Annotated in this window: 208 protein-coding genes, 1 tRNA gene, 2 pseudogenes and 2 riboswitches (1 of these 213 cut by a window edge); of the genes and pseudogenes, 106 read left to right on the plus strand and 105 right to left on the minus strand. The window is 65.5% G+C overall.

What is annotated here, in order from left to right; all coding sequences use genetic code 11:
• Positions 1-30: 30 nt before the first annotated feature.
• The 3 genes from CAL19_RS14620 to CAL19_RS14630 form a co-directional block, all read right to left on the minus strand.
• Positions 31-1,373 (minus strand): IS3 family transposase gene (locus tag CAL19_RS14620; protein WP_094795990.1). Its coding sequence is split into 2 segments (ribosomal slippage): positions 31-932 and positions 932-1,373, totalling 1,344 coding nucleotides; the frame shifts between segments, so codons are not numbered across the junction.
• Positions 1,374-1,458: 85 nt separating this feature from the next.
• On the minus strand, positions 1,459-1,995 hold the full coding sequence (locus tag CAL19_RS14625) for a hypothetical protein (protein WP_094797195.1): 537 nt from the start codon (positions 1,993-1,995) through the stop codon (positions 1,459-1,461).
• Positions 1,992-2,807 (minus strand): aconitase family protein, encoded by an 816-nt coding sequence (locus tag CAL19_RS14630; RefSeq protein ID WP_249276324.1) that lies wholly within the window; start codon positions 2,805-2,807, stop codon positions 1,992-1,994. The genes CAL19_RS14625 and CAL19_RS14630 overlap by 4 nt, the downstream gene beginning before the upstream one ends.
• A 62-nt stretch (positions 2,808-2,869) precedes the next feature.
• Here CAL19_RS14630 and CAL19_RS14635 point away from each other — a divergent pair.
• From CAL19_RS14635 to CAL19_RS14645, 3 genes and pseudogenes are all read left to right on the plus strand, one after another.
• A pseudogene (locus CAL19_RS14635) lies at positions 2,870-3,238 on the plus strand (acyl-CoA dehydrogenase family protein); the annotation flags it as partial.
• Between the two features lie 284 nt (positions 3,239-3,522).
• Entirely contained in the window at positions 3,523-4,041 is a 519-nt protein-coding gene (locus tag CAL19_RS14640) for a sigma-70 family RNA polymerase sigma factor (protein ID WP_026639183.1), read from the plus strand.
• A gap of 2 nt (positions 4,042-4,043) precedes the next feature.
• Complete coding sequence (locus CAL19_RS14645) at positions 4,044-4,796, plus strand: anti-sigma factor family protein (protein WP_249276325.1); 753 nt, start codon at positions 4,044-4,046, stop codon at positions 4,794-4,796.
• A 23-nt stretch (positions 4,797-4,819) separates the two neighbouring features.
• Here CAL19_RS14645 and CAL19_RS14650 read toward each other — a convergent pair whose 3' ends face one another.
• Complete coding sequence (locus tag CAL19_RS14650; protein WP_094797197.1) at positions 4,820-5,074, minus strand: hypothetical protein; 255 nt, start codon at positions 5,072-5,074, stop codon at positions 4,820-4,822.
• A 525-nt stretch (positions 5,075-5,599) separates the two neighbouring features.
• Here CAL19_RS14650 and CAL19_RS14655 point away from each other — a divergent pair.
• Together CAL19_RS14655 and CAL19_RS14660 are read left to right on the plus strand one after the other, a co-directional pair.
• Positions 5,600-7,174 carry a TerC family protein gene (locus CAL19_RS14655; protein WP_026639180.1) on the plus strand — a complete coding sequence of 525 codons (1,575 nt, stop codon included), beginning with the start codon at positions 5,600-5,602 and terminating at the stop codon, positions 7,172-7,174.
• 28 nt (positions 7,175-7,202) lie between these two features.
• Positions 7,203-7,757, plus strand: a complete 555-nt coding sequence (locus CAL19_RS14660) for a DUF2076 domain-containing protein (RefSeq protein ID WP_094797198.1) — start codon at positions 7,203-7,205, stop codon at positions 7,755-7,757.
• Between the two features lie 49 nt (positions 7,758-7,806).
• Here CAL19_RS14660 and CAL19_RS14665 read toward each other — a convergent pair whose 3' ends face one another.
• Together CAL19_RS14665 and CAL19_RS14670 are read right to left on the minus strand one after the other, a co-directional pair.
• Positions 7,807-9,264: an FAD-binding oxidoreductase gene (locus tag CAL19_RS14665; RefSeq protein ID WP_094797199.1), complete on the minus strand. Its 1,458-nt coding sequence runs from the start codon at positions 9,262-9,264 to the stop codon at positions 7,807-7,809.
• A 70-nt stretch (positions 9,265-9,334) separates the two neighbouring features.
• Positions 9,335-10,582, minus strand: coding sequence for a D-amino acid dehydrogenase (locus CAL19_RS14670; RefSeq protein WP_094797200.1), 1,248 nt, complete (start codon positions 10,580-10,582; stop codon positions 9,335-9,337).
• Between the two features lie 203 nt (positions 10,583-10,785).
• Between CAL19_RS14670 and CAL19_RS14675 the strand changes: the two genes are divergently transcribed.
• Positions 10,786-11,694 (plus strand): 2-hydroxyacid dehydrogenase, encoded by a 909-nt coding sequence (locus CAL19_RS14675; protein ID WP_094797201.1) that lies wholly within the window; start codon positions 10,786-10,788, stop codon positions 11,692-11,694.
• Positions 11,695-11,726: 32 nt separating this feature from the next.
• Here the strand turns inward: CAL19_RS14675 and CAL19_RS14680 are convergent, their stop codons facing one another.
• From CAL19_RS14680 to CAL19_RS14690, 3 genes are all read right to left on the minus strand, one after another.
• Entirely contained in the window at positions 11,727-12,260 is a 534-nt protein-coding gene (locus tag CAL19_RS14680) for an Lrp/AsnC family transcriptional regulator (RefSeq protein ID WP_094797202.1), read from the minus strand.
• Positions 12,261-12,287: 27 nt separating this feature from the next.
• Positions 12,288-13,010, minus strand: coding sequence for a haloacid dehalogenase type II (locus CAL19_RS14685; RefSeq protein ID WP_094797203.1), 723 nt, complete (start codon positions 13,008-13,010; stop codon positions 12,288-12,290).
• Between the two features lie 134 nt (positions 13,011-13,144).
• A complete protein-coding gene (locus CAL19_RS14690) occupies positions 13,145-14,302 on the minus strand; it encodes a Bug family tripartite tricarboxylate transporter substrate binding protein (protein ID WP_094797204.1) in 1,158 nt (385 codons plus the stop codon).
• 172 nt (positions 14,303-14,474) lie between these two features.
• Here CAL19_RS14690 and CAL19_RS14695 point away from each other — a divergent pair, with 172 nt between their 5' ends.
• The 10 genes from CAL19_RS14695 (at position 14,475) to CAL19_RS14740 (ending at position 25,409) form a co-directional block, all read left to right on the plus strand.
• Positions 14,475-15,590 carry a Bug family tripartite tricarboxylate transporter substrate binding protein gene (locus CAL19_RS14695; RefSeq protein ID WP_094797205.1) on the plus strand — a complete coding sequence of 372 codons (1,116 nt, stop codon included), beginning with the start codon at positions 14,475-14,477 and terminating at the stop codon, positions 15,588-15,590.
• Between the two features lie 31 nt (positions 15,591-15,621).
• Positions 15,622-16,626 (plus strand): dipeptidase, encoded by a 1,005-nt coding sequence (locus CAL19_RS14700; protein ID WP_212589903.1) that lies wholly within the window; start codon positions 15,622-15,624, stop codon positions 16,624-16,626.
• Between the two features lie 12 nt (positions 16,627-16,638).
• Positions 16,639-17,619: a dipeptidase gene (locus tag CAL19_RS14705; protein ID WP_094797206.1), complete on the plus strand. Its 981-nt coding sequence runs from the start codon at positions 16,639-16,641 to the stop codon at positions 17,617-17,619.
• Between the two features lie 124 nt (positions 17,620-17,743).
• On the plus strand, positions 17,744-18,109 hold the full coding sequence (locus CAL19_RS14710) for a tautomerase family protein (RefSeq protein ID WP_094797207.1): 366 nt from the start codon (positions 17,744-17,746) through the stop codon (positions 18,107-18,109).
• Between the two features lie 37 nt (positions 18,110-18,146).
• Positions 18,147-19,436 carry an aspartate aminotransferase family protein gene (locus CAL19_RS14715; RefSeq protein WP_432759167.1) on the plus strand — a complete coding sequence of 430 codons (1,290 nt, stop codon included), beginning with the start codon at positions 18,147-18,149 and terminating at the stop codon, positions 19,434-19,436.
• 19 nt (positions 19,437-19,455) lie between these two features.
• The gene (locus CAL19_RS14720) at positions 19,456-20,928 is read left to right on the plus strand and encodes an NAD-dependent succinate-semialdehyde dehydrogenase (protein WP_094797208.1); all 1,473 of its coding nucleotides are present in this window, start codon (positions 19,456-19,458) and stop codon (positions 20,926-20,928) included.
• Positions 20,929-21,177: 249 nt separating this feature from the next.
• On the plus strand, positions 21,178-21,465 hold the full coding sequence (gene groES / locus CAL19_RS14725) for a co-chaperone GroES (RefSeq protein WP_026639175.1): 288 nt from the start codon (positions 21,178-21,180) through the stop codon (positions 21,463-21,465).
• 33 nt (positions 21,466-21,498) lie between these two features.
• On the plus strand, positions 21,499-23,139 hold the full coding sequence (gene groL, locus CAL19_RS14730; protein WP_094797209.1) for a chaperonin GroEL: 1,641 nt from the start codon (positions 21,499-21,501) through the stop codon (positions 23,137-23,139).
• Between the two features lie 183 nt (positions 23,140-23,322).
• Entirely contained in the window at positions 23,323-24,252 is a 930-nt protein-coding gene (locus CAL19_RS14735; RefSeq protein WP_051423713.1) for a YihY/virulence factor BrkB family protein, read from the plus strand.
• Between the two features lie 92 nt (positions 24,253-24,344).
• Positions 24,345-25,409, plus strand: coding sequence for a DUF481 domain-containing protein (locus CAL19_RS14740; RefSeq protein ID WP_051423712.1), 1,065 nt, complete (start codon positions 24,345-24,347; stop codon positions 25,407-25,409).
• A 10-nt stretch (positions 25,410-25,419) separates the two neighbouring features.
• Here CAL19_RS14740 and CAL19_RS14745 read toward each other — a convergent pair whose 3' ends face one another.
• From CAL19_RS14745 to CAL19_RS14810, 14 genes are all read right to left on the minus strand, one after another.
• Complete coding sequence (locus CAL19_RS14745; protein WP_094797210.1) at positions 25,420-27,621, minus strand: xanthine dehydrogenase family protein molybdopterin-binding subunit; 2,202 nt, start codon at positions 27,619-27,621, stop codon at positions 25,420-25,422.
• Positions 27,614-28,621: an FAD binding domain-containing protein gene (locus CAL19_RS14750; RefSeq protein ID WP_094797211.1), complete on the minus strand. Its 1,008-nt coding sequence runs from the start codon at positions 28,619-28,621 to the stop codon at positions 27,614-27,616. Before CAL19_RS14750 ends, CAL19_RS14745 begins: the two co-directional genes overlap by 8 nt.
• A gap of 5 nt (positions 28,622-28,626) precedes the next feature.
• On the minus strand, positions 28,627-29,136 hold the full coding sequence (locus tag CAL19_RS14755; protein WP_051423711.1) for a (2Fe-2S)-binding protein: 510 nt from the start codon (positions 29,134-29,136) through the stop codon (positions 28,627-28,629).
• A gap of 43 nt (positions 29,137-29,179) precedes the next feature.
• Positions 29,180-30,250, minus strand: coding sequence for an Ldh family oxidoreductase (locus CAL19_RS14760; protein WP_094797212.1), 1,071 nt, complete (start codon positions 30,248-30,250; stop codon positions 29,180-29,182).
• Entirely contained in the window at positions 30,247-31,755 is a 1,509-nt protein-coding gene (locus CAL19_RS14765; protein ID WP_094797213.1) for a mannitol dehydrogenase family protein, read from the minus strand. The genes CAL19_RS14760 and CAL19_RS14765 overlap by 4 nt, the downstream gene beginning before the upstream one ends.
• Positions 31,756-31,759: 4 nt before the next feature.
• Positions 31,760-32,971 carry a D-mannonate dehydratase ManD gene (manD, locus tag CAL19_RS14770; RefSeq protein WP_026639168.1) on the minus strand — a complete coding sequence of 404 codons (1,212 nt, stop codon included), beginning with the start codon at positions 32,969-32,971 and terminating at the stop codon, positions 31,760-31,762.
• A gap of 64 nt (positions 32,972-33,035) precedes the next feature.
• Positions 33,036-34,574: a UxaA family hydrolase gene (locus CAL19_RS14775; protein ID WP_094797214.1), complete on the minus strand. Its 1,539-nt coding sequence runs from the start codon at positions 34,572-34,574 to the stop codon at positions 33,036-33,038.
• Positions 34,575-34,602: 28 nt separating this feature from the next.
• Complete coding sequence (locus tag CAL19_RS14780; protein WP_094797215.1) at positions 34,603-35,469, minus strand: fumarylacetoacetate hydrolase family protein; 867 nt, start codon at positions 35,467-35,469, stop codon at positions 34,603-34,605.
• A 54-nt stretch (positions 35,470-35,523) separates the two neighbouring features.
• Positions 35,524-36,270: an SDR family oxidoreductase gene (locus tag CAL19_RS14785; RefSeq protein WP_094797216.1), complete on the minus strand. Its 747-nt coding sequence runs from the start codon at positions 36,268-36,270 to the stop codon at positions 35,524-35,526.
• Between the two features lie 49 nt (positions 36,271-36,319).
• Positions 36,320-37,723: a TRAP transporter large permease gene (locus CAL19_RS14790; protein WP_026639164.1), complete on the minus strand. Its 1,404-nt coding sequence runs from the start codon at positions 37,721-37,723 to the stop codon at positions 36,320-36,322.
• A 24-nt stretch (positions 37,724-37,747) separates the two neighbouring features.
• Positions 37,748-38,398, minus strand: a complete 651-nt coding sequence (locus CAL19_RS14795) for a TRAP transporter small permease (RefSeq protein ID WP_081745678.1) — start codon at positions 38,396-38,398, stop codon at positions 37,748-37,750.
• A 62-nt stretch (positions 38,399-38,460) separates the two neighbouring features.
• Complete coding sequence (locus CAL19_RS14800) at positions 38,461-39,432, minus strand: sialic acid TRAP transporter substrate-binding protein SiaP (RefSeq protein ID WP_026639162.1); 972 nt, start codon at positions 39,430-39,432, stop codon at positions 38,461-38,463.
• Positions 39,433-39,502: 70 nt separating this feature from the next.
• Positions 39,503-40,534, minus strand: coding sequence for an L-idonate 5-dehydrogenase (locus CAL19_RS14805; protein WP_094797217.1), 1,032 nt, complete (start codon positions 40,532-40,534; stop codon positions 39,503-39,505).
• On the minus strand, positions 40,531-41,232 hold the full coding sequence (locus CAL19_RS14810; RefSeq protein WP_094797218.1) for a FadR/GntR family transcriptional regulator: 702 nt from the start codon (positions 41,230-41,232) through the stop codon (positions 40,531-40,533). Before CAL19_RS14810 ends, CAL19_RS14805 begins: the two co-directional genes overlap by 4 nt.
• Before the next feature lie 174 nt (positions 41,233-41,406).
• Here CAL19_RS14810 and CAL19_RS14815 point away from each other — a divergent pair, with 174 nt between their 5' ends.
• From CAL19_RS14815 to pyrF, 3 genes are all read left to right on the plus strand, one after another.
• Positions 41,407-41,802: a diacylglycerol kinase gene (locus CAL19_RS14815; RefSeq protein WP_094797333.1), complete on the plus strand. Its 396-nt coding sequence runs from the start codon at positions 41,407-41,409 to the stop codon at positions 41,800-41,802.
• A gap of 88 nt (positions 41,803-41,890) precedes the next feature.
• On the plus strand, positions 41,891-43,219 hold the full coding sequence (locus CAL19_RS14820; RefSeq protein ID WP_094797219.1) for an NAD(P)/FAD-dependent oxidoreductase: 1,329 nt from the start codon (positions 41,891-41,893) through the stop codon (positions 43,217-43,219).
• A gap of 6 nt (positions 43,220-43,225) precedes the next feature.
• Complete coding sequence (gene pyrF / locus CAL19_RS14825; protein ID WP_026639157.1) at positions 43,226-44,044, plus strand: orotidine-5'-phosphate decarboxylase; 819 nt, start codon at positions 43,226-43,228, stop codon at positions 44,042-44,044.
• A gap of 574 nt (positions 44,045-44,618) precedes the next feature.
• Here pyrF and CAL19_RS14835 read toward each other — a convergent pair.
• The 6 genes from CAL19_RS14835 to ribBA are packed head-to-tail and all read right to left on the minus strand — an operon-like array spanning position 44,619 to position 48,928.
• On the minus strand, positions 44,619-45,188 hold the full coding sequence (locus CAL19_RS14835; protein ID WP_026639156.1) for a CinA family protein: 570 nt from the start codon (positions 45,186-45,188) through the stop codon (positions 44,619-44,621).
• Positions 45,185-45,691, minus strand: coding sequence for a phosphatidylglycerophosphatase A family protein (locus tag CAL19_RS14840; protein ID WP_026639155.1), 507 nt, complete (start codon positions 45,689-45,691; stop codon positions 45,185-45,187). Before CAL19_RS14840 ends, CAL19_RS14835 begins: the two co-directional genes overlap by 4 nt.
• A 39-nt stretch (positions 45,692-45,730) precedes the next feature.
• The gene (gene thiL, locus CAL19_RS14845) at positions 45,731-46,696 is read right to left on the minus strand and encodes a thiamine-phosphate kinase (protein WP_094797220.1); all 966 of its coding nucleotides are present in this window, start codon (positions 46,694-46,696) and stop codon (positions 45,731-45,733) included.
• 39 nt (positions 46,697-46,735) lie between these two features.
• Positions 46,736-47,242: a transcription antitermination factor NusB gene (nusB, locus tag CAL19_RS14850; RefSeq protein WP_026639153.1), complete on the minus strand. Its 507-nt coding sequence runs from the start codon at positions 47,240-47,242 to the stop codon at positions 46,736-46,738.
• Positions 47,214-47,741, minus strand: coding sequence for a 6,7-dimethyl-8-ribityllumazine synthase (gene ribH / locus CAL19_RS14855; RefSeq protein ID WP_026639152.1), 528 nt, complete (start codon positions 47,739-47,741; stop codon positions 47,214-47,216). Before ribH ends, nusB begins: the two co-directional genes overlap by 29 nt.
• Positions 47,738-48,928 carry a bifunctional 3,4-dihydroxy-2-butanone-4-phosphate synthase/GTP cyclohydrolase II gene (ribBA, locus tag CAL19_RS14860; protein WP_026639151.1) on the minus strand — a complete coding sequence of 397 codons (1,191 nt, stop codon included), beginning with the start codon at positions 48,926-48,928 and terminating at the stop codon, positions 47,738-47,740. The genes ribH and ribBA overlap by 4 nt, the downstream gene beginning before the upstream one ends.
• 170 nt (positions 48,929-49,098) lie before the next feature.
• Between ribBA and CAL19_RS14865 the strand changes: the two genes are divergently transcribed.
• The 7 genes from CAL19_RS14865 (at position 49,099) to CAL19_RS14895 (ending at position 56,358) form a co-directional block, all read left to right on the plus strand.
• A complete protein-coding gene (locus CAL19_RS14865; RefSeq protein WP_094797221.1) occupies positions 49,099-49,914 on the plus strand; it encodes an HAD-IIB family hydrolase in 816 nt (271 codons plus the stop codon).
• On the plus strand, positions 49,911-50,726 hold the full coding sequence (locus CAL19_RS14870) for an IclR family transcriptional regulator (protein ID WP_249276326.1): 816 nt from the start codon (positions 49,911-49,913) through the stop codon (positions 50,724-50,726). The genes CAL19_RS14865 and CAL19_RS14870 overlap by 4 nt, the downstream gene beginning before the upstream one ends.
• A 162-nt stretch (positions 50,727-50,888) precedes the next feature.
• A complete protein-coding gene (gene phnD / locus CAL19_RS14875) occupies positions 50,889-51,893 on the plus strand; it encodes a phosphate/phosphite/phosphonate ABC transporter substrate-binding protein (protein ID WP_026639148.1) in 1,005 nt (334 codons plus the stop codon).
• 2 nt (positions 51,894-51,895) lie between these two features.
• Positions 51,896-52,666, plus strand: coding sequence for a phosphonate ABC transporter ATP-binding protein (gene phnC, locus CAL19_RS14880; protein WP_026639147.1), 771 nt, complete (start codon positions 51,896-51,898; stop codon positions 52,664-52,666).
• Positions 52,654-53,526, plus strand: a complete 873-nt coding sequence (gene phnE, locus CAL19_RS14885; protein WP_026639146.1) for a phosphonate ABC transporter, permease protein PhnE — start codon at positions 52,654-52,656, stop codon at positions 53,524-53,526. Before phnC ends, phnE (CAL19_RS14885) begins: the two co-directional genes overlap by 13 nt.
• Positions 53,523-54,347 (plus strand): phosphonate ABC transporter, permease protein PhnE, encoded by an 825-nt coding sequence (gene phnE / locus CAL19_RS14890; protein WP_094797223.1) that lies wholly within the window; start codon positions 53,523-53,525, stop codon positions 54,345-54,347. Before phnE (CAL19_RS14885) ends, phnE (CAL19_RS14890) begins: the two co-directional genes overlap by 4 nt.
• Before the next feature lie 367 nt (positions 54,348-54,714).
• Positions 54,715-56,358, plus strand: coding sequence for a CYTH and CHAD domain-containing protein (locus tag CAL19_RS14895; protein ID WP_094797224.1), 1,644 nt, complete (start codon positions 54,715-54,717; stop codon positions 56,356-56,358).
• A gap of 65 nt (positions 56,359-56,423) precedes the next feature.
• Here the strand turns inward: CAL19_RS14895 and ftsY are convergent, their stop codons facing one another.
• The gene (ftsY, locus tag CAL19_RS14900) at positions 56,424-57,740 is read right to left on the minus strand and encodes a signal recognition particle-docking protein FtsY (protein WP_094797225.1); all 1,317 of its coding nucleotides are present in this window, start codon (positions 57,738-57,740) and stop codon (positions 56,424-56,426) included.
• A gap of 82 nt (positions 57,741-57,822) precedes the next feature.
• Between ftsY and rsmD the strand changes: the two genes are divergently transcribed.
• The 4 genes from rsmD to CAL19_RS14920 all read left to right on the plus strand — a co-directional run bounded on the left by rsmD (position 57,823) and on the right by CAL19_RS14920 (position 60,538).
• On the plus strand, positions 57,823-58,404 hold the full coding sequence (rsmD, locus tag CAL19_RS14905; RefSeq protein ID WP_170940358.1) for a 16S rRNA (guanine(966)-N(2))-methyltransferase RsmD: 582 nt from the start codon (positions 57,823-57,825) through the stop codon (positions 58,402-58,404).
• A gap of 59 nt (positions 58,405-58,463) precedes the next feature.
• Complete coding sequence (gene coaD / locus CAL19_RS14910) at positions 58,464-58,967, plus strand: pantetheine-phosphate adenylyltransferase (RefSeq protein ID WP_026639141.1); 504 nt, start codon at positions 58,464-58,466, stop codon at positions 58,965-58,967.
• Between the two features lie 111 nt (positions 58,968-59,078).
• On the plus strand, positions 59,079-59,330 hold the full coding sequence (locus CAL19_RS14915) for a YfhL family 4Fe-4S dicluster ferredoxin (protein WP_094797227.1): 252 nt from the start codon (positions 59,079-59,081) through the stop codon (positions 59,328-59,330).
• On the plus strand, positions 59,327-60,538 hold the full coding sequence (locus CAL19_RS14920; RefSeq protein ID WP_094797228.1) for a benzoate/H(+) symporter BenE family transporter: 1,212 nt from the start codon (positions 59,327-59,329) through the stop codon (positions 60,536-60,538). The genes CAL19_RS14915 and CAL19_RS14920 overlap by 4 nt, the downstream gene beginning before the upstream one ends.
• Positions 60,539-60,806: 268 nt before the next feature.
• On the opposite strand, the gene CAL19_RS14925 is transcribed toward CAL19_RS14920, so the two are convergent.
• On the minus strand, positions 60,807-61,199 hold the full coding sequence (locus tag CAL19_RS14925) for an MOSC N-terminal beta barrel domain-containing protein (RefSeq protein ID WP_094797229.1): 393 nt from the start codon (positions 61,197-61,199) through the stop codon (positions 60,807-60,809).
• Positions 61,196-63,715, minus strand: coding sequence for an AsmA family protein (locus CAL19_RS14930; protein WP_026639138.1), 2,520 nt, complete (start codon positions 63,713-63,715; stop codon positions 61,196-61,198). Before CAL19_RS14930 ends, CAL19_RS14925 begins: the two co-directional genes overlap by 4 nt.
• Positions 63,716-63,885: 170 nt before the next feature.
• On the opposite strand from CAL19_RS14930, the gene CAL19_RS14935 reads away from it, so the two are divergent.
• The 4 genes from CAL19_RS14935 to CAL19_RS14950 all read left to right on the plus strand — a co-directional run bounded on the left by CAL19_RS14935 (position 63,886) and on the right by CAL19_RS14950 (position 67,089).
• Positions 63,886-64,938, plus strand: coding sequence for an adenosine deaminase (locus tag CAL19_RS14935; RefSeq protein WP_094797230.1), 1,053 nt, complete (start codon positions 63,886-63,888; stop codon positions 64,936-64,938).
• 119 nt (positions 64,939-65,057) lie between these two features.
• A complete protein-coding gene (locus tag CAL19_RS14940) occupies positions 65,058-65,510 on the plus strand; it encodes a MarR family winged helix-turn-helix transcriptional regulator (RefSeq protein WP_094797231.1) in 453 nt (150 codons plus the stop codon).
• Between the two features lie 198 nt (positions 65,511-65,708).
• Positions 65,709-66,443, plus strand: a complete 735-nt coding sequence (locus CAL19_RS14945) for a LuxR C-terminal-related transcriptional regulator (RefSeq protein ID WP_094797232.1) — start codon at positions 65,709-65,711, stop codon at positions 66,441-66,443.
• Positions 66,444-66,681: 238 nt separating this feature from the next.
• On the plus strand, positions 66,682-67,089 hold the full coding sequence (locus CAL19_RS14950; RefSeq protein WP_038852200.1) for a hypothetical protein: 408 nt from the start codon (positions 66,682-66,684) through the stop codon (positions 67,087-67,089).
• Between the two features lie 25 nt (positions 67,090-67,114).
• Here CAL19_RS14950 and CAL19_RS14955 read toward each other — a convergent pair whose 3' ends face one another.
• The 8 genes from CAL19_RS14955 to ychF form a co-directional block, all read right to left on the minus strand.
• Entirely contained in the window at positions 67,115-67,900 is a 786-nt protein-coding gene (locus CAL19_RS14955; RefSeq protein WP_094797233.1) for a fimbrial biogenesis chaperone, read from the minus strand.
• Positions 67,901-67,906: 6 nt separating this feature from the next.
• Positions 67,907-69,019 (minus strand): fimbrial protein, encoded by a 1,113-nt coding sequence (locus CAL19_RS14960; RefSeq protein WP_170941543.1) that lies wholly within the window; start codon positions 69,017-69,019, stop codon positions 67,907-67,909.
• Positions 69,006-71,513 carry a fimbria/pilus outer membrane usher protein gene (locus CAL19_RS14965; protein WP_170941544.1) on the minus strand — a complete coding sequence of 836 codons (2,508 nt, stop codon included), beginning with the start codon at positions 71,511-71,513 and terminating at the stop codon, positions 69,006-69,008. The genes CAL19_RS14960 and CAL19_RS14965 overlap by 14 nt, the downstream gene beginning before the upstream one ends.
• A 29-nt stretch (positions 71,514-71,542) precedes the next feature.
• Positions 71,543-72,322, minus strand: a complete 780-nt coding sequence (locus tag CAL19_RS14970; RefSeq protein ID WP_170941545.1) for a fimbrial biogenesis chaperone — start codon at positions 72,320-72,322, stop codon at positions 71,543-71,545.
• Positions 72,323-72,500: 178 nt separating this feature from the next.
• Positions 72,501-73,043: a fimbrial protein gene (locus CAL19_RS14975; protein ID WP_026639133.1), complete on the minus strand. Its 543-nt coding sequence runs from the start codon at positions 73,041-73,043 to the stop codon at positions 72,501-72,503.
• A gap of 425 nt (positions 73,044-73,468) precedes the next feature.
• The gene (locus CAL19_RS14980; RefSeq protein ID WP_094797237.1) at positions 73,469-74,653 is read right to left on the minus strand and encodes an MFS transporter; all 1,185 of its coding nucleotides are present in this window, start codon (positions 74,651-74,653) and stop codon (positions 73,469-73,471) included.
• Between the two features lie 400 nt (positions 74,654-75,053).
• On the minus strand, positions 75,054-75,536 hold the full coding sequence (aac(6'), locus tag CAL19_RS14985; protein ID WP_094797238.1) for an aminoglycoside 6'-N-acetyltransferase: 483 nt from the start codon (positions 75,534-75,536) through the stop codon (positions 75,054-75,056).
• Between the two features lie 172 nt (positions 75,537-75,708).
• Positions 75,709-76,800, minus strand: a complete 1,092-nt coding sequence (gene ychF / locus CAL19_RS14990) for a redox-regulated ATPase YchF (RefSeq protein WP_094797239.1) — start codon at positions 76,798-76,800, stop codon at positions 75,709-75,711.
• Between the two features lie 412 nt (positions 76,801-77,212).
• Between ychF and CAL19_RS14995 the strand changes: the two genes are divergently transcribed.
• The 5 genes from CAL19_RS14995 (at position 77,213) to CAL19_RS15015 (ending at position 83,486) form a co-directional block, all read left to right on the plus strand.
• On the plus strand, positions 77,213-78,760 hold the full coding sequence (locus CAL19_RS14995; RefSeq protein WP_094797240.1) for an acyl-CoA carboxylase subunit beta: 1,548 nt from the start codon (positions 77,213-77,215) through the stop codon (positions 78,758-78,760).
• A gap of 89 nt (positions 78,761-78,849) precedes the next feature.
• Positions 78,850-79,836: a Bug family tripartite tricarboxylate transporter substrate binding protein gene (locus CAL19_RS15000; protein WP_094797241.1), complete on the plus strand. Its 987-nt coding sequence runs from the start codon at positions 78,850-78,852 to the stop codon at positions 79,834-79,836.
• A gap of 2 nt (positions 79,837-79,838) precedes the next feature.
• Entirely contained in the window at positions 79,839-81,941 is a 2,103-nt protein-coding gene (locus CAL19_RS15005; protein WP_170941546.1) for an acetate--CoA ligase family protein, read from the plus strand.
• Positions 81,938-83,254 carry an acetyl-CoA carboxylase biotin carboxylase subunit gene (locus tag CAL19_RS15010; protein WP_094797243.1) on the plus strand — a complete coding sequence of 439 codons (1,317 nt, stop codon included), beginning with the start codon at positions 81,938-81,940 and terminating at the stop codon, positions 83,252-83,254. The genes CAL19_RS15005 and CAL19_RS15010 overlap by 4 nt, the downstream gene beginning before the upstream one ends.
• Before the next feature lie 7 nt (positions 83,255-83,261).
• Positions 83,262-83,486 carry an acetyl-CoA carboxylase biotin carboxyl carrier protein subunit gene (locus CAL19_RS15015; protein WP_094797244.1) on the plus strand — a complete coding sequence of 75 codons (225 nt, stop codon included), beginning with the start codon at positions 83,262-83,264 and terminating at the stop codon, positions 83,484-83,486.
• A 31-nt stretch (positions 83,487-83,517) separates the two neighbouring features.
• On the opposite strand, the gene CAL19_RS15020 is transcribed toward CAL19_RS15015, so the two are convergent.
• Positions 83,518-84,423, minus strand: a complete 906-nt coding sequence (locus CAL19_RS15020) for a LysR family transcriptional regulator (protein ID WP_170941547.1) — start codon at positions 84,421-84,423, stop codon at positions 83,518-83,520.
• 302 nt (positions 84,424-84,725) lie between these two features.
• On the opposite strand from CAL19_RS15020, the gene CAL19_RS15025 reads away from it, so the two are divergent.
• The 6 genes from CAL19_RS15025 to CAL19_RS15050 all read left to right on the plus strand — a co-directional run bounded on the left by CAL19_RS15025 (position 84,726) and on the right by CAL19_RS15050 (position 89,750).
• Positions 84,726-85,112, plus strand: coding sequence for a Zn-ribbon domain-containing OB-fold protein (locus CAL19_RS15025; protein WP_094797246.1), 387 nt, complete (start codon positions 84,726-84,728; stop codon positions 85,110-85,112).
• Positions 85,113-85,123: 11 nt separating this feature from the next.
• Positions 85,124-86,296, plus strand: coding sequence for a thiolase (locus CAL19_RS15030; RefSeq protein ID WP_094797247.1), 1,173 nt, complete (start codon positions 85,124-85,126; stop codon positions 86,294-86,296).
• A gap of 78 nt (positions 86,297-86,374) precedes the next feature.
• The gene (locus CAL19_RS15035; RefSeq protein ID WP_026639523.1) at positions 86,375-87,343 is read left to right on the plus strand and encodes a Bug family tripartite tricarboxylate transporter substrate binding protein; all 969 of its coding nucleotides are present in this window, start codon (positions 86,375-86,377) and stop codon (positions 87,341-87,343) included.
• The gene (locus tag CAL19_RS15040) at positions 87,344-88,015 is read left to right on the plus strand and encodes a 3-oxoacid CoA-transferase subunit A (RefSeq protein WP_094797248.1); all 672 of its coding nucleotides are present in this window, start codon (positions 87,344-87,346) and stop codon (positions 88,013-88,015) included. It abuts the gene before it with no gap.
• Complete coding sequence (locus CAL19_RS15045; protein WP_094797249.1) at positions 88,008-88,706, plus strand: 3-oxoacid CoA-transferase subunit B; 699 nt, start codon at positions 88,008-88,010, stop codon at positions 88,704-88,706. Before CAL19_RS15040 ends, CAL19_RS15045 begins: the two co-directional genes overlap by 8 nt.
• Positions 88,707-88,778: 72 nt before the next feature.
• Positions 88,779-89,750 (plus strand): Bug family tripartite tricarboxylate transporter substrate binding protein, encoded by a 972-nt coding sequence (locus tag CAL19_RS15050; protein WP_094797250.1) that lies wholly within the window; start codon positions 88,779-88,781, stop codon positions 89,748-89,750.
• 63 nt (positions 89,751-89,813) lie between these two features.
• Here the strand turns inward: CAL19_RS15050 and CAL19_RS15055 are convergent, their stop codons facing one another.
• The 8 genes and pseudogenes from CAL19_RS15055 to CAL19_RS15090 all read right to left on the minus strand — a co-directional run bounded on the left by CAL19_RS15055 (position 89,814) and on the right by CAL19_RS15090 (position 96,622).
• Positions 89,814-90,572, minus strand: a complete 759-nt coding sequence (locus CAL19_RS15055) for a CPBP family glutamic-type intramembrane protease (protein ID WP_094797335.1) — start codon at positions 90,570-90,572, stop codon at positions 89,814-89,816.
• Between the two features lie 8 nt (positions 90,573-90,580).
• Entirely contained in the window at positions 90,581-91,177 is a 597-nt protein-coding gene (gene pth / locus CAL19_RS15060) for an aminoacyl-tRNA hydrolase (RefSeq protein ID WP_094797336.1), read from the minus strand.
• 103 nt (positions 91,178-91,280) lie between these two features.
• Positions 91,281-91,892, minus strand: a complete 612-nt coding sequence (locus tag CAL19_RS15065; RefSeq protein ID WP_094797251.1) for a 50S ribosomal protein L25/general stress protein Ctc — start codon at positions 91,890-91,892, stop codon at positions 91,281-91,283.
• Between the two features lie 138 nt (positions 91,893-92,030).
• Positions 92,031-92,981 (minus strand): ribose-phosphate pyrophosphokinase, encoded by a 951-nt coding sequence (locus CAL19_RS15070; RefSeq protein WP_006227587.1) that lies wholly within the window; start codon positions 92,979-92,981, stop codon positions 92,031-92,033.
• Between the two features lie 130 nt (positions 92,982-93,111).
• Positions 93,112-93,188 (minus strand) — tRNA-Gln (locus CAL19_RS15075).
• 1 nt (position 93,189) lies between these two features.
• Complete coding sequence (gene ispE, locus CAL19_RS15080; RefSeq protein ID WP_094797252.1) at positions 93,190-94,128, minus strand: 4-(cytidine 5'-diphospho)-2-C-methyl-D-erythritol kinase; 939 nt, start codon at positions 94,126-94,128, stop codon at positions 93,190-93,192.
• Between the two features lie 9 nt (positions 94,129-94,137).
• Positions 94,138-94,665 carry a lipoprotein insertase outer membrane protein LolB gene (lolB, locus tag CAL19_RS15085; RefSeq protein ID WP_231494566.1) on the minus strand — a complete coding sequence of 176 codons (528 nt, stop codon included), beginning with the start codon at positions 94,663-94,665 and terminating at the stop codon, positions 94,138-94,140.
• A gap of 71 nt (positions 94,666-94,736) precedes the next feature.
• Positions 94,737-96,622, minus strand: a pseudogene (locus CAL19_RS15090) (tetratricopeptide repeat protein).
• Here CAL19_RS15090 and mutM point away from each other — a divergent pair.
• The 4 genes from mutM (at position 96,621) to CAL19_RS15110 (ending at position 100,571) form a co-directional block, all read left to right on the plus strand.
• Positions 96,621-97,448, plus strand: coding sequence for a bifunctional DNA-formamidopyrimidine glycosylase/DNA-(apurinic or apyrimidinic site) lyase (mutM, locus tag CAL19_RS15095; RefSeq protein ID WP_094797253.1), 828 nt, complete (start codon positions 96,621-96,623; stop codon positions 97,446-97,448). The pseudogene CAL19_RS15090 and the gene mutM overlap by 2 nt on opposite strands.
• 146 nt (positions 97,449-97,594) lie before the next feature.
• Positions 97,595-98,548 carry an MBL fold metallo-hydrolase gene (locus CAL19_RS15100; RefSeq protein WP_026639534.1) on the plus strand — a complete coding sequence of 318 codons (954 nt, stop codon included), beginning with the start codon at positions 97,595-97,597 and terminating at the stop codon, positions 98,546-98,548.
• Between the two features lie 94 nt (positions 98,549-98,642).
• Positions 98,643-100,319: an FAD-dependent oxidoreductase gene (locus CAL19_RS15105; RefSeq protein ID WP_094797254.1), complete on the plus strand. Its 1,677-nt coding sequence runs from the start codon at positions 98,643-98,645 to the stop codon at positions 100,317-100,319.
• Positions 100,320-100,334: 15 nt separating this feature from the next.
• Positions 100,335-100,571 carry a DUF2783 domain-containing protein gene (locus CAL19_RS15110; protein ID WP_026639536.1) on the plus strand — a complete coding sequence of 79 codons (237 nt, stop codon included), beginning with the start codon at positions 100,335-100,337 and terminating at the stop codon, positions 100,569-100,571.
• Positions 100,572-100,630: 59 nt separating this feature from the next.
• On the opposite strand, the gene CAL19_RS15115 is transcribed toward CAL19_RS15110, so the two are convergent.
• Positions 100,631-101,539, minus strand: coding sequence for a LysR family transcriptional regulator (locus tag CAL19_RS15115; RefSeq protein WP_094797255.1), 909 nt, complete (start codon positions 101,537-101,539; stop codon positions 100,631-100,633).
• A 163-nt stretch (positions 101,540-101,702) separates the two neighbouring features.
• On the opposite strand from CAL19_RS15115, the gene hmgA reads away from it, so the two are divergent.
• Complete coding sequence (gene hmgA / locus CAL19_RS15120; RefSeq protein WP_094797256.1) at positions 101,703-103,001, plus strand: homogentisate 1,2-dioxygenase; 1,299 nt, start codon at positions 101,703-101,705, stop codon at positions 102,999-103,001.
• 8 nt (positions 103,002-103,009) lie between these two features.
• Positions 103,010-104,323 carry a fumarylacetoacetase gene (gene fahA, locus CAL19_RS15125; protein ID WP_094797257.1) on the plus strand — a complete coding sequence of 438 codons (1,314 nt, stop codon included), beginning with the start codon at positions 103,010-103,012 and terminating at the stop codon, positions 104,321-104,323.
• A 422-nt stretch (positions 104,324-104,745) separates the two neighbouring features.
• On the opposite strand, the gene CAL19_RS15130 is transcribed toward fahA, so the two are convergent.
• Positions 104,746-106,161, minus strand: coding sequence for an FAD-binding oxidoreductase (locus tag CAL19_RS15130; protein ID WP_026638820.1), 1,416 nt, complete (start codon positions 106,159-106,161; stop codon positions 104,746-104,748).
• Positions 106,162-106,321: 160 nt separating this feature from the next.
• On the opposite strand from CAL19_RS15130, the gene CAL19_RS15135 reads away from it, so the two are divergent.
• Positions 106,322-107,722, plus strand: coding sequence for a phosphomannomutase/phosphoglucomutase (locus tag CAL19_RS15135; RefSeq protein ID WP_026638821.1), 1,401 nt, complete (start codon positions 106,322-106,324; stop codon positions 107,720-107,722).
• Between the two features lie 17 nt (positions 107,723-107,739).
• Entirely contained in the window at positions 107,740-109,299 is a 1,560-nt protein-coding gene (pgi, locus tag CAL19_RS15140; protein ID WP_026638822.1) for a glucose-6-phosphate isomerase, read from the plus strand.
• Positions 109,300-109,341: 42 nt separating this feature from the next.
• Here the strand turns inward: pgi and CAL19_RS15145 are convergent, their stop codons facing one another.
• From CAL19_RS15145 to coq7, 10 genes are all read right to left on the minus strand, one after another.
• On the minus strand, positions 109,342-110,472 hold the full coding sequence (locus CAL19_RS15145) for a glycosyltransferase family 4 protein (RefSeq protein WP_094797258.1): 1,131 nt from the start codon (positions 110,470-110,472) through the stop codon (positions 109,342-109,344).
• The gene (locus CAL19_RS15150) at positions 110,469-111,629 is read right to left on the minus strand and encodes a glycosyltransferase family 4 protein (RefSeq protein WP_094797259.1); all 1,161 of its coding nucleotides are present in this window, start codon (positions 111,627-111,629) and stop codon (positions 110,469-110,471) included. The genes CAL19_RS15145 and CAL19_RS15150 overlap by 4 nt, the downstream gene beginning before the upstream one ends.
• Entirely contained in the window at positions 111,626-112,741 is a 1,116-nt protein-coding gene (locus CAL19_RS15155) for a glycosyltransferase family 4 protein (protein WP_094797260.1), read from the minus strand. Before CAL19_RS15155 ends, CAL19_RS15150 begins: the two co-directional genes overlap by 4 nt.
• Complete coding sequence (gene asnB / locus CAL19_RS15160; protein WP_094797261.1) at positions 112,738-114,666, minus strand: asparagine synthase (glutamine-hydrolyzing); 1,929 nt, start codon at positions 114,664-114,666, stop codon at positions 112,738-112,740. Before asnB ends, CAL19_RS15155 begins: the two co-directional genes overlap by 4 nt.
• 42 nt (positions 114,667-114,708) lie before the next feature.
• A complete protein-coding gene (locus CAL19_RS15165) occupies positions 114,709-115,845 on the minus strand; it encodes a glycosyltransferase family 4 protein (RefSeq protein WP_094797337.1) in 1,137 nt (378 codons plus the stop codon).
• The gene (murJ, locus tag CAL19_RS15170) at positions 115,845-117,206 is read right to left on the minus strand and encodes a murein biosynthesis integral membrane protein MurJ (protein ID WP_094797262.1); all 1,362 of its coding nucleotides are present in this window, start codon (positions 117,204-117,206) and stop codon (positions 115,845-115,847) included. The genes CAL19_RS15165 and murJ overlap by 1 nt, the downstream gene beginning before the upstream one ends.
• A gap of 6 nt (positions 117,207-117,212) precedes the next feature.
• On the minus strand, positions 117,213-118,238 hold the full coding sequence (locus CAL19_RS15175; protein WP_026638829.1) for an SDR family oxidoreductase: 1,026 nt from the start codon (positions 118,236-118,238) through the stop codon (positions 117,213-117,215).
• A gap of 9 nt (positions 118,239-118,247) precedes the next feature.
• Positions 118,248-119,522 (minus strand): Vi polysaccharide biosynthesis UDP-N-acetylglucosamine C-6 dehydrogenase TviB, encoded by a 1,275-nt coding sequence (gene tviB, locus CAL19_RS15180; RefSeq protein WP_026638830.1) that lies wholly within the window; start codon positions 119,520-119,522, stop codon positions 118,248-118,250.
• Positions 119,523-119,623: 101 nt separating this feature from the next.
• On the minus strand, positions 119,624-120,718 hold the full coding sequence (locus tag CAL19_RS15185; protein ID WP_026638831.1) for an MraY family glycosyltransferase: 1,095 nt from the start codon (positions 120,716-120,718) through the stop codon (positions 119,624-119,626).
• 679 nt (positions 120,719-121,397) lie between these two features.
• Positions 121,398-122,075 carry a 2-polyprenyl-3-methyl-6-methoxy-1,4-benzoquinone monooxygenase gene (gene coq7 / locus CAL19_RS15190; protein WP_026638832.1) on the minus strand — a complete coding sequence of 226 codons (678 nt, stop codon included), beginning with the start codon at positions 122,073-122,075 and terminating at the stop codon, positions 121,398-121,400.
• 112 nt (positions 122,076-122,187) lie between these two features.
• Here coq7 and CAL19_RS15195 point away from each other — a divergent pair, with 112 nt between their 5' ends.
• Genes CAL19_RS15195 through CAL19_RS15205 form a run of 3 tightly spaced genes read left to right on the plus strand, consistent with a single transcriptional unit; the run spans position 122,188 to position 124,145 of the window.
• Positions 122,188-122,628 (plus strand): OsmC family protein, encoded by a 441-nt coding sequence (locus CAL19_RS15195; RefSeq protein ID WP_026638833.1) that lies wholly within the window; start codon positions 122,188-122,190, stop codon positions 122,626-122,628.
• Positions 122,629-122,657: 29 nt separating this feature from the next.
• Positions 122,658-123,629, plus strand: a complete 972-nt coding sequence (locus CAL19_RS15200; protein ID WP_094797263.1) for a thymidylate synthase — start codon at positions 122,658-122,660, stop codon at positions 123,627-123,629.
• A 21-nt stretch (positions 123,630-123,650) separates the two neighbouring features.
• Entirely contained in the window at positions 123,651-124,145 is a 495-nt protein-coding gene (locus CAL19_RS15205) for a dihydrofolate reductase (protein WP_026638835.1), read from the plus strand.
• Positions 124,146-124,157: 12 nt separating this feature from the next.
• Here the strand turns inward: CAL19_RS15205 and CAL19_RS15210 are convergent, their stop codons facing one another.
• Positions 124,158-125,570: a PLP-dependent aminotransferase family protein gene (locus tag CAL19_RS15210; protein ID WP_026638836.1), complete on the minus strand. Its 1,413-nt coding sequence runs from the start codon at positions 125,568-125,570 to the stop codon at positions 124,158-124,160.
• 203 nt (positions 125,571-125,773) lie between these two features.
• Here CAL19_RS15210 and CAL19_RS15215 point away from each other — a divergent pair, with 203 nt between their 5' ends.
• From CAL19_RS15215 to CAL19_RS15265, 11 genes are all read left to right on the plus strand, one after another.
• Positions 125,774-127,099 carry an aspartate aminotransferase family protein gene (locus CAL19_RS15215; RefSeq protein WP_026638837.1) on the plus strand — a complete coding sequence of 442 codons (1,326 nt, stop codon included), beginning with the start codon at positions 125,774-125,776 and terminating at the stop codon, positions 127,097-127,099.
• Positions 127,100-127,103: 4 nt separating this feature from the next.
• Positions 127,104-128,591 carry a CoA-acylating methylmalonate-semialdehyde dehydrogenase gene (locus CAL19_RS15220; protein WP_094797264.1) on the plus strand — a complete coding sequence of 496 codons (1,488 nt, stop codon included), beginning with the start codon at positions 127,104-127,106 and terminating at the stop codon, positions 128,589-128,591.
• A 222-nt stretch (positions 128,592-128,813) separates the two neighbouring features.
• Positions 128,814-130,325, plus strand: a complete 1,512-nt coding sequence (locus CAL19_RS15225; protein WP_094797265.1) for a M81 family metallopeptidase — start codon at positions 128,814-128,816, stop codon at positions 130,323-130,325.
• An 80-nt stretch (positions 130,326-130,405) separates the two neighbouring features.
• Positions 130,406-131,971: an ABC transporter substrate-binding protein gene (locus tag CAL19_RS15230; protein ID WP_026638840.1), complete on the plus strand. Its 1,566-nt coding sequence runs from the start codon at positions 130,406-130,408 to the stop codon at positions 131,969-131,971.
• Positions 131,972-131,980: 9 nt separating this feature from the next.
• Positions 131,981-132,922 (plus strand): ABC transporter permease, encoded by a 942-nt coding sequence (locus CAL19_RS15235; protein ID WP_026638841.1) that lies wholly within the window; start codon positions 131,981-131,983, stop codon positions 132,920-132,922.
• 2 nt (positions 132,923-132,924) lie between these two features.
• Positions 132,925-133,824, plus strand: coding sequence for an ABC transporter permease (locus tag CAL19_RS15240; protein WP_026638842.1), 900 nt, complete (start codon positions 132,925-132,927; stop codon positions 133,822-133,824).
• A gap of 4 nt (positions 133,825-133,828) precedes the next feature.
• On the plus strand, positions 133,829-135,487 hold the full coding sequence (locus CAL19_RS15245; RefSeq protein WP_094797266.1) for an ABC transporter ATP-binding protein: 1,659 nt from the start codon (positions 133,829-133,831) through the stop codon (positions 135,485-135,487).
• Between the two features lie 92 nt (positions 135,488-135,579).
• Positions 135,580-137,055, plus strand: a complete 1,476-nt coding sequence (locus CAL19_RS15250; RefSeq protein WP_026638844.1) for a M81 family metallopeptidase — start codon at positions 135,580-135,582, stop codon at positions 137,053-137,055.
• Positions 137,056-137,222: 167 nt separating this feature from the next.
• A complete protein-coding gene (locus tag CAL19_RS15255) occupies positions 137,223-139,142 on the plus strand; it encodes a DUF945 family protein (protein ID WP_094797267.1) in 1,920 nt (639 codons plus the stop codon).
• A 145-nt stretch (positions 139,143-139,287) separates the two neighbouring features.
• A complete protein-coding gene (locus CAL19_RS15260) occupies positions 139,288-140,283 on the plus strand; it encodes an NAD(P)-dependent oxidoreductase (protein ID WP_094797268.1) in 996 nt (331 codons plus the stop codon).
• Positions 140,284-140,316: 33 nt separating this feature from the next.
• The gene (locus tag CAL19_RS15265) at positions 140,317-140,997 is read left to right on the plus strand and encodes a Crp/Fnr family transcriptional regulator (RefSeq protein WP_026638896.1); all 681 of its coding nucleotides are present in this window, start codon (positions 140,317-140,319) and stop codon (positions 140,995-140,997) included.
• A gap of 217 nt (positions 140,998-141,214) precedes the next feature.
• On the opposite strand, the gene CAL19_RS15275 is transcribed toward CAL19_RS15265, so the two are convergent.
• The 6 genes from CAL19_RS15275 to CAL19_RS15300 form a co-directional block, all read right to left on the minus strand.
• Positions 141,215-143,050 (minus strand): nitric oxide reductase activation protein NorD, encoded by a 1,836-nt coding sequence (locus tag CAL19_RS15275; protein WP_094797269.1) that lies wholly within the window; start codon positions 143,048-143,050, stop codon positions 141,215-141,217.
• 37 nt (positions 143,051-143,087) lie between these two features.
• Positions 143,088-144,515, minus strand: coding sequence for a cbb3-type cytochrome c oxidase subunit I (locus tag CAL19_RS15280; protein ID WP_026638847.1), 1,428 nt, complete (start codon positions 144,513-144,515; stop codon positions 143,088-143,090).
• A gap of 2 nt (positions 144,516-144,517) precedes the next feature.
• Complete coding sequence (locus tag CAL19_RS15285; RefSeq protein ID WP_026638848.1) at positions 144,518-144,958, minus strand: c-type cytochrome; 441 nt, start codon at positions 144,956-144,958, stop codon at positions 144,518-144,520.
• A gap of 116 nt (positions 144,959-145,074) precedes the next feature.
• Positions 145,075-145,326 carry a cytochrome C oxidase subunit IV family protein gene (locus CAL19_RS15290; RefSeq protein ID WP_094797270.1) on the minus strand — a complete coding sequence of 84 codons (252 nt, stop codon included), beginning with the start codon at positions 145,324-145,326 and terminating at the stop codon, positions 145,075-145,077.
• Between the two features lie 2 nt (positions 145,327-145,328).
• Positions 145,329-145,919: a cytochrome c oxidase subunit 3 family protein gene (locus CAL19_RS15295; protein WP_094797271.1), complete on the minus strand. Its 591-nt coding sequence runs from the start codon at positions 145,917-145,919 to the stop codon at positions 145,329-145,331.
• On the minus strand, positions 145,903-146,718 hold the full coding sequence (locus tag CAL19_RS15300; protein WP_094797272.1) for a CbbQ/NirQ/NorQ/GpvN family protein: 816 nt from the start codon (positions 146,716-146,718) through the stop codon (positions 145,903-145,905). Before CAL19_RS15300 ends, CAL19_RS15295 begins: the two co-directional genes overlap by 17 nt.
• A 301-nt stretch (positions 146,719-147,019) precedes the next feature.
• On the opposite strand from CAL19_RS15300, the gene CAL19_RS15305 reads away from it, so the two are divergent.
• The 21 genes from CAL19_RS15305 to ccmI all read left to right on the plus strand — a co-directional run bounded on the left by CAL19_RS15305 (position 147,020) and on the right by ccmI (position 164,023).
• Positions 147,020-148,714 carry a cytochrome D1 domain-containing protein gene (locus CAL19_RS15305; RefSeq protein ID WP_026638852.1) on the plus strand — a complete coding sequence of 565 codons (1,695 nt, stop codon included), beginning with the start codon at positions 147,020-147,022 and terminating at the stop codon, positions 148,712-148,714.
• A 109-nt stretch (positions 148,715-148,823) separates the two neighbouring features.
• On the plus strand, positions 148,824-149,363 hold the full coding sequence (locus CAL19_RS15310; RefSeq protein WP_231494535.1) for a NapC/NirT family cytochrome c: 540 nt from the start codon (positions 148,824-148,826) through the stop codon (positions 149,361-149,363).
• 37 nt (positions 149,364-149,400) lie between these two features.
• The gene (locus CAL19_RS15315; RefSeq protein WP_094797273.1) at positions 149,401-150,276 is read left to right on the plus strand and encodes an ethylbenzene dehydrogenase-related protein; all 876 of its coding nucleotides are present in this window, start codon (positions 149,401-149,403) and stop codon (positions 150,274-150,276) included.
• Between the two features lie 23 nt (positions 150,277-150,299).
• Positions 150,300-150,638, plus strand: a complete 339-nt coding sequence (locus tag CAL19_RS15320; protein WP_094797274.1) for a c-type cytochrome — start codon at positions 150,300-150,302, stop codon at positions 150,636-150,638.
• Positions 150,635-151,804: a cytochrome D1 domain-containing protein gene (locus tag CAL19_RS15325; RefSeq protein WP_094797275.1), complete on the plus strand. Its 1,170-nt coding sequence runs from the start codon at positions 150,635-150,637 to the stop codon at positions 151,802-151,804. Before CAL19_RS15320 ends, CAL19_RS15325 begins: the two co-directional genes overlap by 4 nt.
• Entirely contained in the window at positions 151,788-152,264 is a 477-nt protein-coding gene (locus tag CAL19_RS15330; RefSeq protein ID WP_038852097.1) for an Lrp/AsnC family transcriptional regulator, read from the plus strand. Before CAL19_RS15325 ends, CAL19_RS15330 begins: the two co-directional genes overlap by 17 nt.
• Positions 152,261-152,770, plus strand: coding sequence for a siroheme decarboxylase subunit beta (gene ahbB, locus CAL19_RS15335; RefSeq protein WP_026638858.1), 510 nt, complete (start codon positions 152,261-152,263; stop codon positions 152,768-152,770). The genes CAL19_RS15330 and ahbB (CAL19_RS15335) overlap by 4 nt, the downstream gene beginning before the upstream one ends.
• A complete protein-coding gene (locus CAL19_RS15340; RefSeq protein ID WP_026638859.1) occupies positions 152,763-153,206 on the plus strand; it encodes an Lrp/AsnC family transcriptional regulator in 444 nt (147 codons plus the stop codon). The genes ahbB (CAL19_RS15335) and CAL19_RS15340 overlap by 8 nt, the downstream gene beginning before the upstream one ends.
• On the plus strand, positions 153,181-153,681 hold the full coding sequence (gene ahbB / locus CAL19_RS15345; protein ID WP_026638860.1) for a siroheme decarboxylase subunit beta: 501 nt from the start codon (positions 153,181-153,183) through the stop codon (positions 153,679-153,681). The genes CAL19_RS15340 and ahbB (CAL19_RS15345) overlap by 26 nt, the downstream gene beginning before the upstream one ends.
• A gap of 109 nt (positions 153,682-153,790) precedes the next feature.
• A complete protein-coding gene (gene nirJ, locus CAL19_RS15350) occupies positions 153,791-154,984 on the plus strand; it encodes a heme d1 biosynthesis radical SAM protein NirJ (protein WP_094797276.1) in 1,194 nt (397 codons plus the stop codon).
• A 23-nt stretch (positions 154,985-155,007) separates the two neighbouring features.
• Positions 155,008-155,874, plus strand: a complete 867-nt coding sequence (gene cobA, locus CAL19_RS15355; RefSeq protein ID WP_212589904.1) for a uroporphyrinogen-III C-methyltransferase — start codon at positions 155,008-155,010, stop codon at positions 155,872-155,874.
• Positions 155,865-157,349, plus strand: coding sequence for a cytochrome D1 domain-containing protein (locus tag CAL19_RS15360; protein WP_094797277.1), 1,485 nt, complete (start codon positions 155,865-155,867; stop codon positions 157,347-157,349). The genes cobA and CAL19_RS15360 overlap by 10 nt, the downstream gene beginning before the upstream one ends.
• Positions 157,350-157,357: 8 nt before the next feature.
• A complete protein-coding gene (gene ccmA / locus CAL19_RS15365) occupies positions 157,358-158,026 on the plus strand; it encodes a cytochrome c biogenesis heme-transporting ATPase CcmA (protein ID WP_094797278.1) in 669 nt (222 codons plus the stop codon).
• Positions 158,023-158,694 (plus strand): heme exporter protein CcmB, encoded by a 672-nt coding sequence (gene ccmB, locus CAL19_RS15370; RefSeq protein WP_094797279.1) that lies wholly within the window; start codon positions 158,023-158,025, stop codon positions 158,692-158,694. Before ccmA ends, ccmB begins: the two co-directional genes overlap by 4 nt.
• A 46-nt stretch (positions 158,695-158,740) precedes the next feature.
• Positions 158,741-159,493, plus strand: a complete 753-nt coding sequence (locus CAL19_RS15375; RefSeq protein WP_094797280.1) for a heme ABC transporter permease — start codon at positions 158,741-158,743, stop codon at positions 159,491-159,493.
• Complete coding sequence (gene ccmD / locus CAL19_RS15380) at positions 159,493-159,672, plus strand: heme exporter protein CcmD (protein ID WP_212589905.1); 180 nt, start codon at positions 159,493-159,495, stop codon at positions 159,670-159,672. Before CAL19_RS15375 ends, ccmD begins: the two co-directional genes overlap by 1 nt.
• A complete protein-coding gene (gene ccmE / locus CAL19_RS15385; RefSeq protein ID WP_094797281.1) occupies positions 159,669-160,160 on the plus strand; it encodes a cytochrome c maturation protein CcmE in 492 nt (163 codons plus the stop codon). Before ccmD ends, ccmE begins: the two co-directional genes overlap by 4 nt.
• Positions 160,157-162,136: a heme lyase CcmF/NrfE family subunit gene (locus tag CAL19_RS15390; protein WP_026638868.1), complete on the plus strand. Its 1,980-nt coding sequence runs from the start codon at positions 160,157-160,159 to the stop codon at positions 162,134-162,136. Before ccmE ends, CAL19_RS15390 begins: the two co-directional genes overlap by 4 nt.
• Complete coding sequence (locus tag CAL19_RS15395) at positions 162,133-162,672, plus strand: DsbE family thiol:disulfide interchange protein (RefSeq protein ID WP_094797282.1); 540 nt, start codon at positions 162,133-162,135, stop codon at positions 162,670-162,672. The genes CAL19_RS15390 and CAL19_RS15395 overlap by 4 nt, the downstream gene beginning before the upstream one ends.
• Positions 162,669-163,160 carry a cytochrome c-type biogenesis protein gene (locus CAL19_RS15400; RefSeq protein ID WP_026638870.1) on the plus strand — a complete coding sequence of 164 codons (492 nt, stop codon included), beginning with the start codon at positions 162,669-162,671 and terminating at the stop codon, positions 163,158-163,160. Before CAL19_RS15395 ends, CAL19_RS15400 begins: the two co-directional genes overlap by 4 nt.
• Positions 163,161-163,162: 2 nt before the next feature.
• Positions 163,163-164,023 (plus strand): c-type cytochrome biogenesis protein CcmI, encoded by an 861-nt coding sequence (ccmI, locus tag CAL19_RS15405; protein ID WP_170941548.1) that lies wholly within the window; start codon positions 163,163-163,165, stop codon positions 164,021-164,023.
• A gap of 30 nt (positions 164,024-164,053) precedes the next feature.
• Here ccmI and gcvP read toward each other — a convergent pair whose 3' ends face one another.
• From gcvP to gcvT, 3 genes are all read right to left on the minus strand, one after another.
• Entirely contained in the window at positions 164,054-166,927 is a 2,874-nt protein-coding gene (gcvP, locus tag CAL19_RS15410; protein ID WP_094797284.1) for an aminomethyl-transferring glycine dehydrogenase, read from the minus strand.
• Between the two features lie 66 nt (positions 166,928-166,993).
• Positions 166,994-167,371: a glycine cleavage system protein GcvH gene (gene gcvH / locus CAL19_RS15415; RefSeq protein WP_026638872.1), complete on the minus strand. Its 378-nt coding sequence runs from the start codon at positions 167,369-167,371 to the stop codon at positions 166,994-166,996.
• A gap of 63 nt (positions 167,372-167,434) precedes the next feature.
• Positions 167,435-168,535, minus strand: coding sequence for a glycine cleavage system aminomethyltransferase GcvT (gcvT, locus tag CAL19_RS15420; RefSeq protein ID WP_026638873.1), 1,101 nt, complete (start codon positions 168,533-168,535; stop codon positions 167,435-167,437).
• Positions 168,536-168,613: 78 nt separating this feature from the next.
• Positions 168,614-168,733, minus strand: a riboswitch (glycine riboswitch).
• A gap of 27 nt (positions 168,734-168,760) precedes the next feature.
• A riboswitch (glycine riboswitch) is annotated at positions 168,761-168,858 on the minus strand.
• A gap of 220 nt (positions 168,859-169,078) precedes the next feature.
• Here gcvT and CAL19_RS19970 point away from each other — a divergent pair.
• The 7 genes from CAL19_RS19970 (at position 169,079) to CAL19_RS15455 (ending at position 175,159) form a co-directional block, all read left to right on the plus strand.
• Positions 169,079-169,342: a 4Fe-4S binding protein gene (locus CAL19_RS19970; protein ID WP_432759144.1), complete on the plus strand. Its 264-nt coding sequence runs from the start codon at positions 169,079-169,081 to the stop codon at positions 169,340-169,342.
• On the plus strand, positions 169,339-169,617 hold the full coding sequence (locus tag CAL19_RS15430) for a chaperone NapD (RefSeq protein ID WP_094797286.1): 279 nt from the start codon (positions 169,339-169,341) through the stop codon (positions 169,615-169,617). Before CAL19_RS19970 ends, CAL19_RS15430 begins: the two co-directional genes overlap by 4 nt.
• A 145-nt stretch (positions 169,618-169,762) precedes the next feature.
• Positions 169,763-172,306 (plus strand): nitrate reductase catalytic subunit NapA, encoded by a 2,544-nt coding sequence (gene napA, locus CAL19_RS15435; protein ID WP_026638874.1) that lies wholly within the window; start codon positions 169,763-169,765, stop codon positions 172,304-172,306.
• Position 172,307: 1 nt separating this feature from the next.
• Entirely contained in the window at positions 172,308-173,147 is an 840-nt protein-coding gene (gene napG, locus CAL19_RS15440) for a ferredoxin-type protein NapG (protein ID WP_094797287.1), read from the plus strand.
• Positions 173,144-174,070, plus strand: coding sequence for a quinol dehydrogenase ferredoxin subunit NapH (napH, locus tag CAL19_RS15445; protein WP_094797288.1), 927 nt, complete (start codon positions 173,144-173,146; stop codon positions 174,068-174,070). Before napG ends, napH begins: the two co-directional genes overlap by 4 nt.
• 2 nt (positions 174,071-174,072) lie before the next feature.
• Complete coding sequence (locus CAL19_RS15450; protein WP_026638876.1) at positions 174,073-174,528, plus strand: nitrate reductase cytochrome c-type subunit; 456 nt, start codon at positions 174,073-174,075, stop codon at positions 174,526-174,528.
• A 13-nt stretch (positions 174,529-174,541) separates the two neighbouring features.
• Positions 174,542-175,159 carry a NapC/NirT family cytochrome c gene (locus CAL19_RS15455; RefSeq protein WP_094797289.1) on the plus strand — a complete coding sequence of 206 codons (618 nt, stop codon included), beginning with the start codon at positions 174,542-174,544 and terminating at the stop codon, positions 175,157-175,159.
• 14 nt (positions 175,160-175,173) lie between these two features.
• Here the strand turns inward: CAL19_RS15455 and CAL19_RS15460 are convergent, their stop codons facing one another.
• The 5 genes from CAL19_RS15460 to CAL19_RS15480 form a co-directional block, all read right to left on the minus strand.
• Positions 175,174-176,067 (minus strand): ZIP family metal transporter, encoded by an 894-nt coding sequence (locus tag CAL19_RS15460; RefSeq protein WP_094797290.1) that lies wholly within the window; start codon positions 176,065-176,067, stop codon positions 175,174-175,176.
• Positions 176,068-176,124: 57 nt separating this feature from the next.
• Positions 176,125-176,739, minus strand: coding sequence for a superoxide dismutase (locus tag CAL19_RS15465; RefSeq protein WP_094797291.1), 615 nt, complete (start codon positions 176,737-176,739; stop codon positions 176,125-176,127).
• Between the two features lie 182 nt (positions 176,740-176,921).
• Positions 176,922-178,124 carry an NAD(P)/FAD-dependent oxidoreductase gene (locus CAL19_RS15470; protein ID WP_170941554.1) on the minus strand — a complete coding sequence of 401 codons (1,203 nt, stop codon included), beginning with the start codon at positions 178,122-178,124 and terminating at the stop codon, positions 176,922-176,924.
• Positions 178,125-178,155: 31 nt separating this feature from the next.
• On the minus strand, positions 178,156-180,417 hold the full coding sequence (locus tag CAL19_RS15475) for an arginine/lysine/ornithine decarboxylase (protein WP_094797293.1): 2,262 nt from the start codon (positions 180,415-180,417) through the stop codon (positions 178,156-178,158).
• Positions 180,418-180,599: 182 nt separating this feature from the next.
• Positions 180,600-181,049 carry a hypothetical protein gene (locus CAL19_RS15480; RefSeq protein WP_038852101.1) on the minus strand — a complete coding sequence of 150 codons (450 nt, stop codon included), beginning with the start codon at positions 181,047-181,049 and terminating at the stop codon, positions 180,600-180,602.
• Positions 181,050-181,309: 260 nt separating this feature from the next.
• Between CAL19_RS15480 and CAL19_RS15485 the strand changes: the two genes are divergently transcribed.
• Positions 181,310-181,732 carry a VOC family protein gene (locus tag CAL19_RS15485; protein WP_094797294.1) on the plus strand — a complete coding sequence of 141 codons (423 nt, stop codon included), beginning with the start codon at positions 181,310-181,312 and terminating at the stop codon, positions 181,730-181,732.
• An 8-nt stretch (positions 181,733-181,740) separates the two neighbouring features.
• On the opposite strand, the gene CAL19_RS15490 is transcribed toward CAL19_RS15485, so the two are convergent.
• Entirely contained in the window at positions 181,741-182,718 is a 978-nt protein-coding gene (locus CAL19_RS15490; RefSeq protein ID WP_026638884.1) for a LysR substrate-binding domain-containing protein, read from the minus strand.
• A 97-nt stretch (positions 182,719-182,815) separates the two neighbouring features.
• Here CAL19_RS15490 and CAL19_RS15495 point away from each other — a divergent pair, with 97 nt between their 5' ends.
• The 3 genes from CAL19_RS15495 (at position 182,816) to CAL19_RS15505 (ending at position 186,218) form a co-directional block, all read left to right on the plus strand.
• Entirely contained in the window at positions 182,816-184,654 is a 1,839-nt protein-coding gene (locus tag CAL19_RS15495) for a gamma-glutamyltransferase family protein (protein ID WP_026638885.1), read from the plus strand.
• A 98-nt stretch (positions 184,655-184,752) separates the two neighbouring features.
• Complete coding sequence (locus tag CAL19_RS15500) at positions 184,753-185,724, plus strand: Bug family tripartite tricarboxylate transporter substrate binding protein (protein ID WP_026638886.1); 972 nt, start codon at positions 184,753-184,755, stop codon at positions 185,722-185,724.
• Positions 185,721-186,218 carry a GAF domain-containing protein gene (locus CAL19_RS15505; protein ID WP_094797295.1) on the plus strand — a complete coding sequence of 166 codons (498 nt, stop codon included), beginning with the start codon at positions 185,721-185,723 and terminating at the stop codon, positions 186,216-186,218. The genes CAL19_RS15500 and CAL19_RS15505 overlap by 4 nt, the downstream gene beginning before the upstream one ends.
• A gap of 69 nt (positions 186,219-186,287) precedes the next feature.
• Here CAL19_RS15505 and dcd read toward each other — a convergent pair whose 3' ends face one another.
• From dcd to apbC, 4 genes are all read right to left on the minus strand, one after another.
• Positions 186,288-186,851 carry a dCTP deaminase gene (dcd, locus tag CAL19_RS15510; RefSeq protein WP_012250980.1) on the minus strand — a complete coding sequence of 188 codons (564 nt, stop codon included), beginning with the start codon at positions 186,849-186,851 and terminating at the stop codon, positions 186,288-186,290.
• Between the two features lie 81 nt (positions 186,852-186,932).
• Positions 186,933-190,547, minus strand: coding sequence for a translocation/assembly module TamB domain-containing protein (locus tag CAL19_RS15515; protein ID WP_026638888.1), 3,615 nt, complete (start codon positions 190,545-190,547; stop codon positions 186,933-186,935).
• Entirely contained in the window at positions 190,544-192,466 is a 1,923-nt protein-coding gene (locus CAL19_RS15520; RefSeq protein WP_170941549.1) for an autotransporter assembly complex protein TamA, read from the minus strand. The genes CAL19_RS15515 and CAL19_RS15520 overlap by 4 nt, the downstream gene beginning before the upstream one ends.
• Positions 192,467-192,478: 12 nt before the next feature.
• Positions 192,479-193,567 (minus strand): iron-sulfur cluster carrier protein ApbC, encoded by a 1,089-nt coding sequence (gene apbC / locus CAL19_RS15525; protein WP_094797297.1) that lies wholly within the window; start codon positions 193,565-193,567, stop codon positions 192,479-192,481.
• Positions 193,568-193,665: 98 nt separating this feature from the next.
• Between apbC and CAL19_RS15530 the strand changes: the two genes are divergently transcribed.
• Together CAL19_RS15530 and metG are read left to right on the plus strand one after the other, a co-directional pair.
• On the plus strand, positions 193,666-193,941 hold the full coding sequence (locus CAL19_RS15530) for a hypothetical protein (RefSeq protein WP_026638891.1): 276 nt from the start codon (positions 193,666-193,668) through the stop codon (positions 193,939-193,941).
• 141 nt (positions 193,942-194,082) lie between these two features.
• A complete protein-coding gene (gene metG / locus CAL19_RS15535; protein ID WP_094797298.1) occupies positions 194,083-196,158 on the plus strand; it encodes a methionine--tRNA ligase in 2,076 nt (691 codons plus the stop codon).
• Between the two features lie 35 nt (positions 196,159-196,193).
• On the opposite strand, the gene CAL19_RS15540 is transcribed toward metG, so the two are convergent.
• From CAL19_RS15540 to CAL19_RS15550, 3 genes are read right to left on the minus strand one after another with little or no spacing between them, the layout of a single operon-like run.
• Complete coding sequence (locus tag CAL19_RS15540; RefSeq protein ID WP_249276327.1) at positions 196,194-197,726, minus strand: phospholipase D family protein; 1,533 nt, start codon at positions 197,724-197,726, stop codon at positions 196,194-196,196.
• A gap of 60 nt (positions 197,727-197,786) precedes the next feature.
• Positions 197,787-198,536, minus strand: coding sequence for a sulfurtransferase (locus CAL19_RS15545; protein WP_026638894.1), 750 nt, complete (start codon positions 198,534-198,536; stop codon positions 197,787-197,789).
• Between the two features lie 57 nt (positions 198,537-198,593).
• The gene (locus CAL19_RS15550; protein ID WP_026638895.1) at positions 198,594-199,121 is read right to left on the minus strand and encodes an META domain-containing protein; all 528 of its coding nucleotides are present in this window, start codon (positions 199,119-199,121) and stop codon (positions 198,594-198,596) included.
• A 336-nt stretch (positions 199,122-199,457) separates the two neighbouring features.
• Between CAL19_RS15550 and CAL19_RS15555 the strand changes: the two genes are divergently transcribed.
• Positions 199,458-200,285, plus strand: a complete 828-nt coding sequence (locus CAL19_RS15555) for a response regulator transcription factor (RefSeq protein ID WP_094797299.1) — start codon at positions 199,458-199,460, stop codon at positions 200,283-200,285.
• 576 nt (positions 200,286-200,861) lie between these two features.
• Here CAL19_RS15555 and CAL19_RS15560 read toward each other — a convergent pair.
• The 6 genes from CAL19_RS15560 to tssJ are packed head-to-tail and all read right to left on the minus strand — an operon-like array spanning position 200,862 to position 209,982.
• Positions 200,862-202,364, minus strand: a complete 1,503-nt coding sequence (locus CAL19_RS15560; protein WP_094797300.1) for a PEGA domain-containing protein — start codon at positions 202,362-202,364, stop codon at positions 200,862-200,864.
• A 47-nt stretch (positions 202,365-202,411) separates the two neighbouring features.
• On the minus strand, positions 202,412-203,116 hold the full coding sequence (tagF, locus tag CAL19_RS15565; RefSeq protein ID WP_026639049.1) for a type VI secretion system-associated protein TagF: 705 nt from the start codon (positions 203,114-203,116) through the stop codon (positions 202,412-202,414).
• 19 nt (positions 203,117-203,135) lie between these two features.
• Positions 203,136-206,747: a type VI secretion system membrane subunit TssM gene (gene tssM / locus CAL19_RS15570; RefSeq protein WP_026639048.1), complete on the minus strand. Its 3,612-nt coding sequence runs from the start codon at positions 206,745-206,747 to the stop codon at positions 203,136-203,138.
• Positions 206,744-208,027: a DotU family type VI secretion system protein gene (locus CAL19_RS15575; RefSeq protein WP_026639047.1), complete on the minus strand. Its 1,284-nt coding sequence runs from the start codon at positions 208,025-208,027 to the stop codon at positions 206,744-206,746. The genes tssM and CAL19_RS15575 overlap by 4 nt, the downstream gene beginning before the upstream one ends.
• Before the next feature lie 18 nt (positions 208,028-208,045).
• Positions 208,046-209,380, minus strand: coding sequence for a type VI secretion system baseplate subunit TssK (tssK, locus tag CAL19_RS15580; protein WP_026639046.1), 1,335 nt, complete (start codon positions 209,378-209,380; stop codon positions 208,046-208,048).
• Positions 209,381-209,436: 56 nt separating this feature from the next.
• A complete protein-coding gene (tssJ, locus tag CAL19_RS15585) occupies positions 209,437-209,982 on the minus strand; it encodes a type VI secretion system lipoprotein TssJ (protein ID WP_038852163.1) in 546 nt (181 codons plus the stop codon).
• Between the two features lie 229 nt (positions 209,983-210,211).
• Here tssJ and CAL19_RS15590 point away from each other — a divergent pair, with 229 nt between their 5' ends.
• On the plus strand, positions 210,212-211,426 hold the full coding sequence (locus CAL19_RS15590) for an FHA domain-containing protein (protein ID WP_094797301.1): 1,215 nt from the start codon (positions 210,212-210,214) through the stop codon (positions 211,424-211,426).
• Between the two features lie 15 nt (positions 211,427-211,441).
• On the opposite strand, the gene tssH is transcribed toward CAL19_RS15590, so the two are convergent.
• From tssH to CAL19_RS15660, 14 genes are all read right to left on the minus strand, one after another.
• Positions 211,442-214,150 (minus strand): type VI secretion system ATPase TssH, encoded by a 2,709-nt coding sequence (gene tssH, locus CAL19_RS15595; protein ID WP_094797302.1) that lies wholly within the window; start codon positions 214,148-214,150, stop codon positions 211,442-211,444.
• Positions 214,151-214,179: 29 nt separating this feature from the next.
• Positions 214,180-214,566, minus strand: a complete 387-nt coding sequence (locus CAL19_RS15600) for a DUF2195 family protein (RefSeq protein ID WP_170940371.1) — start codon at positions 214,564-214,566, stop codon at positions 214,180-214,182.
• A complete protein-coding gene (locus tag CAL19_RS15605) occupies positions 214,556-215,077 on the minus strand; it encodes a DUF2778 domain-containing protein (RefSeq protein ID WP_026639041.1) in 522 nt (173 codons plus the stop codon). Before CAL19_RS15605 ends, CAL19_RS15600 begins: the two co-directional genes overlap by 11 nt.
• On the minus strand, positions 215,074-216,177 hold the full coding sequence (gene tssG / locus CAL19_RS15610; protein ID WP_419670177.1) for a type VI secretion system baseplate subunit TssG: 1,104 nt from the start codon (positions 216,175-216,177) through the stop codon (positions 215,074-215,076). Before tssG ends, CAL19_RS15605 begins: the two co-directional genes overlap by 4 nt.
• Before the next feature lie 41 nt (positions 216,178-216,218).
• Positions 216,219-216,878, minus strand: coding sequence for a DUF3540 domain-containing protein (locus CAL19_RS15615; protein WP_026639039.1), 660 nt, complete (start codon positions 216,876-216,878; stop codon positions 216,219-216,221).
• 25 nt (positions 216,879-216,903) lie between these two features.
• The gene (gene tssF, locus CAL19_RS15620) at positions 216,904-218,808 is read right to left on the minus strand and encodes a type VI secretion system baseplate subunit TssF (RefSeq protein WP_026639038.1); all 1,905 of its coding nucleotides are present in this window, start codon (positions 218,806-218,808) and stop codon (positions 216,904-216,906) included.
• On the minus strand, positions 218,808-219,368 hold the full coding sequence (gene tssE, locus CAL19_RS15625; protein ID WP_051423696.1) for a type VI secretion system baseplate subunit TssE: 561 nt from the start codon (positions 219,366-219,368) through the stop codon (positions 218,808-218,810). Before tssE ends, tssF begins: the two co-directional genes overlap by 1 nt.
• 1 nt (position 219,369) lies before the next feature.
• Entirely contained in the window at positions 219,370-220,182 is an 813-nt protein-coding gene (locus tag CAL19_RS15630; RefSeq protein WP_094797304.1) for a type VI secretion system accessory protein TagJ, read from the minus strand.
• 79 nt (positions 220,183-220,261) lie between these two features.
• A complete protein-coding gene (locus CAL19_RS15635) occupies positions 220,262-220,747 on the minus strand; it encodes an Hcp family type VI secretion system effector (protein WP_026639035.1) in 486 nt (161 codons plus the stop codon).
• 53 nt (positions 220,748-220,800) lie between these two features.
• A complete protein-coding gene (tssC, locus tag CAL19_RS15640; RefSeq protein ID WP_026639034.1) occupies positions 220,801-222,303 on the minus strand; it encodes a type VI secretion system contractile sheath large subunit in 1,503 nt (500 codons plus the stop codon).
• A gap of 18 nt (positions 222,304-222,321) precedes the next feature.
• Positions 222,322-222,894 carry a type VI secretion system contractile sheath small subunit gene (tssB, locus tag CAL19_RS15645; protein ID WP_026639033.1) on the minus strand — a complete coding sequence of 191 codons (573 nt, stop codon included), beginning with the start codon at positions 222,892-222,894 and terminating at the stop codon, positions 222,322-222,324.
• Positions 222,895-222,937: 43 nt separating this feature from the next.
• Positions 222,938-223,978, minus strand: a complete 1,041-nt coding sequence (tssA, locus tag CAL19_RS15650) for a type VI secretion system protein TssA (RefSeq protein WP_026639032.1) — start codon at positions 223,976-223,978, stop codon at positions 222,938-222,940.
• Between the two features lie 342 nt (positions 223,979-224,320).
• Complete coding sequence (locus CAL19_RS15655) at positions 224,321-224,785, minus strand: DUF2269 family protein (RefSeq protein ID WP_094797305.1); 465 nt, start codon at positions 224,783-224,785, stop codon at positions 224,321-224,323.
• Positions 224,770-226,056: an SDR family oxidoreductase gene (locus CAL19_RS15660; protein ID WP_094797306.1), complete on the minus strand. Its 1,287-nt coding sequence runs from the start codon at positions 226,054-226,056 to the stop codon at positions 224,770-224,772. The genes CAL19_RS15655 and CAL19_RS15660 overlap by 16 nt, the downstream gene beginning before the upstream one ends.
• A gap of 95 nt (positions 226,057-226,151) precedes the next feature.
• Here CAL19_RS15660 and CAL19_RS15665 point away from each other — a divergent pair, with 95 nt between their 5' ends.
• The gene (locus CAL19_RS15665) at positions 226,152-226,610 is read left to right on the plus strand and encodes a hypothetical protein (protein ID WP_094797307.1); all 459 of its coding nucleotides are present in this window, start codon (positions 226,152-226,154) and stop codon (positions 226,608-226,610) included.
• Here CAL19_RS15665 and CAL19_RS15670 read toward each other — a convergent pair.
• Positions 226,607-227,164: a BON domain-containing protein gene (locus CAL19_RS15670; RefSeq protein ID WP_170941550.1), complete on the minus strand. Its 558-nt coding sequence runs from the start codon at positions 227,162-227,164 to the stop codon at positions 226,607-226,609. The genes CAL19_RS15665 and CAL19_RS15670 overlap by 4 nt on opposite strands.
• A gap of 118 nt (positions 227,165-227,282) precedes the next feature.
• On the opposite strand from CAL19_RS15670, the gene CAL19_RS19640 reads away from it, so the two are divergent.
• Both CAL19_RS19640 and CAL19_RS15675 read left to right on the plus strand, forming a co-directional pair.
• On the plus strand, positions 227,283-227,471 hold the full coding sequence (locus tag CAL19_RS19640; protein ID WP_026639028.1) for a DUF3008 family protein: 189 nt from the start codon (positions 227,283-227,285) through the stop codon (positions 227,469-227,471).
• Between the two features lie 65 nt (positions 227,472-227,536).
• Positions 227,537-227,611, plus strand: partial view of a RidA family protein gene (locus CAL19_RS15675; protein ID WP_094797309.1) — the start only. 327 nt of this gene lie beyond the right edge of the window; only the first 75 of its 402 coding nucleotides appear in the window; it begins with the start codon at positions 227,537-227,539; its stop codon lies beyond the right edge, outside the window.

The raw sequence follows: 227,611 nt of genomic DNA on the forward strand, positions 1-227,611 counted from the left end.
TGACCCCACAAAGTTGGACGGTTTTGACCGTTATGTGGCCAGGAGCTGAGTTCTGTATTGCACGGGGCTCAGCCCGTTGAGTTTAAGCTTGATGCGCTCGTGATTGTAGTAATGGATATATCGGGCGATTCCGTCCTTTAGCTGCTCAATGGTCTGGAAGGTGCTCAGGTGGTAGAACTCGGCCTTGAGAGTGCCGAAGAAGCTCTCGATGGCCGCATTGTCCAGGCAGTTGCCTCGTCGTGACATGCTAGGGGTCACGCCGTGTTGCGCCAACAGTTCGCGGTAGGCGGGCATCTGGTACTGCCAGCCCTGATCCGAGTGCAGGATGGGACGCTCGGACGGGCCCAGCCGCGTGCAAGCCTGTTTGAGCATGTTGGCAACCATGGCAAAGCTTGGCCGGGTGGCCATTTCGTAGGCAAGGATCTCGCCGTTACAAAGGTCCATCACCGGCGAGAGATACAGCTTCTGCGCGCCGACTTTGAACTCGGTCACATCGGTGGCCCACTTCTTGTTCGGCTGCGCGGCCTGGAATTGGCGTTGCAGCACATTGGGGGCAAGCTGGTTGAGTGCGCCACGATAAGAGCGATATTTCTTGACCCGCACGCAAGACTTCAACCGCAGCAAGCCCATCAAGCGCTGCACGGTCTTGTGATTAACCGGCCAGCCTTGCTGGCGCACGACTTCGGTGATGCGCCGATAGCCATAGCGTCCTTGGTGCTGTTCAAAAATGGCGCAAATCCGGGCCTTCAACGACGCATACTTGTCACCGGCTTGCCCGGCCCGCCACTGGTAATAAAAGGTGCTGCGCGGCAGGCCTGCCACCGACAACAGGTCGGCCAGGGGAAAGTGTTGCCTTAGTTCAAGCACTATTTGCGCTTTTTCTGCTGCGCCGATTTCTGTTTGGCTTGAACCAAGGCATCGAGCTTTTTTAGGTACGCGTTCTCCGTGCGCAAGAACTGCAGCTCCTTGAGCAGGTCTTCGCGGGTGCGTGCGGCGTCAGGCAGCGCCGGCTTCTTGGGTAAAACCATCCTGGGAGGCCCTCCTGTATATGTTCGGGCTGAACCCTGTACATCATACTGGCGCTCCCAGCGAGCGATGATATTGAAGTTACGGATGTCGAACCACGCCGCCGTCTGGCGGTACGACAGCTCATGCTGCTTCATGTGCAGCAGAACCTTCCATTTGAACGCCTCGTCATAGCGGACACGCTTGGTACGGAGGCCGGCCACACCATGGATCCGATAGGCCGCCACCCAGCGGCGCAGCGCATGTCGACTCACACCATGACGTTGCGCTACCGCCGCAATCCCGGCATTGCCCTCGCAATACTCCTGAGCCGACGCCAGTTTGACCGATTCACTGTACTTCTCCATGAAATAACCCCAAAGTTGATATCCAACTTTTGGGGGTCACTTCACGAAGGTGCCTGACACCCCCTTGTGTTACCAGACGGCAGGTTCAGCCGTGGTGGGACGCAGCGGCGGGACGGTCGGCTACGCCGAGGCGCCGCGCGGTATATGCGGCAACGCCCCCGGCTTCCAGCAATTCCAGCAATCCCGGATCCGTCGGGTGCACGGCAATGGCGGTCTGGCGGCTGCGATTGATGGCTTTCGTGCCGCGCAGGTCCATCTCCAGCTCATCCCCCGTTTCGACGTGATCGTAAAGTTCGGGGTATGCCAGCGCCGGCAGGCCGAGATTGATGCTGTCCCGCTCCCAGGCCGCGGAAAAACTCTTGCCCAGCACCGCCGAGATGCCCAGCGCCTTGAACGCGTTGATCGGCCCATCAAGATGCTTGCCCGTGCCGAACGCCGTGCCCACCACCAGCAAGTCGCCAGGGCGGACATTCTTCACGAACGTCGGATCCACATCTTCCAGCACGTGCTGCGCCAGTTCCTCGAACTTACCGGCGCGGCCCAGCGGGTCGTATCTGCCGGAAACGAAATAACTACTGCGCAGCTGGTCGCCGAACTTCCAGACTCGTCCCGATAGAATCATGATTGCTCCCGTGTAACAGCAGCCGCCTGGTTCGCCCGTACCATGTCCGGGCTGGCGATATGGCCCGCCAATGCGGACGCAGCCACCACGGCGGCATTGGCCAGATAAATCTTCGCCTTGTTGCTACCCATGCGGCCAGGCCAGTTTTCGACCGACCCGGTAATGCAGTTCTCGCCCTCTTCCAGGTGCAGCGGCGATGCATTGCCATAGAAGCACGCGCCGCAGCCCGGCGCCGTCACCGTGGCCCCAGCCGCGATGAAAGTGGCCATATGTCCGGCCTCGACGGCCTGCATCATCACCTCGGTAGAAATCGGCGTCACCACCATGCGCACGCCCTCGCTGATCCTGCGCCCCTTCAGTATCTCGGCGGCCTGCGCCAGGTCTTCCAGGCGGCCCGACAAACACGACCCGATATACGCCGCGTCGATGCGCGTGGCCTGCAATGCGCGCAGCGGCGCAATGACGGTCGGGTCGTCCGGACCGGCAACCAGCGGCTCGAAAGATGACAGGTCGTATTGGTAATACTGGTCATACACCGCGTCGGCGTCCGCCTGCACCGGCACGAACGGTTCGCGCGCCCGCCCTTCCAGATACTGCAACAGCACGTCGTCAGAAGGGAAGATCATGGTCGTGGCGCCGATATGCGGCGCGCCGTTGGCCACGGCCATGCGCACGTCCAGCGGCATGGTCGCCACGCCAGGGCCGTCGAACTCGATCACACAGCCTTCGGCCTTGCCGCGCAGGTCCTGCAGCAGGCGCAGGTAAATGTCTTTGCCCAGCACGCCCTTGGGCAGCCGGCCGGTCAAGGTCACCTTGATGCATGGCGGCACCTTGAACCACGTGTCGCCCGTGGCAGCGCTTCTGCCTTGACGAGGCGCTGCGCTTCGCCAAAGAACGCAAGACCTGGGGCGTCACCCTGTCGCAAAGACAGCTTATCCAGGGATGGCTGGCCGAAATGGCCACCGATATCGAGATCAGCACGCTGTTGCGCGACCGGGCCGCCTGGCGCTACGACCGCGGCGAACTGACGGTATCGGAGGCCGCGATGGTGAAGTATGTGACCGCGGAAAACGCCCTGAAGGCCGCCAACTATGCCACCGACATCTTCGGCGGCATGGGCTTCATGGAAGGCGTGCCCGTCGTACGACGCCTGCGAGACGCCAAGGGCCTGACCATTATTCTGGGCGGCGTGACGCTGTTCAAGTGGATCATCGCGAAAGAACTCGGATGCACGGATGAATAAGCCGCGTCGGCCGCTTGCGGCCGACGACGGGCCCGGCGGCTGAGCTTTTACATTGCCCACCGGGCATATTGATAGCGCCCTCTGTGGGGCGCCGTGCCGCGTATCCGGCCAGAATTAAAAAATCGAATGGCCATTCATTCAATACGCGATACATCGCCGCCCATACCGCGGCGCAGGCGAAGGCGCTATAACAACAACATATGTAACCACCCTCCCCGGCGGGAATAATCCGCGCCGCCATTCGTCTGACTGGCATCGTTGACTTTTAAAGGCGCTTTTTATCCATGGCGGCGGGCTTTACCGACGAAGACCTGCGCGACGTGCTGCCCCGGCTGCGCCGCTTCGCGTTGTCGTTGACGCATGACCCGGCCAACGCCGACGACCTGGTGCAGTCCTGCCTGGAACGCGCGCTGACGCGGGCCGGCAGCCGCCGCCCGGAAGGTGACCTGCGGGCCTGGCTGTTTGCGATTCTTTATCGGTGTTTCATTGACACCCAGCGCCGCAACCGGCGCTACGCGCGCATCCTGGACTTTTTCAGCGGCTCGCCCGAACCGCGCGCGCCCTCGGCCGAGCACGTCGCGCTGGCGCGCGAGGCGCTGGGCGACCTGGCTCGCCTGACCGCCGACCAGCAAAGCCTGCTGTTGCTGATATCGGTCGAGGGCCTGGGCTACCAGGAAGCGGCCGATGTGCTCGATATCCCGGTCGGGACGGTAATGTCACGGCTGTCGCGCGCCCGCAAGGCGCTGCGCAGCCTGACAGAAGGGCGCACCGCCCCCGCGCCGGGGCTGCGCTTGATGAAATGACCATGCTGATCCCCAGTGAACATGACCTGCATGCCTATGCCGATGGGCAACTGGATCCGGCACGTCGCCAGGATGTCGAAGCCTATCTGGCGTCGCACCCCGACGCCGCCGAAGAGATCGAGCAGATCCGAAGCCAGACCGAGGCATTGCGGCGCCGGCACGCCGACCTGAGCCGCTACGCTGCCCCCGAACGGCTGGATCCCGCCTGCGTGCGCAAGACCTTGCGCACCCGCCGCCGCCAACGCATGGCGCTTGCCGCCACGGTTGCGCTGACCCTGGGCATCGGCAGCCTGGGCGGCTGGCAGGCAAGGGAAACCGCCATGCGCTCCGGCTACCTGCCCATGGCCGATGCCGTGCATGCGTATCGCATGTTCGCAGCGGATGCGGCCGCGAACATGGTCGACTTCCGCTCCAGCCAACCTTCGGAACTGCAGGCCTGGCTGAACCGGCATTTCATGCAGCCCGCGCCCCTGCCGGATTTCAATGCCTATGGCTACCGGCCAGTGGGCGGACGGCTGATGTCGACGGAATCCGGCCCCGCCGCCATCGTGCTGTATCAGGCCAGCAATGGCGAGAGCATCCTGTACTACATGCGCTCGCCGGGCCGCGCACTGAACTTCACTCATGGCAAGCGCCGCGACGGCGACCTGATGGCGCAGTACTGGAAGCAAGGCCGCTACCTGTACGCGGTCGTCAGTCCCGGCAATACGCCCGCCGCAAGGGCCGTACAGCAAGCCGTCGCACCGGACGCCTGATCCGGCCGCAGGGGGCGCTGGCCTTAATGCGTATTCACCCAATCCTGGGCGTCGCGGATAAACCAGGGAAGATTCAGTTTTTCGCCTTCGCCCGACTGAATGGTCAGGCGCTGCTGCGAAGCCCCTTGCGGCGTGCCGTCCGGCGCCGGCGTGCCCCGGGCCGGGCGGGTGCGGTAGTCGATATCGGCCTGACGGGGCGGGCTGTCGGCACAGGCCGCAAGGCACGCGCAGGCGAGCGCCGCCACAAGGGATTGCAAGACTGAACGCGGCATTCTCATGGTATCGGCAGGCCAGTAAGGCGAAAAATCAGCGGAATCAAAACGATACCTTACCCGCAAAGCGGCAGCCACGGCGGCCCTTTCCCCAGACAGGCCCACGAAACGTCGTTCGCCGGGCCGGCGATTGTGCGAAGATGCGCGGCTCGCGATTCTTCGTTATCATTCAGTTTCTTGTAAGTTTCGGTGATGCGGGGCGACCACGGGCAACAACTGGACGCCGCGCATCAACATAATGGACTCAGAACCACCCAGTACCACCGCGCCGCACGTGCATGTTCACACGTGGCGCTTCCCTCGCAAGATCGCCAGCCCATTGGCCCTGTCCCGTTGTCGCGCAATGGGCAGGCCGTTCGTCCAGGCGCATACCTACCTGCAGCGACCATCTCCGCGCCACGGCGCAGGTGAATCGCATCGCATCCCGCGCGCGGCGGCCCAGGGCCCCGCCCGACCCGCTTCACTCCTGCTTCCCCTCAATCGGCCGCAACGCTTGCGTATTGCGCGCCTGCGCTATTCCCGGAATTCGTAATGATATTTGAATGGATGACCGACCCCACGGCATGGCTGGGGCTGGCGACGCTGATCATTCTTGAAATCGTCCTTGGCATCGACAACCTGGTCTTTATCGCCATCCTGGCCGATAAACTGCCGCCACATCAGCGCAATCGGGCCAGGGTGATCGGCCTGACGCTGGCCATGCTGATGCGCCTGGGCCTGCTGGCCAGCATCGCGTGGGTCGTCACCCTGACCGAACCCTTGTTCACGGTGTTCGGCACCGAGATTTCAGGGCGCGACCTGATCCTGATCCTGGGCGGCCTGTTCCTGCTCTTCAAGGGCACCATGGAACTGCACGAACGGGTCGAAGGGCAGGCGCACGGCGACACGCAAACAGTTCAACACGCGGTTTTCTGGCAGGTCATTCTGCAGATTGTCGTGCTGGACGCCGTGTTCTCGCTGGACTCGGTCATCACGGCTGTCGGCATGGTGCAGGAACTCAGCATCATGATGATCGCGGTGGTGCTGGCCATGGCGGTCATGATGCTGGCCAGCAAGCCGCTGATGGCGTTCGTGGGCCGCCACCCCACCGTGGTGATCCTGTGCCTGGGCCTGCTCTTGATGATCGGCTTCAGCCTGGTGGCCGAAGGACTGGGCTTCCACGTCCCCAAAGGCTACCTGTACGCGGCCATCGGCTTCTCTATCATGATCGAGGCCTGCAACCAGCTGGCTCGCCGCAACCTTAGCCGCCGCAGCAACGGGCTGACCGCTCGCGAGCGCACCGCCCAGGCGGTGTTGCGGCTGCTGCGCGGCGGCAAGGCAGGTGCGCAGGGGTCCGGCAACGAAGTCGCGGCGCTGGTCGACGGCATCATCAGCGACAGCGCGGTTACCGCCGAAGAAAGCGGTCTTATTGAACGCGTGCTGGCCATGGGCAGCAGCGACGTACGCTCGATCATGGTTCCGCGCATGGAAATAGTCTGGCTGGATGTGTCGGACTCGGCCGAAGACGTGGTGCGCAAGTTCTCGTGCGGGCACGCGCGCCTGCCGCTGTGCGAGCGCGACGCGTCCAACGTCATTGGCATCGTGCACTTCAAGGACGTGATGCCCGCGCTGCAGCAGCCCGGCCCCGTCGACCTGGTTGAATTGGCCCGCGAGCCGCACTTCGTCATCGAAACCACGCCGGTATTCAAGGTGCTGGAAGTGCTGCGCCAATCGCGCGACCATATGTTGATCGTGGTCGACGAGCTCGGCAGCTGCGAAGGCTTGGTGACGCCGATGGATGTACTGACGGCCGTGGGCGGCGAACTGCCCGAGCATGAAGGCGAGGCAAGCCAGGCCACCCGCCTTGAAGACGGCGCTTGGCTGCTGGATGCCGGAATGCCCATCGAGGAAGCGCGGCTGCTGTTGGCCAGCGCCGAACTGGCCCGGCCCTTGCCCGACGCGACATTGGCGGGTGCATTGCTGCGCGTGTGCGGACACCTGCCCGTCGTGGGCGAAGTCATCCATTGGGGCGACTGGAGTTTCGAAGTGACTTCGCGCGATGGCTTGCGCATCGGGCAAGTGCGCGCGTACGAGGAAGCCGCCGCAACGGCGGCAGCAGCAAACTGACAAACCCCTGTTTACAGGAGATTCACTTATGCAAGACCAAGACCGCGACGCAATTGCCAGCGTATTCAGCAGAATCCAGGAACTCGAACGGCAGGGGCATCCGCGCGATCCCGACGCCGAGCAGTTGATACGCCAGGAAATGCAGAAGAACCCTGGCTCTGCCTATTACCTGGCGCAGACCGTGCTGGTTCAGCAACAGGCCCTGCAGAATGCGCAAGCGCGCATCCAGGAACTGCAAAAGAACCCCTCTGCCGCGGTGCAGCCTTCGGGCTCAAACCCCACGGCCGCCAGCCCCTCGACCGCATTCGGCAGGCGCGCCCCGGCTGCAGGTCCCGCCGCGGGCGGCCTGGGCACCGGCTTTGGCCGCAACAACGCGGCGCCCGCGGGCGGAGGCTTCATGGCCGGCGCGCTGCAGACCGCAGTAGGCGTGGCCGGCGGCATGATGCTGGGCAATCTGCTCGGCAGCTTGTTCACCGGCAACGAGGCGCAGGCCGCCGAGGCTCCCCCGGCAGACGAAGGTGCTGCCCCGCCTTACGAGGATGAAGGCGATTTTTCGGATGATGGCGGCGACTTCGAGGTTTAAGGCCGGCCATCCAACGCCCAAGGCCAGTCGCACGGCCGCGGGCGCGCCATCAAGGCGTCCCGGCGTCGGCCAGCGATCCGACCGGCGGTAGCACCTTGCCGGGATTCATCAGGTTCCGAGGATCCAGCGCTCGCTTCAGGGCCCATGCGAGCTGCAGTTCGACACGAGACTTGACGTGCAGCAGCTCGTCACGCTTGGCGATGCCAATACCATGTTCGGCCGAGATCGAACCATTCAGCTGAGCGGCGCGGCCATCGACCAATCGCGTGATGGCCGCACCATGCGAGGCCAGAAAATCGGCTGCCGACGTTGACTCGGGACGCAGCGGGTTGAAGTGCACGTTGCCATCGCCCATATGGCCATACACCACCATACGGGCGCCAGGAGCCTCGCGCAGCACATCTTCGGTGGCTGCCTGGACGAACTCGGGAATGCGGGATAGCGGAACCGAGATGTCACATCGTACGCTGCCCCCTGTGCGGGTTTGAGCGTCGGAGATTTCCTCGCGAATCAACCACATCCGCTCGGCCTGCGCCTGATTCGCGGCGACTGCGGCATCCATCACCAAAGCTTGCTCTATCGCGCCTTCCAGCGTATCGAGCAACATCGCATCCAGCTGCGCCTGGCCCTGCCCCGATGACAGTTCGATCAATACATACCAGGGGTGATCGCCAGATACCGGCGCGTCTTCGCCGAGTGCATCTAATGATAGTGCAAGCGCCGGCGCCGAAATCAGCTCAAAGGCCGTCAGACAGGTATCTGCCTTTTGCTTGCACAGGTCCAGCAGTTTCAGGGCCTGGCCGGGGTCTGCTACGGCGGCGAATGCCACCGCACGCGCGGCCGGCCACGGGAACAGCTTGATCACGGCACGCGTAATGATGCCCAGCGTGCCTTCGGCGGAAATGAACCAGTGCTTGAGATCATAGCCAGTGTTGTCCTTACGCAGTGCGCGCAAACCGTTCCAGACCTCGCCGTCAGGCAGCACGACCTCCAGCCCCAATACCAGCTCACGCATATTGCCATAGCGCAGCACGGCCGTTCCGCCGGCATTCGTAGAAATGTTGCCGCCGATCTGGCAAGAGCCCTCGGATCCTATTCGCAATGGGAACAATCGGCCCGCAGCCTCGGCCGCCTCCCGCACGGCGTGCAGCGTGACTCCCGCGTCCAGCGTCATGGTGTTGTTTTGCGGATCGACCTCATGAATGGTTTTCATGCGAACAAGGCTTAGCACTATCGCCTTGCCGGACCCATCAGGCACCGCGCCCCCAAGCAGCGACGTGTTGCCGCCCTGCGGAACGATGGGAATGCCATGGCGGGCACAGTACCGGACGACGGCGGCCACCTCGGCTGTGTTCGCCGGCCGCACGACAGCCAGCGCCGCCCCGGCGAAAATTCCGCGGTAATCGACCGTGTATCCGGTCATATCGCCGCCCGCGCTCAAACAATTTCCGCTGCCCACAATACCGATCAGGGCATCGACATGCTGTTGCTCGACCGTGCCATTCATATTTGTCATCCCTATGCCGTAATGGTATTTGCAGCGCGTCCGGAACATCCGCGCGCAGCGCCCCCACCACTTAAGCCTTTACAACCATTTCCTTGATATCGATATCCGCAGCGCGCCCGCAAACGATGTCGGCCGTGATCTTTCCCATGCCGCAGGCCATGGTCCACCCCATCGAGCCGCCGCCGGTGCACACATAAAGGTTCGGCGTCCCGGTACGGCCGAGCACCGGGTTGCCGTCCGGCGTGGCCGGGCGCAATCCCGACCACATCTGTGCCTTGGAGTAATCGCCAATGGTAGGGAACAGGTCCTTGGCGGCCTGCGTCATATACCTGAAGTCATGCGGCCGATGGCTGACGTCATAACCGCTGAACTCGGCAGTGGCGGTCAGCCTAAGGCGATTGCCCAGCACGGAAAAGGCCAACAGATTGTCCTCGTCCAGGCCGCCAACGGTGGGCGCCTGGTCCGGGCTGGTGATGGGCACGGTCAGCGAGTACCCCTTTACCGGGAACAGCTTGATGTCAACGCCGTGCTGCCGCAGCAGCGGCCCCGAAAACGAACCCATCGCGACAATAATGACGTCGGCATCAATATCGCCCGCGGAGGTACGCACCCGCTTTGCGGACCCGCCTTGGCAGGTGATGCCCTTGACCTCGGTTTCATACATGAAGCGGACACCACGCCCGGACAACACCCGGGCGAGTTCGGCGGTGAACAACTGGGCGTCGCCGGTGCCGTCGCCCGGCACGTAAACACCACCCAGCAATTTGTTCTTTACCGGCGTAAGTGCGGGCTCGATGGCCGCCGCCTCATCAGCATTGATAATCTTCATGGACAGGCCGTTCTGCTGCAGAACCTGCATCTGCCTGACGCCTTCGTTCATGGCGTGTTCAGTCCGGTACAGATAGAGCAGCCCCTTGTCGGTGTGATGGAAGCGGATACCCGTATCTGCCACGACGGATCTCATGACGTCCAACGAATAGGTGGCGATGCGCAACCGGCTCGCGGCATTACGGTCGGCGCGCGCGCTCGTGCACTCGCGCAGGAACCGCAGCAACCATCCCCACATTCTTGGGTCGATGCGCGGCGCGACGCGCAACGCCTGATCGCGCCGGGTCAGCGATTTGACCAGCACACCTGGCGCCGCCGGCGAGGCCCACGGGTACGAGTGGCCCAGGCAGAGCAGACTGCCGTTGGCAAAGCTGGTTTCCAGTGCGGCGCCGGGTTGCCGGTCGATGACGACCACTTCGTGGCCAGCCTTGGCCAGGAAATAGGCGGTAGGAACACCGGCCAGGCCAGCGCCGAGAATCACTGCTTTCATGAATAGGTCCTTCCGAGGCACGGCCGTCCGTATCGGCCGCAATGTTCCTGAATCTATGACAGCGATTATGTGCAATCGGCACGGTGTGCATGAGTCGAAACAGGCTGCACATCGGCAAGATATGTTTTTGTCAGGGGCTGTTATGGCAGGAAGTTCCGCTTCCCCGCTGCTAGACTTTCTCGTCCATCAAAGGGGGTACTGCAATGGTCGCCGTGTTTGTCGACTGCACACAAGAACTGAAGGCTGTCATTGAGCGCCGTGCCTTGCCCACGCCGGCGGGGCTGCGCATCAACTACGGCGACCCCACACAGGAAGAGCTCGTTGCCTTGGCCGAAGATGCAGAGATACTGTGCGTGGAGCACACCATCATTCCGGCTGAGCTGTTGCAAGCATGCACCAAGCTGAAGACGATTGTTTTCATGGGTACCGGCGCGGGCAGCTATGTGCCGCTCGATGCCGCCCGACAGCGGGGCATCAAGGTACTGAACACGCCCGGGTATGGCAACATCGCGGTGGCCGAGCACACGATGGCGCTGATGTATGCCGGCGCCCGAAAAATAGTGTCGATGGACAACACCGTACGGCAGGGACTGTGGCAGCCGCGAGGCGGCATGCAGCTGACGTACAGCAAAATTGCCGTGGTGGGCCTCGGCGACATCGGACTTACCTTCGCCAGCATGGCCCTCAGCCTGGACATGGACGTCGCAGGCTGGAATCGCACCCCTCTCAGGGCGCCCTATTACACCCCCAGTCTGCTCGATGCGCTGAAGGGCGCAAAATTTCTGTCATTGCACCTGGCGTTGAATGAGCATACTCAAGGCATTATCGGGGCGAAAGAACTGGGTCTTCTGGCCCCTGGCGCCGTGGTGGTCAACACCGCGCGCGCCGCGTTGATCGATGAGCACGCACTGCTCAATGCATTGGATTCCGGGCAGGTCGGCCACGCGGCGCTCGACGTGCTTTGGGATGAGCCGCTGGCCGCCTCGAACCCGTGGAGCAGCCGGGACGATGTCACCCTGACCCCGCACGCCGCCTACATGACGGATGAGGCGTACGAAGAACTCTGGAAGCGCACCCTGGGCGCCCTGGCCTCGACAGGGTTTCCAGCCTGACCCGGCGCTGCAAGTTGCCGACGAGCCGGAGGCTACTCCGTTTCGTCAGGCAGCTCGGACTCGACACCCGGGGTATGCGTGAAGTCGAGCAGCTCTTTGATCGCCACGCTATCCCGCACGCAAACCGTCTTGATGACGATGTAGCTGAAGTACTTCGATATGCCGATGTCGCGCGACAGAATATCTTCCATGATCTGGTGATAATGAAAGACGTTGCGGGCAATGAACTTCAGGATGTAGTCGTAGCCGCCACTGACCAGATGGCACTCTTGCAACGCGGAATACGTCTTCAAGGTGGTCTCGAACCGAACGAAGTCGTTGCGGCGGTGATCTTCGAGCGTGACTTCCGTAAAGACAACAATATGGTCGACCAGCTTGGCCAGGTTCAGACGGGCGTTATAGCTCACGATGTAGCCCGCCTTTTCCAGCCGCTTGACGCGCGCCAGGCACGGGCTGGGCGACAGGCTGACGGCCTCGGCCAGCGCCAGATTGGTGATCTGACTGTTCTGCTGCAGCTGCGACAGAATATTAATGTCGATGCGATCGAGCTTGGGCAAGCCCTTCATACCATTCCTCTGGAACCGGGCATTTCGTTACGCACGTAACGCCTCTTGGTGCGCTTTGGCGAAATCTGCAAGGCTGTTGAACTGAAAGTTGTACGACGGCATCGCCAGCGGCTCGGGGGCCGCGCCATAGCCGGGCTTGTCGAATCTGCGATAAATCCAGCACGAGGCAATACCGATCCGGTTGGCGGGCTCATGGTCATGAAAAAGACTTTCGGCCACGTGCAGAATCTCGTGCTTCTCGACACCCGCCGCTTTCTGACGTGCGAGCATATATTCGAAGCTTTGCAACGACGGCTTGTATGAACCGATGTCCTGCGCGGTGTAGATCGCGTCGAAATCAACCTGCAGCTTATCGTTGCTGTGGGAAAAAGTGTCGTTATCGGTGTTGGACAGCACCACCAGCTTGAAATGCTTTTTCAGGTACTGCAGCACGCCGGCGGAATCCTGAAACGCCGGCCAGTTGCGAGCCCCCAGTCCATACTCGACACATTCGCGCCATGGCACAGATAGCCCATGCTCTTCTGCCAGGCGTTTATATACCACCGCCAGCACGTCCCGATACAGCTTGGTCGGTGTCAGTGCCTGCTGGGCGGCCTCCAGCCGGGCATGGTGTTCAAGTAAACGATCAATATCGGGTGCTGCCTTCATTCGGCCGATCAGGGGCGCCAAACCATTGGTCATGCCGCGCTCCCAGTCGATCAGCGTTCCGTAGCAGTCGAAGGAAAGCACCTTGAATTCTGTAAGCTTCATGCATAGTCCCGTGATTATCCGGCCAGCCGAATCTTACGGCCTGCCGGCCCAACGTAAAAGCCTTGTGGCGGCTGCGCCGCCACTTATGCCTGCCGCGCCAGCATGCGGCAGGCAACGGCACTGCAAAGATGCAATCAGCCGTCCATAGGCGTCACGGCACGTTTGACAACCTCGCCCCAGAGCGCCGTCTGCTCTGCCATGTACTGGGCGAACGCCGCAGGCGGACGGCCGTCGATCTTGGTATAGCCCACCCTGCGGACCTTTTCCGACATGTCGGGGTCATTAAAGATCTGGTCGCAGCCGGCATACAGCGTATCGATGATGCGCTGGTCGCCTCCGGCCCGCGCCGAAAGCCCGTGCCACTGCATCGCCTTCAGTTCGGGGTAGCCCAGTTCTTTGAAAGTAGGCACATCGGGCAGGGCCTCCAGACGCGTATCTCCGCCCACGGCGTAAGCGCGCGCCTTGCCCGCCCGCACCGCTTGAATCACTGCCTGCGGCGAGCCCATTGCCAGTTCTACGTGGCCTCCCATCGCCGCCTGATAAGCAGGCGCCGCGCCCTGAAAGGGCACATACTGGAAACGCAGCGGCGTCTGATCCGCAATCATGGCCGACACCAGGTGGCCGACACTTCCGTGTCCCCACGTTCCGTTGCTGAATACTGTGCCGCCTGCCGAGGCTTTCGCCAGATCGCCGAAGGCCTCATAGGGCGATCCGGGCGGCCCAAACAGAATCAGGGGAATTTCACCCACCAGCGTGATCGGGTCGAAATCCGAGGTCCGATAGGCAATGTTCTTATACAAGAACGGGTTGAGCCCCATACTGTCCAGCGTGACCATCACCAGCGTATGGCCATCGGCCGGCTGCTTGGCGGCATACGATGTGCCGATCATCATGCTGGCGCCAGGCTTGTTCTCGACAACCACGCTCTGCTGCAGGATTCTGCCAAGACCTTCGGCCAGGATGCGGCCCGTCGTGTCGGTGCCGGAACCCGGCGAGAAGGCGTGCACCATGCGCAAAGGCCTTGAAGGGTAAGACGTGCTTTCGCCGGCAAATAACCGGGAATTCATACCCAGACCCAAAGGCACGGCGCCTACGGCGGCCAGTTGCTTCAGAAAGCTGCGCCGCAGGCCGTTGACGGCGTGTGGGTGCGACGCTTGAGGACACTTACCAGACATACTGACTTCCCCTTTTAATCGTTGCAGGTAACTACGCCATGCCGTGCGTGTATGCGCCGAACCCGCAGCTGCGCAGCGCGCCATGGTTCGAAAATAATAGGCGCGCAAGATCAGCATCTTTCGCTGCTTTACGCCGCTCCAACGGCATTTCCGTGTGTTTTGCCGCGGGGGAGCCACGGCCGGCAGCGTGGCGCCCGCCTGCCCTTCTGAGCGGGCGGTACCCCTATGCGACGCGCCTATCAGGGATAACACTTAGCCGCCATGATGGCTAACGTCCAATCCACGGAAAATGCTGTTTGTCGATGGCATTTCGATATTTCTTGCTTGTGCCGACCACTTACGATCTGGGTTCTGGATTTTTCGCCAGCCGAAGGCCGCCCAAATTGAAGACGGCCTCAGACTCAAGCTCAAGGGGATTCACATGACGCACCGCATTCGTATCCGTTCCGCTATAAAGAGTTGCATCGCAAGCTTGTTTTTCGCAGCATCGACAGCCGGCGCGCAAGCAAGCTTTCCTGCCAAGCCGGTAACGCTGGTCGTGCCTTACGGCGCAGGCTCGACCACTGACTTGTACGCCCGCATTCTTGCCGAAGGGCTAACCTCGGAACTGAAGCAAGCCGTGGTCGTAGAAAATCGCCCCGGCGCGGGCGGCACGGTGGGCATCGGCCAGGCCCTGCGCGCAGAGCCCGACGGCCACACGCTGATGCTGGTCACTAGCAGTTCTATCGCGATCAATGGATCGCTGTACACATCGCTGCCCTTCGACCCGGCTAAAGACGTGTCCGTCATCGCAGTGCTCAACACCACGCCGAACGCACTGATCGTGCCGGCAAGCGCCAAGGAGACGAACTTTGCCCAATTCGCACAGCGGATACAGAGCGGCAAGCACTTCTACTTTTCCCAGGGCTCCGGCACGTCGCAGCATCTTTCGAATGTGCTGCTCGGCCGCGTCCTGAAGGCAGATCTTGAACATGTGCCGTATCGGGGCCAGGAAGGCATCGCCGGCATGCTGGGTGGACAGACCGAATTTGGATTTGCCTCGTTGCCGTCCATCCTGACGCTCGCCAAAGGCGGCAAGCTGCGCATCCTGGCGGTCAGCGGCTCCAAGCCGGTGCCCTCGATGCCTGATATTCCCACCCTGGCATCACTCGGCTATAAGGACTTCGCGGCGGGTGAAGTGTGGTACGGCGTAGGCGTTTCCGCCGCGACGCCCGCAACGGTCAAAGAACAGCTTTCGGCGGCCCTGGATAAAGTGGCCGAGAAGCCGGAGATTCGCGCCAAACTCAATCAGGCCGGTTTCGAGCCCGTGGCGCCGATGACGGCCGCGCAACGCCAGGCATTTGTGGACCAACAGGTCGAGTTCTGGGGCAGGTTGGTGCGCGAGTCAGGCGCCAAAGTCGATTAAATCCCGTTCATCTATCAAGGAAGCCAAGAAAATGGGCTTGAGTGCTACGGAAATTCATCGGGGTGCAGTGGTCATCGATGGCGCGTGCCCCTTGCTGCGCAAGCCAGCGTACCTGGACTGGTACAGAGAAGGCGGCTGCACCGTCGTCGCACCGACGGTCGGGCTGGGCCTCACCGCCGCCGGGGCGCTGCGGGAAATTGCCAGCTGGCTGCGCATGATCGACAGCCGCGACGACTTGATCCTGGTCCGCACGGGTGATGACGTGACGCGTGCGAAACGCCTCGGCAAGCTGGGCATTCTGATGCACTTCCAAGGCACTCAGCCCATCGAGAACGACCTGAACCTGGTGGACGCCTACAAAGCGCTGGGCGTCTCGATGGTGATGCTGACCTACAACCAGAAGAATATGGTGGGTGATGGCTGCGAAGAACGCACGGACAGTGGCCTGAGCAATTTCGGCATTGACCTGGTTCAGCGCCTGAATGAACTACGCATCATTGTCGACTGCTCGCACACGGGCATTCAGACGACGCTGGATGCAATGAAACATTCTGCGCGGCCGGTGGTCTTTTCGCACTCCAACGTGCGCGCCGTGCATGACGTCAGACGCAACATCACCGACGAACAGGCGAAAGCCGTTGCAGCGACCGGCGGACTCGTGGGCATGAACGGCTACCCGCCCACCGTCACCGCGAACAAGCCCCCGTCGATGGACGATTTCCTGCGGCACTTTGACCATCTGATTGACTTGGTGGGCATCGACCACATAGGCCTGGGCCTGGATTACTTCACGCACCAATCCGGCGTGGTCAGCGACGCCGAAGCGCAGGTCTATTACGATGATTCGCTGCGATCGGGCCGTTGGCGCAAAGAGACCTATCCGCCTCCGCCCTACATCTACCCGGAAGGTATCGAAACGCCCAAGACCCTCGGCAACCTGACGCGGGCGTTGCTCGAGCGCGGGCTGCCTCAATCTGATGTGGAAAAGATCATGGGGGGCAACTGGCACCGCGTGATCAACGAGGTATTGGGCTGACAGGCCGGATCCATGCTTTTCGAGCACATCACTTCGCCTTTGATCTGGGACATGACCCTCGCGTGGAATCCCGTTTTCCGCGACGACACGACCCTGCCAAAGCTGCATGCCCTGGGCGTCAGCGTCGTCGGCCTGACCGTGGGCACCGATCGCACCAATACCCCCGAGGTCGCCCTGGCCGCCATCGACGAGATCGAGGCGTTGGTGGCCCGTGACGACCGCTTTGTCATCATCCGATCCGTGGACGACGTGGATCACGCACGAAAGCTCGGCAAATTGGGCATCGAGCTGAATTTCCAGGGCACGCGGCCGTTGGGCGGCCAGCTTGAACTGCTGCATATGCTGCACGCGCGCGGCCTGCGTCACGTAGGCCTGATCTGGAATGAAACCAACGACGCCGGCGGAAGTTCGACCCCGCCTTCCGACCCCGGACTCACTGAGTACGGCCGCTGCCTTATTGCCGGGCTGGAACGCGTCGGCATCATTGTCGATGGCGCCCACGCCGGGCACCGCACGACACTGGACGCCATCGACGCGTCGACTCGACCATTCATCATCTCGCACACCAATTGCGACGCGGTCGCCCCGTCGCACAAGAACATCAAGGACGAACTGATTATTGCCTGCGCCGCAACAGACGGCGTGATGGGGATCAGCGGCTTCGGCACTTATCTGGGCGATCCGGCAGCTTCCACGCAGGCGCTGTTTCGCCACATCGACCACATTGTGCAGTTGGTGGGCCCTCGACATGCCGGCCTGGGCCTTGATTACGTCACCAAGCCGGATCTGTTCTGGCAGATGGTCGCCAAAGCGCCCGAGATGTGGCCCGCGGCCGACGGCAAAGGTATTGAGCCATGCAGGTTTGCGGAGCATGCTCAGCTGTCCGAGCTATCGGCGATGATGTCCCGGCACGGGTATGACGAACCCGCCATACGGGGGATTCTCGGAGAAAACTGGCGCCGCGTGTGCGCCGAGTGCTGGCAGCCCGCTTAGCGCGTTTCCGGTAGCAATTGCTGTAAGACCCGCTCAATTCGGTGCAATCTGCCTGCCCGTCGGCCCTATGATGACCCGACTGTCTGATGCTCATCAGACATCTGCTCATCGTAGGGATTCGACCATGCCGCTTACTCGCATTGAATGCTGCAAGAAAAGACCGCCCGCCGAGATTCAACACCTGCTTGAATCGGTTTATCAGGCTCAGATCGAGGCGCTGAAGGTGCCCGACACCGACCGGCAGATTCGCTACATCGAAGTGCCGGCAGAGCATTTTTATATCCCGCCTGGCCGCACTTCGAATTTCACGCTGGTGGTGATTCAGATGTTTCCGGGCCGCACGATCGATGCCAAACGGGCCTTGTACCGATCAATCGTCGAACGCTTCTCCAAGATAGGCATCGCGCCGAGCGATGTGTTTATCAGCGTGCAGGAGTCTGCGCGCGAGAACTGGAGCATGCGCGACGGAATCGCCGCTTCTGACCTCTGAACATCCACGCACCATCATTCAAAAAAGGGCAACTTTCATGGCCACCATGACCAAATCGGAAGCTTTACTGGCGCGTCGTCACGCCAATGTATCTGCGGGCGTAGTGACGGCGCACCCGCTGTTTGTCGACCGCGCCGAAGGATCTTATCTGTGGGATGCCGACGGCAAGAAATACCTGGACTTCGTGGGCGGCATCGGCGTGCTGAACACCGGACACAACCACCCCAAAGTACTGGCTGCCGTGCAAGCCCAGTTGCAGCGCGTAACCCATGCCGCCTTTCAAGTTGTGGGATATGACGTGTATCTCGAACTGGCCGAGCGTCTGAACCGCCTGGTGGGCGGGCGGGCCGCGTTCAAGAGCGCGTTCTTCACGACGGGAGCCGAAGCGGTTGAAAACGCCATCAAGATGGCTCGCGCGCATCGGGGTGTGCCCGGTGTCATCGCCTTCGACGGCGGCTTTCACGGACGCACCTTGCTCGGCCTGACATTGACGGGGATGAGCACGCCTTACAAGCAGAACTTCGGCCCGTTCGCTGGCGATATCTATCACATCCCCTACCCCGACGACTATCAGGGCTACTCTGAGGACGACGCGATCGCCGGGCTGGAAGCCGCGTTCGCCACCCGCATTGCGCCCGAGAAAGTGGCCGCCATCATCCTGGAACCCGTGCAGGGAGACGGCGGATTCCGCCCCGCCGGCGTCGGGTTTCTGCAGAAACTGCGCCAGATCACCGAGCGGCACGGCATTGTGCTGATCTGCGACGAGATTCAGGCTGGCTTCGGCCGCACGGGAAAGATGTTCGGCTTTCAGCATGCCGGCATCCAGCCCGACCTGGTCACGGTAGCCAAAAGCCTGGCCGGCGGATTTCCGCTGTCTGGCGTGGTGGGCAAGGCCGAGATCGTCGACGCCCCCCTTCCGGGCGGCCTGGGCGGCACCTATGGCGGCAACGCCGTGGCGTGTGCGGCGGCCCTGGCGGTGCTCGACCTGTTTGAGACCGACGGCGTCCTGGATCAGGCCGTCGCCTTGGGTGAATTGCTGCAGGCCGGCCTGCGCAACTTGGCACAAGCGCATCCCGAGATCGGTACCGTCCGAGGCATCGGCGCAATGGCTGCACTTGAGTTCGTCAAGAATGGCCAGGCGTCCGCGCCAGATGCGGACTTCGCACAGAAAGTCATCGACGCCGCCCGCGAGGCAGGGCTGCTGGTCATCAAGTGCGGCATCCATCGGAACATCGTGCGCCTGCTGGCTCCATTGACCACCAGCCTGGACGACGCACGACTGGGCCTGCAAATGCTGGATCAGGCTATTCAGAACGCCCGCCGGTAAAACCAGATTCGAGCCATCCATGAGCACCGCCAACTCTGCCACCCCCGCCGCCATTACGCCGTACAAGGCACTCATCGCCGGACGATGGATTGCCGGGTCGGGCACCCTCGACGTCGTCAACCCCGCCACACAGGCGGTATTCGCCACGGTGCCCGATTGCACACCCGACGACGCACGTCGGGCGCACGACGCTGCCGTAGAAGCCTTTGCGACTTGGCGTCGCCAGACTTGCTTTGCGCGTTCCGCCCTGCTCAAGGCATGGCACAAGGCAATCCTGGCCGACCAGGAACGCATTGCGCGCGCGTTGTCGAGCGAAATGGGCAAGCCGATCGCCGAGGCGCGCGGCGAAATCGCCTACGCTGCCGCGTATGTGGAATCGTTCGCCGAAGAGGCCACCCGCATCTACGGCGAGACGTTTCCCGTTCCCGGCGCCAACAAGCGCGCGTTCGCCTCCCGCGAGCCGGTGGGGCCGGTCTACGCAGTAACGCCCTGGAACTTCCCGGCGGCAATGATTACCCGCAAAGTGGCCCCGGCGCTGGCCGCTGGCTGCACCATCATCGTCAAGCCCGCAAAGCAGTCACCACTTACGGCACTGATCCTGGCCGAGCTCTGGGAGAAGGTGGGCGGCCCCGCCGGCACGTTCCAGGTCATTACGGCCAGCAATGCTTCCCGCGTCTCGGAAGTGATGTTCCAGTCGCCGGCAATTCGCAAGCTGACGTTTACGGGCAGCACCGAGATCGGGCGGCAGCTTTATCAGCAAGCCGCGGCCACCATCAAGAAGGTGTCACTGGAACTCGGCGGCCACGCGCCCTTCCTGATCTTTGCCGATGCCGATATTGACCTGGCTGTCAAAGAGGTCATGGCCTGCAAGTTCCGCAACGCCGGCCAGACCTGCGTCTGCACCAACCGCATCTATGTGCAGGAGAGCATTGCCGACGCGTTCGCAAGCAAACTGGCCGCGGCCGTCACTGCCCTGAAGGTGGGGAATCCCGCCGACGATGCCACGCAGATCGGTCCGCTGGTGGACGCGGCGGCGCTCAGGAAGGTGTCGCGCCACGTGGACAACGCCGTGCAGCTCGGCGCCACCGTACTGACAGGCGGCAAGGCGCTCGATGGCCTTTACTATGCGCCGACGGTACTGGCCAACGTCAAGCCGGGCATGGAACTGATGGAAGAGGAAACGTTCGGCCCGGTGGCCCCGCTGCTGACCTTCAAATCGGAGGCCGAAGCCATCCAGGCGGCGAACGACACGCCCTATGGCCTTGCCGCCTACCTCTACACTAACGATCTGTCCCGCGCCATTCGCGTTTCCGAAGCCCTGGAGTACGGCATCGTGGGCGTCAATGACGGAGCCACCGCCACCGCCCAGGCTCCGTTCGGCGGCATCAAGGACAGCGGCATTGGCCGAGAAGGCGGCCCGTGGGGACTGGCCGAGTTTCTTGAAGTGAAGTACGTGTCCATCGCCATCAAAGCGGATTGCCAGCCCCACTGACGGTGCATTGAGCCGGCATCAGCGCCGGACGATCCCATGCGCCGGCCGACGCTGGCGCATGGGATCGGCCTATCCGCAGAGGCCGGGGCGGCTCCCGGCTACATCACAAAATGTAACAACCCCCGCCCGCCCCCTTGAACCTGCGCACATCATCCCTATAATTAGCACTCGCTGCCGGTGAGTGCTAACAGCGCGCCCGGCCTGAATCCGATCATTTTCATCTTCTTATATAGAAACAGGAGTTTCCTCATGGCCCTGCGTCCCCTGCACGATCGCGTGATCGTCAAACGCCTGGACAACGAGCGCAAGACTGCCTCGGGCATCGTTATCCCCGACAGCGCCGCCGAAAAGCCGGATCAAGGCGAAGTGATCGCCGTTGGCCCGGGCAAGAAGACCGAAGACGGCAAAGTGCTGCCGGTTGACGTGAAGGCTGGCGACAAAGTCCTGTTCGGCAAGTACGCCGGCCAGTCGGTGAAAGTCGACGGCGAAGAGCTGCTCGTCATCCGCGAGGAAGAAATCCTCGCCGTGATCCAGTAATTACCTGAACCGAATTTTCGAAGGAAGCTCACAATGGCTGCCAAACAAGTCCTGTTCGCCGACGACGCCCGTGTCCGCATCGTCCGCGGCGTCAATGTCCTCGCCAACGCGGTGAAAACCACCCTGGGCCCCAAGGGCCGCAACGTTGTGCTGGAGCGTTCGTTCGGCGCCCCCACCGTCACCAAGGACGGCGTCTCCGTTGCCAAGGAAATCGAACTGAAAGACAAGTTCGAGAACATCGGCGCCCAGCTGGTCAAGGATGTCGCCTCGAAAACCTCCGACAACGCCGGTGACGGCACCACCACCGCCACCGTGCTGGCCCAGGCCATCGTCCAGGAAGGCCTGAAGTACGTGGCCGCCGGCTTCAACCCCATCGACCTGAAGCGCGGTATCGACAAGGCCGTGGCCGCTGCCGTGGCCGAACTGGCCAAGCAATCCAAGCCGGTGACCACCAGCAAGGAAATCGCCCAGGTTGGCTCCATCTCGGCCAACAGCGACCAATCCATCGGCCAGATCATCGCTGACGCGATGGACAAGGTCGGCAAGGAAGGCGTCATCACCGTCGAAGACGGCAAGTCGCTCGAAAACGAGCTGGACGTGGTCGAAGGCATGCAATTCGATCGCGGCTACCTGTCGCCCTACTTCATCAACAACCCCGACAAGCAAGTCGCCGCGCTGGACGATCCGTACGTCCTGATCTTCGACAAGAAGATCAGCAACATCCGCGACCTGCTGCCCGTGCTGGAACAAGTCGCCAAGTCGAGCCGTCCTCTGCTGATCATCGCCGAAGACGTCGAAGGCGAAGCGCTGGCCACCCTGGTGGTGAACAACATCCGTGGCATCCTGAAGACCACCGCCGTCAAGGCGCCTGGCTTCGGCGACCGCCGCAAGGCCATGCTGGAAGACATCGCCATCCTGACCGGCGGCGTGGTCATTTCCGAAGAAACCGGCATGTCGCTTGAAAAGGCCTCCCTGCAAGAGCTGGGCCAGGCCAAGCGCATCGAAGTGGGCAAGGAAAACACCACCATCATCGACGGCGCTGGCGACAGCAAGTCGATCGAAGCGCGCGTCAAGCAGATCCGCGTCCAGATCGAAGAAGCCACTTCCGACTACGACCGTGAAAAGCTGCAAGAGCGCGTGGCCAAGCTGGCCGGCGGTGTTGCCGTGATCCGCGTCGGTGCTGCCACCGAAGTCGAAATGAAGGAAAAGAAGGCCCGCGTCGAAGACGCCCTGCACGCGACCCGCGCTGCGGTGGAAGAAGGCGTGGTGGCTGGCGGCGGCGTGGCCCTGCTGCGTGCCAAGCAAGCCATTGCCGACCTGAAGGGCGACACCGCCGACCAGAATGCCGGCATCAAGCTGATTCTGCGTGCGGTTGAAGAGCCCCTGCGCACCATCGTGACCAACGCCGGCGAAGAAGCCAGCGTGGTGGTGAACAACGTGCTGAACGGCAAGGGCAACTACGGCTACAACGCCGCTACCGGCGAGTACACCGACCTGGTCGAACAAGGCGTGCTGGACCCCACCAAGGTTACCCGCACCGCCCTGCAGAACGCCGCTTCGGTGGCCAGCCTGCTGCTGACGGCTGAAGCCGCCGTGGTCGAACTGGCTGAAGACAAGCCCGCTGCGCCGGCCATGCCCGGCGGCATGGGCGGCATGGGCGGCATGGACTTCTAAGTCCAGGTTGCCGATGCCTTATCCCCGGGCCTGCCCCGGGGATATGCCAGGATCACGCCCCCAAGGGTTCGCCCTTGGGGGCGTTTTTTATTGGGCGCGCCAGACGCGTGGCACGAGGCTTGCGGATTGTGGCCTGCCGGTTTGCCCCCCTACAATGCCGGCATCCGGACTGCCAGAAGAGCCATGACTATCCCGCCCCGCCTGCTGCAAATGTTGCGTCCTTCGGAAATCTACGGGCTGCTGATTGATTCGGCGAAACAATGGTCGCGGCACCGGGCGTCCAGCAAGGGCGCGGCCCTGTCGCTGTATATGGTGTTTTCGCTTGCGCCCATGCTGATCCTGGTCATCGCGGTGGCGGGTATTTTCTTTGGCGAAGAAGCGGTGCGCTCGGAATTGTTTTCGCAGGTGCGCGAGCTCACCGGCCCGCGCGGGGCCGAAGTCATCCAGACCGTGCTGGCCAGCGCGCACGAATCGGGCGGCGGCTGGCTGGCCGCGCTGCTGTCGATAGGGGTGCTGGTGTTCAGCGCGACAACGGCTTTCGCCGAGCTGCAGGCCAGCCTGGACGAACTCTGGGACGCGACCGACCAGCGCAAGGCGGGGCTGCAGGGCGTGCTGCGCAGCCGCATGGTGGCCTTCGGCCTGGTGCTGGTGCTGGCGCTGTTCTTGTTGATATCGCTGCTGACCAACGCCGCGCTGGGCGCGGCCAAGGGCTACTACGGCGACCTGTGGAGCAATTCTACGTTTGCGGTGGTGGCCGGATGGATGGCGAACCTGTTTTCGTTCGCCGTGGTTACTGCCCTGTTTGCGGTGGTGTACAAGCTGCTGCCCAGTGTGACGATTCCCTGGCGCGATGTCATTCCCGGCGCGATCGTGACGGCGGCGCTGTTCCTGGTGGGCAAATGGGGCATCGGCCTGTACCTGGGGCGCGGCGGCACGGTGTCGGCGTACGGCGCGGCGGGCTCGCTGATCGCCCTGCTGCTGTGGATTTATTATTCCGCCCAGATCTTCTTCTTTGGCGCCGTGTTCACGCGGCAGGTGGCCGAGCGCTTCGGCAGCCGCAGTGCGTACGAAGCCTTCGCTGCGGATACGGATCATGGCGGCCAGCCGTCGTAAGGCGTAATAACGTGCCGCTTCCTGATGGAAACGGTCACATGGCTGGACGGGCACGGGTTTAGCATGGCGGTTACGTCCACTTCTGCTTTCCCATGTACCGGCCGCCCGCGCACAAGTTCACTTTTACCTTTTCATTGCCGCGCCTGATGGCCGCGCCGTTGGCGCTGTGGGCCTGCATGGCGCAAGCCGATACTGTCTGGCTTAACAACGGCGACCGCCTGACAGGCACGATACAGTCGCTGGACGGCGGCCATCTGTTGATACGCACCGACTATGGCGGCGATGTGCGCATCGATATCAGCCACGTCAAGACGCTGCAAAGCGACACGCCGCTGGTGGTGCGCGACGGATCGATGCAACACGACTACCGGGCCAGGCTGGCGGGCGCAGAGGCGGGCAATGTGATGCTGATAGGCTTGCGGCGCGATGGCGAAGGCACGGAAGCCGTGCGGGCGGACGTGCCCCTGGCCCGGCTCGACAGCGTGGTGCGTCCGCGCCCCTTTTTGCGCGAGACCTCGATAACGGGACGGCTGGACATGGCGGCCGACCGGCGCACGGCATCGACCGATACGCAAGACTATTCGGCCACGCTGGATACGACGATCCGCCACGCCCTGTGGCGGCACCAGTTGACAGCCGCCTATCAGCGCAGCAAGGAAAACGGCAGCATCAACGTCAACAACTACGGGCTGAATTACACGCTGGACCGGTTCATTACCGAAAAGGCGTTCTGGCAGACCCGCCTGATGCATCGGCGGGACTGGATCGAAGACCTGGACCGCCAGACAGCGTACGGCACGGGGCCGGGCTATCAGTTCTGGGATAACGAGCTGGGCGCGTTTTCCCTGTCGGCCCTGCTGGGGCGGGTGCACTATGGCTATAGCGATGGCCGCAGCGATGCCGCCTATGCGGCCAGCGTGCGATGGGATTATGTGCGGTATTTCAGCGGCAAGGAATTCGAGCTGTTTACCCGGGGCGAGCTGCTGCGCCCGCTGGAGGGCGACGCGCAGGTGGCCATCAATGGCGAGGCCGGCGTGCGCTACAACGTGAACAGCTGGCTGTCGCTGTACCTGAAGTACGCGCGCAACCAGGTCAGCAGCAGCTTCGAAAGCCTGAACGAATCGGTGTACAGCACCGGCCTGGGCGTGCGCTGGTAGCCGCGCGAAGCTAGGCCTGCAGCAGGTCTTCGATGCGCACCGGCAGGTCGCGCACCCGCACGCCGGTTGCATGGTGCACGGCGCTGGTGATGGCCGCCGCGATGCCGGCCAGGCCGATTTCACCGATGCCGCGCGCACCGGCCTCGTTCAAGACCGTATCGGGATAGTCCAGGAAGGCGACGTCCAGCTGTGGCGCATCGGCATGGGTGGCCACCAGGTAATCGGCCAGGTTGCTGTTCACCGGCGCGCCCGAGCGGCTGTCGTAGTGCGTGTGTTCCAGCATGGCCATGCCCACGCCCATGATGATGGCGCCTTCGATCTGGTTGCGGCCGGTGCGCGGGTTGATGATGCGTCCGCCGTCGATCACCGTGACGACGCGCGACACCCGCAGCCGCGCGGTGGGCGCGTGCCAGGTCACCTCGACGAAATGCGCGCCGTACGAACTGACCGAATACTTCTGCCTGACTTCCTTGCCGCTGACGCCGTGGCCGTTGCCGGACACGCTCGCGACTCCGGCGCCTTGCAGCACCTGTTCAAACGGCACGCCTGCATCGGCGGCGTCGCCCGCCGTGCAAAGACGGCCATCGCGAATCGCGAGCGCATCGGCCTTGCGCCCGGCATATGGGCCGTCTTCGGCGACCGCCAGCTTGCAGGCCGCCTGCACCGCCTTGCGCGTGGCGGCCAGGGCCGCGGGCACCACAGAGGCGGTGGCGGCCGACCCGCCCGACACGGGGCCGGCGGGCAGGCGCGTATCGCCCAGGCTTATCTGGATGCGATCGACCGGAATGCCCGTTTCGGCGCTGACCAGCTGCGCCAATACGGTATACGTGCCGGTGCCGATATCCTGGGTGGCGCACGCCAGCCTGGCCGTGCCGTCGGCATTGAGGCTGACGCTGGCGTCCGTGGCCATGCGCAGGCCCGGCCACGAGCAGGCGGCCATTCCCCAGCCCAGCACCAGGTCGCCCTGGCGCATGGACCCCACCTGGGGCCGGCGGCGCGACCAGCCGAAACGTTCTGCGCCCTGCTGCAGGCATTCGCGCAGGTGGCGGGAAGAGAACGGCAGGCCGGTGGCTTCGTCGCGCTCGGGTTCGTTAAGCAGGCGCAGCGCCACCGGATCCATCTGCAGCGCCACGGCCAGTTCGTCCATGGCCGACTCCAATGCATACATGCCGGGCACGGCTCCCGGGCCGCGCATGGACGTGGGCGCTCCGACATTGCGCCGCGCAAGGCCCCAGCGGACCGACAGATTGGGCGTGCTGTACATGCGGGGCGTCGCCTCGCCGCAGTTCTCGCGGTAGTCGTCCAGGACGGACGCCTGGCTCAGGTAGTGGTGCTGCACCGACACCAGCCTGCCTTCGCGCGTGGCGCCAAGCCGCATGTGCTGCCGGGTATAGGGGCGATGACCCGCGCTTTGAAAGGTCATGGCGCGGCTGATGACCACCTTGACGGGCTGGCCGAGCAGGCGCGCCGCCACCGCCGCCAGTAGCGAATGCGGCCACGGCCAGAGCTTGCCGCCAAAGCCCGAACCCAGGTATTGCGAAATAACGCGCACGTTCTCTTTGCCGACACCCAGCATCTGCGCCATGACGCTGCGATGGTTGACCACGCCCTGCGTGGTTTCATAAAGCGTATAGTCGCCGTCGTCGTACACCGCGACGCAGGCATGCAGTTCAAGCGAATTGTGAGTCTCCACGGGCGTGGTGTAGACGGCATCGACTTGCACCGGCGCCTGGGCATAGGCGCGCGCCGCATCGCCGCGATTGCTGTCCAGGTTCGGCATGTCTTCGTCGGCGGGCGGCGACACATCGGGCGTTTCGGCGGCGTAGCGAACCACCACCGCGCGGGCGGCGGCCTGCGCCTGTTCCGGCGTGTCCGCGACCACCAGCGCCACATACTGCCCGTGGTATCGGATGATGTCGTCATCCAGCGGCGGGCGCGACTCGTCGATAGAGCCATCGGCCGGCCGATAGAGCGGCGGCCGGTTGCCATGATGCAAGACCACGCGCACGCCGGGCATGTCGCCGGCGGCCTGCGTATCGATGGCAATGACGCGGCCGCGCGCGATTGTGGCGCACACGGGCACGCCATGCAATGTGCCGGGCGGCAGGTAGTCGGCGGTGTATCGCGCCGCGCCGGTCACTTTGGCGGGGCCGTCGATGCGTGTGCGCGGCTGGCCGATGGCGGCCGCATGCGCAAACCCGGATTCAGCCATGGGATGCCTCCTTGGACGGCGGCAGCGCCGTGCATAGCGTGTGCACCAGGCAACGGCGCGCCAGTTCGACCTTGAAGCCGTTCTCGCTTTGCGGCACGGCGTCGTGCAGCGCCGCCTGCGCCGCCTGCCTGTAGCGTTCGAGCGTGGGCCGCTCTCCTGCCAGCAGCTGCTCGGCCGGTGCGCAATGCCAGGGCCGGGTTCCCACCCCGCCCAGCGCGATAGCCGCCGACTCGATGCGGCCGTCGCTTTCTTTGAGCACGACGGCGGCCGATGCCAGGGCGAACTCGTACGACGCACGGTCACGCAGCTTGACGTAGCACGACCGCGCTCCCGCGACAGGCGGCGGCAGGATGACGTGCGTGATCAATTCGCCGGGTTGCAGAACGGTTTCGCGATGGGGCGTATCGCCGGGCAAAAGGTAGAAGTCACGCACCGGGATATCGCGCGTGGCGTCCAGGCTCTGCACCTGCACGGTGGCGTCCAGCGCTGTCAGCGCAACGTTCATGTCCGACGGATTGCTGGCAATGCAGTGCACGCTGGTGCCCAGCACCGCCAGATTGCGGTTGTGCCCGTCGATGGCGTCGCAGCCGCTGCCGGGGTCGCGCTTGTTGCAACGCGCGGCACGGTCACGAAAATAGACGCAACGCGTGCGCTGCAGCAGGTTGCCGCTGGTGGTGGCCATATTGCGCAACTGGGCCGATGCGCCCGCCAGCAGCGCCTGCGACAACACGGCGTAATGCGCCGCGATGCGGGGGTGACGAGCCAGATCGGCGTTGCGCACCAGGGCCCCGATGCGCGTCCGCCCGTCGGCGAGCTGTTCCACCTGGTCCAGCGGCAGGCCGTTGATGTCGATGACCTGAGCGGGTGTCTCGACATCCAGCTTCATCAGGTCCACCAGCGTGGTGCCCCCTGCTATAAAACGCGCCTGGCCGGGCGCGCTGGCGGCCAGGCGCAAGGCCGCCTGGATATCGTCGGCACGGGTGTACTGGAAACGTTCCATGATGGCTACCGGTTGCCGCGCACGTGCTGGATCGCCGCAACGATGTTGCTGTATGCGCCGCAACGGCATATGTTGCCGCTCATCAATTCGCGCACATCGTCATCGTGGTCGCCGCAGGGTTCGTCCAGCAGGGCCGCGGCCGACATGATCTGCCCGGCCGTGCAATAGCCGCACTGGTACCCGTCATGCTCGACAAACGCCGTCTGCAAGGGATGGGGCGACGCCTCGGTGCCCAGCCCCTCGATGGTGGTGATGTCGCGACCGCCGGCGCACACGGCCAGCACCAGGCACGCGTTGACGCGCCGGCCGTCCATATGCACCGTACAGGCGCCGCATTGCCCGTGGTCGCAGCCCTTCTTGGTGCCGGTCAGGTGCAGGGTTTCGCGCAGGGTATCCAGCAGGGACGCGCGCGGGTCCAGAGTCAGTGTGCATGCCTGCCCATTGACGCGCAGCGTGGTAGTGACGGCTTCAGGGTGCGCGACTGAGGCGGACGCGTCGGCGGACGGATGCGGCATGGCGGGCTCCTGAACTGATAAGGCAAACGCAGGCCCGCCGCAATTAGTGTGCCCGGATGTCAGGCGGGTCTACGCCGAGACGGCGGCTCCAGTGCAGGAATTCCCGCCACAGGCCGGGCTCGATGGGAATGCCAGTGCGCAGCCGGGCGGCCTCTGCAGCGTACTCGGGGTCGCCGGGCATGCGCGGCTGCCCCGGTTGTGCGGCCAGCTCGGCGGCCATGCGTGCGACGGTTGCCGCCAACAGGGGCCCGCCGGCAAAGCGCGCCGGATCGATGACGATAAAGAATGCGCCCAGGCGGCGGGGCCGCTCCAGCTGCTGGTACATCGGGCCGATGTGCGGTCCGTAGGGATTGCCGTTCAGGGGGCCGCAGAGCAATTCGATCATCAACGCGAGCCCATAGCCCTTGTAGCCTTGTTCCGCGCCGCCGAGCGGCAGCAGGGCGTGCGCCGCGTGCGGGTCGGTGGCCTCGCGACCGTCGGCGTCGAGCGCCACGCCGGCAGGCAGGGCATGCCCTTCGCGCCGGGCATTCATGACGCGATTCCAGGGGATGGAAGTGGTGGCCATATCCAGGCACACGGGCGGCCCGTCCTGGCGCGGCACGGCAATGGACAGGGGATTGGTTCCCAGGAAGGGCGCATGGCCGCCGTATGGCGCGGCAATCGAATCAGAATGGGTGAGCGCAATGCCTATCAGGCCGCCCTTTGCAGCGGCACGGCTATACAGGCCCACGGCGCCGCAATGCGATGAATCGTCGACGCCCACGGCCGCCACCCCCGTCTCGCGCGCCAGCTCCATGGCAAGCTGGTTGGCGCGGTGCGCCACCACGATGCCCAGGCCGCGTGCGCCATGGACCTGCGCCGTGGCCGCAGCACTGCGCTCGATACGGATGTCCGGGCACGGGTCGATCGAGCCGTGGGCCAGGCGGTTCAGATAATGGGGCAGGCGCGCGATGCCGTGCGAATCCACGCCCCACAGGCTCGTCTGCACCAGGCTGTCGGCCAGCGCCGCCGCATCGGCCTGGGGCACGCGCATGGCGGCCAGGCACCGGCGCCCCCAGTCGCGCAGCTCGGACGCGGGGCAATGACGCAGATTGCGGGTAGAGTCAGGGTTCATATGGCCTCGCGCACGGCCGCGCGGACCCCGCACTGCCGCAAGGTGTAGGCATGGCGCGCCACCGCGTCGGTCAGCCCGCGGTGGCCGGCCAGGTCGCCGAATACGGGTCGATAGGCGATCAGCGCCTGCGCGCGGCGCAGGTCCGCGTCAGCGCCCTGCCCTGCGCGTGCAAGCAGCGCCTGCAGCTCGCCCGCCAGAGGATCATGGATGGTGTATGTGACGCCGGCTTCATCATGGCCGCGCAGGTAATGCAGCCATGCCGCCACGGCCAGGGCCAGCCGCCGGTAGTCCGCCCCCGCCAGGATGCGCTCGCGCAGCGTGGCCAACAGGCGCTGCGGCAGCTTCTGCGATCCGTCCATCGCGATCTGCTGCAGGCGGTGCGGCAGCGCCGGGTTGGCAAAGCGCGCCAGCAGGCGCAGACGCATGGCGCCAAGGTCGGCTCCCGGCACGTCGGGCAAGGTCGGAATGATCTCGTCGCGGATGAGCGAGTCGATATACCCGCGCAATGCGGCATCCTGCATCGCCTGGCCGACCGTATCAAGCCCCGCCGATGCCCCCAGGCAGGCCAGCGCGGAATGCGGCCCGTTGACCATGCGCAGCTTCATCTGTTCGAAGGGCCGGGCATCGCTCGCGAAGCGCGCGCCGCCGGGTTGATCCCAGGCCGGCCGCCCCGCCGCGAAACGATCTTCGATGACCCATTCCAGAAACGGCTCGGCCACTACCGGCCAGGCATCATGCACGCCCAGGCGCGTGGCGATATGACGGCGGTCGGCATCGGTCGTGCGGGGCACAATACGGTCGACCATCGAATTGGGAAAAGTGCAGAGGGTCTCGATCCAGCGGCAAAGCTGCGCGCCGCAGGCGGAGGCGGAGGCGAATTCGAGCACCAGCGCGCGCAACGTATCGCCATTGGATGGCAGGTTGTCGCACGACAGCAGCGTCACGGGGCCGGCGCCGCTGTCGCGGCGGCGCGCCAGCCCGCTCACCAGCAGGCCGACTGCGGTGCGCGGCGCGCCGGCGTGCGCCAGGTCGTGCGCGATATCCGGATCGTCAAGCCGCAGCCGGCCGCTGGCCGGATCATGGCAGTAGCCTTTTTCGGTAATGGTCAGGCTGACGATGCGGGTGTCCGGGTGAGCGATCTGCGCCACCGCGGCGCCGGGATCCTCGGGGGCGACCAGCACGCGCATCACCGACCCCACCACGCTGAGCGATTCGCGCGGCGCACCGGCGGCGTCGGCGTCCCGCAGGGCCACGGTGTACAGGCCGCATTGCGGCTGCAGGGCATCGCGCGTGCCGGGGCTGCGCAACGAGATGCCTACGATTCCCCACCGAGCGTCGCCCGTCGCAGCCAGCGCAAGGTCGTTGACCATAGCCTGGTGCGCGCGGTGAAAGGCGCCGATGCCCAGGTGCACGATACCGGGCCGCAGCCGCGCCCGGTCAAAGGCCGGGCGCGCAATATCATGCGGCAAGCCGGCCAGGGCGGCGTCGGTCAGGCGGCAAGCCATGGAATTACCAATGCCACAACGTGCCGTCATGCGCCTGCCGGTTCACGGGCAAATAGGCGCGTTGGTAGGGATAGCGCGACGCAAGTTGCTCGTCGATATCCACCCCATGGCCGGGCGCGTCGCCGGGGTGCAGCATGCCGTCGGCAAAGGTATAGGCGTGGGGAAACACGGCGTCGGTCTCGTCCGTGTGGCGCATGTATTCCTGTATGCCGAAGTTCGGCACCCATATATCGAAGTGCAGCGCGGCGCCCATGCATACCGGCGAAAGATCGGTGGCGCCGTGGCAGCCGGTGCGCACCTGGTACAGGGCCGCCAGATCGGCGATGCGCCGCAGGTGCGTGATGCCGCCCGCATGGACCACCGTGGTGCGGATGTAGTCGATCAGCTGGTTCTGGATCAGGTCCTTGCAGTCGTATACGGAATTGAAAATCTCGCCCACCGCCAGCGGCGTGACCGTGTGCTGGCGGATCAGGCGAAACGCCTCCTGGTTCTCGGCCGGCGTGGCGTCCTCCATCCAGAACAGGCGAAAAGGCTCCAGCGACTTGCCCAGGCGCGCCGCTTCGATGGGGGTAAGCCGATGATGCACATCGTGCAGCAGGTGCGTGTCCCAGCCCACCGCATCGCGCACCCGCTCGAAGAGCCGGGGCGCGTGATCCAGGTACTTTTCGGTGCTCCAGTCGTGTTCGGAAGGCAGGTCGGCGTCGGCGGGCTCGTAGAACATGCGGCCGCGGCCCACGCCATACACGGCGTTCAGGCCCGGCACGCCGCTTTGCGCGCGGATCGCCCGGTAGCCCATGTCGCGGTAACGCAGCACTTCGTCCACCGTTTCATCGATGTCGCGGCCATTGGCATGTCCGTACACCATGACGCCGGTGCGGCTTTTGCCGCCCAGCAGCTGGTACAGCGGCATGCCGGCCGCCTTGGCCTTGATGTCCCACAGCGCCGTATCGACCGCCGCGATGGCGGTCATGGTGACGGGGCCGCGCCGCCAGTAGGCGCCGCGATACAGGAACTGCCAGATGTCTTCTATCTGGTGCGGATCGCGGCCGACCAGGCAGGGCGCGACATGGTCGGCAAGATAGCTGGCCACGGCCAGTTCGCGGCCGTTGAGCGTGGCGTCGCCGATGCCCGTGAGGCCTTCGTCGGTTTCGATTTTCAGGGTAACGAAATTGCGGCCGGGGCTGCAGACGATGACGCGTGCACTGCGGATTTTCATGTAGAACCCATATGGAATAAAAAACACATGGCGATGCGGCGCGCTGCCGGCGGCTGGCCCCGCGCTACATCACTGCCCCCAGTTGCCATGGCACAAATTCGCTCTGCCCATAGCCGTGGATCTCGCTTTTGCTGCGCCGGCCCGAGGCGGTGTCGAGCATCAGGCGGAAGATGCGCTCGCCCATGGTTTGCACGCTGCTGAGGCCGTCGACCACTTCGCCGCAGTTGATGTCGATGTCGTCGGCCTGGCGCTGCCACAGCTCGGTGTTGGTCGACAGCTTCAGCGAAGGCGCGGGCGCACAGCCATAGGCGGAACCGCGGCCCGTGGTGAAGCAGATGAGATTGGCGCCGCCCGCCACCTGCCCCGTGGCCGATACGGGGTCATACCCCGGGGTGTCCATGAAGACCAGGCCGCGCGCGGTCACGCTTTCGGCGTATTCGTATACATCCACCAGATTGGTAGTGCCGCTCTTGGCTATGGCGCCCAGCGACTTTTCGAGTATGGTGGTCAGGCCGCCGGCCTTGTTGCCGGCCGATGGGTTGTTGTCCATCTGCGCGTTATTGCGCGCGCAGTAGTCTTCCCACCAGCGCAGGCGCGCCAGCAGCTTTTGCGCCACTGCCTCGGACACGGCACGCCGCGTCAGCAAGTGTTCGCCTCCGTAGATCTCGGGCGTTTCGGAAAGTATGGCCGAGCCGCCGTGCCGCACCAGCAGGTCTACCGCTGCGCCCAGCGCGGGGTTGGCGCTGATGCCCGAATAGCCATCCGAACCGCCGCACTGCAGGCCCACCAGCAAGTGGCCGGCCGGCACCGGCTGGCGCCGCGCCCGGTTGGCCTCGGGCAGCATCTGCTGCACGAGCTCGATGCCGCGCCCCACCGCGCCGCGGGTGCCGCCCGTGCCCTGGATGTTGAAGGTATGCAGGCGCGTGCTTTCTTGCAGGCCTTCCTGTTCCATCAGGCCGGCGATCTGGTTGGTTTCGCAGCCCAGGCCCACCACCAGCAGCGCGGCGAAGTTCGGGTGGCGCGCATAACCGCCCAAGGTGCGACGCAACACCTTCAGCGGATCGCCCTCGCTGTCGGTGGCGCAACCGGCTCCGTGAGTCAGCGCGACCACCCCGTCCACATTGGGAAACCCCGCCAGGGCCTGCGGCCGGATATCGCGCCGGAAGTAGTCGGCGATGGCGCGCGCCACCGTGGCCGAGCAATTCACCGAAGTCAGCACACCGATGTAGTTGCGCGTGGCGACGCGGCCGTCTGCCCGGACGATGCCGTCGAAAGTCGCAGGCTCGGCCACGTAATCGGTGGGCCGCGTGTCCTGCCCCACGGCATAGTCGCGTTCGAATTCCGAGAACGCAAGGTTGTGGCTGTGCACGTGCTGCCCGGGCGCGATGTCCTGGCGCGCGATGCCGATGATCTGGTTGTAGCGCCGCACGGGGGCGCCAGCGGCGATGGCGCGCGCCGCCACCTTGTGCCCTGGCGGAATCAGCCCCGCCGCGGCAATGCCTTCGGCAGGCAATGGCGTGCCTCCCACCAGCTGGCGCCGGGTGATGACCACGTTGTCGGCGGGATGGATGCGGATGACCGGGTGGTCGATAGGGGCGCCCATGATGTCGTTCCAGTCGGCAGGTTCTGGCCTAGCCGTCGATGAGTTCGGGATTCCAGGCATGCACGCGCTGTTCCTGTTCGCCCAGGCCCGCAATGCCCAGCCGCATGGTGTCGCCGGGCTTTAGGTAGACGGCCTGCGGCTTCTGGCCCATGCCTACACCCGGCGGCGTGCCGGTGCTGATCAGGTCGCCGGGGTGCAGAGTCATGAAGCGGCTGACATAACTGACCAGCTCGGCCACGCCAAATACCATGGTGCGCGTATTGCCGTTCTGCTTGCGCTGCCCGTTCACGTCGAGCCAGAGGTCCAGCGACTGCGGGTCGGCGATTTCGTCGGCGGTGACGAGCCAGGGGCCGACCGGGCCGAAGGTGTCGCAGCCCTTGCCCTTGTCCCAGGTGCCCCCGCGCTCGAGCTGGTATTCGCGCTCGGACAGGTCGTTGACCACGCAGTATCCCGCCACATGATCCAGCGCCTGTTGCACCGGCACATAGCGGGCGCGGCGGCCGATGACCACGCCCAGTTCCACTTCCCAGTCGCTCTTGACCGAATCGCGCGGCAGCACCACCGGGTCGTTGCAGCCGATCACGGCGCTGGTGGGTTTCATGAAAATGACGGGCTCCTGTGGCACCGGCAAGCCGGATTCCGCGGCGTGATCGGCGTAGTTCAGGCCGATGCAGATGAATTTGCCCATGCCCGACCAGGGAGGCGCCAGGCGCCCGGGCTGCGTCACGACAGGCAGGGAGTCGGCGTCCAGGCCGCGCAGGCGCTGCTGCAACGGGCCCGCCAGGCTTTCGGCCGTAATGTCGTCCAGCACGCCCGACAAGTCGCGGATGCGGCCCTGGGCGTCTAGCAGTGCGGGTTTTTCGGCGCCCTTGGCGCCATGGCGCAGCAGCTTCATGGAATGCAGTGTCCTTGTAATGAATAAGAAAAAGGCGGAATGTAGCGTAACTGTTCAGCCGGACCAGCCGCCATCGATAACCTGTGCCGTGCCGGTGGTAAACGCCGACTCGTCGCTGGCCAGGTACACGGCCAGCGCCGCGACCTCCTCGGCGCGGCCGATGCGTCCCATGGGCTGGCGCGCGACAAATGCGGCCAGCACCGTCGCTTCGGCCTGACCGCTGACGCGCGCCTGCTCGGCGATACGCTGGCGCAGCGAGGGCGAATCCACCGTGCCGGGGCAGATCGCGTTGCAGCGGATGCCATGGCCCACAAAATCGGCCGCCACCGACTTGGTCAGGCCGATGACGGCCGCCTTGCTGGTGCCGTACACGAAGCGGTTGGAAACACCCTTTATGCTGGACGCCACCGAGGCCATGTTGATAATGGAACCCTGCCGCCGCTCGATCATGCCGGGCAGGAAGGCGCGGATCAGCCGGTACATGGCGCGCACGTTCAGTTCAAAGGAAAAATCCCAGGCGGCTTCGTCGCATTCGAGAATCGTGCCGGCATGCACAAAGCCCGCGCCGTTGAACAGGACATCCACCGGCCCGGCCTCTGCCGCGGCCCGGGCCACCGCCGCCGGGTCGGTCACGTCGAGCCTCATGGCCGTGCAGCCCGGCACATCCTTCAGTGCGTCCGGGTTCAGGTCGGCCGCCAGCACGCGCGCACCTTCACGTGCGTACGCCAACGCAGTGGCCCGGCCGATGCCCTGCCCCGCCGCGGTAACGAACGCCGTCTTTCCTTCCAATCTGCCCGACATGCCGGGATCTCCTGTTGTGGCCGCCCGCAGGCGGCCGGGTTTGCCGGGATCAGCGTCCGCCAAGCAGCTCCGGCAGCCACATACTGACGCTGGGCACATAGGTAATGATGACCAGCGCCACGAACAGCGGCACCAGCCAGGGCAGGATGGCCATGGTCGTGCGCTCCACCGACAGCTTTGACACCCGCGCCAGCACGAACAGCACCATGCCCAATGGCGGATGCAGCAGCCCTATCATCAAGTTCAGCGTCATCACCAGCCCGAAGTGGATGGGATCGATGCCCAGTTTCAACACCAGCGGCAGCAGGATGGGCACCAGGATGGTGATGGCCGCAATGGTGTCGATGAAGCAGCCCACGATCAGGATCAGCACGTTGGCCAGCAGCAGGAACACCCACTTGTTGTCGGTAACGGCCAGGATGGCGTCGGTGAGCGCCTGCGCCGCCTGCGTGGTGGTGAGCAGCCACGCGAAAACAGAGGCCGCGGTAACGATGAACAGCACCGATGCGGTGGTCTCGATGGTATCGAACGTGGCCTTGGCCAACGAGCGCAGCGTCATCGACCGGTAGCGCACCAGGCCCAGGAAAAGCGCCCAGATTACCGCCGCCACGGCGGCTTCGGTGGGCGTGAACCAGCCCATCGTCATGCCGCCGATCAGGATGACCGGCGCCATCAAGGCCATGACGGCCGAAAAGTCGAAATACCAGTCAGCCGCCAGCAAGGCCGCAAATGCCACCAGCGTAGCCACGTTGGCGGACACGCCGAACAGGGTCATCACCCAGATGGTGAGCGGGAAAGCGAGCACGACGGCCACTTCCAGCGATGCACCCGCCAGCCGCTTCCAGTTAAAGGGCACGTCGCCGCCCCAATTGTTCTTGCGGGCAAAATAGGCCACCGTGAACATCATCATCAGCGTCAGCACCACGCCCGGCACCACGCCCGCCAGGAACAGCGACCCGATCGACACGTTGGCCATCATGCCGTAGATCACGAAGGGCAACGATGGCGGCAGGATGGGCCCCAGCGTCGCCGACGCCGCCGTGACGCCCACGGCGAACTCGGTCTGGTAGCCGTGGTCTTTCATGGCCTTGATCTCGATCGTGCCCAGCCCTGCGGCATCCGCGATGGCGGTGCCCGACATGCCGGCGAACACCACCGATCCGACGATATTCACCTGGCCCAGCCCGCCGCGCATCCAGCCCACCAGCGCCACGGCAAAGTTGTAGATGCGTCCGGTGATGCCGGCGATGTTCATCAAGTTGCCGGCCAATATGAAGAACGGCACGGCCAGCAGCGGAAACGACTCCACGCCGGCGATCATGCGCTGCGCAATCACCACGTCGGGCACTCCGCCGGACCACAACAGAAAAAACAGCGAGGCGCCGGCCATGGCCACGGCCACCGGCACGCCGACGATCATCAACAGCAGGAAGGTTCCGATCAGAATTCCCATACGGGCTCCTTGTGCGCGGGTGGCTCAGTCCAGGCTTTGGTATGCGGCGGGGTTTTCCAGCGACGAGTAGCCCTGGCGCCAGTTCTGCACACTGACTTGCACCGAACGCACGAACATCATCACGAAGCCCGCCAGCGCCAGCCAGTACACGTAGGCCTTGTTCCACATGATGGTGGTCATGGGCTCGGCGCCCACCAGTTCGATATAGCGGTACACCAGCCACACGGCATAGCCGAAGAAGGCCGTGCGCAGCACGTCGATAAGGGTCGCCAGTATTCGCCCCAAGGGCTTGGGCAGGTAGCGGTACAGGAAATCGACCTGTATGTGGCGACAGATGCGCACACACATGGCCGACCCGAAGAACACCACGCCGATCAGCGCATACACCGCCAGTTCTTCGGTCCACGCGAACGAATTGTTCATGACGTAGCGCGTGAAGAACTGCAGGAACACCAGCACGGCCATGATCCAGAACAGGGCCAGGCAGAACCAGTCTTCGAAGCGATAGGCGGACAGGTCGATATTCTGGTGCTGGTCGGCTTCTTCGAAGCTGTGGACGATGGATTCGACCGACGACGCGTGCTGCCCGGCTGCCGCCTGGTGCACGGCCCCTGCCGGCGCATCGTCGCGGTACGGGTTCAGGACTGGTGCGTCTGCACCGCTTTGCGCTTGCATGCGATTCCCCTGTCGATGGCAACCAGGCGGGCCGCCGCATGACGGCCCGCTGCCGCGGTTTACTAGAGGGCCTGGATCGCGTCCCAATCGGCCTTCTGATAGCCGTACTGCTCGAATGGCACCTTCTTCAGCACGATGTCGCGATAGGCATTGGTATCGACCTCGACAACGTTCAGGCCTTTCTGGCGGAATATCTCCACCAGCTCTTTTTCGCGCGCGATGACTTCCTGCGAAGCCTTGGCTGCGGCCTCTTGCGCGACTTCGGAAAATATCTTTCGGTCTTCTTCCGACAGGCTCTTCCACAACTTGCCTGAGATGACCGTGTTCAGGTGGTCGACGATGTGCCCGGTAAGCACGATGTTCTTCTGCACTTCGAAGAACTTCTTGGCTTCGATGGTCGTCAGCGGGTTTTCCTGCGCTTCGACGGTGCCGTTCTGCAGCGCCAGGTACACCTCGGCAAAGGCGATCGGCGATGTGTTGGCGCCGCAGGCGCGCGGCATGGCGAGATAGGCCGGCACGTCGGGCACGCGCATCTTCAGGCCCTTCATTTCGTCGCACTTGGTGAACGGTCGGTTGGATGTGGAATGGCGGGTGCCATAGTACGTGGTGGCCACGATATGGTTGCCGCTCTTTTGCTGGTAGCCGTCGGTCAGCGTTTTGTAGATATCGCTCTTGGTATAGGCCAACAGGTGTTCGGGGTCGCGGAAGGTGTAGGGGTAGTAAGTGACGCCTATGCGCGGAAAGCTCTTGGCGGCAAAGCTGGAACCGGAAATGATCATGTCCACGGTGCCCAGCGTCAGCCCCTGGTTGATGTCGTTTTCCTTGCCCAGCTGCGAGGCGGGGTACACGTCGATATGGTATCGGCCGTTGGTGCGTTTCTCGATTTCCTGGGCGGCCCACACCGAACTGGTATGGAAGGGCTCCGAGGTTTCGTATACATGCGCCCACTTCAGCGTGGTCTGTGCCAGCGCGCTGCCCGACACGGACAGAATGGCCGAGGCCAGCAGCGTCTTGACGGCATTGCCTTGCTTCATCGTTGTCTCCTCTCTTCTGAGGTTGATCGGGCGGCGGCCTGGTTGTTATGAATACCGCTGCCTTTGGTGGTCAGGGGTCACATACAAGCTGCACCTTGGTACTGCGCGCGCGGTCGGCGGCCAATTCAAAGGCTTCGGCCGCACGCTCGAGCGGCAATTGCGCGCTCATCAATGGCCGCACATCGACCCGCCGGGTACGCAGGAACGAAACGGCCCAATCGAATTCGACGCCGGCGCGGAAAGCGCCCACGTAGTCCAGTTCCCGCGACATGATGCTGTTGGCGGGAAACGCAATGCCCGAGGCGGGCAGCGTGCCTACCTGCACGATGCGCCCGCCGCGCCGCACGGCGGCCAGGCAGGTGTCCAGCGCCGCAGGGCTGCCGGCCGCCTCGATGGCCACATCGGCCAGATCGGCCAAGTCGGCCGGCGACGCCCGGTCGGATCGCAACGTGTCGTCGGCGCCGACCTGTCGCGCCATCGACAGCGGCCGGTCGGCGATGTCGGCGACTACAACACTGGCGGCGCCGGCCAGCCGCGCAGCCAGGGCCGTCATGCAGCCGATAGTGCCGCCGCCCGTGACGAGTACCGTCTTGCCCAGCAGGGGGCCGGCGCGATGCACGCCGTGCAGTCCGATGGACAAGGGCTCGGCACATGCCAGTTCACCCAGCGAGATATCCTCGTGCACCGGAGTAAGCTGCCGCTCGCCCATGACGAAGCGCTCGCGGAACATGCCCTGCACGTGCGGGTACACGCTGGCGCTGCCCAAAAAACGCATGTGCCGGCACAGGTTGTCGCGGCCGGCGCGGCAATAATCGCACTGCCCGCAAGGGTGCGAGGGATTGATGGCGACTTTCATGCCGGGCTGCACGCGGGTGACCGTGGTGCCCACGCGCACTACCGTGCCGGACGCCTCGTGCCCGGGGATCAGCGGCTCGCGAATCACAAAGTCGCCTACACGGCCATGCAGGAAATAATGCAGGTCGGACCCGCAGATGCCGGCCGCGCCCAGGCGCAGTTCGACGTCGTGCGCGCCCAGCGGCGTTTCGCCGTCGGTATCCAGCCGCAGGTCGCGCGCCCCGTGGATTCTGCAGACAAGGCTCATGTCCGGACCTTGGGAGCGGACGCCCAGCTGGCGGTCAGCCGGTCGTGCGAACACGACAGGTGGCGGCGCATGGCTTCGCGGGCTCGGGCCGCGTCGCCAGCCGCGATGGCGTCGACAACACGGCCGTGTTCGGCGATGGCCGCTTGCCAGCTGGACGGGTTTTCAAAGTAATCGCCCAGCTTGACCGACAACGGGTTGTGGCGTTCGTCAAACAACTCGCCCACCACCCGCAGCAGCACAGAATTATTGGCGATCTCGGCCACGCGCAAATGGAACAGTCGGTCGCCCTGGATGGGTACCTGTCCAGCCTCGGCCTCTTCCTGCATGGCCTGAACCGCCTCGCGCAGCCCATCCACCTGCACCGGCTGGGCAAGCTCGGCAGCCTGCGCGGCCAGTTCGCCCTCGACCAGTTGCCGGGCCAATATGGTCTCGAGCGGGCTCTCGGCCACCACGCTGGCGGATCCGTCGCGGCTGCGCACATAAATGCCCGACCCCATGCGCACTTCGACCAGGCCTTCCACTTCCAGCGCAATAAGCGCTTCGCGCACGGACGGGCGCGACACACCCAGCTTCAGGGCAAGATCGCGTTCGGGCGGCAGGCGCGCCCCCACGGGGAATTCGCCCGCCTGGATCAGCACCCGCAGCTGGTCGGCAATCTGGCGGTACAGTCGACGCGGTTCTATGGGATGAAAAGGCATGGAAGCGGCAAAAAGGTAAAGTGGCCTTACCACTTGTCCGCATGTTGCGCGCCACAGCCGGGTGGGCACAATTAGGGTTTGCGCTAGGCGCCCCGGCGGCCGGCCGCTACGACCCTACCCCGCATGCAACGCGAATCTGTTAAAAACGACGCGCCATACGCACATACCCGGTACATGTCTCATACTCCGCACCCTTCTCCCTACAAAAGCACAGGCGGCCTGCGGCGCATCCTCAACGCGCTGCGCTATTCGCTGCAGGGCCTGCAAGCCGCTATCAAATACGAAGCGGCTTTCCGGCAGGAACTGGTGCTGGCCATTCTGCTGATACCGGCGGCTTTTTTCCTGGGACGCAGCACGGACGAGGTCTTCATTCTGATCGCCTCGGTGATTCTGGTGCTGGTGGTGGAACTGCTGAATTCGGCGGTAGAGGCGCTGGCCGATGCGCTGTCGGTCGAAACGCACCCTTTGCTGGGCCGCGCCAAAGACCTGGGCAGTGCGGCCGTGATGCTGATGTTGCTGTTCACCATCGCCGTGTGGGTTGCCGTGGGCGTCAGCCGGTTCTTGCTCTAGGCAGGCCCGGCGGCATGCCGCTTGCTTCGGCCCGGAACCGGCAACGGGCGGCTCCCCCGCCCACCGACTTCCCTCTATACTTTTCTGCATGGCTAACGATCCGATCCACCCTGCGCCAGACCCCGCTCATCGCGTCGTGATCGTCGGCGGCGGCGCAGGCGGCCTGGAGCTGGCCGCCAAGCTGGGGCGCAAGCACGGCCCGCGCTACGTCACGCTGGTGGACAGCCGCCCTATCCATATCTGGAAGCCTTCGCTGCACGAAGCCGCCGCGGGCACGCTGGACATTTACCAGGAAGGCCTGTCTTACCTGATGCTGGCCAATTTGTGCGGGTTCTCGTTCGCGATGGGCGAGTTGCAGGGTGTGGACCGGGAACGCCGCGTCATCCAGATCAGTGCAGTGGCCGATGCGCACGGCGAGGTGGTGCTGCCGGCACGCGAACTGCATTACGACACGCTGGTGCTTGCGGTGGGCAGCGTGTCGAACTTCTTCAATACGCCGGGCGCCGAGCAGTACGCGGTGACGCTGGACAACACCGAAAATGCCGAAGCGTTCCGGCTGACCATGCTCAAGGCGATGGCGCGCGTGGACCAATCCAAAGTGCGCGACCCTTCTGCCCGCCTGGATGTGGTGATCGTCGGCGGCGGGGCCACAGGAGTGGAGCTGGCCGTGGAACTGCATGAAGCGGGCGGCGTGGTCGCCGCATATGGCCTGCCGAACTTCCGCGCCGAACGCGATCTGGCCATCACGCTGGTAGAAGGCGCACCGCGCATATTGGCGGCTCTGCCCGAGAGAATTTCCGAAGCGGCGCTGGCGCGCCTGACCCAGTTGGGCATACGCGTGGAAACCAATTGCCGCGTGGCAGAAGTCACGGCCCGCAGCGTCAAGACGGCCGACGGCCGGGAATTTCCGGCCAGCCTGTGCATGTGGGCCGCGGGCATCAAGGGCCTGCCCTTGATGGAAGCCTTGGGCATGCCTTGCAACCGCAGCGGCCAGTTGGTGGTAAACAGCCGCCTGGAATCCCCCGACCCGAATATTCTGGCCCTGGGCGACTGCTGCGCCGTGCCGCGCGGCGATTCGGGCACAGTGCCTGCGCGCGCGCAGGCCGCGCACCAGGAAGCCACCTACCTGGCGCGCAAGATCACGGCGCGCATCCGCGGCAAGGCCGAACCCCGCGAGCCCTACGAATACCGCGACCGCGGGTCGCTGGTGTCGCTGGGGCAGGATGCGGGCGTGGGCAGCCTGATGGGCAAGCTGGCGGGCCGGGGCCTGTTTGTCAGCGGTACACTGGCGCGCCTGATGTACATGAGCCTGCACCTGATGCACCACCACGCGGTGCTGGGCCTGCGGCGCACCGCCACGCTGGCGCTGGCGCGCCTGCTGATGCGGCGCACACATCCACGCGTGAAACTGCACTGAATATCCATGACCTTCATACAACGACTTGAACAAGCCTGGGCGCAGGGCAATACGCTGCTGCAGGTCGGGCTGGACCCCGATCCCAAGCGCTTTCCGCGCGAGCTGCAAGGCAAGCCGGACGCCATCTTCCAGTTCTGCCGCGGCATCGTCGACGCCACGGCGCCCTACGCGTGCAGCTTCAAGCCGCAGATCGCGTACTTTGCCGCGCATCGGGCCGAAGAGCAGCTGGAGGCCCTGTGCGCGCATATTCGCGCGACGCATCCCCATCTGCCGATTGTGCTGGACGCCAAGCGCGGCGATATCGGCACCACCGCCGAACACTACGCGCGCGAAGCGTACGAACGTTACGGCGCGCACGCCATGACGGTAAACCCATACATGGGGCTGGATTCGGTCGAGCCCTACCTGGGCTGGAAAGACCGCGGCGTGATCGTGCTGTGCCGCACGTCCAATCCGGGCGGTTCGGACCTGCAGTTCCTGAAGCTGGACAGCGGCGAACCGCTGTACCTGCACGTTGCCGGCATGGTGGCCGACAAATGGAACGCCGACGGGCAATGCGGGCTGGTGGTGGGCGCCACCTACCCCAACGAGCTTGCGGCCGTGCGCCAGCGCATAGGCGAGGCGATGCCGTTGCTGGTGCCCGGTATCGGAGCCCAGGGCGGAGACATCACCGCCACGGTGAATGCCGGGCGCAATACAGCGGGCACCGGCATGATGGTCAACGCTTCGCGGGCCATCCTGTACGCCAGCGGCGGCGACGACTGGCGCGAAGCGGCCGCACAGGCAGCCAGGGATCTGCGCGACGCCATCAACGCCGTGCGATAAACAGCGGCCACCGTCGGGCGTGCGCAAAAGCCGATAAATAGCAGCCACCGTCGGAGTGCGCGAAAGCTGATAAATAGCAGCCACCGTCGGGGGCGCGCGAAAGCTGATAAATGGCAGCCACCGTCGGGGGCGCGAAAGGTGTCAGGCACCCTTCGGGAGCCAGACACCGCTCCCGTTGCAAACTATGCGGTGTCCGACTCCCGAAGGGTGTCAGACACCTTCCGCCACCGCGACACCTTCCGCCACCGCGACACCGCCGCGCCGGGCTTATGGCCGGCTGCGATGGACTGGTTCGCCGATCAATTCCAGCAGCCCGCGTAGCGCGTACACCACCGAACTTTGCCGCACCTGCGCCCGGTCGCCGGCGAACACCTGGGTGTCTGCGCGCGACGTGATCCCGTCGCCGTTGCGTATCGTGCGCGAAAGGTGTCAGGCACCCTTCGGGAGCCAGACACCGCTCCCGATTGCAAACTATGCGGTGTCCGACTCCCGAAGGGTGTCAGACACCTTCCGCCACCGCGACACCTTCCGCCACCGCGACACCTTCCGCCACCGCGACACCGCCGCGCCGGGCTTATGGCCGGCTGCGATGGACGGGTTCGCCGATCAATTCCAGCAGCCCGCGTAGCGCGTACACCACGGAACTTTGCCGCACCTGCGCCCGGTCGCCGGCGAACACCTGGGTGTCTGCGCGCGACGTGATCCCGTCGCCGTTGCGTATCGCGAAACCGAAGCACACCATGCCTACCGGTTTGCCGGGCGTGGCGCCGCCCGGGCCGGCGATGCCCGTGGTGGACGCGGCGATATGCACGGCGGGACTGGCCAGCATGACGCCGCTGGCCATTTCCAGCGCCGTCTCTTCACTGACGGCGCCGAACCTGTCCAGGGTATCGGCCGATACATTGAGCTCGGCAATTTTTGCGTCGTTGCTGTACGTGACGAGCCCCCGGTCGAACCAGTCGCTGGAGCCCGCCACGGCCGTGATGGCGCCGGCCAGCAAACCGCCGGTGCAGGATTCGGCCGTGCCCAGCACGAGGCCGCGTCGCTGCAATGCGGCGCCCAGTCGTTCGGCCAAACCCAGCGCCTGGGCCTGGGACAGGGAAGCGGGCGCGAGGCCCGGCACAGGCTTGTGCGGCAACGTCATGTGAAGACCCCCAGGCGTACGAGTATGGCCATGACCAGCAAGGCATAGCCCGCGGCAACGATGTCGTCCCACATGACCCCGAAGCCGCCCTTGATCTTGGCGTCGAAATACTTGATGGGCGGCGGCTTGGCGATATCGAACAGCCGGAACAGGCCAAACGCGGTCAGCTGCGCGAGAAAGGTGCCGGGCACCAGCCACAGCACCAGCCAGAACGCCACCATCTCGTCCCATACGATACCGACATGGTCGTCTACCTGCAATTCACGCGCGACGCGATGGCACGCCCAGCAGCCGTACGCGAACGCCAGGGCCAGGAAGATGGCCAGCGCCAGGTCGGACGCGGCCGGCGCCGCCGCCGCCCAGATCAGCCAGGCCAGCAGCGTGCCCCAGGTGCCCGAAGCCGGACGCAACAGGCCGCTGCCCAGGCCGAAGGCGATCAGCCGGCCGGGGTCGCCCGCCACCCAGCGCGGGGCAGGATAGGCCACCCGCACGCGATTGCGCATGGATGCCGGAGACGAATCGGGGCTGGCGGGCATAGAGATTCAGGAAACAGGAAAATGATCGAAGCCGCGCGGCAGTTCGCGCAGCGGCAGGCCATCCGCGTCCAGCACCACGATGCCGGGCTGGGACTCGATGAATCCGATGGCGGTGACAGGCACCCCGGCGCGGGCCGCCGCATCCAGCACGCGGCCGCGGTCGGCCGGCGCGGCGGTAAAACACAATTCGTAGGCATCGCCGCCGCCCAGCACGGCCTGCAACACCGTTTCGGCCGGCAGGCCCTGCACGGGGGCGGCCACCGGCATCGCCGCGTAGTCCAGCCGGGCGCCGGCCCCGCTGGCGCGCAGGATATGCCCCAGGTCTTGCAGCAGGCCGTCGGAAATATCGATGGCGGCGTGCGCCAGCCCCGCCAGCGCCTGCCCCAGCGCCACCCTGGGCTGCGGGCGTTCCAGCGCCGTGCGCGTTGCCGCCAGCCGGGCGTCGTCGGCCGGCAGCTGTCCGTCGAGCAGGCGGTAAGCCACGTCGGCCGCGCCCAGCGCGCCCGATACCCAGATCTGGTCGCCCGCACGCGCGGCATCGCGGCGCAGGGCGCGGCCCGGCTCGACTGCGCCAAATACCGTGACGCTGATAGCCAGCTCGTGCGCGCTGCGCGTGGTGTCGCCGCCGATCAGCGGGCAGCCATGCGCGCCGGCCAGTTCATGAAAACCCTGCGCAAATGCCGCGAGCCAGGATTCGTCGGCCTGTGGAAGCGCCAGGCCCAGCACGCAGCCGATGGGCATGGCGCCCATGGCGGCCAGGTCGGACAGGTTGACGGCCAACGCTTTGTGGCCCAAGGCGTGGGGATCGACATCGGGAAAGAAATGCCGCCCCTGAATCAGCATGTCGGTGCTGGTGGCAATGTGCATGCCGGCCGGCGCCGGGAACATGGCGCAATCGTCGCCCACCCCCAGCATGCCCGCGGGCGCCGGCCGAGCAAAGAAACGCGCGATCAGATCGAACTCAGAGGCCAAGCGGGTCTCCAGCACGGCGCGCGGCAGCGCGCGCCGCGCCTATCGGCGCTGCGAGGCGGCTGCCTGCACCTCGGTGGCGCGCACGTCGGCAGCCAGTTTATCGAGCACGCCGTTGACGAACTTGAAGCCATCGGTGCCGCCGAACGATTTGGCCAGTTCGACCGCTTCATTGATGGCCACCTTGTACGGCACTTCGACGTGGTGCACGAGTTCGTAGCTGCCGATAAGCAAGATGCCGTGCTCTACCGGCGACAGTTCGTTCAACGGCCGGTCGATGTAGGGCGCAAAGCGCTCGCGCAGGTTGGGCGCCTCGCGCAACACGCCATGCAGCAGCGTCTTGAACCATTGGGCATCGGCTTCGGAGAAGTCGTCGGCGTCGCGCAGGTGCGCGTCGATTTCGCCGGCGTCCTGCGTACCTTCGCCGCCGCGCAACAGCCACGCGTACACGCCCTGCAGCGCAAATTCGCGGGCACGCCGGCGGGCGCTGCGAGCGTTGGCGCGCGCCTGCGCCGCGCTATCAGCGGCTGTCGGTTTCTTCGTCGTCAAAATCTTCGTCCTCGTCTTCGTCGTCTTCGTCGTCTTCTTCGGGCTGCAGCGCCGCCACCAGGTTGGCCATTTCGACGGCCGCCTCGGCGCAATCGCTGCCCTTGCCCGCCGCCCGGGCCTGGGCTTGTTCGTCGGTGTCGACCGTCAGCACGCCATTGGCCACGGGAATGCCCGTTTCGAGCGAAATGCGGGAAATCGCGCGCGCCATTTCGTTGCTGACCACTTCGAAGTGATAGGTTTCGCCGCGGATGACCGCGCCCAGCGCGATCAGCGCGTCAAACTCGAAGCTTTCGGCCATGTGCGACAGCGCCACGCCAAGTTCGAGCGCGCCCGGCACGCTGGCCACCATGACGTCGCGTTCGTCCACGCCGAGTTCGGCCAGCTTCTTCAGGCACGCATCGAGTTCGGCCATGCCGATTTCTTCGTTGAACCGGGCGCGCACGATACCGATGTGCAGCCCTTCGCCGTTCAGGTCGGGGGTAAGGATGTAAGGATTCATGAGTCGGCCTTGGGGGAAGTGGCAGAGGTGGAAGGGTCGCAATCGTAACCCGTAATGGTGAGCGAAAAGCCCGCCATGCTGGGCATTTTGCGCGGCCGGGCCAACAGGCGCATCTGGCCGACATTGAGATCGCGCAGGATCTGCGCGCCGATGCCGTACGTGCGCAGCCCGTAACGCTCGCCGTCGCGCACCGGCGGCTGGGCGGCCGCGTCGCCCCAGGCGGCGATCTGTTCGAAAAGATGTTCGGCGGACGCCTGGCAGTTCATGAGCACCATCACGCCCGCCGGCGACTGCGCAATGGCCTGCAAGGCGCGACCCACGCCCCAGCTGTGCACCGTGGCGCCAGCATCGAGCGCGTCCAGGATGGACGAGGGCTCGTGCACGCGGACCAGGGTTTCCCGCTGCGGATCGATGGCCCCATGCACCAGGGCCAGATGCACTGCCCCGTTGGCCGTGTCTTTATAGGCCACCGCCCGGAACTGGCCCCAGGCGGTCTGCATGAGGTGTTCGCCCACGCGCTGCACGACGGACTCGTGTTCGCTGCGATACTGGATAAGGTCGGCAATGGTGCCGATCTTGAGATTGTGCGCGCGCGCGAACTCGACCAGGTCGGGCAGGCGCGCCATCGTGCCGTCGGGGTTGAGAATTTCGCAAATGACCGCGGCAGGCGTCAGGCCCGCCATGGCGGTGAGGTCGCAACCGGCTTCGGTGTGGCCGGCGCGCACCAGCACGCCCCCGGGCACCGCGCGCACCGGGAATATGTGGCCGGGCTGGACCAGGTCGCTGGGCTTGGCGTCGCGCGCCACGGCCACCTGGATGGTGCGGGCCCGGTCGGCGGCCGAAATGCCCGTTTCGACGCCTACGGCGGCCTCGATGGACTGCGTGAAGTTGGTGCCGTAGCGGGTGCCGTTGCGGCTGGCCATGAGCGGCAGGTCGAGTTGCCGGCAGCGTTCTTCGGTAAGCGTCAGGCACACCAGGCCCCGGCCATGGGTAACCATGAAGTTGATGGCCTCTGGCGTGACGAACTCGGCAGCCATGACGAGATCGCCTTCGTTTTCGCGATCTTCTTCGTCAACCAGAATGACGATGCGGCCGGCGCGCAGTTCGGCGATGATCTCGGCAACCGAGGAAATGCCAAAGGACTCCGGGGCAGCGTCGGACGCAATGGAAGCAAGCGGGGCAGGCATGAAAATGACCACAGCGGCAGGAAAACGCTAAGTTTACCGCCCTTGGCCACGCCGCGGCCGGACCCGGGCGGCCACGTCGCCGCCTGCCGCGCCGGCCTGAACGGTAAACTGCCACCCACAGCGATCACGCGAAAACATCCCGACACACGGACTTCACGACAAGGACCCCCATGCAAGCGCTTGCAGCCATGCCTGCCACTGTTGCCGCAGCGGTGCGTATTGTGCTCACCGATATCGACGACACCCTGACCACCGACGGACGCCTGCCCGCTGACGCCTACGCGGCGCTCGAGCGGCTGGAAGCCGCCGGCGTCGTGGTCGTGCCCATTACCGGCCGCCCCGCGGGCTGGTGCGACCACATCGCGCGCATGTGGCCGGTGCGCGCGGTGGTGGGCGAGAACGGCGCCTTCTACTATGCGTACGACCGCGCCGCCCGGCGCATGAAAACCCATTATTGGGCCGATGCCCAGGCGCGCGCGTCCAGCCGCGAGCGCCTGGACGCCATACGCGACCGGGTACTGCGCGAAGTGCCGGGGGCGGCGGTCGCCAGCGACCAGGACTACCGCGTGGCCGACCTTGCCATCGACTTCTGCGAAGATGTGCCCGCCCTGCCCGAGGCGGCCATCAGCCGCATCGTCGACATCTTCCATGAAGCCGGCGCGCAGGCCAAAGTCAGCTCCATCCACGTGAACGGCTGGTTCGGCGACTACGACAAGCTCACCATGACGCGCACGCTGTTCGAGCGCGAACTGGGCCTGGATATCGACCAAGCGCTGCCCGAATGCCTGTTCATCGGCGACTCGCCCAACGACGAGCCCATGTTCAGGTTCTTTCCCGTATCGGTGGGTGTGGCCAACATCCAGGCCTTGCTGCACCGCCTGGACCACCATCCCGCCTATGTGGCCTCGCGCCACGGCGGCGGCGGTTTCGTGGAAATGGCCGACCGCCTGTTGCAGGCCAGGGCAGCCGCCGGATCCGCATCGTGAAGACGTGCCCCACGCCCCCTGCGCGGGCCACGGACGGCCGGCGCAGCATCCAGTCCGTCGAGGTCGGATTCCCGCTGCTGGCCGCCCTGGTCGACGCGGGCAAGCCCCTGACGTTGCGCGATCTGGCCAGCGCCGCCGGCATGACGTCGGCCAAGGCCCACCCTTATCTGGTGAGCTTCACGCGGGTCGGGCTGGTGCAGCAGGATTCGGCAACGGGGCAGTACGAACTCGGCCCGTTCGCCCTGCAGATGGGGCTGGTGAGCCTGCAGCGCCTGGACCCGGTGCGGGTTGCCATGCCCGAAGTCGCCGCGCTGCAGGCCACGATCGGGCACACGCTGGGTATCGCGGTGCTGGGCTCGCACGGGCCCACCATGATCCACATGACCGAAGCCAGCTATCCCGTGCACGTCAACATGCGCAAGGGCACGGTGATGTCGATGCTGCATACCGCCACCGGGCTGGTATTCGCGGCCTGGCTGCCGCCCAAGGTGGCAGAGCACTACATCTCGCGCGAAGCGGGCGACACGGCGGTCATTGCCGGCCGGCAACCGCCGCGCAAGGTCGCCTACGCCGAGGTCGAGGCGCAACTGGCGGACATCCGCGTGCATGGCATGGCGCGCGCCCTGGGCAACCCCCTGCCCGGCGTGGATGCGCTTTCGGTGCCGGTGTTCGACAGTACCGGCACCGTAGTGCTGGCACTGACGGCGCTCGGGCCGACCGGCCTGTTCGATTCGCAATGGAACGGCGCCATCGCCAAACCGCTGCTCGAATGCGCGCGGGAAATTTCGCGCAAGCTCGGTTATCGCAAATAAACGCAGGCCCCATCCGGCAAAACGAAAACAAATCGAAAAAAACGAAACCGACACGAAAACAACACGAAAACAAATACAAGTAATCCCCCGCTGGGCGGTTTCGTTTTTTTGTGTTTGAATATTTAAGTTTGGTGATATTCGAACACTGAAGGAGACACCGTCATGCAAGCCTTGCGCCTGATACAAGCCGCCGCGGCCATTTCCCTGGCCTTCGGCATGCAAGCCGCCCAAGCGGCCGACAGCTGCCCCAATCGGGGCGACCTCGATCAAATGTATTGCGACGCCAACAAGGACCTCGTCGCCGATACGCCCACCGACCCCGCCAAGCTGAAAACGCCGTCCACGCTGGTGTTCACCTACACGCCCGTCGAAGACCCGGCCGTGTACGCCAACATCTTCAAGCCGTTTACGGAATACCTGGCCGAATGCACCGACAAGCGCGTGGTGTTCTACCAGGTGCAAAGCAACGCGGCCGAAATCGAAGCCATGCGCTCGGGCCGGCTGCACGTGGGTGGCTTCTCTACCGGCCCCACGGCCTTTGCCGTGAACATCGCCGGCGCGGTGCCGTTTGCCGTCAAGGGCTATGCCGATAGCTTCCAGGGCTACAACCTGATCGTCATCGTCAAGAAAGACAGCCCCTACCAGAAGCTCGCCGACCTGAAGGGCAAGAAGCTCGCCCACACCTCGCCTTCGTCGAACTCGGGCCACATGGCTCCCGTGGCGCTGTTCCCCAAAGAAGGCCTGGTGCCGGAACAAGACTACAAGATCATTTTCTCGGGCAAGCATGACCAGTCGGTCATGGGCGTGAACTCGGGCGACTACGACGCGGCCGCCGTGGCCTCCGACGTCTTCTATCGCATGGCCGAGCGCGGCCAGGTCAAGGAAGAAGATTTCCGCATCATCTACACCAGCGAGAAATTCCCCACCTCGTCGTTCGCCTACGCGCACGACCTGGAGCCGAAGTTCCGCGACCAGATGCTGAAGTGCTTCTATGACTACCGCTTCCCGGACGCCATGAAAGAAGCCTTCGACGGCGCCGACCGCTTCTACCCCGTCACTTACGAGAAAGACTGGGCCATCGTGCGGCAGGTCGCCGAATCGGGCGGCGAAAGCTTCAACCGTGCCGCGTACGATCGCGAAACCGCCAAGAGCAAGGGCAAGCAGTAAGCATGACCACATCTTTACGTATTACCGGCCTGGTCAAGGAATACCGGGCCGGCCGGCCGGTGCTCAAGAACATCGACCTGCATGTCGAGGGGCAGGGCCTGACGGCCATCATCGGCCCCTCGGGCACCGGCAAAAGTACGCTGTTGCGCTGTATTAACCGCCTGATCGACCCCACCCGGGGAAAAATCGAGCTGCAGACGGGTAATGATTCCATTGATCTGGCCGCCATCCGCGGCACGGCGCTGCGCCAGGCGCGGCGCCGTATCGGCATGGTGTTCCAAGAATACAACCTGGTCGAACGCCTGACCGTCATGGAAAACCTGCTTACGGGCCGTCTGGGCTACAGCAGCGCCATCAAGGCCTGGATGCGGCGTTTCGAGGCCGACGACATCGAACGCGCATACCAGCTGCTCGACGTGGTGGGGCTCAATGGTTTCAGCGACCAGCGCGCCGACGCACTGTCGGGCGGGCAGCGCCAGCGGGTGGGCATCGCCCGCGCGTTGATGCAGCGCCCCCAGCTGCTGCTGGCCGACGAGCCGACATCTTCGCTGGACCCCAAGACCTCGGTCGAGATCATGGAACTGCTGGCCGAGCAAGGCAGCGCCAATGGCATTCCGGTGCTGGTCAATATCCACGACGTGGATCTGGCCCGCCGCTACGCCACCCGCATCGTGGGCATGTCGGGCGGCCACATCGTCTACGACGGCGATGGCCAGGGCCTGGACACGGCCACACTGAAAACCATCTACGGAGGCGAATCGTGGCTGCAGTAAGGCGCCGCCCGTTCGCCCTTTCATGGCAGGCAAAGCTGGGCACGGTGCTGGTCATCGTGTATTCGCTGTATGCGGCCGGCCAGCTCGATTTCAGCCTGGACCGCTTCAAGGCGGGCCTGGGCCACGCCGCCACACTGCTGGGGCGCATGTTCCCCCCGCACATCCAGCAACCCGACACGCTTTGGCAAGGCCTGGCCGAAAGCCTGGAAATCGCCGTGCTTGCCTCGGTGATCGGCATTCTGGTGGCCCTGCCCGTGGGCCTGCTGGGCGCCCGCAACCTGATGCCCAACTGGGCGTCGTGGCCCGCCCGCGCGCTGGTGGCCCTGTGCCGCTCGCTGCACCCCGTGATCGTCGCGATTCTGTTCGTCAAGGCGGTGGGCTTTGGCGCCCTGGCCGGGATCCTGGCGCTGGCCGTGGCATCGGTGGGGTTCATCGGCAAGCTGTTTACCGAAGCCATCGAAGAAATCTCGCTTAAGCAGGTCGAAGCCGTGCGCGCCACGGGCGCCTCGTTCGCCAACGTGATTCTGTTCGGCGTGTTGCCACAGGTGTTCGCGCGCTTCATCGGCTTTGCCACCTATCAGTTCGACTCCAACCTGCGCAACTCCACCATGGTGGGCATCGTGGGCGCGGGCGGCATCGGCGGCACGCTGTTCTCGGCCTTCCAGCGCTTCGACTACGATTTCGTCGCCGCGATCCTGATCACGCTCATCGCCATCATCATGGTGGGTGAATTGCTGGCGCGCTTCGTGCGGGCAGTATTCCTCGACAACCTGGGCTTCGATACCCTGCTGCAGCGCCGCTTCGACGCGGCGCGCGGCCTGGGCGGCAAACCCCGGGAACGCCTGGAGACCGACGAATGAACGCGTCCACGACTACCCTGCCGGGCGCCGCCTATCCGCGCGTCTGGCACCGCTACACCATGGGGCAGCGGCTGCTGCGCTTCGCGCTGTACCTGGTGGTGGTCGCCGCCATCGTGCAGGCCACCCGCAGTGTCGAGATCATCCCCGAGTTCCTCTACGATGCGCCGGAACAGATGGCCGACCTGCTCGGCCGCATGTGGCCGGTTGACTGGGCGTTCTATCCCGAAGGCGTGCACGCCGCGCTGCTCGAAACGCTGCACATCGCTACGCTGGGCACGATCCTGTCGGTCGTGCTGGCCGTGCCGGTGGGCCTGCTGGCGGCAAACAACCTTACGCCAAGCAAGCTGGTGAACCAGTTCGCCCGCCTGATACTGGTGTCCAGCCGGTCGGTGAACTCGCTCGTGTGGGCGCTGCTGTTCATCGCGATCTTCGGGCCGGGCGCGCTGGCCGGCACGCTGGCGATCGCCTTCCGTTCCATCGGCTTTGTGGGCAAGCTGGTGGGCGAGGCCATCGAAGAAGCACAACGCGGCCCGGTCGAAGCGCTGACCGCCACGGGCGCCAGCAAAAGCGCCGTGCTGTGGTACGGCTACTGGCCGCAGATCCGCCCGGCGTTCTGGTCCATCGTGCTGCTGCGCTGGGACATCAACGTGCGCGAATCCGCGGTGCTGGGCCTGGTGGGTGCCGGCGGCATCGGCATGGCGCTGGATACCGCGCTCAACCTGTTCCAGTGGGACCGCGTGGCGCTGGTACTGGCGGCCATCTTCGCCGTCGTGATCGTCGCAGAAATCGCCATCACGCAGGCGCGCAAGCGCATCCTCTAGGCGGTGGGTGTCTGACACCCTTCGGGAGTCAGACACCTATGATTGCCAAGCGCCGCCCCAATGCCTCTAGGCGGTGGGTGTCTGACACCCTTCGGGAGTCAGACACCTATGATAAAAACCGGCGCATCCGACGGTGCCTGACTCCCAAAGGGTGTCAGACACCATCCCAACGATGAAACGCGCCACACAAGACGGTGTCTGACTCCCGAAGGGTGTCAGACACCATCCGCCATCCCACGGCCGCCACGCGGAGCATCCAGGCCCGCCGCGCTTGCCTCAGCCGCCCCTTACCGATTTATGACAGGTCATCAACGGCCGCGGACGAGTTGGTTACTATCCCTCGTTTCAGCAGCCGCCCGCATCGACCATGTCAGAACAAGAACTGAAACTGCACGTCCCTGCCGCCTCGCGCCAGGCGGTACAGCGCGAAATGCGCGACGGCAAGGCCACGCTGGTGCGGCTGCACGCCATGTATTTCGACACGCCTGGCCGCGAACTGGCGCGCGCCCGCATCGCCCTGCGGCTGCGCCGCGAAGGCCGCGACTGGGTACAGACGGTAAAAATGCCTGGCGCCGACGCAATCACCCGCGTCGAAATCAACCATCCGCGCAGCGGCCCGGTGCTCGACCTGTCGGTTTATGCCGGCACCGAGCTCGAAGGCCCGCTGGCGGCCATCAAGGGCGAGCTGGGCCTGCGCTACGAAACCGATGTGCAGCGGCTGCTGCGCCAGGTGCGCAGCCGGCATGGCAGCGTCGAGCTGGCCTATGACACCGGCGTGCTGCGCGCCGGCGGCCTCGATCTGCCGATATCGGAACTGGAATTCGAGCTACTGTCCGGCCGGCCCGCGGCCATATTCGCCCTGGCGCGGCGCTGGCAGCAACGCTATGGCCTGGTGCTGGATGCACGCAGCAAATCCGAACGCGGCGATGCGCTGGCCGCCCTGGCCCGCGAACTTGCCACCCTGGACGCCGATGACCCCACCAGCCAGGTCAGCCGCGGCAGCGCCATCGCGCGCTTCTGGGGCCCGCGTCCGGCCGACACGGTAACCCTGGAACCCGGCATGACGCCGGCGCAGGCCATGGGCAGCATTGCCGCCGAATGCCTGGACCAGATCACCCGCAATGCGGCGATGCTCGCCGAAGTGGATACCCTGGGTGTGTACGCCGCCGGACAGCCGGAGCACGTGCACCAGCTGCGCGTGGGCATGCGCCGCATGCGGTCGGCGTGGCGCCTGTTCGACGGCTGGATCGCGCCGCCGCCGGCTGCCGTGCAGGACGGCTTGCGCGCCCACTTCACCGAATTCGGGCTCAGCCGCGACCAGGATGTACTGAACGAAACCGTGACGCCGGCCCTGCTGCAGGCGGGCATGCCGGTCATCGCGTTCGACATGCCGCCGCCCGATATGGACGTGCAACCCGTTGCGGCTGGCCGCAGCTTCCAGGGATGGCTGTTGGACGCACTGGAATGGAGCCTGGCCGTGCAACCCCGGGAACCCGCCAGCGCGCCCACGACCCCCGACTTGGCCAGCCCAGCCGCCGACGTGGCCACGCCGCCCGACGACAGCGCCGGGCAAGGCACCGACACGCTCACGATTATTCCGCTGACAGCCGGACCCGACCTGCCAGCCCTGGAAAAACTGCTGGGCAAGCGCCTGCACCGCTGGCACGCCGCGGTGGTCAAACAAGGCCGGCACTTCGCCACACTGGACATTGCTAGGCGCCACGCGCTGCGCAAACGCTGCAAGCGCCTGCGCTATGGGTTGTCTTTTGCCGCGGCCCTGCTGCCGCGCGGCCGGCTGCGGCAGTATCGCAAGTTGCTGATGCAGGTGCAGGACCTGCTGGGCGAAATCAACGACCTGGCCATGGCCAGGGAGTACTACCAGGGGTGCGTGGAAACTCACCCGCAGGCCTGGTTCGCGCTGGGATGGATCAGCGCCCGCATCGACGAACTTGCGGTCGAAGCCCAGCAGGCATTCGATCGGCTGGCCGATACGAAGCCTTTCTGGAAATAAACGCGGCTCGGCGTTAAACGATGCATGGCGCCGGCGGCGATGCCGGCGCCGCGGGCCCGCCCGGGTCAGTCGGCAAGCAGCGCCGCAGCGAATTCGTCGGCCACGAAGGGCTGCAGGTCTTCCATGCCTTCGCCAACGCCTATCCAGTACACCGGTACGGGCCGCACGCCCTGCGTGCCCGCAGCCACGGCCGCCAGCGTGCCGCCCTTGGCGGTGCCGTCCAGCTTGGTGACAACCAGGCCGGTCAGGTTGATGGCGGCGTCAAAGGCGCGGATCTGCGCCAGCACATTCTGGCCGGTGTTGCCGTCGACCACGAGCAGCACTTCGTGCGGCGCCGCGCTGTCGGCCTTGCCGATGACGCGCCGGATCTTCTTCAGCTCTTCCATCAGGTGCAGCTGTGTAGGCAAGCGGCCGGCGGTATCGACCATTACCACTCCTACACCGCGTGCGCGGCCCGCATTGACGGCGTCGAAGGCCACGGCGGCCGGGTCGCCGCCTTCCTGGGCGATGACGTTGACGTTGTTGCGGCTGCCCCATTCGATAAGTTGCTCGCGCGCCGCCGCCCGGAAGGTATCGCCGGCGGCCAGCAGCACGCTGGCGCCCTGCCGCTGGAAAGCATGGGCAAGCTTGCCTATCGAGGTGGTTTTGCCCGCGCCGTTGACGCCGGCGATCATGATCACCAGCGGGCTGGCGCGGCGCAGGTCAAAGGCCCGCTCGAGCGGACGCAGGTGATCCGCCAGCAACTCGCGCAGCGCGGTTTTCACCTTAGCGGGATCTTCGATTCGTTCTTTGCGTACGCGCGCGCGCAGGGCGGTCAGCAGCTTCTCGGTGGCTTCGAGGCCGGCGTCGGCCATGATCAACGCCGACTCAAGCTCTTCGAAGAGGTTCTCGTCGACCTTGACGCCCACGAACAGGCCGCCCAGGCTTTGCCCCGTTCGCGACAGGCCCTGTTTCAGCCGCCCCAGCCAGGAGGTTTTCTTGGCGGGCTCGGGAGCCGCAGTGGATGGGGGCGCCGCCACAGGTTCAGGTGCAGCCACGGGTTCGAAGGCAGCAGCGGGCGCCGCCGGAACGACAGGTTCGGGTGCAGCAGCGGGCTCGGGCGCGTCTGCCGCCGGGGCAACGGGTACAGGGTCATCCCGCCCGGCTTGCGGTGCAGGCGCGGCGGGTTCGGCTGGCGCCACCGGCTGACGCGGCGGCTCCGGCGCCACCGGGGCGGCCGGCTCGGGCAGGGGCGCCGCGGGCATCACCGGCTCGGGCGGGGCCGGCGGCGGCGCGGCAGTGCCCGTATCGGGCTGGCTGGCGGCGGACTCGTCCGCCTGCGGTGCCTCAGGCGGCTGCGCAGGCGTGGGCGGGGGAGTTTTTTTCTTGAAGAAGCGGAACATGGCCGAAGTATATTCCGTTCGCCGCCGGGCCATCCGCACGCCCCGCGGGCCGGCTACTATTTGCGCCAGGAGGTCAGTTTTCTTGAATAAATCGAAACCAGGCGGCAAGCCCATCCGCATCGTGGCCGGCCAGTACCGGCGCACGCCCATCGCCGTTCCCGACGTGCCGGGCCTGCGCCCCACCCCCGACCGCGTGCGCGAAACCCTGTTCAACTGGGTGAACCACCTGTGGGGCGGCGAGTTTGCCGGCAAGCGCGTGCTGGACCTGTTTGCCGGCAGCGGCGCGCTGGGCTTCGAGGCGGCCTCGCGCGGCGCCGCGCAGGTATTGCTGGTAGAGCACGACCGCACCGCAGTGGCGTCGCTGCGCGCGCTGCGCGACAAGCTGGGCGCCGACGCGGTACGAGTGCATGCGGGCGAAGCCATGCAGGTGCTGCGGCGCATGGACGCGTCGCGCTTTGACCTGATACTGCTGGACCCGCCCTTTGGCCAGGATTGGCTGCCCCGGCTCTGGCCGCTGCTGCCCGGCATCATGGCCGACGACGCCCTGGTGTATGCGGAGGCCGAAGCGCCGCTGCAGCCGCCGGAAAATTTCGAGGCAGTACGCCAGGATCAGGCTGGCGCCGTCCACTATGGGTTATTCCAATTTGCTGCATTGCGGAAATAAGTCAATAATTCCGGAATCCAGAGGAAGGTGTACGCCAGTTATAAGGATACGGAGCAACCATGATCACCGCCGTCTACCCAGGTACGTTCGACCCGCTCACACGCGGCCATGAAGATCTGGTGCGCCGCGCCGCGTCGTTATTCGACAAGGTGGTGGTAGGCATCGCGCACAGCCGCAACAAGAAACCGTTCTTCAGCGTGGAACAGCGCGTCGAGATCGCCCGCGAAGTGCTGGGCCACTACCCCAATGTCGAAGTGCACAGCTTTGCCGGCCTGCTGAAAGACTTTGTGCGCGAACAGAACGGCCGCGTCATTGTGCGGGGCCTGCGCGCAGTATCGGACTTCGAATACGAATTCCAGATGGCGGGCATGAATCGCCACCTGTTGCCCGATGTCGAAACCATGTTCATGACGCCGTCCGACCAGTATCAGTTCATTTCGGGCACTATCGTGCGCGAAATCGCCCAACTGGGCGGCGACGTCAGCAAGTTCGTGTTTCCGTCGGTCGAACGCTGGCTGCAGGCCAAGGCCAAGGAACATCGCGAGCAGGGCCAGGCCGGCTGAAGCTGCTGCAGGCGCGGCCGGCCAGGCGCGGCCGGCAAGGCGCGGCCGGCGAGGCGCGGACGCGGCCCCGCGGGGCTACAATGGCTGCCTGCCCCCCGCCCTATTTTCGCCATGGCTCTGACCATTACCGAAGAGTGCATCAATTGCGACGTCTGTGAGCCGCAGTGCCCCAACGAGGCGATCTCGATGGGGCCGGAGTACTACGTCATCGATCCGGACCGCTGCACAGAATGCGTGGGGCATCACGACGAGCCCCAGTGCAAGGTGGTGTGCCCGGTCGAATGCATCGAGCTGCATCCCCAATGGCACGAAGGGCAGGAAGCCCTGATGGCCAAGTATCGGCGCCTGACGGGCTCCTCATGACTCCCCCCGACGCCAGCGTCGCCGCGCCCCTGCGCCAGCCGCTGCAGAGCGACCTGTCGCTCTCGGCCACCGTGGCGGGGCTGGTGGCGGTGCTGGTGAGCTTCGGCGGCACGGCTGTCCTGATGGTGCAGGCCGGGCACACCGCCGGGCTCGACGCCGCGCGCATCGGCTCATGGCTGGGCTCTATCTGCCTGGCGCTGGGCCTGGGCGGGCTCTTCATAAGCCTGCGCACCCGCATCCCCGTCGTGCTGGCCTGGTCCACCCCGGGCGCCGCCCTGCTGATCACGGCGCTGGCGGGCGTGCCTTTCGACCAGGCCGTGGGCGCCTTCGTGCTCGCCTCGGCCTTGATGCTCGCCTGCAGCGTATTCGGCTGGATCGATCCCATCATGCGACGCGTGCCGGCCGAAATTGCCAACGCCATGCTGGCGGGTGTGCTGTTGAATTTCGGGTTGGGCATCTTTACGCGCATCGGCGAACAGCCGGTGCTGGTGCTGTCCATGTGCGTGGCCTATCTGCTGGGCAGGCGTTACGCGCCTCGCTATGCGGTGCTGGCGGTCATGGCAGTGGGCCTGGCGGTGGCCGGCGCCGCCGGGCAGTTGCAGTTGCGGGGCATAGACTGGCAATTGACCGAGTTCGTCTGGACGACGCCGGCGTTTTCGTGGTCGGCCTTTGTCAGTGTGGGGATCCCCATTTTTGTGGTGGCGCTGGCATCGCAGAACCTGCCCGGGCTGGCCATTCTGCAGGCCGCCGGCTACCGCCCGGCCGCCTCGCGGCTGGTGGGAGCCACCGGCCTGCTGGGCCTGCTGGCGGCGCCGTTCGGCTCGCACAGCGTGACGCTGGGCGCCATTACGGCGGCCATCTGCGCCGGCCCCGAGGCGCATTCCGATCCGCAACGGCGCTATGTGTCCGGCGTGGTCTATGGGCTGGCGTATGTGCTGCTGAGCGTAATCGCGGGAGCGGTAGCGGTGTTCTTCCAGGCTATGCCGCCCGCCCTCATCATGGCGCTGGCGGGACTGGCCTTGCTGGGCGCGATACTGGGCGGGCTGGCCGGCGCGATGGCAAACCCGCAGCGTCGCGAAGCGCCGCTGATCACCCTGCTGGCCACCGCATCAGGTTTCAGCGCGTGGGGAATCGGATCGGCGTTCTGGGGGCTGGCGGCAGGGCTGCTGGCCCACGCGGTGCTGGAGCGCGGCCGGCAGGCGGCGTGACGGGTCAGGCAACTGATGAGCTTGTGCGCGATGCCGGGACGGTGTCTGACACCCTACGGGAGTCAGACACCTGGTGCGCTCGTGCGCAATGCCACGAACAGTGTCTGACTCCCGTAGGGTGTCAGACACTTGGCCCGGCCATGCGCAATGCCACGAACGGTGTCTGACTCCCGTAGGGTGTCAGACACCTGGCCAGGTCATGCGCAATGCCACGAACGGCGTTTCATAGGTGTCAGACACCCTGTTTGGCGCCGCTAGAGGCGATGGCTTACGCCGCCTGGGGCCAGCGCACGGCATCCATGTCGGGATGCACTTTCAGGAGCCGGCAGGGAATCTGCAGGAAGTTCGACATCCAGGCCGCGGCCAGCTCGCCTTCGTCCACGACGTCGACCGTCTGGTCGCCCAGCTGAATCTGGTAACGCACGCTGTCGTCGTCTTCGATGACATCCAGCGGAATATCCATGCGCAGCATGCCCGGCGCCTTCATGACCAGGTAGCCCAGGCGCAGCTCGACACTGATTTCGGCCAGCCGTGGGCACAGGCTGCCGTTAAGCCACGTGCCGGCATCGTTGGCGACCAGCCAACGGCGATGGTAGGCCTGGGCCTGGGGCTGTGTGGTCTGGCCGCATTCGGCAATGGGCTGGTAAGCGGGTGCGTTCATTTACCAAGTATCCCCTTCAGTGCTTTGTCGAGTTGGGGCGCAAGCTTCGAACCGCCCGCCTTTTGCTCGACGGCTTCCTTGAGCTTTCTTTCGAGGCTGCGCTTCAGTACATCGGTGACCGCGCCACGCCACTGCACCGTGTAAACGGGCTTTTCGAACGGACCGCTGATCAGAACCGGAATCGTGACGCCTTTGAGTTCTTCGAGGTCTTTGCCGTCCTGGCCGGTGCTGGTGTTGACCACCCGGACCTTGGCGACGAAGTTCAGGATGCTCTGCACAAAGTCGATGCTGGCGGGTTCGCCCTGCGTGATGCGCAACAGCGGCGAAGCCATCTCGAGCCGCTTGGCGTTGGCCACGCCCTTGACAAAGACCAAGTCGGCCTCGAGCGACGTGAAATCGGTATGGCGCGCCTGGTCGGCCGCCAGCTTGGGGTCGTCGCCCGCTTCGCCGGTGAAGGCCGCCTTGAGTTCGCGCAGCGTCTGCGCAATGTTGATGCCGCGCACGGCGCCGTCGCGCAGCCGCACCTGCATGCTGCCGTTCAGGCCGGTGGTCAGCGCGTAGGAATTCGCGCCCGCGGTTTTTATGTCCAGCGCGACGCTGCCCGTGCCGGTCAGGGCGCGCTGCTCTACCAGATCGGCGAGCAGGGGTCCGATGGTAATGCCGGCCAGCGTCATCTTGGCCACCACCTGGTTGCCTTCGGCGGCATTAACCGACAGCATGCCGCCGAGCTTGCCGCCGTACAGCGCCGCAGCCAGCGTGGAAATATCGAGCTTGCCTTTCTCGAGCTTGATCTGGGCCGAGAGTTCGCTGGCCTTCAGGCCGCGCACCACCAGTTCGCCGATCTTGATGGTGCCCTGGGCCGTGGGGCCCACCAGCGCCGACAGATCGATCTCGCTTTCGGTAGAAACCGGCGCTGCGGGCGCAGGCTTGGCAGGCGGTTTGGCAGGGTCGTCCTGCTTGCCATCGCCGGCGGGCGCCTGGGCGGCGCGCGTGGCCACCGGCGGGGCGAGCTTGTCCAGGTCGAGCTTATCGACCGCCAGGGCGAAGGTGATGTCGGGCACGGCCGTCAACTGCTTGACGTCGGCGGTGAGGTCGAACTTGCCCCCCTCGAGCACCGCATTGATCTTCGCGCCGGCCTGGTCGTTCTGCAGGTTGGCGCTCATGCTGCCGATGACCGGTATCTGCAGGCTGCCCTTGGGCAGGCCGGGATCGGTAATGCTGACGTCGCCGCGCATCGCCGACAGGCTGATGGCACGCTGCCACAGGTTGAACGTGGCAGGCGATGCGAATACGGCCTTGACCACGCGTTCGCCTTCGGTAAGCGTGCTGTCGAGCTTGATTTCCTTGATGTCGAGTTCGCTGGCGTTGCCGCTGATGCCATTGAGGCCGAAGCTGGCATCCAGGCCTTGCAGGCGCACGCGGCCGGTAAGCGCCTGGCCGGTGGCGGAAGACGGCGACACATTCAGTGCGGGCGCATCCGCCGCCAGTTCGAATGGTCCGCCCGGCAGCGCGCCCTTGGCACGCACCGCCAGTCTTTCAAGCTGCAGCTGCAGCTTGTGCGGATCGAGCGCCAATTTGGGAACGGCGATACTGGCCTCGACGTTATTCATGGGGGTGCCCGCGTCAGGAACGTCGCCCTGGAATACGATTTCGAGCCCCGCCACATCCAGCGAAGAAGTGCGGCCATTGAATGCCAGGTTGCCCCGCGCGCCCAGGCTCTTGGCGTCTGCGCCAAGTATGTTGCCATTCATGCGCACGTCCAGTCGCTGCGCGGCGAAACGCTTGCCCAGCGGATCGAGCGTGAGCAGGCCCTGCCCGGTGAGGCTGGCGTCCACGCGCGGATTGCCGCCTTCGATGCGTGCCGACAGGCTCACGTCGAACGGTTGGTTGTAGGTAACGCGGCCCGTGTTGGCGTTAAGGTCGGTGACGGCCACTGCCATGCCCGAGATGGCGTCTTGCAACTGCAGTTCGCCCGCCTGCAGGTCGAGCCCGGCGATGTCGATCTGCATGGATGCCGGCGCCGACGCCCCGCCGGTGGCAATGGCCTGGGCGGCGCCGGCCATGGCGCCTACCGCGGCACTGGCCGGACCGGCCGCAGCCGTCGTATTGGCCACGGCCCCGCCTACCAGGTCTTCGAAATTGAGGTGCCCGGACTTGTCGCGCACAACGCGCGCCTTGAACCCATTGATGGCCACGTGGTCGACCACCAGGTTGCTGGACAGCAAAGGCCACACGGCCACCGCCAGGCGCATGCTTTCAATGGAGGCGAATTCATCGGTGCTGTTGACTTCGGACAGAGACACGTCCTGTACGGCCAGGCCGATACGCGGAAAGAGCGAGAGTTCGATTTCCCCGTTGATCGCCAGCGTGCGGTTATAGCGTTCCTGTACCAGCTCTTCGAGCTTGTACTTGTACGCGTTGGGGTCGAACGTGAGCAAAAAGATGGCCAGGCCGACGACTGCCACGACGACCAGCACTACCAGGCCAATCAATATGCGCTTGAACCACGTTTTCATTGCCGCCCCGCGGGTACCTCGACTGAAGAAAAATGAACATAACCGAGCGCCATCCGGTAAGGTATGGGAACGATTCGTGCCGCCTGGCCGCCGCTTGCGAGGCGACGCGTGGCAATATGGTAACAAACCGGCGCCCCCGGCCCGCCCTGATACCGACAATTGCAGCCCTCATGGACACCCTAGCCGATTTCCCCCGCCAAAAGCTGCCTGCATTGCTGCAGGCCATGCCGAAGGCCGAACTGCACGTGCACATCGAGGGCACGCTGGAGCCCGAACTGATTTTTGCGCTGGCGCGCCGCAATGGCGTCACGCTTCGGTACGCCGATGTCCAGGCCCTGCGGGCAGCGTACGCCTTTACCGACCTGCAGAGCTTCCTGGACATTTATTACGCGGGCGCCAGCGTCCTGCTCCAGGAGCAGGATTTCTTCGACATGGCCATGGCGTACTTCCGGCGCGCCGCCGTCGATCGCATCGTGCACGCCGAACTGTTCTTCGACCCCCAGACCCACACCGCCCGGGGCGTGCCCATGCAGACCATCATGGGCGGGCTGGTGCGCGCTTGCACGGCCGCGCGCTCGGAACTGGGCATCAGCAGCGCGCTCATCCTGTGTTTTCTGCGGCACCTGAGCGAAGCCGACGCCTTCGACGCCCTGGAACAGGCCCTGCCCTACCGGCAGCACTTCATCGGCGTGGGGCTCGACAGCAGCGAACGCGGCCATCCGCCCGACAAGTTCGCGCGGGTATTCGCGCAATGCCGCGAACATGGCCTGCATATCGTCGCCCATGCCGGCGAAGAAGGGCCGGCCCAGTACATCCGCGATGCGCTGGACCTGCTGGGCGCGCAGCGCATCGACCATGGCGTGCGGTGCGTAGAAGACCCCGAACTGGTCCGGCGGCTGGCGCGCGAGCGCATTCCGCTTACGGTATGCCCGCTGTCCAATGTGAAGCTGAAAGTGTTCGACACGCTGGCAGAGCACAACCTGCCCGCGCTGCTGGACGCGGGGCTGTGCGTGACGCTGAACTCGGACGACCCGGCCTACTTCGGGGGCTATCTGAACCAGAATTTCCTGGAAACCTTCGCCGCGCTGCCGCAGCTTACCGCCGACCACGCCGCGCAGCTGGCCCGCAACAGCTTCGACGCCAGCTTTGTGGCCGAAGCCACAAAGGGACGCTGGCGCGATGAACTGGCGCGCGTGATCGCCCAAGTCGCGAAAGAACCATAGACAGGGGCGGCAATGCCGTGGCCGGCGCGCCGCGCCGGCGGGATTCGTCTGGCACAATGCCCCCAAAGCGGCGGCGCCGCGGCGCCGCCTTGAATAAACGCTAGCCGGAGACACACGTCTTGCCTAAGGAAAACCAAGGCCTGCAGATCATCCAGCACCTGGGGCAAACTTATCGGGCCATGCAGGCATCCTTCAGCAGCCGCGTCGGGCATGCCCTGCCGCGCTGGCGCATCCTGCTGACCCTGCATGAGTACGGGCAATGCTCGCAGAAAATGCTGGCCGAACGCTGCCGCCTCGATCCCGCTTCGCTGACGCGGCTGTTGCAGGCCATGCAGCAGCTGGGCTGGGTGACGCGCAGCGCCGACCCCCACGACAACCGGGTCACCAACGCCAGCCTGACGGCAACCGGCCAGGCCGTGGTCAACGAGGCCCTGCCGCGCCGCGAAGCGTTCTTCGAAGAATCGCTGCGCGGGCTCACCAACGACGAAATCCACACCCTGACCCACGCCCTGGACATTCTGGAACGCAATTTCGTGCAGGCCGCCCAGCCGCGGCCCGAACCGGGCAACTGACCCGTCCGAAGGCGCCGCAGTCGCCCGGCGCCCGGCCAAGCCGCCGCCATTCGTCAAAAAACGTAACAATTATTAAATCGCGTTTCGCTCGCGTTCAAATTGTCATACATGGCATAACATCCAGCACCTTCTGACAGATGACTGAACGCGCGCGACTCCTCCAGGCGGGTGCGGTACGGCCTTGTATTTGATAGATCAATGAAGTACGCAATAGCAGCACCCGCGCAATTCTTGATTGTCGACGAGCACCCCACCTTCCGCGTCGGCATGCGGGAAATCATCCGGAGCGTCGTGCCAGATGCACAAATAAAAGAAGCCGACGGCGTCCCGGAGGCCTTGCGCGCCGTAGACGGCCCATGGCAGCCCGATACGCTGATCCTGGACTTGCGGCCCGGGCCCGACGCTCCCCGTCAGCTGGCCGCCTTGCGCGGCGCCTGCCCGGGCAGTTCCATCATCGTGGTGTCCATGCACGCCGACAGGCGTATCATCGACTCGCTGCTGGCGTCGGGCGCCGACGGCTTCATCTGCAAGTCCGTGCCGCCCGACGAGCTCGGTGCCGCCATCCGGGCCGTGCGGGCCGGGGACGTGGTGGTGCGCTATAGCCGCGGGCCGGCAGCCAGCCCGACTCAGTGGACCCAACGTATCGAAGGTCTGACGCAGCGGCAGCGCGACGTACTGGCCATGCTTGTCGATGGCCTTACCAATAAAGAAATCGCGCGCCGCCTTGAAATTTCCCCTTTTACCGTGCGTATCCACGTGTCGGCGCTGCTGCGCGCCTTGAACGTGTCGACCCGAAGTGCGGCGGCGGCGCTGGCTTCGAAGGCAGGCGTCAATCAAATGAGCTCCCTGCACGCGGGCTCGACCCAAGCTGGCAACGCAGCAGCCGTACGCACTTCGGCCCCAGGTCCGGACAGCGAACAACCGGCGCACTAGTACGCACTAGCCCATCTGCGCTACTGCTTTTCTTGCATTGCACCTCTATGCTTGCGTCCCGACCGCGGCGGCGACGCACTGCAAGCCGCTCGGACCGCGCTTTTGATTGCCCGGCGCCCGAGCATCCGGCCGCCTGCGATCTGGTTGCGCAGCGTCCTTCTCCGGCCTGGGCGTCCAGGCATTCCCGGTTTTTATCAACGCGGCCGCTGTGTCGGCCACGCGCTTCCATGGAGTCAACATGTTGGGTCTGAAACGAATTCTGCTGCTTTCCACCTTCTTGCTTTTGTCAGCCTGCGCCGGCACGGGCGGTATCGGCGGCCAGGACCGCATGAGCCCCGAATACCTGCGCCAGCATCTGGCCAAGGGCAAGACCACTAAAGCCGATGTGCAGCAAATGTTCGGCACGCCACGGTACAAGACCGACGACTCTGATGGATCAAGCTATTGGTCGTATTCCGAACGGCAGATCAATGGCAACCTGTTCACCCAGGCGATGGAGTATCTGCCCAGTCTGGGCTACGCAGCCGACACTGCCATCGACGTCGGGCAAGGCCCCAAAACCAGGCGCAGCCTGGACATCTGGTTCGATACCCGCGGCAGGCTGAGCAGCTACAACGTCGGTGGAAGTACCGGCGTAGATCGGTAATCAGGGCATTGGCCGCCGCTGCCCGTTAGCGGCCGGCGGCCCCGACAGACGCGCGGCTGCCGCATAATTCCACGCCCGCGTCGTCGATAACGCAATACCACAGCGGCTCACCGGCGTCGGCGATGCGCCCGCCAGGTATGAGCAAATCGATGCTGGCGCCAGGCGCCAGCATTCCGGGCTCACCCAGATTGCGGGCCGCGTGATGGTTGCGCGCGCTGCCCATGACTACATCCAGCAGTGTCTGATGCAGCGGTGTCGGATTGGTGATGCGCAAACGTGGTTCCGGCCCTTGCCGGCGCACTTCGAACCGCAGCGACTCGTGCGCGCGCGCATCGGCCTTGACGCCATCGGGCCGGAAAAACACCTTCACCCGCGTGCGAAACGAAATCTGCAGCAGGCCGGCCCCGGTCGCATCCGCCTTGGGCGGTATCTCGAGTATGTTCAGCCAGTACACCGACTCGCGCCCGGCGGGCGGGCTGCCGTGGCCGGTATACAGGATGCGCAGGCGCTGTTGCGCGCCGGCTTCCAGCCGCAGTATGGGCGGCAGCACCAGGAACGGCGTAACGATGGTCTGTGGGTCCGCGTCGCGGTTGCCGGCATCGAACCACATCTGCAGCAACACGGGCTGATCGCCCTCGTTGGCCACGCGCGGCGTCACCTCGGGCTGGTCCGCCGACACGATAAGCCGCGTATGGCTTAGCGACACGGCGGCGTGCGCGGCCGCCATGGGCAGCGCAGCCGCCAGACACAGTGTCGCAACGGCCCGCGCCCGCAGGCGCCGGAAGTTTCGTGGCTGGGAAGTCTGTGACATGGCGGCCTACTTATAGTCCAGCGTAAAGGTCACGGCCGACCGCACCGTGCCGCTGGTCACGGTAGGGCTTACCTGGTACAGGGAAGCTTGCAGCGGCACGACGTAGCTGCCCATCCGCCGGGGATCATAATCGGCCAGGGGATACACCGTGCCGAATGCCACCGGCGTGCCGTCGCCGCGCGCCAGCTGTATGCCCACGCCGGCTGCCGTGGACGAGGCCGCCAGCGCCACCACGCCGCGCGACGCGTCCAGCACCTGGGTGGTGGGCGCAAAGCTGTAGCCGATGCTGCGATACCCCGCCGGGCAATGGTTGAACGACAGGTTGAAGGGCGTAGTGGCGGCGATACTGCCTATGCCCTTGAACACATTGCGCGGCACCGTGGGCAAAGTCACAGACACGCTCGGCGTGGTGCATGTGCCGCCCGACACCAGCGTGACCGTATTGGGCCGCACCTGTGCAATGCGGTAGGTGCCCGCGCCTACCGATATCGTGGCGCCGTCGGTCTGCATGTGCCGCAAATACATGGGGTCGAAGATCGTCACCGCCGCCGGCAGCGGCTCATTCAGCCGTCGCACAAAGCGTATCTGCACGTCCGCGCCCACGGTAAAAGGCTGTCCGTCGTTGTAGGTGATGGGAAACGATGCGGCAGGCGTCTGCTGCCCGGCTGTATTGATGGTGAGCGGCTGCCAGTCGGACACCTGGCCATTGACGATAAATCGCCAGCGCGCAATGTAGGCCACGCGCAGATTATTGGTCTGGTAAACGCCATACGTCTGGCCGTCCACATCCATGACGCCGTCGCGCACATAGGGCGGATAACCCTGCACCGTGAACTGCACCGATCCGGCCTCGCGCAGCGCCTGCAAGGGCGTACATCGCCACGCCGCCGGATTGGCGGCAGTCAGCCATGGGCCCATCACTTCTCCGGCCTGGTTGTCACGGGGCACGAAAATCGTCGCAGGATCGACGTACTGGTAATAGATATGACCCGTTGCACTGGCATCGCGCACGCAGTTGGCCCATAGCCCGTCCGCGCGCGCGCCACAGGCCAGCAGCGCCATCAGCCCGGCCAGCGCGCCCCGCCACAGCGCGCGGCATCGCTGCTTATCTGCCGCCATGTCCGTCCTCCGGTTCGGGCATGCACGAGGCGCTGAACTCCTGAAAGCCCGCCGCGTGGCGCACGCCGCCGTCGCCCAAGTTGTAGGCGACCGTGCAGGATTCTTCCTGCGCCTCGCCCCATTTGATCCGCACGCGGCCCGCCTGTGCCGGCAGGCGCACCAGCGCCTGCCCGGCCTGCGCCACATAGCCAAGGTGCCCGCCCTGCTCGTCCATCACCGCCGCGCCGAACGGCAATACGCCGCCCGCGTGGTCCACGATGGTCATCAACACGGAATGCCCGGCCACGGTTTCAAACCGCACCAACGCAATGGCGCCGGCGGTGGGAGCCAGGTTCCGGCTGGTTTCCTTGACCGCGATGTCGGTGCTGATGCCCTTGGGGTCGATCTCGACCGTATTCTGCCGATAAGGGCTCAGGTACGGCACGATGGCGCGTCCCCGGCTGTCCAGCCGCACGCCGCTGTAATTGGTGATGCGCGCCCCTTGCGCGCCCGGCGCCTCGACCAGCGCGGCGGTTTCGCCCAGCATGGGTCCCATCACCACCCCGCCCGCGTACGCGACCACGCCGCCCGACACGCTGGCGCTGAACTGCCGGTAATCCTTGCCTGCGGAGGCACTTGCGCCCACGTTCGCGAATGGCGCAGACCATGACGCAGACGCCCCTGCCGTGGTAACGCGCGGGCCGGGTCGGCCTTGCACCGTACTGGCGAACACGTTGTAGCCGTATTGGTGATCGTCGCCCGCCGTGCCGGAAAGCGCCGTCTGCGCGCCTTGCGAATAGCGGTCGCGGCTGTACGTGGCGCTAAGATTGGGCGCGCGCGCCGTCGACCCCAGCGGCACCGACAGGGTCAGCATGATCTGGTTATTCCATTGCCCGGTTTCCAGAAGACGGGTGCGCCCGGCGCTTACGCCGTAGTTCACCTGGCCGATACGGTTGTTGTACTGCAGCTGGAATTCGGTGTCGGCGCCTGACCCGCCCCAGTAATCCTGGCGCGACGCATTGGCGCTTATGGCGCCCCAGGAACCGGGCAGCGCCTGCGACAGGCTCAGCTGAAACCGGTTGCGCCGGCTCTTGAGCGACGTGAACTGCCATGGCGTATCGTCACCAGCAAACTCGCGCAGCAGGAACGCATCATTGGCGTCGTAGAAACCCGCGCTGGAATACCGGTAAGCCGCCAGCGCAAGACTGGTCTGCGTCGCGGGCAGGATCTTCGAATACCCCAGGCGGATGCTGTGGCCATCGTGCCGCCCCGCATCGCCCAGGTCGCTGCGGGCATACGTAATGTCCGAAGATATGGCGCCGAACTGCGTATTGAGCGCAATGCCGCTTGCTGCAGCCTGATAGCCCTGCGCGGCCAGCACGCCTCCGTATCCGGTTACCACGTTCGAGAACCCGTGCCGCAGGGTGCCCATGAACAGGGCGGGCGTATCGTCCACCACATTGTTGCGGTACTGCCCCGCCATCACGCTGTAGCGCGTCACGCCCGGGCGCAGCAACTCCGGCATGGCGGCATACGCCACCGTGAAAGTGCTCGTGCTGCCATCCGCTTCGGTCACGGCCACCCGCAGATCGCCGCCCGCGCCCGTGGGGTACAGGTCGTCGATCACGAACGCGCCGGGCGGCACGGTGGTTTCGTAGATCAGGTTGCCTTGCTGGGTAATGCTTACCCGGGCATTGCTGCGGGCGATACCCTGCACCACCGGCGCAAAACCCCGCTGCGAATCGGGATACATGCGGTCTTCGGACGCCAGCTGCACCCCGCGAAAGCCAAGGCTGTCGAACACCTGCCCATCGGTCATGGCGTCGCCCACAGTAAAGCGGCTGCGCCAGGACGCAATGCCGCGCTCGGCATATGCGGCAAGGCCCTGATACGACGTGCCGCGTCCGCCACCGGCATTGAGCGCGCTGCGATACCGCAAGCGCCATTTGCCCAGATTGAGCCCCCCGCGCAGCCCAAGATAATGGCTGGTGTCGTCCGCCGCGCCCGCCAGCGAGCTTTCGGAGCGATAGCCCAGATAGTCGTACTGCAGCATGCCCGCAGTGACGCCATCTTCCCAGAGCGCCGGGTCGACATAGCCGCGCGCCTGCCGCCGCAGCAGCGATTGTGGGGCGGTGATAGTCAGCCGCAGTTCCCCACTGTCGAAAGCGGCCCGGGCGTCAGGCACGATCACATGCAACGGCTGGCACGCTGGCGCATCCGGCGAACTTGCGCGCAGGCCGGCGGAATAGGCATCCGCATCGAAACCCAGGGTGTCGAGCAATGCGGCGTCAAAGCAAGGCTGTGCGCCGCCCGCCTCGCCCGCCGGCACCCGGAAAGTCATGATGTGGCGGCCCTTCCAGGTATCGTTCACGATGACATCCACGGAATGCTCGCCGGCCGGCATCAGCGTCTCTTGCGAAAACATGCGGATGTCCACAGGCGACCGCAGGAATGCTTCGTCGAACTCGACATCAGCCTGCCCTTGCGCGCCCCACGATGCCAGTACCGCCGCCATCCCCGCCGCCCAAGCGCCCAGGCACCCGCCTAGCGACCGTTGCTTGCCGGTTGACATGCCGCGACGCTGTTGCGTTGCCCGACCACGTCTCCGCCGTGGTCGTTGATGACGGTGTAGGCCACCATTGGGTGTGCAGGTAAAGGGCCGGCCACGGGCAGCACAAACCGCCCGGTACTCGCGGGGGCCAGCATGTTGTCGGGCCGGGCCGGCAACTCGCCCGCGACGCGCCCGCCGGACCCCAGCAGCGCCAGGCGGCGAAAACTGACGTGGTAAGGCGTAGGGTTGCTGACCACCAGGCTGCGCGACGCGGGCTCGTAGCGAAAGCACAGTTGTTCATGTGCCCGGTCAGCGTGGCCGGGCAGCCCCGCCGGCCGGTAGAACACCTTGATGCGCGTGCGGAACGAGAACATCAGCACATTGTCGCTGCCCGCCTGCCGGGCGGCCGGCTTGGGCGGCACTTCCACCACGTTCAGCCAGTAAAGGCTTTCGTGGCCAGCCTGAACAATATCGGCGGCGCGGATGATGCGCAGGGCCTGCCCCTTCTGCGCATCGATACGCGCCACGGGCGGCGTCAGCACAAAGGGTGACTTGGCATGCCGCGGGTCGGCGGCCGCGTCTCCGTCGTCGATCCACGCCTGCACCAGCACGGGCTGCTGCCCGGTATTGCGCAGCTGCACGGTGGCTTCGCCGGCCGCGCCGTCCACGATGACACGCGTGCCGTTGACCACAACCGACGCCATCGCGGCGCCCGCCGCGCACCACAACAACAGCGCGGCGGCAACCCACGCAGGGCAAGAGCGGATTTTCATCGTTTGCTCTCCTTGCGGGTCTTGCAGCAGACCCGCCATCAAGCAGCCGGGCGCCGTGCTTATGTAGTTGGCATAAGGCGCCGCGCACTGCGCATGATGCAGCACGGAACGACACAATCGCTGCGCCCATCATACGCCGCGCGCAGCGGCGCGGCACGGGCGCGGCATGCGTCGCGCGCTACAGGTACTGGATGGTGTAGTCGACGCGGGACACCACCGTGCCCGGCGTCACCGCCGCGGCATCGGCGTAGTAGCGCGCGTAATACCCCAGCGTGGCGCCACCGGACGAGATGTCCACCGCCAGGTCGCCCTGGCTTGCGGCCGCGCCCAACCGGATCGGCGACTGCGCCGCATTGAGCACTTCGATCTGCACACCGGTGGCCGTGCCCGACGTGTTGTTCAGGCGTCCCGTGGCGACGTCAACCGCCGGGCCCATTTCAAAATGCGTGTGCGCCGTGTTCAACGTGGCGCCCGCGCAGCCGGCCAGCGTAATGGTGAAAGGCGTGGTGCCGGCGGTGGCGCCCGCTGCAGGCAGGGCGCTGGCGCCGATGGCAGGCAGCATCACTGTGCCGTTGTTCGTACCGGCATTTACCGATATTGCGCACGTGGTGTCGGTGATGACGCCCTGGAACTCGATGGTGCCGTCGGCGGCATGCGCGGCCGGGGCGATTGCGATGGCGGCGGCGACTACCGCCGGGATGATGCGGAACTGATGTTTCATGATGGCTCTCCAGTGGACTACGCAACAAACCCCTTGAAGACTGCGGATACTGACGACCCGCTTAACGAGGGGGTAGATTTACCGGGGAGCAGACTTGGCTGGAAGTGGCCGCTGGCCGCGCCCCCGTACCCTACAGGCAGCAGAATACGGAGAAGGCGCGAACGCGCTCTTGCGCTAAATCAAACGTTTGTTTGAATTGTGCTGGCGCGGATGCATAAATTCAGATATCGAATTAATTCTTCGGCGAATCAACATTTTGATTCAGCGATTGGGCCAATTGTCCCGCGACTTCTGTCGCGAGAATCCGGTTCATGTAGGAGTGGACGCGTACCGGGCAGATTCGCGGGCAGCCTGCCCTGTGCAGTGTGTAGATCCAGCGCTGCCGCGCGCCGGTTGACTGAGCGAACGTAGGGACAGCGGGGCGGTCAGCCCGCTGATACCGCGCTCTGCCCTTTGCGGCCGCTATAGGACAGCCACACCAGGCCCACGCAGATCAGCACCAGCGGCGCCAGCGAGCCCAGGTTCAGAATAGTCCAGCCCTGTGTCGTCACCAGCATGCCCGAGGTCAGCGAACTGACCGCCATGACCGCGAACACGCAGAAGTTGATCGCGGCCTGGGCGCGGTCTTTCTCTTCGGGCGCGTAGGTGCTGAGCGCAAGCGTGGTGCTGCCCGTGAACAGGAAATTCCAGCCCACGCCCAGCAAGAACAGCGACAGCGTGAAGTGATGCAAATCGGTGCCCGACAGCGCCACGCCTATGCACACGAAATTCAGCAGCGCCCCCCACCCCATGATCGGCAGCGTGCCAAAGCGCTTGATCAAGTGCCCCGTGAAAAAGCCCGGCGCGAACATCCCGATGACATGCCATTCCAGCACAAAAGCCGCATCGGCAAACGGCAGGCCGTGATGCTGCATGGCCAGCGGCGTGCCCGCCATCAGCAGGTTCATGATGCCGTAGCTGAGCGCGCCCGCGCCCGCGGCCACAATGAACGCGGGCTGCCGCGCGATCAGCGCCATGGGCCGGCCGCCCGCCGCGCCCGGCTTGCGCACCGGCGCAGGCGGAAACCGCATGAACCACAGGATCGCCATGGCCACCAGGGCAACCGCCACCAGCGCCAGGTAAGCGGCCACGAACGGCGTAGCCAGCAAACCCCGGGTATACGACGCCAGGTTCGGGCCAAGCACCGCGCCCAGAAGACCGCCCGCCATCACCAGCGACACCGCTTTTTCGCGCGCCTGCGGCGCAGCCAGGTCGGCCGACGCAAAGCGGTACAGCTGCCCGTTGGCCGAGTAATACCCCGCTATCGCCGTGGCCGTGCACAGCAGCCAGAAGCTCTGGATATATGTGGCAAACGCGCACAGCAGCGCTGACCCCAGCGCCACGGCCAGCCCCAGCATAAAACTGGCCTTGCGTCCATAGCGCGTCTGCGTCCACGCCACCGGCCCCGTGCACAAGGCCCCGCCCACCACATAGCCCATCACCGGCAACGTCGCCAGCCACCCATAAGGCGCCAGCTCGAACCCCACCAGTCCATTGATGGCGATGAAAGTGACGTTATTGGTAAGAAACAGGCCCTGCAGAACGGATAACAGCCAGAGGTCGCGATTCATTGCCGGATACGTGAAGGAGGGCCGAAGAGTGTTTTATTTATATATGCATATTACCAGTCGAAATATGAGGAACGGGCCTGCATAGAATGAGGAATATTCAGAGGGCGGGGGTGAATTCGGCGAGAAGGCGGTTTACGGTAGGGCAAGGGTGTCAGACACCCTTGGGGAGTCAGACACCTTATTCACGGCGTGAAGCCGTCCGCGCAGCCAGCCGCCCCTGGCATGGTCGGGCTTTCAAAGAGTGCCAGGCACTGCTGGGATATCGCCGCTGGTGTCTGCCATTCACACGATGTCAGGCACAACCGGAACGCCGCCGCTGGTGTCTGACTCCGAAAGGTGTCGGACACCTTACTCAACGTGAGCCGTCACACAGCAAGCCAGCCGCCCCTGGCCCACCCTGCTACGTCAGCCGCTTATTAAAAAACACCACCCGCTCGGTTTCGACGAACCCCAACGCCCGGTGCAACGCGTGGCTCTGCGCATTGCCGAGCAACGCATCCGACGCCAATTCCATGCAGCCCGCCTGCGCCGCCCATCCCTGCACGGCTTCGACCAGCAATCTCGCCGCGCCCTGCCTGCGGTACTGCGGGTCCACATAAATACCTTCCAGGAAAGCCACAGGCGAGTACGCCGTGCCGTTGACATAGTCATAGCGCAACGCAACCTCGGCCACCCCCACGGCGTCGGGCCGCGCGTCCGCGTACACCAGGAACACCGCCCACCGCTCGGATGCGGCGACGATATCCGCCATTTCCGCCAGGTGTTCAGCGCGCGCGCATTCCGGCCATAGCGCCTGCCGCAGCCGCAGCCAGGCGGCGTCGTCTGCCTGAACGCAGCGGCGTACTGTCAGGTGGGATGGGGAGGGTTTTTGGGGGGGATTCATGTTGTGGCCACGGTCTGGAATCGGGGGTGGCCTTGCGTGCGGCTAAAAGGGCATACCGCATTTGGCAGGTCGTCTCTGTGCTGATCCGAAGAACACCTTTGTGTAGGGACGTGCGGCCAGACGTCTGTTACGGTGTCTGACACCCTTCGGGAGTCAGACACCTGGAGCATGTTCAGACGTTGAACAAGAAGTTCATCACGTCCCCATCCTGCACGACGTATTCCTTGCCTTCGGCTCGCATCTTGCCGGCCTCTTTCGCGCCCTGCTCGCCCTTGCAGGCGATGTAGTCGTCGAACGCAATGGTTTGCGCACGAATGAAGCCGCGCTCGAAGTCGGTGTGGATGACGCCCGCGGCCTGTGGCGCGGTGGCGCCGATGGGCACCGTCCAGGCGCGCACCTCTTTCACGCCTGCCGTGAAGTAGGTTTGCAGGCCCAGCAGCTTGAAGGCCGCGCGGATCAGGCGGTTCAGGCCCGGCTCTTCCATGCCCATGTCGGCCAGGAAGACCTGGCGGTCTTCATCCGCAAGGTCGACGATTTCGGATTCGATGGCGGCGCAGATGGCCACCACCGGCGCGTTGCGCGACGCGGCGAATTCGGTCAGCCGATCGAGCAGCGGGTTGTTGGTGAAGCCGTCGTCGCTGACGTTGCCGACGTACATGGCCGGCTTGGCGGTGATGAAGCACAGCTGCTTGATCAGCGCGGTTTCTTCATCAGACAGGTCTACCGAGCGCACGGGCTTGGCCTGGTTGAGCGCGGCGATGCATTTTTCAAGCACGGCCACCAGGCGCTGGGCTTCTTTGTCGCCCGACCGGGCGGTCTTGGAATGGCGGTGCAGCGCCTTTTCGGCGGTTTGCAGGTCGGCCAGGGCCAGTTCGGTTTCGATAACTTCGATGTCCGCAATGGGGTCGACCTTGCCCGACACGTGCACGACGTTGGGGTCTTCGAAGCAGCGCACCACGTTGACGATGGCGTCGGTTTCGCGGATGTGCGACAGGAACTGGTTGCCCAGGCCTTCGCCCTGGCTGGCGCCGGCCACCAGGCCGGCGATGTCCACGAATTCCACGGTGGCAGGCAGCACGCGCTCGGGCTTGACGATCTCGGCCAGTTGCTGCAGGCGCGGATCAGGCACCTCGACCACGCCCACGTTAGGTTCGATGGTGCAGAAGGGGTAGTTTTCCGCCGCGATGCCCGCGCGGGTCAGGGCGTTGAAAAGCGTCGATTTGCCCACGTTGGGCAGGCCGACGATGCCGCATTGCAGAGCCATGTAAGTCCTTGATTTATCGGCGCGGTTGCCCAACCGGAACCACGGGCCGGAGCCCGCCGCCTGTGCGCCGGTAATCACCGCCGCCGGCGTCCCGCATGTTGGATGGGGTATTGCCGCCCCTGTTGCGCCTGCTTGGTCCAAATTCATGCCGATTGTAGCCGCCCTGCCCGGACGCGGCCCCCTGGCTCGACAGCCCCGCGCCCTACCGCCCCTGATTCCGCGCTACGGGGCGCCCGGGACTGCTCACGCGACCGGCTGCCCGGTTCCGTGAAAGCCGCCACACGCACTTGGGCCCGGCCGCAACATCTTGATTTTTATGACGGTTTTCCTTTGCTTATGGGCACTTTTGGAATTTCAACTTGCCGCGCCCGGCGCGCCGATGTGAAGATGCCTCGGCGAAGGAGGATCGCGCATGACATGGCAAAACGAACTGAATGACATCGCCGACCGCCAGGCTATTGCCCAGCAAATGGGAGGGGAAGAAAAAGTCGCCCGACACAAGGCGGCCGGCAAGCTCACGGTGCGCGAACGCATAGACGCTATTGCCGACCCGGGCTCTTTCCAGGAAATCGGCAGTATTACCGGCTTTACCCGATACGACGAAAACGGCGCCCTGGCTTCGTACGTGCCGTCGAACCTGATCATGGGGCGGGCGCTGGTCGACGGTCGTCCTGTGGTGCTGGTAGGCGACGACTTCACGATACGCGGCGGCGCAAACGATGGCGCCATCACCGAGAAGCTCGCGCACGCCGAACGCATGTCTCATGACTTGGAACTGCCCATGATCCGTCTGGTTGACGGCACTGGCGGCGGCGGCTCGGTAAAGAACATCGAGACGAAGGGCCACACACTGCTGCCGATGATGCGGGAATGGCAACTGGTTGCCGAAAACCTGGCCCGCGTACCCGTAGTGGGTCTGGCGCTCGGCTCGGTGGCGGGCAAGGGTGCGGCCCGCGTAGCCGCGAGCCATTACTCGATGATGGTGCGCGGCACGTCGCAATTGTTCAATGCCGGCCCGCCCGTGGTCGCCCGTATCGGGCAGAAGCTGGAAAAGAACGAACTGGGCGGCAGCCACATCCATACCCGCAATGGGGTGGTGGACGACGAAGTGGGCTCGGAAGCCGAGGCCTTTGCGCGGGCCCGGCGTTTTCTTTCATACCTGCCGCGCTCGGTGTTCGAGCTTGCGCCGCGTGCTGCATGCACGGACGATCCTGGGCGCCGCGACGAGACTCTGCTCGATGCCATTCCGCGTGATCCGCGCAAGGTGTACAAGATCCGCCCCATACTCGAAAGCGTGATGGACGCGGGCTCGTTCTTCGAGATCGGCCGCCACTGGGGAAAAGGCATCGTCACCGGATTGGCTCGCCTGGATGGCTGGCCGGTGGCCGTGCTGGCCAGCGAGCCCTACCACTACGGCGGAATCTGGGACAAGAACACAACCGAGAAATTCACGCGGTTCGTGGACCTGGCCCAGACGTTTCACCTTCCTGTGGTGAACTTCGTTGACGTGCCCGGCTTCCAGATCGGTATCGAAGCGGAACAGTCGGGCGTGATGCGGGCGGGCGTGCGCGCGCTATCTGCCGTGTACCAGACCACGACGCCGTGGTGCACGATGATCCTGCGCAAGGCATATGGCGTGGCCGCTGCAGGGCACCAGCATCAAGGCCGTTATGCGCTGCGGTATGCATGGCCCTCGGCCAATTGGGGGTCGCTGCCTATCGAGGGCGGCCTGGAAGCGGCATACAAGAGCGAGCTGCTCGCAGCCGAAGATCCGGCGGCCAAACTCCAGGAAATCGAAGCGCGCCTGCGCCAGTTCGCCTCGCCGGTTCGCAGTGCGGAAGCCTTTGTGATCGAAGAGATCATTGATCCGCGGGACACACGGCGCATTCTCTGCGACTTTGCCAACCTGGTGGCGCCCCTGCGCAAGGCCGGCTTGACCCACTTTCGCTATCGGCCGTGAAGGCCTGCGCCTGCGCGCCAGCTGTTCATTCCATTTCATAACAAGGCCGCCCGCATTGTGTGGAAGTGGCCATAGATTGGAGTCGAGACATGCAAAGAAGAGCTTTTCTTTCCGCCACGGTGGCGTGCGCCATAGTGGCCTCCGCCTTTCATGGCACCAGCACGCAGGCGGCGCCCCAGTATCCCGACAAGCCCGTCAACATCATCGTGCCCTTCCCGCCTGGCGGGCTCACCGACCTGATCGGCCGCCGTTTTGCGGCTTACCTGGAAAAGAAAACCGGCCAGACTGTGGTGGTGCAGAACCGCGCGGGCGCTAGCGGCCAGGTAGGCGCACAAGCCATCGCACGCATGGAGCCCGACGGCTACAACCTTCTGGTCACCGCCACGCACTTTGCGATCAGCGCGGCGGTGCGCGCCGACCTGCCCTACGACCCGGTCGGCGACTTCGACCCCATCGCGATCTTCGTGACCACACCCAATATCCTGGTGGTGAACGAGAAAGTGCCGGTGCACAGCTTGCGCGAATACATCGACTACGCCAACAAGAAGCCGGGCGGCATGTCGTTCGGGTCGTCCGGCACGGGGGGCTCCACTCATCTTTCCGGAGAATTGCTCAAGCATCTTACCGGCGCCAACCTGCAGCATGTGTCGTACCGGGGCATGGTGCCGCACGTCAATGACCTGGTAGGGGGGCAGATCGAATCCGGCTTCGTGGACCCGAGCTCCGTCATTCAATTCCTGCAAGAAGGCCGGTTGCGCGCGCTGGCCGTAACCGGGGCGCAGCGCTTTGACATCCTGCCGGATATAGCCACCATCGCGGAACAGGGTGTGGATGGCTACGAAGCCACCACGTGGATAGCGCTGGCCGCCCCCGCAGGAACGCCCCAGGCCGTCAAGAAGTTCCTGAACCAGGCGGCCATAGAAAGCATGCAGACACCCGAAGGCAAGGAGTTCCTGCAGCAGATCTCAGCCACTCCATCGACGTTGACTGATGCCCAGGTGAAAGACTACCTGAAGGCCGAAATCGATAAGTGGAAAAAAGTCGCCGAAGCCGCCAACCTGAGAACGGAAAACTGACCTTGAAATCTTCACTGACGCATTTGCTGAACCCCGGGTCCGTCGCGGTGCTCGGGGCATCGGATGACCCGCTGAAGCCTGGTGGCCGCGTCATTGACTATATGCGCCGCGCCGCGTATTCCGGCACGATATACCCCATTACCAAGAGCAAGCGCCAGGTGCAGGGGGTGCCGGCTTTCCAGGCACTGGAAGAACTTCCTGCGGCGCCTGACTTGGTCGTTGTGGCCTTGCCGGAGACGCTGGTCGATGACGCTCTGCGATCTGCCGTGGCCCTCGGCGCCCGCGGCGCCATTGTGTATGCGTCGGGCTACGCCGAGCTGGGCGATCACGGCCAGGCACGCCAAGCTGAAATCGCCCGCATCGCCCGGAACGGCGGGCTACGGCTGGTGGGCCCGAACACGCAGGGCGTGGCCAACTTCGCCACCGGGGCAATTGCGCATTTCGGCACCATCATCGATCAGCTGTCGCCGCCCGTCTCGCCCATCGGCATTGTCAGCCAGAGCGGCGCGGGGTCGCAGATACTGTACGCCCGTCTTGCAGAGCTGGGGCTCGGGGCTCGGTACCTTGTGGCTACCGGCAACGAAGCAGACGTGGACGTGGCCGATATGGTCGAGGCATTTGTCGAGGACGCCGGCGTCGAGCTGGTGCTCGTGTACGCGGAGTCGCTGAAGAATCCGCGAAAGCTCGCCCAGGCTGCCTTGAAGGCGCGCGACCGCGGTCTGCCCGTCCTGATGGTGAAGGCCGGCCGCACCCGCAGCGGACAGCAGACCGCCGCATCACATACGGGCGCCCTGGCTTCCGAAGACCGTCTGGTCGATGTGTTTCTGGAAAAATACGGCGTACTGCGCGCAGCGGACCTGGAAGAGCTTGCTCAGCTCAGTCAGTTGTTTTTGGCGCAGCGCGGACATCCCGGCAAGCGCCTGACCGTCGTCAGCAACTCGGGCGCGACCTGCGTCATGGCCGCCGATGCAACCGAAGAATATGGCCTGCAGCTCGGCTCGTTCGACGACGACTTCAAGCGGCGATTGTCCGAAGTCCTGCCGCCCTACATCGCGCCGGGCAACCCCATAGACATGACCACGGCGAGCCTGAAGCAGCCAGACCTGTTCGAGCAGATCCTGGGGCGGCTGGAACAAGCTGACAATACCGACATGGTGCTCGCGGGGTTTCCTGTCGGCGGGAAGGGGTATGACTTCCCGCGCTACGCGCGCGAGTTGCGCGCATTCTCCGATCGGGCAGCCTGCCCGGTAGCGGTGAGCGTCAACCAGGAATGGACTGCCGAGATCTTTCGCCGCGAACGCATCCCCGTATTCAGCAGCGAACGACGGGCGGTTGCCGCGCTGGCGCAGCTGGCGCGCTATCACGATCGCCGCTCGCGAATGCCGGGCGCGCTGCCCGATGCCCTGTCCGCACGCGCGGCCTTCCCGTACGAGCCTCGCATCCACAATGAACTCGACAGCCTCAGCCTGCTGGCCGATGCCGGCCTGCCGGTCGTCTCCTACCGCGTTTGCGCGTCCGCTCAAGAAGCGGCCGATGCCTGGAGGGCCATGCAGCATGGGCCCGTGGTTCTAAAGGGAATCAGCGACCAGATCCATCACAAGTCCGAACACGGGCTGGTGCATGTAGGGCTGACAACGGAAGGCGCCATTCGCGACGCGGCGGACACGCTGCTGCGCCAGTTGCGCGTGCTGGGCGAGACGGATCCGCGGCTGTTGCTCGCACCCTTTGTCCCCGCCGACTTTGAACTGATGGCCGGCGCACAGGTCGACGGCCAGCTCGGTCCAATGGTTGCCGTCGGCCTGGGAGGCGTGCTGGTCGAAGCGCTGGAGGATATCCGCTTCATCCCCGCTCCACTTACACACGGCGAAGCGCTGGAGCACCTGTCCCGGCTGCATATTGCACCCGCCTTCGGCGCCCTGCGCGGCATGGCGGCCGTGGATCTCGCGGCCATTGCAGAGATCCTGGTCAACCTGGGACAGCTGGTCACACAACCGGGCAACCGTATTCGATCGATAGACATCAATCCCATACGAGTACAGCGCGGCGACGCCAGGCCTGTCATTGTCGACGCGCTGGTGGTGCAAGCGCAGGAGGCCCTGGCATGAAAGTACTGGTCGCCAACCGGGGGGCGGTCGCCGCGCGCATCCTGCGCGCCCTGAAAGCCCTGGACATGGAATCGGTGGCTGTGTATTCGGACGCCGATGCCGCCTTGCCCTATCTGCAGGAGGCTGATCAGGCGGTGAACATTGGCGCGGCAAGCGCGCGCGACAGCTACCTGAACCAGGAAACGCTGTTGCGCACCGCACTTGCGCACGATTGCGCGGCCGTCCATCCAGGGTATGGATTTCTTGCCGAGAACGCGCAATTCGCCGAAAGAGTCCAGGCTGCCGGCCTGGCCTTTATCGGCCCCTCGCCGCGCTGGATCTCGCTGCTGGGCGACAAGATACGCGCGCGGCAATATCTGCAGCCCTTCGGCATGCCCATGCTTCCCAGCAGCGGCGAACTGTACGCGCAGAACGATCTGGCCGCCGCCGTCGATCAATTGGGCTTGCCCGTGCTGCTCAAACCATCGGGCGGGGGCGGCGGCATCGGCATGGTGCCCATTCGCGAAGCGGCCGAAATCCCCGTCGCCTGGCAGCGGGCAAAGAGCTTATCCGAAAAGGCTTTCAGCACGTCGGGCCTATACATCGAGAAATTGGCTGTCCGCCCTCGCCATATCGAGTTTCAGTTCCTGGCCGACCGGTATGGCAATGTGCGCTGCCTGTTCGAACGCGATTGCAGCATCCAGCGACGGCACCAGAAAGTCATCGAAGAAAGCCCGGCGCCCAACGTGCCGCCCGAACGGTTGACTGCCATCATCGCTGAGCTCGAGCGCATCATGGGCGCGATAGCGTACGACGTGATCGGCACCGTCGAGATGCTGTATGACGCGAATACCGGCTTTCAATTCCTGGAGGTGAACACGCGCCTACAGGTCGAACATGCAGTCACCGAGGAAATCACCGGCATAGACATTGTGGCCGCGCAAATCCGGCTAGCCCTGGGAGAACGCCTGGACGAGGTGCTGCCTGCCCGCATCGCGTGCAACGGCCATGCCATCGAGGCCAGAATCTACGCCGAAGATCCGGTGAGCTTCTTTCCGTCATGCGGCGTGCTGTCGGAATTCGCCTTCGCGGCCGATGCGGGCATACGGGTGGAAACCGGCTATGGGCCCGGCAACCGCGTCACCGCTTACTACGACCCGATGCTTGCCAAAGTCATTGCGCACGCCGCGAATCGCCACGCCTGCATCGATCGCCTGGAACAGGCGCTTGTGCAGTCACGAATCACCGGGGTCAAGACCAATATTCCTTTTGTGCTGCAAACCTTGGCGTCCCGGGATTTCCGTCGTGCCGAACATTCCACCGATAACCACTGAGGTCGATATGCGCCAAACTCTATCTGTCTATGCCCCGGTATCCGGCACGCTGATTCGCATAAACGTTCGGCCGGGACAGTCCGTGCAGGCGGGCGACCTGTTAGCCATTATCGAATCCATGAAAATGGAAATCCCGGTCGAAGCCGAAGTGAACGGCACGGTTGATTGCGTGCTGGCCCAGGCTGCCGATGCCGTGGAAGAAGAGCAAGAACTGCTCCGTATCGTTGCGTAGTGCCTGCGTTTTCGCACAAGGCGTGCGCGCATCACGCCGCACGCGGCGTTTCGTCGGAGAACCAATGGTCGATCACATAAGACATGAAGTCGTTTACGTAGTGAATCGACCGTGCGCCTTCAGCGACCACGGCGTACCGCCTGTGCTGCGACCACTGGGCATCTATAGGAATGCACTTTACGTTGGAATGATCGTAGCGGCGCGCCAGCGATTGCGGAATCAGTCCCGCGCCGATATTGGCCGCTACCATGTCGTACATGGTCTTGTAGTCTGCCACGCTCACCCGTACGTTCAACTGGCATCCGTGCTCGGCGAGCCGCTCGCGCAAATAGCTCGTCATTGTGGCGCTCTCGCCCAGCACCACATGTTCGCACGCGGCGAAACGCCGGGCGTCCACGCTATCAAGACGGGCCAGCTCGGAACTGGCCGAGACGATCATCACCAGCGGGTCCAATCCGAAATCTATGGTCTCGACGCTGAACGACGTTTCAGGGGACGATATAAAGCCGATATCGAAGCGATCATGCATGATGCCGGTCTCGATTTCTTCTTTGCGTGCGGCGTGGACCGTGATGCTGACGTCGGGATGCTGGGAAAGATAGGCCTTTACCAGTGCGGGAAGATAGTCGGTTACGTACGACGAACTGGCGGCCACGCGCAGGAATCGGCGTCTCTTGTCTTTGAATTCGTGCAGTTTCAGGTGCATCTCGTCGACACTGGCCAACACGCGTTCGGCATACAGCAGGAACGACCGGCCGGCTTCCGTCAGGGCCATGCCGTTGTGCTTGCGATGAAACAAGCGCAAGCCCAGTTCGCCTTCAAGCGATTTGAGCCGCAGGCTCGCCGCCGGCAACGAAAGAAAGGTGTCCCGCCCCCCGTGGGTCAGGCTTTCGGTGCGGGCAATATTCACCACCAGACGACAATCGACCAGATCCATGATGCTCCGCCCATGGTGCAGGCACGGGGAAAGGACGTAAGACGCGCCAGCAGGCGCGACGGCGTGCGCAACACGCATGCTAACCAAACGTGGCAGGGTGCTCAAGCATCTACGGTGCGGCCAAATTTGCCCAGGGCGGGCGCAGGCCCGCCCGCGCGATGGCGCCCAAACCCTGCAGGGCGCACAGGGTTCATTTGATCAGAACATTGCCCTAAAGAAATCAATATGGTCCAAAGATGCGCACCGCCGCACAATCAAAGAGTGTCGCTTTCTGCCGTCCTGTTTCCAAGGAATGTCGCAACATGCCCGATACGCAATCCACCGAGGCCATAGGCCCCGATAGGTACTTTCACGACCGGCTCGCGCAAGGCCGTTTTCTTATCCAGCACTGCGCCGCGTGCTCGCGCCATGTGTTCTACCCGCGCATGCTCTGCCCCCATTGCGGTGGTTCACAACTGGACTGGGTAGCTCCGTCCGGCCGGGGGACGATCTATTCCACCACTGTGATCCGACGCAGGCCTGAGCAAGGCGGCGACTACCACGTGGCGCTGGTCGACCTGGAAGAAGGCGTGCGCATGATGTCCCGCGTCGAGGGCGTCGCCCCCGCCGCAGTCAAGATCGGCATGCAAGTCCAAGCGGCCATCACTCGCGGCGAAGACGGAAACCAGATCGTCTTCCGCCTTGCCTAGGAAAGAAACACATGGCACTCAATCAACTTCGCGGCGCGGCCGCCATCACGGGCGTGGGCCAGGCCGGCCTGGGCGAGGCCCACGGCTATACAGAGATGGAAATCCTGGTGCAGTCAGCCCAGCTGGCCGTTGCCGATGCCGGCCTGACGATGCAGGACATCGATGGCATCGCCACTGCCAGCGTGTCCTCGACTATGTGGGCCATGCCGGTTATTGAACACTTGGGAATCCGCCCCACGTTCATAGACAACACGATGGTGGGCGGCTCGAGTTTCGTCGCCCATCTGATGCCGGCCATCCTTGCCCTGAACTCGGGCCAATGCAACGCCGTCCTAGTTTGTTACGGCAGTACGCAGCGCACGTCCACGATTAACCGCGCCGAGGTTGGAAAGGCGCGCCGCAAGCTGGACCCGCAACCCTACGAGAACCCATATCAGCCGTTGAACCCGCTGAGCTCGTATGCCTTGGCTGCCGCCCGGCACATGTACCAGTACGGCACGACACGCGAGCAATTGGCCGAAGTGGCGGTTGCCGCCCGGAAGTGGGCCCGGCTCAATCCCGAAGCCTTCATGCGTGATGCGCTGACCATTGACGACGTCTTGAACTCACGCATGGTTTCGGACCCGCTGACCGTACGCGACTGCTGCCTGGTAACGGATGGCGCCGGCGCCTACGTGCTGGTGCGTGCAGACCGAGCGCGCGACATGAGGCACAAGCCGGTCTACGTGCTGGGCAACTCCACGGCATGCTGGAATCGCCAGATCTCGTCCATGCACGATTTGACGGTCACGGCTGCCCAGCAATCCGGCCGCATCGCCTTCGAGATGTCGGGGCTGAAACCGGCCGACATCGACGTGCTTGAACTGTACGACGCCTTCACCATCAACACCATTCTGTTCCTGGAGGACCTGGGCTTCTGCAAGAAGGGGGAAGGCGGCTCATTCGTCAGCGGCGGCGCCATCGCGCCGGGAGGACGCCTGCCGGTGAACACCAATGGCGGTGGCCTGTCGTGCGTACACCCGGGCATGTACGGCATTTTTATCTTGATCGAGGCTGTCCGCCAGCTACGCGGGAACTGCGGCGAACGCCAGGTCGCGAATGCGCAGACCGCGGTGGTGCATGGCAACGGCGGCACCCTGTCCAGTCAATCGACCGCCATCCTGGGAACGGAGGCCGTGCTTTAGAAGGGGAAATGCGCAACGCCGTTGCGCCCCGCGGGGCGGGTTCACCCTCGCTCCGGAACAATGACACGAGGAGACACCATGAAGATCCGTATTCTGTGCTGCGCTCTGTTCGCCTGCGCGGCGGCTCTGCCGCTTGCCGCGCACGCTGCATGGCCAGACCGCCCCATCACCATCGTTGTGCCCGCCTCTCCCGGGGGCACGACCGACATGGCAGCCCGAGCCATCAGCGAGCCGATGGCTCGGCACCTGGGCGCCACAGTCGTCATCGAAAACCGCGCCGGCGCGGGCGGCATCGTCGGCACCCAGCAAGTGGCGCGCGCCGCCCCCGACGGCTACACACTGCTGATGGGCAATATTGGCCCCAATGCCATCAACTACAGCATGTACCGCGACCTGCCGTACTCACCCGACGACTTTCAAGCCATCACGCTGGCCATCGCCGTACCGAACGTCCTGGTTGTCAATGCCGACACGCCTGCGTCGTCGGTGCAGGACCTGATCGCCCTGTATAAGAAGAACCCCGAAAAGATTACGATGGGCAGTTCGGGTACTGGGCAATCGCCTCATATGTCGGGCGAGCTGTTCAAGCTTCGCACCGGCATGGAAACACCCCATGTTCCCTACAAGGGCGCCGCGCCTGCCGTGACCGCGCTGCTGGGCAACCAGTTCACTTTCATGGTCGACAACCTGCCGAGTTCGCTTGCGCAGATCCAGGCAGGGCGGCTGCGCGCACTGGCCATCACCAGCGAAGCGCGCAATCCGCAGTTGCCCGACGTGCCGACCATGGCCGAGGCCGGCGTGCCGGACATGGTGGTTACCGCATGGTTCGGACTGTTCGCCCCCAAGGGAACGCCGAACGATGTGGTTCAGAAAATCTACGAGGCCGCCAGGTCGGCCATGGAAACGCCGGCAGTCAGGCAGCGTTTCGAGAATCTGGGCGGCGTCGTCGGCGGCAACTCCCCGGCGCAATTCGAGAGCTTCGTCAAGTCGCAACGCGAACTGTGGGCGGGCACGGTCAAGGCGGCCAATATCTCGGCAGGGAATTGAATGATCAACAAGATCAAGTCCTCGCATCGTGAGGCGCTGACAGTAATACACGACGGAGCCTCGATCATGGTGGGCGGCTTCGGAGACTCCGGCATTCCGTTTGAACTCATCAGTTCGCTACTGGACATGGGCGCCAAAGACCTCACCATCATCAGCAACAATGCAGGCGCCGGCGAACGCGGCATCGCGGCGCTCATCAAGGCGAACCGCGTGAACAAGGTGATCTGCTCGCACCCCAGGCCGCCGCGCTCGGAAATTTTTGCCGACGCTTACCGATCGGGGCGGGTGCAATTGGAATGCGTGCCACAGGGCACGCTTGCCGAACGCATCCGCGCCGCAGGCGCAGGGTTGGGCCCCTTCTACACGCCGACGGGCTACGGCACCCGGGTGGCCGAGGGCAAGCAAACCTGCGTGATCGACGGCAAGGGCTACGTGCTGGAACAGCCGCTGTCCGCCGATTTTGCGCTGGTGCGCGCGCACCAGGCAGACCGCCTGGGCAACCTGATGTACCGGCTCGCGGCCAGGAACTTCAATCCCCTCATGTGCATGGCGGCGCGCCACACCATTGTGCAGGCCGACGAGATCGTCGAAGCGGGGTCGTTGCCGCCGGAATACATCATGACCCAAGCCCTGTTCGTCAACGCTGTTGTCTTGGCAGAATCCGATGAATAAGCCCATTTCGCTCAGCCGGCAGCAGATCGCGCAACTGGTCGCGCAGGACATCCCCGAAGGCGCAAGCGTCAATCTGGGTATCGGCATGCCCACGCTGGTGGCCGATTATCTTCCCCCCGATCGCGAGATCCTGCTGCACAGCGAGAACGGCATCCTGGGCATGGGAGCCGCCGCCGAAGGCGATCAGGCCGACCCCGACCTGATAAACGCCAGCCGTGTACCGGTAGTGCTGATACCCGGCGCCTCCATCACCGACCACGCCACATCGTTCGCAATGATGCGGGGCGGACGTCTCGACTTCAGCATCCTGGGCGGCTTCCAGGTGGCGTGCAACGGGGATCTCGCGAACTGGCTCACCGACGCGCCCGATGCCATCCCCGCCATTGGCGGCGCCATGGACCTTGCCGTGGGCGCTCGCCAGGTGCTGGTGATGATGGATCACACGACCAAGTCCGGAGAAACGCGCCTGCTCGCGCAATGCACTTACCCGCTTACCGGTGTGGGCGTGGTCGATACCGTCTACACCAACTACGCGGTCGTCGATGTGCGCGACCAGCGTTTTGTGCTGCGCGCCATCGTGGATGGCATGACAGTGGACGAACTGCAGGCCATGACCGGGGCGCCCTTGCATGTGGAGGGCGCACTGCGCAGGATCCGCCTGCACGGCACGGGCATGGCTCGAATCGAATAAACCCATGATCCCTGGCATGGGCCCCATGCAGCACCGCGCAACCGCGCCATGACAACCAGGAGGAGACACACTATGTTCCGCCGCATCGCGTTCCGTGGTCTTGCATCGTTACTGGCCGCGGGCGTCATGGGTCTTGCCCATGCCGCCGATTTTCCCAGCCAGCCCATCAAGTTGATGATCCCGTATCCGCCCGGTGGCAGCGCAGACATGCTGGCCCGCCCGCTATCCGCTGAGCTGCAGAAAGCACTGGGCCAGCCCATCGTGCTGGATTACAAGCCGGGCGCGGGCGGAACCATTGCGAGCGCGCAGCTGGCTCGCGCCGAGCCTGACGGCCATACTGTGCTGATGGTGCTCACCGCGCACGCGATCAACCCCAGCCTGTATCGCAACCTGCCCTACGATACCCGCAAGGATTTTGCGCCGGTGTCTCTGGTTGCCCAGCTGCCGCTGGTGGTTGCCGCGCCCTTGGCCACTCCCGCCGATAATATGCAGGAGCTAGTGGCCTATGCAAAGAAGAACCCGGGCAAGTTGACCTTCGCGTCGGCCGGCAACGGCAACACCAGCCACCTGGCCGCCGAGATGTTCAAGTCCGTGACAGACACCGATATGCTGCATGTGCCATACAAGGGCAGCGGCCCGGCGGTGATCGCCCTGCTGGCCGGCGATGTGTCGCTGATGTTCGACAGCATCTCCACATCGGTCAGCCATGTGCAAAGCGGGAAGCTGAAGGCGCTTGCCGTAACGGGCGACAACCGCTCGTCGTTGTTGCCAGACGTTCCCACCGTGAAAGAATCCGGCTTTCCTGATTTCTCGGTCACTGGGTGGTACGGCATCATCGCCCCCGCGGGCACATCGCCGGAAGTCATCGATCGCCTCAGCCAGGCGTTTGCCAGGGCGGCCAATCAGCCGCAGATCAAGGCACAGCTCAATGGCATGGGCTACGACGTCATCGCTTCGACGCCATCCGAGTTCCACACACACATCGACCGGGAACTCACGCGCTGGGGCAAGCTGACCAAGGACGCCGGCGTGCAGATGCAATAAGCCGCCAGGAGGGGGCTCCGCCGCGGGCTGGCTCTGCGCCCCTGGGCGCTGGCTGCCCGCGCCTTAACCCGCCCCCAGCACCAGCAGGATAAGCAACATGGGCCCCGCATTGAAGACCCCGTGCAGGGCTACCGCCGCGCCAAAGCCGCGCCGCACGCGTATCCAGCCCAGCACCAGCCCGGTGGCCCACTGGGGCAGCACCAGCAGCGGCAACATCCAGTAGGCCGTATCGGCCAGGATGAAGTTGTTCAAGTGCACGCTGGCGAATGCCAGCGATGACAGGTGATACACCCAGCCGAAACGCATACGGTATTGCCGGCGCCAATCCATGCGCCAGCGTTTGCGGCTGATGCGTCCGCGCGCCAGAGGGCGGCTGGCCGCCAGCAGCACGACTGCGGCCCAGGCAAGGGTCCAGCCGTGCACGCCCCACAGCAGCGGCGGCAGTATGGCCGGGCACACCCACAGGGCTTGCAGCGGCCGGCGCAAACCATAACGAAACAGCGTTTCTTCGATCAGCGGCGCCCACAATATGGCGGTCAGCCACGGAATGGCGGACGGGTCGAGCCGGTGCGATGCGCCGGCCGCGCCGGCGGCCGTCACGGCGATGGGCCCCAGCGCGAAGAAGTTCAGCCCCCACAATACGGCTGCCCATGCCAGCAGCCGCGATATGGGCACGCCCGGGCGCCAGTCGCTGGCAAGACTGCTGCCGGCGTTCCGGCCCGGCAGGCGCGCAAGATCGGGGCGACGCAAGAAGCGCCAGAAGTCGGCGAACTCGTCGCGAAAACGCAGTTTGCCGCCAGGCATGGCTGTAGCCGAGCGCATGATGCGGCTCAAGCGCCGTTGCCGCTGTGCAGTTGGCGGGTGGCCAGCGCGAAATCGCCGTCCAGCATGGCCGGCACGATGGCCCGGCAACGGTGGATGACGTCATCGATGCCGGCCTGTTCGTCGCGCCGCGGCGGGTGCAGCACGAAATCGGCCACCTGCTGCGCCAGGCCCAGCGTGCGCGGATGGCCGATGCCGATGCGTACGCGCCAGAAATTGGGGCTGCCCAGGGCGGCCTGGATGTCTTTGAGACCATTGTGACCGGCATGGCCGCCGCCTTGCTTGAGCTTGACCTGGCCGGGCAGCAGATCGAGCTCGTCGTGCAGCACCAGCACCTGTTCGGGCGCCAGCTTGTAGAAGCGCGCCAGAGCGCCCACGGCTTGCCCGGATCGGTTCATATAGGTAATGGGCTTGGCCAGCAGCACGCTTTCGCCCGCATGGCGGGCCTTGGCCACCATGGCGAAGAACCCTTTTTCAAGCGTGTAGCTTGCCCGCAGGTCGTCGGCCACATGGTCGGCGAGCCAGAAGCCGGCATTGTGGCGGGTGGTTTCGTAGTCGGGCCCGGGGTTGCCCAGGCCCACGATCAGGCGTATGGCAGTAGACATCATCGCTTACTACACAAAAAACCCCGCGCATGCAAGCGCACACGCAGGGTTCTGGCCGGGCGCCCGGGGTTGCCGGGCGCGCGGTACGAGCGGTTGCCGAAGATCAGGCAGCCGGGGTTTCCTCGGCGGCTTCGCCGTCTGCGGCGGCACCGCCGCCCTTGACGAGCGCGGTGGCCAACACGGGGTTGACTTCAGCGCCTTGCGGCACGTACGTGACGCCCTTGGGCAGCTTGATGTCGGCCAGGTGCACCGAAGCGCCGCCCAGCAGGTTGCCCAGGTCGACTTCGATGAACTGGGGCAGCGCGGCCGGCAGGCAGGTGATTTCGAGCTCGGTGAGCACGTGGCTGATGATCGCGCTGCTGAGCTTGACGGCCGGCGAGTTTTCGCCGTTGATGAAGTGCAGCGGAACCTTGGTGGTCAGCGCCTGGTTGGCGTCCACGCGCTGGAAGTCCACGTGCATGACTTGCGGCTTGTAGGCGTGCCATTGAACCGCACGCAGCAGCACGGGGTGGTCCTTGCCGTCGAGTTCCATTTGCAGGATCGAGGCGTGGAATTCTTCCTTGCGCAGGGCGTGGTAGATCTCGTTGTGGTCGAGTTCGATGTTCGACGGGGCAGCCGTACCACCATAGACAATGGCGGGAACGCGGCCCGCGCGGCGCAGGCGGCGGCTCGCACTCGAACCCTGGACGCTACGCGCAGTGGCTTTGAATTTCATGGATGACTCCAAACAATCTGGCAACGGTGAAGTTGCCGGTTACGTTGCACGGCGCGCAACATGCACGCCGCGTTGTTTGCCCATCTGCCGCGACCAGCAGGCAGGCAAATTCGGGTATATGGGCTGGCGTCGGCCGGCTCAGTCGACGAACAGCGAGCTGACCGATTCGGCGTTGGAAATGCGCAGAATGGTCTCGCCCAACAGCGCCGCGCACGACAGCTGGCGGATTTTACCGCTGGCCTGGCCTTGCTCGGACAATGGAATGGTATCGGTGACGACGAGCTCGTCGAGCTCGGACGCTTCGATGCGGTCGATGGCGCCGCCCGACAGCACGGGGTGCGTGCAGTAGGCATACACCGCGCCGGCGCCGCGATCTTTCAGGGCCTGGGCCGCCTTGCATAGCGTGCCCGCCGTGTCCACCATGTCGTCCATGATGATGCAGGTGCGGCCATCGACTTCGCCGATGATGTTCATGACTTCGGACACATTGGCCCGCGGACGGCGCTTGTCGATGATGGCCAGGTCGGCTTCAAGCTGCTTGGCCAGCGCGCGGGCGCGCACCACGCCGCCGATGTCGGGCGACACCACCACCAGGTTCGAGAAATTGCGGCGCCAGATGTCGCCCAGCAGGATCGGGCCGGCGTAGATGTTGTCGACGGGAATATCGAAGAAGCCCTGGATCTGGTCGGCGTGCAGGTCCATGGTGAGCACGCGATCGACCCCGGCCACCTGCAGCATGTTGGCCACCACCTTGGCCGAGATGGCCACGCGCGCCGAACGCGGCCGGCGGTCTTGGCGGGCATAGCCGAAATACGGGATGGCGGCGGTGATGCGGCCGGCGGACGCGCGGCGCAGGGCATCGACCATCACCATGATTTCCATCAGGTTGTCATTGGTGGGCGCACAGGTGGGCTGCAGCACGAAGACGTCTTTGCCACGCACGTTCTCGTTGATTTCGACCATGACTTCTCCGTCGGAGAAGCGGCCAACCGTCATTTTGCCGAGGGACATGTCGAGATGATTGACTACGTCTACGGCCAGGCGCGTGTTGGCCGTACCCGTAAAGATCATGAAGCTGTCGTTTGCCATGATGGAAGCTGCGATGGTCGATTAGGACGCTGACGTGTGCTGCATGCCGGAAAACCGGCAATAAAAAAAAGCTGCTGAACCTAGGCCAGTGTCTGACGGGCGCGTTCAACAGCTTTTTTATTTTGTTGGGTGGCTGGGGAGGAAGGATTCGAACCTTCGCATGCCGGAATCAAAATCCGGTGCCTTAACCAGCTTGGCGACTCCCCAACTATCTTGCGATCCAGTTCCGCAACGGATGTTCGATCAGGCCGGGACATGCCCGCAATAACCGAAACCCGGGTTGCGTGTTGCCGATTGATTTACCGGCGACGCGCATTGTAGCGGTAATTTCCTGCTGCGCCAAAACGGCTTGTTGCTCTGTACGGTACTGCGCGAACAAACACGCGCCAGACCCTGACATGCGGACATGGACACCATGCCCCGACAGCCACTGCGCAGCCCCATGTACTTCAGGGTAGCGCCGAAAGACCACCGGCTCCAAGTCGTTCTTGCCATAAAACCTTGCAAGCCCCCCCGCTTCGGCAGCATTGCCACCTGCGCTGAAATCTTGCTCAGCAAGAAAGTCCGCTATTGTGACTGAAGGCGTGTCGCGTGTCAAATCGGGGGCCGAAAAAATACTGGCCGTCGGTACGCTGGCATCGGGCTGGGCTACCAGATAGGCAGCGGGCGGCAGCGTAACGGCGGTGAGCACTTCGCCCACGCCTTCGGCGAAGGCCGATTGGCCGAAAACGAACACCGGCACGTCGGCGCCCAGCGGCAGCGCCAGCGCCATGAGCTCGCGCCGGGTCAGCCCCGTGCCCCACAGGCGGTTCAGGGCGATCAGGGTGGACGCGGCGTCGCTGGACCCGCCGCCCAGGCCGCCCCCTTGCGGAATGACTTTTTCAAGCGCGATCTGTGCGCCCAGGCGGGTGCCGGTGGCCTGCTGCAGGGCGCGCGCGGCGCGCAGGGTAAGGTCTTGTTCGGGCGGCACGCCCGGCAGGTCGGCGGCGCGGCTGATGCGGCCGTCGGCGCGCGTGTCGAAGTGCAGCGTGTCGTACAGGCCAATAAAACGGAAAACCGTCTGCAGCAGGTGGTAGCCATCGGGCCGGCGCCCGACTACGTGCAGGAACAGGTTGAGCTTGGCCGGGGCCGGAACGTCGTACAGCATGACGGAAGGTCAGGGCTGGCTGATGGCCAGCCGCACGACAATGCGGCGCCCCGGTTCGGCGCGCTGCAAGACCAGCAGGCCCGGGCCTTGGGCGTCGTAGCGCGACAGGCGGGCGTGCCAGCCGTCTTGCTCGAAAGACGCCGGACGCCCCTGGGCGTCGCGCTCGAGCGCCGCCACTTGCGCATTGTCGGCTACCTGGCCGCGCAGCCAGTGGCGCAGGCCCGATACCGGCACCGGCCCGCCCAGCGCTTCTTCGGCCAGCGCGTCGGGCGTATCGGCGCGCAGCACCGTGCCGTCGGCCTTGGTCAGCGTGGCATGGCCAGGCAGCCCTTCGACGCGCGCTTCGGTAGAACCCAACGGATTGGTGAGATCGAGCTGGTAACGCTGGCCGTCGTCGCGCCAGGTAAAGCCGCCCTGCACTGCCTGCTGCTGGCCGGTGGCTTCGGTGACGGTGATGGCGAAACGCCCGCCGCGCGTGAAAGCGTCGGCGCGCGTGGCCGCGGGGCCGTCCGGCACGCTGGCGCAGGCCGCCAGCATCGCGCACAGCCCGGCCGCAAGCCAGCCTCGCAGCCAGCCCCCCGCATGCTTGGCATGATGCGCGACTGCCATCACAGCGGCACCCCCAGCCGCTTGGCGGTATCGAGCAAGGTCTGGTTGTTGGGGTCTTTTCTGTAGCCTTCGTGCAGCAGTTCGCGCGCCTGTTCGCGCTTGCCTTGCGCGGACAGCACTTCAGCCAGGTGCGCGGCAATATCGGGTTCGGGGCGCTGCGCATAGGCGCGCCTCAGGTAGTCGACCGCGGCCTGGTGGTCGCCCATGCGGAATTTGACCCAGCCCATGCTGTCCAGGATAAAGGGGTCGTCCGGCAGCAGCTCGAGCGCCTGCGTGATGAGATCGAGCGCTTCGGGCAGGCGCTGATTGCGGTCGGCCAACGTATAGCCCAACGCGTTGTAGGCATGGGCATGTTCGGGGTCGATGGCGATAACCTGGCGCAACTGCGTTTCAAGGTCGTCGTAGCGGCCCACGCGTTCATACAGCATGGCGAGTTCGTACTTGATCTCGACCGTATCGGGCTGCGCCTGGTTGGCGGCCTCGAGCGTGGCCACCGCCTGGTCCAGCCGATCGCCATCGCGCAGGATCTGCGCGCGCGTGAGCAGGCCCTGCAGTTGATCGTCCTCGTCTTGCGGCTGGGCGGCGTCGATCATTGCCAGCGCCTCGTCAGTGCGGCCTTGCTTGGCGCGCAAGCCGGCCTGGCGCATCTGCGCGGAATAGCGCAGCGCCGGATCGTCGATCTGGCCCAACTGGGCGACGGCTTCGTCGAAATTGCCCTGGTCTTCGGCAATGCGCGACAACAGCACGCGCGCGTCGGCCTCGGCGGCCGCCGCGTCGCTGGCGCCCGGGGCGATGGACTCCTGGCGCTGGTTCTGCACGTCCAGGTACTGCTGCAACAGATGCCGGGCCTGGTCTTTGCGCCCGGCCTTGTAAGCCAGTTGCGCCTGCATGAACAACAGGTCGAAGTCTTCGGGCGAGCGGCGCGCCATGGCTTGCAGTTCGGCCAGCGCACCATCGTAGTTGCCCTGGTCGGCCATCAGCGCGGCCAATGACAACTGCAGTTTGCGTGAATCGGGATACTTGAGCAGGAACGCACGGGCCTCGATTTCGGCGCGCGTTGGGTCGACGCGCGCGCCGTATTCGAGCACGCGCTGCGCGGCGGCCTCGGAACGCGGATCGGCCGCCAGGGCGGCGCGCGCTTCGTCGGCGGCCCGGCGGTCGTCGCCCGCGGCCTGCGCCACGTCGGCCAGCGCCAGGTGGGCTTCGGGCAGCTTGCGCACGGCGGGGCTGAGCGCCTCGTCCAGAATGCGCAGGGCCAGTCTGCGGTCGTTCAGGCGGCCCAGCACGCCCAGGGCCTGGGCAATGGCGGCCGGCTTGTCGGACGCTGCATCGATGCGCGCACGCAGCGCAGCGGCCAGGCCGGTCGTCTCGCCATTGGCCGCGGCCAGCGCCAGTTCGGTGGACGAAGCCTCGACATCGGCCGGCGCCAGCCGGGACCATTCGCGCGCGGCATCGAGTGCGCCAGCCAGGTTGCCGCCCGCCAGCTGGAATTCGAGAGCGCGGCGCGCCAGCCGCGCATCGCCGGTTTCGCGCGCCAGGTTCACCAGTGTGGACGCCGCCGTGCTGTACATGCCGCGCTGCGCGGCGATTTCGGAAGCCAGTATGCGGTAGAAGACGTCGGCGGTAAGGGTAACCAGCGGCGCCTGCCCGGGCCGCAGCCGTATGACCTGGGTTTCGGGCGTGCGCGAGGGGGGCACCAGACGCGGTCCGGTGGCGTCGCCCGGAACGCGGTCGGCAGCCAGAGCCGGCAAAGACTGCAAACCCGCCAGCGCGAGCGCCAGCATGGCTAGTACGGGATGAACTTGTTTAAGCAACGACTTCACGCGGCCTGTCCGGTTGGTGGCACAATCATCTATACACTTGCGATCATCTTACACTGGCTCATGCCGGAACTCCCCGAAGTAGAAACCACCCGCCGCGGCATCGATGCCGTCATCACGGGCAAGACGCTGCGCCGCCTGCTGGTGCGCGAGCCGCGCATGCGATGGCCCATTCCGGACGAACTGCCCGACCTGCTGGCGGGGCGCACCGTGCTTGAATGCGCGCGCCGCGGCAAGTACTTGCTGCTGCGCTTCGAACACGGCACGCAAATCGTGCACCTGGGCATGTCTGGATCGCTGCGCAGCGTGCCGCAGGACGAGGCGCCGCGCAAACACGACCACGTGGACTGGATCTTCGACCACGCCGTGTTGCGCCTGCACGATCCGCGCCGCTTCGGTGCGGTGCTGTGGCATTGCGGCCAAGCGGGGCCGGTTACGTCGCACCCCTTGCTGGCGCGCCTGGGCATCGAACCCTTCGACCCACGTTTTGATGGCGCGTGGCTGCACAGCCATTTCCGCGGCCGCGACATCGCCGTCAAGCAGGCCCTGCTCGCGGGCGACGCCGTGGTGGGGGTAGGCAATATTTACGCATCCGAAAGCCTGTTCCGTGCGGGCATCGACCCGCGCACCCCCGCGCGGCGCGTGTCGCTGGCGCGCTGCACGCGCCTGGCGGATATGGTCCGCGCCACCTTGGCCGACGCGCTTGCCTCGGGCGGCAGCACGCTGCGCGATTATGTGGGCGCGACCGGCCAGCCGGGCAGCTATTTCGATATACACGCGGCCGTATACGAGCGGGCGGGCATGCCCTGCCGTGTGTGCGCAACGCCGATCCGGCGCGTGGTGCAAGGCCAGCGCGCCACGTACTTCTGTCCGTCCTGCCAACGCCGCTAGGCCTGCACGCGCCTGCGCGGCGTGCGCCTGCGCAAAGCATATTCGTTTATAGCAAACGAATTGCATAAAAACGAATCAAGGTCTATAGTGGCCGCCATGGACGCCGGCAGGCACGCCCCTGCCCTATGCACTCGCCAGGAGACACCGTGAGCAAACAATTCGCATCGCAAGGCGACCTTGCCGACAAGGTCGTGACCTTTGAAAAACTGTCGGACAACGCCTATGCCTACACTGCCGAGGGCGATCCCAATACGGGCGTCATCATCGGTGACGAGGCCGTCATGGTGGTTGACACCCAGGCTACGCCTGTCATGGCGCAGGATGTGATCCGCCGCATCCGTGAAGTCACCGACAAGCCGATCAAATACATCCTGCTGTCGCACTACCATGCTGTGCGCGTATTCGGCGCTTCAGCCTATAACGCCCAGGAAATCCTGGCCAGCCGCGACACGTACGACTTGATCGCCGAGCGCGGCGAGCAGGACAAGGCAAGCGAAATCGGCCGCTTTCCGCGCCTGTTCCGCAACGTCGAATCCATTCCCCCCGGCCTGGTATGGCCCACGATGACGTTCCAGGGCGCCATGACGGTGAACCTGGGCAACCTGGAAGTGCATCTGCTGCAAGTGGGCCGCGGCCATACCAAGGGCGACACCATCGCCTGGCTGCCCGACCAGAAAATCCTGTTTGCGGGCGATCTGGTCGAATACCAGTCCACGCCATATTGCGGTGACGCTTATTTCCGCGACTGGCCCGCGACGCTGGACGCGCTGGCCACGTTCAACGCCGAGAAAATGGTTCCCGGCCGCGGCCCCGCCCTGAAGAACGCCACCGAAGTGCGCCAGGGGCTGGCGGGCACGCGCGCCTTCCTGACGGACCTGTACGCCGCAGTGCTGCGCGGCGTGGCTGATGGCAAAGACCTGAAAACGATCTACCGCGAGGTGTACGACTTCATGCGGCCGCGCTACAGCGACTGGGTGATCTTCGACCATTGCATGCCGTTTGACGTATCGCGCGCCTACGACGAGGCCACCGGGCACGATCATCCGCGCATCTGGACGGACAAGCGCGACCGCGAGATGTGGCAGCAGCTCGAAGGCTGAAGCCCTTCGCCCAGCCATGCCGGCTGCGCCAGCGTCCCGCCAGAGGACGCCACGGCGCATAGGGCGGGCCCTGCCCGCCGCCAGGAGACAACGCGTGACACACACTGATTACCAGGCGCTGGAGTTCCCCTATCAAAAACATGCCGACCAGTCCCGCCAGCCGCCCGCCGCACATCGCGTGATCGTGGTGGGCGCCGGGCCGGTGGGGCTGACCGCCGCGCTAGACCTGGCCCAGCGCGGCATTGCCGTCGTGCTGCTGGACGACGACTGCCGCCTGTCTACAGGCTCGCGGGCTATATGCTTTGCCAAGCGCACGCTGGAAATCTGGGACCGCCTGGGCGTGGGTGAACGCATCGCGTCCAAAGGGGTGTCGTGGCATGTGGGGCGGGTGTTTTTCCGCGATCAGGAAGTCTGGCGATTCGACCTGCTGCCCGAGCCCGGCCATCGCCGCCCGGCTTTCGTGAACCTGCAGCAGTATTACGCCGAAGGCTATCTGTATGAAGCGGCGCGCGACCATCCCCTGATCGACCTGCGCTGGAAGAACAAGGTCGTGGGCATCGCACAGCGGCCCGATGGGGTGGACTTGCAGGTAGAGACGCCCGACGGCCCCTATACCCTGCAGGCGCAATGGCTGATCGCCTGCGACGGAGCCCGCTCGCCGGTGCGCAAAATGCTGGGCCAGGAGGCCCACGGGCGCGTATTCAAAGACCGCTTCCTGATCGCAGACGTACGCATGACGGCGGATTTTCCGGCCGAACGCTGGTTCTGGTTCAATCCGCCCTTCCATCCCAACCAGTCGGTTCTGCTGCACATGCAGCCCGACAATATCTGGCGCATCGACTTCCAGCTCGGCTGGAACGCCGACCCCGCAGAAGCGGTCAAGCCCGCCAATGTGCTGCCGCGCATACGCGCGCTGCTGGGCGCCGACGCCCAGTTCGAACTGGAATGGGTCAGCGTGTATACCTTTGCCTGCGAACGCATGGATACGTTCCGCCACGGACGCGTGCTGTTTGCAGGCGATGCCGCGCATCGCGTGTCCCCGTTCGGGGCGCGCGGAGCCAACAGCGGCGTGCAGGATGCAGAGAACCTGGCATGGAAGCTGCAGGCCGTGCTCGACGGCCTGGCGCCAGAAACGCTTATCGACACGTACACCGCCGAGCGCGAACTGGCCGCCGATGAGAACCTGTTGAACTCCACGCGATCCACAGATTTCATTACGCCCAAGAGCGCGGCCAGCCGCAGTTTTCGCAACGCCGTGCTGAACCTCGCGCGCGAACATCCTTTTGCGCGAGGCCTGGTCAACAGCGGACGCCTGTCGCTGCCCACCGCCTATGCCGATACGCCGCTGAACACGCCCGATGACGACACCTACGCAAGCCGCATGACGCCGGGCGCCGTGGCATTGGATGCGCCCGTGCAGGCTGCCGACGGCAGCGATGCCTGGTGGCTGTCTTACCTGGACGGGCGCTTTGTACTGGCGTTATTCTGTGGCGGCCTGCAACCGGAAGCCGCCGTCCTGGACGCCTTGCAGGCGCTGTCTGCCGGTGCTGCGCCGGTGCGCATCGTATTGGTGGGAGACGGCGCGCCGCTGGATGCGCCGCCACAGTTCAGTGTGGCGCACGACACCCAGGGCCATCTGGTACAGCGCTACGACGCGCGCCCGGGCACCTGCTACCTGCTGCGGCCCGACCAGCACCTGGCCGCCCGCTGGCGCGCCTTCGATGCGGCCGCCGTGGCGCAAGCCCTGGCCCGTGCGCTGGGCAACGCCTGAAAGGACCCCGGACTCATGCCCTTGATCATCGACCCCAACCTGGCTTCGCCCGATGCGTTCTACGAGGCGTTGATCGACACGCACCGCGACCTGGACGATACGCAAAGCGCCGAGCTCAACGCGGCCCTGATCCTGCTGCTTGCCAACCATATCGGCGATATGGAAGTGATAAGCGAAGCCCTGGAAAGGGCGCGCCGTTCGGTATTGACGGACGCGGCCGCACCCGCCGAGCCATCAAGGCGGAACCCATAGGCCGCCCACACGCAGCATGAGCCGGCTAAGGCTGGCAGCTCACGCCGCCACGGCGGCGGTCAGGCTGTCTCGGCGAACGTATCCAGCACCAGGGCGCGCAGCCACTGGCTGCCGCTGTCGCGATGAAATCGCCGGTGCCAGTACAGGTTGGTCTGCAGCGCAGGCACGCGCACCGGCGGCGTCAGCATGCCCAGCCGGAAATAAGGCGCCACGCCGGCGGCAAGCTTGTGAGGCACCGTCGCCAGCAGGTCGGTTGTGCTGACGACGTAGGGCACCGCCGAGAAATGCGGCACGCTGAAATTCGCCGTCAGGGCCACGCCGGCCTTTTCCAGCGCCTGGTTCACCTGGCCGTACGGCGCGGCGCGCGACACCACCAGGTGGCTAGCCGTGCGAAACGCCTTCAGGCTCATGCCTTCGTGCGCGCTGGGGTGGCCCCGGCGAAACAGCGTGGCGTACCCCTGGCGGAACAACATTCGCTGCATGATGCCGCTGCCCAACCCTTCAAACGCGCCGATGGCCAGGTCGACGCGGCCCGCATCCATTTCGCGACGCAGGTCCGCGCCTTGCAAGCGCAGTGAGTCGATGCGCACGGCAGGCGCATGGCGGGCGCAGAGTTCGATCAGCCTAGGCATGAAATGAATTTCGCCGACGTCCGACATGGCGATGCGGAAACGTCGCTGGCTGTGCGCAGGGCGGAACTCGTGCGTGGCTTCAAGGGTGTGCGACAACAGCGCCAGCGCTTCGCTGACCGGCCCGCCCAGCCGCTCGGCATGCGGCGTGGGCTGCATGCCATGCGGCGTACGCACGAACAGATCGTCGCCCAGGGCGGCGCGCAGCCGCCGCAGCGCGTTGCTGACCGCGGGCTGCGACAGATCCAGGCGCCGGGCCACCGCCGAAATATTGCGCTCTTCCAGCAAGTACTGGAATACCACGAGCAGGTTCAGGTCAAGATTGCGAAGCTCGGCCATAGGTGAATGAATAACGGGATGTGGCGGGGATATTCACGGAATTTATAGTCGATATTTCTGTATTCCCATAGCCAACCCCCGTTCTTTTGCTGACAATACTGAAGCCGCCCGCCCGGAGCTACCCGCGCACTCAGGCGCGCGTAACGAACCGAGAGAGAAACCCATGTCCCTGCAATATCAATCGGGGTTCGGCAATGACTGGGCCACCGAAGCGCTGCCAGGCGCGCTGCCGACGGGCCGGAATTCGCCGCAGCGCTGCCCTTATGGCCTGTACGCCGAACAGCTTTCCGGCACGGCATTCACCGCGCCGCGCAACGAGAACCGCCGCTCCTGGCTGTACCGCATCCGGCCCGCCGCACAGCACCTGCCCTTTGAGCCATTTACGGGCGCGCCCGGCTGGCTCAGCGACTTTGGCAGCGGCCCGGTCACGCCCAACCAGCTGCGCTGGGGGCCGCTGCCCATGCCCGACGCGCCCACGGATTTCGTCGAGGGCGTACGCACCTGGGCCGGCAACGGCGGCCCGGCCGAACAGGCAGGCGTCGGCATACACTTGTACGCGGCCAACCGGTCGATGCAGGGTCGCTTTTTTTATAACGCCGACGGCGAATTGATGATCGTGCCCGAACAGGGCCGCCTGCGCCTGGCCACGGAGCTGGGCATTGTCGAGGTCGAACCGCAACAGATCGCGGTCATACCCCGCGGCGTGCGCCTGCGGGTCGAATTGCCGGACGGCCAGGCGCGCGGCTACATGCTCGAGAATTTCGGCGCCGCCCTGCGGCTGCCGGAGCTCGGCCCCATCGGCTCGAATTGCCTGGCCAACCCCCGCGATTTTCAGACGCCGGTGGCGTGGTACGAAGATGTGGAAGGGGATTTCGAACTCATTGCCAAGTTCACCGGCGGCCTGTGGCGCGCGCGCATCGGCCATTCGCCGCTGGACGTCGTGGCCTGGCATGGCACCCACGCGCCGTATCGGTACGACCTGCGGCACTTCAACGTCATAGGCTCGATCAGCTTCGATCATCCCGACCCGTCGATCTTTACCGTGCTGACCGCGCCTTCCGACACGCCGGGCACCGCCAATGTGGATTTCGCCATCTTCCCGCCGCGTGTGCTGGCGATGGAGGATACGTTCCGTCCGCCCTGGTTCCACCGCAATGTGGCCAGCGAGTTCATGGGCCTGGTGCACGGGGCGTACGATGCCAAAGCCGAAGGCTTCGTGCCCGGCGGAGCGAGCCTGCACAATTGCATGAGCGGCCACGGGCCCGATGCCGATACGTTTGCAAAGGCCACCGCTGCCGACACGACCCAGCCGCACTATATCCGCGATACGATGGCCTTCATGTTCGAAACGCGCCGCGTCATCCGCCCCACCGCCCAGGCGCTGGGCAGCGCGCAACTGCAGAACGACTATTACCAATGCTGGCAGGGGCTGAAGAAACACTTCAACCCCGCCGAACGCTGACCGATCCCATGACGACCTTGAACGAAACCCACGACACCGCGCTCACCAGCTGGGTAGACAGCGCCAATGACGCTGACTCCGGTTTTCCGGTGCAGAATCTGCCCTACGCCGTGTATCGCCGGCGCGGCTCGCAAGAAGCCTGGCGGCCGGGCGTGGCCATTGGCGACCGCGTGCTCGACCTGGCGGCTCTGGCCCGGCAGAACCCGTACGATGGGTTGGCCGCGCAAGCGCTTGCGGCCTGCACGGGCAGCAACCTGAACGCGCTGATGGCCCTGGGCCAGCCTCACTGGAGCGCGCTGCGCCTGGCCTTGTCGCGAGCCCTGCGCGCGGGGTCCCCGCTGCAGGGCCAGCTGGAACCCCTGCTGGTCGCCCAGGCCGATGCCGAATACACCACGCCTGCCCACATTGGCGACTACACCGATTTCTATATTTCGCTGCACCATGCCACGGCAGTGGGCCGGCAGTTCCGCCCCGACAACCCACTGCTGCCCAACTACAAATGGGTGCCCATCGGCTACCACGGCCGCGCTTCCAGCATCGGCGTCGAGCAACGTTTTCCGCGCCCGGTCGGACAGACCCGGCCATCGGCAGACGGCCAGGCGCCCCAGTTCGGCCCCTGTCAGCGGCTGGACTACGAGCTCGAGCTCGGCGTCTACGTGGGCAAGGGCAATGCGCAGGGCGAACGCATCCCCCTGGACCAGGCCGACGAGCACGTCTTCGGGCTGTGCCTGCTGAACGACTGGTCGGCTCGCGACATCCAGGGCTGGGAGTACCAGCCCCTGGGGCCGTTCCTGGCCAAGAACTTCGCATCGACGATCTCGCCCTGGATCGTCACCATGGAAGCGCTGGAGCCTTTCCGCATTGCATGGAATCGCCAGGAAGGCGAGCCGCAGCCACTGCCCTACCTGTCTTCAGAGCGCAACCGCACGCACGGCGCCTACGATGTGGAGCTGGAAGTGTTTCTGGCCACCGAAGCCTCGCGCCAGGCCGGGCATGCGCCCGCCCGCCTGTCGGCCAGCAATTTCCGCGACGCCTACTGGAATATTGCGCAGCTGATCGCCCACCACACCGTCAACGGCTGCAACCTGCAGCCGGGCGATCTGCTGGGCACCGGCACGCTATCGGGCCCGGCGCCCGACCAAGCCGGTTCGCTGCTGGAGCTGACCCAGGGCGGCAAGACGCCCATCGAACTGCCCTGGGGCGAAACCCGCACCTTCCTGCAGGACGGTGACCAAGTGATCTTGCGCGCGCACTGCCAAAAAGCCGGCTACCCCCGCATCGGCTTCGGCGAAGCATCCGGCACCGTGCTGCCGGCACGCTAAGGCGCGCTTGGCCGGGCGGTGTCTGACACCCTACGGGAGTCAGACACCCAAGACTTAACGGCAACGCTGCAGGGTGTTGGTGTCTGACTCCCGTAGGGTGTCAGACACCAAAGACTTAACGCCAACGCTGCAAACTGTTGGTGTCTGACTCCCATAGGGTGTCAGACACCTAAGACTTAACCGCAACGCTGCAGGCTGTTGGTGTCTGACTCCCCGTAGGGTGGCAGACACCCAAGACTTAACCGCAACGCTGCAGGCAGTTGGTGTCTGACTCCCGTAGGGTGTCAGACACCTAAGACTTAACGCCAACGCTGCAAACTGTTGGTGTCTGACTCCCGTAGGGTGTCAGACACCCAAGACTTAACCGCAACGCTGCAAGCTGTTGGTGTCTGACTCCCGTAGGGTGTCAGACACCGCCCGCGTCACGCCTGCAGGACCTTGCCGGGGTTCATCAGTCCATGCGGATCCAGGGCCTGCTTGATGCGCTTCATCAGGCTGAGTTCCAGCGCGCTTTTATAGTGCGGCAGCTCGTCGCGCTTGAGCTGCCCGATGCCGTGCTCGGCGCTGATCGACCCGCCGTGTTCCTGCACGCTGCGATGCACGATATCGTAGATGCCCTGCTGCAACGCCAGCAGGTCTGCTTCGGTCTGGCCCGGGCCGCGCGCCACGTTGTAATGCAGGTTGCCGTCGCCCAGGTGGCCGAACACGACATTGCGCACGCCGGGAAAGCGCTGCTGCAGTAGTGCGTTGGTAGTGTGCACGAACGCCGCGATGGACGATATGGGTATGGACACGTCGTGCTTGACGCCCTTGCCCAGTTCGGCCTCGGCCAGCGGAATGCTCTCGCGCAGGTGCCACATGGCGCGACTTTGCGCCACATTGGCGGCAATGGCTGCGTCAGTCACCAGGCCGGCATCGATGGCGGCTCCCAGCACGGCCTCGAAGCGTTCGCGCGCGTGCGCTTCGCTTTCGCTGTCGGACAGTTCAAGCAGCGCAAACCAGGGCGACCCGGCCGACGCGCCGTCCAGCGGCAGGCGCTGCTGTGGAAACAGCCGCACCACCGATTGCAGGCAATCGCCGGCCATCAGCTCGAAACCGGTCAGGGAAGCCCCGAAGCCGGTGCGCGCACGCGACAGGAGTTCCACCGCGGCATCGATGGAATCGAGCGCCAGCAGCGCCGTGCACGACGCCACCGGCAAGGGATACAGCCTCAGGGTGGCGGCGGTGATGATGCCCAGCGTACCTTCGCTGCCGATGTACAGATCGCGCAAGTCGTAACCGGTGTTGTCTTTGCGCAGACCCCGCAGGCCGTTCCAGATTTCGCCTTCGGCCGTGACGACCTCCAGGCCCAATGCCAGCTCGCGGGCATTTCCGTAGCGCAGCACCTGCGTTCCGCCGGCGTTCGTGGCCAGGTTGCCGCCTATGGTGCAGCTGCCCTCGGCGGCCAGGCTCAGGGGAAACAGCCGCCCGGCATCGCGCGCCGCCTGTTGCACCGCCTGAAGAACGCAGCCGGCTTCGACCGTGATTGTGTCGTTTTCGGTGTCAATGGCGCGCACGCGGTTCAGGCGGGCCGTGGACAACAACACCGCCCGGCCGGAATCATCGGGCGTGGCGCCGCCGCACAGCCCGGTATTGCCGCCCTGCGGCACCAGCGGCGTGCCGTTCTGCAAGCACAGGCGCACCACGCCGGCCACCTCGCCCACAGAGCCGGGCCGCACCACCGCCAGGGCGCTGCCACGGTAACGACGGCGCCAGTCCTGCAGGTACGGATCGGCATCGGAACCGGTCAGCACGTGGGCCGGGCCCAGCAAATTCTGCAATTCAGTCAGTAGATTCATGGCCGCAAGCGGTAAAGGATGCGTCAGGCACGCCGGTTGCAAGGAAATGGCTTTCTATTGTATGGCGGGCTGCGCCTCGCGCGAACGGCGAATCGGGGATAATCCATCTTGCGCGGCCGTCCGGTCGGCGCTGCCGCGCTCAGTCATCCAAGGAGTTCACTTGAACGCACCCGTCCGTTATCCCGATGCAGTTTTCAAGGCCTACGACATCCGGGGCACCGTTCCGCAGCCGCTGAACGATGGTTTTGCCCGTACCCTGGGCCGCGCGCTTGCAGACCAGGCCCGCCGACAAGGGGTCACCGCCCTGGTGGTGGGCCGGGACGGACGGCTGAGCAGCGCAGGACTGGCGCACGCTTTGCAAGAAGGGATACGTGACGGCGGCATCGACACCATCGATATCGGCCAGGTCCCCACGCCGCTGGTCTACTACGCGGCGCATACCCAGGGCACGGGCTCGGGGGTCGCCATTACGGGCAGCCATAACCCCCCGCAATACAACGGCTTCAAGATGATGATGGCGGGCAAGGCGCTGTACGGAGACGGCGTGCTGGCCCTGCGCGACGCCATGAATGCCGCCACACAGGACGAAGCCGACCCGGCCGGCCCGCGCGGCAGCCGCCGCGAACTCGATCTGGTGGGCGAATATATACAGCGCATCGCGGGCGACGTGAAGCTGGCGCGGCCGCTCAAGATCGCGATCGATTGCGGCAATGGCGTGGCGGGCGCGGTCGCGCCGCAGCTGTTCCGCGCATTGGGCTGCCAGGTAGACGAGCTGTACTGCGAGGTTGACGGCACTTTCCCCAATCACCACCCCGACCCGGCCGACCCGCACAACCTGCAGGACCTTATCGACCATGTCGCGCGCACCGATTGCGAACTGGGGCTGGCCTTTGATGGCGACGGCGACCGCCTGGGCGTCGTCACGAAGTCAGGCCAGATCATCTGGCCCGACCGCCAGTTGATCCTGTTCGCGCGCGACGTGCTGCAACGCTGCCCCGGCAGCACCATCATCTATGACGTGAAATGCAGCCGCCACGTCGGCCTGGCCATCCAGGAGGCCGGCGGCCAGCCCCTGATGTGGCAGACGGGCCATTCGCTGGTCAAGGCCAAACTCGCCGAAACCGGCGCGCCCCTGGCTGGCGAAATGAGCGGCCACATCTTTTTCAAAGAACGCTGGTACGGGTTTGACGACGGCCTGTACACTGGCGCGCGCCTGCTGGAAATCGTGGCGCGCAGCGCCAACGCGTCCGAGCCGCTCGAGGCCCTGCCGCAGGCCTTGTCCACGCCGGAACTCAAGCTTGAAATGGCCGAAGGCGAGCCCTTCAAACTGGTGCAGGCGCTGCGCGAACAGGCCCGCTTCGACGGCGCGCTGGACATCGTCACAATTGACGGCGTGCGCGCCGAATATGCCGACGGATTCGGGCTGGCGCGCGCCTCCAACACCACGCCGGTGGTGGTCCTGCGCTTCGAGGCCGATACGCCCGAAGCGCTAGCGCGCATCAAAGACGAGTTCCGCCGCGAGTTGCTGCGGCTCGCCCCCGGCATGACTTTGCCCTTCTGATAGCCACATCTGCCACCATGCCTACTACATTGCCGACCAGCCCCGCGTGGCTGGCTTTTGCCCAGGCGGCGCAGACCGCGTCGCGCAACGGCGAGCGCCTGCATATCATCGAGGCGGCCGGCCTGCGCGTCGACCTTACGGCCCAGGCGCAGTCAGAAGCGCTGGACCGCGCCGCGCAGGACCTGCTGGCCCAACAGAACTTCGACGCCGCGCGCGCGCAGCTGTACGACGGCGGCGAGGCCAACTGGACTGAACGCCGGCAGGCCTGGCACACCGCGCTGCGCGCGGCCAACCCGCCGCCATCCGTGGCCCAGGACGTGCTGTCCGAGCGTGAACGCGTGCGACGGTTCGTGCGCGAGCTGGACCAGACCGGCGCCTACACCGACATCCTGCACCTGGGCATCGGCGGCAGCGACTGGGGCCCCCGCATGGTGACGCGCGCGCTGCGGCATTGCGGCCTGCGGCGCAACATCCAGTTCGCATCCAACGTCGATTCCCATGCGGTGGCGGATGCCATGGGCCAGCTCGACCCGCACCGCACGCTGGTCATCGTGGCGTCCAAGTCGTTCACCACCACCGAACCGCTGGCCAACGCCGAAGTGGCCATGAACTGGCTGCGCGACGCGGGCGTGGCGGACCCGGTCAGGCACGTTGTCGCCGTCACCGCCAACGTCGACGCGGCGCTCGACTTCGGCATCTCGCCGGACCGCGTATTCCGTTTCTGGGACTGGGTGGGCGGGCGTTATTCGCTGTGGTCTGCCATCGGCCTGCCGATTGCGCTTGCGCTGGGATGCGACACGCTGGACCAGTTACTGGCGGGCGCCGCCGCCATGGACGAACACTTCCTGCAGGCGCCGCCTCGCGATAATGCGCCGCTGCAGATGGCGCTGGCAGGCATCGCCAATCGCAGCGTGCTGGGCTATGCCACGCTGGCCATCACGCCGTACGATTCGCGCCTGCTGCACCTGGTTCCCTGGGCGCAGCAGCTCGACATGGAATCGCTGGGCAAGGTGGCCACGCGCGACGGTACCCCGGTAGGCGTGCCCACCGGACCCGTCGTCTGGGGCATGCCGGGCACCGATTGCCAGCACACCTTCTTCCAGTGGCTGCACCAGGACACCACCGGAGCGCCGGTGGACTTCATCATCTGCGCCCAGCCCGACCACGGCTACGCGCGTTATCACAACATGCTGATCGCCAACTGCCTCGCGCAGCGCTCGGCACTGCTGCGCGGCAAGTCGTACGAAGAAGCGTTGCAGGAAACGCGCGCCGTCGAGTCCGATGCGCGCCGCGCCGACATGCTGGCCCGCCACCGCGTGCATCCGGGCGGGCGTCCTTCGACCCTGATCGTACTGCCGCGGCTGGACGCCCATTCGCTAGGCGCCCTGCTGGCGCTGTACGAGCACAAGGTGTTCGCGCAAGGCGCGCTGTGGGGCATCAACCCATTCGATCAATGGGGTGTGGAATTCGGCAAGATCCTCGCCAAGCGCATCATCCACGAGCTCGACTCGCCTTCCGATGGCGCCGACCAGGATCCTTCAACGCGGTACTGGATCGAATCACTGGCGCGCCGCTGAACTCGTCGGCGCCGGCCCGGCACGGCGCCCGCCCTGCCGCGGCTACGCGAGCAGCGTACGATAAATATCCAGGTGCCGCCGGCACACATCTTCAATATCGAACTCGTTTTCGGCCAGCCGGCGCCCGGCCCGGCCCAGCCGCTGACGCAGATCGGCGTCGCTTGCCAGCCGGCCAATCGCGTCGGCCAGGGCCTGCGCATCGCGCGGCGGCACCAGCAGGCCGGTTTCATCGGGCTCGATGGCGTCGCGGCAGCCCGGCACATCAGTGGTAACCACCGCCCTGCCGCATGCGGCCGCCTCGATCAGCGAGCGCGGCAGGCCCTCGCGATACGACGGCAGCACCGCGATATGCGCGGCCGCATACAGATCGGCAATATCGCTGCGTTCGCCCAGCGCCTCGATGCAGCCTTCCCGATGCCAGGCATCGACGTCGGCCTGCGTCACCGACGCCGGGTTGCCCGGGTCGATGCCGCCCGCCAGCCGCATGCGCACGCCGGCGCCAGACTGCTGCAATATCCGGGCGGCCGCCACGAATTCCAGCACCCCTTTGTCGCGCAGCAGGCGCGCGACCATCAGCGCGATAATCGGCGGCGCCGGCTCAGGCATCGCCGGATAAGCGGACAGGTCGACGCCCGACCCGCGGATCATTACGACTTGCTCGTCGCGCACCACACCCAGGCCGCGCAGCGTGTCGCGGTCATTGCTGTTCTGAAACACCACCCGACTGTTGCGATGGCCCAGGGCCCGACAGTACAGCCAGGCCACCACGCGCCGCACCAGCGCCGCCTTGGTTCCCTGGGCCACGAACACAAAACCCAGCCCCGAAATGGCCGACACCATGGCGGGCACGCCGGCCATGCGCGCGGCGATGCCGCCGTACAGCACCGGCTTGATCGTCACCAGGTGCACCAGGGCCGGCCGCAGCCGGCGAAACAGGCGCCACAGCGACCATATCGTGCGCAACTCCTGCAGCGGCTGCTTGCCGCTGCGAGTCATGGGAATGACATGGTGCGTCAGGCCATGCGCGGCAATGCGCGGCACGCTGTCTCCCGCCATGGTGGCTACATGCACGTCGTAGCCGGCCCGCTGGGCCGCCAGCGCAAGCGGCAGCCGGTGCGACAGGAAAAAAGCCGGGTTGTTCACCACGAACAGCAAGCGAGCGGGCTGGCTCATGCGTCAGCTCCGGCGATGCGCCGCCATACGGCTTCGTAGGCGGCCACCATCTTGGCAAGATCGAATTCGGCCAGCACGCGCGCGCGCCCGGGCGCGCCCACTGCCGCACGGCCGCGCGCGGCGACGTCGTCCAGCGCGGCGGCGATGCCCTGCGCAAGGGCTTCGGGCTGCTCGGGCGCCACCACGGGGCCCGTGTCGCCCAGGATATGCGCGGCGTCGCCGACATTGGTCACCACGCAAGGCGTGCCGCAGGCCATGGCCTCGGCCACCACATTGGGAAACCCTTCGGCGCAACTGGACAAAACGTGCAGGTCCAGCGCGTTCATGACCGCGGGCACATCGTCGCTGGGCCCGGCCAGCAGCACACGGCCGCGCAATCCATGGCGCTCGATCAGCCCGGCCAGCTCGGTGTTGCCCGGCGACATGCCGCGGCCCACCAGCACGCAATGCATGCCGCGGTCGCGCCCGTCGCGCACCAGGGCAGCGAGCGCGCCCAGCAGATTGGCGTGGTCTTTAAGCGGATCCCACCTGGCCACGCAGCCCACCAGCGGCGTGCCATCGGGCACCTGCCACAGACGGCGCATACGCTGGCCGGCCTCGGCGTCGGGCTGGAAGCGCGACAAGTCGTAGCCATTGGAAATCACCACCAGCCGATCCGGGCGGTAACCGTATTGCTGGTGGCGCACCGCGGAATCCCGCGCTGCGCAGACCACGGCGCGCGGCAGCCATCCCGACAGGCGCGCGCACAACTTAAGCACCAGGCGCGCCGATCGGCTGCTGCGATCAAGGTACGCGCCCGAGTTGCGTATGCCCCACGCCACCGCCCGCACCCCCGCCATCCGCGCGGCCAGCCCGCCGATCAGGTCGGCGTGGTACATCCACGTCTGCACCGCATCGGGGCGTTCGTGCGCCAGTAACCGCCGCAGCGCCAGAAAGCCGCCCAGGGTCAGGCGCCCGCGCGGCATGTCCAGGGTGTGCACGGTTACGCCCGCGTGGCGCAGCCGCGTGCCATACACGCCATCGTCGGTGAGCGACACCACGGTATGGCGCACGCGCTGGTCGGGATAAGTGGCCAGCCGGAACAGCACCGATTCGGCGCCGCCCTGGCCCAGCCCGGTAATGACATGCGTAACACGCAGAATGGCTGGCCGCGTCATGGCCGGCCTCGTACGGCCGCAAACAGGCCATCCCATTCGGCCAGCACGGCCGGCAGCGCATAGCGGGCCCGCACCGACTGCGCCGCGCGCGCGCCCAGGCCGTGGCGCAGATTCGCATCGCGCATCACCTGGCGCAGCGCATCGGCCAGGCGGGCGCGATCGCCCGCGGGCACCAGCAGCGCATCCTGGCCGTCGCGCGTCATCTCGCGCGGCCCGCTCGGGCAGTCGAATGCCACGCAGGGCAGGCCTAGCGCCATGGCTTCGAGCAGCACATTGGGGAACCCTTCCACCGCCGAACTCAACACAAAAGCATGCCCCTTGGAAAGCTCGTCCCAGGGTTCGGCGGTCCGGCCGGGCAGGCACACCCGCCCTTCCAGGTCGGCCGAGGCGATGCGAGCCTGCAGACTGTCGCGCTGCGGCCCTTCGCCCCAGATCCACAGATCCCATTCCGGAAACTCGCCGGCCAGCTCGCCATACACATCCACCAACAGGTCGAACTGCTTGGCAGGCGCCAGCCGACCCATGGCGAGCAGGCGCTTGCGCGGCGCAGGCGCGCGCGTGTCGACCAGCGGCGCATCGAGCAGCTCGGGCGGCAGCGGATTGGGAATGACCTTGAGCTGCTTGATGCCCGGCACCTGGCACGCAAACGGCTCGACCGTGTCTTCGGCCTGCACGGTCACCATGTCGGCGCTGGGATAGAACAGCCGGCGCAGCGCCCGCCATACTTTGCCCGTGCTGCGCTCGACCACCGGGTTGGTGCGCTCGCACACGATCAGCGGCACGCCCAGCCCCCGCGTGGCCAGTATGGCGGCCACGTTCACATTCGTCAGGAACGACACCACCACGTCGGGCGCTTTTTCGCGGATCAGGCTGCGCAGCGCCCGCAGCCGTACCCAGGCGCCCATGGGGCCGCTGGAACGCGTGCCCGCGCGGTCGGCCAGCCAGATCAGGTCCACTGCGTCAGACAGTGGATAAAAGCAGGTGCCTTTGGACGAGTAAGTAGGCACCAGGGTGACGGTATCACCGCGATCGGTCCAGGCATTGACCAGAGTGGCCGCAACGCGCTCGGCGCCGCCCGCGTGCATGGAACTGACCAGCAGCAGTATTTTCATCGATCGGTATCCTGTTCGCCGGCCTCGCCGGCGTGATAGCGGTCCAGCCAGGCCTGCATCATCAGCACTCCCCACAGGCGGCTGTCCCAGTTGCGGTGTCCGGAAACGTGTTCCCGCCACCGGCGCAGGATCGGCTCGGGTTCGAACCAGCCTTCCTGCCGCAGGCGGGCCGGGTCCAGCAAGGCCTCGGCCCAGTCGCGCAGCGGCCCGCGCAGCCAGCTGGCCAGCGGAACGGCAAAGCCCCGCTTGGGGCGATCTACCAGGGCCTGGGGCACGTGCCGGTAAAGCACCTGGCGCAGCAGCCACTTGCCGGTGTTGCCGCGCACTTTGTATTCGAAGGGCAGGCGCCACGCGAACTCGTACACCCGATGATCCAGCATGGGCACACGCGTTTCCAGGCTTACCGCCATGGCGGCGCGATCGACCTTGACCAGGATGTCATCGGGCAGGTAGGTCACCGAGTCCAGCTTCATCATCACGTCGAAGGCGGAACCTTGCATCGGCTGTTCAAACAACGACTCGGGCTCGACCCCGCCGATGACCACGCGGCCGGGGTCTTTCCAATAGGACACGAACTGGCGGTAGAACTCGCCCCGCGTATCGGCCTGCATCAATTCGCCCAGCTTGGCGACCTTGCCGCGCCAGGCGCCGCGGCCGGGCAGTGTCGCAGACGCCCCCAGCAGCGCGCCCATCGCATGGCGCAAGGGCCCCGGCACGCGCTCGCACTTGCGCGACCAGTCCCGCACGCGAAAATAACGCGAATAGCCGCCGAACAGCTCATCGCCGCCATCGCCCGACAGCGCCACCGTGACATGCTGGCGCGCCATGCGCGTCACCAGCGAAGTCGGAATCTGCGACGAATCGGCAAACGGCTCGTCGTACATGTCGGCCAGCGTGGGCACCACCGCCAGCGCGTCGTCGGCTGTCACGTACAGTTCGGTATGGTCAGTGCCCAGGTGCCGCGCCACTGCCTTGGCGTGCTCGGCCTCGTTGTACTTTTTCTCGTGAAAACCGATGGCGAAGGTGCGCACCGGCTGGCGGCTTTGCGCCTGCATCAGCGCCACGATGGTAGACGAGTCGATGCCGCCTGACAGAAACGCCCCCAGACTCACGTCGGACAGCATCTGCCCGCGCACGGCCTGCGACAGCATGGCTTCGAGAGCGTCCGTGGCCTGCGCATCGGTCGCATAGGCGGCCGGCGCCTGCAGGCCCTGGTCGGCCGCCTGCAAGGCAGACCAATACACGCGCGGTTCGGCAAGGCGGCGGCCCTGCAGCTCGGCTTCGCCCAGCTGCAGCCAGGTGCCCGGCGGCAACTTGTAGATACCTTCGTAAATGGACTGCGGCGCCGGGATGTAGTTGTGGCGCATCAGCGAAGCCATCGCGGCTCGGTTCAGGTCGCGCCCGAAGCCGGGAATGGGCATCAGCCCCTTCAATTCCGATGCGAACACGAAGTTGGCGCCGGTATAACCGTAGTACAGCGGCTTTTCGCCCATGCGGTCGCGCGCCAGCGTCAGCGTGCGCCGCTCGCGGTCCCACAAGGCGATGGCATACATGCCCACCGCGGCCTGCAGCGTCGCCTCGACACCCAGTGCGGCGAACCCCGCCAGGACGGTCTCGGTGTCGGAATGGCCGCGCCAGTCGGGCGCCTGCCCGGCCTGCGCGAGCTGTGCCCGCAATTCCAGATGGTTGTAGATCTCGCCATTGAGCACCAGCACGTAGCGGCCACAGGCCGAAACCATGGGCTGGTGGCCGGCCTCGGTCAGGTCCAGGATGGCCAGCCGTACATGGGCCAGGGCCAGCCCGGCGCCATGGTCCGCCCAAAGGCCGTGGCTATCCGGACCACGATGGCGTATGCGGCGGCAGCTATCGGCCAGCACCTGCTCTTTGTCTTGCAGTGGCCCCCAGATTCCGGCTATTCCACACATATTGATATCTCGCGCTTATATGAGTTGTACCGGGCAAGGCTGTCAGCGCCCCGGCTTGCGCACATCGTCGAAAAGCTCATGCCACAGGCCCAGTACGTGCCGCGCCGAAAACCGTTCGCGGGCCTCGATGGCGCGCGCGGCCAGCGCCTGCCGGGCAGCGTCATCGCCCATCAGCCCCGACAGGGCCGCCGCCAGGGCCGGCACATCGCCGTTGGGCCGCACCAGCAGGCCATCCACACCATCGCGCACCACTTCGCGCGGCCCGGTATCGCAATCGAAACATACCGCCGCAAGCCCGCTGGCCAAAGACTCCAGCAAGGTGTTCGACAACCCCTCGAACCGGGAACTGAGCACATACAGATCGGCGCTGCGGTACCAGTCGCCCACATTGCCGACGCGGCCAGGCATCGACACACGCGCCTGCAGCCCCGCGGCATCGACCATTGCCTGCAGGCTCTGGCGCTCGCCGCCTTCACCCAGGATGACCAGATCCCAATCCGGATGCCTGCCCGCAATGCGTGCATACGCCTGGATGAGCAGGTCGAATCCCTTGTCCCGGTGCAAGCGCCCCACTGCAAGCAGGCGGCGCCGGCCCGGCGAGGGCGGCGGCAGCAGCACGGGCTCGGCATGCTGCAGGGGCCATTGCACCGGATTGGGAATCACCGCAAGCCGCGAGCCCGGCACATGGCGTGCCAACCAGTCGGCGGTGCCCTGGGTCAGGGCCACCACCCGCGCCGCGCGCGGATACGTCCAGCGCCGCAGGCGCTGCCACAGGCCCGACAGCGTCTGCGACGGCGGGTGTGTATGTTCGGTGGCGATCACCTTGCAGGGCAGCCCCCGGGCAGCCATCACCGCCAGCACCGATGCGGTGGTCATCATGGCCAGCACAATATCGGGCTGGAACTGCCGCATGACGCCACGCAACACACGTACACGCCGCAGGTTGCCCAGCAGGCCGCGCAACCCGCCACCAGCGCCTTCGGTATGCAGCACCTCGCGCCGCACGGCCGGATGCAGCGTATAGGCGTCGTTGGTGGCATCGGCCTGCGTGGCGACCATTACGTGCCAGCCTGCCTGCGCCCAATGCGCGCTGAGGTCGGCGGCCACGCGCTCGGCCCCGCCGCCATGCAGCGAATGAATGAAGATCAGCACGCGCGCGGCGTCGTGGGGCGTGTGCATCATGCGCTCTCTTTGCGTGGAGACGGCTCGTGCGGCCGCCATGCCGCCACCATATAGCAGGCGAACGACAGGGCGTACATCAGGCTGGTGGCCAGCATGATGCCCGCGGTGCCCATGCGGGGCGCCAGCATGGCATTCATGATGACCTTGAGCAGGAAATTCGCCACGGCGATCAGCGCCATGACCCGGTAGCGGTTCTGGCTGGCCAGCAACTGCACCAGGATCAGCACGCCAAAATAGAACGGCAACTGCAGCAACCCCCAGCGCAGCACCTGGGCCACTGCCTGGGTGTTTTCGGCAGTGAAAGCGCCTCGCTCGAACAGTAGCGCCACGCCCCAGGGCGCCAGCAGCCATGCCACCGCCACGACTGCGGCGCCGGCGCCCACCATCAGCACCGACCACTTCAGCGCCATCACGCGAGCGCGTTGCGCATCGCCGCGACTTTGCACGTCGGCCAGCACCGGCAGCGCGGCGCGCCCCACCGACACCGCGCCGATGCCCAGCAGCAATGACAGCAGGCGGGCGGCATATCCCAGCGTGGCGTTGGCGTTATCGCCCAGATTGGCCGCCGTGTATTGATCGAGCGGCCCGACGAAGCTCATGGCCACCTGCCCCACCAGCATCACGCCTGCCGCGCCCATCAGTTCGGGCCAGTGCGGCGAGCGCAGTGTCAGCACCGGCGCCCCCCAGAAACCGTTGTCGGCGCGGGCAGCCAGCCAGGCCAGCCACACCGCCTGGATGGCATAGCCCACCAGCGTGCCCCACAACAGAGGGCCCACGTCGTCGGCGGACACGGCGGCCAGCATCACCCACGCCAGCGTCACTACCGCGGGCATGCTGTCGAGCAGCGTGTTGACGTGCCGCTCGTGCGCGCGCAGACGGGCGCCGCTTATTCCGGCCATCAGCAACAGCACGGTCACCGGCACGAAAGCGTAGAGCAGCTGCGTGCTCATGGCGGCAACCGGCCCGGACAGGCCGCTGCCCAGCCAGCGCAACACCCAGGGCCAGGCCAGCGCGGTCAGCGCAGCCAGCGCCAGCCCTCCTGCCAGCACCGCTCCCTGCAATTCGCGTATGAAGTGTTCGCGATCGGCCCGCTCGCTGCGCTTGAGCCGCACCAGCACCGGAATCAGCACCACGCCCAGCACCCCCACGATGGTGGCGGGCAGCCAGTTCGCGATGGTCATGGTGAACTGGTACGCGTCCACGGCATCGCTGATGCCATAGCGGTACGCAACTGCCATTTCCTTCAGGGCGCCGGCGGCCTTGCCCAGCACCAGAAAGACCGCCACCCGGAAAGCGCCGCGGAAAATGCGTTGATGATCCGGGTGGATGGCGTTGAAGCGGCGGATGAGCGCTTTCAAAAATTGCTAACGCAGAGACTGCGTATACCAAGGCATGGCGGTTTCCAGCCCGCGCAGGATATCGTAGGCCGGCTGGTAGCCCAGCAGCCGTCCCGCCTTGCCGATATCGGCCTGCGAGTGACGCACGTCGCCCGCGCGGAAATCTGCATACACGGGCTGCTTGTCGTACTTCACACCCTGGCCGGCCAACGCCTTGGCCAGGTAGCGGAACAGCTCGTTCAGCGTGGTGCGGCCGCTGTACGCCACGTTGTACACCTGGTTCAGGCCATCCTGCGGCGCCAGCGCGGCCAGCAGGTTGGCCTGCACCGCGTTCTCGACAAAGCAGAAATCCCGGCTGGTCTCGCCGTCGCCGTTGATCACCACGTCATCGCCGCGGATCATGGCGGCCGTCCATTTGGGGATCACGGCCGCATAGGCGCCGTCCGGATCCTGGCGCTTGCCGAACACGTTGAAATACCGCAGGCCCACGCTGGCCGTGCCATACGAACGCGTGAAAACGTCGGCATACAGCTCGTTGACGTATTTGGTCACGGCGTACGGCGACAGCGGATTGCCGATGGTGTCCTCGACCTTGGGCAGGCCGGGATGGTCGCCATAGGTGGAGCTGGAGGCGGCGTAGACAAAGGTCTTGACCTTGGCGTCGCGCGCGGCCACCAGCATGTTCAGAAAACCGCTGATGTTGACTTCGTTGGTGGTGATCGGATCGTTCAGTGAGCGCGGCACCGAGCCCAGCGCCGCCTGGTGCAGCACATAGTCGACCCCATCGGCGGCCCGCCGGCAGGCGTCCAGGTCGCGGATGTCGCCTTCCAGAAAGGTAAAGCGGGCCCATTGCGCCGGCTCTACCGCGCTGCGCACCTCGTCCAGGTTGCGTCGGTGGCCGGTCGCGAAATTGTCCAGCCCCACTACCGTCTGGTCCAGCCCGAGCAGCGTTTCCAGCAGGTTCGAGCCGATGAAGCCGGCGCACCCGGTAACGAGCCACTTGCGCGGCGACTGGCGCAGGTCCTGGCGGATGCTTGCGTAGCGATCGCTCATGCGGGCTCCTTACAGGCGCAGGTCGGATTCTTCGGGCGACAGCACGTACTTCAGGTCGTACAGCACATGTTTGGCCTTGCCCAGCTTGCGGATGGCCGCGGCGCCCATCTTGACGAACTGGTTGTGCGACACCGCCAGGATGATGGCATCGTACTGGCCGTCTTCGGGCCGGGCCACCGGCGTGATGCCGTATTCGTGTACGGCTTCCTGGGGATCGACCCAGGGGTCGTAGACATCGACGTCGACGTTGTAGTCGCCCAATTCTTTCACGATATCCACGACACGCGTATTACGCAGGTCGGGGCAGTTTTCCTTGAAGGTCAGGCCCATGACCAGCACGCGCGCGCCCTGCACGTGGATGCGCTGCTTGGTCATGCACTTGACCAGCTGCGACACCACATAACTGCCCATGGCGTCGTTCAGCCGGCGCCCGGCCAGGATGATCTCGGGGTGGTAGCCGATGGCCTGCGCCTTGTGCGTCAGGTAATACGGATCGACGCCGATGCAATGCCCGCCCACCAGGCCCGGACGGAACGGCAGGAAATTCCACTTGGTGCCCGCCGCCTTCAGCACGGCCTCGGTATCGATGCCCATCTTGTTGAAGATCAGGGCCAGTTCGTTGATCAGCGCGATGTTCACGTCGCGCTGCGTGTTTTCGATTACCTTGGCCGCCTCGGCCACGCGAATGCTCGATGCCTTGTGCGTGCCGGCCGAGATGATCTCGTTGTACAGCGCATCGACCAGGTCCGCGACTTCGGGCGTCGAGCCCGACGTGACCTTCTTGATGGTGCTGACGCGGTGTTCCTTGTCGCCCGGATTGATGCGCTCGGGGCTGTAGCCGGCGTAGAAGTCCTCGTTGAATTTCAGGCCCGACACGCGTTCGAGCACCGGCACGCAGTCTTCTTCGGTGGCGCCGGGGTACACGGTGGATTCGTAGATGACGATATCGCCGCGCTTGAGCACCGAGCCGATGGTTTCGCTGGCCTTGACCAGCGGGGTAAGGTCGGGCTGCTTGTATTGATCGATGGGCGTGGGCACCGTCACGATGAACACGTTGGCCTTGCCCAGTTCGGCGCGGTCGGCCGTGTAGGCAAGATGCCTGGCCTCTGCCAACTCGGCGTCGTCGACCTCGAGCGTGTGGTCGTGGCCCGCCTTCAGTTGGTCGATGCGCTTGGTGTTGATGTCGAAGCCGATGACCGGACGCTTCTTGCCGAACTCTACGGCCAGCGGCAGCCCGACATAGCCCAGGCCCACCACGGCAAGTTTCACTTCATCGATATGCAAGATAGCTCTCCCTTTGCCGCGATCGGTGCACGGCGTTCAAGATAGGAATGGGGAATTGTAAACACGGCTCGCAGGCCCGCTGCAGGGTGTCCAGGCACGGCTCAGTGCGCGCGCGGCAACAGCAGCCAGCCCGGCCGGCGCCAGGAAACCAGACGCACATACAGCCAGATGTAGGCGGCAGCGAACACGCCCAGGCTCAGGCAGAGGATCCAGGCGTTGTCCCACCATATGGTGGCCGGCACCAGGCCGATCAGCGCCAGCACCCACATATAGGGCGAGGCCAGCGCATTGCACAATGCCGGCACCGCATGGCGACGCCGGCGGCTGAACGTGACCCGCACCAGGCGCCGGAACACCAGCTGGTGCAAGTGCAGGGCGTCCGGCTGGTCTACCGGCACGCCACGCTTGAAGCGGCGTCGCCAGATGGAGAACCCCGTTTCGAATACAGGATAGAACAGCACCGCCAGCGCGTAGAACGGCGACACCGACGGGTTGCGCACCACCAGCAGCACGGCCAGTTCGGCCAGCATGAAGCCCAGGAAATACGCCCCGCCATCGCCGAGGAACACGCGTCCGAAAGGGAAATTCCAGACCAGGAACCCCACCGTGGCCGACGCCAGGGCGGCGGCGATCATCGAAATGGGCAGGTCGCCCACCTGCAGCGCCACGAGCGCGATGGACACCGCCATCAGCGTCGCCACCATGCCCGCCAGGCCATTCATGCCGTCGACGATGTTGAGCGCGTGGGTACAGCCGCCGACCGCGAACATAGTGAACAGCAGCGACACCGGCCAGAACGCCAGCACCCAGTCGACGGGCGCGATGCCCACGCGGCTGACGCCGCCCAGCAGCCACCACGCAATGGCGGCCGACAGAAAAGCGGCCAGCAGGCGCTTGCTGGCGCCGATGTCCTTGGTAATGTCTTCGAGCAGCCCCGCCACGAAAACCGGCATCACGGCGACAAACAATGCCGGCCACAGCCAAGTGAGCGTCATGTTGCTGGGGCCCAGCACCAGCAATCCGGCAAGCGAGCCCGCCAATACGGCCAAGCCGCCTACACGCGGTGTGGCGCGCGTATGGGATGCCTGTGGCTTGCTGAGGTCGCTGTCGCCAGTGAAGGCGCCATGCCAACGCTCGGATGCCACGATGAGCCCCCCCACCGTGAACGCCGCCACGCAGATGTACAGCCAGGTCACGGAAACACCTTAGTCGGGTCGAATTTCATGTAGCTCGACATTATCGGGAGCGCGTGTAACCGCCCTATATGAGAGACCTAAACAAGTGCAAGTCCCCCACACAGAACGTAACGGCGGACGCATGCGCCCCCCGCAGAGAAATTCATTGTAATTGTTTCCCCGGTATTACTACATGGGATTTTAAGGGTAAACACTTAATATCCGACGCGGGTCGCCTACCCTGCCGCCACAATGGACCATAAATAGGGACACACCAATCCCAGGCAAAAAAAAGCCCGAGATCTTGCGATCTCGGGCTAAATCCACCAAAGGAGGAGGGTGGAGGAGACAACCTTGGCATGCTGGGGTGAACACTGCATCAGGTTCGACCGCTACGCATCGGGGTTTGGCACCGCGCCGCTGCGTTTTCAACATCCATGACTGAATCGTAGCGCATAATTTTGTGCGATGCAAGATTCTTTTATCGTTGATCCCGCAATGTTGTGCCGTCGCCGCAAAACGGGGCCCAACGGTGGCTCAGCAGGCAAATATGCTGCGATTCGGGCGATGAAAAAGGGTAAACCCTTGCGGGGTTACCCTAGATTTTTCAAAGACTTAGCGCAAGTGGCCGGCGACGCATGGAGTGCCGCGCGGGGTTGCTGCTGCATTGCAGCAGTCAACTCTGGCCGGCGCGGGCTCGTCAGACCCAGTAGGCGGTAGAGGTCATGACGCGCGACATCGCCCGCATGGCGGCCCGCACGGGCGCCGGCAACGGCACGCCCCCGGCCTGCTCGGCGCTGTTGCGGTGCTGGACTTCGTCGGCCTTCATCTGGGTGACGATCTGGCGCGACCGCTCGTCCGTTTCGGGCAGGCTGCGCAGGTGCCCGTCCAGATGCGCTTCCACCTGCCGTTCGGTTTCGGCCATGAAACCCAGGTTGCGGGCGGTGCCCGCGACACTGGCCAGGGCCCCCAGGGTAAACGACCCCGCATACCACAGCGGGTTGAGCAGGCTGGGGCGGCTGCCGAGCTCATCGAGGCGGCGAGCGCACCACGCCAGATGATCGACCTCTTCGGAAGCCGCTTGCTGCAGCAGCTTGCTGACCGACGCTTCGCGGCAGGCGGCCGCCTGGCCCCGATACAGCGCCTGGGCGCACACTTCGCCCACATGGTTGACCCGCATCAGGCCGGCGGCGTGCCGCTTTTGCGCGTCGGTAAGCGGAGGCTGGGGTTCGGGTGCGGTGGCCGGATAGGGCCGTGCCGACGAGGCGGTTCCGGACAACACGCGCAGCGCACGGTCGACCTCGGCGATAAGGGGGTCCAGCGGGCCGCGCCGGCGCGAAAAAGGCGTGAAACCGGAAGACGGATTGGCTGCGGGCATGAATAGACTCCTGGGGTTACGACCACCCTGCTGCAGGGCGGGGCTCTCCATCAGGGATTGTAGCTAACGGGTATTATCCGTACTTGTTTGCCTTCAAGTTCAAGGACTACGCATGGAATGCACCATCAACTGGGGCGGCCCCGACGGCATGCTGTTCGTGGCCAGCACCGGCAGCGGCCACATAGCCACCATGGACGGCGCGGTCGAGGGCGGCGGCCACAACCTGGCTCCCCGGCCCATGGAACTGCTGCTGGCGGGCACCGGCGGGTGCACCGCCTATGACGTCGTGCTCATCCTCAAGCGTGGCCGCCACGCCGTCACGGGCTGCACGGTCAAGCTGTCTGCCGAACGCGCCGAGACCGACCCCAAAGTATTCACCCGCATCCATTTCGCTTTCACGGTCACCGGCCGCAACCTGCCACGCGCGGCCGTAGAACGCGCAGTGCAGCTGTCGCACGAAAAATATTGCTCGGCCTCTGCCATGCTCGAGAAAACCGCCGAGCTCGGCTTTTCGGTCGATATCGTCGATACCCAGGAACCGCAGGCTGCCTGAGCCGGTCCGCCTTCGGCGGACGCATTGCCATGAAACAATATCTCTCGCTCGTCCAGTCCATTCTCGACCACGGCTCGTGGCAGGAAAATCGCACTGGCATCCGCACCCTGTCGTTGCCGGGCGCCGCGCTGCGCTTTGATCTTCAGCAGGGCTTTCCCGCCGTCACCACCAAGAAGCTGGCGTTCAAATCCGCGGTAGGAGAACTGGTGGGCTTTCTGCGCGGCGCGCGCAGCGCGGCAGACTTTCGCGACCTGGGCTGCAAGGTATGGGACCAGAACGCCAACGAAAACGCCGCCTGGCTTGCCAACCCGTACCGCGAAGGGCCCGACGACCTCGGTCCGGTGTACGGTGTGCAGTGGCGGCGCTGGCCGGCCTACAAGCTGCTGCCGCTGGCCCGCGGCGCGCAAATCCAGGACGCGCTCGACCGGGGCTATGCCAAGGTTGCCGACATCAATGAAAACAGCGCGCCGCACGTGCTGCTGTACAAGGCGGTGGACCAATTGCGGCAATGCCTGGACGCCATCCACCGCACGCCGCAAGACCGGCGCATTCTGTTTCACGGATGGAATTGGGCCCAGATCGAAGAAATGGCCCTGCCACCCTGCCACCTGCTGTACCAGTTCCTGCCCAACGCATCCACGCGCGAGATCTCTCTGTGCTTGTATATCCGGTCCAACGACGTGGGGCTGGGCACGCCGTTCAACCTGACCGAAGGCGCGGCCCTGCTGCACCTGGTGGGCAGGCTCACGGGGTACACGCCGCGCTGGTTCTCTTACTTTATCGGCGATGCGCATATTTATGAGAACCACCTGCCGATGCTGCGCGAACAACTCACGCGCGAGCCGCTCGAGGCGCCCAGGCTGGTGCTGTCCGACCGCATTCCCGATCACGCCGTCACGGGCCGCTACGAACCCGAATGGCTGGAGCGGGTCGAGCCCGGCGACTTCGCGCTCGAAGGCTACCGGCACCACCCTCCCCTGACGGCTCCCATGGCCGTCTGAGCCGCAAGCGTCTTTGTTGATATGTCCGTCTCTCCGCGCCTGACCCTGGTCGTAGCCTATTCCGACAACCGCGTTATCGGACGCGATAACGCCTTGCCCTGGAAGCTGCCGGGCGACCTGGCGCACTTCAAGCGCACCACGCTGGGCAGCCCCATCATCATGGGCCGCAAGACCTGGGAATCGCTGGGGCGGCCGCTGCCGGGCCGCGCCAATATTGTCATCAGCCGCAATCCCGCCTACAGCGCGCCCGGCGCGCAGGTGGTGCCCGACCTGGACGCAGCCGTCCGGGCCTGCGGAAACGTCGACGACGCGTACGTCATAGGCGGCGCGCAAATCTACGCCCAGGCCCTGGCGCGGGCAGCGCGCATCGTGGCTACCGAAGTCCATGCGCAGGTAGAGGGCGACGCGTTCTTTCCGTACCTGCCCTCATTTGCATGGAAAGAGATTTCACGCGAAGCGCAGCCCGCCGAAAACGGCTACGCGTACGACTTCGTGGTGTACGAAAGCCAGCGCTGACGGCGGCGGCGCCTACCCGGACGCCCCCGCGCCCTGCAGAAAGCGCCACAACTCCGGGCCCTGCGAGTACGCCACGTTAAAGCGTATCCAGGGCACATCTTCTGCGGCCGGGTCGAAATACGAACCCGGCGCCAGCCATACGCCATGCTGCAACGCCCGTTCGGCCAGCACATTGGCTCCCCTGGACGCATCGGGCAGCCGTGCCCACAGAAACAGGCCCGCCTGCGGCCTTGCCCACACTGTCATGTCGAGGGCGTCCATCTGCTGGCACACCGTGGCGTGCGCCTGTGCCAGGCGCTCGCGAGTGCGCGTGATGTGGGCGCGGTAGCGGCCCTCGCGGATAACCTGGTGCACGACGCGCTCCATGATCTCGGGCGACGTCAGCCCCGCGGCCATCTTGGTGCGCGCAATATCCCGCATGACATCCCGGTGCGCGACCACGTAGCCCACCCTTACCGACGGGCTGATCACTTTGGAATACCCCCCCAGGTAAACCACCCGCTGCGCGCCGTCGAGCGCGGCCAGCATGGGCGCGATACCGGGCATCAGTTCGCGCGAGATGTCATCTTCAATGATCCAGAAATCGTGCTGCTGCGCAGCCTGCAGCACCCGGAAGGCATTCGACATGCTCATCGTCGCGCCGGACGGGTTCTGCAGCACAGTATTGACGAACAGCGCACGGGGCCGGTGCGCAGCGGCCAGGCTCTGCAAGGCCTCGCAGTCCAGCCCGTCGGAGGTGCGCGGCACGCTGACGATGCGCAACCCCGCCAGCCGCAATAGCGGCAACAGATTCGCGTAACAGGGTTGCTCCACCGCCACCGTATCGCCAGGACGCAACAGCGTGCGGATCACCAGGTCCAGCCCATGCGTGACGCCCTGGGTCAGGGCCACCTGGTCCACCGCGACTTGCAGCCCGTGCGCGGCCAGGCCGGAGGCCACACTTTCACGCAGCGGCACATAGCCGTAGGGCTGCCCGTAGCCGGCGATACGTAAAGCCGGCACGCGGCTCAGATGCCGCAAGGCCTGGTGCAGCCCTTCTTCGTTCAGCCATTCCCCGGGCAACCACCCGCAACCAGACTTGATGGGTATGGAATGATCGGCGTAGATGTCAGACAGCAGCCAGCCCGCGCCCAGCTTCGGCGGCTGCCAGGGTGCAGGGTCGGTGGGCGCCGCCCGCGCCTGGGCGGCCACACGGTAGCCGGCGCCGGGCCGGGCGCTCAGCCACCCCTGCGCCACCAGCCGGCCATACGCGCTGGCCACGGTAAACGTACTGACCTCATATTTGCGGGCGAATTCGCGCACCGACGGCACGGGCATGCCGGATCTGAGCCATTGCCCCTGGATGGCCTGCGTATAGGCCTGGACAATCTGGTCAACCAGGGGCGGAGCCTGCTTGCGCGATCGGTTGGGCTGGAAGTCGAACATGGGCACGGCTCGCGGATACTGGGCAATGGGACCAGGCAATGAAACCAGCACAGTTTATTGATTATGTACTGTACAGTTAGCCCATTTTACGCAGATCGTATATTTTCTTACTCGCACGAGCCGGTGAGAATGGCCTGGAACCTGCCCGCGGCGCGCCCATCTCATACCCGAGGCGCGCGCAGGCCATTACTGGAGCCCGCACCATGAACGCCCCCAACGGTCTGCCCGATCTTTCTCATCTGTGGATGCCGTTTACCGCCAACCGGCATTTCAAGTCCCAGCCCCGCCTGCTGGCCAGTGCCAAAGGCATGTACTACACGTCTGTCGACGGTCGCCACATCCTCGACGGCACTTCCGGGCTATGGTGCGTCAATGCGGGCCACTGCCGCGACGAAATCGCCCAGGCCATCGCCAGACAGGCTGCCTCGCTCGACTACGCCCCCGGCTTCCAGCTGGGCCACCCACAGGCATTCGAGGCCGCTTCGGCGGTCGCCGGAATCATGCCGGCCGGCCTGGACCGGATATTCTTCACGAACTCCGGATCCGAATCCGTGGATACCGCGCTGAAAATCGCGCTGGCCTACCACCGCGCGCGTGGCGACGCGCAACGCACCCGGCTGATCGGGCGCGAGCGCGGCTACCACGGCGTGGGCTTTGGCGGCATTTCGGTAGGCGGCATATCGCCCAACCGCAAGACTTTCTCGGGGGCGCTGCTGCCCGCCGTCGACCACCTGCCGCACACGCACAGCCTGGAACACAACGCGTTCTCGAAAGGCCAGCCGGCCTGGGGCGCCCACCTGGCCGACGAACTCGAGCGCATCGTGGCGCTGCACGACCCGTCGACCATCGCCGCCGTCATCGTCGAACCCATGGCGGGCTCGACCGGCGTGCTCGTGCCGCCGCAGGGCTATCTGCAGCGCCTGCGCGACATTACGGCCAAGTACGGCATCCTGCTGATCTTCGATGAAGTCATCACGGGTTATGGCCGCCTGGGCGCCGCCACCGCCAGCGAATGCTTCGGCGTGACGCCCGACCTCATCACCATGGCCAAGGGCATCAGCAACGCCGCGGTGCCCGCCGGCGCGGTGGCCGTCAAGCGCGACGTGCACGACGCCATCGTCAACGGCGCGCCGGGCGGCATCGAGTTCTTCCACGGGTACACCTATTCGGCGCACCCGCTGGCCACGGCCGCCATCCTGGCCACGCTCGACATCTACCGCCGCGAAGACCTTTTCGCGCGGGCCCGCAAGCTGGCGCCGGCCTTCGAGGCCGCCGCCCATTCTTTGCAGGGCGCGCCCAATGTGATCGATGTGCGCAACATCGGGTTGGTGGCCGGCATCGAGCTGGCGCCCCGCAAGGACGCCCCCGGCGCGCGCGCGGCCGAAGCCTTCCACAAGTGCTTCGACAGCGGGCTGATGGTTCGCTATACGGGCGATACGCTGGCCGTGTCGCCGCCCCTGATTATCGAAGAAGCGCAGATCGATCAGATATTCCAGTCGATCGGCAACGTGTTGAAGGAAATCGCCTGATCTCATGAAGAAGCTCTCTCACTATATTGGCGGCCACGCCTACGAAGGTCGCAGCGGCCGCTACACCGAAGGCTTCAATCCGGCCACGGGCGAAGTCGCCAGCTCGATCCCGCTGGCCTCGCCCGAAGACGTCGACGCCGCCGTGGCGGCCGCGCGAGCGGCTTTCCCGGCCTGGTCCGAAACGCCCGCGCTCAAGCGCGCGCGCATCCTGTTCAAGTTCAAGGCGCTGCTCGATCAGCACCAGGACGAACTTGCCGCCCTGATCACGGCCGAGCACGGCAAAGTCCTGTCGGACGCGAAGGGCGAAGTCGTGCGCGGGATAGAAGTCGTGGAATTCGCCTGCGCCGCGCCGCAATTGCTCAAGGGCCAGTACACCGACCAGATCGGCGGCGGCATCGACAACTGGAGCATGCGCCAGCCGCTGGGCGTGGTGGCCGGCATTACGCCGTTCAACTTCCCCATGATGGTGCCCTGCTGGATGTTTCCGGTAGCGCTGGCCTGCGGCAACACCTTCGTGCTCAAGCCTTCCGAACGCGACCCCTCGGTATCGCTGCGCCTGGCCGAACTGCTGAAAGAAGCGGGCCTGCCCGACGGGGTGTTCAATGTGGTGCAGGGCGACAAGCAGACAGTGGATGCGCTGATCGCGCATCCCAATGTCGAGGCGCTGTCTTTCGTGGGCTCGACACCCATCGCCGAATACATCTACGCCGAAGGCTCTCGCCGTGGCAAGCGCGTGCAGGCGCTGGGCGGCGCCAAGAATCACATGGTCGTCATGCCGGATGCGCAGCTCGACCAGGCGACGGACGCCCTTATTGGCGCGGCCTATGGTTCCGCGGGCGAGCGGTGCATGGCCATTTCCGTGGCCGTGGCGGTAGGCGATGTCGCCGACCAACTCATCGAGCGCCTGGAGCCGCGCGTGCGGGCGCTGGTGATCAAGAACGGCATGGAGCCCGACGCCGAGATGGGGCCGCTGGTCACCGCCCAGCACCGCGCCAAGGTGCTGGGTTACATCGAAGACGGCGTCGCCGCGGGCGCCAGGCTGGTCGTGGATGGCCGCGAACCGCGCTTTGACGGCAAGGGTTACTTTCTGGGCGGCACGCTCTTTGACCACGTGACGCCGCAGATGAACATCTACCGCGAAGAAATCTTCGGGCCGGTTCTGTGCGTGGTGCGCGTACCCGACTTCGCCTCGGCGGTCGAACTGATCAACGCGCACGAATTCGGCAATGGCGTGGCGTGCTTCACGTCGGACGGCGGCGTTGCGCGGGCATTTGCCCGGCAGATCAAGGTGGGCATGGTCGGCATCAACGTGCCCATTCCGGTGCCCATGGCATGGCACTCGTTCGGCGGCTGGAAGCGTTCGCTGTTCGGCGACCACCACGCCTACGGCGAAGAAGGCGTGCGTTTCTATACGCGCTACAAGAGCGTCATGCAACGCTGGCCCGACAGCATCGCCAAGGGCGCCGAATTCACCATGCCCGTCGCGAAGTAAACGCGGCCGCAGCGCTGGCGCGACGCGCCAGGCCAGGCGCACGGCCAGCCCGCAATAGGGCCGGGCGTGCGCTGGCGCGCGCTCGCGCCCCGATCCATGCGGCCTGCATATCGCTGCCGCGCTACGGTCATCCCTTATTGCCCAACCCGAAAATCTTCAGCAGAATCGCTTTATCCGGATTTCTTCCACGCGTTCGCAAGCCCCATCAAGGATCATTCGACGATGCGCATCGGGATAGGCGGGTTCCAGCACGAAACCAATACATTCGCGCCATCGCGCGCCACTTGGGAAGAATTCGCCGACAAAGGCGGAGGCTGGCCCAAGCTGGTGTCCGGGCCGGCCATGTTCGACGCCGTGGCGGGCGCCAACATCCCGGTCGCGGGCTTTATCGACGCCATGCGCGAACACACGCTGCTGCCCACCACCTGGGCGGCCGCCAGCCCTTCCGGCCCTGTCACGCGCGACGCCTACGAGCGCATCGGCTCCCTGATCCTCGACGGCCTGCGCCAGGCCATGCCGCTCGACGCCGTCTATCTCGACCTGCACGGCGCAATGGTTGCCGAACACCTCGACGACGGCGAAGGCGAGCTGCTGCGCAGGGTGCGCGCCCTGGTGGGCCCTGCCGTTCCCATCGTGGCCAGCCTCGACCTGCACGCCAACGTCACGCGAGCCATGATCGCGCATGCCGATAGCCTGGTCTGCTATCGCACCTACCCGCACATCGACATGGCCGAAACCGGCCAACGCGCGGCGCAGCTGCTCGACCGCCGCCTGCATGGCATGCCGCGCCCCTACGTCGCGCTGCGCAGCATTCCCTACCTGATCTCGCTTTGCTGGCAGTCCACTGATATCGAACCGGCTCGCAGCCTGTACAAGCTGCTCGACGATATCGAAACCCGCGAAACCGTCATCAGCCTGTCTTTCGCCACCGGATTCCCGGCGGCCGATTTTCCCGAATGCGCACCAACCGTGTGGGCCTACAGCGACACCCAGGCCGACGCCGACGCAGCGGCAGATGCCATGGCCCGTGCCGTGCTCAACGCCGAGGCCGACTTCGGCGGCAAGATCCACGATCCCGACGAAGCCGTGCAGGCGGCCATGGCCATGGCAAGCCAGGCGCCCAAGCCTGTCATCATCGCCGACGTCCAGGACAACCCCGGCGCCGGGGGCAGCTCCGACACCACGGGCATCCTGCGCGCATTGCTGCGGCACGGCGCGGCCAATGCCGCCATCGGCCTCATCGTCGATCCGCAGGCCGCGCGGGCTGCGCATCGCGCCGGCGTCGGCAACACCGTCCGGATCGCCCTGGGCGGGCACTCCGGCATTCCCGACGACACCCCGCTCGACGCCGAGTTCGTGGTCGAAAAAACATCCGACGGCCGCTTCGACACGCACGGCGCCTTTTATCGCGGTTTCCACATGGATCTCGGCCCCAGCGCGTGCCTGCGCCTGGACGGCGTGCGCATCGTCGTGGCCTCGAACAAAGTGCAGATGGCCGACCAGGAAATGTTCCGCTTTGCCGGCATCGAGCCCACGCGCCAGGCCATCCTGGTGGTAAAGAGCTCGGCGCACTTTCGCGCCGACTTCACGGACATCGCCCACGCCATCCTGGTATGCGCGGCGCCGGGCTCCATGCTGATGGACGCCGCGCAGCAACCATGGACACGGCTGCGGCACGGCATCAGAATGGCACCTTGCGGTCCCGCTTTTTCCGCCCGCACGGCCATTGCCTGACCCTGGCGCGCCGCCCCGGCTGCGCGCCAGTTCAATCGGCGGAATCCTCCGCCGACCCAACGACTTGAAGGGGAATCTCCATGCTGAAGCTAGTTCGTGCGGCCGCCCTGGCCGGTGCCACGCTCATGGCGGCAGGCGGCGTCCACGCCGAAACCGTCATCCGCGCGGTCATGCATTCGCCGTTGCGCCTTACCGACCCCCATGCCACCACGGCGTACATCACGACCTGGCACGGGTACATGATCTACGACACCCTGCTGGCTACCGATGCCAATAATAAAGTCCAGCCGCAGATGCTCGAAAAATGGGAAGTCTCCGACGACGGCAAGACTTACACCATGACACTGCGCGACGGCCTCAAGTGGCATGACGGCCAGCCGGTCAAGGCCGAAGATTGCGTCGCCTCGATCAAGCGCTGGGCCGCCGGCGACGGCATGGGCCGCACGCTGCTGAAGTTCGTCTCCAGCATCGACGTGGTCGATGACAAGACTTTCCGCATCGTCATGACCGAACCCACCGACCTGGCATTGCGCGCGCTGTCCAAGCCCACGGGCACGGCCGCCTTCATGATGCCCAAGCGCATTGCCGAAATTCCCGTCGGCACCCCCATTACCGACATGACCGGCTCCGGCCCGTTCAAGATCGCCGAGTTCAAGCCGGGCGTCACGACGGTGTACGTCAAGAACCCCGATTACGTCCCCCGCAAGGAACCCGCCAGCGCGCTGGCCGGCGGCAAAGTGGTCAATATCGACAAGGTCGTCTGGAACGTCATGCCCGATGCGCTGACCACCGCCAATGCCCTGATGGGCGGCGAGATCGACTACGTCGAACAGTTTCCGTACGACCTGCTGCCCATGCTCGACGGCAATTCCGACTTCAAGGTCGAATCGCTCAGCCCCGTCGGCTACTTCACGATGTACCGCTTCAACTTCAAGTACCCGCCCTTCAACAACAAGAAGATCCGCCAGGCCGCAATGTATGCCGTGGGCCAGGAAGACGTGATGAAGGCGCTGGTGGGCAATCCCAAGTACTACCAGACCTGCGCGTCGCTGTGGGGTTGCGGCACGCCGTACGAAAGCGATATCGGCAAGGACATGGTCGTGCCGTCGAATATCGAGAAAGCCCAGGCCCTGCTCAAAGAAGCCGGCTACGACAACACGCCCATCCTGGTCATGCACGCCACCGACGTAGGCACGCTCAGCCCGCAGCCTGTGGTCATGGCCCAGGCGCTGCGCAAGGCGGGCTTCAACGTGAACCTGGCCGCCATGGACTGGCAAACCGTCGCCACCCGCCGCGCCTCGAAGGCGGCGCCCGACGCCGGCGGCTGGAACGTTCACAACACCAACTGGTATGCCACCGACATCATGGACCCGGTCCGCTCCGCGCCCGCCTCGGCCAATGGCGACAGCGCCTGGTTCGGCTGGCCCGACTTCCCCGAGATCGAAGCCCTGCGCACCAAGTTCGCCCTGACCTCCGACCCGGCCGAACAAAAGAAGATCGCCGACGAAGTGCAGCGCATCGGCATCGAAGAAGGCCTTTACGTTCCGCTGGGCCAGATGTCGGTTCCCACCGCGTATTCGGTCAAGCTCAGCGGCTTGGTACACGCGCCGATCATGGCGTTCTGGAACGTCAAGAAGGCGCCTTAGGAATCGGACATGCTGGCTTTTATCATCCGCCGCCTGCTAGCCACCATACCCGTCCTGGTATTGGTGGCCGTCGTGGTGTTCGCCATCCTGCGCCTGAGCCCCGGAGACCCGGCGGTCATCATGGCGGGCGACGCCGCCACGCCCGAACGCATCGCCCAGATACGCCAGGTAATGGGCCTGGACCAACCCCTGTTCAAGCAATTCTTCCTCTGGGCAGGCCGGTTGGTGCAGGGCGACATCGGCACATCGCTGATGTCGGGCGTACCAGTGCGGCAACTTATCAGCCAGCGGCTCGAACCTTCGCTCAGCCTGGCGGTGCTGACCCTGGTGTTCACGCTCATCGTGGCCATCCCGCTGGGCATCCTGGCCGCCTGGCGCCAGGGCCGGCTGCTCGACCGCATGGTCATGGGCTTTTCGGTATTGGGTTTCTCGGTGCCGGTTTTCGTCACCGGCTACCTTCTGATCTGGGCCTTCGCCATCGAGCTCGACTGGTTCAAGGTGCAAGGCTATGTGCCGCTGTCTCAGGGGTTCTGGCCGTTCCTGCACCGGCTGATCCTGCCCGCGTTGGCGCTGTCCACCATCTACGTGGCGCTGATCGCCCGCATCACGCGCACCAGCGTCATCGAAGTCATGGGTGAAGACTTCATCCGCACCGCGCGGGCCAAGGGGCTGGGCGAAACCGGCGTGCTGCTCGGGCATGCCCTGCGCAATGCGGCCGTGCCCATTGCCACTGTCGTCGGCGTGGGCATCGCCCTGCTCATCAGCGGGGTGGTCGTCACCGAGTCGGTATTCAACATTCCCGGCCTGGGCCGGCTCGTGGTCGAAGCCGTGCTCGCGCGCGACTACCCGGTCATCCAGGGCCTTACGCTGTTCTTTGCCTTCGTGTACGTCTTCATCAATTTACTTGTCGATTGCGCCTACACGGTGTTCGACCCGCGCATCAGGTACTGACCATGGTCACGCAATCCGACACCATCACCCAGGCTCCCGACCCACACGTAAGCGATCCGCGCACCTCGGCCTGGCGCCGCGTGCGCCATTCCCTGAAAAGCTGGCCGGTGCTGCTGGCGCTGATCGTGCTGCTGCTGATCGTGGCTGCAGCGCTGCTGGCACCATGGCTGGGCACGGTCAACCCCACCGCCATCGATCCGGCCAACCGCCTGAAGCCTCCTTTCGGCGGTTATCTTCTGGGCACCGACGCCTTCGGGCGCGACATCTGGTCGCGCGTCGTGTATGGCTCGCGAATCTCGCTCATCGCGGGGCTCGGCGCGGCGGTCATCAGCGTCATCGCCGGGCTGGTCATCGGCCTCATCGCCGGCTGGTTCCGTTCGCTCGACGGCCTGATCATGCGGGTCATGGACGCCATCATGGCGATCCCGGGCATCCTGCTGGCCATCGCGCTGGTGTCGGTTACCGGCGCCAGCCTCACTACCGTGCTGGTGGCTATCACCATTCCCGAGATTCCGCGCGTGGTCCGCCTGGTGCGCGGCCAGATCCTCAGTGTGCGCGGCGAACCCTACGTCGAAGCCGCGCTGGCGCTGGGCACGCCGCTGCCCCTGCTGCTGTGGCGCCACATGGTGCCCAGCACGGTGGCGCCGCTTACGGTACAGGGCACCTATGTGTTTGCATCGGCCATGCTCACCGAAGCCATCCTCAGCTTCCTGGGTGCGGGCATCCCGCCCGAAATCCCCTCCTGGGGCAACATCATGTCCGAAGGGCGCATGTACTTCCGCATGCTGCCCGGCCTGATCCTGTTCCCCGGCCTGTTCCTGTCGCTGACGGTGCTCAGCGTCAACATCCTGGGCGACGCGCTGCGCGATGCGCTCGATCCCAAGATGGCAAAAAGGATCTGACGCCATGGCTTACGTTCCTCACCCACCCCCGGGCGACACTTCCACCGCCGTACTGGCCATCCGCAATCTCTCGGTCGAGGTCATCGGCGCCGGCAACCGGGTCGTACGCAATCTCAGCCTGGACGTGCACGCCGGGGAAACCGTCTGCGTGGTCGGTGAATCCGGCTCCGGAAAGTCGGTCAGCTCACTGGCCGTCATGGGCCTGCTGCCCCCGGGCGTGTTGCAGCCCAGGGGCACGGTGCGCGTCGAAGGCGAAGACGTCCTGTCGGCGTCGCCGCGCCGCCTGCGCGAAATGCGCGCCACCCGCATGGCCATGGTGTTCCAGGAACCCATGACCGCACTGAACCCCGTGCACACGGTGGGGCGGCAGGTCGACGAAGTCCTGCGCCTGCACCGTCGCATGACGCGCGCGCAACGGCGGGCCAAGGTGCTCGAAATGTTCCGCTCGGTACACCTGCCGGATGTCGAGCGCATCTACGACTCATACCCCCACCAGCTGTCCGGCGGCCAGCGCCAGCGCATCGTCATCGCCATGGCGCTCATCCTGGAGCCGCGCCTGCTCATCGCCGACGAACCCACCACCGCGCTTGATGTCACCACGCAAAAACAGATCCTCGCGCTGATAAAAGAACTGCAGCACAAGCACCGCACAGCCGTGCTGTTCATCACCCACGATTTCGGGGTCGTCGCCGAAATCGCCGACCGCATCGTCGTCATGAACCGCGGCGACCTCATCGAAAGCGGCACCCGCGACGAAATCCTCGCGCACCCCCAGCAAAGCTACACGCGACGCCTGGTTTCCTCGGTACCCAGCCTGATACCCGTGCGTCGCGACACCCCTGCGGGCACGCCCGTATTGCAAGTCCGCGGCCTGGGGCGCACCTACACCGACAAGCGCTCTTTCTGGGGCGGCGGGTCTCGCTCGGTGCAGGCGGCCAGCGACGTCAACCTGGTGCTGCGCAAAGGAGAAATCCTGGGCATCGTCGGCGAATCGGGCTCCGGAAAATCCACCGTCGCGCGCTGCATACTGCGCCTGATCGAGCCCACCACAGGCACCATGCTCATTGGCAACGACGATATCTCGGGCCTTTCCGGCGCGGCCCTGCGGCCGGTACGCCGCCGCATCCAGATCGTTTTCCAGGACCCGTACCGTTCGCTCAATCCCCGGCGCAAAGTGGGCGAGTCCATCATCGAAGGCCTGCTCAACTTCGGCGTCTCGCGCGAACAGGCGCTGGCGCGGGCCACCGAAACGCTAAGGGTCGTGGGCATGGGCGCCGACGCCCTCGAACGCTACCCGCACCAGTTCTCGGGCGGTCAGCGGCAGCGCCTGTGCATCGCGCGCGCCCTCGTCATGGAACCCGAAGTCCTGGTCGCCGACGAAGCCGTATCGGCCCTCGACGTATCCGTGCAGGCGCAGGTGCTCGAGCTGCTCGAGCAAATCCGGCAGCGTACCGGCGTCGGGGTGCTGTTCATCACCCACGACCTGCGCGTGGCCGCGCAGATCTGCGACACCATCATGGTCATGCAACGCGGCATCGTGGTGGAAACCGGCGCCGCCGACATCGTCCTCACCCAGCCCTCGCACGACTACACGCGCGCCCTGATAGACGCGGCCCCGGGCCGCGGCTGGGACTTCCGCAATTTCCGGCCCCTTGCGGCATAGCCATGCCAAGGGGCGACACCCCGTCACGCAGGGGCCAGTATGCGCAGGCGCCTGGCCCCACCCTTCATACATCCGAACTGGAGCACACCACCATGCGCTGGCTACTGGCAATGATCAAGCACGAAACCAACACGTTCTCGCCCGTACCCACGCCGCTGGAACGCTTCTTTCGCGGCAGCCCCGAAATCCTCGCCGGCGAAAGAGCCCTCCGTGCGTACGAAAACACCGACAGCGGCCTGGGGGGCTATATCGAAGTCGCCCGCCGTGAGGGCGCCGAAATCGTCATACCCGTCGCCGCCGAATCGTGGCCCAGCGCGCCCACCGACGCGGGCACATACGAACGGCTCTCCGAACTGATCCTGGACGAAGTGCGACGCGGCGGCTACGACGCCATACTGCTCGACCTGCACGGCGCCATGGTCGCCGAAGGTATCGAAGATGCCGAAGGCCACCTGCTGCGCCGCCTGCGCGAAATAGACCCCCATACCCCCGTGGGCGTCACACTGGACATGCATGCCAACATATACGACGACATCGTCAGGCATGCCACCGTCATCACCGGCTTTCATACTTATCCGCACGTAGACATCCGGGCAAGCGGCGTGCGCGCCGCCGACGTCATCGCGCGCACGATCAAGGGCGAGATCCGCCCGGTCATGGCGTGGGCCAACAAACCCATGCTGCCCCACATCATGCGCCAGGGAACACACGCCGATCCCAACAAATCCCTGCAGGACCGCTGCCGCGCACTCGAATCCCAGGGCATATTGGCCGCGTCCGTGTTCGTAGGGTTTCCACACGCCGATATCCGCGAAGCCGGCCTCAGCGCCGTTATCTGCACCGACGCAGACTCCGCCGCAGCCGAGCGCTACCGCGACGAACTGCTGCAAGCCGCCTGGCAGGCGCGCGAACAATGGGTGTTTCACTGCGAACCGCTCGAGCCGGCCATTGCGCGGGCCAAGCGCATCGAACAAGGGCCCGTGATCTTGCTCGACCACTTCGACAACACCGGTTCGGGCGGCACCATGGACACCACCGCCGTCCTGGCCGAAATCCTGCGCCAGGAACTCGACAACGTGGCCTTCTATGCCATATGCGATCCGCAGGCGGCACGCCAGGCGGCGGCGGCAGGGGTGGGCGCCGACATCACGCTGGAAATCGGCGGCAAGGTTCCCATGCCTGCACTCAAGGAACAAAGCCCCCCGCTGTCGGTCTCCGGGCGGGTCAAGCTCGTATTCGACGGGGTGTACCTGAACCGCGGCCCGATGTACCGTGGCGTACGCAACGACACGGGGCTCACCGTTGTTTTCGATACCGGCCGGGTGCAGATCGTCATCGTTTCCCGCCACCAGGAACCCTTCGACATCAATTGCCTGCTGTCCGCCGGCATCGATCCCATGCAAAAGCGCTACGTCGCACTGAAAAGCCGCGTGCACTGGCGCGCCGGCTTCGCCGACATGGCCACCGAGATCATCGAATGCACCGGCGTGGGTGTCACGACATCCGACTACAGCCAGGTCGAGTTCAAGAATGTGCGCCGGCCCATCTATCCCCTGGATCCCCTCTGACGGCCGTACTGATACGTCTTGTAACCCTGGTGCGTCCCCCCACCCCGGGCCTCGTCGGTATACTCGCGCCGGGCTAACGCCCCGGGCTATCGCGCCCCGGGGCTCGCGCCCGCCCGGCCGGCCACCTGGCGTCCGGGCAGCACTCATAACGACAGTTGGACGGTACGATGAAAAAGGCAGTGGGGATCTCGACAGGGATATTGACGGTGTTGGCGGCGGCATGGCTCGGGGCCACCTGGTACACCGGTAAACGCATAGAGGCCGAGACGCCTGCCCACCTTGCCGAAGTCAACCAGGCGCTCGCCGACGCCCTGGGCGGCGTGGGGTTCGGCCTGGAAATCCGGCAGATCGAATATCAGCGCCATTTCTTCTCCAGCCATGCACGCTACGCCGTATCGCTGACCAAGACGGCCGATGCGCCCGAAGACCTGCCCGAGGGCGCGGCCGAGTTCGTGTCGCATATCCAGCACGGCCCCTTTCCGACGGGCGCGCTGGCGCGCGGCCACTGGCTGCCCAAGCTGGCATTCGTACATGCCGAGCTGGCCGCCAACGACGACGTGAAACCCCTCTTTGAGCTGACCAAGGGCGCCACGCCGTTCTGGAGCGACACCGTGGTGTCGTACAACGGCGACTCCTCCGGTACCGCAGAGATCGCCCCGCTTGAACTCACCAAAGACGGCGCCACGATATCGTTCAGTGGCGCGCGTGCCCAAGGCGAATATACCCAGGCCACCCGCAGCTCTGTCGCCCAGATCGATATCGAGCGTATCGCCATGGACGCCAGCCAGGGCGACCGGCCGGCCAAGGCCAGCGCCGCCGGCATCACAATGAGCATGGACAGCCGCCAGGGGCAATTCGGCTTTGGCATCGGAAAGTCCGCCGCGCAAGTGCAGCGTGTGGACATTGAAGATCTCGCCACCGATACCAAGGTTGCATTGCAGGGCCTGGGCTACACCGCCCACCTGGGCGAAAACGGCGCCAACCTCAATCTTGAAATGCGCTACGAGCTCGGTCAGATCGACGTCAACGGCCACAATTTCGGCCAGGGGCAGGCGGTGATCAAGCTCGACCGCCTGGACGGCAAGGCCATGGCCGAGCTGTCCGAGCTCTACAACGAAATCTTCACCGACATCAAGAACGCCGATACGCCGTCCGAAGCCCTGACTACCGAGCGTCGCCAGGCACTATTGATCGCAGGCCGGCAAGTATTGGCGGGCAATCCGTCGTTGCAGATCGCTCCGGTTACCTGGAAAACGCCCAAGGGCGAAAGCAGCCTGGCACTGACGCTGGACCTGACCAAGCCGGCCGCCCTGGATGCCGAGCAACCCCAGGCCGACGATCCGCATACGCTGCTGCGGCAAGGCATCAAGGCGCTCAACGTCAAGGTCGTAGTGTCCAAGCCCATGGCGCAGGACATCATCGCGCAGGTACTGCAGGCCCAGGGGCTCGAACCCCAACAGGCCGCCTCCGAAGCCAACGAGCACATTCGCTCGGCGTCGGGCATGGCAGAAATGCTGGGCCTGGGCACCAACGACGGCGACAATCTGCTCAGCACCTTCGAGTACGCCGAAGGCGTCGCTACCCTCAACGGCAACCCCGTGCCCTTTGACGAACTGCTTGGCGACCTGGTGGGCGACATGGGCGAAGCCGCCGAAGCCGCCGACAGCCAGCTGCTGGACACGCTCGACCCCGACCTCATGGGGCAAATCCTCGAACAGGCCGGCTACGCCTACGAAACCACGGTAGCGCCAAGCGGCAATCCCGTTATCGACGTCGAGCCCGGCAGCTCGGGCGCAGCCAGCCTGCGCATCGAGTTCAATGAATGCGATATTGACACCAGCTGCTCCGACCTGCTGATGCGGGCCACCTTTGCGCCAGAACGGCCCGTGTCGCTGCGCACGCTCAACCACTGGAACGTCAACAGCCGCTGGACCCGCGCCTTCCTCAACAGCGACAACCAGGCTGTGCTGGAAATGGACGTCAATGCCTACGGCGGCATCGGCGACCAAGGCGCCGATTATCTGGTCGGGGTATTCCTGAGGTCGGTGCCCGAGTTCGCGGACCTGATCGCCAACCCTCCCCGGTAATCGATCACCAACTCATTCTTTGCTTTTTCGCAAAACGCCCGCACATTCTGCGGGCGTTTTGCTATCAGGGCAGCCGTAAACTGGGGGGGCGCGTCGTGCCTAGCCGGCCCGACGAACAGGCCACACGCGCAGCGCCAACCCCGCCATGAACTTCCTTCCCCTCTTCCATTCGCTGCAAGGCCGCACCGCCCTGGTCGTGGGCGGCGGCGACGTGGCATTGCGCAAGGCCCGCCTCCTGCATGCCGCCGGCGCCCGCCTGCGCATTGTGGCGCCCAGCCTGCATGCTCAAATTGCCCCGCTGGCCACCGACGTGCACCAACGATCCTACGTCGAATCCGATCTCGACGGCGTAGTGCTGGCCATCGCCGCCACCAACCATGCCGCATTGAACGCCGCCGTGTCGGCGCACGCCCAGGCGCGCGGCATACCCGTAAACGTGGTCGACTCACCGGCCTTGTGCAGCGTCACCTTCCCGTCCATCGTCGACCGCTCGCCGCTCATGGTGGCCGTGGGCAGCGGCGGTCATGCGCCCGTGCTGGCCCGGCTGGCGCGGGCACGCATCGAAACCTGCCTGCCTGCTCACTATGGCCAACTGGCCGGCCTGGCGCGCGAATTCCGCGACAAAGTCCGGGCGCGGCTGCCCGGCGTACGTCAACGTCGCATCTTCTGGGAAGAAACCTTCCAGGGCGCGGTGGCCGAAGCCATCTTCGCCGGGCAGCCCGCCCAGGCCAGGCAACTGCTCGAAAACCGCCTGGCAGGCGCGCCTCCCGACGCACCCGGCGAAATCTACCTGATCGAATCCGGCCCGGGCGATCCCGATCTGCTCACCTTCCGAGCCCTGCGCCTCATGCAGCAAGCCGACGCCGTAGTGCCCACGCCGTCGGTACCGACGACCATCGCCGACCTCTGCCGCCGCGATGCCGACATGCTCGACGCCTACCCATTGTGCGCCGGCGCAGCCCCCGGCTGCGCCGGGCAGCTCGCCGACCTCGCCCGCCAGGGCAAGCGGGTCGCGCTGCTGATAGCGGGCAACGTTCCCCTGTCTGCCCGCACCGCCCTGCTGCACGCGCTCGCGGCACAGGGCGTTCGCTACCAATGGGTGGCCGGCGTCGGCGCACCAACCCTTGCACCCAATACCTGAAGCACGCAACGTCTCGAACGCTACCCCATACCCATGCAGCTTCATCGCGTACACCACCAGATCCTGCGCAGCCACCATTTGTTCGAGCCCCTGGGCGAATCGCAGCTCGACACGCTGTTGCAAACCGCCAGGCTGCTCAATGTCGACAAAGGCGAACAGCTGTTTCACCAGGGCGAGCCCGCGCATGCCTTTTATTTCGTCATTGCGGGCACCGTCAAAATCTACCGCGTCACTCCCGATGGCCAGGAAAAAGTCTTCGATGTCATAGGCGGGCGGCAAACCTTCGCAGAAGCGATGATGCTGATGGACACGCCCGACTACGTTGCCTCGGCCCAGGCCATCGCGCCATCGCAGCTCTACCGCTTTTCCAATGCCACCTACATGGAACTGCTGCGCAGCAACAGCCAGCTGACGTTCGCGCTGCTGGGAAAGCTGTGCATTCGCCTGCACCAGCGCATCAACGAAATCGAAACGCTATCGCTCAAGAACGCCACGCATCGCGTGGTGCGCTACCTGATCACCCAGTTGGCAAGGCGGCCCGACTCCGACAGCTTCGAATTGCCCATGGCCAAGCGCCTGGTTGCGGGCCATTTGTCCATTCAGCCCGAGACGTTCTCGCGCATCATGCGGCGCCTGATCGACGAAGGAATCATCACGCAACAGGGAAACCATATCCGCGTGGTCAACCGTCAGCGGCTTGAGCTCTTCGAATAAGCGTTATTGCACCACCATGCCAGAATGCCTGTACTGCCAGCACGTCGCGCCGGACACCGAGCAACACTGCCCGCAATGCGCAATGCCGTTGCCCGCGCAGGCCCGCCGTGTCCGCCAACAAAGGCTTCGGCGGTTCCAGTGGTTTTGCGTCGGCCTGTGCCTGTTCTGTGCGGTGATGATCTACTGGCTGCCGCGCACCTTGCCTTGACGCGCCATTTCAGGCCAGCGTCAACTGCCGATACAAATGCGGCAGCCGATACGGAAGCTGCTGCGGCTGCCGAATAAGGGTATAGCCATGTGCGCCGAACATGTACGGCAAGTAGCCGCCTGCCTCGCGATCAATGGTGATGCAAAACGGCAAAAGCCCCTGCCGGCGCGCCTCTATTACGGCCTGCCGCGTATCCTCGACTCCATAACGGCCCTCGTAGCGATCCAGATCGTTCGGCTTGCCATCGGTAACCAGCAACAGCAGCTTTCGCCTGCCGGCAGCGCCTGACAGCATGCGCGTCGCTTGCCGCAATGCAGCCCCCATGCGCGTGTAGTAACCGGGGCGCAATGCCTGGATACGGCCTCGTGTGGCATCGTCGTAGCGTTGCCGGAAGGTTTTCAGTTCCAGCATGCGCACCTGCTCGCGGCGCAGCGACGAAAACCCATACAGCGCAAACCGGTCGCCAAGCGCCGCCAAGGTTTCACCGAACAGCAGCATACTGTCCGAGATGACATCAATGACGCGGTGCTCATCGTCCAGGTGAGCATCCGTAGACATCGACAGATCGGCCAGCAGCAGGCAAGCCAGGTCGCGGCGGGCGGGGCGACGCTCCAGGAACCATCCGCGTTCTTCACACTGGCCATGCTGGCGCTCTGCCTGGAAGTCGATCCAGGCCTGCATGTCCAGCTCGCTGCCCAGCGGCTGCTGGCGCGACCATTGGCGTTCGCTGCGCAGGTGTTCCAGCTGGCGGCGCAGGCGGCGAGCCAACGGCCCCAGGCGGGCCGGCAAGCCCGCGGGCGTGGACTCGCGCGGCGTCATCATCTGCATCCGCACGAAGTTTTCTTGCATGCGCTGGCGCCGGTAGTCCCATTCGGGCAGCACGATAGGCCCGCCCAACGGCCTGTCGTCGGCATCCGCCGGGGGCAGGTCCAGGTCCAGCTTCAGGCCGCCACTACGGCGCGTACGCCGACGTGACATCGCGAGCTCGTCCAGGTCTTCGGCGACGCGGGCCGCGTCCATATCTTCACTGTCATCGCCGCGTCGATCGAGATCCACGTGCTCGGACCAACTGAACAGGTTCTCGAGCCGGATCAGCAGCAGCCCATCTTTGCCGGAATGGTCGTCGACCCGGCTGGCCCGCTTGCGTGCGGTGTTGGACGATCGCGCCGTTGCGCTGTGCCCGCCTTGCTCATCGACGCCACAGTCGATGGATTCGGCCCGCCCGGCGCCTTGTGGCGGATACAGCCACATCGGCACCGGCCATGGCGCCCGTTCGCTGCGAGGAAATTCGACCACGCTGCCCGGCTGTTGCAAGGCGCTGCGCACCGCCCGTTCGAGTTCGGCTTCGTCGCGCCGCAAGCCGGCAGGGTTGGGCCGCAGCCGCAGGTGCGCATCGACCAGACGCCGGTATCGCGGCTGCAAGGCCGGATACCGGCGCAGCAAGGCCTGGGTCCAGCCCTGGTTGTCGCGCCCCCAGTGCTGCATGCGCCCTGACTGCGCCGCCAGCAACACCAGCCAGCGGTACAGGTCGGCGTTGAGTGCGACGTCAGGGAAAGCCGCCAATTGACGCGGCAAGCGGAGCGTATCGGCGTCGCGCCATGCCACGGCATCATGGTGGCCGGCACCGGCCAGGCGCTGCATCACATTGCGCCGAAGCGCCAGGTTGCGGCGATCGGCCGATTCCAGCGCAACGCCGCCCGCCCCGCCCATGGCGCGAAACAGCACCGCAAGATGGCGGTGCATATCGCCCAGCGTTACCCGCGCTGCGGCAAACTCGCGGTTAGCCTGCCGGGTGATGAATCTGTGCCAGATGCCGCCAACCCATTCTTCCAGTTCGAAGCTCATACCGGCTTTGTCTCACGAATGGGCGGCGGCACGGCTTTCATGCCTGGGCGGCTACTGCAGTTCGCTGCAGGGCCGTATCGCCCCGCTGGCGGAAGCTGAACAAATAGCAGACCAGCCCGATCAGGAACACCACCCCGGCCGCCAGCCTCAGCCAGAAAAAGACGGCCAGCTGCTCCATGGTGTTCATGAAAGACATCGCGGCAGCATCGGCCGGCAGGCGCTGCAACCAAACCTGCACCACGCCGGCGGCCGTCAGCAGCAGAGTGATTGCCAGCATCGACAGCGTCATCAGCCAGAAGCCCCAGAGCTCTTTGCGCTGCGCCGATGCAGAGGGCGCCTCGCCCAACCCACGCAACCGCGGCATGGCATACGAGATGATCGTCAGCACGATCATGACATACGCGCCATAGAACGCCAGGTGGCCGTGGGCAGCCGTCAATTGCGTACCGTGCGTGTAGTAGTTGACGGGAGCCAGAGTATGGATGAACCCCCATACCCCTGCGCCCAGGAAGGCGGTAACGGTGGTGCCGACAGCCCAGTACGATGCAGCGCGGTTAGGGTGCTGCCGGCGGCGGCGGTTCATCATGTTCCAGGCAAACAGCACCATGGCGAAGAACGGCAGCGGTTCCAGAGCGGAGAATATGGAACCCAGCCACAGCCACACCCCCGGCGCGCCGATCCAGAAGTAATGGTGGCCGGTGCCGATAATGCCCGTGATCAGCGCCATGCCGATAATGACGTACAGCCACTTTTCGACCACTTCACGATCGACGCCGGTGATCTTGATCAGCACGAAGGCCAGCATCGACCCCATGATCAGTTCCCACACCCCTTCGACCCACAGGTGAACCACCCACCACCAGTAGAACTTGTCGCGCGAGAGGTTCTCGGGGTTGTAGAACGAGAACAGGAACAGCACCGCCAGGCCGATGAGGCCCGTCATCATGACCATGCTGATCGCGGTCTTGCGGCCCTTGAGCATGGTCATGCCGATGTTGTACAGGAAGCCCAGCGCCACCACGACAATGCCAGCCTTGGTGATGGTGGGCTGTTCGAGGAATTCCCGCCCCATGGTGGGCAGTACATCGTTGCCCGTCATGGCCGCCAGCCCGGCGTACGGTACCAGCAGATACCCCAGGATGGTCAGCACGCCGGCCCCCGCAAACACCCAGAACAGCACCAGCGCCAGCTTCGGACTGTGCAGTTCGCGCTCGGATTCTTCCGGTATCAGGTAATAGGCCGCCCCCATGAAGCCGAACAGCAGCCAGACAATCAGCAGGTTGGTGTGCACCATGCGTGCAACGTTGAAAGGAATGAGCGGAAACAGGAAATCGCCCACCACGTACTGCAGGCCCATGACCAGGCCGAAGAGTATCTGCCCCACGAACAGGATCAGGGCAAACACGAAATACGGCTTCGCCACGGCTTGCGAGGCAAACTTCAAATGCGGATTGATGGCGTTCATGATCAGCCCTCGCGATTGGGAGGCCAGTTGTAGTTATTGATCTTCGAGGTCCATTCCAGGAACTCGGCCAGGTCGTCGACCTGCTGGTCCGACAGGTTGAACTGCGGCATGGCGCGGCGGCCCGGCACGCCCAGCGGCTGGGCGCTCATCCAGGCTCGCAGAAAGGAATGGAAGTCTTGTTCGCCGCCGCGGCGTTCGTAGACATTGCCGAGCTCGGGTGCGAAATACGCGCCTTCACCGAGTATCGTGTGGCAGCCGATGCAGTTGTTCTGTTCCCAGACCAGTTTGCCGCGCACCACGGCTTCGGTCATCTGGTCCTCGTTGGTGCGTTCCGGGAAATGTTTTTCGGTATGGAAGGTAAGGGCCAGGAATATCAGGATGAAGAAAATGCTTCCCCCGAAATAGATGTTCCTGGCCATGCCCTTGGTAAAGGTTTCCGGCATGATGGCCCCTGTTGCTATAGGTGGCACCATTCTAGAAATGGGGGCTTCAAGCCTCGCTTGACTGCAATCAAGAAACAAAAGTAGTCGCCGTCGTCGCGCCAGCCGGCACGAACGGATCAGAACCTATAGGCCAACAGCACTCCGGTTGCCATGGCGAACGGCCACGCCAACAGCGCCACGCGCCACCCGGGCGACGCATGGCGCAGTTCCATGAAACCATCGATGATCAGCCACGCCTTCGCCACCGCCAGCGCGACTACGGCCACGGCAATGCCGGACCGGATCTCCGCGCCGGCCAGGTTCACGGTAGCCAGGGTAAGCGCCGCAAGCCCCAGCCAATAGCACAGCAGCCGTACAGATTCGCTCATATTCACCCCAGCAGATACACCACGGGAAACAACAGCACCCAGATCAGATCGACCATGTGCCAGTACAGCACCCCCGATTCCAGGCCCGAGCTTCGGCCAGGCCCATAGGCGCCTGCGCGGCATCGATATGCCAGCGCGCCCAGGATCAGCATGCCCAGCAACACGTGCAGGAAGTGAAACCCTGTGAGGAGCCAGTAAAGCGTGAAGAACGTGTCATGCTCCAGACCCAGCCCCAGGTCGGCCAGGTGAGCGTATTCGCGTAGCTTCAGAACTACGTAGCCGCATGCGGACGCCAGCGCCAGGCACAGTAGCCATGCGCCGCCCCGCTTGCCCTGCCTGACTTGGGCCACGGCACAGGCAGCGCACCAGCCGGATGTCAGCAGGCTGATGGTCAGGCCCAGGCCAATGGACGCATCCAGCGCCTGTCGCCCTGCGCGAAACAGCGGAGCCTGCAATGCCTGGGCCCAGACGAATGCCAGGATGAGAATGCCGAATACCGCAAGCTCGGCCAAGATGAAGAACCACATGGCCAGGTCACCGGGCAGGCGAGCGGCGCGCCCCTGCCCGGCTTGCGTATCACCCGAAATGGACATCGACGACGTCCATCAGCGCGGCCACCGTCTGCGGGTCGTCAGACAGCGGTTCGGCCAGGCAGCTCCGGCACGCTTCGCGGGGCGCCATGCCGCTGCGCATCATGCGGGCGGCGAAAATCAGCAGGCGCGTGGACGCAACCTCTTCAAGGTCATGGTGTTCCAGCCGGCGCAGCGCCTGGCCTAGCTCCACTATCCGGGCAGCCAGCGCCTCGTCCACGCCCGCTTCTGCAGCCACGATGTGCCTTTCCTGGTGGGGCGGCGGGTAATCGAACCGCAACGCCACAAACCGCTGGCGGGTACTGGGTTTCATGCCCTTGAGCAAGTTCTGGTAGCCAGGGTTGTACGAAACCACCAGCATGAATGTGGGCGGCGCCTGCAACGTTTCGCCGGTGCGTTCGATGTACAGCTGGCGCCGGTCGTCGGCCAGGGGATGCAGCACGACGGCCGTGTCCTGGCGGGCTTCGACGATTTCATCCAGGTAGCAGATCCCGCCTTCCCGCACGGCGCGCGTCAAGGGCCCGTCCTGCCACCACGTTCCGGCCGCGCCGATCAGGTGCCGGCCCACCAGGTCGGTTGCACTGAGATCGTCGTGACACGCCACCGTATACAGCGGCAGCCCCAGGCGTTGCGCCATGTACTGCACGAAACGCGTCTTGCCGCAGCCCGTAGGCCCCTTGATCAGTACCGGCATTCCGTGGCGCCATGACTGTTCGAACAACGCGACCTCGTTGTCCTGCGGCTGGTAGAACGGCGTATCGACGGGAGAAGTGGCGCGCGCCGCATCGGCGATTGTGGTCATGGATAGTCCTGTTCATCGGGAATGAGGATGACCTTACCCGCCGGGCCACGGCGTCCTCAACTCGCGTGGCGAAGTGTCTTGATCGCAGTCAACGCTGCTCAAACTCAATTGACTGCAGTCAAGCATGCAGCCAGAGCGCTTAAGTACGATCCGCCCCGAGAGCCCTCGCCTTGTATCGACTTATCCAACGTGCAGCGCCCCGTCCGGGCCGCTGCCCGCGCCTCCCTAAGGAGAAGTACCCATGATCCGCCTCTCTCAAGCCCCCACGCCCGCTCTCGGGCATGCCGCTTACTTGCGGCGCATGTCCGCGAAAGGCCCTGTGGCCAAAAGAACGCTGCTGGCCGGCCTGATAGCCGGCGCGTCCCTGCTGGGTGCGTCGGCCGCCCTGGCCGAAGCGCCCGCCATGACCGCCGAAGAAAAGGAAGTCGCCAAGCAGATCTACTTCGAGCGCTGTGCGGGCTGTCATGGCGTGCTGCGCAAGGGCGCCACCGGCAAGAACCTTGAACCCCACTGGAGCAAAACCGAAGCCGACGGCACCAAGTCCGAGGGCGGCACCCTGCAGCTGGGCACCAAGCGGCTCGAGAACATCATCGCCTTCGGCACAGAAGGCGGCATGGTCAACTACGACGACATCCTGTCCGAGCAGGAAATCAACCTGATGGCCCGCTATATCCAGCAAACGCCGGATGTGCCGCCCGAGTTCTCGCTTCAAGACATGAAAGACAGCTGGAAACTCATCGTTCCGGTGTCAGAGCGCCCCAAGAAACAGCTCAACAATGTCAACCTGAAGAACGTCTTTGCCATTACCCTGCGCGACGCCGGCAAGCTCGCACTGGTAGACGGCGACAACCACAAGATCTGGAAGATTCTCGATACCGGCTACGCGGTGCACATCTCCCGCCTGTCGGCATCGGGCCGCTACGTGTACACGGTAGGCCGCGACGGCCTCACCACCATCATCGACATGTGGTTCGAAGAACCCACCACCGTGGCTACCGTCCGGCTGGGCTCCGACGCACGATCCGTCGATGTCTCCAAGTTCAAGGGCTACGAAGACAAGTACCTGATCGGCGGCACCTATTGGCCGCCCCAGTACTCCATCATGGACGGCGAAACGCTCGAGCCCATCAAGATCGTCTCCACCCGCGGCCAGACTGTCGACGGCGACTACCACCCCGAGCCGCGCGTCGCATCCATCGTGGCTTCTCTGCAGAAGCCGGAATGGGTCGTCAACGTGAAAGAAACCGGCCAGATCATGCTGGTCGACTATACCGACCTGAAAAACCTCAAAACCACCACCATCGAATCGGCAAAGTTCCTGCACGATGGCGGCTGGGATGCATCGGGTCGATACTTCATGGTGGCGGCCAACGCGTCTAACAAGGTGGCGGTGGCCGACACCAAGACGGGCAAGCTGGCGGCACTGGTCGATACCGCCAAGATTCCCCACCCGGGCCGGGGTGCGAACTTCATGCACAAGCAATACGGCCCGGTGTGGGCAACCGGGCACCTGGGCGACGATGTCGTGTCACTGATCTCTACCGCGTCAGAAAAACCCGAGCATGCCAAGTTCAAACAGCACAACTGGAAAGTTGTGCAAGAGCTCAAGATGCCGGGCGCCGGCAACCTCTTCGTAAAGACCCATCCCAAGTCCAGGCACTTCTGGGCCGATGCGCCGATGAACCCCGAACGTGAGATCGCCGAATCGGTATATGTATTCAATCTCGACGATCTCTCGCAACCGCCTGCCCGGCTCAACGTCGCCAAGGATTCGGGGCTGCCGGAAAGCAAGGCCATCCGCCGCGCCGTGCAACCTGAGTACAACGAGGCCGGCGACGAGGTCTGGATCTCGCTGTGGGGCGGCAAGGCCGATCAGTCAGCCATCGTGATCTACGACGACAAGACCCTGAAGCTCAAGCGCGTGATTACCGATCCGGCCGTGATCACGCCCACGGGCAAGTTCAACGTCTACAACACCATGCACGACGTCTATTGATCAACCCTGCTCACTTGCCGGTGGTTCCCCGTGACGGGGAACCACCTCTGCCACCATGACACACCTACGCGGCAAGAAAGGCATACGGGCCCTGCTCGGGCGGCCCAGCATGAAATATTCCGTCGGCACCCTGCTGTTTGCCGGCCTGCTTCTTGGCGTCTTGTTCTGGGGCGGCTTCAATACCGCCCTGGAAGCCACAAACACCGAAGCATTCTGCATCTCGTGCCACGAGATGCGCGACAACGTGTATCCCGAATACAAGGAAACCATCCACTACAGCAATCGCACGGGCGTGCGCGCCACCTGCCCCGACTGCCATGTACCCAAAGACTGGACCTACAAAATGATCCGCAAGGTGCAGGCATCCAAAGAATTGTGGGGAAAGCTCATCGGGACGATCGACACGCGCGAGAAGTTCGAGGCCAAGCGGCTCGAGCTGGCGCGCAACGAATGGCGTCGCATGAAGGCGTCCGACTCCAGAGAATGCCGCAACTGCCATAGCCTTGAAAGCATGAATGGCGAGCAGCAGAAACAGCGTGCCCGCAAGCAGCACGCCATGGCCATTGAGGACAACATGACCTGCATCGACTGCCACAAGGGCATCGCACACCACAAGCCCCAGGGCATGACCGACGCCGACGAAGAATAGCGGCCCCACCTTCCTGCGTTATCGAGAGGAACCCGTAATGAGAATGACGATTCTGTCCGCAACAATGAGCGCAGCCCTTGCCCTGGCGGCAGCCGCGGCCCAGGCTGCCCCGCCCGCCGACTGGAGCGCTGTCCAGGCCACGGAAATCACGCTGTTCTACCCCGGAACAGCCGCCGTCGAATGGATCACCAAGGGCACCGAGCATGGCGGCGCCCGGGCCCTGAAAAAAGGCGAAACCTGCATGGACTGCCATTCGGAAGAAATCGCCAATATGGGGCAACTAATTGCCAGCGGCAAAAAGCTTGAACCCAACCCCCGCCCCGGCGTCGCGCCTGCCATCAAGGTCAGCATGCAGGCCGCCCATGACGGCGATTCGCTCTACCTGCGCTTCAGCTGGAAACATCCTGCAGAGGCGGGTGGCGAAAAAATGGATCCAAAAAACCCCGTCAAGCTGGCATACATGCTGGAAGCCACAGACCAGGTCGAACTCGCGCAGGCCGGCGGGTGCTGGGGAGCCTGCCACGCCGACGCGCGCACCATGCCCGGTGCAGCCGACGATAAGACCAAGTATGTCAAGGCGGGCTCGTTGGCCGACGGGGTGTTCTACGATCTTAACCAATGGCGCAGCGGCGAAAACAAGGGTTACGACGGTCACGTCGCCGACAAACGCGTCATGGAAGGCGGGCAGGCCCTGGTGGCGGCGCAAGGCCAGCGCGAAGGTGACACCTGGACTGTGCAGTTCACCCGCAAAATGGCCGGCGAGGCAGGCGACGTCAGGCTCGAGCCCGGCAAGACATACAACTTCGGCGTTGCCATCCATACAGATCACACGGCCGGCCGCTATCACCACGTGTCGCTGGGCTACCGTCTTGGCATCGACACCGCCGCAGACATCACCGCGACGCGCCATTAGCTAACCTGCGCCATCCGGTTCCCATGCCCCTGATCAAACCCTTGGCGACGGCGATAGGCGGTGTTCTGGCCGCCGCCGCCCTGTCGTGCAGCGCCCAGGCAGGCCCCGGCGAGCAGCGCCAGCTACAGCTCGAACACCTGCTGCGCCAAGACTGTGGCTCTTGCCACGGCCTGCGCCTGACGGGCGGCCTGGGCCCGGCCCTGACACCACAGGCCTTGGCCGGCAAACCCCGGGAACTGCTGGTTGCCACCATTACCCACGGCCGGCCCGGCACCCCCATGCCCAACTGGGACGCGGTGCTTTCGGCGCAAGATATTGCGTGGCTTGCCGACCGACTACTGCAAGGACACCCGCTTCCATGATGCGCACCCTGTTGATATGCGTCTTGATTCTTACGGGTTGCGCGCAGCCGCCGTTGCGCGGCACAGGCGATCTCGGAGTCGTCATCGAGCGCGCGTCAGGCAGCCTGCAAATCGTCGAGAGCACGGGCCGCAGCAGCCTGGGCCGGGTCGAAGGCCTGGGCGATCTGTCGCATGCGTCTGTCGTTTTCTCGCGCGACCAGCGCTACGCCTATGTTTTCGGCCGAGACGGCGGACTCACAAAGGTCGACCTGCTGGGCCGACGCATCGACCGCCGTATCGTGCAGGGGGGCAACAGCATCGGCGGCGCCATCAGCCAGGACGGCACCCTGATTGCCGTCGGCAACTACGAGCCTGGCGGAATCAAGGTATTCGATGCGCGTACGCTGGCGACGGTCGCCGATATTCCGGCGTCGGTCGTGCCGGGCACCGACCGCCGCTCGCGCGTGGTGGGGGTGGCTGACGCTCCGGGCCAGCAGTTTCTGTACAGTCTGTTCGACACCGGCGAAATCTGGGTCGCCGATCTCAGCCAGCCGAACATGCCTGCGGTCACCCGCTATACCGGCATCGGCAACCAGCCCTATGACGCGCTCTTGACGCCGGATGGCCGCTACTACGTGGCGGGCCTGTTCGGCGAGAACGGCATGGCGCAACTTGATCTCTGGCACCCTGAGCGCGGCGTACGACGCATTCTGCAGCATTATGGGCGCGGCGAACAAAAGTTGCCGGTATACAAGATGCCGCACCTGGAAGGCTGGACGGTGGCTGGCAATCAGGCATTCGTGCCCGCCGTGGGCAGGCATCAGGTGCTCGTGGTGGATACCGGCAACTGGCAACAGACCGGCGCCATCCAGGTCGCCGGACAGCCCGTGTTCGTCATGGCCAGGCCTGATGGCCGGCAGGTATGGGTGAACTTTGCCTACCCTGACAACCACAAGGTGCAAGTGATCGACACGGAAAGCCAGCGCGTCATGGCCACCCTGGAACCCGGCCCCGCAGTCCTGCATATGGAATTCACCTCTCGCGGCGACCAGTTATGGATATCCGTGCGTGATGGTGAAGAAGTCCAGATATGGGATCCCTACCGTCTGGAGCGCGTGGGGCGCCTGCCCGCCGCAAGCCCCAGCGGCATATTCTTCAGCAGCAGAGCCCATGCCACCGGCCTGTGACAAGCCACTCGACGGCCTTGCGCTGGCCGCGGCCAATATGTATCAGCGCGACATGCCGCTGTGCGCCCGCCCCTATCTGGCCATGGCCCAACAACTGGGTTGCACAGAACGGGCGCTGCTCGACTGCCTGCAAGAACTCAAGCAGAACGGGGTACTGAGCCGCATAGGGCCGGTATTCAACCACCAGCAGGCCGGTGCGAGCACCCTGGCCGCGTTGTCGGTGCCGCCGTGGGACGTGGACACCATAGCCGCCCACATCAGCCGCTACCCCGAGGTCAATCACAACTATCTGCGATCGCACCGCCGGAATCTGTGGTTTGTCATAACGGCGCCAGATCGTGCGCACATCGACCGCATTCTTGCAGACATTGCGGCGTCCACCGGGCTGGAGCCGCTCGACCTTCCCATGGTGCGGGCATTCCGCGTGGACCTGGGGTTCTCGCTACAGGCACAGACGTGACATCCGCCCCGCCCCTGACGGCCGCCCAGGCAAGGCAATTGCGCCGCCTGCTCGAAGAAGGCCTGCCCCTGGTGCCGCAGCCATACCGGGACCTTGCCCGCCAAATAGACGCCGCAGAAGACGCCGTGCTTGCCCAGATGCGCCACTGGAACGCTGCAGGCCTGTTCCGTCGGATAGGCATGGTATTGCACCATCGCGCGCTGGGTTATCGCGCCAACGCCATGCTGGTGCTGGATGTACCTGACGAACTGGTCGAGCGCGCGGGGCAGCAGCTGGGCAGCGCAGCCGGCGTCAACCTGTGCTACCAACGGCCGCGCCGCCTGCCCGACTGGCCATACAACCTGTTCTGCATGGTTCATGGACAACGCCGCGGCGACGTCCGCAAGCAGGTCAACCAGATACTGCAGGACGCCGGCCTGGATCACCTGCCGCACCGCCTGTTGTTCAGCACCCGGCAGTTCAAGCAACGCGGCGGGCGCTACACCTCGGAATCCCCGCATGGATGAGTTCGATCGACGTTTGCTGAACGTGCTGCAGCGCGGGCTGCCCCTGGTGCCGCAGCCATGGGAAGCCCTGGCCCGGGAACTCGGCGCGCCGGCCTCCGTGCTGCGCGCCCGTGTCCGGCAGTGGCTCGACAACGGCACCCTGACCCGTTTTGGCCCCATGTTCGATATCGAGCCGCTGGGCGGCGCCTTTACGCTTGCCGCGCTCTGCGTGCCGTCGTCGCGCATTGATGAAGTTGCAGGGGTGCTGGCCCACATGCCCGAAGTCGCCCACAACTACCTGCGCGATCATGTCTGGAACATGTGGTTTGTGCTCGCATGCGAGTCGCAGCCTGACGTGGCGCGCGCCATCGACAGAATCGAACAGCGCACCGGGCTGGCTGTCCTGAACCTGCCCAAAGAAAAAACCTACCATGTCGGCCTGCATTTCCCCGTCTGACGCCCTTCTTGCGCGCCGCCTGATTGCACTTACCGAGGCAGGGCTTCCGCTTGTGGATGACCCCTGGGCGTGGCTCGCGGAACAGCTCGGCCTGGATCTCTGCGCGGTGCTCGGTCTGTTACATCGGCTGCATGCCGCCGGCGTCATACGCCGCATTGCAGCCGTGCCAAATCACTATGCGCTGGGCTACCGGCACAACGGCATGACCGTCTGGGATATCGACGACGAAAAAGTCGACATCCTTGGAGCTGCCGTCGGCGCGCTGCCGTTTGTCAGCCACTGTTATCGGCGCCCCCGACGACGTGCATGGCGATACAACCTGTACGCCATGGTCCATGGCCGCAGCAGCGAGCAGATCCAGCAGTATCGCGAACAGATCCGCAACATTCTGGGGCGCGCCAACCTGGCCGACGACATGCTGGTCAGCAGCCGCATACTCAAGAAAACCGGGCTGCGGCTGCCGCGACAGCCCTGAAAGCCGGACCCTTCTGATCTTATTGTCTACCGTCAAGGCACATACCGCACGCCTCGGCGATGCTGCACGCATGCCCGGCCCAGACGTCCTGGCCTAGCCCGAGAAACCGATGTTGAGAATCAGCCATTACCTGCGCGCCCTTGCCCGGCCCGATGCCGTGCCCCAGCCGGGTTCTACTGCACCGCGCAGCGCGCGGCCCCCGGTCGTCATCTGGAATCTGCTGCGCCGCTGCAACCTCACCTGCAAGCACTGCTATGCCACATCGGCCGACAGCCCCTTTCGCGACGAGCTCGACACCAACGAGGCCTTGCGCGTCATCGACGACCTGCACGCGGCCGGCGTGCGGGTACTCATTCTGTCGGGTGGCGAGCCGCTGCTGCGCCCAGATCTTTTCCAGCTGGCGAACCATGCGCGGCAGCTCGGTTTCTTTGTTGCACTGTCCACCAACGGCACGCTCATCGACAAGCACAACATCGGCCGGATTGCCGCCGCGCAGTTCGATTACCTGGGCATCAGCATCGACGGCCTGCAGGACGTGCACGATGCCTGGCGCCAGATGCCGGGCAGCTACGCGTGCGCCATGCAAGCTATCGCATTGTGCCGGCAGCATGGCATCCGTGTGGGCCTGCGCACCACGCTTACCCAGCAGAACTCGGCACAGCTGCCCGCCATACTCGACCTGATGCGGCAACACGACGTACAGAAGTTCTACCTGTCGCACCTCAACTACAGCGGGCGCGGCAAGCGCAGCAGCAAGTTCGACGCCACCCAGCAGGACACGCGCAAGATCATGCACATGCTTTTCGAGCGCGCCTGGTCCGACGTGGTGGCCGACGCAGATACCGACTTTGTCACCGGCAACAACGACGCCGACGGCGTGCTGCTGCTGCAGTGGGTGCAAAGCCGCATCCCGCAACATGCCCGCCGCCTGCTGGCCATGCTGAGCGACTGGGGGGGCAACGCCTCGGGTACCGGCATTGCCAATATCGACAACCGAGGCGATGTCCACCCCGACACCTACTGGTGGCAGCACAGCGTGGGCAACGTGCGGCGGCTGTCGTTCCGCGAGATCTGGTTCGAGCGTCCCGCACCGCTGCTATTGCAGTTGCGGCAACGCCCACGCCCCGTAGGCGGACGTTGCGCACGCTGCCGTTGGCTGTCCATCTGCAACGGAAACACCCGTACCCGCGCCTGGGCGGCCGGCGATCTCTGGGGCGCCGACCCTGGGTGCTATCTCGGCGATGCCGAAATCGGCATGCCCGACGACGCAAGTGCCTCTTTGCCGACACCGTGCTCCGCCTGATGACCCTGCCTGTTCCCACTCCCATGACTGTTCCCGATAGCGTCCTGCCCCATCCCATTCCCGTACCGGTCGCCCTGCAACGCACGTTCCGGCCCGGCGAAGTCGCACTGGTGGGCGCCGGCCCCGGAGACCCTGGCTTACTGACAGTGGCCGGCTGGAGCCTGCTATGGCAGGCCGATGCGCTGGTCTATGACCGCCTCGTGAGCCAGGCCCTGCTGGACTTGCTGCCCACATCCTGTCGGCGATACTACGTAGGCAAGGCCAGCGGGCGCCATAGTCTGCCCCAGGGTGAAATCAACCAGCTGCTCGTTCGCCTGGCACGCCATGGCATGCGAGTGGTGCGCCTGAAGGGCGGCGACCCGTTCATATTCGGCCGTGGCGGCGAAGAACTCGACTTCCTGCTCAAGCACGGCGTCGATTGCCAACTGGTACCCGGCATCACCGCGGCGTCCGGCTGCACGGCCTACGCGGGCATACCGCTCACCTACCGCGGCCTGGCGCACTCGTGCCACTTCATCACCGGGCATGTACAACACAACGGAAAGCTCGACCTGCCCTGGCAGACCCTGGTAGATCCGGGCTGCACGCTGGTTTTCTACATGGGCCTGGGAAGCCTAGAAGAAATTTCCCGCGAACTCATCGCCGCTGGCCGGGCGGCCGATACCCCGGCCATGATGGTGTTCAACGGCACCCGGCATGACCAGCGCACCCTGCGCGGGTCGCTGCGTACGCTGGGCGACATGGCTCGCCACCACCGGCTTGCCACGCCCACCCTTACCGTCATCGGCCAGGTGGTGGGCATGCTGGCCGACCGTTACGTCGAACATCCCAGCCGGATACGCGCCAACTTGCAGCACACGCCGTCCAGCACGGAACCCTTATGCGGCTAGCCAGGTTCTTCGCCGTGCTGGGGCTGTTCCTGGCGTGCGCCCCCGCCATGGCCGACGATACTTCGCAGCTGTACCTGCTGCATTGTCAAAGCTGCCACGGCCCCGACCGTCTGGGCGGCACCGGCCCCGCCCTGCTGCCGGAAAGCCTCGCCCGCATCAAGCGCGCGGACGTCATCGACGCCATCCGAAATGGCCGGCCCGCCAGCCAGATGGCGAGCTTCGGGTCGGTACTGGACGCCAGCCAGATCGAGGCGCTGGCCGACTACCTGCATCGGTCGACTGCGCGCCCCCCGGCCTGGACGGATGCCGACATACGCGCCAGTCACCGGCTGCTGGCCCACCCCGAACAGTTGCCCGCCACGCCGCAACACGGAGCCGATCCGCTGAATCTGTTCGTCGTCGTGGAAGCGGGCAATCATCACGTGGTCATCCTGGACGGCGACCGCTTCGAGCCGCTGGCGCGCTTCCCATCGCATTTCGCCCTGCATGGCGGCCCCAAGTTCTCTCCGGACGGCCGCTACGTCTACTTTGCGTCGCGAGACGGCTGGGTCAGTGTGTACGATCTGCACAACCTCACGATGATTGCAGAAACGCGCGCAGGCCTGAACACACGCAACCTGGCGGTCAGCAGCGACGGGCGCTGGGTGCTGGTGGGCAACTACCTGCCCGGCGGGCTTGTATTGCTTGATGCCCGCGACCTGTCTTTCGTGAAGCGCATCGACACCCCGCTCGCCAATGGCGCGCCCTCGCGTGTCAGTGCCGTCTATACCGCACCGCCGCGGCAGAGCTTCATAGTGGCTCTGAAAGATGTCCAGGAAGTCTGGGAACTTTCCTATGGCGCGAGCGCCGACTTCACTCCGCGTCGTCTTCCCGCCCGGGACTTCCTCGACGATTTTTCGTTTACACCCGACTACCGCCACTTGCTGGCCACATCGCGCAAAGCGCAGGGCGGCCAGGTCATCGACCTGGATACGGGTCGGGCCATCCGCGACATCGCGCTTCCGGGCATGCCGCACCTGGGCTCGGGCATCTACTGGCAGCGCGGTGACGACTGGGTTTTCGCCACGCCCAACATCAGCAAGGGGCTGATTTCCGTGCTCGACATGCGAACCTGGCAACTCATCAAGGAGATCCCCACCGAAGGGCCCGGCTTCTTCATGCGCAGTCATCGCAACTCGCGCTACGCCTGGACAGACGTGTTCTTCGGGCCCAACAACGACGCGGTGCATCTTATCGACAAACAAACGCTGGCCGTCGCCCATACCCTGCGGCCGATGCCAGGCAAGAATGCGGCGCACGTCGAATTCACGCGTGACGGCCGCCATCTGTTGCTGAGCGTCTGGGATCCCGACGGCGCGCTGATCGTCTACGACAGCCACACCCTGGACGAAATCAAGCGCATTCCCATGAACAAGCCTTCCGGCAAGTACAACGTAGGCAACAAAATCGCGTATGCCGAAGGCACGTCGCATTGAGCAGCGACATGTCCGGGCAATCCGATGTGCATATCGAGCCGCGGACCCCGCCCGCGACGATTCTCACCGCGCAGCACCTGGGCTGTGTGCGCGGCGCACGCCGCCTGTTCGGCGGCGTGCGCCTGCAACTGAGCTGCGGCGACATGCTGCAGGTATGTGGGCCGAATGGCAGCGGCAAGACCAGCCTGCTGCGCATCCTGGCCGGGCTGTCTCGCCCCGACGTCGGACGCGTCCAGTGGCAAGCGCCGCACCCGCACTCAACGCGGGCCCCGCAGCCGCTCTGGATCGGGCACGCGCCGGGGGTCAACGGCTTGCTCACGGCCTGCGAGAACCTGGCTTGGCTGGCGGCGCTGCATGCATCGGCCACTCGCAGCGCGAGCATGCAGGCGCTCGCAAACGTCGGCTTATGCGGATTCGAAGACGTGCCGTGCCATGCCCTGTCTGCCGGCCAGCAACGCCGCGTCGCACTGGCTCGCCTGTACCTGCCGGGCGCTTCCCCTGCATGGATACTGGACGAGCCCTTCACCGCGCTCGATAACGACGGCATCGCGCAACTCGAGCGCCATCTGGCCGACCATTGCCGCCTTGGCGGTGTGGTGGTGCTGACCAGCCACCATCATCTTTCGCTCCGTCCTGCCACGTTCCGCGCGCTTGATCTCGGACAGTACGCCGCATGACCAAGGTACTTATCCTCTTATTCACTCGTGAGCTGAATTTGCTATGCCGCCAACCCGCGGAAATCGCCAACCCTCTTGTCTTCTACTGCCTGGTCATCGCCCTGGTTCCGCTGGCGGTGGGGCCGCAGAGCCAGCTACTTCTGCAAATGGCGCCGGGCATGCTATGGGTGGCGGCGCTATTGGCGGTGCTCTTGTCTTTGGACGGCCTGTTCCGCAGCGATTTCGACGACGGCTCGCTGGAGCAATGGCTGTTGTCACCGCACCCGTTGCCGCTGCTCGCGGCGGTCAAGGTCCTGGCGCACTGGCTATGCACCGGCCTTGCCCTGGTCGTGCTGGCGCCGGTCCTGGCGGTGATGCTCGGCATTCCGGCGGCCAGCCTGCCCGTACTGATGCTGTCCCTGTTGCTGGGCACGCCGGTACTGTGCCTGCTGGGCGCGGTGGGCGCCGCGCTGACAATGGCGCTGCGGCGTGGAGGCTTGCTGCTGGCCTTGCTGATACTGCCGCTGTACATCCCCGTGCTGATTCTTGGCAGCGGCGCGGTACAGGCGGCAGTGCTGGGGCTGCCCGCATCGGGCTATCTGCTCTGGCTGGGCAGCCTCGCGGCGCTGGCCGTCACGCTGGCGCCGTTTGCCATCGCGGCCGCGCTGACGATCAGCGTACGCGGATGACGGCAATGCGCCGGCGCGAAGCGACTTTGCACCACGGACGGCGCCCATGACTCGCCGCAATATACATCGGTGGATCTCGCCCAGGTGGTTCTACACCATGAGCGGGCGCTTGCAGCCCTGGCTCGCCCTGGCCAGTGCCGTACTGATCGCAGCCGGACTGGGCTGGGGGCTGGCCTTTGCGCCCCCGGACTACCAACAGGGCCATAGCTTCCGCATTATCTATGTGCACGTGCCGGCTGCGCTGCTGGCGCAGTCCATCTACATCATGCTGGCAGCCGCGGGCGCGGCAAGCCTCGTATGGAAAGTGAAGCTGGCCGATGTAGCCCTGCAGCAGGCCGCGCCTGTAGGCGCCTGGATGACCCTGGCCGCGCTGGCCACCGGATCGCTGTGGGGCAAGCCGACGTGGGGCGCTTACTGGGTATGGGACGCGCGCCTGACATCGATGTTGATCCTGCTGTTCCTGTACCTGGGAATCATCGCACTCGGGCAGTCCGTTCACAACCGCCAGAGCGCGGCACGGGCTTGCGCGTTACTGGCCGTGGTAGGCGTGGTCAATCTGCCCATCATCAAGTATTCGGTAGTGTGGTGGAACACGCTGCACCAGCCGGCCACATTCGCGCTTGCCGAAAAGCCCGCGATGCCGCCACAGATGTGGCTGCCCCTGGCGCTCGCCGTCCTGGGCTTTTATTGCTTTGCCGCCGCGGTGCTGCTGTTTCGCATGCGGCTGGAAGTTATCCGGCGCGACGCCAGCGCGCGTTGGGCCAGCGGCGAAATACGTCGCCTGATAAAGAGACGGTGATGATCGCCTTTTCCAGCATCGAAGATTTTCTGGCCATGGACGGCCACGGCGCCTACGTGTGGGCCTCTTACGGAATCGCCGTGGCATCGCTGGGTTGGAATGCCGTGCACCCTCTGCTTCAACGCCGCCGCTTCCTGCGCCTTCAAAAACGCCGCGCACTTGGCGAGGCCACACCATGACGTCACCACGCACCAGGCGACTGGCCATGCTGGTCGTACTTGTCTGCGGTGCTGCGGCGGCCATTGCACTGGCCCTGGCGGCCTTGCAGCAGAACATCAATCTGTTTTATTCGCCCAGCCAGATAGCGGCGCAGGAAGCTCCGCAACGCGCCCGCATCCGCGTGGGCGGGCTGGTACAGGCCGGCTCGGTGCAGCGATCGCCAGACAGCCTGGCCGTGCAGTTCGGCATTACGGATGGCGTGCATCAGGTGCCCGTGCGCTTCCAGGGGATTCTTCCGGACTTGTTCCGCGAAAACCAGGGCATCGTGGCGCTGGGCTCGCTCGACGAGTCCGGCACGCTGCATGCCGACGAGGTGCTCGCCAAGCACGACGAGAACTACATGCCGCCCGAGGCCGCGCACGCGTTGGCGACGTCCGCCGCGGCGGGCGCCCGCCCGCCCTTGCCTGCCACGCCCGACGACACGTCGAATGCGGAGCCGCGCCGATGATCCCCGAGCTTGGCGTGCTGTCGCTCGGCCTGGCCCTTGGCCTGGCAGCGGTGCAGGCTAGCCTGCCCTTGGCTGGGGCGCGCCTGAACGCGCCACGCTGGATGGCGCTGGCAGGGCCGGCAGCCTGGGGGCAATTTGTGTTCCTGACCGCCGCTTTCGCCATACTGGCCCATGCCTTCCTGAGCGACGACTTCTCGGTAGCCTACGTGGCCCGCAATTCCAACAGTGCGCTGCCCTGGTACTACAAGCTGAGCGCGGTCTGGGGCGCGCACGAGGGATCGCTTCTGCTTTGGGCATGGATGCTGGCAGCATGGACCTGCGCGGTATGCATGGGTTCCCGCAAATTGCCGCGCACGCTGCGCGCGCGCGTAATCGCGGTAATGGGCATGATCAGCGTGGGCTTCGTGCTGTTCCTCATTGCCACGTCCAATCCGTTCGAGCGCTTGCTGCCGGAAGCTCCCGCCGACGGCAACGACCTGAACCCCTTGCTGCAAGACCTCGGCCTTATCTTCCATCCGCCCATGCTGTACATGGGATATGTCGGGTTCTCCGTGGCTTTCGCTTTCGCCATCGGTGCGCTGCTCGACGGCCACATCGACGCCGCGTGGGCGCGCTGGTGCCGGCCCTGGACGCTGGTGGCCTGGGCATTCCTGGGATCGGGCATCGCGCTGGGCTCGTGGTGGGCCTACTATGAACTTGGCTGGGGCAGCTGGTGGTTCTGGGATCCGGTGGAAAACGCATCATTCATGCCCTGGCTGGTGGGCACGGCGCTGATCCATTCGTTGGCCGCCACCGAAAAGCGTGGCGTATTCAAAAGCTGGACAGTGCTTCTGGCCATTGCGGCGTTCTCTTTGAGCCTGCTGGGCACGTTCCTGGTGCGCTCCGGTGTGCTGACTTCGGTGCATGCGTTCGCTACCGACCCGACCCGCGGCGTGTTCATTCTTTGTTTCCTGCTGCTGGTGGTGGGCGGATCGCTGGCGCTGTATGCATTGCGTGCGCCCGCAATATCCGGCCGCGTGCCGTTTTCCGCGCTGTCGCGCGAAACGCTGCTGCTGGTGAACAACCTTCTGCTGTCCGTGGCTGCGGCCATGATCCTGCTGGGCACCCTGTACCCGCTGCTGCTGGACGCGCTTTCCGGCGCCAAACTGTCGGTGGGGCCGCCTTATTTCAATACCTTGTTCGTGCCCTTGATGGCGGTGCTGATGGTCGCAACCGCTGTGGGCGTAGTGGCGCGATGGAAGCACACGCAGGGCAAGTGGATGATCAGGATGCTGTGGCCGTCGCTGATGGTGTGCCTGATACTCGCAGCAGGAGCAGCCGCCCTTGCTCCCTCGTCGCCCTGGGCGGTGGGCGGGGTGTGCCTGTTGGCCGCCTTCATTATGGTTGGCGGCTTGCGCGACATCGCCGACAAATGCCGCCACCTGAGGCCCGCCCTATGGCTGTCGCGAGGCCTGCCTGCGCTGGGGCGCTCTTATTGGGGCATGCAGTTGGCCCATGCAGGGCTGGCCGTATGTGCGCTGGGCGTCGTGCTCAACAGCGTGGGCAACATCGAACGCGACCTGCGCATGGGGCCCGGCGACGCCATCGAGCTGGGCGGCTACCGTTTTGCATTCGAAGGCACGGCGCAGCGCATCGGCCCCAACTACACGGCCGAGCGCGGCCAGGTAAGCGTATGGCGGGGCGACCGACCCGTAGCCGTGCTGCATCCGGAAAAGCGCGTGTATCACGTGCAACAGGCGCCCATGACCGAGGCCGGCATCCAGGCAGGCTTGACTCGCGACCTGTTCGTCGCCCTGGGCGAGCCGCTGGGCGGCGGGGCCTGGGCGGTGCGCGTGCATATCAAGCCATTCGTGCGCTGGATCTGGATAGGCGCGCTCATGATGGCGCTGGGCGGCCTCCTGGCCGCCGCCGACCGCCGTTACCACCGCCCGCCCCGACGCCCGGCGGCCGCCCATACTTTGGCGCAAGTTCCATGAAAAACCTGCTGCGCATACTGCCGCTGATCCTGTTCCTGGCAGTTGCCGTGCTGCTGTACCGCGGCTTGTATCTCGACCCCACGCGCCTTCCGTCGGCGCTGGTGGGCAAGCCGTTTCCCGAATTCGCACTGCCTGCGCTGGACGAACCCGCGCGGCGGCTGACCCGGGCCGACATCCTGGGCCGCCCGGCGCTGGTGAACGTGTGGGCTACGTGGTGCCCGTCATGCCGCCAGGAACACCCGGTGCTGAACCGGCTGGCGCAGGCCGGGGTTGTCATCCATGGCGTGAACTACAAAGACGACCGATCGACGGCGCAGCGCTGGCTGCGCACCCTGCACGACCCGTATCGGCTGAACATAGAAGACGCCGCCGCCACATTGGGGTTGGACCTGGGCGTATACGGCGCCCCGGAAACGTTTGTTATCGACGCCCAGGGCGTGGTGCGCGACAAGTACGTCGGCGTCATCGACGATGCCGTGTGGCGCGAGCGACTTGGGCCGCTATACACGGCCCTGCTCGAAGAGGCGCGCCCATGAAGGCCTGGCTTGCCGCGATGATCATGGGCCTGGCGCTGTCGAGCATGGCACTGTCGGGCACGGCACTGGCCGCGATCGAGGCGCACGAGTTCGCCAGCGACGCCGAGCTTGCGCGGTACCGGCACCTGGCCGATATTCTGCGCTGCCCGAAGTGCCAGAACCAGAATATCGCCGAATCGAACTCGCCGATCGCGGCCGATCTGCGCGCCGAAGTTCGCCGCATGCTGGCCGCCGGCCACACCGACCAACAGATCGTCCAGTTCATGGTCGAACGCTATGGCGATTTTGTGCTGTACCAGCCGCCGTTCGACGTGCGGACAATCTTGCTGTGGTTGGGGCCTGCCGGCCTGTTGATGGGGGGTGCGGTGATGCTGGGCAGCCGGGTAGCGCGAGCGCGACGCGCCCGAAGCGCCGCCTTGCCGCTGACAGAAACCGAATGCCAACGGCTGGCCCAGCTATTGCGTTCCACCGACACCCGCCGGAAATGATCATGGTCGAATTCTGGCTGCCCGCCGCCTTGCTGTTGGTCGTGGCCATGGCATTCCTGGCCGTGCCGCTGATGCGCTCCCCGGATGCGTGTCCGGACCACGACCGCACGGCCCACAATGTGACGTTGTACCGGGAACGCCTGCGCGAACTGCAAGCGCAGCATCAAGCCGGCAGGCTGGACACCGAACAGTTCGAGGCGGCGCGCGCCGACACTGCGCGCCTGCTCCTGAACGACACAGACACTCGCCCCGTGCCCGCGATGCGCCGCAAACCGGGCTTGGCTGTCGCATGGGCTGCGGCATTGCTCGTGCCCCTGTGCGGCGCGGCGGCGTATGTACAGTGGGGGTCGCTCGACCAGGTGGTGCAGGCCCGCGCATGGCAGGGCCGGCCAGCCGGTCATGCAGAAAGCCTGGACACCATCACGGCGCGCCTGCACGCCAGGCTGCAGGCCCGTCCGGATTCCGCCGACACCTGGTATTTGCTGGGACTTACCTATGTGGCGCACGGCCGCCATGCCGACGCGGCACAGGCCTTTGAACGCACTGCGTCCCTGGCGCAGCGGCCGCCCGAAGTGCTGGGGCAATGGGCGCAGGCGCTGTACTTCGCGGCGGATGAGCAATGGTCGGATACGCAGCAGGCGCTTATCGATGAAGCGCTGGCGCGCGACCCCGCCGAAGCCACCAGCCTGACGCTCGCGGGCATGCACGCCTTCGAACAGGCCCGCTATGCGGACGCGGCTGCTTACTGGGAACGCCTGGCTGCCGCACTACCGCCTGACGATCCCGGCCATGCCACCATCAGCGATGGCATAGCACGCGCCCGTGCGCTGGCTGCGGCAGCAGGCGGGCAAGCCGCGCCGTAAGCCTGCGGCGACGGCCATGCCCGGCCCGCATCAGGCATAGGCCTCGACGGGCAGGCAGGCGCAAACCAGGTTGCGGTCGCCGTACGCGTTATCCACGCGCGCAACCGGCGGCCAATACTTGGCCTCGCGCAGCGACGCCACCGGATACGCCGCCTGCTGACGCGGGTAATCGTGCAACCACTCTTCAGCCAGCAGCATCTGGGCCGTATGAGGGGCGTTCTTGAGCACGTTGTCGTCGCGATCACGTTCGCCGCGCTCTATCTGCGCGATTTCTTCGCGGATCGAGATCATTGCGTCGATGAAGCGGTCGAGCTCGGCCAGGCCCTCGGACTCGGTGGGTTCTACCATCAGCGTGCCCGCAACCGGGAAGCTCATGGTGGGAGCGTGAAAGCCATAGTCCATCAGCCGCTTGGCGATGTCTTCGGCGCTGATGCCGCTGGTTTCCTTCAAGGGGCGCACGTCCAGAATGCATTCGTGCGCAACGCGGCCGTTGCGGCCCGAGTACAGTACCGGGTAGTGGCCGCTAAGGCGCGCGGCAACATAGTTGGCGTTCAGGATGGCCACCTCGGTGGCGCGGCGCAGACCGTCGGCGCCCATCAGCGCGATATAGGCATACGAAATGGGCAGGATGCCGGCCGAGCCAAAGGGCGCCGCCGACACCGGACCCACCAGGCTTTCGGCATCGGGCTTGCCTTGCGCGTTCAGCACGCCGGGCAGGAAGGGGGCAAGATGCGAACGCACCGCCACCGGGCCCACGCCGGGCCCGCCCCCGCCGTGCGGAATGCAGAACGTCTTGTGCAGATTCAGGTGCGACACATCGGAGCCGAATTGCCCCGGCTGCGCCACGCCCACCATGGCGTTCATGTTCGCGCCGTCCAGGTACACCTGCCCGCCTGCCTCGTGCACCAGCTCGCAGATCTGGGTAATGGATTCTTCGAACACGCCGTGCGTGGACGGATACGTGATCATCAGGGCGGCAAGCCTGTCGCCGACCTGCTCCAGCTTGGCCCGAAGATCAGTGATATCGACGTTGCCGTTGGCATCGGAGGCGACCACCACCACGTCCATGCCCGCCAGCTGGGCGGAAGCCGGGTTGGTGCCGTGCGCCGACGCCGGAATCAGGCAGACGTTGCGCTGCGACTGGCCATTGGCGCGATGGTAGCCGCGGATAGCCAGCAAGCCCGCATATTCGCCCTGCGCGCCGGAATTGGGCTGCAGGCTGATGCTGTCGTAGCCCGTGATTTCGCACAGGGCGCCGGACAGGCGCTCGATCAGCTCGCGGTAGCCGGCGGTTTGTTCGGCCGGCGCAAACGGGTGGACCAGGGCGAACTCGGGCCAGGTGATGGGTATCATCTCCGCGGTGGCGTTGAGTTTCATGGTGCACGACCCCAGGGGGATCATGGTGCGGTCAAGTGCCAGGTCTTTGTCGGACAGCTTGCGCAGATAGCGCAGCATGTCGGTTTCGGACTGCACGCTGGAAAACACCGGGTGCGCCAGGATGGCGCCTTGGCGGCGCAGCGACGCCGGAATACCGCCAGGCGCCGCGGAATCCTGTGCTGCGGCATCGACCGGCAGCTCATCTTTTTGCAGCCCGGCCGCGAACACGTTGACCAGCGCCTGCAGATCCGCGGCGGTTACCGTTTCGTCCAGTGACACGGCCAACCGCGCCCCATCGACCCGGCGCAGATTGATGCGCTCGCACTCGGCCGCCTGCAGGATGGCGGGCGTGGCCGGCCCGGTTTCCAGCAGCAGGGTGTCAAAGAATGTGTCGTTTACCACCTTGATGCCCAGTTGGCCCAAGGCGGCGCGCAATGCGGCCGTATAACGCTGCACGCGCGTTGCGATGCGGCGGATGCCCTCGGGCCCGTGCCACACCGCATAAAGCCCGGCCATGACAGCCAGCAGCACCTGCGCAGTGCAGATATTGGAGGTGGCCTTTTCGCGGCGGATATGCTGTTCGCGCGTCTGCAGCGCCAGGCGCAGCGCCGGATTGCCCTGCGCGTCTTTGGACACGCCCACGAGCCGGCCCGGCATGTTGCGCTTGTAGGCGTCTTTGCAGGCCATGAAGCCGGCGTGCGGACCGCCATAGCCAAACGGCACGCCAAAGCGCTGCGACGATCCGACCGCAATGTCGGCGCCCCATGCACCCGGCGGCTCGAGCAGCGCCAGCGCCAGCAGGTCGGTTGCGCACGCCACGACGGCACCCTGCGCATGCGCGGCCTCGGCCAGCGCACGGTAGTCGGCCAGCCCGCCCAGGCTGTGCGGGTACTGCAACAGCACACCGAAACACTCGGGCAGCCCCTGGGCCTCGTCGCCGACGACGATCTCGATGCCCAACCCTTCTGCACGGGTGCGCACCACTTCGATCGTCTGGGGATGGCAGTGCCGGGACACGAAAAACACCGGGCTGGCTGACCTGGACCCGCGCCGGGCCAGCGTCATGGCTTCGGCGGCGGCCGTGCCCTCGTCGAGCAACGACGCGTTGGAAATATCCAGGCCGGTCAGGTCGGCGACCATGGTCTGGTAATTGAGCAACGCCTCGAGGCGGCCTTGGGAGATCTCGGGCTGGTAGGGCGTATAGGCCGTGTACCAGGCGGGATTCTCAAGGACATTGCGCAGCACCACGTTGGGTGTGTGCGTGCCGTAGTACCCCTGTCCGATGTAATTCCGATAGATGCGGTTGCGGCCCGCGATGGCCTTGAGCTCGGCCAGCACGTCGGGTTCGCTGCGCGACGCCGGCAGGGCCAGCGGCGCCTGGCTGCGGATGGCCGGCGGCACGACTTCCTGGAGCAGCGCGTCGAGGCTGTCGCAGCCGACTGCGGCAAGCATCTTCTGCTGCTCAGCGTCGGACGGGCCAATATGGCGGGCAATAAAATCGGTATGGGGGTCTAGGGCGCGCGACATGAAGGAAATCTCGGGTACGGGAAAATAACCGCGCAGGCGATCACGCCCGCGCGGCCTGGGGCGAAGTCAGCCGTTGGCGATCGCTTCGTAGCCAGCGGCGTCGAGCAGCTTGTCGACATCGGCGGCGTCGTCCGGCTTGATCTTGAAGATCCAGGTGTCGAATGCCGACTCGTTGATCAGGTTGGGCGTGCTTTCGAGTTCTTCGTTGAAAGCCACGATTTCGCCCGCAACGGGGGCATAGATGTCGGATGCGGCCTTGACCGATTCGACCACGCCGGCGGTGTCGCCGGCCTTCAGCTTGGCGCCGACGGCGACATCACCGACGAAAACCAGGTCGCCCAATTGTTCCTGGGCGTTATCGGTGATGCCGACGACGAAGACGTCGCCCTCGGCTTTGACCCATTCGTGGGACTCGGTGTATTTGCGGTCGGTGGGCAGGCTCATGAAAGCTCCTTGGATAGGAATTGCGCGCATGCGCCGGCACCCCTGCCGGCGCATGATGGCAGTTTACGGGTGTTCGACCGCCTTGCCATGGCGCACGAACGGCAATTTGCATACCAGGGCGGGAACCCGCTTGCCGCGAATATCGACTTCGACCGTCTGGCCGGCCTGCACGCCCAGCGGGACGCGCGCCAGGGCGATCGACACGCCCAGGGTGGGCGACATCGTGCCGCTGGTGATCTCGCCCTGGCCCAGCGACGTGTAGACCGGCATGTGGGCGCGCATCACGCCGCGGTCTTGCAGTTTCAGGCCGACAAAGCCGCAGGGCGCGGCGAACTGTTCGAGCGCTTCGCGCCCCACGAATCGCCGGGCCGGGTCTTTCAAGGACACGGTCCAGGTCAAGCCGGCCTGGTCAGGCTGGGTGAGCTCGTCCATGTCCTGTCCGTACAGGTTCATGCCGGCTTCCAGGCGCAAGGTATCGCGCGCGCCCAGGCCGCACGGGCGCACGCCCTGCGCGGCCAGGTCGTTCCACAAAGCGGTGACCTGGGTGGCCGGAAGCACGATTTCAAACCCGTCTTCGCCGGTATATCCGGTGCGCGCGACCAGCGTGTCATCGTCGACCGGCGCGGCCACGAAGGGGGCAAGGCTTTCGGTGGCGGCCAGCCATGCGGGCCGGGCGGCCCACACCTTTGCCCGGGCGTTGGGCCCCTGCACCGCAACCATGGCCAGGTCGCGGCGGGCGGCAATGGTGACGTCGAACTTGCCGGCGGCGGCCACCCGCTGCATCCAGGCGATATCTTTGTCGGCCGTGCCGGCATTGACCACCGCCCGCCACTGTTCGACGGAGAAAAAGTAGACGATCAAGTCGTCGATGATGCCGCCCTGCGGGTTCAGCATGCAGGTATACAGCGCCTTGCCAGGCACGGTGAGGCGGTCGACATCATTGGCCACCAGGCGTCGCAGGTACGCGGCGGAATCCGGCCCCGATATATCGACGTTCAGCATGTGCGATACATCGAACATGCCTGCGTCGCGGCGCACGGCGTGATGCTCTTCGAGTTGCGACCCGTAGGCCAGCGGCATGTCCCAGCCACCGAAATCCACCATGCGGGCGCCGGCGGCGACATGGGTTTCGGCAAGCGGAGTGCGTTTCAGGGAGGCGGACATGGACAGGCTCCGGTGCGGCGGCATCGCCAGGGTTACGGAATATGCCGGCCTGCCCGAGGGGCCCGGATCCGGCTGGATTTCCGCCCCTCTGTCCTTTTGCCTGAGAGTTGCCCCGCGCGTGATCCGCGGGTTTGCACCTTCGGCGCCTGGGCCACGCACGATCTTGCCGGCGCGCCAGGTCTCTCCAGAGTGCTGTTTCAGCCTGATGGCCGACAGGCCATGGGCTGATGCAGCGCGGTATGGGTTACCTGAGCGATTCCGGGCGAATTGCGCCTTCGGCGGCGGCAATGGAGACCACGGCCGCTCTCTCCCGCGACTTGCATGACAGCGGCCTGAAGCATACATCGAAAGCCCGCCCCGGAAAAGCGGCTTTGCGGGGCCCGGCGCGAGCGGCGGCGGCGGCGACGCCCGCGCGTGCCCATTGCGCCGCATCAATTCCCACTTATCCCGCTTGACTGCGGTCAAGGGGGCGGCGCCTGCCGTTTACCCATAATCCCTTACAGGTTTCAGGGGATTTCGGATATGGGATTCACGCGGCGCCAAATGCTGACCGGCACATCGACACGGGCAAGTGCCCGTCGCCCGCCGCCCGACAGCCCCTGGCGAGCCCATGCGGGGCCGGCCTGCCTGGCGTGGCGTGGCATCGAATGCCGGCTATGCGCCGAACGCTGCGATGCCGGCGCCATTGCCTTTGCCGCCCAGACACGCGGGCCCGCCCGCCCCGGCGTGGACGCATCGCGCTGCACGGGTTGCGGCGAATGCCTGCCGGCTTGCCCTGTCAACGCACTGGTGCCGGAGCCCGCATGAGAATCGTCAGTCTGGTGCTTCGCATCACCCCGGCCGGCCTGGCCGACGCGCGTGCGGCGCTGTCCGCCATCCCGGGCCTGCAGCTGCAGGCATGGGATGCCCCCACCGGCAAGCTCATCGTCACCATCGAAGATGGCCCTGCGCACAGCACGGCGGACTCGATTCTGGCCGCCCATAAGGTTCCGCAAGTTCTGTCGGCCACGCTGGCATACGAATACGGCGGCGACGAGCACGGGCCGCCCGGCTGCGGGCCACCCGCCTGCGGGCCACCTTAATGCGGCTTCCCGATGCGGGCCCCGCGCCTGGGTCGCCCCTCCGCGGGCCGCCCTAGGCGAGCCGCCCTCCGCGGGTCGCCCTCCGCGGGTCGCCCTCCGCGGGTCTCGCCCACTCCCACCGTCATCCGGCACAGAGAGCTCCACCATGTCATTGAACCGACGCGAATTCATCAAGACCCAGGCAGTAGCCGCAGCGGCCGCCACCGCCGGGCTGAGCCTGCCCAACGCGGCGCTTGCCCAGGCCGGCGCGGCACCCTTGCACGTACGTTGGGACAAGGCGCCATGCCGCTTCTGCGGCACGGGCTGTTCCGTGCTGGTCGGCGTGCAGGACGGCCGGGTCGTGGCCACCCAGGGCGATCCCGAAGCGCCCGTCAACCGCGGGCTCAACTGCATCAAGGGCTATTTCCTTTCGAAGATCATGTATGGCGCCGATCGCCTGACACAGCCCCTGCTGCGCAAGAAAGACGGCGCATACGACAAGAACGGCGAATTCGTGCCCGTGAGCTGGGACGAAGCCTTCGACATCATGGCGCAGAAATGGAAGCAGGCGCTGGCCAGCGGCGGCCCCGACGCCATCGCCATGTTCGGCTCGGGCCAATGGACCATCTGGGAAGGTTATGCGGCCGCCAAGCTGTACAAGGCCGGCTTTCGCAGCAACAACCTGGACCCCAACGCCCGGCATTGCATGGCCAGCGCGGTCGTCGGGTTCATGCGCACGTTCGGCATCGACGAACCCATGGGCTGCTACGACGACATCGAACATGCCGACGCCTTCGTGCTGTGGGGCTCGAACATGGCCGAGATGCATCCCATCCTGTGGAGCCGCATCACCGACCGCCGCCTGACCCACCCGGGCAGCGAAGTCCACGTGCTGTCGACCTTCGAACACCGCAGTTTCGAGCTGGCCGACAACGGCATGATATTCGTGCCGCAAACCGACCTGGCGATCCTGAACTTTCTGTGCAATTACCTGATCCAGCACGGCAAGGTGGACCACGATTTCGTGGCGCAGCATGTCAATTTCAAGGCCGGCGTAACCGACATCGGTTACGGTCTGCGCCCCAACGACCCACGCGAGCAAGGCGCCACCGCCAATGGCTATGCCGGCTCGGACGGCAAGCCCAAGGGCGACCCTGGCGGCGCAACGCCCAGCACGTTCGAGGCATTTGCCGAGTTCGTCGCTACCTACACCCTGGACTACACCGCCCGGCTGTCGGGCGTGCCGGCCGAGAAACTGCTGCGGCTGGCCGAGTTGTACGCCGACCCGGGCAAAAAGATCGTGTCCTTCTGGACCATGGGCTTTAACCAGCATACGCGGGGCACATGGGTCAACAACATGATCTACAACGTGCACTTGCTCACAGGCAAGATTTCTCAGCCCGGCTGCGGCCCGTTTTCCCTGACAGGCCAGCCTTCGGCCTGCGGCACGGCGCGCGAGGTGGGAACCTTCGCGCATCGCCTGCCGGCCGACATGGTGGTGGGCAATCCCGCGCACCGCAAGATTGCCGAGCAATTGTGGCAGCTGCCCGAGGGCACCATTGCGGCCAAGGTCGGCCTGCACGCCGTGGCGCAAAGCCGGGCGCTCAAAGATGGCAAGCTCAAGTGCTACTGGACGTCCACCACCAACAACATGCAGGCCGGCCCCAACATCAACGACGAAATCTACCCGGGCTGGCGCAATCCGGAGGCCTTCGTGGTGGTGTCCGACCCATACCCCACGGTGTCGGCATTGTCGGCCGACCTGATCCTGCCTACCGCGATGTGGGTGGAAAAAGAAGGCGCATATGGCAATGCCGAGCGGCGCACGCAGTTCTGGCGACAGCAGGTACGCGCGCCCGGCGAATCGCGGTCCGACCTGTGGCAGTACCTTGAATTTTCCAGGCGGTTCCAGGTCGAGGAAGTCTGGCCGCCCGAACTGCTGGACAAAAAACCCGAATATCGGGGCAAGACGCTGTACGACGTGCTGTACGCCAATGGCGTGTGCGACCGCTATCCGCTGAGCGACGTGGGCTCGGTCAACCAGCATGCCATCGACGGCTACATGAACGACGAATCCGAGCACTTCGGCTTTTACGTGCAGAAAGGCTTGTTCGAAGAATATGCACAGTTCGGACGCGGCCATGCGCACGACCTGGCGGACTTCGACCTGTACCACCGCGCGCGCGGCCTGCGATGGCCTGTGGTCGACGGCAAGGAAACCCTGTGGCGCTTCCGCGAAGGCTACGACCCCTACGTCAAGCAGGGGGAAGGCATCCGCTTCTACGGCAACAAGGACGGTCGCGCGAATATCTTCGCCCTGCCCTACCAGCCGCCGGCCGAAGTTCCGGACGCCGACTACGACCTGTGGCTGTGCACCGGCCGCGTGCTGGAGCACTGGCACACGGGCTCGATGACGCGGCGGGTGCCCGAGCTGCATCGTGCCGTGCCCCAGGCCGTGCTCTTCATGCATCCCGATGATGCCAAGCAGCGAGGGCTGCAGCGCGGCATGCAGTGCAAGATCGCATCACGGCGCGGCGAGGTATACGCCAGCGTCGAGACGCGCGGCCGCAACAAGCCGCCGCGCGGCCTGGTGTACATGCCGTTCTTCGACGAGGGCCGTCTGGTCAACAAACTGACCCTGGACGCGACTTGCCCCTTGTCGAAGGAAACCGACTTCAAGAAATGCGCCGTCAAGGTGCTGAAGGCGTGACGTGAACGGACCTGTTTCCAACCCCGGCGGGCCGGCCGGCCCTACGGGCGATGCCCAGGCGCCAGGCGCGGCGCAGGCTGCAAAGACGGCCGCGTCCGGTCGCCGCCAGTTCCTGCAGCAATCGGCTGCCGCCGCAGGAGGAGCCTGCGCGGCCGCGCTGGGGCTGGGCCTGTACGCAAAACAGGCAAGCTCGCGGCCGGCCGCGGCCCTGCGTCCGCCCGGCGCGCTGGCCGAACCGGAATTCCTGGCCGCCTGCATCCGCTGCGGGCTCTGCGTAAGAGCCTGCCCCTACGATACGCTGCGCCTGGCGACGCTGGGAAGGCCGATTCCTGTCGGAACGCCGTACTTCGACGCACGCGGTGTGCCCTGCGAAATGTGCGAAGACATTCCCTGCGTACCGGCATGCCCCACGGGCGCGCTGGACCACGCCCTGACGCGCATCGAAGACGCGCGCATGGGCCTGGCGGTGCTTATCGACCAGGAAAATTGCCTGAACTTCCAGGGCCTGCGGTGCGACGTGTGCTATCGCGTATGCCCGCTGATCGACACGGCCATCACGCTCGAACGGCAGCACAACCCGCGGTCGGACCGCCACGCCATGTTGCTGCCCACCGTTCATTCCGCGCACTGCACCGGCTGCGGCAAGTGCGAGCAAAGCTGCGTACTGCCGGGCGCCGCCGCCATCAAGGTGCTGCCGCATGCATTGGCGCAGGCGTCCGCTGCGGGCCATTACCGCAAAGGCTGGGAAGAAGCCGAGAAGGCCGGGGGGTCGGTCATCGGCGAGCAGATCCGCCTGCCGGTGCGAGGCCTGGACGACGCGGCAGGAGCGCACAAGCCATGAACGCGACGACACCGAAATCCAGGCGGCCGAGCGTGGCGGGCCGCGACCCGACCGCCGCCGCCATTGCCGGCAAGGGCTGGTGGCGCGCCCACCGCTGGCTGCTGTGGCGGCGCGCCGTGCAGTTCGGCGTGCTTGCGCTTTTCCTGATCGGCCCGGTGACCACGTGGATGACTCGTCAGGGATGGCTGTCGCGCCCCTGGTGGCCCGTGAAAGGCAACCTGTCGTCCAGCCTGACGCTGGACCAGTTGCCGCTCACCGATCCGTATCAGCTGCTGCAAAGCCTGGCGGCCGGCCATACGCCACTGGGCAGCGCGTTCATCGGCGCCGCTATCGTGCTGGCGTTCTATCTGCTGTGCGGCGGGCGGGTGTATTGCTCATGGGTGTGCCCCCTGAACCCCGTGACCGACGCGGCCTCGTGGCTGCGCCGCAAGCTGCGGTTGCGCGCCGGAGGCCACGCGCCCCCGAAGCCCTTGCGCATGTGGCTGCTGGCCGCCACGCTGGCGGCATCGGCGGTTACCGGCACGCTAGCCTGGGAATGGGTCAACCCCGTTTCCGTGCTGCATCGCGCCCTGGTGTTCGGAGCCGGCGCCGGGTGGGCGCTGGTGCTGGGCATCTTTGTGTACGACCTGCTGGTTGCGCCGCGCGGATGGTGCGGCCATGTATGCCCGGTAGGCGCGTTCTATGGATTGCTGGGCCGGCGCGCCCTGCTGCGCGTCAATGCCGCCGGACGCGAGCGGTGCGACAACTGCATGGACTGCTACGCCGTCTGCCCCGAACCCCAGGTAATCAGGCCTGCGCTCAAGGCGGCGGGCCAGGACCATCCCGTCATCCTGGACCGCGACTGCACCACATGCGGGCGCTGCGTCGACGTCTGCCCCCAACAGGTATTCCACATGAGCCACCGGTTCCGCCACAGGAGTTGAACATGAAACGCGTCTTGTACCAGACCGCCCTAGGCCTGCTCGTGGGCCTGCTGACCATCACGCCGCCGGCAGCGGCCGACGTACCGGCCCCCGTCAAGAGCCTGCGCGACGCGCCGGTGGCCGGCGACGAACAGACTGCCGGGCACTATCGCCAGGAACTTGATGCCGGCACCACGCTGCCGCGCGACTTCGTGCAACAACCGCCACTGGTTCCCCATGCCACCAGCAACTACACGGTGACACTCAATTTCAACAAATGCCTGGATTGCCACGGCTGGGCGCGCGCCCAGGCCACCCAGTCGCCGAAAATTTCGGTGACCCACTTCCGCGACGCACTGGGTCGCGAGCTGTCATCGGTGAGCCCGTCGCGCTACTTCTGCCAGCAGTGCCATGTGCCTCAAAGCGACGCCAAGCCGCTGGTGGACAACACTTTCCAGCGCGTCCCGGGCCTGAACTGAGCGAGCATAAGCCATGAACCCAACCAGATGGATCCGGGCCCTGTCGCGCCGCGCGTGGGCCTTGTTGGCCAGCGGCCTGAGCATTGCATTTATTTTGGGCATTGTGTTTTGGGGCGGCTTCAATACGGTGATGGAATGGACCAACACCGAAGCGTTCTGCATTTCGTGCCACGAGATGAACCGGAACGTGTACCAGGAATACCGCAACACGGTGCACTATTCCAATCGCACCGGGGTGCGAGCCGTGTGTTCGGACTGTCACGTTCCCAAAGAATGGGGGCCCAAGATGCTGCGCAAGCTGTACGCGTCCAACGAACTGCTGCACCACTTCCTGGGCACCATCGACACACCGGAAAAGTTCGAAGCCAAGCGCGCCACGCTGGCGCAGAACGAATGGCGGCGCATGAAGGCGAACAACTCGCGCGAATGCCGCAATTGCCACGATTTCAGCTTTTTCGACTACACCGGCCAGGCCGCCAGATCCGCCCGGCAGCATCAACAGGGGCTGGACAGCGGGCAGACCTGCATCGACTGCCACAAGGGCATTGCGCACAGCCTGCCCGCCGTCGACCAGCGCATCGGCCAAGCACGGCCGCAGGCCGTGCCGGACGGCGTGCTGCACGCAGACTGACCGGCCGCGGCCAGCTAGGCCAGGGCAGTATCCAGCAGCATCATCAGCACGAAGCCCAGCATCAACCCGCAAGTGGCATATACCTCATGCCCCTTGCGGTGTGATTCGGGAATGATCTCGTGGCTGATCACGAACAACATGGCGCCGGCGGCGAAACCCAAGCCCCACGGCAACAACGACGCAGACCAGCCCACCACCACGGCGCCCACCAGGGCGCCTAGCGGCTCGACCAACCCCGACAGCATTCCCAGGGCGACGGCAAAACTGCGCCGGTACCCCGCCGCCAGCAGCGCGAGCGAAACGACCAGCCCTTCCGGAACGTCCTGTATGGCGATACCGGTGGCCAGGGCGGTGCCGCGCACCGGATCACTGCCTACATAACTCACCCCGATGGCCAGGCCCTCGGGCACGTTGTGCAGGGCAATGGCGATCACGAACAGCCAGGTGCGGCGCAGGCGGCGCGTTTCCAGGCCTTCTTTGCCCTTGATGAAATGTTCGTGCGGCAACAGCCGGTCCATCAGCAGCAGGGCCGCCGCGCCGATCAGCAGGGCCGCCCCCACGATGCCGCCCGCGCCCCACGCGCCGTACCCCAGGGCGGAGGCCGCGGCAATGCCGGGCACCACCAGCGAAAACGCGCACGCAGCCAGCATGACGCCCGCGCCAAAGCCGAACATGGTGTCCTGCACCTTTTCGGACAGCGTCTGCGAGAACATCACCGGCACCGTGCCCAGGGCCGTGGCTGCGGCCGCCAGCAGGCCGCCCGCCAGGGCATCGGCCACATGTGGCGCACGCGGGGTCAGGTAGGCCCAGAGCGAATGCAAGCCCAGGCAGGCGACCAGCACCGCCAGGGTCCAGACGCTGATACTGGTAAGCGGCGGTCGTACGCGATGGCGGCTGAAGGTGTTCATCTGAATGGGTACCGCAAGAAGGTTGAACCCATGTCCGGCCGGCAAGCCGGCCCGCGCCTAGGATTTGGCGGCGTCGTAGCGGCGCGCGACTTCATCCCAGTGGACAACGTTGAAGAATGCGGCGATGTAATCCGGCCGGCGATTCTGGTACTTCAGGTAGTAGGCGTGTTCCCAGACGTCCAGCCCCAGGATCGGCGTATTCCCATGCATCAGGGGGCTGTCCTGGTTAGGCGTGCTTTCCACCATCAGCTTACCCTGGGGCGTGACGCTCAGCCACGCCCAGCCGCTGCCGAACCGCGTCAGGGCCGCCTTGGTAAAGGCATCGCGAAACGCGTCCATCCCGCCCAGCTCGGCATCCAGCGCGGCCGACAGGGCGCCGCCGGGCTGCCCGCCGCCCTGCGGGGACATCACCGTCCAGAAAAGACTGTGGTTGGCGTGGCCGCCGCCGTTGTTGCGCACGGGGCCACGCACCGATTCGGGCAACGTATCCAGCCGGCGCATCAGGTCGTCGATGGGCTGGTCCGTCGGCAGCCCGGCGCCTTCCAGGGCGGCGTTCAGGTTGTTGATGTAAGTCTGGTGATGCTTCGTGTAATGGATTTCCATCGTCTGCGAGTCGATGTGCGGCTCCAGTGCATCGTAGGCATAGGGTAGCTCGGGCAAGGTGTAGGGCATGCGAACCTCCGATAGGTGTCAATGCTTGCAGCGGGTGCTCGAGCCGTCAGGCGCAGCAACCCGTGTGCCTGTCGACGCGACCCTTGCCGCCGGCATTTCCGATAAATTTAATCTAAATGATAGTTATTTCTATTCAGAAATACAATCGGCGGCCCGGGCGTTCACGCGCCGCGCGCGGGCCCTCAGAGCGCGCGGCCGCAGGCCACGGCGGAAGCCCATGCCCACTGGAAGTTGTAGCCTCCCAGCCAGCCTGTTACGTCGACTGCTTCGCCAATAAAGTACAAACCGGCAACCGAACGGGCCTGCATGGATTTCTGGTCGAGTCCGCGCGTGTCCACGCCGCCGCGCATGACTTCGGCCTTTTTGTAACCCGCGGTACCGCTGGGCACCAGCCGCCACTGATGAATGCCCTGCCCCAGTGCGCGCAGCGTCTTGTCTGGCGTATCGGCCAGGCGCATGGTGGCCAGCCCCGGATAGCCGTTCTGTTCGGCCAAATGCAGCCACTGATCCGCCAGGCGGCGTGGCCACAGGCCGCTGAGCACGGTATGCAACTGCTGGCGGTTGCCCGGTTTGTCGGCAATCAGGGCTTCGGCCAGGTTGCGGCCCGCCGCCAGGTCGATGACGATGGCTTCGCCGGGCTGCCAATAACTGGATATCTGCAGGATCGCCGGCCCCGACAGGCCGCGATGGGTGAACAACAAGTCTTCGAGAAACTCGCCGCGCGCGCGGCCGCTGCCGGTGGCGAGCGAGACCTCGATTGCCACGCCCGAAAGCTCGGCAAACGGCCGCCACTGGACCGCATCGAAAGTCAGCGGCACCAGGGCGGGCCTGGGCTCGATCACTTTCAGGCCGAACTGCCGCGCGAGCTTCAAGGCAAAATCGGTGGCGCCCAATTGCGGGATGGCCATGCCGCCCGTGGCAACGACCAGTTTGGCGGCATGGATCTCGCCCTGACTGGTGCGCAGCACGTAGCCCGCATCGCTGCGCGCCACTTCGGCCACGCGGCACGGCATGCGCCATTGCACACCGGCGGCCTGGCACTCGGCGCGCAGCATGTTGATGATGGATTCGCTGCTGTCGTCGCAGAAGAGCTGCCCGCGATGCTTTTCGTGCCAGGAAATGCGATGGCGGCGCAGCAGGTCCAGGAAGTCCTGGGGCGTATACCCCGCCAGGGCCGAGCGGCAGAAATGCGGGTTTTCGGACAGGAAGTTGGCCGGCCCGGCGCCGATATTGGTGAAGTTGCAACGTCCGCCGCCGGAGATGCGGATTTTCTCGGCCAGGCGCTCGGCATGGTCGAGCAGCACGACCCGCAGGCCGCGCTGCCCCGCCACGCTGGCGCACATCATGCCGGCGGCGCCCGCGCCGATGACGGCTACGTCGAACATCATCGGCATGCGCCGGCAGGCCAGTACACCGTCAGTCTTCGATCAGGCAGTCGACGTAGTAGCGCTTGGAGCCGTCCGGGCCGGTTTCTTCGGCCAGCCCGTGGATGTACGTCTCGAAGCCCGGATAGCGCTCGTTGAATTCGCGGGCGAACTGCAGATACTGCACGATGGTGCGGTTGAAGCGTTCGCCCGGGATCAGCAACGGAATGCCCGGCGGATACGGGGTAAGCAGTACGCCCGTGACGCGGCCCTCGAGCTGGTCGATATCGACGCGCTCGACCTCGCGGTGCGCCATGCGGGCAAAGGCGTCCGACGGCTTGAGCGCGGGCACCATGTCGCTGAGGTACATCTCGGTGGTCAGGCGCGCCACGTCCTTGTCGCGGTAGGCTTCGTGGATTTGCTGGCACAGGTCGCGCAGGCCCATGCGTTCATAGCGGCGGTGGTCGCGGCAGAAGTCGGGCAGGATGCGCCACAGCGGCTGGTTGCGGTCGTAGTCGTCCTTGAACTGCTGCAGCGCCGTCAGCAGCGTGTTCCACCGGCCCTTGGTGATGCCGATGGTAAACAGGATAAAGAACGAGTACAGGCCGGTTTTTTCCACCACGACGCCGTGCTCGGTCAGGTACTTGGATACCAGGGCGGCCGGGATGCCGGTTTCACCGAAGCTGCCCGACATATCCAGCCCCGGCGTAATGATGGTGGCCTTGATGGGATCGAGCATGTTGAAGCCCGGCGCCAGGTCGCCGAAGCCGTGCCAGTGGTCGTTGGCTTCCAGCACCCAGTCGCCGCGGTTGCCGATGCCCTCGGACACCAGCCGGTTCGGGCCCCATACCTTGAACCACCAGTCGTTCTTGCCGAACTCGGATTCCACCTTGCGCATGGCGCGACGGAAGTCCAGGGCCTCGCGGATGCTTTCCTCGACCAGGGCCGTGCCGCCCGGAGGCTCCATCATGGCCGCGGCCACGTCGCACGAGGCGATGATGGCGTACTGGGGCGAGGTCGAGGTGTGCATCAGGTACGCCTCGTTGAAGATATTGCGGTCGAGCTTGCGGGTCTCGGACTCTTGCACAATGATCTGCGACGCCTGCGAAATGCCGGCCAGCAGCTTGTGCGTCGAATGCGTGGCGAACACCATCGGTTCCTGGGGGCGCGGACGGCCCGGCCCGATGGCATGCATGTCTTTATAGAAGTCGTGAAATGCCGCATGCGGCAGCCAGGCTTCGTCGAAATGCAGCGTATCGACGTAGCTGCCCAGCTGCTTCTTGATCATCTCGACGTTGTAGATCACGCCATCGTACGTGCTTTGCGTCAGCGTCAGGATGCGCGGCTTCTTGTTCGCAGCCTGCCGCGCGAAGGGGTTGGCCTCGATCTTTTTCTGGATGTTTTCGGGATGGAATTCCTCGAGCGGAATCGGCCCGATGATGCCCAGGTGGTTGCGCGTGGGACGCAGGAACACCGGGATCGCGCCCGTCATGGTAATGGCGTGCAGGATGGACTTGTGGCAGTTGCGGTCTACCACCACGACGTCGCCCGCGGCGACGTTGGCGTGCCACACCACCTTGTTCGACGTGGACGTGCCGTTGGTCACGAAGAAACAGTGGTCGGCATGGAAAATGCGCGCGGCGTTGAGTTCGGACTCGGCCACCGGGCCGGTGTGGTCCAGCAGCTGCCCCAGCTCGTCCACGGCGTTGCATACGTCGGCGCGCAGCATGTTTTCGCCGAAGAACTGGTGGAACATCTGCCCCACCGGACTTTTCAGGAAGGCCACCCCGCCGGAGTGCCCGGGGCAATGCCACGAATAGGAACCGTCTTGCGCGTAGTGAACCAGCTCGCGAAAGAACGGCGGCGCCAGGCCGTCGACGTAGCTGCGCGCCTCGCGGATGATGTGACGCGCCACGAACTCGGGCGTGTCTTCGAACATGTGAATGAAGCCGTGCAGCTCGCGCAGGATGTCGTTGGGAATGTGCTCGGACGTGCGCGTCTCGCCGTACAGATAGATGGGGATATCGGCGTTGCGAAAGCGCAGTTCGCCAATAAAAGAACGCAGGTTCTTGATGGCGCTGGCCACGTCCTCCGGGGAGTCCTCGTCGAACTCTTCATCGTCGATCGACAGGATGAACGCGCTGGCGCGGCTTTGCTGCTGGGCGAACGAGCTGAGATCGCCGTAGCTGGTGACACCGATCACCTCGACACCTTCGGCCTCGATGGCGGCTGCCAGCGCGCGAATCCCCAGGCCCGAGGCGTTCTCGGAACGATAGTCTTCGTCGATGATGAAAATGGGGAAGCGGAATTTCATGCGGGCGCTCCAGGGCGAGGCAAAACGGAGGCGAGTGTACTGCGGGTTTCTGGCCGCAGGTGGACAAATTGCCGCCCGGCGACGGGCGGCAATTAAAAGCCGAATTGTAGGCCGCTTTGCGAGCAGGCGCAGGCGGGTGCAGGGACGGGCTGGCGGGATGCGCGACCGGCCGGCCGCCACGCCTATCGTATGGTGTCCGACCGCCGGTCGGTGACGGCGCGCACATAGTGCTGGAAGAACTCGGGAAGGCGTTCTGCCGGCCCATTGCGCACGCAGCGTTCCACTTTTGCGATGGCGCACAGGCACACTTCGAATTCGGGTTCGCCCGTGACCAGCACGACGGGATCATCGTCGTCGCACACTTCGTACAAGCCCCCGTAATGGCGCCGGGCGACTTCGTACAGATAAGCCGCCGCGCCGACCGTTTGCATGGGGGTAAGGGCCAGGCGCCCGCTGTGCGCCTCTTGCAACACGGCATCCAGGGCCGCGACGCTTGGCATGGAGTAATCCAGGGCCGCCGGGCTGGGGACGGCCTTGCGGAAGTCTTCGGCCGCATTCTGGACGCGCTCGATGAATTCGTCTTGCACTTCCAGGGCGACTTCTTGCTGCGTAGATTTGCGTACACCGAACATGGCTGGCTCCTGTACCGGCAGACCGCGTGTTAGGGTGATTTCATTATATTGGCCGCACCTTGGCGACGACCGCGGGCAAGTGGCGATATGCGATGCTGGTTACGAACCCGTACGCCATGTCACGGGTGCGGCAGCCGGGTGTTGCGGCCACGCTCGTCTAGAGGCAGACGCCTTGCGCGCCCGCTGGCGGCCGCGCATACTGACACTTTGCGAAACGCTATTTTGTTGCACGCGCGCAACGCGGCAGGCAGCCCGTAACCATGCACGTCCTGATCAACATCGATGTCGACGACCTGGATCGCGCGGTGCAGTTCTACCGCGATGCATTCGGGCTGGAAACCACCCGCCGCTTCGGCGGCGACGGCGTCGAGATGCTGGGTGCGGGCGCGCCCATTTACCTGTTGCGCAAGGCGCAGGGCACGCGACCCGCCGGCACGGTGACCGGCGGGCGCGACTACGCGCGCCACTGGACGCCCATACACCTGGATTTCGTGGTCGACGACCTGGATACCGCCACGGACAAGGCCGTGGCGGCCGGCGCCATACTGGAAAGCCCGCCGCAGTCGCACGCGTGGGGCCGCATCGCCCACCTGAGCGATCCGTTCGGCCATGGCGTGTGCATCCTGCAGTTCCTGGGGCAGGGTTACGACGCGGTATCCACACCGGGAAACAGCCCGCCGTGAGCGCCGGATTACGCCTGCGCAACGATGGCTGAAGACGCGCACACTTCGCGCACGATGCAGGAAAACCGCTCCTCCGCTTCCAACGGAACGTCGCGTACCTGACGTATCAGGCTGATCGGCGGCAAGTCCCAGTTCCATTCCCACGCAACGCGGGCCACGCCGCCGGCCTGTTCCATGTCATGGGCGATGTCTTCGGGCACGATGGACAACAGGTTCTGGTTATTGCGCAGCATGCCGGCGATGACATCTACCGAGTACGTCTGTACGCGCGCCACGGGCGGGCGCACCTGCTGGCGCGTGAACAGTTCCGTAACCATATTGCCGATAGGCGTGGCCGACGACGGCAGGATCCAGTCGACTTGCGCCAACATCCGCCAGTCGGGCCGCGTACGCGCGATGCGCCGGGCCAGGGCGGGGTGCGCGACCAGCGCCGGCCGTTGCGCATAGAGCACCTGGTGCCACATGTTGTCCAGGCCCACGGCCGCCGCGGCGCGGCCGATGACGCAATCGATCTCGTGGCCCCGCATTTCCTGCAGCAGGCGGTCGGTGGTGGCGCGATGCAAGACCACGTCGATGCCTTCGGCACACAATCGTTCAAGCACGGGGGTCAGTATTCGCCCTGAAACGAACGGGATCACGCCGACCCGCAGCTGGGCGGCGCGGCCGGAACGCACGGTTTCCATTTCCTGCCCCCAGTGGTCCAGGTCGAGCATCATGCGCTCGGCCCGTGCCAGTGCCAGCTGCCCGAGCGGCGTGGGCAGCAGCCCCTGGCGCGAACGTACGAACAACGGGCCCTCGAAGATGTCTTCGATCTCGGCAAGCGATTTCGTGGCTGCGGGCTGGCTGATGCCCATGGCGTCGGCGGCCCGTGTCAGCGAGCGCAGGCGCCCGAGCCGGGTGAGCAAGGTCAGGTGGCGCAGCTTCAGGCGCGACAGCAGGCGCTGGGAGTGGCTTGAAAGTCCGCTGGATGGGCTGGCGACTGACATAACCAAATGCTTATCTATCTATGTGAAAACAGCATAGTACTGTTATTCGTGCTGACTATACTGGGCCGGTCTCGATGACGATCTTCCAGGTATTGGCATGTCCGCTCCCCGCTTTACCACCCGCCCGGAAATCCGCGGCACGTTTGGCGTGGTCTCGTCCACGCATTGGCTGGCTTCGCAGGTGGCCATGGGCGTACTGGAACGCGGCGGCAATGCCTTCGATGCCGCCGTCGCCGGCGGCTTCATGCTGCAGATTGTCGAACCGCACCTGAACGGCCCGGGCGGCGAAGTACCCATCCTGCTCTGGAACGAAAAAGATCCCCGCATACAGTCGCTGTGCGGGCAGGGAACGGCGCCGCAGCTGGCCACGCCCGCATACTTTCGCCGGCTGGGCCTGGACATGGTGCCGGGCGTGGGGCTGTTGCCGGCCACCGTGCCCGGCGCCTTCGGCGCCTGGATGACGATGCTGCGCGACCACGGCACCTGGGAACTGGCCGACGTGCTGCGTCCGGCGATCGACTATGCCCGCCACGGGTTCCCGCTGGTGCCTCGCATCGTGCAGGCGATCTATGCAGTGCAGGACCTGTTCCGCCAAGAATGGAAAAGCTCGGCCGAGGTCTGGCTGCCCGCCGGCAAGGTGCCCCACCCCGACCGCCTGATGCGCACGCCGGCCATTGCCGACACCTATGCGCGCATCGCCGCCGAAGCCAACAATCGGGGCAGCGACCGCCGTGCGCGCATCAATGCCGCGCTGGATATCTGGTATCGCGGCTTCGTTGCGAAAGCCATCGACAAGGCCTACCGCCAGCCTGTGCGCGATTGCACCGGCGAGTGCAATGCAGGCCTGCTGCGGCGCGAAGACATGGCCGACTGGCGCGCCACTTATGAAGAGCCCGCCACACTGGACTTCGGGCGTTTTACCGTGGCCAAATGCGGGCCGTGGTCGCAAGGGCCGGTTTTCCTGCAACAGCTGGCGATGGCTCGCCACCTGCAGCTGGCCGGGCTCGCCGCGGATTCGCCGGTTTTCGTGCACAGGATCGCCGAGGCCGCAAAACTTGCTTTTGCAGACAGGCTGGCATGGTACGGCGACCCGCTATACAACGATGTGCCCCTGGCGGCGCTGCTGTCGGATGATTATGCGTTGTCGCGCGCGGCGCTGATTACAGAGCAGGCCTCGCGCGAGCTGCGGCCCGGCTCGCCCGCAGGCCGCGCGCCCGCGATGCCGGACCTGGACGCAGCGCGCCGCGCGCTGGCGCAGGCCGACACGCGCTTCGGCGTGGGCGAGCCCACGTTCGCCCAATTGCCGCCGGTGGGCGAATGGCTGGAGCGCGAACTGTTTGTCGGCGATACGTGCCACATCGATGTCATCGACAAAGACGGCAACATGGTGGCCGCCACGCCATCGGGGGGCTGGCTGTCGTCCAGCCCGGCGGTGCCCGGCCTGGGTTTTTCACTGACGACACGCCTGCAGATGACCTGGCTGGACGATGGCGTGGCGGGCCAGCTGCGGCCCGGCGCGCGCCCCTGCACCACGCTGTCTCCAGGCATGGCATTGCGCGACGGGCAACCTTATATGGCGTTCGGCACACCGGGCGGCGACCAGCAGGACCAATGGACCGTGGCTTTTTTCCTGCGCCATGCGTTGTGCGGCATGAACTTGCAGGAGGCCATCGACAGCCCGTCGTGGCATATCGACCACTTTCCTGGTTCGTTCTGGCCGCGCACCACCACGCTGAACCGCATCACGGTCGAATCGCGCATGCCGCAAGCCACCCTGGACGCGCTGCGCACGGCAGGCCACGACCTGGCGGTAGGCGCGCCGTGGTCGGAAGGGCGCATCAGCGTCTGCACGCGCGAACCGGCCGGCGGCGGCGCGAACCTGCTGCGCGCGGGCGCCAACCCGCGCGGCATGCAAAGTTACGCGGTCGGCCGATAGGCCCCGTACCCGGCACAAAACCTGATTACCAACGATCGCCCATCTCGCGATTTCATTTTGCACGGCGGCGCTTGCCGCAAAAACAAGGGGAACCAACCATGACCTATTCATTACGCAACGCATTGCGCGGACTTGTGCTGGCGGCGGGCATATTGCCTGCCGCCGCGATGGCCGCGTGGCCGGAAAAACCCGTCACGCTTATCGTGCCGTGGGCGGCCGGCGGCTCGACCGACATCCTGGCGCGCATGCTGTCCGAACACATGACCAAGAGCTACGGCCAGCCTGTCATCGTCGAGAACCGATCGGGCGCATCGGGCAATATCGGTTCGGCGATGGTGGCGCGCGCCGCGCCGGACGGCTACACGCTGCTGATCGGCTCGATGAGCACGCACACCATGAACGAAGCGCTTTACGACAACATGCCTTTTGACGGCGTCAAGAGCTTCACGCCCATCGCCCAGCTGGCGCTGGTGACCAACACGATGGTGGTGAACCCGTCGGTGCCCGCCAACACCGTGCAGGAATTCATCGAATACGCGCGCGCCAACCCGCAAGACATCGCCTATGCATCGGCCGGCCCGGGTTCGACCAACCATCTCAGCGCGGCCATGTTTGAAAAGGCGACGGGCATCGAGATGATGCATGTGCCCTACCGGGGCGGCGCGCCCGCCGTGCTGGATACCGTGGCGGACCGCACGCAGCTGCTGTTCAGCGCCGGCACGCAGACGCTGCCGCATGTGCAGGCCGGCAAGCTGAAACTGCTGGCGGTTACCGAGACCCAACGCTCGCCCCTGCTCAAGGATGTGCCCATCGTGGCCGAAACCGTGCCCGGCTATTCAATGGAAGTCTGGTACGGCGCTTTCGGTCCGGCCGGCATGGACCCGGCGCTGGTGGCCGACCTGAACAAAGAGATCAACCGCATCCTGGCGCTGCCCGAAGTGCAGAAAAAAATGGGCGACATGGGTGTGCTGGTTACGCAGTCTACGCCCGAAGATTTCGCCAGGACGGTGGAAAGCGACGCACAGAAGTACACCAAGATCGTGCGCGACCTGGGGATCAAGGCGCAATGACGGATCTGCATAAACGCATTGCGGCCGCCGTCGCCCGCAGCGGCGCGCTGATCGACGCACTGGGCGGCCGGGACCCTGCAGCCATTTTTGGCGAGCTGGACCGCTGGGCTCACGGCGTGCTGCGCCAGGCGCTGTGTACGGTCAATCGCTACGACGCCGAGAACATGGCGGTCGTACGGTTGTACAGCTCAGACCCGGTGTCTTATCCGCCGGGCGGCTCGAAGCAGAAACGCGGCATGCCGTGGGCAGAGCATGTGCTGCTGCGGCGCCGCGTGTATGTGGGCGAAGGCGCCGACGCGATCCGGGCGTCGTTCGATGACCATGCGGCGATACTGGGGCTGGGATTGCAGTCGGTGATCAACGTGCCGGTAGTGGCCGATGACGTGTGCCTGGGCACCGTGAACTTTCTGATGCGCGAACCCCGCATCGAGGATGCGCACGTCAGCTTCGCCCGACTGGCGGCGCATGTGGCCGCGCCCGCTTTCGCGCGCTGAACGATGCTGCGACCGCGGGGCGGGCCGATGGGCCTGCCCCGCCCGCCGGATCGCCGGGCCGCCGGATGATCAGGTGCGCGGCAGCGTGACGCCGCGCTGGCCCTGATACTTGCCGCCGCGATCACGATACGAGGTTTCGCAGACTTCGTCGCTTTCCAGGAACAGCATCTGCGCGCAGCCTTCGCCGGCGTAGATCTTGGCGGGCAAGGGCGTGGTGTTGGAAAACTCGAGCGTGACGTGGCCTTCCCATTCGGGTTCAAGCGGCGTGACGTTGACGATGATGCCGCAACGCGCGTAGGTGCTCTTGCCCAGGCAGATGGTGAGTACGCTGCGGGGGATGCGGAAATACTCGACCGTGCGCGCCAGTGCGAACGAGTTGGGCGGGATGATGCAGACATCGCCCTTGAAGTCCACGAATGACTTTTCGTCGAACTGCTTGGGGTCGACGATGGTGGAATTGATGTTGGTGAAGATCTTGAATTCGTCGGCGCAGCGCACGTCGTAGCCGTAGCTGCTGGTGCCATAGCTGACGATACGGCCGCCATTGGCGGTACGGACCTGGCCGGCCTCGAACGGTTCGATCATGCCGGCCTCGGCCGCGCGGCGGATCCAGCGGTCGCTTTTGATGCTCATGAAATTTGCCCCGGTTGGTTGCCGGCTATTTTATCTGCTTGCGCAAGCCGGCGGCCCCTGCGGCGGTCAAGGGCGGGCGGCTCAATCGTCAAAGAAGGTGCGATAGACCAGCGCAATGCCGCTCACGGTACCACCTTTCAAGTCCAGCGACAGGCCGCGCGCCAGGCGATAGCTCAGCCGCCCCACGGTTTCGGAGCCGGACATGGCCTGCTCGACGCTGAGCGTGATGCCATTGGCGAAGCGCTTGCTGGCGACCACGAATTGGGTGGCCAGCGCGCTGTTGCTGTCCATGTTGATCTGGCTGGCCACGGTGCGGTCGGGCAGCAGGCTGCCCGAACTGCCGACGGTACCCGAGCGGATGCTGAGCTCGTCCAGCCCCAGCTGCCGGTAGAAAGGCTGCCCGCCCCCCAGCAGCGCCGTGCCCACCGACAGCAGCAGCGCGGCGTCGCTGCCGCCTTCGTCCGGGCCGCGGCCCAGGATCAGCCACGACAGTTTCTCGACATCGCTGACTTCGGGGTAGGACACCAGGTCGATACGGGGACGCTGCGCCGTGCCACTGACCCGCACGCCTGCCTCGACCTGCTCGCCCGTGCGCAGCGCCTCGATGTCGAGCAAGGGGTTATCCAGCCTGCCCTGGAAGGTAAGCGTGCCGCGCCGCAGGCGCAGCTTCTGCCCGTAGGCTTCGATGCCGCCGCCGCGCGTGCGCAGCGCGCCCAGCCCGGTCAGGCGGCCGTCGGCCATGCGGATCTCGATGGCGCCCACCAGCCCCGCATCCAGCCCCATGCCGGTGATGTAGAAGCGCGGACCCATGTCGAACTTCAGGTTCATGGACATCTGCAGCGGCGAGGATCGCGCCTGCTCGTCCTGCCCCGCGCGGATCACTCGCACGTCGTCATCCAGGCTGGGCACGCCTTGCAGGATTTCCAGGCTGAACCAGCCCGCGTCGGCGACGAGGTCACCGGTGATGGACAGACGGGGCAGCTGCGCGTCGATATCGACGTTGCCCGATACCATCGCGTAACGGTCCGAGCGTTGCAGCGCCGGAAAACGGTGCAGCTTGACGCGCACCGCGCCCCGGTTCTGCAGCAGGTCCCAGTGCCCGGTGGCTTCCACGTAGCCGTCCTTGGCATCGGGATTGGTGGTGATCCATTCGCGGGTGCGCCATTCGTCGGGCATGACGCGCAGCGACGCCGGGAACCGCAGCGTATCCAGTACCAGGCGGGTGCCTTCCAGATGCGCGGCCAGCGTACCGTCGATCAGGCGTACGCCGTCGTCGATGCGAACCACACGCAACGACTGCCCGTGCAGCGTGCCGGAGCTGGTCCATTTGCCGTTGAGCGTGCCTTGCACGGCAAGGTCGGCTCGCAGCTTGCCGCGCACTTCCATGGTGTCGCCCAGGAACAGATCGATCCACGTCAGATCGGAAATGTCGGCCTTGAGGTTGGCGCGCATGGGGCGGCGCTCGTCCAGGGCAAAGCCCCCCGAAGGGCTGGCAAGCAACATGGCGGTCGCCGTCGCCGACAGCGTGCCCATTTGCCGGGTGCGCACGTCCAGCGTGGCGTCGAGCTGGCTGACGCCGGGCCCCGTACGCCTGGCCGCCACGTCCAGCACAAGATCGGTCAGCCCCAGCGCAATGGGGGGATCGCCGGGAATGCGCAAGTCGCCGTCGCGGCGCGCCAGCCTTGCGCTGCCGGCCAGAGCGCCATCGAAGCGCAGGTTCCAGGACGCGTCCAGCGCGATGCGCCGTTGCGCATCGGGCACGCGCGGGTTGACCCTGCCGCCGCTGGCCGTGCGCGCGGCCTGGGGGTCGAGGGCGCGCAGAATCTGCCGCACCATCGGGGTCGTGAGCACGAGATTGTCGGCCCGGCCCGCGGTTTCCCAGTGTGCGCCGCCGCCGCGCGAACCTTGGTGGGCGATGACCACGCGCTGCTTGTCCGGCAGGCGCAGCGTAAGCTGGGTGGCGCCCAGCTGCCACTGCCAGTCAGGCTCGACGGCCGATGGCACGAGCGCGAGCTCGACGGGCTGCAGCTCCAGCGAAAAATCCATCGAACTGGCGGCCAGCCGCTCGATGCGGCCGCGCCAGCCCGGCGCGCCCCCGGCCGCACCCCGCGCCGGCCCCCAGCCGCCCGCAAAGCCCAGCTCGGCGCGGATCGGGGCCCGCCCCAAGGTATCGGCACGGGTATCGGCCGGCGTATAGCGCGCGTTGAATTGCCCGCGATGCTGTTCGAGCCGCCCATCGAGCTTGCCCTGTAATGTGACGCCCCCCGGCACGCCCGGCCAGAAAGCATCCAGCCTGGGCAAGTTCGCGTCCAGCGCGAGCGCCCCCTGCCCCTGGGTGAGCTGGCCCTGCGCGCGCAGCCGGTTGGGCCCCAGGGTCAGGTCCAGGTTCAGGTCGCGCAACTGGTAGCCTGCCAGCGGATCGGCCCGGACCTCCCCGGGCGCGCCAGGCTTGGCGGCAGGCGGCGCCGGCAACGCATCGACCCGGCCCGCCAGGGTGCCGGCAAGCGGGTGCTGATTCCAGCGGCTGCCCGGAGCGACGGAAGCTTGCACCTGCGCATGCCGCAGTTCGTAGGCGCCCGCCACCTGGGCATCGACCGCCACGCTTGCGCTGAGCCGCGCGGCAGGCAGCGCATCGCCCGCCAATGTCGCCAGATCCAGGCGCTGCGCATCGAGTGTGGCTTTCACCTGGTCCAGGCCCGGCTGGCCGGCCAGGGGCTGCCGGTCGAACGTGGCCGCCAGCCCCGATTTATCTGCCAGCCGCAAATCGAGTTTGGCGGTGATCAAAGGAAAAGCCTGTGCGGGAGCGAGGCCCGCATGCCCTTCCAGCGACAGCGCGCCATCTGCGGTGGAGCCATCGAGCTGCACGTCGAGCCGGTCCAGCGTGCCCTGGGCAGCAACGCGCAAGGACGCGGCGCACGCGGACGCGGGCTCGCCGGGATGCGCTTCGCCTTCCGCGCCGGGCTCGTCCGCGCCGCGCGTGTGGTCGGCTGGCGGCTTGGCGGCCGCCAGCTTGCGGCTTGCGCACAGGGGCGAGCCGGCGCCCACGCCTTGCGCCGCGATGCCCAGCTGCGCCCGCATGGGCCAGGGCGCCGCCAGCTGCAGCAGGTGCGCCTGGCCGCTCAGGTCGGCCTGCTCCGACCCATGGGCCACGTGCAGACTGTGCAGGCGCAGTTGCGCGCCTTGCGCATCGACTTGCAGCGCGGCCGCCAGGTCGGCGATGGCCACGGGTACCGGCTCGCCGTTCGTACGCAAGTCCAGCGAGCCCAGCGCCAGGCGGTCGAGCCGGATATCGACCGGCAGCGCCGGCAGGGCGAAGGGGTCGGCAGCGGGTTCCGGGTCGGGCTCGACGCCGGGCTGCAAGGCGATGTAGGCATGCGCGGCGGACAGTTCGCGCACGTGCAGCAAGCGCTCGCCCAGCGCGCGCCAGCGCACGTCGAGCCGCAGGTCGGCAATGTCGATGGCGACGCCGGGCAGCGCAAGCTGCAGGCGCCCCACGTCCAGGCCGCCCAGCACGCTGCCTGTGATCCGTTCGGCACGCCCGTCGAACTGCTGCGCGACCGTCGTGAGCAACATGCGCGTGCCGGCCTGCGTGCCCGTCAGCCACGCGCCGAAGGCGCACAACAACACCACCAGCGTAATGGGCACGGGCAGCCACCACACCAGCAGGTGGCGAAACACGGCACGCAAACGCTTCAAAACGCGATCCCCAATGAAAAATGCAGGCGCAAGTCGCGCTCGCGCTGCCCGTATGCCAGGTCCAGGAACAAGGGGCCGGCCGGCGTACGCACCCGCGCGCCCACGCCATAGCCCAGGTGCCATTCCATGCTGCCGAAGGTCTCGGCCGCGTCGCCCGCGTCGACGAATACACCCATGCCCCAGCGCTCGTTGAAATAATGGTCGTACTCGATGCTGGCCACCGCCAGGCTGGCCGCGCCAACGACCGCGTCATCACGGTCGACGCCGATACTTTGATAACGGTAGCCGCGAATGGAGCGCGCCCCGCCGGTGCGAAAACCGAAGTCATCGGGCACCCGGGTATCCGAATCGGACCATACGCGCCCCACTTCGCCGCGCACGGTAAGCACGTCGCGTTCGCCCACCGGCCACCACTTCTGCCCCCGCAGGCGCACCCGGAAGAAGGGGTCGCCGCTGTCGAGCACCACGCCTATGCCGCCGCCCACGGCGATCAGGTTGCCTTCGCGCGGGTCATACTTGTTGTCGACATCGCGCCGCAGCCATTCGGATGTCAGGGTGCCGCTGGGCAGATCGTATTCGTCGCCTCCGTCGATCTTGACGTGGTCGTGCGCCAGGAGCACACCCCAGCGGTTTTCGTACTGGACGCGGCTGTCGCCCGCGCCCTGCCGCACTCGCAGCCGGGTCGCGCCCAACGCCACGCGGCGTACATCCAGGCCCTGGATATCGGAATGATCCGCCAGCAGCCCGATCGAGTCGCGCTGGCCTTTTTCATCGGGCGGCAGATGAAAATCCAGGTAGGCACGCTGGCGCAGGCGGTCGACGCCTATGCCGCTTTCAAGCGTGACCGGCACGCCGAACACGACGTTCTGCCGGTAAGTGGTTTCGGCGCGCACACCCGCGTCGCTATCCACGCCCAGCGACACCGCCACGCGCCGGGCCGGCGCCTCGACTACACGCACGTCCACCGGCAAGGTGATTTCGCCGTCGGAATCGTAGGCCGGCGCCGGCCCGGCGTCGGGCCCGCCCGCCACCTGCGGATCGCCCATCGGCGTGTCGGCCGCCAACCCGCTGGAGCCCGGCGCGCGGGCGCGTTCGGTTTGCGTGGCGGCCGGACGGTCGGATGGGCGTTGCGCCTGCGGCGACGCGTCGGCGGGCGTCGGGTCCAGGGTAACGAAAGCGCCTCGGAAGAACGACGTGGTCTGCAGGTCCTGCTGCCAGGCGTCGAGCTCGTCCTGGTTGAACGGATCGCCCTGGTCGTAGCGCACATAGCGCCGCACCAGCGATTCGGGCACGCGCCGCAGGCCCTGGGTGTTCAGCGGCCCCATGCGCACCAGCGGCCCGCTGTCGATGGTGACCGACAGATGCACTTCGGCCGTATCGGCATGTACCACTGCGTCGGACGCCGCCATATGCGCCAGCATGAAATCGCGCGCCGCCACGGCGTCCAGCAGCGTCGATTTGGCGCGGTTCCAGTCGGCGTTGATGAAAGGCTGGCCGACGCCCAGCAGCCAGTCTTTGCGCAGCTGCGCCACGCGCTCGGCATATTCGGCACGCGTGATGCGGCCCGTGAATTTGAGCTCGACGGATGCCACGTGCGCGCGCTTGCCCGGCTGGATGGAAATATCCCAGGTTTCGCCAGCGACATCGGTGCCCGTTTCGAGCGTGACAGTAGGCGAAAAGTACCCTTGGGTGGCAAGCGCGGCCAAGGTTGCGTCGCGGGCGCGCCGCCGCAGGCGGGTGATTTCGCCGCCATCCTGGTCTTCGGCCAGGCGCGTGATGGCGTCTACCGCCGACGTGATCGATTGCAGGGCGGCCGGCGCCACGCCGCCGGGGTCGATGACCACTTCGGGCACCTGGGCATGCGCCACGGGCGCTGCGCCCATCAACAAGAACAGAAGCAAAGCGGCCGCTGACCGCATGGCCCGCATGGCTCAGGCGGAAGGCTGCACGACAACGGGCGGCAAGCGGCCTGCCATGTCGCGCGGCAACCCCGCCACCGCGGCGGCAACCTTGCGGGCGATGTCGCGGTAGCGGCTGGCGGCCTCGCCTTGCGGATCGGCCACCACGCTGGGCCGGCCGGAATCGACATGGGCCCGGATGTCCGCGGCCAGGGGCAGGCTGCCCAGCCAGGCGGCCTGGTACTGCTCGGCCATGCGCCGACCGCCGCCTTCGCCGAAAATCGCCTCGGCGTGGCCGCAATTGCTGCAGACGTGCACTGCCATGTTTTCGACGATGCCCAGGATAGGCACGTCTACTTTCTGGAACATGCGCAAGCCCTTGCGGGCATCCTGCAGCGCCAGGTCTTGCGGCGTCGTGACAATCACGGCGCCCACCACGGGCACTTTCTGCGCCAGGGTCAGCGCCAGGTCGCCCGTGCCGGGCGGCATGTCGATGATCAGGTAGTCGAGGTCGCGCCAGTTGGTCTGGTTCAGCATCTGCTCGAACGCCCGCGTCACCATCGGGCCCCGCCAGATGGCCGGCGCATCGGCATCGATGAGGAAACCGATGGAGTTTGCCTGCAGCCCATGGCCTTCGAGCGGCTCCATGGTTTTATTGTCGTGGCTGGCCGGCCGGCCGGTAATACCCAGCATGGTGGGAACGCTGGGGCCATAGATGTCGGCATCCAGAATGCCGGCGCGCGCGCCCTCGGCCGCGAGCGCAAGCGCCAGATTGACGGCGGTGGTGCTCTTGCCCACGCCACCCTTGCCCGAGGCCACCGCAATGATGTTGCGCACCGTGGGCAGCGGCCTGAGCCCGCGTTGCACCGCATGGGCGCCAACCGACCATTTCACCGCCACCTTTGCGTCGGGCGCCCCGGCGGCGGCCAGTGCGCGGCAGGCGGCCCGCTCGATTTCGGCCGCCACGTGGTCGGCCGGATATCCCAGCGTGACGGTCAACGACAACGCATCGCCGCGCCATGCGATGTCACGATCTTTTACAAAATCAGCCAACGCTCGGCGGGAAATGGGATCTTGCACCGCCCGCAATGCCGCACGGACTTCCGCTGTCGGTATACTCATTACTCTGATTCCCTGGGCAGGACGGCTTTGCGCCGCCCGCTACCCTCAAGGATAGCGGATACGCGGGAACCTTTTGTCCTGTTTTGCGTCCGACCACAATGACCGACACTATCTCCCGATTCTTCCGTGCCGTTGCGTTTGCCGTGCTGGCCCTGTTCGGCATGGCCATGGCCCTGGTGTTCATGGTTTCCACGGCCATCGCCATCGGCATTCTGTACGTGGTGGCCAAGGTCCGCGGCAAGCCATTCGGCGTGCGCGCCTACTGGAGCCAACGCCAGACGGCGCGTCCCGGCAGCTTCCGCCCGGGCGCCCAGGGCCCGTTTCCCGCCGCGCCCCGCGACGTCATCGACGTCGAAGTCCGCGAAGTCCGCTAAACGGCGCGCGAACCGCTCTTTTTCAGCGCCCCCGCCCCGGCTCCGGCCGGCGCGGGGGCGCGTGCTTTGGCGCTGCGCTGGCGCCACCCCGCCGGGCCGCTAAAATAGCCGGCTACCCATTTGCGAACCACTCTTTCCGACATGCCCCGCACCCTGTTCGTCACGACCGCGCTGCCCTACGCCAACGGTTCCTTCCATATTGGCCACATCATGGAATACATCCAGGCCGACATCTGGGTGCGCTCGATGCGCATGGCGGGGCATACGGTGCATTTCGTGGGGGCCGACGACGCGCACGGCGCCCCCATCATGCTCAAGGCCGAAAAAGAAGGCATTACGCCCGAAGCCCTGGTGGCGCGCTATGCCGAAGAGCGGCCGCGCTACCTGGATGGCTTTCACATCCGCTTCGACCACTGGCATTCCACGCACTCGACCGAAAACGTGGCGCTGTCGCAAGACATCTACCGCGCCCTCAAGGCGCAGGGCCTGATCGAAACCCGCGCCATTGAACAGTTCTACGACCCCGTCAAGGGCATGTTCCTGGCCGACCGTTATATCAAGGGCGAATGCCCCAAGTGCCACGCCAAGGACCAGTACGGCGATTCGTGTGAAGTGTGCGGGGCGGTGTACGCGCCCACCGAGCTGGTGAACCCCTATTCCGCGCTTACCGGCGCCGCGCCGGTACTGAAATCGTCCGAGCACTTCTTCTTCAAGCTGTCGGACCCGCGCTGCGTCGAGTTCCTGCAACAATGGACGGCGGGCAGCAACGCCGCCGGCAACAAGCACCTGCAGCCCGAAGTGCTGGCCAAGACGCGCGAATGGCTGGGCGGCGACGACGGGCAGGCCAAGCTCGGCGACTGGGACATTTCGCGCGACGCGCCCTACTTCGGCATCGAGATTCCCGATGCCCCCGGCAAGTACTTTTACGTGTGGCTCGACGCGCCCGTGGGGTACCTGGCATCGCTCAAGTCCTATTGCGATAAGCAGGGGCTCGACTTCGACACGCTGCTCGACCCGCAAGGCAGCACCGAGCAGGTGCACTTCATCGGCAAAGACATCATCTACTTCCACGCGCTGTTCTGGCCCGCCATGCTGAAGTTCGCCGGGCGCAAGACGCCGGACGCGCTGAACGTGCACGGCTTCATCACAGTCAGCGGCGAAAAGATGTCCAAGAGCCGCGGCACGGGCATCTCGCCGCTACGCTACCTGGATCTGGGCATGAACGCCGAATGGCTGCGCTACTACATCGCCGCCAAACTCAACGCCCGCGTCGAAGATATCGACTTCAACCCGGACGACTTCGTGGCGCGCGTCAACAGCGACCTGGTGGGCAAGTACGTCAACATCGCCAGCCGTGCCGCCACGTTCATTACACGCCATTTCGATGGCGAGCTCGCCTACGACGGCGATACGGCGGCACTGTCGGCAGAGTTCGCCGCGCAGGCCGAATCGATCCGCGCAGCCTTCGAGGCGCGCGAATACAACCGCGCCATCCGCGAAATCATGGCCTACGCCGACGGCATCAACCAGGCGTTCGATGCGGCCCAGCCGTGGGTGCTGGCCAAGGGCATCGGCAATGCCGACGCCGCCCAGAAGGCGCGCCTGCAAGACATCTGCTCGCGCTCGCTGGCGGGGTTCAAGGCCCTGTCGGTGATGCTGGCGCCCGTGCTGCCCGCGCTGGCCGACCGGGTGGCGCGCGAACTGTTCGGCGCGACACAGGCGTTTGTGTGGTCCGACGCCGCGGAGCTGCCGCAGCGCGTGGCGCCCTTCAAGCACCTGATGCAACGCGTGGATCCGGCCCAGCTCGACCAGTTGTTCGAACCGCCCGCCGAGGCCGCGCCGCCCGCGCCGGTTCCCGGCGGCGAAGCCATCGCCGACACGATCACCATCGACGACTTCGCCAAGATCGACCTGCGCATTGCCCGCATCGTCGACTGCCAGCATGTAGAAGGGTCCACGAAGCTGCTGCAGCTGACGCTCGACGTCGGCGAAGGGCGGCACCGCAACGTATTCTCTGGCATCAAGTCGGCCTATCGCCCCGAAGACCTGGTGGGCAAGCTGACTGTCATGGTGGCCAACCTGGCGCCGCGCAAGATGAAGTTCGGCGTATCCGAAGGCATGGTGCTGGCCGCCAGCCACGCCGACGAAGGCGTCGACGCCGGCATCTATGTGCTGGAACCCTGGCCCGGCGCACAGCCGGGCATGCGGGTTCGCTAGCGGCCGGCGGGGGCGACGCCCGCCCCCGCCCCCCGCTACAGCAAGGGCTCGATGGGCAGCAACGACAGGAACCAGATCAGCCAGCGCTGCCACCAGACCGTGCCGGGCTCGGTGTCATGGCGATGCTGCACGCCATCTTTTTCTTCGATCCAGTACAGGCTGCCGTCAGGCTCCAGCTCTACCCGGTAGGCGTGCCGCGCCACATCCTGATCGAACAGATCGGCCATCTGCGCAGCCAGGACGGGGCTATCCACGACAAAGCCGAGCTCGGTATTCAAGTTGATCGAACGCGGGTCGAAATTGAACGACCCGACGAACACGCTTTGGCGGTCTACCGAGAACGTCTTGGCGTGCAGACTGGACCCCGAACTGCCGAGAGGCCCCGCGGCCTGCGCCGTGCCGTCGGGCTGTCCGCGCATTTCGTACAGCTGCACGCCACCCCGCAACAGGGCCTTGCGCTGCCGGACATAGCCTGAATGCACCACGGCCACATCCGTGGCCTCGTACGCGTTGGTAAGCACCTGCACCCGCACGCCGCGGCGCACCATCTGTGTCAGGGCGGCCGTGCCCGCCTCCGTGGGCACGAAGTAAGGCGATACCAGCTCCAGCTCGGTGGCCGGCTCGCCGACGACCTGTTTCAACTGATCGACCAGGGTCACCGTGCCGGGCGACGGGTCCGACACCTTGGACGGGTCGTCGCTCACCATGCGGGTGGGCGCCCATTCGAAGGCGAGCTTTCCTTCCAGCATCTGGCCGATGAAGGGCAGGTCGCGCATTGCCTGCATGTAGGCGGACGCCGCGGGATTCTGCTCGACCTGTTCCGCCGATTCGTGCAGCGCCTGGAGCGGGCTCGTGTCGGCGGGCCCCAGCAGCGCCGCAATCGGGTAGGCCGACTCGCTTGCCCAATAGCGGTCGAAATCGTTCGACACGTCGCCCACCACCTGCCCCACGGCAAGCAGGTCCAGATCGGCAAACAGCACGTCGTCGGCCGCGCCGAAGTATTCATCGCCGATGTTGCGTCCGCCGATGATGGTGGCCTGGCTGTCGGCCGTGAACGACTTGTTGTGCATGCGGCGATTGAGCCGCGAGAAGTCGGTCAGGTACCCCAGCATCTTGGGTCGACGAATCACAAACGGATTGAACAGCCGCACTTCGATATTCGGATGGCTGTCCAGCGCGGCCAGCACGTCGTCCAGGCCCGCGACGCCGTTATCGTCGAGCAGCAGCCTGACCCGTACGCCCCGTTCGGCGGCGTCATACAGCGCTTCGAGCAGCAGCGTGCCAGTCATGTCGCCCCGCCAGATGTAGTACTGGACATCCAGTGTCTTTTCGGCGGCGCGCAGCAACAGGGCCCGGGCGGCGAACGCGGCCCGGGCGTCGGCCAGGGCATAAATGCCCGACAAGCCGGGGTGTGCATCGGCCAGGGGTGCGATGGCGCGCCCCAGCGCCGTCTGGCGCGCCTGCTCGGCAGGCAAGGCGCTGGATTCGGTGCGACCCTGCTGAGGCGGTAGCGAGCATCCCACCAACATCGCCAGCCCCAGCGCGGCCATGCACTGCTTCAGCCACATGGTGGTTTCCGGCGCGTTGCGCGGGCGCGGGGCCACGGCACAATCGGTGGCATGGGGCGCCTAGGCAGCGGCCGGCACGTCGGCAACCGGAGCCAACGCCGCATCCAGGGCCACGCGCTCATCGAACACGAAGCAATGGCCCTTGAACCCTTTGCCGCCGGTTTCTTCGAAGTACTTCAGGATGCCCCCTTCCAGTTGGTAGACGTGCTCGATACCCGTTTCGGCCATATACAGCGCCGCCTTCTCGCAGCGGATGCCGCCCGTACAGAAACTGACGACGGTCTTGCCCCGCAACGCGTCGCGATGCGCCTGCACCGCCGCAGGAAACTGCGTAAAACGCTCGATGCGCCAGTCGATGGCGCCCTCGAAGGTACCGGCATCGACTTCGAAGGCATTGCGGGTATCCAGCATGACCACGGGCCGGCCCTGGTCGTCGGCGCCGCTTTCCAGCCAGCGCGCCAGGGTGGCCGGGGCCACCGCCGGCGCCCGGCCCGCCTCGGGCCGGATGGCGGGGTGGTCCATGCGAATGATCTCGCGCTTGATCTTCACGCGCAGCCGACGAAACGGCGCCTGGGCGGACTGGCTGAATTTCACGTCAAGCTCGGCAAAACGTTCGTCTGACCGCAGCCAGAGCAAGAAGGCGTCGATGTCAGAACGGCCGCCGGCCAGGAACAGGTTGATGCCTTCTGGCGCTAGCAGCACTGTCCCCTTCAGGGCAAGGCTCGTTGCGCGTTCCAGCATCTCGGCGCGCAGCCCGGGCAAATCGTCCAGCGACACGAATTTATAGGCGGCGATATTTGTAACGGACATGAAGCGTTTTTGAAGTAAGTCGCAATTTTTAAAACAAGTAATTACAATCGCTGGCGTCTACCTGGGGGTGGGTGGGTCCTGGCGGCGGGTGAATTCGAGCACTTCGCCATCGCGCACGTTGAAACTGAGGTGCCGCGGCGCGCCCCCGCTGTCCAGGGTGAACGTCTGGATACCGGCCAGCGCATTCAGGTAGTCACGCTCGAGTTGCGCGAGCTCGGGTGTGGGGCAGGCCATGCGTGTGGCGGCAGGCGCGGATATCGTCAACTTGCCGTCCTGCAACCGGTAATTGCCGGCGTAGCGATTGCAGCCCGCATACCCCTGGACGCGGTACTGATCGTCATGAGCGAGAAAGGTCAACTCGACAGGTCTGGCGCCATCGCCGTGCGGAAGCGGTCGCACCGCGCCATCGGCGGCTGTCCAGCGGGTCAGTTCCCAGCGGGTTTGCGCGAGCGAATCGGCACTGGTGGCCGCATGCGCCGCGGCCGATCCCCTGGCGACCGCCTGGCCGGTCGACGATGCGCAGCCGCTCAGCACGCCAACCAGGGCGACAAGCTGCAGGCTTCGGAAAATCGAGGAGGTCGGCATGGTGGCTCCGTACATGAATAACCGCTACTGTACCGCGCCGGTCGCGGGCCAAGGCGCTGCAAGAGCAACCGTAGACAGTCATGACGATGCAAAATTCAAGGCGCGATGTTCACACTCGCGGGCAAGTGCGGTTAAATAGTGACCTTCGTTCTATCGCGGCTCCGGGCAAAGAACCGCCTTTCCTGCTTACCGATTTCCCCTTGCACCCCATGAACACAGCGCTGGCCGTGCCTTGCAGCGGACAACTGCGCTTTCCTCTCCCGCGCCTATTCAAAGAGTCGGGTCCCGCTCCGGCATCGGGAAGGCCGTGTTCGTCCCTTCGGCGGGACGGAAATCATGAATAAACTGCTGGATGTCCTGTTTCTTACCGATGACGACGCCGCTTATGCATCGTCTATCGCCGATCTTGCACAGCTGGGTTTCAACGTTCGCCGGTACGCAGAACTGGCCGACCTGTACGCGCACGTATCGCAGCAGGCCGTCTCGCTGATCGTGCTGACCGGCGCACTGCCCAAGATACACCTGGCCACGGCGCAGTTGCGCGCCATGCGGCATACCTTGGGCATCATCGTGCTGGCGCCCTTTGCCGCCGATAGCGAGGCGCGGGTGCGCACGCTCTTGTGCGGCGCCGACGCCTGCCTGGACGTAACCACCGGCGGCCTGGAGCTGGCGGCGGTGTTCCAGTCGCTGTTGCGACGCGTGCCCGAAGCCGCACCGCCGCCGTACGACCCCGTCGCCAGCCGCACCGGAAACGCCGAACACCCGTCTGCGTCGGCCGATTCCGAGCCATCCTTCCCGCCGGGTTGGCGGCTGGCCAGCAAGGGCTGGACCCTGATCGCGCCCACCGGCCAGCAACTTGCCCTGACTACGGCCGAACGAGGCTTCCTGCTGCGCCTGATACAGGCGCCGGACAAAAAAGTCAGCCGCGACACGCTGATTGCCGACGGCCTGCAATCTGGCGAAGCCGCCGACGGCGAACGCCGCGGCAGGTTCGTCGACGTCATGATCAGCCGCATGCGGCGCAAGGCCGCTGCCGTCCATATGCGCCTGCCCATCAAAGCCGTGCACGGCTGGGGCTACATGTTCACCGCCGAGGTCTCCATCGATACCGGCACCCCAGAAGAAGCCACCCCCGCGACCGGCCGCGTCGCCCTGGCTGGCTGACAACAGCCGCGAGGCAGGTGTCTGACACCTTTCCGGTGTCAGACACCGAGCTGTACCGCTCAGCCGGAGTGCATGTAATGGCCGCCGCCTCTTCTCTTTCGCAAGGTGTCTGACACCTTTCGGTGTCAGACACCAGGCACTACCGCCGAGCCACGCGGAAGGTGTCTGACTCCCTCCGGGTGTCAGACACCGGGCACTGCCGCCGAGCCGCGCGGAAGGTGTCTGACTCCCTCCGGGTGTCAGACACCGAGCTGTACCGCTCAGCCGGAGTGCATGTAATGGCCGCCGCCTCTTCTCTTTCGCAAGGTGTCTGACACCTTTCCGGTGTCAGACACCGCATCGCCGCCGAGCCGCGCGGAAGGTGTCTGACTCCCTCCGGGTGTCAGACAACCGAGCTGCACCGTCCAGCCGGAGTGCATGTAATGGCCGCCACCTCTTCTCTTTCGCAAGGTGTCTGACACCTTTCCGGTGTCAGACACCAGGCACTGCCGCCGAGCCGCGCGGAAGGTGTCTGACTCCCTTTGGGTGTCAGACACCGAGCTGCACCGCAGCACGCCGGCGCGGTGCCTGCGCGCCTTATTCGAATACGTGCGAAATCGACGCTGCGCCGCCGGGCTTGACCTCGATGGTGGTGTTGTATTCCGGCGCGGCGGGGTTGCGGATGGTGATGCGATGGCGTCCGGGCGGCAGGGTGAGCTGCGTCAGCGGCGGGCTGATCCCTCGCGAGCGGCCATCTACCATCACTTCGCCCCACGGCCGCACATGGACGCGGACGGGCACAGCCGCCTGCACCGGCTCGACCGGCTCCGCGTCGTCGGCCGTCGGCTCACCGGCCGCGGTATCGCCCGGCTCTTCGCCTTCCGTCTGCGCCGGGTCTACCGTGCCGTCTGCACCCGGGGCGTCCGGGGCCGTGGTGGCGCCGGTCGCATCCGAAGCCCCGCCGGCCGGATCCGAAACTCCGCCGGGCGCGGCGGCAGCCTCGTCGGCGCTTGGCGGCTGCGTCGTGCCGGCCACGCCCGGCGCATCGCCGTCGCCCGGCAATGCGGGATCCGGGTTCGCCGGGCCGGGGCCGGCCGGGGTCGCCGACCCATCGGGGGATGGCGGGGCCAGTACGCCATCCGCGCCCCGGACGAGACCGTCCGAGGAAGCCGATCCGGACGGCGCCCCTTCGGCGTCCACCGACCCCTCAGGCGCCGGCGAGCCCCCCGCACCCTGACCCTGCGGCGCTGACGACCGCGGCGCGTTAAGGTCCGCCAACGCCGGCGGCGCGGGCACTGGCGCGGGTTCAGGCGCGGGTTCAACAGGCGAAGCGGCGCGGCCGGCGGATTGCGAACCCGGCGCGCCCGGACGCAGCCACAGATACACGGCAAGCGCCACGGCGGCCAACACGCCCAGCATCACCAGCAGGGGTACGCGCGGGCCGGCGACGGCGCGCGGCGGCGCCGCCACGGGGGGCAGGTCGGGCTCGGGCTCCACCGGTGCGGCCTGCGGCTCGGGCGGCACAGGCTGCGCAAGAGCGAACCCGAATGCCTGGGCGCAGGCCTGCATGTCGGCCGGACGCGCGCCATGCGTCATCGAGAGCCCGCGGTCGATCGCCTGCAGGAAACCGGCGTCGTAGGCGCCCACATCCCGGCCCTGCAACGGCACATAAGCGTCTTTCACGCAGCGGGCCAGCGCGTCCGGAGGCGGCGCCCCCACCACCAGGGCATGGGCCACGGCGCTCAGCGCATAAACATCCGTCCAGGGGCCGCATGGCCGCTCCGGGTCATCCGTATATTGCTCGAAGGCGGCATAGCCCCTGATGCGCACAGCGCCTTCGGCGTCGGCCGCTGGCGCCAGCGGGGGCGCCAGCAAGTGCGCGCGTCCCGAACTGTCCAGGCCGATGGTGCTCATGGCCACCGCGCCATGCACGTGGCCTTGCGCGTGCCAATCCGCCAGCGGGCCTGCCACATCGGCCAGCACGCGAAGGATCCTGGCCTGCGGCACCCCGCCGCTGGCGGCTGCCGCGATCGCGCTCAGCGGCCGATGGCCGGCGCCGGCAGTATCCCTGCGGGGCAAAGTTGCGGAAGTTGCGCTCATACTAAGAACTCCGGGGCACGTATTGGGTTGCCTGCAAGCCGACGGCCCTAGCGCCAGGCCGGCATCGAGGCGAACAGCCGGGTAAACAAGGCGGCGTTCAGCGCGCCGCCATGCACGTAGGTCTGCAGCGCGGCGCCATCGGTCTGGTTGGTCCACCAGTAGCTGGTGTGCGAACTTGGGTTGAAGCAGAAAGGCAGGTCGGCCCAGGCAGCCAGGCTGCGCGCGGCCACGGGCGCCGCGCCGCTTTCCAGCCCGGCATTGAGTATGTCCATGATGTCGCTGCCGCTGGACCGTTCCACGGGCGGCAAGGCGCCGGGCGTGCGGATTTCCTTAAGCTCGCGGTCGAATTGTTCTGCGGCGCAGCCGTGACGGACGGCCGACAGCATGCATGCGCCAATCTGCCGGTAGTAATCGGTGGCGCCTTCCAGCATGCCGCTGTGATAGTCATCGGGCGATACGGTCATGACGACGCATAGCGGATACACGCGCCCGACCCGGTCGCGGCTGGGCCCGATGCAGCCCAGTTGCGCTCCGTTGCCGCTGGGGCCGGACGGAATCGCAAAGTTCCAGATCGGCGCATGGGCAAAGCTGCGCACAGCGCCTTCGTCGGGCGCCTGCTTCAGGGCTGCCAGCCCGTATTGCAGCCACCTGTCCCACCAGGCGATCAGTTCGCGCGGCAGGCGTCGGTGCACAAAATCCCCCGCGGCCGGAATCTTGCCGTACCACCCCAGTTTCTCCGTTGCATGGTCCATGTCGGATCCCTTCTGGTCTTTAGCGCCCGGGGCAGGAAAATCCCTGCATTTCGGCAAGATGGAAAGGACTTTTCACGCTGCTGGCCGTGATTTCAAGCACGACCTTGCGGCCGTTGAAGTCGAATGTCGCGATGGTGATCTCGGGCGAGGCTCCGCGGCGCAACTGCGCCTTGTCCAGCAGCCGATTCAGCGCCCACGGACCCGACGCCGACACGCCCGCCGAGCCGGTCTGCGGCGTGAGCTCGATACGCGCCTGGTTGGTGCCGCGCGGGCCCGGCCACTGCACATTGGTGGCTACTTGCGGGCCGTGGGCATAACGCACCGTCTGTCCGTCGACGTCCATCAGGAATTGCGTGATCTCGGCATCCATTTCCAGGGGCCGGATGGCCACCCGGTACGACGGCAGCGGGCTGCCTGCCGTGAAATACACATCGCGGATGACGCCGGCGCGCTGGAACGAATCCAGGTAGGCTGCCTTGTCCCCTTGCTGGCCGTCGATGCCCGGCTTGAAGCGCCAGCGCGACCCCGACACATCGATCTGCGTGGCCAGATGCTTCTGGAAGAAGTCATCCATCATGCCATTGGGCCCGAACAGGCGCGCCATATCATTGGGCGCGACATCGCGCGTGGAACTGCTGGAAAACGGATAGCGCCCCGCGATGGACTGGCGGCAGAACAGCCCGATCGTCGCCGTAACGGTGTCGCCCAGCCGCTCGCGCGTGGCTTCGGATATTTCGCCGGACGCCTTCACAGACAGGGTATTGAGCAGATCGCGCAGGGGCTCGGGCAGCCTGCCGGCCTCGGCGCGCAGCTTGGTCACAACGTCCGAGCCGGGAGCCGGGCTGGCGCTGCGCAACGCGGCGTCGGCAGCGGTCAGGTAGGTGTACAGCTCATTGATCAGCCCGGTGGTGGCGGCGATGGCGGGCGGCACGCCCTGGCCTTCGCTTCGCGCCAGGCGCCGGTACGGCTCGAAATGCAGATCGACAATGCGTTCCAGCTTATCGTCCGTCGCGTCGGCGCGCACGGCCGCGCTGGGCCCGGTGGGGCCGAACATCTGCTCCAGGGCCTCGCGCGTGCTGCTGACCCGGTTGCGCGCCTGGTCCATCAACGACTGGCCATCGCCGGTGTCGCGCAGCAGCGACGTCTCGCGCGCCACGCCCTGCACCAGCTTGACCAGCGGCGACTCCGGCGCCGACAGCGTGCGCGCCATCTGGATGTTTTCAAGCAGCGAGGTAGTGGGCGCCAACTGCAGGTCGTTCAGGTATGCGTCCCACTGCTGCACATAGTCATTCATGTACAGCCGCTTGATATCCACGATCAGCTGCTGCTGGGCGCGCTGGTCCAGAATCCCGGGAGCCTCGATATTCAGCACCCAGGCGTCGTCCTGGCGCAGCAGGTCGGCCACGCGCGACACGCGCTGGTTGAACACCTTCCAGTAGCCGTCGTAGCTGTACAGCGACGGGATGCCCTGGGTCAGCGGCTTGCCGCTCTTGCGCACGAACACGGCGCTGGCCTGCGGCCCGCCCAGGGTGATGGCGGTGTGCTCGCGCCCCGGCTCGTCATTGGCCAGCATGCGGCGCAACCTGCTGTAGGCGCGTTGCGCCAGCGTGTAGCGCGCCAGGTTGTCGCGCGCCTTTTGCACCAGGTCATCGTCGCGCGGGAACGGCGACGACAGCACGCGCCCCTGCACCAGATTGCGCAGGTGCAGCGACATCAGGTCATACTGGCGCCGGGTATAGCCCTCGGGCAAGGTTTTCTGCATGTCCGACAGCAGCCACGCGTGCATGAACTCGGCGTCATAGTGGTCCGCCTCGTACAGCATCAGGTAGGCGCGCAGCGCTTCGTACGAAAACTCCAGGTCGTTGGGCGCGGCATTGCGCAACGCCGTCTCGATGCGCCGCGCAATCTGCGGCAACAGCACCTGCTCCAGCGTATCGCGATAAACCCCTTGCGCGGCCGCCTGCAGCTTCTGCCCCTGGTACAAGCCGAACTGGTAGCTCAGGGGCGGCGAATCCAGCTCGAAGTTGGCATGCCGGGGCAGGTACCACAGGCTGTCCAGGAAAGGCATCAGCCCCAGCACATCGCCCGCGCGCGTGATCTTGATGTCGCGCCCCAGCTTTTCCACCGTGGGCACGCGCCGATCGACTTCGGCCACGTAGCCCTTGTTGTTGCGATAGCTGACCGCCCAGCCCACGATCAGTGCCACCAGCAGCGCCGCAATCAGGCCGTATCCCGCCCAGTGCAGGCGGCGGTAGCGCCGCTCCCAGCGCAGGTTGCGACCGGCCAGGCCCGCCTCGCGGAAGATGACGTCCTGCAGCAGGCCCTTCAGGAAGTAGCTGCGCCCTTCCCCTTCGCCGGGAGCCGTGGCCGCAGGCGCGAGGCCGCCGTCAATGCGCAGGTAGCGCTTGAGGTGGCCGGTGACCTGGTCGAAGGTTTCGCCGCCCTGGGTGCCGCTGGTGAAGTACACGCCGCGCGGCACCAGGCGCGCCTCGTACTTGGACGTGGCAAACACATCGCTCAGGAAATGGCCCAGCACGGCCTGCAGGCCGGCGAACTGCTGCGGCAGCATATAGGCGCGTGCGCGCCGGGCGCCGTCGGTTTCGGCAGCCAGCACTTCCGGCAGCGCCGCGTCCAGCCGCTGCTGCAACAGCCGGTACTCGGCATGAAAGGCCTCGTACAGATCGAAGCCGGGCTCCTGCGTGCGCGTATACGGCAGCGTAAAGCCCCACACCTGCGACAAGTCTTCGCGGCTGAACGAGGCGAAGTATTCTTCGAAACCCGACAGCAGGTCCGCCTTGGTCACCAGCACATACACCGGAAACTGGATGCCCAGCTGCTCGCGCAATTCCTGCAGCCGGCGGCGCAGCACCGCGGCATGCTGCACGCGCTCGGCATCCGACGACGCCAGCAAGTCTTCGACACTGACCGTCAGCATCGCGCCATTGATCGGCTGGCGTCCCCGGTATTTGCCCAACAGCCGCAGAAAGCCTTTCCACTCTTCCTCGTCGCCCGTCGGGTCGCTTTCGTGGGTGGTATAGCGCCCCGCCGTGTCGAGCAGCACCGCGTCGTCGGTAAACCACCAGTCGCAGTTGCGCGTGCCGCCCACGCCGCGCAGCGCCACCTTGCCGAAGCGGTCGGCCAGCGGAAAATTCAGGCCCGAGTTCACCAGCGCGGTCGTCTTGCCCGCACCCGGCGCGCCGATAATTACGTACCAGGGCAGCTGATACAGATACTGCTTGGAGAACCGGTCGAGCGACAGCCTGCGCTTGTCGCCTTCGAAGCGCGTCTTGCGCAGCAACTCCACGGCCTCGTTGAAACGCTCTTCAAGCTGGCGGATCTCGGGGTTGCCCGGCTCGGGCGCCACCTTCTTCTTGGCAGAGGGTTTGCGCAACTGGCCCAGCAGCTGCGCGTTGAGCCGGCCTTCGCGCCACTTGCGCCACAGCACGCGCAACAGCCACAGGCCGAACATCACGGCAATGACGATGATGCGAGTGGTCTCGCTTTCCAGCGGGCGCGTCGACCCTATGGCGAGCAGGGGCCCGGCGATCCACACCAGCAGGGCCAGCGCCACCAGCCCGAAGAAGTTCCACAGCCCCCGGCTGAACAGGAATCCAAAGACGTTATGAATCATTGCGGCGCACCTTCGACTGTCTCCGAACGAGGCACCGGCGGCACCATCAGCGTGATTTCGACACGGCGATTGCGGGCGCGCCCGGCCGCCGTATCATTGGGCGCCACCGGGTCGGCATCGCCGCGGCCTTCGGCGCGCACGCGCTGCGGGTTGTCCAGGCGCGATTCCAGCAGTTCTTTCACTGCGTCGGCGCGCGCCTGCGACAAATGCCAGTTCGACGGATAGCGCGCCCCGCGCATGGGGATATTGTCGGTGTAGCCGCGCACCAGGATATTGCCCTCGGTTTCGCGCAGGGCGTCGGCCACGCGCGACAACACGGGCAGATACTGTTCGCGCACCGAGGCCGAGCCCGACTCGAACAGCCCGTCGCCGCGCAACACCACGACGCTGCGGTCCACCTCGTCGCGCACGGTTACCAGATCGTCGCGGATCTCGGGCGCCAGGAACACCGCCAGGCGCGGCGACGGGGCCGGACGGCGCACCGGCGCGATCTGCACCGTGGGCGGCCGCAAGGCGCTGACGGCAGCGAATACATCATCGGACTGACGGCTCAGGCTGAAGGCCAGCGCCCAGTAGATCGCCAGCGCCAGCACGCCCGCCAGCGCGCCGAACACCCATAGCGGCACCGGCAGGCGCCGCAGTTGGGTCTGCGCCGGCACGTCCTGCCAGTGCGGCGACAGGGCGCGCGGATAATCGCCGCGCGCCGTCCGCAGAATGCGCAGCAGGCGCTGGCGCAGGGTTTCGAGCTGGGAACGGCCATTGTCGGCCACGCGGTAACGGCCTTCAAAGCCCAGCACCAGGCAGTAGTACAGCAGTTCCAGCAGGTCCAGGTGCTGGCTGGGGTTCTGCGACAGCTTGGCCAGCAACTGGAAGAACTTCTCGCCGCCCCACGTTTCATTGTGGAAGGTGACGAGCAGGCTGTGCGCCGACCACACGCCGTTGCCGCCCCAGGGGGTAAGCGCGGCCGCTTCGTCCAGCGCCGTACACAGGCAATAGCGTGCCCCCAATATGGTTTCATTGGGAATGCCGGCCTGCTGCGCCCGCAGCTCGAACTGGCGGATTTCGTCCAGCAGGTGCTCGCGCAGCATCGCGGGCGACGGATGCGTAGTGGTGGCGCGTATCTGCGGGATCAGGTCCAGCAGCGGATTCGCGGCGGCCACCAGCGGGTTGGAGCCGCTGATGACATATTCGTGAGGCCGCATCCGGCCTGACGCCGATGCGGACCCTTCTGGGATTCCTCCGCCCAGCGGGCCGGGCAGAGCAGTATCGGAAGCGTGCATGATGTCTCCGGACGGTGCCTAGTCGCGCAAGGCCCAGAATTCCATGGAAAGCCCCGGAAACTCGCCGGCCAGGTGCAGGGCCAGCGCGCCCGTGCGCTCGAGCTGTTTCCAGAAATCCCCGCCCTTGTCCAGTTCGAAGTACACATGGCCGGCGCTGTAGGGAATCTGGCGCGGCGCCACCGGCAAGGCTCGCACGACCACGCCGGGCAGCTGCAAGTGCACAAGGTCGCGGATGCGCTCGACCGGCCCGATCTTGACCTGTGCGGGGAAACGCGAGCGCACGGTGTCCGAGGGCATGTCGGCGTGTACCGCCAGCACGAACCCGGCCGTGCGCAACAGCTCCAGGTCGGGGATCTGCGCCACGCGCACGCCCTGGCCACGGTCTTGCAGCGGGATCTGCAGCGCATGCTGCTCCAGCACCGCCGACAGCGAACGGCGCAGCTCATTCATCAGTGTGCCGAAGGTGGACTGCAGGTCGTCGTGCTGGTATTCGGGCAGCACCTCGGGGCGGCGCGAGGCCGCGGTATAGGTGGCCAGATCGCAGGCCAGCATCAGCCAGTCGTGGAACAGGCGCTCGGGATGCTGCCATTCGGACTGGCGGGCATGCCACAGCGCGCCGATATAGCGGTTGACGGTTTCCAGCAGCATGAAGTCCGATACCTCGGACACACCGCCGCGGCCGGGCTGGGACAGGCGCGCCGCCAGCGCCTCGCTGCGCGCGTTGAGCAAGCCATAGAGTTCCTGCACATAGCCAAGCAGCAACGGCTGCGTGCCCGCTGCAAGCCATGGCGGCACATAGCGGTCATCGAGCACCACACGATTGTCGGCGCGGCGCTCCCGCACCCTGGCCACGCCCAGGCCCAGCCATTCGTCGCCAAGATCGGTTTCCAGCATCAGCCGCAGACGCAGCTTGCCCAGCTGCAAGAGGGCGGGCTCCAGGCCCATCGAGCCGGAGTCTTCCACTTCGGCCTCTTGCACCAGATAGCGCGCCAGTGAATCGGGTTCGTCTTCGTACTGCACATCGGTGGCCCCGGGCCGAACGCGGGGCAGGGCCAACATGACGCGCACATCCTGGGCATGTTCGGGCACGTCCAGCGCCGGCGGCGCATCGTCCGGGTGCGCGAATTCGAACGGGGTGCCGTCCGGCAGCACCCCGCGCGCCTGTGTCAGCACCAGTTTGCCTACCGCCAGGGCATCCTGGTCCAGCGCCAGGTCGCTGAAGCCCCAGAAAAACCCGTGCAACGGCCCGGCGCGCCGCTGCACCAGCCCTTCGATATAGCGCTCGAACTGCTGAAAATGCTGGGGGCGCAAAAACATCCCCTCTGTCCAAACGACTTTGTTCTTTTCCGCCATGTGTCAGTTTGCAGTTAAGTTTGCAGGTGGGGGGCCGGCCCGCGGCCCGTGTGCGCCTAGAACGGCCACCAGGAACGTTCGCGGTCGGTGACGGCCAGGCCGTTGTCCTTGACCGATATCTTTATCGTCTCTTCGTTGGGCGAGAACTGCCAAACCTTATAAATGTTGGTGTTCTGCGCTTCGGGCAACGGCACCACCAGGCGCCAATGGCTTTTCTCCAGGTCGCGATAGGCCGCCACAATGCCGACCATGCGCGCATCTGCGCTACCCGCGTACTGCAATATCTTGGTTTCGCCGGGGCGAAGGATGGCCTGGTCCGTGTTCAACAGCTCTTTGCCCAAAGCGGCCTGCGGATCCGTCTGCAACGAGAAAAAGTCGCGCGACTCGAATCCGCTCGATGAGCTCAGTTCGTACACCGTGATCTGTATAGGCGACGGGCGCCCGTTCGCGTCAGGATTCACCTGCGCGTCGGCAGTCAGTTCGATCGCATACGGCACCGGTACGCGGCGCGCGGTGGATGAACATCCCGCGAGCATAAGTATTGCAACAACGCTCGCGCATAACCCTCTAAACGTAAGAATTCCTGAATTACGAAACCACATAATTCGCGAAAAGCCTCCAAGGATTATGGACAAAGGGTGTATCACAAGGGAAAAACAAGAAACTGTCGTGCAAATACAGAAATAGTTACTACTGTTACGGTAACGCTAGTCTGTTGCGCGCTTCGATATCCTTTTCTAACCGCCCGTCATCATTTCGTGGGCAGCCGATGGCTATCATCGGCACTTGCGCCCGCGCTTGCCCGCGCGCGATGTATCGGAGACCTTCCTGATGAGACTCACGGTTCTGCCCCGCCCCGACCAGCCGGCTGCCTCGGCAATATCCGCAGTGTTCCAGGCCCCCGGCGGCACACTGGGTCGCTCCCCCGACACCGACTTGCCCCTGCCGGACGCCGACCGCAGCGTATGCCGGGTGCAGGCGGCGGTGCGCATCAGCCACGGCGCCTGCTATCTCGTCAACCTCAGCAGCATGGGCGCGGTAAGCATCAATGGCCGCGCCATCGGGCGCGACCAGGAAGTGCCCCTGGCCCCGGGCGACGAACTTGTGATCGGGCCCTACCGGATCCAGGCCGAAGACCCGGCGGCCGTCGCCGCGGCGGCAGCCGCCCCGGCGGCCGTCCTGGCCGAGCCCGACCCCTTGCTCGAAAGCCCGCTGCTGGATGACGCGGAACTTGCGCCCGCGGCGGCATACGCATCGCATCAAGACGCCCCCCCTGCGATTCCCCCGGCGCGCGTTGCGGCCCCCGCCTCGGGTCCGGTTAGTGCCGCCGGGCCGACGCCCGCCCCCGTTGCAGCCGAAGCCGCGCCGGCGGCCCAGGCTCCGGCCGAACAAACTTCCGCCCCGCCTCGGGACACAATCACCACCGTCCAGGAGTCTGACTCGCGCAGCGTGTCAGACACCCCAAAAGCGCCCGACACCCCTACGGCACCCGCGCCCAGCGCCGCTTTCCCGGACGCCGCACCCACCGGCTTTGCTTCGGCCGGCCAGCTGCCCCAGGCGCCGCTGGACGACCTCGACCTGCCGCTGGCCGCCGAACCCGCGCCGCCGGCAGACGCCGCGTCCGACCCTTTCAGCGATCTGTTCGGCCCCGGCACCTTGCCGGTGGGCAGTGTGCCCGACGTGTCCGCGCACCCGTTCGACCTGGAATCGGCGCAGGTGCGCAACCCCGAAGATCCCTTGCGCCAGCTGCCGCGCGGCGACGCCAACGTGCGGGGCCCCCTGCGCGATCCGCTCGACGCGCTGGGCGACAACGCCGAAGGCGCACACAATGTCTTCTCGGATTCCACTCCTTCGACGCTCCCTTCACACGACCCGCTGGCCGGACACCGCTCCGACCCGGTCACCGACACACTCACCCCGCGCCAGCAGGACGACGATGCGCGCGCCGCGCGCGACCACCTGCGCGAATACGGCGCCTACCTCCGGCCCGCCCGCGTCCGGCAGGAAGATCCGGCCGATCCGTCCGGCAAGCCGCCCCGCATATAGCGGCGCGGCATTGCATTACTCATAGCGGTAACGGAAGTCGCCGTCGGCGGCTTCCAGCTTGACGGCGCGCACCGTGCGCCCGTCCATCGACGCCGTCAGCAGCTCGCGGCTGATCTGCGGCAGCACGGTGTTCGTCAAGATCGCATCGACCATGCGCCCGCCCGACTCCACTTCGGTGCAGCGGGCCACCACCAGTTTCGTCGCGTCAGGGCTGACGTCCAGCGCAATGCCGTGATGGTCGTGCAGCCGCCGGCGCACCCGCTCGAATTGCAGGTCGACGATGCGCGCCAGCATGTCGTCCGACAGCGGCAGATACGGCACCGCCACCAACCGGCCCAGCAGGGCCGCGGGAAACGTCTGGAGCAAGGGCTCGCGCAGCGCCGCCGCCAGGCCTTCGGCGTCGGGCATCAGCGCAGGGTCGCGGCACAAGTTGGCAATGAGTTCGGTACCGACGTTCGAGGTAAGGATGATGATGGTGTTGCGGAAATCGATATAGCGGCCTTCGCCGTCCTCCATCCAGCCCTTGTCGAACACCTGGAAGAAGATCTCGTGCACATCGGCATGGGCTTTTTCCACCTCGTCCAGCAGCACCACGCTGTAGGGGCGGCGCCGTACTGCTTCGGTCAGCACGCCGCCCTCGCCATAGCCCACGTAGCCCGGCGGCGCTCCCTTCAGCGTAGATACGGTATGCGACTCCTGGAACTCGCTCATGTTGATCGAGATAAGGTTCTGCTCGCCGCCGTACAGCGCTTCGGCCAGCGCCAGGGCCGTTTCCGTCTTGCCCACGCCGCTGGGGCCGCAAAGCAGGAACACGCCCACCGGCTTGTGCGGATCGGTCAGCTTGGCGCGCGAAGTCTGGATCCGGCGCGCAATCGCCTCCAGGCCGTGACGTTGCCCGATTACCCGCTGCTCCAGCGTATCGGCCAGGCGCAGCACCGATTCGGCCTCATCGCGCACCATGCGCCCTACCGGTATGCCCGTCCAATCGGCCACCACCGACGCCACCGCCGCCGCATCCACGGCGGGATAGATCAGCGCCGACTCGCCCTGGCGCTGCGCCAGCTCCTGCTGCGCCTGCGCCAGCTCTGCGCGCACCTGCTCGGGGTCTCGCGCCGACGAAGCGGCAGGCGTGCCGTCCGTGCGGCCGGCCTGCGGCTCGTCCGCCCCGGCCGCAGGCGCTTGCTCCGCCTGCCGGGCATCCTCCAGCGGCGCACCCTGGTCCAGCTCGCGGCGCAACTCGAAAACGCGCGCGGCCAGCGCCCGTTCGGCTTCCCAGCGTCCGGCCAGCTCTTCCTCTTGCGCCCGGGCCTGCGCCAGCGCCGCTTCTACCTGCGCCTCGCGCCCTTCGACGCCCGCGCCCAGCCGCGCTTCTCGCGTGGCAATGCGCAGCTCGATCTCCAGCGCCTCGATGCGCCGGCGCGCGTCCTCCAGCGCGGCGGGCACCGCGTGCTGGCTTACCGCCACGCGCGCGCACGCCGTGTCCAGCAGCGCGACCGCCTTGTCCGGCAACTGCCGCGCGGGGATATACCGGTGCGACAAAGACACCGCCGCATCGATCGCCTCATCCAGCAGCAGCACCTGGTGATGCGCCTCGAGCGTGCCCGCCAGTCCGCGCAACATGCCCAGGGCACGCGGCTCGCTGGGCTCGTGTATCTGCACCACCTGGAAGCGGCGAGTCAGGGCGGGGTCTTTCTCGATGTACTTCTTGTATTCGGACCACGTTGTCGCGCCGATGGTGCGCAACTGCCCGCGCGCCAGCGCGGGCTTGAGCAGGTTTGCCGCGTCGCCGGTGCCCGCGGCGCCTCCTGCGCCCACCAGGGTGTGGATCTCGTCGATGAACAGCACGATGGGGCTGGGGCTGGCCTGCACCTCGTCGATCACGCCGCGCAGGCGCTGCTCGAACTCGCCCTTCACTCCCGCGCCGGCCTGCAGCAGACCAATATCCAGCAAATACAGCGATACGTCGCGCAACGGCGGCGGCACATCGCCGCTGGCCAGCCGCAACGCCAACCCTTCCACGACGGCCGTCTTGCCCACGCCGGCCTCGCCGGCCAGCAGCGGATTGTTCTGGCGGCGCCGCATCAGAATATCCACAATCTGCCGGATCTCTTCGTCGCGCCCGGACACCGGATCGATTTCGCCGGCGCGCGCCCGCGCGGTAAGGTCCACCGCGTACTTCGACAGCGCCGAACCGCCTTGCGCGGCGCCCTCCGCGGGCGCGGCCTCTGCGGCCTGAGCGGTCGCGTTCTCGGGCGAGCCGTGCACAATATCATCCAGCTGCTCAAGCAGCACGTCCGGCACAATGCGCGCAAACTGGTCCGACATGCCCAGCACGACATTGCGCAGGGCATAGGTCTTGACCAGCCCGGCCATCAGGTGTCCGCCGCGGATGCGCCCGGCCCCATAGCGCAACGACCCCAGCACCCACGCGCGCTCCACCGCGTGGTCGATGTGTTCCGACAGGTCGGACACCGACCCTGCGCCGCGCGGCAGCTGGTCCAGCGCCTGCGTCAAATCGGCCTGCAGCCGCCCCAGGTCGACATCGAAGCGCCGCGCAATGCGGTGCAGGTCGCTGTCCTGCGTGTGCACGATCTGGTGGATCCAGTGCACCAGTTCCACGTACGGGTTGCCCCGCAGCTTGCAGAACGACGTCGCGCCCTCCAGCGACTGGTACAGCAGGGGGTTGAGTTTGCCGAAGAGATCAATGCGGCCAATGTCGGACATATCGTTGTAGTTCCCGCGAAAAATACGGTTCAATCCGGCCGGGCGCAGCCCAGCGACACCACCACGCTGCCCTCGCCCACCAGCTGTTCGTCGCTGGCCAGGGTCAGCGTGCGCACCCCGGACTCCTTCAAGCGCAGCGAGCCGCTTTGCAGAAAGCTGCGTTGCGCGCCGGCGAGCTCGACCTGCGACGTGTATGTGGCAATAGCCGATTTGCAGCCGCAGTGTCCGATGGATTGCCTGACGTTGAATCGGGCCTGGAGAAGCACCTGGCCATCAGTAGTGGCGCGCATGCCGGGATCAAGCGTCACACACTGCGCCAGCGTGTTGTCCACCTTGATGGCCCCGGCCGCGTGTCCGGCCGATGCGCACAGCCCGGCCGCCAGCACAGCGGCCCGCCGCAACACACTATTTGCCAAGCGTGCCTCCGTCGGCCGGGCCATCGCCCGCATACTCGACCTTGATGACCAGGCTGGCGCGCTGCCCACCGCGCGCGTATGTGCGCAGCAGCGGAAAAATGCGCCCTTCCACCTCGATGCACCCTTGGCTATAGCCCCTGGTGGCGTCGTGCAGGTAGAACCCCGCGCGCACTGGCGAGCACCGATTGCGGGTGGCGGTGTCGGCGGGCTCCAGGCGGGCGCGGCGCGCCCCCCAATTGATCCAGAACGCTTCGCACTCGCCCGCCTCGGGGCCGCGCGGAACAGACTGTATCCCCCACGCCGGCTTCAGGTTGCATGCATTGCGGCCATCGTCCCTGGCCACCCCCTGCTCCGCCAGATACAGGCGGTAGTAGCCCGGCGGCACGGCCCCGTTATCCGCGGCGCACGCCAGGGCGGATCGTTGCGATCCCGGCAGCCCGCTGGCGGCGCGAAACGTTCCGTGGCCGGGCCAGTTCAGCCGCTGGCCGTCATAGATCATGTCATGGTTCACGCGGTCACCTCCTGTTTGTGCCGATGCCGGGCCGCCCGCCGCGCGGCGCGGTCACGCGCTTCGTAGTCCAGCAGTACATCGCGGGCGTCGCCCTGCGCGGGCCGGCGCCGGCCCAGCCAGGACGCCAGCCCCAGCGGCTGCGGCGCGCCCAGCTTCATGCCGCGCACCTCTTCGCGCCTGAGCACCGGGCGCACGTCCCATGCGAGTTCCACGCCGATATAGTCGCGCACCCAGTGCAGCAACTGCTGCGAGCGGCGGCCGCCAGGCAGGAAACTCGCGTAATCGGCGCCGCCGAGCGGGCCGAGTTCGATACGAAATTTGTGCTGCGCGTCGCGCACCGCCGAACCCAGTATGGTTTCCCGCCCCAGCCCCTGGCTGCCAGACAACGACAGGCGTTGCGACGGCTCCAGGCGTATCCACTGCGGCACGAACTCTGCAATGCGCACCGGCACCGAAAAAAAAGTCTGCAGGATGTGCTTCAGGCCCTCGGGGTTGCGCGTCTGGCGGGTCAGGTGCCCCGCCATGTAGAACTTGGCGTGGTCCATCACCGAGTCGCGGCGCATCAGCGACGGCATGCCCATGTGCAGCAGGCTGGCCACGTAGCGCGTAAAACGCTCTTCCCTGCGGTCCAGGCTGACGGTGCTCTGCGCGTCGGCCCAGGCCCGGTAAAACAGCAAGATCAGGCGATGATGGAAAACATCCGCGAACGCCGACAGCGTGGGGTCGCCGTGATGCTGCATGCGCTCGCGCGCGTATTCGGTCAGGTGCAGGGGCAACGGCCCGTTCGGGCCGAACAGCCCGAAACTGTAGATAGACAATTCCGGCGGGCGGCCCGCACGTGCCGGCCGCACCGACGCCAGCGTCGACGGCGCAAACGCCATGGACGGCTCCTGGCGCATGCGCACCGGTTCGTTGCGCGGCACCGTATCGCGCCCCAGCGGCGCGCGCGCGCCCGCCCGCGCATCGATCCAGCGCAGCACATTGAACAAGTCGTATGCGTACGGCGCCTGTTCAAGCGCGCGCCAGAAGCCGGGCGGCAGCCCGCTCAGGCCGGGTCCCGGCGCGGCGTCGCCCGCGGGCGCGGGCGTGCCGGCGGACACGGCCACCGGCGCTGCAGGCTCGGTCGCTACACTGGCCACGCCTACCCCATGTGAATCTGCTTGGCGTCCACCTTGACCAGGCTTTCGCCGGTCACCATGGTGTACGACGCGTGCAGCCGCGCGCTCTTGTCGGCGCGGTAGTCCAGCGACCCGGCGCGCACGTGCTCCACCTCTTCGGCGGCGCGGAACGTCACGCGCGACAGGAACGACAGGCGGTCCATGACCGCCTCGTAGGTCTTGCCGATCAACCGCGTGGCGCCCACCGTGGCGTTCACCTCGGCGCCCAGGAACTTCATCTTTTCCGTCACCAGCTGGGCATCCTGCGACTGCAGCTTGAACGCCTGGGTCTCGACGTCCACCGACTTGCGGCCCGCCAGGCGCACGCCCTGCGCGCTTTCCAGCGACACGCTGCCCGAACGCGAGCGCAGCACCAGGTCGCCGGCGGTTTCCAGCTGCGCCAACTCCGGGCTGGCCTGTTCGATCACCGCAATGAGATAAACACGCGTGGGATCGGGCCCGCTGATCAATACCTGGTCTCCCGGCTGGGGCATCAGCAGGCAGCTGGCGGCCTGCCTGGCGTGCCAGGTGCGGCCGTCGCAATCCACGGCGAAGCTGCCGTCCGGTTCGCGCCGCCTGACGGCGCCGATCAGGTGGACGGGATCATAGACGGGGTAATGGCGTTTGACGGCAGCGCTTGTCATGGCGGGTTCCTTGCGTTTGCGCGGCCTATACGGCAGGCCGCGCGCCCATGCGGGGCTTCCAGCGGGCGATATCGCCGCGCTGCAATGTGGACAGAATCAATTCCGACATCATGTTGATCGACACATGCCGGGCGAAAAATTGTTCGAGCACCGCCCCGAACAGATACGGGCTGATGCCGGAAAAAGCCGTCTCGTCGACCTGCAGCCCGATGCGCACGCCCCGGCCATAGACAATGGGGCCCGGCACCGGCAGGCGGTGATGCATCGGCTCGGCCACCACATGCCGCACGCCGGCGATATGCTTGCGCACGACCGGGTCGGCCAGGTTTCCGTATACCTGCAGCATCTCGCGCAGCGTCTGCGCGCCCTGCTCGGCGTCCAGGTCTACCAGGCTCAGGTAATTGAGGCCCAGATGGCTGATCAAGTGCCAGGTTGCCGCGTTCTCGGCCAGCGCGGCATGGGGCCGCGTGGGCCCGTGCAGCACCTTGATCGACGCCACGGGCGCCGACACGCGCAACGTCAGGTCGGTATCGGTGCCCAGCGGCAGCAGCATCGCCAGGTCGCGGTTGGTGCACAGCGTCTCGAGCGTCAGGTGGCGAAGCTGCCCCGAGAACGGCGCCTCGTGTCGGTCGACCAGCGACACGAACACCTCGCTGCCCGTGTAGCCCGTACGGGTACCGTTGCGCTTGGCCTGCTCCGACAGCAGCCGCGGCTCGCGGCGCATCGAGTAATAAGCGCCGTAGTCGTCGGGGTCGCTGCCCAGGGTGCCGTAGAAAGACCTGAACTCCTGTTCCGGCCGCTCCGCCGACGCATGGCCCAGCACGCGGGTCAGCGCAAACACTTCGTAATCCAGCGGCCGGGTGCGGTCTATCACCACATGGTATTCGTTGGTGCGGGGCGTCACCGCAATGCGGTCGGCCCGCTTCGGAAACAGATTGATCACCGGCGCGCAATGCAGCGCCAGGTGTTCGGCCGCGATCGCCCCTTCGAGCTCCGGCGCGGCCGTCGAAAACAGCAAGGTCAGGTCGAACGTCCGCGTTTCGCGGCGCGCGCCGCCAGGCAGCGGCGGCGTGCGCAGGCCGCGCTTCAGGTCGTTCAGGCTGAAAAACAAGTAGCGGCGCGGAAACGCGAAATATTCCTGCAGCAGGCGATAACCCTGGAACACCCGCGCATCGGCGGGCAGCAGCGCCTGGTCGTCCGAAAACCCCTCGTGCCGCACGCAGGACGGCGTCAGCTTGTTGATCCAGCTCACCGGGCGTGCACTGTCGTGGCCCAGCACCGCCACCGTATGGCCCATGATCACTTCCAGGAGCCGCTGCATGGGCAGGTCCTGCCCCGCCAGGTGGAACACCAGCTGGTCCAGGTCCATGTCTTCGAGCCGCACGCCGCCGCACACTTCGATGCGGATGCGCAAGGCGCTCAGCACGCGGCCATTGCGCCCGCCCAGGCCCAGCCGCGCCAGCGGCAGATCGGGTGGCGTGCCGGTGAATTCGGCCTCTACCACCCGCAGCGGCCAAAGCCGCACGTCATGGCCGGTCATGAATTCGCACGGGGTCTGCTCGCCTCGCGGCACCTTGCCGCGCAGCAGTGTGCCGCGCGGCAAGTCAAAGCCGCGCGCCAGCGTGCCTTCGTTCATGCTGGGCGTGAACCGCACGATTGCCATGGCCGGCGTCGGCGCCAGGTAATTGGGGTAGACCACCTCCAGCAGGCGCTGCGAGAACCGCGGAAACTCCGCATCCATCTTCAGATGAATGCGCGCGGTCAGGAAGCTGAAACCCTCGAGCAGGCGCTCGACATACGGATCGGCCACCTCGGTGCCGTGCATGCCCAGGCGGCCGGCCACCTTCGGGTACATCTGCGCAAACTCGGCCCCGAGCTCGCGCATGTACACCAGCTCGCGGTTGTAATAATCGAGCAGGCGCGCGTCCATCAGGCCGCGCCTCCCAGGTCGCGCAGGTCCATGTGGCCGCTTTCCAGGTCGATATCCGTGCGAAACAGAAACTCCATGGGGTGCGGCACGCACCACAGCATGCCCTTGATTTCCAGGCTCAGTACATTGTGGTGTTCCAGCGTGCCCGTATCGGTCACGCAACGGACTTCTACTGAAGAATCCAGGATGCGGGGCTCGAATGCCGCAATGGCATTGCGTATCGAGTCTTCGACATCAACCCAGTCGATCTCCGACATCCGCTTGCCCGCCATGGCGTGCACCCCGAAATTCAGCGCCGAATCGGGCACCTGGGGATACGGCGACAGGTCATCGGTCGTTTGCAGATTCACCGTATTGAGCAGCCAGCGCAGGTCGCGCAGCACCGCCATGCGCAATTCCGCATGTGTCAGCATGGCGGCATCACGCACTTCCTGCCGCCGCGAAGGCTCGTTGTCGGTCAGGCGATCCAGCAAAGACGGCTGCAGCCGATCGCGTGCCACCCGTTCGCTGCGTGGCAGTTGATTCCATGGCCGCAGGCCTCTCGCCTCGGTCTGCTCCATATCAACGCGTCTCCAGTACCCGCACGTCCAGCAGGGCATGTTCGCCCTGGTCGGTGATCCACATCTTCTGGCCCAGCCCCAGATAGCTGTCGTCGTGCAGGGCCTGCCAATCGGTCATGCGCCCCAGGCGAACGGCCTCGGGCAATTCCGCCAGCGCCTGGCCCGGCGGCGCAGGATAGCGGGCGGGCACCAGGCCGAGCTGCGTGCGTCCGTCATCCAGCGTGATCTCGGCCTGCGCCCACACGATGTCGCTCAGGCCCTCCGGCGCCAGCAGCCGCACCGAACGCAGCGCGCTGAACGGCAGCCAGCCATAACGGCCATTGGAAATGAACTCAAAAACAGGCCCCAGCCTGCTGTCGCCGTCGGCGATCCATTCATACGCCGCCGGTTCGCCGGCGGCATTCTGCAACTGCCCTGCCCGCGCCTGGGCAGCGTCGTAGGCGCGCGCGCGCAGCTGCGCCGCCTGTTCCGGGTTGTCGGCGTCGAGCCGCAATGCCTGCAGCATATCGGCAAACCAATCCGGCGCGGCGCCGAAAAACGCAGGTTCGCCCTGGCCTTGCAGCACACTTTCGCGCTGGCGTTCAGCCGCGATGGCCTGTTCGTAGATCAAGGCCATGGGCTGCGCCTGCTTATTGAACTGGGCGCACAGCTTCAGTTGGTCGGACGCGCGGCTCCAGTCCCCTTGCACGGCCATCAGCTGGAACAGCTGGGCGCGCAGGTCGGCATCGGCCGGCTGGCGACGGATCCGGCCCTGGATGTCCTCCAGGTGCTGGGACAAGCTGCTTTCACGCAGCGCGACGGTGGGTTTGGTCATGAAGGCACCGCGGAAAGAAACGAAAAGCCGGCGCACGGCTTAGAGCCGCGCGCCGCAGAAAGAGAAGCCAGGCCAGGCCTTAGCCCACTTCCTTGTTCTGCTTGATGTCCCAGGCAACCAGGCTTTCCGCGCCCTTGCCGCCCTGCTCGGTCTGCTCCCAGTATTGCTGCTTGACCTTGGCGGCCTGGAACGCGTAGTTCACCACCACGGATTCCGAGTTCAGCTCGCCCGACAGCTGCACCGACGACACCAGCACATCTTCCAGGGTGATCTTGGTGTACTCGACCTGCTGGCCGCCGGCCTTGCAAACCGACAGTTCGATCCTGCTCAGGTGTTTGCCGCTGGCGCAGTGCTTCATGACGGCCGGGGCCGCCTTGTCGATGCGCGCAACGACATGCAGGTCGTTGAAGCTGGCTTTGCCGGCGCCCAGGCCGCCGCCGCTGGCCATGTTGCCGGGTTGAGTGGCGCCCCACGAAAACGAAATGATGTCCGTCCAGTTCTTGTGGTTGGCGTCCTTCGACTCGCCGTTGGCGCCGTCGATTTTCATGAACATGTCAACAGCCACTTCTCTCTCCTAAGTTGCAGTCACGGCACGATGTGCCTTGAAAAAAATGCCCATCAACCGTCGTTCTTCTTCAACGACGGAAGCTTGGACACAAGGCGCAGCGACACGGTCAGCCCTTCGAGCTGATAATGCGGCCGCAGGAAAAACTTCGCGGAGTAATAACCGGGGTTGTCTTCGATTTCCTGAACCTGGACCTCGGCCGCCGCAAGCGGCTTGCGCGCCTTGGTTTCCTGGGACGAGTTGACGGGGTCGCCGTCGACGTAATTCATGATCCAGTCGTTGAGCCAACGCTCCATGTCGTCGCGCTCGCGGAACGAACCGATCTTGTCGCGCACGATGCACTTCAGGTAGTGGGCGAAGCGGCAGCAGGCAAACAGATACGGCAGCCGGGCCGACAACTTGGCGTTTGCCGACGCGTCGGCATCGTAGTATTCGTGCGGCTTCTGCAGCGACTGCGCGCCGATGAACGCGGCAAAGTCCGAGTTCTTGCGATGCACCAGCGGCATGAAGCCGTTCTTGGCCAGCTCGGCCTCGCGCCGGTCGCTGATGGCGATCTCGGTGGGGCATTTCATGTCGACGCCGCCGTCGTCCGTGGGGAAGGTGTGGCACGGCAGGTTTTCCACCGCGCCGCCCGACTCGACACCGCGGATCGACGTGCACCAGCCGTACAGCTTGAACGACCGGTTGATATTGGCCGCCATGGCGTATGCCGAGTTGGCCCAGGCATAACGGTCGTGGTTGGCGCCGTCGGTGTCTTCCTCGAAATCGAACTCGTCCACCGGGTTGGTACGTGCGCCATACGGCAGGCGCGCAAGAAAGCGCGGCATCGCCAGGCCGATGTAGCGCGAATCCTCCGACTCGCGCAGGCTGCGCCAGGCCGCATATTCGGTGTTGGTGAAGATCTTCGTCAGGTCGCGCGGGTTCGCCAGTTCCTGCCACGAATCCATCTGCATCACGTTGGGCGATGCGCCGGCAATAAACGGGCAGTGCGCCGCCGCGGCAATGCGCGCGATCTCGGTCAGCAACTCGACATCGGGCGGGCTATGGTCGAAATGGTAGTCGCCCACCAGGCAGCCGATGGGCTCGCCGCCGAACTGGCCGTACTCTTCTTCGTATACGCGCTTGAAGATCGGGCTCTGGTCCCAGCCCACCCCTTTGTGGCGCTTGAGCGTACGGCCCAGTTCCTTTTTCGAGATGCACATTACGCGGATCTTGAGCAGCTCGTCGGTCTCGGTGTTGGTCACCAGGTAGTGCAGGCCGCGCCAGGCGCCTTCCAGTTGCTGGAACTCGGGATGGTGCAGCACCAGGTTGATCTGCTCGGACAACTTGCGGTCGATCTCGGCGATGATGGCCTGGATCGTGCGGTAGGCGTCCGACGACACCGCCACGCCGCTGTTCTCCAGAGCCTGATGCGCCAGCGTGCGTACGGCGTGTTCGACCGCTTCGCGGGCCTGTTCGGTCTTGGGCTTGAATTCTTTCTTCAGCAGCGCGGACAGGCCGTCCGCCTCCAGGGTTTCGGTAGTGCGGGCATCCGCGCGCTTGGCCACTGCAGTCATGGCGATCTCCGTTATGGTTTATTTCGCGGCCGGATCGGCTTCGGACTCGTCCGCCCCGGGGCTGGCGCCATCGCCCTTCGAGGCAGCATCGGGGTTGGGCGCCGCCGCCAGGGCGTTCATCAGCGCAGGGTTCTTCAACACTTTGCCGATCAGCTCTTCGGCGCCGGCCTTGCCGTCCATATAGGTCAACAGGTTGGCCAGCTGGGTGCGGGCCTCCAGCAGCTCATTCAGCGCGCCGACCTTGCGCGCCACCGTCGCCGGCGAAAAATCGTCGATGCTCTCGAAGGTGACATCCACGTTCAGGTTGCCCTCGCCCGTCAGGGTATTGGGCACCTGGAACGCCGCGCGCGGCTGGATCGACTTCATGCGCTCGTCGAAGTTGTCGATGTCGATGTCCATGAACTTGCGTTCGGACACATCCGGCTGCGGCTCCGCCGACTTGCCCGCCAGGTCCGCCATCACGCCCATGACAAAGGGCAGCTGAATCTTGCGCTCCGCGCCGTAGATTTCGACGTCGTATTCGATCTGCACGCGCGGCGCGCGGTTGCGTGCAATGAACTTCTGCCCGCTGCCCTTCAGTGTCGTTGCCATGTTCGTTCTCCTGTCCTGGTATCAGTGCGAATACGCGGGCGCATCACGCGCCAGGTCCGCCGCCGGCATCCCTGGGCAGCCAGGCCTCGAACTGCTCGAGGCCCTGCGGCGCCAGATTCTTCATAATGTCGTGAAAGCTCATCGAGATCAGCTGCTGCGCCCGCCGTATCAAATACGGAGCCGGGTGGCTGGGCTCATGCACCTCGAAATAAGCGCACACCTTGGCGAGCATGGCCGCCGCTTCTTCGCGTGTCTGGATCTGCGCGTCCTGCCAGCGCATCGCGGGCGCGGCCGCCTGTGCGGCAGGGGTCTCCGCGCTTTCGGCGATTGCGTCCCCGGTTATTTCTTCCGGCTGCGGCGCGGTGCCGGAATCATGCAGCACCTGCAGCACCATATCGAGCGTGCGCAGCGTCCCGGCGTAATCCGGCACCCATTCCTGGCCAAGGCGGCTGGCGACCTGCTGCTGTATGCGGCGCAACGACTGCGCGGCGGTGACAACCGCCTCGAGATCGGCGTCCTGCCGCAGCGAAGCCTGGCGCAGATGTTCTACCAGGCGGGCCCGCCCGCCGGGATAAAAATCGGGATCCGACCGGCTGCCGTCCAGCACCGACTCGGCATCGCGCAACGACAACTGTCCGTGCACACCATTTACCAGACGGCTCGATCGCGCGCTGCGAGCGCATCCGGCCACGTCGCCCAGCGAAGCCAGCGCATTGATGCGCGGCATGGGATCGTCTTCGCCCACGCTGTCCAGCCGGGGATGCACCGACTCCCAATAGCGGTCGAGCGTGTCGGCCACCAGTGTCACGCCGTCGGCGTAGCCGGGCAGCCCGCGCGTCTCGGTCCACGCCTGGGTCAGGTAGCCCATGATGCGCACATCGCGCGTGCGTTCCAGCAGGCCGCGCGCCAGCTTCTCGACCTCGCGCCAATCGGGAGGCTGGGCGGGAATGATGGTCGAGCCGAACTGCTGTTCGCTGCGCTCCACCGCAGCTTGCTGCAGTTGCAGAAACTCGGCGTCATATTCCAGGTCTTCACCACATGGCAGGCGAGGATCCAGAGCGGTCAGAATGTCGGCAAATTCCATGATCCCTGTCGCATAGGGATAACCCCGATACGTTAAAACAGCCCATCTCCGGCTAACTGCCGCGGAAATCCGAATTCTAGGCAGAGCATGTGTTATTTCCTGCAATCATTAACAGCTACTGTTGTTTCTTACTTTTTAATAACAATTGACAACGAATTTGCACAACTCGCGTACAGGGAAAAACAAATATTGAAACAATAGGGCCGGCCTGCGTGCCCGCCTTCGCCCCGTCGCAATACGCCTGGGCGCGCCCGTATGCGCCCTTTTTTATCTATATAAGAGTCTGCGGGGGCCACGGTTACGACAACGTCGTTGCACCCTGCGCACGGGTGACGAACGTCGCTACATCGGCTTGACGGTCATTAAATAGAAGATCGCCACGAAAGCCACAAAAGCCACCACGCCCAGCGCGAACCAGGCGCGGAAACAGCGCCAGTAGGCCGGGGGCAGCGGCTGCCTGGTGGCAGCCGCATGGCGCGCCAGGTTGCGCATGCGTATCTGCAGCCATACCACCGGCAGCCAGCACGCAATCGCCATGATGTACAAATGCACGGACATGCGCACCCAGCCGACGTCCCAGCCCATGCCCGAAATCCGCATGAGCCAATAGCCGGTCAGGGGCTGCGCGACGGCGGTCGTGGCGGTAAAGAGCCAGTCGGCCACCACGACGTAACCCGCCACCGACGCCACAGTGCGGGCATCCCGTCCGAGCGCCGCCGCCAGGAAATAAAACGCGCTGCCGATACCCGTGCCGAACAGCACGGTCGAAGACAATACGTGTAGCCACTTCGCTATCGCGTATTCCATGGCCGCTCCAGTTCATGTAATAGCCACAGCAAAGCCAACAGTGGCAGATTCTTCAAAATCGGGCCGTACGGGTGCAGCCAGAATTCCGGCAACCGCAACGTGATGATCGCCGTGTAAACAAGTATCAGCGATGCCTGCGCGGCCCACACCCAGCGCAGCCGCCGCGACATCAATACCAACCCGCCCAACGCGATATCCAGCCAGGACGCCATCTGCAGCGCCAGCGGTTGAATGGCTTGGGGAACCCCGGCCCGTTCCAGTAGCGCATAGCTGTCTTGCACCGGATACACCCCCAGCGACAGGATGCCCGTCACGATCCACAACATGGCCAGGCTTAGCCGGGCCACCGGCAGCCACCACCCCAGCTGCGCCTGCGTGCGCAGCGCCGGCGCGCAGGCCGGCTCGATAAACCGGCTGACGTCGCGCGGCAGGCGCCCCAGCAGGCTGCGCAGTGGCGCTACGTCGGCGCTGTTCCCCCTGCGAAGCATCTGCAATGCGGCAGTGTCCAGCAAAGCGCCCGGCAGCAGGTTACCGATGCGGGCCAGCAGAGCAATGGCCTGCGCCGGTACCGGCACAAAGCGGGCGCGCGGCAAGCCCATGCCCCGACGCAAGCCCGACATGAATTCCCGCCAAGACAGGGCCCGGGGGCCGACCAACGCGATGCGGCGTGCCGGCAGCCGCGCGATGCCGACAAGGGCAACGATGGCTGCTGTGACGTCTTCTATATGTATAGGCTGCAGGCGCGCCTGGCCCAGATCGAGCGCCGGCACCCACGGCATGCTGGCCAGCGTGCCGAATAACGCCGCGCTGGTGCCGCCCGGCCCGTAAACCAGTGAAGGCTGCACCACGACTGCATCCAGCTTCAGCGACAGCAGGTAATCGTCGGCGGCCCGTTTGCTCAAGTGGTAGGCGCTGCCGGCCTGCGCATCCGCCCCCAATGCCGAAACCTGGATCACGCGCCGCACGCCCGATTGGACGCACGCTTCGAACACCGCGCGAGGCGCGATGTCGTGCAACTGCGTAAACCGCTGCCCTCGCGACTCGCGGAAAATACCGACGGTGTTGATAACCACATCGATGCCCCGCAACACCGGCACGACCTCCTGCGCATGACGCACCTGGTTGAAATCCAGCGCCCGGTGTTCGATATCGCTTGTGCCTTCGCCGGGCGCGCCGCGCGCCCCTGCCACCACGACATGCCCGGCGCGCCGCAGCGCCTCTGCCACGTGGCGTCCGAGAAACCCGCGGGCGCCCAGCACCAGTATCTTCATGGCCTGCGCTCCCGAAGCAATCGCGCACCATCCGTTACAGCGCGGCTATGCCGCGACATGCAAGCTGAAGGCTGTATCCACCACCGGGAGCACGCATGGGCCGCCTTTCGTACAGCATCCGACAAGCCATGGCTTCGGGCAGCGTCGCCAGCATCGTCTCTACGGCTGTGCTGGCCGGCTGCGGCACACGCGACTGCCGCAGCGCCTATGCGCCTGTCAACGCGGTCAGCCACTGGCTGTGGCGCGACACAGCTGTGTACCAGCAACGCGCCACCCTGCGCTACACCCTGGCCGGTTATGTCATCCATCATGCCATGTCTATCTTGTGGGCGGTCGCATACGAGGCCTGGCTGGGCAAGCGGCCGCGGCCGGCATGGCAAGCCTGCACCGCTGGGCTCGGCGTCGCCGGCGCGGCCTGCCTGGTCGATTTAAAGGCCACGCCACAAAGGCTGACGCCCGGCTTCGAAAGGCGACTGTCCGGGCCGTCGCTGGCAGGCGTATACGTCGCCTTCGGCATCGGGCTGGCGCTCATGCGCATCGTCCGCCGCCACTAGCCGCTCTCTCCGGTGTGCGCATCGCGGGGCGCGATACGTATCCGGTTGTCCACCTCGGTCACGCCGCGCGTCTCGCTCGCGGCATCCTCTACAGCATGCTTGATCCAACGTGACGGCACCGTGCCGCTGAGCGACACCTTGCCGCCCTCCACCGCCACTGATACATCGCCCACCTCGAGCCCGCTGCGGCTCAGGCGTTCGCACAGATCATCCTGGATGTATTCGTCGGAACGCACATAGCCCTTGGGGTAAACCGGGCGACGCGGCTGCGTCTGGTAGGGAAAGGTCAGCCCCGAGCGGCCGGGAAAATGGCCCTGGCCCACGCCCTGGCCCTGCCACTGCGGGTCGTCCTTCCAGCTGTCGGGCTGTGAATAGATGTCGCGCGTCGCATCACGCGCATGTTCACCGGCCACGGGGTCATCGTAGCGGCGGTTGTATGGGTCGCGCTCGTCGGTATAGGTGTTGCCTCCGGCGGGATATCCGGAATTGGAACTGCGGTCATGATTGCGCCGCTTGGGTTCGGCGTCCGGCAAGTCGTTCAGGCGATAGCGCATCGCGGGCCTCCATCGCAATAAGAAAGAGACACGCCGACCTGCAAGCTGCGTGCCCGCCGCCGCGCAGGCATGCGGCTTGCGGCGCCTCACTGCTCTATGTCCCTGTCGGAGACCCGCCATGCCTGCCAAATCCCAAGCACAGCAAAAAGCCGCCGGCGCCGCGCTTGCCGCCAAGCGAGGCGAACAGAAAAAAAGCGACCTGAAAGGCGCTTCCAAGTCCATGTATGAATCCATGGACAAAAAGGAACTGGAAAAAATGGCGTCCACGCCCCGCCACGGCAAGCCGCAACACAAGCGCGACTCGTAGGGCCGCCGGCGCCGCAGCGCGCTGTGATACGGTAGTTGGTCTTTCACTGCCAACGAGGCCGCATTATGTCCCGTATCAAGCGCCTGCCCGCCGCCGCCGACTTGCCATTGTCCCGCGCCGTACTGGCCGGAGGCTTCTGC

It is taken from the genome of Bordetella genomosp. 7 (genome assembly GCF_002261265.1).
GTDB lineage: Bacteria > Pseudomonadota > Gammaproteobacteria > Burkholderiales > Burkholderiaceae_B > Bordetella_A.

What these genes read in the sequence shown, in the direction of transcription:
- CAL19_RS14625 (WP_094797195.1), bottom strand. Translation starts at nt 1,995, where the DNA reads ATGATTCTATCGGGACGAGTCTGGAAGTTCGGCGACCAGCTGCGCAGT.
- CAL19_RS14640 (WP_026639183.1), top strand. Translation starts at nt 3,523, where the DNA reads ATGGCGGCGGGCTTTACCGACGAAGACCTGCGCGACGTGCTGCCCCGG.
- CAL19_RS14645 (WP_249276325.1), top strand. Translation starts at nt 4,044, where the DNA reads ATGCTGATCCCCAGTGAACATGACCTGCATGCCTATGCCGATGGGCAA.
- CAL19_RS14650 (WP_094797197.1), bottom strand. Translation starts at nt 5,074, where the DNA reads ATGAGAATGCCGCGTTCAGTCTTGCAATCCCTTGTGGCGGCGCTCGCC.
- CAL19_RS14655 (WP_026639180.1), top strand. Translation starts at nt 5,600, where the DNA reads ATGATATTTGAATGGATGACCGACCCCACGGCATGGCTGGGGCTGGCG.
- CAL19_RS14660 (WP_094797198.1), top strand. Translation starts at nt 7,203, where the DNA reads ATGCAAGACCAAGACCGCGACGCAATTGCCAGCGTATTCAGCAGAATC.
- CAL19_RS14665 (WP_094797199.1), bottom strand. Translation starts at nt 9,264, where the DNA reads ATGAATGGCACGGTCGAGCAACAGCATGTCGATGCCCTGATCGGTATT.
- CAL19_RS14670 (WP_094797200.1), bottom strand. Translation starts at nt 10,582, where the DNA reads ATGAAAGCAGTGATTCTCGGCGCTGGCCTGGCCGGTGTTCCTACCGCC.
- CAL19_RS14675 (WP_094797201.1), top strand. Translation starts at nt 10,786, where the DNA reads ATGGTCGCCGTGTTTGTCGACTGCACACAAGAACTGAAGGCTGTCATT.
- CAL19_RS14680 (WP_094797202.1), bottom strand. Translation starts at nt 12,260, where the DNA reads ATGAAGGGCTTGCCCAAGCTCGATCGCATCGACATTAATATTCTGTCG.
- CAL19_RS14685 (WP_094797203.1), bottom strand. Translation starts at nt 13,010, where the DNA reads ATGAAGCTTACAGAATTCAAGGTGCTTTCCTTCGACTGCTACGGAACG.
- CAL19_RS14690 (WP_094797204.1), bottom strand. Translation starts at nt 14,302, where the DNA reads ATGCTGATCTTGCGCGCCTATTATTTTCGAACCATGGCGCGCTGCGCA.
- CAL19_RS14695 (WP_094797205.1), top strand. Translation starts at nt 14,475, where the DNA reads ATGCTGTTTGTCGATGGCATTTCGATATTTCTTGCTTGTGCCGACCAC.
- CAL19_RS14700 (WP_212589903.1), top strand. Translation starts at nt 15,622, where the DNA reads ATGGGCTTGAGTGCTACGGAAATTCATCGGGGTGCAGTGGTCATCGAT.
- CAL19_RS14705 (WP_094797206.1), top strand. Translation starts at nt 16,639, where the DNA reads ATGCTTTTCGAGCACATCACTTCGCCTTTGATCTGGGACATGACCCTC.
- CAL19_RS14710 (WP_094797207.1), top strand. Translation starts at nt 17,744, where the DNA reads ATGCCGCTTACTCGCATTGAATGCTGCAAGAAAAGACCGCCCGCCGAG.
- CAL19_RS14715 (WP_432759167.1), top strand. Translation starts at nt 18,147, where the DNA reads ATGGCCACCATGACCAAATCGGAAGCTTTACTGGCGCGTCGTCACGCC.
- CAL19_RS14720 (WP_094797208.1), top strand. Translation starts at nt 19,456, where the DNA reads ATGAGCACCGCCAACTCTGCCACCCCCGCCGCCATTACGCCGTACAAG.
- groES (WP_026639175.1), top strand. Translation starts at nt 21,178, where the DNA reads ATGGCCCTGCGTCCCCTGCACGATCGCGTGATCGTCAAACGCCTGGAC.
- groL (WP_094797209.1), top strand. Translation starts at nt 21,499, where the DNA reads ATGGCTGCCAAACAAGTCCTGTTCGCCGACGACGCCCGTGTCCGCATC.
- CAL19_RS14735 (WP_051423713.1), top strand. Translation starts at nt 23,323, where the DNA reads ATGACTATCCCGCCCCGCCTGCTGCAAATGTTGCGTCCTTCGGAAATC.
- CAL19_RS14740 (WP_051423712.1), top strand. Translation starts at nt 24,345, where the DNA reads ATGTACCGGCCGCCCGCGCACAAGTTCACTTTTACCTTTTCATTGCCG.
- CAL19_RS14745 (WP_094797210.1), bottom strand. Translation starts at nt 27,621, where the DNA reads ATGGCTGAATCCGGGTTTGCGCATGCGGCCGCCATCGGCCAGCCGCGC.
- CAL19_RS14750 (WP_094797211.1), bottom strand. Translation starts at nt 28,621, where the DNA reads ATGGAACGTTTCCAGTACACCCGTGCCGACGATATCCAGGCGGCCTTG.
- CAL19_RS14755 (WP_051423711.1), bottom strand. Translation starts at nt 29,136, where the DNA reads ATGCCGCATCCGTCCGCCGACGCGTCCGCCTCAGTCGCGCACCCTGAA.
- CAL19_RS14760 (WP_094797212.1), bottom strand. Translation starts at nt 30,250, where the DNA reads ATGAACCCTGACTCTACCCGCAATCTGCGTCATTGCCCCGCGTCCGAG.
- CAL19_RS14765 (WP_094797213.1), bottom strand. Translation starts at nt 31,755, where the DNA reads ATGGCTTGCCGCCTGACCGACGCCGCCCTGGCCGGCTTGCCGCATGAT.
- manD (WP_026639168.1), bottom strand. Translation starts at nt 32,971, where the DNA reads ATGAAAATCCGCAGTGCACGCGTCATCGTCTGCAGCCCCGGCCGCAAT.
- CAL19_RS14775 (WP_094797214.1), bottom strand. Translation starts at nt 34,574, where the DNA reads ATGGGCGCCCCTATCGACCACCCGGTCATCCGCATCCATCCCGCCGAC.
- CAL19_RS14780 (WP_094797215.1), bottom strand. Translation starts at nt 35,469, where the DNA reads ATGAAGCTGCTGCGCCATGGCGCCAAGGGCGCCGAAAAACCCGCACTG.
- CAL19_RS14785 (WP_094797216.1), bottom strand. Translation starts at nt 36,270, where the DNA reads ATGTCGGGCAGATTGGAAGGAAAGACGGCGTTCGTTACCGCGGCGGGG.
- CAL19_RS14790 (WP_026639164.1), bottom strand. Translation starts at nt 37,723, where the DNA reads ATGGGAATTCTGATCGGAACCTTCCTGCTGTTGATGATCGTCGGCGTG.
- CAL19_RS14795 (WP_081745678.1), bottom strand. Translation starts at nt 38,398, where the DNA reads ATGCAAGCGCAAAGCGGTGCAGACGCACCAGTCCTGAACCCGTACCGC.
- CAL19_RS14800 (WP_026639162.1), bottom strand. Translation starts at nt 39,432, where the DNA reads ATGAAGCAAGGCAATGCCGTCAAGACGCTGCTGGCCTCGGCCATTCTG.
- CAL19_RS14805 (WP_094797217.1), bottom strand. Translation starts at nt 40,534, where the DNA reads ATGAGCCTTGTCTGCAGAATCCACGGGGCGCGCGACCTGCGGCTGGAT.
- CAL19_RS14810 (WP_094797218.1), bottom strand. Translation starts at nt 41,232, where the DNA reads ATGCCTTTTCATCCCATAGAACCGCGTCGACTGTACCGCCAGATTGCC.
- CAL19_RS14815 (WP_094797333.1), top strand. Translation starts at nt 41,407, where the DNA reads ATGTCTCATACTCCGCACCCTTCTCCCTACAAAAGCACAGGCGGCCTG.
- CAL19_RS14820 (WP_094797219.1), top strand. Translation starts at nt 41,891, where the DNA reads ATGGCTAACGATCCGATCCACCCTGCGCCAGACCCCGCTCATCGCGTC.
- pyrF (WP_026639157.1), top strand. Translation starts at nt 43,226, where the DNA reads ATGACCTTCATACAACGACTTGAACAAGCCTGGGCGCAGGGCAATACG.
- CAL19_RS14835 (WP_026639156.1), bottom strand. Translation starts at nt 45,188, where the DNA reads ATGACGTTGCCGCACAAGCCTGTGCCGGGCCTCGCGCCCGCTTCCCTG.
- CAL19_RS14840 (WP_026639155.1), bottom strand. Translation starts at nt 45,691, where the DNA reads ATGCGCAATCGCGTGCGGGTGGCCTATCCTGCCCCGCGCTGGGTGGCG.
- ribH (WP_026639152.1), bottom strand. Translation starts at nt 47,741, where the DNA reads ATGAATCCTTACATCCTTACCCCCGACCTGAACGGCGAAGGGCTGCAC.
- ribBA (WP_026639151.1), bottom strand. Translation starts at nt 48,928, where the DNA reads ATGCCTGCCCCGCTTGCTTCCATTGCGTCCGACGCTGCCCCGGAGTCC.
- CAL19_RS14865 (WP_094797221.1), top strand. Translation starts at nt 49,099, where the DNA reads ATGCAAGCGCTTGCAGCCATGCCTGCCACTGTTGCCGCAGCGGTGCGT.
- phnD (WP_026639148.1), top strand. Translation starts at nt 50,889, where the DNA reads ATGCAAGCCTTGCGCCTGATACAAGCCGCCGCGGCCATTTCCCTGGCC.
- phnC (WP_026639147.1), top strand. Translation starts at nt 51,896, where the DNA reads ATGACCACATCTTTACGTATTACCGGCCTGGTCAAGGAATACCGGGCC.
- phnE (WP_094797223.1), top strand. Translation starts at nt 53,523, where the DNA reads ATGAACGCGTCCACGACTACCCTGCCGGGCGCCGCCTATCCGCGCGTC.
- CAL19_RS14895 (WP_094797224.1), top strand. Translation starts at nt 54,715, where the DNA reads ATGTCAGAACAAGAACTGAAACTGCACGTCCCTGCCGCCTCGCGCCAG.
- ftsY (WP_094797225.1), bottom strand. Translation starts at nt 57,740, where the DNA reads ATGTTCCGCTTCTTCAAGAAAAAAACTCCCCCGCCCACGCCTGCGCAG.
- coaD (WP_026639141.1), top strand. Translation starts at nt 58,464, where the DNA reads ATGATCACCGCCGTCTACCCAGGTACGTTCGACCCGCTCACACGCGGC.
- CAL19_RS14915 (WP_094797227.1), top strand. Translation starts at nt 59,079, where the DNA reads ATGGCTCTGACCATTACCGAAGAGTGCATCAATTGCGACGTCTGTGAG.
- CAL19_RS14920 (WP_094797228.1), top strand. Translation starts at nt 59,327, where the DNA reads ATGACTCCCCCCGACGCCAGCGTCGCCGCGCCCCTGCGCCAGCCGCTG.
- CAL19_RS14925 (WP_094797229.1), bottom strand. Translation starts at nt 61,199, where the DNA reads ATGAACGCACCCGCTTACCAGCCCATTGCCGAATGCGGCCAGACCACA.
- CAL19_RS14930 (WP_026639138.1), bottom strand. Translation starts at nt 63,715, where the DNA reads ATGAAAACGTGGTTCAAGCGCATATTGATTGGCCTGGTAGTGCTGGTC.
- CAL19_RS14935 (WP_094797230.1), top strand. Translation starts at nt 63,886, where the DNA reads ATGGACACCCTAGCCGATTTCCCCCGCCAAAAGCTGCCTGCATTGCTG.
- CAL19_RS14945 (WP_094797232.1), top strand. Translation starts at nt 65,709, where the DNA reads ATGAAGTACGCAATAGCAGCACCCGCGCAATTCTTGATTGTCGACGAG.
- CAL19_RS14950 (WP_038852200.1), top strand. Translation starts at nt 66,682, where the DNA reads ATGTTGGGTCTGAAACGAATTCTGCTGCTTTCCACCTTCTTGCTTTTG.
- CAL19_RS14955 (WP_094797233.1), bottom strand. Translation starts at nt 67,900, where the DNA reads ATGTCACAGACTTCCCAGCCACGAAACTTCCGGCGCCTGCGGGCGCGG.
- CAL19_RS14960 (WP_170941543.1), bottom strand. Translation starts at nt 69,019, where the DNA reads ATGGCGGCAGATAAGCAGCGATGCCGCGCGCTGTGGCGGGGCGCGCTG.
- CAL19_RS14965 (WP_170941544.1), bottom strand. Translation starts at nt 71,513, where the DNA reads ATGGCGGCGGTACTGGCATCGTGGGGCGCGCAAGGGCAGGCTGATGTC.
- CAL19_RS14970 (WP_170941545.1), bottom strand. Translation starts at nt 72,322, where the DNA reads ATGAAAATCCGCTCTTGCCCTGCGTGGGTTGCCGCCGCGCTGTTGTTG.
- CAL19_RS14975 (WP_026639133.1), bottom strand. Translation starts at nt 73,043, where the DNA reads ATGAAACATCAGTTCCGCATCATCCCGGCGGTAGTCGCCGCCGCCATC.
- CAL19_RS14980 (WP_094797237.1), bottom strand. Translation starts at nt 74,653, where the DNA reads ATGAATCGCGACCTCTGGCTGTTATCCGTTCTGCAGGGCCTGTTTCTT.
- ychF (WP_094797239.1), bottom strand. Translation starts at nt 76,800, where the DNA reads ATGGCTCTGCAATGCGGCATCGTCGGCCTGCCCAACGTGGGCAAATCG.
- CAL19_RS14995 (WP_094797240.1), top strand. Translation starts at nt 77,213, where the DNA reads ATGACATGGCAAAACGAACTGAATGACATCGCCGACCGCCAGGCTATT.
- CAL19_RS15000 (WP_094797241.1), top strand. Translation starts at nt 78,850, where the DNA reads ATGCAAAGAAGAGCTTTTCTTTCCGCCACGGTGGCGTGCGCCATAGTG.
- CAL19_RS15010 (WP_094797243.1), top strand. Translation starts at nt 81,938, where the DNA reads ATGAAAGTACTGGTCGCCAACCGGGGGGCGGTCGCCGCGCGCATCCTG.
- CAL19_RS15015 (WP_094797244.1), top strand. Translation starts at nt 83,262, where the DNA reads ATGCGCCAAACTCTATCTGTCTATGCCCCGGTATCCGGCACGCTGATT.
- CAL19_RS15020 (WP_170941547.1), bottom strand. Translation starts at nt 84,423, where the DNA reads ATGGATCTGGTCGATTGTCGTCTGGTGGTGAATATTGCCCGCACCGAA.
- CAL19_RS15025 (WP_094797246.1), top strand. Translation starts at nt 84,726, where the DNA reads ATGCCCGATACGCAATCCACCGAGGCCATAGGCCCCGATAGGTACTTT.
- CAL19_RS15030 (WP_094797247.1), top strand. Translation starts at nt 85,124, where the DNA reads ATGGCACTCAATCAACTTCGCGGCGCGGCCGCCATCACGGGCGTGGGC.
- CAL19_RS15035 (WP_026639523.1), top strand. Translation starts at nt 86,375, where the DNA reads ATGAAGATCCGTATTCTGTGCTGCGCTCTGTTCGCCTGCGCGGCGGCT.
- CAL19_RS15040 (WP_094797248.1), top strand. Translation starts at nt 87,344, where the DNA reads ATGATCAACAAGATCAAGTCCTCGCATCGTGAGGCGCTGACAGTAATA.
- CAL19_RS15045 (WP_094797249.1), top strand. Translation starts at nt 88,008, where the DNA reads ATGAATAAGCCCATTTCGCTCAGCCGGCAGCAGATCGCGCAACTGGTC.
- CAL19_RS15050 (WP_094797250.1), top strand. Translation starts at nt 88,779, where the DNA reads ATGTTCCGCCGCATCGCGTTCCGTGGTCTTGCATCGTTACTGGCCGCG.
- CAL19_RS15055 (WP_094797335.1), bottom strand. Translation starts at nt 90,572, where the DNA reads ATGCGCTCGGCTACAGCCATGCCTGGCGGCAAACTGCGTTTTCGCGAC.
- pth (WP_094797336.1), bottom strand. Translation starts at nt 91,177, where the DNA reads ATGTCTACTGCCATACGCCTGATCGTGGGCCTGGGCAACCCCGGGCCC.
- CAL19_RS15065 (WP_094797251.1), bottom strand. Translation starts at nt 91,892, where the DNA reads ATGAAATTCAAAGCCACTGCGCGTAGCGTCCAGGGTTCGAGTGCGAGC.
- CAL19_RS15070 (WP_006227587.1), bottom strand. Translation starts at nt 92,981, where the DNA reads ATGGCAAACGACAGCTTCATGATCTTTACGGGTACGGCCAACACGCGC.
- ispE (WP_094797252.1), bottom strand. Translation starts at nt 94,128, where the DNA reads ATGCTGTACGACGTTCCGGCCCCGGCCAAGCTCAACCTGTTCCTGCAC.
- lolB (WP_231494566.1), bottom strand. Translation starts at nt 94,665, where the DNA reads ATGCTGGCGGCCTGCGCCAGCGTGCCGGACGGCCCCGCGGCCACGCGC.
- mutM (WP_094797253.1), top strand. Translation starts at nt 96,621, where the DNA reads ATGCCGGAACTCCCCGAAGTAGAAACCACCCGCCGCGGCATCGATGCC.
- CAL19_RS15110 (WP_026639536.1), top strand. Translation starts at nt 100,335, where the DNA reads ATGCCCTTGATCATCGACCCCAACCTGGCTTCGCCCGATGCGTTCTAC.
- CAL19_RS15115 (WP_094797255.1), bottom strand. Translation starts at nt 101,539, where the DNA reads ATGGCCGAGCTTCGCAATCTTGACCTGAACCTGCTCGTGGTATTCCAG.
- hmgA (WP_094797256.1), top strand. Translation starts at nt 101,703, where the DNA reads ATGTCCCTGCAATATCAATCGGGGTTCGGCAATGACTGGGCCACCGAA.
- fahA (WP_094797257.1), top strand. Translation starts at nt 103,010, where the DNA reads ATGACGACCTTGAACGAAACCCACGACACCGCGCTCACCAGCTGGGTA.
- CAL19_RS15130 (WP_026638820.1), bottom strand. Translation starts at nt 106,161, where the DNA reads ATGAATCTACTGACTGAATTGCAGAATTTGCTGGGCCCGGCCCACGTG.
- pgi (WP_026638822.1), top strand. Translation starts at nt 107,740, where the DNA reads ATGCCTACTACATTGCCGACCAGCCCCGCGTGGCTGGCTTTTGCCCAG.
- CAL19_RS15145 (WP_094797258.1), bottom strand. Translation starts at nt 110,472, where the DNA reads ATGAGCCAGCCCGCTCGCTTGCTGTTCGTGGTGAACAACCCGGCTTTT.
- CAL19_RS15150 (WP_094797259.1), bottom strand. Translation starts at nt 111,629, where the DNA reads ATGACGCGGCCAGCCATTCTGCGTGTTACGCATGTCATTACCGGGCTG.
- CAL19_RS15155 (WP_094797260.1), bottom strand. Translation starts at nt 112,741, where the DNA reads ATGAAAATACTGCTGCTGGTCAGTTCCATGCACGCGGGCGGCGCCGAG.
- asnB (WP_094797261.1), bottom strand. Translation starts at nt 114,666, where the DNA reads ATGTGTGGAATAGCCGGAATCTGGGGGCCACTGCAAGACAAAGAGCAG.
- CAL19_RS15165 (WP_094797337.1), bottom strand. Translation starts at nt 115,845, where the DNA reads ATGCACACGCCCCACGACGCCGCGCGCGTGCTGATCTTCATTCATTCG.
- CAL19_RS15175 (WP_026638829.1), bottom strand. Translation starts at nt 118,238, where the DNA reads ATGAGCGATCGCTACGCAAGCATCCGCCAGGACCTGCGCCAGTCGCCG.
- coq7 (WP_026638832.1), bottom strand. Translation starts at nt 122,075, where the DNA reads ATGCCCGCAGCCAATCCGTCTTCCGGTTTCACGCCTTTTTCGCGCCGG.
- CAL19_RS15195 (WP_026638833.1), top strand. Translation starts at nt 122,188, where the DNA reads ATGGAATGCACCATCAACTGGGGCGGCCCCGACGGCATGCTGTTCGTG.
- CAL19_RS15200 (WP_094797263.1), top strand. Translation starts at nt 122,658, where the DNA reads ATGAAACAATATCTCTCGCTCGTCCAGTCCATTCTCGACCACGGCTCG.
- CAL19_RS15205 (WP_026638835.1), top strand. Translation starts at nt 123,651, where the DNA reads ATGTCCGTCTCTCCGCGCCTGACCCTGGTCGTAGCCTATTCCGACAAC.
- CAL19_RS15210 (WP_026638836.1), bottom strand. Translation starts at nt 125,570, where the DNA reads ATGTTCGACTTCCAGCCCAACCGATCGCGCAAGCAGGCTCCGCCCCTG.
- CAL19_RS15215 (WP_026638837.1), top strand. Translation starts at nt 125,774, where the DNA reads ATGAACGCCCCCAACGGTCTGCCCGATCTTTCTCATCTGTGGATGCCG.
- CAL19_RS15220 (WP_094797264.1), top strand. Translation starts at nt 127,104, where the DNA reads ATGAAGAAGCTCTCTCACTATATTGGCGGCCACGCCTACGAAGGTCGC.
- CAL19_RS15225 (WP_094797265.1), top strand. Translation starts at nt 128,814, where the DNA reads ATGCGCATCGGGATAGGCGGGTTCCAGCACGAAACCAATACATTCGCG.
- CAL19_RS15230 (WP_026638840.1), top strand. Translation starts at nt 130,406, where the DNA reads ATGCTGAAGCTAGTTCGTGCGGCCGCCCTGGCCGGTGCCACGCTCATG.
- CAL19_RS15235 (WP_026638841.1), top strand. Translation starts at nt 131,981, where the DNA reads ATGCTGGCTTTTATCATCCGCCGCCTGCTAGCCACCATACCCGTCCTG.
- CAL19_RS15240 (WP_026638842.1), top strand. Translation starts at nt 132,925, where the DNA reads ATGGTCACGCAATCCGACACCATCACCCAGGCTCCCGACCCACACGTA.
- CAL19_RS15245 (WP_094797266.1), top strand. Translation starts at nt 133,829, where the DNA reads ATGGCTTACGTTCCTCACCCACCCCCGGGCGACACTTCCACCGCCGTA.
- CAL19_RS15250 (WP_026638844.1), top strand. Translation starts at nt 135,580, where the DNA reads ATGCGCTGGCTACTGGCAATGATCAAGCACGAAACCAACACGTTCTCG.
- CAL19_RS15255 (WP_094797267.1), top strand. Translation starts at nt 137,223, where the DNA reads ATGAAAAAGGCAGTGGGGATCTCGACAGGGATATTGACGGTGTTGGCG.
- CAL19_RS15260 (WP_094797268.1), top strand. Translation starts at nt 139,288, where the DNA reads ATGAACTTCCTTCCCCTCTTCCATTCGCTGCAAGGCCGCACCGCCCTG.
- CAL19_RS15265 (WP_026638896.1), top strand. Translation starts at nt 140,317, where the DNA reads ATGCAGCTTCATCGCGTACACCACCAGATCCTGCGCAGCCACCATTTG.
- CAL19_RS15275 (WP_094797269.1), bottom strand. Translation starts at nt 143,050, where the DNA reads ATGAGCTTCGAACTGGAAGAATGGGTTGGCGGCATCTGGCACAGATTC.
- CAL19_RS15280 (WP_026638847.1), bottom strand. Translation starts at nt 144,515, where the DNA reads ATGAACGCCATCAATCCGCATTTGAAGTTTGCCTCGCAAGCCGTGGCG.
- CAL19_RS15285 (WP_026638848.1), bottom strand. Translation starts at nt 144,958, where the DNA reads ATGCCGGAAACCTTTACCAAGGGCATGGCCAGGAACATCTATTTCGGG.
- CAL19_RS15290 (WP_094797270.1), bottom strand. Translation starts at nt 145,326, where the DNA reads ATGAGCGAATCTGTACGGCTGCTGTGCTATTGGCTGGGGCTTGCGGCG.
- CAL19_RS15295 (WP_094797271.1), bottom strand. Translation starts at nt 145,919, where the DNA reads ATGTCCATTTCGGGTGATACGCAAGCCGGGCAGGGGCGCGCCGCTCGC.
- CAL19_RS15300 (WP_094797272.1), bottom strand. Translation starts at nt 146,718, where the DNA reads ATGACCACAATCGCCGATGCGGCGCGCGCCACTTCTCCCGTCGATACG.
- CAL19_RS15305 (WP_026638852.1), top strand. Translation starts at nt 147,020, where the DNA reads ATGTCCGCGAAAGGCCCTGTGGCCAAAAGAACGCTGCTGGCCGGCCTG.
- CAL19_RS15310 (WP_231494535.1), top strand. Translation starts at nt 148,824, where the DNA reads ATGAAATATTCCGTCGGCACCCTGCTGTTTGCCGGCCTGCTTCTTGGC.
- CAL19_RS15315 (WP_094797273.1), top strand. Translation starts at nt 149,401, where the DNA reads ATGAGAATGACGATTCTGTCCGCAACAATGAGCGCAGCCCTTGCCCTG.
- CAL19_RS15320 (WP_094797274.1), top strand. Translation starts at nt 150,300, where the DNA reads ATGCCCCTGATCAAACCCTTGGCGACGGCGATAGGCGGTGTTCTGGCC.
- CAL19_RS15325 (WP_094797275.1), top strand. Translation starts at nt 150,635, where the DNA reads ATGATGCGCACCCTGTTGATATGCGTCTTGATTCTTACGGGTTGCGCG.
- CAL19_RS15330 (WP_038852097.1), top strand. Translation starts at nt 151,788, where the DNA reads ATGCCACCGGCCTGTGACAAGCCACTCGACGGCCTTGCGCTGGCCGCG.
- CAL19_RS15340 (WP_026638859.1), top strand. Translation starts at nt 152,763, where the DNA reads ATGGATGAGTTCGATCGACGTTTGCTGAACGTGCTGCAGCGCGGGCTG.
- ahbB (WP_026638860.1), top strand. Translation starts at nt 153,181, where the DNA reads ATGTCGGCCTGCATTTCCCCGTCTGACGCCCTTCTTGCGCGCCGCCTG.
- nirJ (WP_094797276.1), top strand. Translation starts at nt 153,791, where the DNA reads ATGTTGAGAATCAGCCATTACCTGCGCGCCCTTGCCCGGCCCGATGCC.
- cobA (WP_212589904.1), top strand. Translation starts at nt 155,008, where the DNA reads ATGACTGTTCCCGATAGCGTCCTGCCCCATCCCATTCCCGTACCGGTC.
- CAL19_RS15360 (WP_094797277.1), top strand. Translation starts at nt 155,865, where the DNA reads ATGCGGCTAGCCAGGTTCTTCGCCGTGCTGGGGCTGTTCCTGGCGTGC.
- ccmA (WP_094797278.1), top strand. Translation starts at nt 157,358, where the DNA reads ATGTCCGGGCAATCCGATGTGCATATCGAGCCGCGGACCCCGCCCGCG.
- ccmB (WP_094797279.1), top strand. Translation starts at nt 158,023, where the DNA reads ATGACCAAGGTACTTATCCTCTTATTCACTCGTGAGCTGAATTTGCTA.
- CAL19_RS15375 (WP_094797280.1), top strand. Translation starts at nt 158,741, where the DNA reads ATGACTCGCCGCAATATACATCGGTGGATCTCGCCCAGGTGGTTCTAC.
- ccmD (WP_212589905.1), top strand. Translation starts at nt 159,493, where the DNA reads ATGATCGCCTTTTCCAGCATCGAAGATTTTCTGGCCATGGACGGCCAC.
- ccmE (WP_094797281.1), top strand. Translation starts at nt 159,669, where the DNA reads ATGACGTCACCACGCACCAGGCGACTGGCCATGCTGGTCGTACTTGTC.
- CAL19_RS15390 (WP_026638868.1), top strand. Translation starts at nt 160,157, where the DNA reads ATGATCCCCGAGCTTGGCGTGCTGTCGCTCGGCCTGGCCCTTGGCCTG.
- CAL19_RS15395 (WP_094797282.1), top strand. Translation starts at nt 162,133, where the DNA reads ATGAAAAACCTGCTGCGCATACTGCCGCTGATCCTGTTCCTGGCAGTT.
- CAL19_RS15400 (WP_026638870.1), top strand. Translation starts at nt 162,669, where the DNA reads ATGAAGGCCTGGCTTGCCGCGATGATCATGGGCCTGGCGCTGTCGAGC.
- ccmI (WP_170941548.1), top strand. Translation starts at nt 163,163, where the DNA reads ATGGTCGAATTCTGGCTGCCCGCCGCCTTGCTGTTGGTCGTGGCCATG.
- gcvP (WP_094797284.1), bottom strand. Translation starts at nt 166,927, where the DNA reads ATGTCGCGCGCCCTAGACCCCCATACCGATTTTATTGCCCGCCATATT.
- gcvH (WP_026638872.1), bottom strand. Translation starts at nt 167,371, where the DNA reads ATGAGCCTGCCCACCGACCGCAAATACACCGAGTCCCACGAATGGGTC.
- gcvT (WP_026638873.1), bottom strand. Translation starts at nt 168,535, where the DNA reads ATGTCCGCCTCCCTGAAACGCACTCCGCTTGCCGAAACCCATGTCGCC.
- CAL19_RS19970 (WP_432759144.1), top strand. Translation starts at nt 169,079, where the DNA reads ATGCTGACCGGCACATCGACACGGGCAAGTGCCCGTCGCCCGCCGCCC.
- CAL19_RS15430 (WP_094797286.1), top strand. Translation starts at nt 169,339, where the DNA reads ATGAGAATCGTCAGTCTGGTGCTTCGCATCACCCCGGCCGGCCTGGCC.
- napA (WP_026638874.1), top strand. Translation starts at nt 169,763, where the DNA reads ATGTCATTGAACCGACGCGAATTCATCAAGACCCAGGCAGTAGCCGCA.
- napH (WP_094797288.1), top strand. Translation starts at nt 173,144, where the DNA reads ATGAACGCGACGACACCGAAATCCAGGCGGCCGAGCGTGGCGGGCCGC.
- CAL19_RS15450 (WP_026638876.1), top strand. Translation starts at nt 174,073, where the DNA reads ATGAAACGCGTCTTGTACCAGACCGCCCTAGGCCTGCTCGTGGGCCTG.
- CAL19_RS15455 (WP_094797289.1), top strand. Translation starts at nt 174,542, where the DNA reads ATGAACCCAACCAGATGGATCCGGGCCCTGTCGCGCCGCGCGTGGGCC.
- CAL19_RS15460 (WP_094797290.1), bottom strand. Translation starts at nt 176,067, where the DNA reads ATGAACACCTTCAGCCGCCATCGCGTACGACCGCCGCTTACCAGTATC.
- CAL19_RS15465 (WP_094797291.1), bottom strand. Translation starts at nt 176,739, where the DNA reads ATGCCCTACACCTTGCCCGAGCTACCCTATGCCTACGATGCACTGGAG.
- CAL19_RS15470 (WP_170941554.1), bottom strand. Translation starts at nt 178,124, where the DNA reads ATGTTCGACGTAGCCGTCATCGGCGCGGGCGCCGCCGGCATGATGTGC.
- CAL19_RS15475 (WP_094797293.1), bottom strand. Translation starts at nt 180,417, where the DNA reads ATGAAATTCCGCTTCCCCATTTTCATCATCGACGAAGACTATCGTTCC.
- CAL19_RS15480 (WP_038852101.1), bottom strand. Translation starts at nt 181,049, where the DNA reads ATGTTCGGTGTACGCAAATCTACGCAGCAAGAAGTCGCCCTGGAAGTG.
- CAL19_RS15485 (WP_094797294.1), top strand. Translation starts at nt 181,310, where the DNA reads ATGCACGTCCTGATCAACATCGATGTCGACGACCTGGATCGCGCGGTG.
- CAL19_RS15490 (WP_026638884.1), bottom strand. Translation starts at nt 182,718, where the DNA reads ATGTCAGTCGCCAGCCCATCCAGCGGACTTTCAAGCCACTCCCAGCGC.
- CAL19_RS15495 (WP_026638885.1), top strand. Translation starts at nt 182,816, where the DNA reads ATGTCCGCTCCCCGCTTTACCACCCGCCCGGAAATCCGCGGCACGTTT.
- CAL19_RS15500 (WP_026638886.1), top strand. Translation starts at nt 184,753, where the DNA reads ATGACCTATTCATTACGCAACGCATTGCGCGGACTTGTGCTGGCGGCG.
- CAL19_RS15505 (WP_094797295.1), top strand. Translation starts at nt 185,721, where the DNA reads ATGACGGATCTGCATAAACGCATTGCGGCCGCCGTCGCCCGCAGCGGC.
- dcd (WP_012250980.1), bottom strand. Translation starts at nt 186,851, where the DNA reads ATGAGCATCAAAAGCGACCGCTGGATCCGCCGCGCGGCCGAGGCCGGC.
- CAL19_RS15520 (WP_170941549.1), bottom strand. Translation starts at nt 192,466, where the DNA reads ATGCGGTCAGCGGCCGCTTTGCTTCTGTTCTTGTTGATGGGCGCAGCG.
- apbC (WP_094797297.1), bottom strand. Translation starts at nt 193,567, where the DNA reads ATGAGTATACCGACAGCGGAAGTCCGTGCGGCATTGCGGGCGGTGCAA.
- CAL19_RS15530 (WP_026638891.1), top strand. Translation starts at nt 193,666, where the DNA reads ATGACCGACACTATCTCCCGATTCTTCCGTGCCGTTGCGTTTGCCGTG.
- metG (WP_094797298.1), top strand. Translation starts at nt 194,083, where the DNA reads ATGCCCCGCACCCTGTTCGTCACGACCGCGCTGCCCTACGCCAACGGT.
- CAL19_RS15540 (WP_249276327.1), bottom strand. Translation starts at nt 197,726, where the DNA reads ATGTGGCTGAAGCAGTGCATGGCCGCGCTGGGGCTGGCGATGTTGGTG.
- CAL19_RS15545 (WP_026638894.1), bottom strand. Translation starts at nt 198,536, where the DNA reads ATGTCCGTTACAAATATCGCCGCCTATAAATTCGTGTCGCTGGACGAT.
- CAL19_RS15550 (WP_026638895.1), bottom strand. Translation starts at nt 199,121, where the DNA reads ATGCCGACCTCCTCGATTTTCCGAAGCCTGCAGCTTGTCGCCCTGGTT.
- CAL19_RS15555 (WP_094797299.1), top strand. Translation starts at nt 199,458, where the DNA reads ATGAATAAACTGCTGGATGTCCTGTTTCTTACCGATGACGACGCCGCT.
- CAL19_RS15560 (WP_094797300.1), bottom strand. Translation starts at nt 202,364, where the DNA reads ATGAGCGCAACTTCCGCAACTTTGCCCCGCAGGGATACTGCCGGCGCC.
- tagF (WP_026639049.1), bottom strand. Translation starts at nt 203,116, where the DNA reads ATGGACCATGCAACGGAGAAACTGGGGTGGTACGGCAAGATTCCGGCC.
- tssM (WP_026639048.1), bottom strand. Translation starts at nt 206,747, where the DNA reads ATGATTCATAACGTCTTTGGATTCCTGTTCAGCCGGGGGCTGTGGAAC.
- CAL19_RS15575 (WP_026639047.1), bottom strand. Translation starts at nt 208,027, where the DNA reads ATGCACGCTTCCGATACTGCTCTGCCCGGCCCGCTGGGCGGAGGAATC.
- tssK (WP_026639046.1), bottom strand. Translation starts at nt 209,380, where the DNA reads ATGGCGGAAAAGAACAAAGTCGTTTGGACAGAGGGGATGTTTTTGCGC.
- tssJ (WP_038852163.1), bottom strand. Translation starts at nt 209,982, where the DNA reads ATGTGGTTTCGTAATTCAGGAATTCTTACGTTTAGAGGGTTATGCGCG.
- CAL19_RS15590 (WP_094797301.1), top strand. Translation starts at nt 210,212, where the DNA reads ATGAGACTCACGGTTCTGCCCCGCCCCGACCAGCCGGCTGCCTCGGCA.
- tssH (WP_094797302.1), bottom strand. Translation starts at nt 214,150, where the DNA reads ATGTCCGACATTGGCCGCATTGATCTCTTCGGCAAACTCAACCCCCTG.
- CAL19_RS15615 (WP_026639039.1), bottom strand. Translation starts at nt 216,878, where the DNA reads ATGACAAGCGCTGCCGTCAAACGCCATTACCCCGTCTATGATCCCGTC.
- tssF (WP_026639038.1), bottom strand. Translation starts at nt 218,808, where the DNA reads ATGGACGCGCGCCTGCTCGATTATTACAACCGCGAGCTGGTGTACATG.
- tssE (WP_051423696.1), bottom strand. Translation starts at nt 219,368, where the DNA reads ATGGAGCAGACCGAGGCGAGAGGCCTGCGGCCATGGAATCAACTGCCA.
- CAL19_RS15630 (WP_094797304.1), bottom strand. Translation starts at nt 220,182, where the DNA reads ATGACCAAACCCACCGTCGCGCTGCGTGAAAGCAGCTTGTCCCAGCAC.
- tssC (WP_026639034.1), bottom strand. Translation starts at nt 222,303, where the DNA reads ATGACTGCAGTGGCCAAGCGCGCGGATGCCCGCACTACCGAAACCCTG.
- tssB (WP_026639033.1), bottom strand. Translation starts at nt 222,894, where the DNA reads ATGGCAACGACACTGAAGGGCAGCGGGCAGAAGTTCATTGCACGCAAC.
- tssA (WP_026639032.1), bottom strand. Translation starts at nt 223,978, where the DNA reads ATGGAATTTGCCGACATTCTGACCGCTCTGGATCCTCGCCTGCCATGT.
- CAL19_RS15655 (WP_094797305.1), bottom strand. Translation starts at nt 224,785, where the DNA reads ATGGAATACGCGATAGCGAAGTGGCTACACGTATTGTCTTCGACCGTG.
- CAL19_RS15660 (WP_094797306.1), bottom strand. Translation starts at nt 226,056, where the DNA reads ATGAAGATACTGGTGCTGGGCGCCCGCGGGTTTCTCGGACGCCACGTG.
- CAL19_RS15665 (WP_094797307.1), top strand. Translation starts at nt 226,152, where the DNA reads ATGGGCCGCCTTTCGTACAGCATCCGACAAGCCATGGCTTCGGGCAGC.
- CAL19_RS15670 (WP_170941550.1), bottom strand. Translation starts at nt 227,164, where the DNA reads ATGCGCTATCGCCTGAACGACTTGCCGGACGCCGAACCCAAGCGGCGC.
- CAL19_RS19640 (WP_026639028.1), top strand. Translation starts at nt 227,283, where the DNA reads ATGCCTGCCAAATCCCAAGCACAGCAAAAAGCCGCCGGCGCCGCGCTT.